This window comes from Arthrobacter sp. R4 (assembly GCF_051365025.1).
Lineage (GTDB): Bacteria > Actinomycetota > Actinomycetes > Actinomycetales > Micrococcaceae > Arthrobacter.
Window position 1 is genome coordinate 1 of sequence record NZ_JBLWIJ010000008.1, and the last position, 225,349, is coordinate 225,349.

Annotated in this window: 217 protein-coding genes (1 of these 217 cut by a window edge); 133 read left to right on the top strand and 84 right to left on the bottom strand. The window is 65.0% G+C overall.

Annotated elements, in window-relative coordinates; translation table 11 throughout:
* The first annotated feature begins 31 nt into the window (after positions 1–31).
* From ACLKOZ_RS03935 to ACLKOZ_RS03945, 3 genes are read left to right on the top strand one after another with little or no spacing between them, the layout of a single operon-like run.
* Positions 32–913, top strand: a complete 882-nt coding sequence (locus ACLKOZ_RS03935) for a carbohydrate ABC transporter permease (protein WP_337350546.1) — start codon at positions 32–34, stop codon at positions 911–913.
* A 1-nt stretch (position 914) separates the two neighbouring features.
* Positions 915–1,826 (top strand): carbohydrate ABC transporter permease, encoded by a 912-nt coding sequence (locus ACLKOZ_RS03940; protein WP_337350547.1) that lies wholly within the window; start codon positions 915–917, stop codon positions 1,824–1,826.
* An 8-nt stretch (positions 1,827–1,834) separates the two neighbouring features.
* Positions 1,835–2,506, top strand: a complete 672-nt coding sequence (locus tag ACLKOZ_RS03945; protein ID WP_436472965.1) for an aspartate/glutamate racemase family protein — start codon at positions 1,835–1,837, stop codon at positions 2,504–2,506.
* On the opposite strand, the gene ACLKOZ_RS03950 is transcribed toward ACLKOZ_RS03945, so the two are convergent.
* Complete coding sequence (locus ACLKOZ_RS03950) at positions 2,496–3,515, bottom strand: sugar-binding transcriptional regulator (RefSeq protein WP_337350549.1); 1,020 nt, start codon at positions 3,513–3,515, stop codon at positions 2,496–2,498. The two genes, ACLKOZ_RS03945 and ACLKOZ_RS03950, sit on opposite strands and share 11 nt — an antisense overlap.
* Before the next feature lie 120 nt (positions 3,516–3,635).
* Here ACLKOZ_RS03950 and ACLKOZ_RS03955 point away from each other — a divergent pair, with 120 nt between their 5' ends.
* The 5 genes from ACLKOZ_RS03955 to ACLKOZ_RS03975 all read left to right on the top strand — a co-directional run bounded on the left by ACLKOZ_RS03955 (position 3,636) and on the right by ACLKOZ_RS03975 (position 8,986).
* A complete protein-coding gene (locus tag ACLKOZ_RS03955; protein ID WP_436472967.1) occupies positions 3,636–6,542 on the top strand; it encodes an FAD-binding and (Fe-S)-binding domain-containing protein in 2,907 nt (968 codons plus the stop codon).
* 36 nt (positions 6,543–6,578) lie between these two features.
* On the top strand, positions 6,579–7,454 hold the full coding sequence (locus ACLKOZ_RS03960) for an NAD-dependent epimerase/dehydratase family protein (RefSeq protein ID WP_337350551.1): 876 nt from the start codon (positions 6,579–6,581) through the stop codon (positions 7,452–7,454).
* 83 nt (positions 7,455–7,537) lie between these two features.
* Positions 7,538–8,176: a hypothetical protein gene (locus ACLKOZ_RS03965; RefSeq protein ID WP_436472969.1), complete on the top strand. Its 639-nt coding sequence runs from the start codon at positions 7,538–7,540 to the stop codon at positions 8,174–8,176.
* Positions 8,176–8,397, top strand: coding sequence for a helix-turn-helix domain-containing protein (locus tag ACLKOZ_RS03970; RefSeq protein WP_337350553.1), 222 nt, complete (start codon positions 8,176–8,178; stop codon positions 8,395–8,397). Before ACLKOZ_RS03965 ends, ACLKOZ_RS03970 begins: the two co-directional genes overlap by 1 nt.
* Before the next feature lie 250 nt (positions 8,398–8,647).
* On the top strand, positions 8,648–8,986 hold the full coding sequence (locus ACLKOZ_RS03975; RefSeq protein ID WP_337350554.1) for a hypothetical protein: 339 nt from the start codon (positions 8,648–8,650) through the stop codon (positions 8,984–8,986).
* A gap of 13 nt (positions 8,987–8,999) precedes the next feature.
* On the opposite strand, the gene ACLKOZ_RS03980 is transcribed toward ACLKOZ_RS03975, so the two are convergent.
* On the bottom strand, positions 9,000–9,824 hold the full coding sequence (locus tag ACLKOZ_RS03980) for a DUF2306 domain-containing protein (RefSeq protein WP_436472972.1): 825 nt from the start codon (positions 9,822–9,824) through the stop codon (positions 9,000–9,002).
* A gap of 106 nt (positions 9,825–9,930) precedes the next feature.
* On the opposite strand from ACLKOZ_RS03980, the gene ACLKOZ_RS03985 reads away from it, so the two are divergent.
* Positions 9,931–10,659, top strand: a complete 729-nt coding sequence (locus tag ACLKOZ_RS03985) for a TetR/AcrR family transcriptional regulator (RefSeq protein ID WP_436472974.1) — start codon at positions 9,931–9,933, stop codon at positions 10,657–10,659.
* A 40-nt stretch (positions 10,660–10,699) separates the two neighbouring features.
* Here ACLKOZ_RS03985 and ACLKOZ_RS03990 read toward each other — a convergent pair whose 3' ends face one another.
* The 4 genes from ACLKOZ_RS03990 to ACLKOZ_RS04005 are packed head-to-tail and all read right to left on the bottom strand — an operon-like array spanning position 10,700 to position 15,354.
* On the bottom strand, positions 10,700–12,178 hold the full coding sequence (locus tag ACLKOZ_RS03990) for an aldehyde dehydrogenase (NADP(+)) (protein WP_436472976.1): 1,479 nt from the start codon (positions 12,176–12,178) through the stop codon (positions 10,700–10,702).
* Positions 12,175–13,080: a carbohydrate ABC transporter permease gene (locus ACLKOZ_RS03995; protein WP_436472978.1), complete on the bottom strand. Its 906-nt coding sequence runs from the start codon at positions 13,078–13,080 to the stop codon at positions 12,175–12,177. The genes ACLKOZ_RS03990 and ACLKOZ_RS03995 overlap by 4 nt, the downstream gene beginning before the upstream one ends.
* Complete coding sequence (locus ACLKOZ_RS04000; protein WP_436472980.1) at positions 13,077–14,006, bottom strand: carbohydrate ABC transporter permease; 930 nt, start codon at positions 14,004–14,006, stop codon at positions 13,077–13,079. Before ACLKOZ_RS04000 ends, ACLKOZ_RS03995 begins: the two co-directional genes overlap by 4 nt.
* A gap of 4 nt (positions 14,007–14,010) precedes the next feature.
* Entirely contained in the window at positions 14,011–15,354 is a 1,344-nt protein-coding gene (locus ACLKOZ_RS04005) for an ABC transporter substrate-binding protein (RefSeq protein WP_436472981.1), read from the bottom strand.
* Positions 15,355–15,466: 112 nt separating this feature from the next.
* Between ACLKOZ_RS04005 and ACLKOZ_RS04010 the strand changes: the two genes are divergently transcribed.
* Genes ACLKOZ_RS04010 through ACLKOZ_RS04020 form a run of 3 tightly spaced genes read left to right on the top strand, consistent with a single transcriptional unit; the run spans position 15,467 to position 18,212 of the window.
* A complete protein-coding gene (locus ACLKOZ_RS04010; protein ID WP_436472983.1) occupies positions 15,467–16,132 on the top strand; it encodes a GntR family transcriptional regulator in 666 nt (221 codons plus the stop codon).
* Positions 16,129–17,079 carry a dihydrodipicolinate synthase family protein gene (locus ACLKOZ_RS04015; RefSeq protein ID WP_436472984.1) on the top strand — a complete coding sequence of 317 codons (951 nt, stop codon included), beginning with the start codon at positions 16,129–16,131 and terminating at the stop codon, positions 17,077–17,079. The genes ACLKOZ_RS04010 and ACLKOZ_RS04015 overlap by 4 nt, the downstream gene beginning before the upstream one ends.
* Positions 17,076–18,212 carry a mandelate racemase/muconate lactonizing enzyme family protein gene (locus ACLKOZ_RS04020; RefSeq protein WP_436472986.1) on the top strand — a complete coding sequence of 379 codons (1,137 nt, stop codon included), beginning with the start codon at positions 17,076–17,078 and terminating at the stop codon, positions 18,210–18,212. The genes ACLKOZ_RS04015 and ACLKOZ_RS04020 overlap by 4 nt, the downstream gene beginning before the upstream one ends.
* Positions 18,213–18,247: 35 nt before the next feature.
* On the opposite strand, the gene ACLKOZ_RS04025 is transcribed toward ACLKOZ_RS04020, so the two are convergent.
* On the bottom strand, positions 18,248–19,240 hold the full coding sequence (locus ACLKOZ_RS04025) for a bile acid:sodium symporter family protein (protein WP_436472988.1): 993 nt from the start codon (positions 19,238–19,240) through the stop codon (positions 18,248–18,250).
* Between the two features lie 154 nt (positions 19,241–19,394).
* On the opposite strand from ACLKOZ_RS04025, the gene ACLKOZ_RS04030 reads away from it, so the two are divergent.
* Positions 19,395–20,546, top strand: a complete 1,152-nt coding sequence (locus tag ACLKOZ_RS04030) for a diguanylate cyclase (RefSeq protein ID WP_436472990.1) — start codon at positions 19,395–19,397, stop codon at positions 20,544–20,546.
* An 11-nt stretch (positions 20,547–20,557) separates the two neighbouring features.
* Here the strand turns inward: ACLKOZ_RS04030 and ACLKOZ_RS04035 are convergent, their stop codons facing one another.
* Both ACLKOZ_RS04035 and ACLKOZ_RS04040 read right to left on the bottom strand, forming a co-directional pair.
* Positions 20,558–22,060, bottom strand: a complete 1,503-nt coding sequence (locus ACLKOZ_RS04035; protein ID WP_436472992.1) for a SulP family inorganic anion transporter — start codon at positions 22,058–22,060, stop codon at positions 20,558–20,560.
* Between the two features lie 6 nt (positions 22,061–22,066).
* Positions 22,067–23,173, bottom strand: a complete 1,107-nt coding sequence (locus ACLKOZ_RS04040) for a GTP pyrophosphokinase (RefSeq protein WP_337350566.1) — start codon at positions 23,171–23,173, stop codon at positions 22,067–22,069.
* Positions 23,174–23,318: 145 nt separating this feature from the next.
* Between ACLKOZ_RS04040 and ACLKOZ_RS04045 the strand changes: the two genes are divergently transcribed.
* The 10 genes from ACLKOZ_RS04045 to ACLKOZ_RS04090 all read left to right on the top strand — a co-directional run bounded on the left by ACLKOZ_RS04045 (position 23,319) and on the right by ACLKOZ_RS04090 (position 35,099).
* Positions 23,319–24,122: an alpha/beta hydrolase gene (locus ACLKOZ_RS04045; protein WP_436472995.1), complete on the top strand. Its 804-nt coding sequence runs from the start codon at positions 23,319–23,321 to the stop codon at positions 24,120–24,122.
* A 237-nt stretch (positions 24,123–24,359) separates the two neighbouring features.
* Positions 24,360–25,640, top strand: a complete 1,281-nt coding sequence (locus tag ACLKOZ_RS04050; RefSeq protein ID WP_436472997.1) for an ABC transporter substrate-binding protein — start codon at positions 24,360–24,362, stop codon at positions 25,638–25,640.
* An 80-nt stretch (positions 25,641–25,720) separates the two neighbouring features.
* Entirely contained in the window at positions 25,721–26,608 is an 888-nt protein-coding gene (locus tag ACLKOZ_RS04055; protein WP_337345283.1) for a carbohydrate ABC transporter permease, read from the top strand.
* Complete coding sequence (locus ACLKOZ_RS04060; protein ID WP_337345284.1) at positions 26,608–27,558, top strand: carbohydrate ABC transporter permease; 951 nt, start codon at positions 26,608–26,610, stop codon at positions 27,556–27,558. Before ACLKOZ_RS04055 ends, ACLKOZ_RS04060 begins: the two co-directional genes overlap by 1 nt.
* A gap of 67 nt (positions 27,559–27,625) precedes the next feature.
* Positions 27,626–28,669 carry a LacI family DNA-binding transcriptional regulator gene (locus ACLKOZ_RS04065; protein ID WP_436473000.1) on the top strand — a complete coding sequence of 348 codons (1,044 nt, stop codon included), beginning with the start codon at positions 27,626–27,628 and terminating at the stop codon, positions 28,667–28,669.
* Between the two features lie 39 nt (positions 28,670–28,708).
* Positions 28,709–30,292, top strand: a complete 1,584-nt coding sequence (locus tag ACLKOZ_RS04070) for a glycoside hydrolase family 32 protein (protein WP_436473002.1) — start codon at positions 28,709–28,711, stop codon at positions 30,290–30,292.
* Positions 30,293–30,303: 11 nt separating this feature from the next.
* Positions 30,304–31,710, top strand: coding sequence for a NosD domain-containing protein (locus ACLKOZ_RS04075; protein ID WP_436473004.1), 1,407 nt, complete (start codon positions 30,304–30,306; stop codon positions 31,708–31,710).
* A 61-nt stretch (positions 31,711–31,771) separates the two neighbouring features.
* Positions 31,772–32,710 (top strand): carbohydrate kinase family protein, encoded by a 939-nt coding sequence (locus ACLKOZ_RS04080; RefSeq protein WP_376044760.1) that lies wholly within the window; start codon positions 31,772–31,774, stop codon positions 32,708–32,710.
* Positions 32,711–32,884: 174 nt separating this feature from the next.
* On the top strand, positions 32,885–34,105 hold the full coding sequence (locus ACLKOZ_RS04085; protein WP_436473006.1) for an MFS transporter: 1,221 nt from the start codon (positions 32,885–32,887) through the stop codon (positions 34,103–34,105).
* A gap of 34 nt (positions 34,106–34,139) precedes the next feature.
* Positions 34,140–35,099: a LysR family transcriptional regulator gene (locus tag ACLKOZ_RS04090; RefSeq protein ID WP_436473009.1), complete on the top strand. Its 960-nt coding sequence runs from the start codon at positions 34,140–34,142 to the stop codon at positions 35,097–35,099.
* Between the two features lie 69 nt (positions 35,100–35,168).
* Here ACLKOZ_RS04090 and ACLKOZ_RS04095 read toward each other — a convergent pair whose 3' ends face one another.
* The 7 genes from ACLKOZ_RS04095 to ACLKOZ_RS04125 all read right to left on the bottom strand — a co-directional run bounded on the left by ACLKOZ_RS04095 (position 35,169) and on the right by ACLKOZ_RS04125 (position 42,241).
* Positions 35,169–35,942 (bottom strand): SDR family NAD(P)-dependent oxidoreductase, encoded by a 774-nt coding sequence (locus tag ACLKOZ_RS04095; protein WP_436473011.1) that lies wholly within the window; start codon positions 35,940–35,942, stop codon positions 35,169–35,171.
* Between the two features lies 1 nt (position 35,943).
* A complete protein-coding gene (locus tag ACLKOZ_RS04100; protein ID WP_436473013.1) occupies positions 35,944–36,942 on the bottom strand; it encodes a fumarylacetoacetate hydrolase family protein in 999 nt (332 codons plus the stop codon).
* An 11-nt stretch (positions 36,943–36,953) separates the two neighbouring features.
* Positions 36,954–38,033 carry an amidohydrolase family protein gene (locus ACLKOZ_RS04105; protein WP_436473014.1) on the bottom strand — a complete coding sequence of 360 codons (1,080 nt, stop codon included), beginning with the start codon at positions 38,031–38,033 and terminating at the stop codon, positions 36,954–36,956.
* Positions 38,030–39,154, bottom strand: coding sequence for an FAD-dependent monooxygenase (locus ACLKOZ_RS04110; protein ID WP_436473016.1), 1,125 nt, complete (start codon positions 39,152–39,154; stop codon positions 38,030–38,032). Before ACLKOZ_RS04110 ends, ACLKOZ_RS04105 begins: the two co-directional genes overlap by 4 nt.
* 76 nt (positions 39,155–39,230) lie before the next feature.
* Positions 39,231–40,274 (bottom strand): cyclase family protein, encoded by a 1,044-nt coding sequence (locus tag ACLKOZ_RS04115; RefSeq protein WP_436473018.1) that lies wholly within the window; start codon positions 40,272–40,274, stop codon positions 39,231–39,233.
* Positions 40,271–41,215, bottom strand: coding sequence for a fumarylacetoacetate hydrolase family protein (locus tag ACLKOZ_RS04120; protein WP_436473020.1), 945 nt, complete (start codon positions 41,213–41,215; stop codon positions 40,271–40,273). Before ACLKOZ_RS04120 ends, ACLKOZ_RS04115 begins: the two co-directional genes overlap by 4 nt.
* A 6-nt stretch (positions 41,216–41,221) precedes the next feature.
* On the bottom strand, positions 41,222–42,241 hold the full coding sequence (locus ACLKOZ_RS04125) for a VOC family protein (RefSeq protein ID WP_337350579.1): 1,020 nt from the start codon (positions 42,239–42,241) through the stop codon (positions 41,222–41,224).
* Between the two features lie 238 nt (positions 42,242–42,479).
* On the opposite strand from ACLKOZ_RS04125, the gene ACLKOZ_RS04130 reads away from it, so the two are divergent.
* From ACLKOZ_RS04130 to ACLKOZ_RS04140, 3 genes are all read left to right on the top strand, one after another.
* Complete coding sequence (locus tag ACLKOZ_RS04130; protein WP_436473022.1) at positions 42,480–43,262, top strand: SDR family NAD(P)-dependent oxidoreductase; 783 nt, start codon at positions 42,480–42,482, stop codon at positions 43,260–43,262.
* A gap of 87 nt (positions 43,263–43,349) precedes the next feature.
* Complete coding sequence (locus ACLKOZ_RS04135) at positions 43,350–44,642, top strand: C-glycoside deglycosidase beta subunit domain-containing protein (protein ID WP_436473024.1); 1,293 nt, start codon at positions 43,350–43,352, stop codon at positions 44,640–44,642.
* Between the two features lie 40 nt (positions 44,643–44,682).
* Positions 44,683–46,161 carry a C-glycoside deglycosidase beta subunit domain-containing protein gene (locus ACLKOZ_RS04140; protein ID WP_436473026.1) on the top strand — a complete coding sequence of 493 codons (1,479 nt, stop codon included), beginning with the start codon at positions 44,683–44,685 and terminating at the stop codon, positions 46,159–46,161.
* A 75-nt stretch (positions 46,162–46,236) separates the two neighbouring features.
* On the opposite strand, the gene ACLKOZ_RS04145 is transcribed toward ACLKOZ_RS04140, so the two are convergent.
* The gene (locus ACLKOZ_RS04145) at positions 46,237–47,181 is read right to left on the bottom strand and encodes a LysR family transcriptional regulator (RefSeq protein WP_436473028.1); all 945 of its coding nucleotides are present in this window, start codon (positions 47,179–47,181) and stop codon (positions 46,237–46,239) included.
* A gap of 277 nt (positions 47,182–47,458) precedes the next feature.
* Between ACLKOZ_RS04145 and ACLKOZ_RS04150 the strand changes: the two genes are divergently transcribed.
* From ACLKOZ_RS04150 to ACLKOZ_RS04205, 12 genes are all read left to right on the top strand, one after another.
* Positions 47,459–48,754: an ABC transporter substrate-binding protein gene (locus ACLKOZ_RS04150; RefSeq protein ID WP_436473030.1), complete on the top strand. Its 1,296-nt coding sequence runs from the start codon at positions 47,459–47,461 to the stop codon at positions 48,752–48,754.
* Positions 48,755–48,807: 53 nt separating this feature from the next.
* Positions 48,808–49,767 (top strand): carbohydrate ABC transporter permease, encoded by a 960-nt coding sequence (locus ACLKOZ_RS04155; RefSeq protein WP_337345302.1) that lies wholly within the window; start codon positions 48,808–48,810, stop codon positions 49,765–49,767.
* 2 nt (positions 49,768–49,769) lie between these two features.
* Positions 49,770–50,606 carry a carbohydrate ABC transporter permease gene (locus ACLKOZ_RS04160; protein ID WP_337345303.1) on the top strand — a complete coding sequence of 279 codons (837 nt, stop codon included), beginning with the start codon at positions 49,770–49,772 and terminating at the stop codon, positions 50,604–50,606.
* Positions 50,607–50,691: 85 nt separating this feature from the next.
* Positions 50,692–51,468: a TIM barrel protein gene (locus tag ACLKOZ_RS04165; RefSeq protein WP_436473033.1), complete on the top strand. Its 777-nt coding sequence runs from the start codon at positions 50,692–50,694 to the stop codon at positions 51,466–51,468.
* A complete protein-coding gene (locus ACLKOZ_RS04170) occupies positions 51,465–53,024 on the top strand; it encodes a GMC oxidoreductase (protein WP_436473035.1) in 1,560 nt (519 codons plus the stop codon). Before ACLKOZ_RS04165 ends, ACLKOZ_RS04170 begins: the two co-directional genes overlap by 4 nt.
* A 55-nt stretch (positions 53,025–53,079) precedes the next feature.
* A complete protein-coding gene (locus ACLKOZ_RS04175) occupies positions 53,080–53,475 on the top strand; it encodes a C-glycoside deglycosidase beta subunit domain-containing protein (protein ID WP_337345306.1) in 396 nt (131 codons plus the stop codon).
* Positions 53,472–54,575 carry a sugar phosphate isomerase/epimerase family protein gene (locus ACLKOZ_RS04180; protein ID WP_436473038.1) on the top strand — a complete coding sequence of 368 codons (1,104 nt, stop codon included), beginning with the start codon at positions 53,472–53,474 and terminating at the stop codon, positions 54,573–54,575. Before ACLKOZ_RS04175 ends, ACLKOZ_RS04180 begins: the two co-directional genes overlap by 4 nt.
* A gap of 17 nt (positions 54,576–54,592) precedes the next feature.
* Positions 54,593–55,618, top strand: a complete 1,026-nt coding sequence (locus tag ACLKOZ_RS04185; protein WP_337345308.1) for a sugar phosphate isomerase/epimerase family protein — start codon at positions 54,593–54,595, stop codon at positions 55,616–55,618.
* Positions 55,619–55,629: 11 nt separating this feature from the next.
* Complete coding sequence (locus ACLKOZ_RS04190) at positions 55,630–56,400, top strand: nuclear transport factor 2 family protein (protein WP_337345309.1); 771 nt, start codon at positions 55,630–55,632, stop codon at positions 56,398–56,400.
* Between the two features lie 8 nt (positions 56,401–56,408).
* Positions 56,409–56,807 carry a C-glycoside deglycosidase beta subunit domain-containing protein gene (locus tag ACLKOZ_RS04195; protein ID WP_436473040.1) on the top strand — a complete coding sequence of 133 codons (399 nt, stop codon included), beginning with the start codon at positions 56,409–56,411 and terminating at the stop codon, positions 56,805–56,807.
* Positions 56,804–57,991: a Gfo/Idh/MocA family protein gene (locus ACLKOZ_RS04200; RefSeq protein WP_436473042.1), complete on the top strand. Its 1,188-nt coding sequence runs from the start codon at positions 56,804–56,806 to the stop codon at positions 57,989–57,991. The genes ACLKOZ_RS04195 and ACLKOZ_RS04200 overlap by 4 nt, the downstream gene beginning before the upstream one ends.
* 13 nt (positions 57,992–58,004) lie before the next feature.
* On the top strand, positions 58,005–59,009 hold the full coding sequence (locus tag ACLKOZ_RS04205; RefSeq protein WP_376044744.1) for a sugar phosphate isomerase/epimerase family protein: 1,005 nt from the start codon (positions 58,005–58,007) through the stop codon (positions 59,007–59,009).
* A 79-nt stretch (positions 59,010–59,088) separates the two neighbouring features.
* On the opposite strand, the gene ACLKOZ_RS04210 is transcribed toward ACLKOZ_RS04205, so the two are convergent.
* The gene (locus tag ACLKOZ_RS04210; RefSeq protein ID WP_436473045.1) at positions 59,089–60,135 is read right to left on the bottom strand and encodes a restriction endonuclease subunit R; all 1,047 of its coding nucleotides are present in this window, start codon (positions 60,133–60,135) and stop codon (positions 59,089–59,091) included.
* A 68-nt stretch (positions 60,136–60,203) separates the two neighbouring features.
* Between ACLKOZ_RS04210 and ACLKOZ_RS04215 the strand changes: the two genes are divergently transcribed.
* Positions 60,204–60,620: a C-glycoside deglycosidase beta subunit domain-containing protein gene (locus tag ACLKOZ_RS04215; RefSeq protein ID WP_436473047.1), complete on the top strand. Its 417-nt coding sequence runs from the start codon at positions 60,204–60,206 to the stop codon at positions 60,618–60,620.
* A gap of 35 nt (positions 60,621–60,655) precedes the next feature.
* On the opposite strand, the gene ACLKOZ_RS04220 is transcribed toward ACLKOZ_RS04215, so the two are convergent.
* On the bottom strand, positions 60,656–61,528 hold the full coding sequence (locus tag ACLKOZ_RS04220; protein WP_436473049.1) for a ThuA domain-containing protein: 873 nt from the start codon (positions 61,526–61,528) through the stop codon (positions 60,656–60,658).
* Between the two features lie 84 nt (positions 61,529–61,612).
* Positions 61,613–62,875 carry an ROK family protein gene (locus ACLKOZ_RS04225; RefSeq protein ID WP_337345316.1) on the bottom strand — a complete coding sequence of 421 codons (1,263 nt, stop codon included), beginning with the start codon at positions 62,873–62,875 and terminating at the stop codon, positions 61,613–61,615.
* A 107-nt stretch (positions 62,876–62,982) separates the two neighbouring features.
* Between ACLKOZ_RS04225 and ACLKOZ_RS04230 the strand changes: the two genes are divergently transcribed.
* From ACLKOZ_RS04230 to ACLKOZ_RS04245, 4 genes are all read left to right on the top strand, one after another.
* Positions 62,983–64,023: a Gfo/Idh/MocA family protein gene (locus ACLKOZ_RS04230; RefSeq protein ID WP_436473051.1), complete on the top strand. Its 1,041-nt coding sequence runs from the start codon at positions 62,983–62,985 to the stop codon at positions 64,021–64,023.
* Positions 64,020–64,838 carry a hypothetical protein gene (locus ACLKOZ_RS04235; protein ID WP_436473053.1) on the top strand — a complete coding sequence of 273 codons (819 nt, stop codon included), beginning with the start codon at positions 64,020–64,022 and terminating at the stop codon, positions 64,836–64,838. The genes ACLKOZ_RS04230 and ACLKOZ_RS04235 overlap by 4 nt, the downstream gene beginning before the upstream one ends.
* 140 nt (positions 64,839–64,978) lie before the next feature.
* Complete coding sequence (locus ACLKOZ_RS04240) at positions 64,979–66,481, top strand: MFS transporter (protein ID WP_436473055.1); 1,503 nt, start codon at positions 64,979–64,981, stop codon at positions 66,479–66,481.
* 21 nt (positions 66,482–66,502) lie between these two features.
* The gene (locus ACLKOZ_RS04245; RefSeq protein ID WP_436473057.1) at positions 66,503–68,083 is read left to right on the top strand and encodes a GMC oxidoreductase; all 1,581 of its coding nucleotides are present in this window, start codon (positions 66,503–66,505) and stop codon (positions 68,081–68,083) included.
* A gap of 21 nt (positions 68,084–68,104) precedes the next feature.
* Here the strand turns inward: ACLKOZ_RS04245 and ACLKOZ_RS04250 are convergent, their stop codons facing one another.
* On the bottom strand, positions 68,105–68,476 hold the full coding sequence (locus ACLKOZ_RS04250) for a LapA family protein (protein WP_337350596.1): 372 nt from the start codon (positions 68,474–68,476) through the stop codon (positions 68,105–68,107).
* A 158-nt stretch (positions 68,477–68,634) separates the two neighbouring features.
* Positions 68,635–69,822: an ABC transporter substrate-binding protein gene (locus ACLKOZ_RS04255; protein ID WP_436473059.1), complete on the bottom strand. Its 1,188-nt coding sequence runs from the start codon at positions 69,820–69,822 to the stop codon at positions 68,635–68,637.
* Positions 69,823–70,015: 193 nt separating this feature from the next.
* On the opposite strand from ACLKOZ_RS04255, the gene ACLKOZ_RS04260 reads away from it, so the two are divergent.
* Positions 70,016–70,600, top strand: a complete 585-nt coding sequence (locus tag ACLKOZ_RS04260) for a TetR/AcrR family transcriptional regulator (protein WP_436473061.1) — start codon at positions 70,016–70,018, stop codon at positions 70,598–70,600.
* 136 nt (positions 70,601–70,736) lie between these two features.
* Here the strand turns inward: ACLKOZ_RS04260 and ACLKOZ_RS04265 are convergent, their stop codons facing one another.
* The 5 genes from ACLKOZ_RS04265 to ACLKOZ_RS04285 form a co-directional block, all read right to left on the bottom strand.
* Positions 70,737–70,994 (bottom strand): hypothetical protein, encoded by a 258-nt coding sequence (locus tag ACLKOZ_RS04265; RefSeq protein ID WP_436473063.1) that lies wholly within the window; start codon positions 70,992–70,994, stop codon positions 70,737–70,739.
* Between the two features lie 205 nt (positions 70,995–71,199).
* Positions 71,200–71,580 carry a universal stress protein gene (locus ACLKOZ_RS04270; RefSeq protein ID WP_337345339.1) on the bottom strand — a complete coding sequence of 127 codons (381 nt, stop codon included), beginning with the start codon at positions 71,578–71,580 and terminating at the stop codon, positions 71,200–71,202.
* Positions 71,581–71,625: 45 nt separating this feature from the next.
* Positions 71,626–73,653: a tripartite tricarboxylate transporter permease gene (locus ACLKOZ_RS04275; protein ID WP_436473065.1), complete on the bottom strand. Its 2,028-nt coding sequence runs from the start codon at positions 73,651–73,653 to the stop codon at positions 71,626–71,628.
* Between the two features lie 8 nt (positions 73,654–73,661).
* On the bottom strand, positions 73,662–74,870 hold the full coding sequence (locus tag ACLKOZ_RS04280; protein WP_436473067.1) for a Bug family tripartite tricarboxylate transporter substrate binding protein: 1,209 nt from the start codon (positions 74,868–74,870) through the stop codon (positions 73,662–73,664).
* An 83-nt stretch (positions 74,871–74,953) separates the two neighbouring features.
* Positions 74,954–76,033, bottom strand: coding sequence for a PrpF domain-containing protein (locus ACLKOZ_RS04285; protein ID WP_436473069.1), 1,080 nt, complete (start codon positions 76,031–76,033; stop codon positions 74,954–74,956).
* Between the two features lie 277 nt (positions 76,034–76,310).
* Between ACLKOZ_RS04285 and ACLKOZ_RS04290 the strand changes: the two genes are divergently transcribed.
* Both ACLKOZ_RS04290 and ACLKOZ_RS04295 read left to right on the top strand, forming a co-directional pair.
* Positions 76,311–77,225: a LysR family transcriptional regulator gene (locus tag ACLKOZ_RS04290; protein ID WP_337345343.1), complete on the top strand. Its 915-nt coding sequence runs from the start codon at positions 76,311–76,313 to the stop codon at positions 77,223–77,225.
* Between the two features lie 244 nt (positions 77,226–77,469).
* A complete protein-coding gene (locus ACLKOZ_RS04295) occupies positions 77,470–77,868 on the top strand; it encodes an MFS transporter (protein WP_436473071.1) in 399 nt (132 codons plus the stop codon).
* Positions 77,869–78,249: 381 nt separating this feature from the next.
* On the opposite strand, the gene ACLKOZ_RS04300 is transcribed toward ACLKOZ_RS04295, so the two are convergent.
* Positions 78,250–79,002 carry an amidohydrolase family protein gene (locus ACLKOZ_RS04300; RefSeq protein WP_436473073.1) on the bottom strand — a complete coding sequence of 251 codons (753 nt, stop codon included), beginning with the start codon at positions 79,000–79,002 and terminating at the stop codon, positions 78,250–78,252.
* A gap of 534 nt (positions 79,003–79,536) precedes the next feature.
* Here ACLKOZ_RS04300 and betA point away from each other — a divergent pair.
* The 6 genes from betA to ACLKOZ_RS04330 all read left to right on the top strand — a co-directional run bounded on the left by betA (position 79,537) and on the right by ACLKOZ_RS04330 (position 86,671).
* Positions 79,537–81,264 (top strand): choline dehydrogenase, encoded by a 1,728-nt coding sequence (gene betA / locus ACLKOZ_RS04305; protein WP_436473075.1) that lies wholly within the window; start codon positions 79,537–79,539, stop codon positions 81,262–81,264.
* A gap of 31 nt (positions 81,265–81,295) precedes the next feature.
* The gene (locus ACLKOZ_RS04310) at positions 81,296–82,849 is read left to right on the top strand and encodes an aldehyde dehydrogenase family protein (protein ID WP_436473077.1); all 1,554 of its coding nucleotides are present in this window, start codon (positions 81,296–81,298) and stop codon (positions 82,847–82,849) included.
* A 120-nt stretch (positions 82,850–82,969) separates the two neighbouring features.
* Positions 82,970–84,568: an APC family permease gene (locus tag ACLKOZ_RS04315; protein WP_436473079.1), complete on the top strand. Its 1,599-nt coding sequence runs from the start codon at positions 82,970–82,972 to the stop codon at positions 84,566–84,568.
* Positions 84,569–84,702: 134 nt separating this feature from the next.
* Complete coding sequence (locus ACLKOZ_RS04320) at positions 84,703–85,521, top strand: HAD family hydrolase (RefSeq protein ID WP_436473081.1); 819 nt, start codon at positions 84,703–84,705, stop codon at positions 85,519–85,521.
* 96 nt (positions 85,522–85,617) lie between these two features.
* Positions 85,618–85,863, top strand: a complete 246-nt coding sequence (locus ACLKOZ_RS04325) for a hypothetical protein (RefSeq protein ID WP_337345358.1) — start codon at positions 85,618–85,620, stop codon at positions 85,861–85,863.
* A gap of 64 nt (positions 85,864–85,927) precedes the next feature.
* Complete coding sequence (locus ACLKOZ_RS04330; protein WP_436473501.1) at positions 85,928–86,671, top strand: glycerophosphodiester phosphodiesterase; 744 nt, start codon at positions 85,928–85,930, stop codon at positions 86,669–86,671.
* A 39-nt stretch (positions 86,672–86,710) separates the two neighbouring features.
* Here the strand turns inward: ACLKOZ_RS04330 and ACLKOZ_RS04335 are convergent, their stop codons facing one another.
* The gene (locus ACLKOZ_RS04335; RefSeq protein ID WP_337345359.1) at positions 86,711–87,133 is read right to left on the bottom strand and encodes a hypothetical protein; all 423 of its coding nucleotides are present in this window, start codon (positions 87,131–87,133) and stop codon (positions 86,711–86,713) included.
* Positions 87,134–87,263: 130 nt separating this feature from the next.
* Between ACLKOZ_RS04335 and ACLKOZ_RS04340 the strand changes: the two genes are divergently transcribed.
* A complete protein-coding gene (locus ACLKOZ_RS04340) occupies positions 87,264–87,494 on the top strand; it encodes a DUF6480 family protein (RefSeq protein ID WP_436473084.1) in 231 nt (76 codons plus the stop codon).
* A 44-nt stretch (positions 87,495–87,538) separates the two neighbouring features.
* On the opposite strand, the gene ACLKOZ_RS04345 is transcribed toward ACLKOZ_RS04340, so the two are convergent.
* The 3 genes from ACLKOZ_RS04345 to ACLKOZ_RS04355 form a co-directional block, all read right to left on the bottom strand.
* A complete protein-coding gene (locus tag ACLKOZ_RS04345; protein ID WP_436473086.1) occupies positions 87,539–88,603 on the bottom strand; it encodes an EAL domain-containing protein in 1,065 nt (354 codons plus the stop codon).
* Between the two features lie 173 nt (positions 88,604–88,776).
* The gene (locus ACLKOZ_RS04350; RefSeq protein ID WP_436473088.1) at positions 88,777–90,312 is read right to left on the bottom strand and encodes a putative bifunctional diguanylate cyclase/phosphodiesterase; all 1,536 of its coding nucleotides are present in this window, start codon (positions 90,310–90,312) and stop codon (positions 88,777–88,779) included.
* A 21-nt stretch (positions 90,313–90,333) separates the two neighbouring features.
* The gene (locus ACLKOZ_RS04355) at positions 90,334–91,941 is read right to left on the bottom strand and encodes an ATP-binding protein (protein WP_436473503.1); all 1,608 of its coding nucleotides are present in this window, start codon (positions 91,939–91,941) and stop codon (positions 90,334–90,336) included.
* A gap of 241 nt (positions 91,942–92,182) precedes the next feature.
* Between ACLKOZ_RS04355 and ACLKOZ_RS04360 the strand changes: the two genes are divergently transcribed.
* A complete protein-coding gene (locus tag ACLKOZ_RS04360) occupies positions 92,183–92,992 on the top strand; it encodes a class I SAM-dependent methyltransferase (RefSeq protein WP_436473504.1) in 810 nt (269 codons plus the stop codon).
* 9 nt (positions 92,993–93,001) lie between these two features.
* Here ACLKOZ_RS04360 and ACLKOZ_RS04365 read toward each other — a convergent pair whose 3' ends face one another.
* Genes ACLKOZ_RS04365 through ACLKOZ_RS04375 form a run of 3 tightly spaced genes read right to left on the bottom strand, consistent with a single transcriptional unit; the run spans position 93,002 to position 96,471 of the window.
* The gene (locus tag ACLKOZ_RS04365; RefSeq protein WP_436473090.1) at positions 93,002–93,985 is read right to left on the bottom strand and encodes a ribokinase; all 984 of its coding nucleotides are present in this window, start codon (positions 93,983–93,985) and stop codon (positions 93,002–93,004) included.
* Entirely contained in the window at positions 93,982–95,409 is a 1,428-nt protein-coding gene (locus ACLKOZ_RS04370) for an MFS transporter (protein ID WP_436473091.1), read from the bottom strand. Before ACLKOZ_RS04370 ends, ACLKOZ_RS04365 begins: the two co-directional genes overlap by 4 nt.
* Positions 95,410–96,471 carry a nucleoside hydrolase gene (locus tag ACLKOZ_RS04375; protein WP_337350609.1) on the bottom strand — a complete coding sequence of 354 codons (1,062 nt, stop codon included), beginning with the start codon at positions 96,469–96,471 and terminating at the stop codon, positions 95,410–95,412.
* A 234-nt stretch (positions 96,472–96,705) separates the two neighbouring features.
* Here ACLKOZ_RS04375 and ACLKOZ_RS04380 point away from each other — a divergent pair, with 234 nt between their 5' ends.
* Together ACLKOZ_RS04380 and ACLKOZ_RS04385 are read left to right on the top strand one after the other, a co-directional pair.
* A complete protein-coding gene (locus tag ACLKOZ_RS04380; protein ID WP_337350771.1) occupies positions 96,706–97,683 on the top strand; it encodes a LacI family DNA-binding transcriptional regulator in 978 nt (325 codons plus the stop codon).
* A gap of 162 nt (positions 97,684–97,845) precedes the next feature.
* Positions 97,846–98,970, top strand: coding sequence for a glycerate kinase (locus ACLKOZ_RS04385; RefSeq protein ID WP_436473093.1), 1,125 nt, complete (start codon positions 97,846–97,848; stop codon positions 98,968–98,970).
* Positions 98,971–99,019: 49 nt separating this feature from the next.
* On the opposite strand, the gene ACLKOZ_RS04390 is transcribed toward ACLKOZ_RS04385, so the two are convergent.
* Genes ACLKOZ_RS04390 through ACLKOZ_RS04415 form a run of 6 tightly spaced genes read right to left on the bottom strand, consistent with a single transcriptional unit; the run spans position 99,020 to position 106,011 of the window.
* Positions 99,020–100,231, bottom strand: coding sequence for a fumarylacetoacetate hydrolase family protein (locus tag ACLKOZ_RS04390; protein WP_436473095.1), 1,212 nt, complete (start codon positions 100,229–100,231; stop codon positions 99,020–99,022).
* A 5-nt stretch (positions 100,232–100,236) separates the two neighbouring features.
* The gene (locus ACLKOZ_RS04395; protein ID WP_436473097.1) at positions 100,237–101,706 is read right to left on the bottom strand and encodes an aldehyde dehydrogenase (NADP(+)); all 1,470 of its coding nucleotides are present in this window, start codon (positions 101,704–101,706) and stop codon (positions 100,237–100,239) included.
* Positions 101,707–101,737: 31 nt separating this feature from the next.
* The gene (locus ACLKOZ_RS04400) at positions 101,738–102,925 is read right to left on the bottom strand and encodes a mandelate racemase/muconate lactonizing enzyme family protein (protein ID WP_337350613.1); all 1,188 of its coding nucleotides are present in this window, start codon (positions 102,923–102,925) and stop codon (positions 101,738–101,740) included.
* Positions 102,926–102,932: 7 nt separating this feature from the next.
* Positions 102,933–103,766, bottom strand: coding sequence for a carbohydrate ABC transporter permease (locus ACLKOZ_RS04405; RefSeq protein WP_337345370.1), 834 nt, complete (start codon positions 103,764–103,766; stop codon positions 102,933–102,935).
* Positions 103,766–104,752 carry a carbohydrate ABC transporter permease gene (locus ACLKOZ_RS04410; protein ID WP_436473100.1) on the bottom strand — a complete coding sequence of 329 codons (987 nt, stop codon included), beginning with the start codon at positions 104,750–104,752 and terminating at the stop codon, positions 103,766–103,768. The genes ACLKOZ_RS04405 and ACLKOZ_RS04410 overlap by 1 nt, the downstream gene beginning before the upstream one ends.
* The gene (locus ACLKOZ_RS04415; protein WP_436473102.1) at positions 104,749–106,011 is read right to left on the bottom strand and encodes an ABC transporter substrate-binding protein; all 1,263 of its coding nucleotides are present in this window, start codon (positions 106,009–106,011) and stop codon (positions 104,749–104,751) included. The genes ACLKOZ_RS04410 and ACLKOZ_RS04415 overlap by 4 nt, the downstream gene beginning before the upstream one ends.
* 111 nt (positions 106,012–106,122) lie before the next feature.
* On the opposite strand from ACLKOZ_RS04415, the gene ACLKOZ_RS04420 reads away from it, so the two are divergent.
* Positions 106,123–106,866: a FadR/GntR family transcriptional regulator gene (locus tag ACLKOZ_RS04420; protein ID WP_436473104.1), complete on the top strand. Its 744-nt coding sequence runs from the start codon at positions 106,123–106,125 to the stop codon at positions 106,864–106,866.
* Between the two features lie 57 nt (positions 106,867–106,923).
* On the opposite strand, the gene ACLKOZ_RS04425 is transcribed toward ACLKOZ_RS04420, so the two are convergent.
* Entirely contained in the window at positions 106,924–107,964 is a 1,041-nt protein-coding gene (locus ACLKOZ_RS04425; protein ID WP_436473105.1) for a LacI family DNA-binding transcriptional regulator, read from the bottom strand.
* 232 nt (positions 107,965–108,196) lie between these two features.
* On the opposite strand from ACLKOZ_RS04425, the gene ACLKOZ_RS04430 reads away from it, so the two are divergent.
* Genes ACLKOZ_RS04430 through ACLKOZ_RS04480 form a run of 11 tightly spaced genes read left to right on the top strand, consistent with a single transcriptional unit; the run spans position 108,197 to position 119,772 of the window.
* A complete protein-coding gene (locus ACLKOZ_RS04430; protein WP_436473107.1) occupies positions 108,197–109,528 on the top strand; it encodes an extracellular solute-binding protein in 1,332 nt (443 codons plus the stop codon).
* Complete coding sequence (locus ACLKOZ_RS04435; protein WP_436473109.1) at positions 109,525–110,463, top strand: carbohydrate ABC transporter permease; 939 nt, start codon at positions 109,525–109,527, stop codon at positions 110,461–110,463. Before ACLKOZ_RS04430 ends, ACLKOZ_RS04435 begins: the two co-directional genes overlap by 4 nt.
* A 1-nt stretch (position 110,464) precedes the next feature.
* Entirely contained in the window at positions 110,465–111,370 is a 906-nt protein-coding gene (locus ACLKOZ_RS04440; RefSeq protein WP_337345377.1) for a carbohydrate ABC transporter permease, read from the top strand.
* Positions 111,371–111,400: 30 nt separating this feature from the next.
* Positions 111,401–112,591 (top strand): Gfo/Idh/MocA family protein, encoded by a 1,191-nt coding sequence (locus tag ACLKOZ_RS04445; RefSeq protein WP_436473112.1) that lies wholly within the window; start codon positions 111,401–111,403, stop codon positions 112,589–112,591.
* A gap of 27 nt (positions 112,592–112,618) precedes the next feature.
* Positions 112,619–113,623 (top strand): sugar phosphate isomerase/epimerase family protein, encoded by a 1,005-nt coding sequence (locus ACLKOZ_RS04450; RefSeq protein WP_436473113.1) that lies wholly within the window; start codon positions 112,619–112,621, stop codon positions 113,621–113,623.
* A gap of 50 nt (positions 113,624–113,673) precedes the next feature.
* On the top strand, positions 113,674–114,372 hold the full coding sequence (locus ACLKOZ_RS04455; RefSeq protein WP_436473115.1) for a ThuA domain-containing protein: 699 nt from the start codon (positions 113,674–113,676) through the stop codon (positions 114,370–114,372).
* On the top strand, positions 114,357–115,481 hold the full coding sequence (locus ACLKOZ_RS04460) for a Gfo/Idh/MocA family protein (RefSeq protein WP_436473117.1): 1,125 nt from the start codon (positions 114,357–114,359) through the stop codon (positions 115,479–115,481). Before ACLKOZ_RS04455 ends, ACLKOZ_RS04460 begins: the two co-directional genes overlap by 16 nt.
* 2 nt (positions 115,482–115,483) lie before the next feature.
* The gene (locus ACLKOZ_RS04465; protein WP_436473119.1) at positions 115,484–116,482 is read left to right on the top strand and encodes a sugar phosphate isomerase/epimerase family protein; all 999 of its coding nucleotides are present in this window, start codon (positions 115,484–115,486) and stop codon (positions 116,480–116,482) included.
* Positions 116,483–116,528: 46 nt separating this feature from the next.
* On the top strand, positions 116,529–118,298 hold the full coding sequence (locus ACLKOZ_RS04470; RefSeq protein ID WP_436473121.1) for a dihydroxyacetone kinase family protein: 1,770 nt from the start codon (positions 116,529–116,531) through the stop codon (positions 118,296–118,298).
* Positions 118,295–118,783 carry a ribose-5-phosphate isomerase gene (locus tag ACLKOZ_RS04475; protein WP_436473123.1) on the top strand — a complete coding sequence of 163 codons (489 nt, stop codon included), beginning with the start codon at positions 118,295–118,297 and terminating at the stop codon, positions 118,781–118,783. Before ACLKOZ_RS04470 ends, ACLKOZ_RS04475 begins: the two co-directional genes overlap by 4 nt.
* A 2-nt stretch (positions 118,784–118,785) precedes the next feature.
* Complete coding sequence (locus tag ACLKOZ_RS04480) at positions 118,786–119,772, top strand: 3-hydroxyacyl-CoA dehydrogenase family protein (RefSeq protein WP_337350626.1); 987 nt, start codon at positions 118,786–118,788, stop codon at positions 119,770–119,772.
* Positions 119,773–119,802: 30 nt separating this feature from the next.
* On the opposite strand, the gene ACLKOZ_RS04485 is transcribed toward ACLKOZ_RS04480, so the two are convergent.
* Genes ACLKOZ_RS04485 through ACLKOZ_RS04495 form a run of 3 tightly spaced genes read right to left on the bottom strand, consistent with a single transcriptional unit; the run spans position 119,803 to position 121,405 of the window.
* Positions 119,803–120,129 (bottom strand): LuxR family transcriptional regulator, encoded by a 327-nt coding sequence (locus ACLKOZ_RS04485; RefSeq protein ID WP_436473126.1) that lies wholly within the window; start codon positions 120,127–120,129, stop codon positions 119,803–119,805.
* 60 nt (positions 120,130–120,189) lie between these two features.
* Entirely contained in the window at positions 120,190–120,852 is a 663-nt protein-coding gene (locus ACLKOZ_RS04490) for a DUF6766 family protein (RefSeq protein WP_436473127.1), read from the bottom strand.
* A gap of 46 nt (positions 120,853–120,898) precedes the next feature.
* Complete coding sequence (locus tag ACLKOZ_RS04495; RefSeq protein WP_436473129.1) at positions 120,899–121,405, bottom strand: DUF6328 family protein; 507 nt, start codon at positions 121,403–121,405, stop codon at positions 120,899–120,901.
* Between the two features lie 219 nt (positions 121,406–121,624).
* Here ACLKOZ_RS04495 and ACLKOZ_RS04500 point away from each other — a divergent pair, with 219 nt between their 5' ends.
* From ACLKOZ_RS04500 to ACLKOZ_RS04515, 4 genes are all read left to right on the top strand, one after another.
* Complete coding sequence (locus ACLKOZ_RS04500) at positions 121,625–122,524, top strand: SDR family oxidoreductase (protein WP_337345389.1); 900 nt, start codon at positions 121,625–121,627, stop codon at positions 122,522–122,524.
* Positions 122,525–122,573: 49 nt separating this feature from the next.
* The gene (locus ACLKOZ_RS04505; RefSeq protein ID WP_436473131.1) at positions 122,574–123,080 is read left to right on the top strand and encodes a hypothetical protein; all 507 of its coding nucleotides are present in this window, start codon (positions 122,574–122,576) and stop codon (positions 123,078–123,080) included.
* A gap of 178 nt (positions 123,081–123,258) precedes the next feature.
* Entirely contained in the window at positions 123,259–124,077 is an 819-nt protein-coding gene (locus ACLKOZ_RS04510; RefSeq protein WP_436473133.1) for a GAF domain-containing protein, read from the top strand.
* Positions 124,074–124,943, top strand: a complete 870-nt coding sequence (locus ACLKOZ_RS04515) for an SGNH/GDSL hydrolase family protein (protein WP_337345392.1) — start codon at positions 124,074–124,076, stop codon at positions 124,941–124,943. Before ACLKOZ_RS04510 ends, ACLKOZ_RS04515 begins: the two co-directional genes overlap by 4 nt.
* Before the next feature lie 17 nt (positions 124,944–124,960).
* Here ACLKOZ_RS04515 and ACLKOZ_RS04520 read toward each other — a convergent pair whose 3' ends face one another.
* Entirely contained in the window at positions 124,961–126,313 is a 1,353-nt protein-coding gene (locus ACLKOZ_RS04520; protein WP_337345393.1) for a uracil-xanthine permease family protein, read from the bottom strand.
* A 271-nt stretch (positions 126,314–126,584) separates the two neighbouring features.
* Here ACLKOZ_RS04520 and ACLKOZ_RS04525 point away from each other — a divergent pair, with 271 nt between their 5' ends.
* The gene (locus ACLKOZ_RS04525) at positions 126,585–127,190 is read left to right on the top strand and encodes a malonic semialdehyde reductase (protein ID WP_337345394.1); all 606 of its coding nucleotides are present in this window, start codon (positions 126,585–126,587) and stop codon (positions 127,188–127,190) included.
* Between the two features lie 29 nt (positions 127,191–127,219).
* On the opposite strand, the gene ACLKOZ_RS04530 is transcribed toward ACLKOZ_RS04525, so the two are convergent.
* Positions 127,220–127,642: a response regulator transcription factor gene (locus tag ACLKOZ_RS04530; protein WP_337345395.1), complete on the bottom strand. Its 423-nt coding sequence runs from the start codon at positions 127,640–127,642 to the stop codon at positions 127,220–127,222.
* A 377-nt stretch (positions 127,643–128,019) separates the two neighbouring features.
* Here ACLKOZ_RS04530 and ACLKOZ_RS04535 point away from each other — a divergent pair, with 377 nt between their 5' ends.
* The gene (locus ACLKOZ_RS04535) at positions 128,020–128,694 is read left to right on the top strand and encodes a metal-dependent transcriptional regulator (protein WP_436473137.1); all 675 of its coding nucleotides are present in this window, start codon (positions 128,020–128,022) and stop codon (positions 128,692–128,694) included.
* Between the two features lie 89 nt (positions 128,695–128,783).
* Here ACLKOZ_RS04535 and pgm read toward each other — a convergent pair whose 3' ends face one another.
* Positions 128,784–130,442 carry a phosphoglucomutase (alpha-D-glucose-1,6-bisphosphate-dependent) gene (gene pgm / locus ACLKOZ_RS04540; RefSeq protein ID WP_436473139.1) on the bottom strand — a complete coding sequence of 553 codons (1,659 nt, stop codon included), beginning with the start codon at positions 130,440–130,442 and terminating at the stop codon, positions 128,784–128,786.
* Between the two features lie 238 nt (positions 130,443–130,680).
* Here pgm and ACLKOZ_RS04545 point away from each other — a divergent pair, with 238 nt between their 5' ends.
* Both ACLKOZ_RS04545 and ACLKOZ_RS04550 read left to right on the top strand, forming a co-directional pair.
* A complete protein-coding gene (locus tag ACLKOZ_RS04545) occupies positions 130,681–131,571 on the top strand; it encodes a nuclease-related domain-containing protein (RefSeq protein ID WP_436473141.1) in 891 nt (296 codons plus the stop codon).
* Positions 131,572–131,642: 71 nt separating this feature from the next.
* On the top strand, positions 131,643–132,275 hold the full coding sequence (locus ACLKOZ_RS04550) for a DUF4190 domain-containing protein (RefSeq protein WP_436473143.1): 633 nt from the start codon (positions 131,643–131,645) through the stop codon (positions 132,273–132,275).
* A 19-nt stretch (positions 132,276–132,294) separates the two neighbouring features.
* On the opposite strand, the gene ACLKOZ_RS04555 is transcribed toward ACLKOZ_RS04550, so the two are convergent.
* From ACLKOZ_RS04555 to ACLKOZ_RS04575, 5 genes are all read right to left on the bottom strand, one after another.
* Entirely contained in the window at positions 132,295–132,654 is a 360-nt protein-coding gene (locus ACLKOZ_RS04555) for a hypothetical protein (protein WP_436473145.1), read from the bottom strand.
* 125 nt (positions 132,655–132,779) lie between these two features.
* On the bottom strand, positions 132,780–132,983 hold the full coding sequence (locus ACLKOZ_RS04560; RefSeq protein ID WP_337345401.1) for a hypothetical protein: 204 nt from the start codon (positions 132,981–132,983) through the stop codon (positions 132,780–132,782).
* A 96-nt stretch (positions 132,984–133,079) separates the two neighbouring features.
* Complete coding sequence (locus ACLKOZ_RS04565) at positions 133,080–133,298, bottom strand: hypothetical protein (protein ID WP_436473147.1); 219 nt, start codon at positions 133,296–133,298, stop codon at positions 133,080–133,082.
* Positions 133,299–133,450: 152 nt separating this feature from the next.
* The gene (locus ACLKOZ_RS04570) at positions 133,451–134,899 is read right to left on the bottom strand and encodes an amidase (protein WP_436473149.1); all 1,449 of its coding nucleotides are present in this window, start codon (positions 134,897–134,899) and stop codon (positions 133,451–133,453) included.
* Complete coding sequence (locus ACLKOZ_RS04575; protein ID WP_436473151.1) at positions 134,892–135,635, bottom strand: Type 1 glutamine amidotransferase-like domain-containing protein; 744 nt, start codon at positions 135,633–135,635, stop codon at positions 134,892–134,894. Before ACLKOZ_RS04575 ends, ACLKOZ_RS04570 begins: the two co-directional genes overlap by 8 nt.
* A 110-nt stretch (positions 135,636–135,745) precedes the next feature.
* On the opposite strand from ACLKOZ_RS04575, the gene ACLKOZ_RS04580 reads away from it, so the two are divergent.
* The 3 genes from ACLKOZ_RS04580 to ACLKOZ_RS04590 all read left to right on the top strand — a co-directional run bounded on the left by ACLKOZ_RS04580 (position 135,746) and on the right by ACLKOZ_RS04590 (position 137,420).
* Complete coding sequence (locus ACLKOZ_RS04580) at positions 135,746–136,072, top strand: rhodanese-like domain-containing protein (protein WP_337345405.1); 327 nt, start codon at positions 135,746–135,748, stop codon at positions 136,070–136,072.
* A gap of 81 nt (positions 136,073–136,153) precedes the next feature.
* Positions 136,154–137,134: a prephenate dehydratase gene (gene pheA / locus ACLKOZ_RS04585; RefSeq protein WP_436473153.1), complete on the top strand. Its 981-nt coding sequence runs from the start codon at positions 136,154–136,156 to the stop codon at positions 137,132–137,134.
* Positions 137,135–137,219: 85 nt separating this feature from the next.
* Positions 137,220–137,420, top strand: a complete 201-nt coding sequence (locus ACLKOZ_RS04590) for a hypothetical protein (protein ID WP_337345407.1) — start codon at positions 137,220–137,222, stop codon at positions 137,418–137,420.
* Positions 137,421–137,453: 33 nt separating this feature from the next.
* Here the strand turns inward: ACLKOZ_RS04590 and ACLKOZ_RS04595 are convergent, their stop codons facing one another.
* Entirely contained in the window at positions 137,454–138,515 is a 1,062-nt protein-coding gene (locus tag ACLKOZ_RS04595; protein WP_436473155.1) for a diacylglycerol/lipid kinase family protein, read from the bottom strand.
* A gap of 89 nt (positions 138,516–138,604) precedes the next feature.
* Between ACLKOZ_RS04595 and serS the strand changes: the two genes are divergently transcribed.
* Positions 138,605–139,885, top strand: coding sequence for a serine--tRNA ligase (gene serS / locus ACLKOZ_RS04600; protein WP_436473157.1), 1,281 nt, complete (start codon positions 138,605–138,607; stop codon positions 139,883–139,885).
* A 38-nt stretch (positions 139,886–139,923) separates the two neighbouring features.
* Here serS and ACLKOZ_RS04605 read toward each other — a convergent pair whose 3' ends face one another.
* Positions 139,924–140,946: a hypothetical protein gene (locus ACLKOZ_RS04605; protein WP_436473159.1), complete on the bottom strand. Its 1,023-nt coding sequence runs from the start codon at positions 140,944–140,946 to the stop codon at positions 139,924–139,926.
* Positions 140,947–141,207: 261 nt separating this feature from the next.
* Between ACLKOZ_RS04605 and ACLKOZ_RS04610 the strand changes: the two genes are divergently transcribed.
* The gene (locus ACLKOZ_RS04610; protein ID WP_436473161.1) at positions 141,208–142,068 is read left to right on the top strand and encodes an HAD family hydrolase; all 861 of its coding nucleotides are present in this window, start codon (positions 141,208–141,210) and stop codon (positions 142,066–142,068) included.
* Positions 142,069–142,166: 98 nt separating this feature from the next.
* Here the strand turns inward: ACLKOZ_RS04610 and ACLKOZ_RS04615 are convergent, their stop codons facing one another.
* The 7 genes from ACLKOZ_RS04615 to ACLKOZ_RS04645 form a co-directional block, all read right to left on the bottom strand.
* Positions 142,167–142,916, bottom strand: coding sequence for a ThuA domain-containing protein (locus ACLKOZ_RS04615; RefSeq protein ID WP_337345412.1), 750 nt, complete (start codon positions 142,914–142,916; stop codon positions 142,167–142,169).
* Positions 142,916–144,010 carry a Gfo/Idh/MocA family protein gene (locus tag ACLKOZ_RS04620; protein ID WP_436473506.1) on the bottom strand — a complete coding sequence of 365 codons (1,095 nt, stop codon included), beginning with the start codon at positions 144,008–144,010 and terminating at the stop codon, positions 142,916–142,918. The genes ACLKOZ_RS04615 and ACLKOZ_RS04620 overlap by 1 nt, the downstream gene beginning before the upstream one ends.
* A gap of 88 nt (positions 144,011–144,098) precedes the next feature.
* Positions 144,099–145,013 carry a carbohydrate ABC transporter permease gene (locus ACLKOZ_RS04625; protein WP_376044497.1) on the bottom strand — a complete coding sequence of 305 codons (915 nt, stop codon included), beginning with the start codon at positions 145,011–145,013 and terminating at the stop codon, positions 144,099–144,101.
* On the bottom strand, positions 145,010–145,957 hold the full coding sequence (locus tag ACLKOZ_RS04630) for a carbohydrate ABC transporter permease (RefSeq protein WP_436473508.1): 948 nt from the start codon (positions 145,955–145,957) through the stop codon (positions 145,010–145,012). The genes ACLKOZ_RS04625 and ACLKOZ_RS04630 overlap by 4 nt, the downstream gene beginning before the upstream one ends.
* 2 nt (positions 145,958–145,959) lie before the next feature.
* On the bottom strand, positions 145,960–147,249 hold the full coding sequence (locus tag ACLKOZ_RS04635) for an ABC transporter substrate-binding protein (RefSeq protein ID WP_436473164.1): 1,290 nt from the start codon (positions 147,247–147,249) through the stop codon (positions 145,960–145,962).
* 142 nt (positions 147,250–147,391) lie between these two features.
* The gene (locus ACLKOZ_RS04640; protein ID WP_436473166.1) at positions 147,392–148,390 is read right to left on the bottom strand and encodes a LacI family DNA-binding transcriptional regulator; all 999 of its coding nucleotides are present in this window, start codon (positions 148,388–148,390) and stop codon (positions 147,392–147,394) included.
* Between the two features lie 142 nt (positions 148,391–148,532).
* Positions 148,533–149,117: a histidine phosphatase family protein gene (locus ACLKOZ_RS04645; RefSeq protein WP_436473168.1), complete on the bottom strand. Its 585-nt coding sequence runs from the start codon at positions 149,115–149,117 to the stop codon at positions 148,533–148,535.
* A 129-nt stretch (positions 149,118–149,246) separates the two neighbouring features.
* On the opposite strand from ACLKOZ_RS04645, the gene ACLKOZ_RS04650 reads away from it, so the two are divergent.
* Both ACLKOZ_RS04650 and ACLKOZ_RS04655 read left to right on the top strand, forming a co-directional pair.
* Positions 149,247–150,098 carry a helix-turn-helix domain-containing protein gene (locus ACLKOZ_RS04650; RefSeq protein ID WP_436473170.1) on the top strand — a complete coding sequence of 284 codons (852 nt, stop codon included), beginning with the start codon at positions 149,247–149,249 and terminating at the stop codon, positions 150,096–150,098.
* A 117-nt stretch (positions 150,099–150,215) separates the two neighbouring features.
* Positions 150,216–150,608 carry a DUF1761 domain-containing protein gene (locus ACLKOZ_RS04655; RefSeq protein WP_436473172.1) on the top strand — a complete coding sequence of 131 codons (393 nt, stop codon included), beginning with the start codon at positions 150,216–150,218 and terminating at the stop codon, positions 150,606–150,608.
* 36 nt (positions 150,609–150,644) lie between these two features.
* Here the strand turns inward: ACLKOZ_RS04655 and ACLKOZ_RS04660 are convergent, their stop codons facing one another.
* Both ACLKOZ_RS04660 and ACLKOZ_RS04665 read right to left on the bottom strand, forming a co-directional pair.
* Complete coding sequence (locus ACLKOZ_RS04660; RefSeq protein ID WP_337345419.1) at positions 150,645–151,244, bottom strand: hypothetical protein; 600 nt, start codon at positions 151,242–151,244, stop codon at positions 150,645–150,647.
* Between the two features lie 47 nt (positions 151,245–151,291).
* Positions 151,292–151,717, bottom strand: a complete 426-nt coding sequence (locus ACLKOZ_RS04665; protein WP_436473173.1) for a hypothetical protein — start codon at positions 151,715–151,717, stop codon at positions 151,292–151,294.
* A 311-nt stretch (positions 151,718–152,028) separates the two neighbouring features.
* Here ACLKOZ_RS04665 and ACLKOZ_RS04670 point away from each other — a divergent pair, with 311 nt between their 5' ends.
* Positions 152,029–154,422: a phosphoketolase family protein gene (locus ACLKOZ_RS04670; protein WP_436473174.1), complete on the top strand. Its 2,394-nt coding sequence runs from the start codon at positions 152,029–152,031 to the stop codon at positions 154,420–154,422.
* Here ACLKOZ_RS04670 and ACLKOZ_RS04675 read toward each other — a convergent pair.
* From ACLKOZ_RS04675 to ACLKOZ_RS04685, 3 genes are all read right to left on the bottom strand, one after another.
* Positions 154,419–155,174: a DUF429 domain-containing protein gene (locus ACLKOZ_RS04675; RefSeq protein WP_436473176.1), complete on the bottom strand. Its 756-nt coding sequence runs from the start codon at positions 155,172–155,174 to the stop codon at positions 154,419–154,421. The two genes, ACLKOZ_RS04670 and ACLKOZ_RS04675, sit on opposite strands and share 4 nt — an antisense overlap.
* Positions 155,171–156,499 carry a carboxylesterase family protein gene (locus ACLKOZ_RS04680; RefSeq protein WP_436473178.1) on the bottom strand — a complete coding sequence of 443 codons (1,329 nt, stop codon included), beginning with the start codon at positions 156,497–156,499 and terminating at the stop codon, positions 155,171–155,173. The genes ACLKOZ_RS04675 and ACLKOZ_RS04680 overlap by 4 nt, the downstream gene beginning before the upstream one ends.
* A 119-nt stretch (positions 156,500–156,618) precedes the next feature.
* Positions 156,619–157,107, bottom strand: coding sequence for an inorganic diphosphatase (locus tag ACLKOZ_RS04685; RefSeq protein WP_066287853.1), 489 nt, complete (start codon positions 157,105–157,107; stop codon positions 156,619–156,621).
* A 154-nt stretch (positions 157,108–157,261) separates the two neighbouring features.
* Between ACLKOZ_RS04685 and dacB the strand changes: the two genes are divergently transcribed.
* The 19 genes from dacB to ACLKOZ_RS04780 all read left to right on the top strand — a co-directional run bounded on the left by dacB (position 157,262) and on the right by ACLKOZ_RS04780 (position 174,591).
* A complete protein-coding gene (gene dacB, locus ACLKOZ_RS04690; protein WP_436473180.1) occupies positions 157,262–158,755 on the top strand; it encodes a D-alanyl-D-alanine carboxypeptidase/D-alanyl-D-alanine endopeptidase in 1,494 nt (497 codons plus the stop codon).
* Positions 158,756–158,973: 218 nt separating this feature from the next.
* Positions 158,974–160,107, top strand: coding sequence for a zinc-dependent metalloprotease (locus ACLKOZ_RS04695; protein WP_436473510.1), 1,134 nt, complete (start codon positions 158,974–158,976; stop codon positions 160,105–160,107).
* 60 nt (positions 160,108–160,167) lie between these two features.
* The gene (gene tilS / locus ACLKOZ_RS04700) at positions 160,168–161,259 is read left to right on the top strand and encodes a tRNA lysidine(34) synthetase TilS (protein WP_436473512.1); all 1,092 of its coding nucleotides are present in this window, start codon (positions 160,168–160,170) and stop codon (positions 161,257–161,259) included.
* Positions 161,260–161,289: 30 nt separating this feature from the next.
* Complete coding sequence (gene hpt, locus ACLKOZ_RS04705) at positions 161,290–161,841, top strand: hypoxanthine phosphoribosyltransferase (RefSeq protein WP_337345424.1); 552 nt, start codon at positions 161,290–161,292, stop codon at positions 161,839–161,841.
* A gap of 93 nt (positions 161,842–161,934) precedes the next feature.
* The gene (locus tag ACLKOZ_RS04710; RefSeq protein ID WP_436473513.1) at positions 161,935–162,978 is read left to right on the top strand and encodes a LacI family DNA-binding transcriptional regulator; all 1,044 of its coding nucleotides are present in this window, start codon (positions 161,935–161,937) and stop codon (positions 162,976–162,978) included.
* Between the two features lie 146 nt (positions 162,979–163,124).
* Positions 163,125–165,188: an ATP-dependent zinc metalloprotease FtsH gene (gene ftsH, locus ACLKOZ_RS04715; protein WP_337345425.1), complete on the top strand. Its 2,064-nt coding sequence runs from the start codon at positions 163,125–163,127 to the stop codon at positions 165,186–165,188.
* A gap of 10 nt (positions 165,189–165,198) precedes the next feature.
* Positions 165,199–165,843: a GTP cyclohydrolase I FolE gene (folE, locus tag ACLKOZ_RS04720; RefSeq protein WP_436473182.1), complete on the top strand. Its 645-nt coding sequence runs from the start codon at positions 165,199–165,201 to the stop codon at positions 165,841–165,843.
* Between the two features lie 10 nt (positions 165,844–165,853).
* On the top strand, positions 165,854–166,774 hold the full coding sequence (gene folP, locus ACLKOZ_RS04725) for a dihydropteroate synthase (RefSeq protein WP_337345427.1): 921 nt from the start codon (positions 165,854–165,856) through the stop codon (positions 166,772–166,774).
* Positions 166,775–166,787: 13 nt separating this feature from the next.
* Positions 166,788–167,147: a dihydroneopterin aldolase gene (gene folB / locus ACLKOZ_RS04730; RefSeq protein WP_337345428.1), complete on the top strand. Its 360-nt coding sequence runs from the start codon at positions 166,788–166,790 to the stop codon at positions 167,145–167,147.
* Positions 167,144–167,683, top strand: coding sequence for a 2-amino-4-hydroxy-6-hydroxymethyldihydropteridine diphosphokinase (gene folK / locus ACLKOZ_RS04735; protein ID WP_436473184.1), 540 nt, complete (start codon positions 167,144–167,146; stop codon positions 167,681–167,683). Before folB ends, folK begins: the two co-directional genes overlap by 4 nt.
* A gap of 3 nt (positions 167,684–167,686) precedes the next feature.
* Positions 167,687–168,229: a DUF3180 domain-containing protein gene (locus ACLKOZ_RS04740; RefSeq protein ID WP_436473186.1), complete on the top strand. Its 543-nt coding sequence runs from the start codon at positions 167,687–167,689 to the stop codon at positions 168,227–168,229.
* A complete protein-coding gene (locus ACLKOZ_RS04745; RefSeq protein WP_337345431.1) occupies positions 168,210–168,722 on the top strand; it encodes a PH domain-containing protein in 513 nt (170 codons plus the stop codon). Before ACLKOZ_RS04740 ends, ACLKOZ_RS04745 begins: the two co-directional genes overlap by 20 nt.
* Before the next feature lie 74 nt (positions 168,723–168,796).
* On the top strand, positions 168,797–170,353 hold the full coding sequence (locus ACLKOZ_RS04750) for a PH domain-containing protein (protein ID WP_436473515.1): 1,557 nt from the start codon (positions 168,797–168,799) through the stop codon (positions 170,351–170,353).
* Complete coding sequence (locus ACLKOZ_RS04755; RefSeq protein ID WP_376044485.1) at positions 170,346–171,239, top strand: Rossmann-like and DUF2520 domain-containing protein; 894 nt, start codon at positions 170,346–170,348, stop codon at positions 171,237–171,239. Before ACLKOZ_RS04750 ends, ACLKOZ_RS04755 begins: the two co-directional genes overlap by 8 nt.
* A gap of 2 nt (positions 171,240–171,241) precedes the next feature.
* On the top strand, positions 171,242–172,186 hold the full coding sequence (locus ACLKOZ_RS04760; RefSeq protein WP_436473189.1) for a 4-phosphopantoate--beta-alanine ligase: 945 nt from the start codon (positions 171,242–171,244) through the stop codon (positions 172,184–172,186).
* 341 nt (positions 172,187–172,527) lie between these two features.
* Positions 172,528–172,749 (top strand): hypothetical protein, encoded by a 222-nt coding sequence (locus ACLKOZ_RS04765; protein WP_436473191.1) that lies wholly within the window; start codon positions 172,528–172,530, stop codon positions 172,747–172,749.
* A gap of 11 nt (positions 172,750–172,760) precedes the next feature.
* Positions 172,761–173,033, top strand: coding sequence for a hypothetical protein (locus ACLKOZ_RS04770; protein ID WP_436473193.1), 273 nt, complete (start codon positions 172,761–172,763; stop codon positions 173,031–173,033).
* 136 nt (positions 173,034–173,169) lie between these two features.
* The gene (locus ACLKOZ_RS04775) at positions 173,170–173,871 is read left to right on the top strand and encodes a GAF and ANTAR domain-containing protein (protein ID WP_436473195.1); all 702 of its coding nucleotides are present in this window, start codon (positions 173,170–173,172) and stop codon (positions 173,869–173,871) included.
* A 9-nt stretch (positions 173,872–173,880) separates the two neighbouring features.
* Complete coding sequence (locus tag ACLKOZ_RS04780) at positions 173,881–174,591, top strand: GAF and ANTAR domain-containing protein (RefSeq protein WP_337345438.1); 711 nt, start codon at positions 173,881–173,883, stop codon at positions 174,589–174,591.
* 37 nt (positions 174,592–174,628) lie between these two features.
* Here the strand turns inward: ACLKOZ_RS04780 and ACLKOZ_RS04785 are convergent, their stop codons facing one another.
* The gene (locus ACLKOZ_RS04785; RefSeq protein WP_337350655.1) at positions 174,629–174,895 is read right to left on the bottom strand and encodes a hypothetical protein; all 267 of its coding nucleotides are present in this window, start codon (positions 174,893–174,895) and stop codon (positions 174,629–174,631) included.
* A gap of 129 nt (positions 174,896–175,024) precedes the next feature.
* Here ACLKOZ_RS04785 and ACLKOZ_RS04790 point away from each other — a divergent pair, with 129 nt between their 5' ends.
* Positions 175,025–175,645, top strand: a complete 621-nt coding sequence (locus ACLKOZ_RS04790; protein WP_436473198.1) for a TetR/AcrR family transcriptional regulator — start codon at positions 175,025–175,027, stop codon at positions 175,643–175,645.
* A 104-nt stretch (positions 175,646–175,749) separates the two neighbouring features.
* Here the strand turns inward: ACLKOZ_RS04790 and ACLKOZ_RS04795 are convergent, their stop codons facing one another.
* The 6 genes from ACLKOZ_RS04795 to ACLKOZ_RS04820 all read right to left on the bottom strand — a co-directional run bounded on the left by ACLKOZ_RS04795 (position 175,750) and on the right by ACLKOZ_RS04820 (position 181,917).
* Positions 175,750–176,610: a phosphogluconate dehydrogenase C-terminal domain-containing protein gene (locus tag ACLKOZ_RS04795; RefSeq protein WP_436473200.1), complete on the bottom strand. Its 861-nt coding sequence runs from the start codon at positions 176,608–176,610 to the stop codon at positions 175,750–175,752.
* Position 176,611: 1 nt separating this feature from the next.
* Positions 176,612–177,445, bottom strand: a complete 834-nt coding sequence (locus ACLKOZ_RS04800) for a sugar phosphate isomerase/epimerase family protein (RefSeq protein ID WP_436473202.1) — start codon at positions 177,443–177,445, stop codon at positions 176,612–176,614.
* Entirely contained in the window at positions 177,442–178,254 is an 813-nt protein-coding gene (locus tag ACLKOZ_RS04805; protein WP_436473204.1) for a triose-phosphate isomerase family protein, read from the bottom strand. Before ACLKOZ_RS04805 ends, ACLKOZ_RS04800 begins: the two co-directional genes overlap by 4 nt.
* Positions 178,238–178,708, bottom strand: a complete 471-nt coding sequence (locus ACLKOZ_RS04810; RefSeq protein WP_337345444.1) for a ribose-5-phosphate isomerase — start codon at positions 178,706–178,708, stop codon at positions 178,238–178,240. The genes ACLKOZ_RS04805 and ACLKOZ_RS04810 overlap by 17 nt, the downstream gene beginning before the upstream one ends.
* On the bottom strand, positions 178,705–180,447 hold the full coding sequence (locus ACLKOZ_RS04815) for a dihydroxyacetone kinase family protein (RefSeq protein WP_436473206.1): 1,743 nt from the start codon (positions 180,445–180,447) through the stop codon (positions 178,705–178,707). The genes ACLKOZ_RS04810 and ACLKOZ_RS04815 overlap by 4 nt, the downstream gene beginning before the upstream one ends.
* Positions 180,448–180,552: 105 nt before the next feature.
* Positions 180,553–181,917, bottom strand: coding sequence for an MFS transporter (locus ACLKOZ_RS04820; protein WP_337345446.1), 1,365 nt, complete (start codon positions 181,915–181,917; stop codon positions 180,553–180,555).
* A gap of 213 nt (positions 181,918–182,130) precedes the next feature.
* Between ACLKOZ_RS04820 and ACLKOZ_RS04825 the strand changes: the two genes are divergently transcribed.
* The 3 genes from ACLKOZ_RS04825 to ACLKOZ_RS04835 all read left to right on the top strand — a co-directional run bounded on the left by ACLKOZ_RS04825 (position 182,131) and on the right by ACLKOZ_RS04835 (position 185,778).
* Positions 182,131–182,874 (top strand): FadR/GntR family transcriptional regulator, encoded by a 744-nt coding sequence (locus ACLKOZ_RS04825; protein ID WP_337345447.1) that lies wholly within the window; start codon positions 182,131–182,133, stop codon positions 182,872–182,874.
* A 180-nt stretch (positions 182,875–183,054) separates the two neighbouring features.
* Positions 183,055–184,959, top strand: a complete 1,905-nt coding sequence (locus ACLKOZ_RS04830) for a hypothetical protein (protein WP_436473209.1) — start codon at positions 183,055–183,057, stop codon at positions 184,957–184,959.
* Between the two features lie 63 nt (positions 184,960–185,022).
* Complete coding sequence (locus ACLKOZ_RS04835) at positions 185,023–185,778, top strand: SDR family NAD(P)-dependent oxidoreductase (protein WP_436473211.1); 756 nt, start codon at positions 185,023–185,025, stop codon at positions 185,776–185,778.
* Positions 185,779–185,885: 107 nt separating this feature from the next.
* Here ACLKOZ_RS04835 and ACLKOZ_RS04840 read toward each other — a convergent pair whose 3' ends face one another.
* Entirely contained in the window at positions 185,886–186,524 is a 639-nt protein-coding gene (locus ACLKOZ_RS04840) for a TetR/AcrR family transcriptional regulator (protein WP_436473213.1), read from the bottom strand.
* A 203-nt stretch (positions 186,525–186,727) separates the two neighbouring features.
* On the opposite strand from ACLKOZ_RS04840, the gene ACLKOZ_RS04845 reads away from it, so the two are divergent.
* The 11 genes from ACLKOZ_RS04845 (at position 186,728) to ACLKOZ_RS04895 (ending at position 204,020) form a co-directional block, all read left to right on the top strand.
* Positions 186,728–188,230, top strand: a complete 1,503-nt coding sequence (locus tag ACLKOZ_RS04845) for an ABC transporter substrate-binding protein (protein ID WP_436473215.1) — start codon at positions 186,728–186,730, stop codon at positions 188,228–188,230.
* Between the two features lie 81 nt (positions 188,231–188,311).
* Positions 188,312–189,253: an ABC transporter permease gene (locus ACLKOZ_RS04850; RefSeq protein WP_337345452.1), complete on the top strand. Its 942-nt coding sequence runs from the start codon at positions 188,312–188,314 to the stop codon at positions 189,251–189,253.
* Positions 189,250–191,103 carry a dipeptide/oligopeptide/nickel ABC transporter permease/ATP-binding protein gene (locus ACLKOZ_RS04855; protein ID WP_436473218.1) on the top strand — a complete coding sequence of 618 codons (1,854 nt, stop codon included), beginning with the start codon at positions 189,250–189,252 and terminating at the stop codon, positions 191,101–191,103. The genes ACLKOZ_RS04850 and ACLKOZ_RS04855 overlap by 4 nt, the downstream gene beginning before the upstream one ends.
* On the top strand, positions 191,100–191,960 hold the full coding sequence (locus ACLKOZ_RS04860) for an ATP-binding cassette domain-containing protein (RefSeq protein WP_376044473.1): 861 nt from the start codon (positions 191,100–191,102) through the stop codon (positions 191,958–191,960). The genes ACLKOZ_RS04855 and ACLKOZ_RS04860 overlap by 4 nt, the downstream gene beginning before the upstream one ends.
* 68 nt (positions 191,961–192,028) lie before the next feature.
* Entirely contained in the window at positions 192,029–194,530 is a 2,502-nt protein-coding gene (locus ACLKOZ_RS04865; protein ID WP_436473221.1) for a beta-glucosidase family protein, read from the top strand.
* Positions 194,527–196,038, top strand: coding sequence for a family 43 glycosylhydrolase (locus ACLKOZ_RS04870; protein ID WP_436473223.1), 1,512 nt, complete (start codon positions 194,527–194,529; stop codon positions 196,036–196,038). Before ACLKOZ_RS04865 ends, ACLKOZ_RS04870 begins: the two co-directional genes overlap by 4 nt.
* Positions 196,039–196,098: 60 nt before the next feature.
* Positions 196,099–198,981, top strand: a complete 2,883-nt coding sequence (locus ACLKOZ_RS04875) for a family 78 glycoside hydrolase catalytic domain (protein ID WP_436473225.1) — start codon at positions 196,099–196,101, stop codon at positions 198,979–198,981.
* Between the two features lie 30 nt (positions 198,982–199,011).
* On the top strand, positions 199,012–200,784 hold the full coding sequence (locus ACLKOZ_RS04880; protein ID WP_436473227.1) for a DUF5605 domain-containing protein: 1,773 nt from the start codon (positions 199,012–199,014) through the stop codon (positions 200,782–200,784).
* A gap of 93 nt (positions 200,785–200,877) precedes the next feature.
* Positions 200,878–201,738 carry a hypothetical protein gene (locus tag ACLKOZ_RS04885; protein ID WP_436473228.1) on the top strand — a complete coding sequence of 287 codons (861 nt, stop codon included), beginning with the start codon at positions 200,878–200,880 and terminating at the stop codon, positions 201,736–201,738.
* Positions 201,739–201,851: 113 nt separating this feature from the next.
* Positions 201,852–202,418 carry a type 1 glutamine amidotransferase domain-containing protein gene (locus ACLKOZ_RS04890; RefSeq protein WP_376044467.1) on the top strand — a complete coding sequence of 189 codons (567 nt, stop codon included), beginning with the start codon at positions 201,852–201,854 and terminating at the stop codon, positions 202,416–202,418.
* Positions 202,419–202,544: 126 nt separating this feature from the next.
* Complete coding sequence (locus tag ACLKOZ_RS04895) at positions 202,545–204,020, top strand: DHA2 family efflux MFS transporter permease subunit (RefSeq protein WP_436473230.1); 1,476 nt, start codon at positions 202,545–202,547, stop codon at positions 204,018–204,020.
* A gap of 83 nt (positions 204,021–204,103) precedes the next feature.
* On the opposite strand, the gene ACLKOZ_RS04900 is transcribed toward ACLKOZ_RS04895, so the two are convergent.
* Together ACLKOZ_RS04900 and ACLKOZ_RS04905 are read right to left on the bottom strand one after the other, a co-directional pair.
* Positions 204,104–204,937, bottom strand: a complete 834-nt coding sequence (locus tag ACLKOZ_RS04900; protein ID WP_436473232.1) for an alpha/beta fold hydrolase — start codon at positions 204,935–204,937, stop codon at positions 204,104–204,106.
* 76 nt (positions 204,938–205,013) lie between these two features.
* Positions 205,014–205,877 (bottom strand): alpha/beta hydrolase, encoded by an 864-nt coding sequence (locus ACLKOZ_RS04905; RefSeq protein WP_436473234.1) that lies wholly within the window; start codon positions 205,875–205,877, stop codon positions 205,014–205,016.
* A 114-nt stretch (positions 205,878–205,991) separates the two neighbouring features.
* On the opposite strand from ACLKOZ_RS04905, the gene lysS reads away from it, so the two are divergent.
* From lysS to ACLKOZ_RS04965, 12 genes are all read left to right on the top strand, one after another.
* Positions 205,992–207,518 (top strand): lysine--tRNA ligase, encoded by a 1,527-nt coding sequence (lysS, locus tag ACLKOZ_RS04910; protein ID WP_436473236.1) that lies wholly within the window; start codon positions 205,992–205,994, stop codon positions 207,516–207,518.
* A 2-nt stretch (positions 207,519–207,520) separates the two neighbouring features.
* Positions 207,521–207,700, top strand: coding sequence for a hypothetical protein (locus ACLKOZ_RS04915; protein ID WP_337345465.1), 180 nt, complete (start codon positions 207,521–207,523; stop codon positions 207,698–207,700).
* 134 nt (positions 207,701–207,834) lie between these two features.
* The gene (locus tag ACLKOZ_RS04920) at positions 207,835–208,164 is read left to right on the top strand and encodes a histone-like nucleoid-structuring protein Lsr2 (RefSeq protein ID WP_436473238.1); all 330 of its coding nucleotides are present in this window, start codon (positions 207,835–207,837) and stop codon (positions 208,162–208,164) included.
* A gap of 356 nt (positions 208,165–208,520) precedes the next feature.
* Positions 208,521–211,013 carry an ATP-dependent Clp protease ATP-binding subunit gene (locus ACLKOZ_RS04925; protein ID WP_436473240.1) on the top strand — a complete coding sequence of 831 codons (2,493 nt, stop codon included), beginning with the start codon at positions 208,521–208,523 and terminating at the stop codon, positions 211,011–211,013.
* 169 nt (positions 211,014–211,182) lie between these two features.
* Positions 211,183–213,315: a prolyl oligopeptidase family serine peptidase gene (locus ACLKOZ_RS04930; RefSeq protein ID WP_436473242.1), complete on the top strand. Its 2,133-nt coding sequence runs from the start codon at positions 211,183–211,185 to the stop codon at positions 213,313–213,315.
* Positions 213,316–213,537: 222 nt separating this feature from the next.
* Complete coding sequence (locus ACLKOZ_RS04935) at positions 213,538–214,047, top strand: amino-acid N-acetyltransferase (RefSeq protein ID WP_436473244.1); 510 nt, start codon at positions 213,538–213,540, stop codon at positions 214,045–214,047.
* Positions 214,048–214,167: 120 nt separating this feature from the next.
* On the top strand, positions 214,168–215,589 hold the full coding sequence (locus tag ACLKOZ_RS04940) for an FAD-binding oxidoreductase (protein ID WP_436473246.1): 1,422 nt from the start codon (positions 214,168–214,170) through the stop codon (positions 215,587–215,589).
* Between the two features lie 333 nt (positions 215,590–215,922).
* Positions 215,923–216,924, top strand: coding sequence for a dihydroxyacetone kinase subunit DhaK (gene dhaK, locus ACLKOZ_RS04945; protein WP_436473248.1), 1,002 nt, complete (start codon positions 215,923–215,925; stop codon positions 216,922–216,924).
* Between the two features lie 2 nt (positions 216,925–216,926).
* Complete coding sequence (gene dhaL / locus ACLKOZ_RS04950) at positions 216,927–217,559, top strand: dihydroxyacetone kinase subunit DhaL (RefSeq protein WP_337345472.1); 633 nt, start codon at positions 216,927–216,929, stop codon at positions 217,557–217,559.
* Positions 217,556–218,254: a dihydroxyacetone kinase phosphoryl donor subunit DhaM gene (gene dhaM / locus ACLKOZ_RS04955; RefSeq protein ID WP_337345473.1), complete on the top strand. Its 699-nt coding sequence runs from the start codon at positions 217,556–217,558 to the stop codon at positions 218,252–218,254. The genes dhaL and dhaM overlap by 4 nt, the downstream gene beginning before the upstream one ends.
* 66 nt (positions 218,255–218,320) lie before the next feature.
* A complete protein-coding gene (locus ACLKOZ_RS04960; RefSeq protein ID WP_436473250.1) occupies positions 218,321–218,503 on the top strand; it encodes a hypothetical protein in 183 nt (60 codons plus the stop codon).
* Between the two features lie 92 nt (positions 218,504–218,595).
* On the top strand, positions 218,596–218,874 hold the full coding sequence (locus tag ACLKOZ_RS04965) for a hypothetical protein (protein WP_436473252.1): 279 nt from the start codon (positions 218,596–218,598) through the stop codon (positions 218,872–218,874).
* A 16-nt stretch (positions 218,875–218,890) separates the two neighbouring features.
* Here ACLKOZ_RS04965 and ACLKOZ_RS04970 read toward each other — a convergent pair whose 3' ends face one another.
* The 4 genes from ACLKOZ_RS04970 to ACLKOZ_RS04985 all read right to left on the bottom strand — a co-directional run bounded on the left by ACLKOZ_RS04970 (position 218,891) and on the right by ACLKOZ_RS04985 (position 221,315).
* Positions 218,891–219,271, bottom strand: a complete 381-nt coding sequence (locus tag ACLKOZ_RS04970; RefSeq protein ID WP_436473254.1) for a hypothetical protein — start codon at positions 219,269–219,271, stop codon at positions 218,891–218,893.
* 195 nt (positions 219,272–219,466) lie between these two features.
* On the bottom strand, positions 219,467–219,847 hold the full coding sequence (locus ACLKOZ_RS04975; protein WP_436473256.1) for a DUF3592 domain-containing protein: 381 nt from the start codon (positions 219,845–219,847) through the stop codon (positions 219,467–219,469).
* 3 nt (positions 219,848–219,850) lie between these two features.
* Positions 219,851–220,282, bottom strand: coding sequence for a DUF3592 domain-containing protein (locus ACLKOZ_RS04980; protein WP_436473258.1), 432 nt, complete (start codon positions 220,280–220,282; stop codon positions 219,851–219,853).
* A 76-nt stretch (positions 220,283–220,358) separates the two neighbouring features.
* The gene (locus ACLKOZ_RS04985; RefSeq protein ID WP_436473260.1) at positions 220,359–221,315 is read right to left on the bottom strand and encodes an A/G-specific adenine glycosylase; all 957 of its coding nucleotides are present in this window, start codon (positions 221,313–221,315) and stop codon (positions 220,359–220,361) included.
* Between the two features lie 194 nt (positions 221,316–221,509).
* Here ACLKOZ_RS04985 and ACLKOZ_RS04990 point away from each other — a divergent pair, with 194 nt between their 5' ends.
* Positions 221,510–222,172, top strand: coding sequence for a hypothetical protein (locus ACLKOZ_RS04990; RefSeq protein ID WP_436473261.1), 663 nt, complete (start codon positions 221,510–221,512; stop codon positions 222,170–222,172).
* 78 nt (positions 222,173–222,250) lie between these two features.
* On the opposite strand, the gene disA is transcribed toward ACLKOZ_RS04990, so the two are convergent.
* On the bottom strand, positions 222,251–223,327 hold the full coding sequence (gene disA / locus ACLKOZ_RS04995) for a DNA integrity scanning diadenylate cyclase DisA (protein ID WP_337345480.1): 1,077 nt from the start codon (positions 223,325–223,327) through the stop codon (positions 222,251–222,253).
* Between the two features lie 255 nt (positions 223,328–223,582).
* A complete protein-coding gene (locus ACLKOZ_RS05000; protein WP_436473263.1) occupies positions 223,583–224,173 on the bottom strand; it encodes a TOPRIM nucleotidyl transferase/hydrolase domain-containing protein in 591 nt (196 codons plus the stop codon).
* 79 nt (positions 224,174–224,252) lie between these two features.
* On the opposite strand from ACLKOZ_RS05000, the gene ACLKOZ_RS05005 reads away from it, so the two are divergent.
* Positions 224,253–224,612: a cupin domain-containing protein gene (locus ACLKOZ_RS05005; protein WP_436473265.1), complete on the top strand. Its 360-nt coding sequence runs from the start codon at positions 224,253–224,255 to the stop codon at positions 224,610–224,612.
* A 1-nt stretch (position 224,613) separates the two neighbouring features.
* Here the strand turns inward: ACLKOZ_RS05005 and ACLKOZ_RS05010 are convergent, their stop codons facing one another.
* A complete protein-coding gene (locus ACLKOZ_RS05010) occupies positions 224,614–224,847 on the bottom strand; it encodes a hypothetical protein (RefSeq protein ID WP_436473267.1) in 234 nt (77 codons plus the stop codon).
* Between the two features lie 240 nt (positions 224,848–225,087).
* On the opposite strand from ACLKOZ_RS05010, the gene ACLKOZ_RS05015 reads away from it, so the two are divergent.
* On the top strand, positions 225,088–225,349 hold the start of the coding sequence (locus ACLKOZ_RS05015; RefSeq protein ID WP_436473269.1) for a peptide chain release factor 3. The gene runs 1,352 nt beyond the window's last position; the window shows 262 of its 1,614 coding nt (coding positions 1–262); the start codon lies at positions 225,088–225,090; its stop codon lies beyond the right edge, outside the window.

Consider the following 225,349-nt stretch of genomic DNA (forward strand, 5'->3'; position numbering starts at 1 on the left):
CCGGGCCTCCAGCCGACGAAAGGTTTGAACTATGAACTCGGTGTTCGGGGACCGCAAGACGATCATCATCCTCTTGGCTCCAGCCCTCCTGCTGTACACACTGCTGAAGATTGGCCCCGTGGCCTGGTCCCTCGGCCTTTCCTTCTTTGAGGGGAACACCCTTCGCGGCTTCGAGTTTGTTGGAGTCGATAACTTCACCAAGTTCTTCACGGACGAGGCGGCGCTGCAGTCCCTCGGGGTCAGCGTGTTCTTCGCGATCGTCGCCACGGTGGGCCAGATCCTGCTGGGGTACATGCTGGCACTCCTCTACGTCTTTGTCCTGCGCAAAGGTTCATCGCTGCTCCGCACGATCGTCTTCTTCCCGGCGATCCTGCCGACGGTCGCCGTCGCCCTGCTTTTCCGCAGCTTTGTGGCCGTGGGCGATAACCAAGGTCCCGTCAACGACCTCATCAACTTCTTTGGCGGAGAGAGCGTGGAGTTCCTCGCCACTACCTCGGGCACCATGGCCACCGCGCTCGCCATGACGCTGTGGGGTTCCATGGGCTTCTACGCAATCCTGCTCTACGCGGGGCTGCTCGACATTCCCGACGAGATTCTCGAATCGGCCAAGCTTGACGGTGCGAACGGGCTCAAGCTGGTGCGGCATATCGTGGTGCCGCTTTCGTTGCCCATTCTGCTGTCTTCGATCATCTTCAGCCTCAACGCGACGCTGAAGGTCTTTGACAGCCTGCTTGCACTCAACAACGGCGGCCCGGGAACCTCTACCGCGCCGCTGACCCTTTACATGTACCGGACAGCATTCGAGTATGCGGAGTATGGCTATGGCAGCACTATCGCCCTGGTTCTGACGCTCCTGTGCCTGATCTTCACCCTCGCGATTTTCCGATCGTCCCAACGCAAGGCGGAGGACTGAGATGACCGTCCAACCACAGCTCGAAAACCCTCCTGCCACGGAGCTCTTGAGGTCGGAACAACCACTCCGCAACCGCCGTCGTGCCCGTCGCGCCCTCAAGCGCCTTCCCGTGTGGATCATCGTCACCATCGTGGTGGTTGTGGTGCTTTACCCGCAGGTCTGGATGATCCTTGGTTCGTTCAAGACGCAGTCCGAGTTCCTGTCCAACCCGGCGTTGTCGCTGCCCGAGAACTGGATTTTCGACAACTACACCACAGCCCTGAACAACGGCAACGTATCGCGGAACTACCTCAACAGCATCCTGGTGACGATTCCGTCGGTAGCGCTCATTGTGTTGATCGGCGTGGCGGCAGGCTATGCGCTGGAGGTGCTGGTCTGGAAGGGCCGGAAGGGCACGCTCCTCTACATCCTTGCGGGCATCATGGTTCCGGGGCAGATGATCCTGGTGCCGCTCTTCACGGTGTACTTCCGGGCGGGCCTAACGGACTCCCTCTGGCCGCTCATCATCACCTATACGGTGATGGGCCTGCCGTTGACCACCTTCCTGATGGCCGCTTATTTCCGGTCCATCCCGCGTGAAATTTTCGAGGCCGCAACGGTTGACGGTTCGAGCCCGCTGCGGTCATTCTTTGTCATCGGCCTGCCCATGATGCGGAACTCCATCCTGACCATCGGCCTGGTGCAGTTCTTCAGCGTGTGGAATGACCTGCTTATCGCACTGACCTTCACTACCAGGCCGGATCTTGCCACAATCCAGGTGGGGTTGCTGAGCCTGAGCGACCAGTACGGCTCGACGCAGTACGGACCGCTTTTTGCGGCTGTGAGCATCAACATCGTGGTGTTGTTGATCGTGTTTGTATTCCTCAACAAGAAGATCATGGCCGGCATGGCTGCCGGTTCAGTGAAGGGATAGGCGACCGAATGAGTGAGAGCCCCAGGATTGCCCTGCTGCACACGGGCGCAGTGGTGATCGGCCCCGTCATGGAGCTGGTCAAGCGGGAACTGCCGGGCGTCACGGCAATCAACTACCTGGACGACCGCATTGTGGCCGACCTTAGTGACCCGGAAGTGTCCGGTTCGGTGCCGCGCCGCGTCGCCGGACTTGCCAAGGCCGCCGCGGATGCCGGCGCCGAGGTCATCATGCTGACATGCTCGTCCATCTCCGAACTAGCAGCGTCCGTTTCGGCCGAGGTGGGCATCCCCATCCTGCGCATCGATGAGGCCATGGCCGACGAAGCGGTGGCCACAGGCGCCAGGATCACTGTGCTGGCCACCCTCCCGACGACGTGCGGGCCTACCTCCCGGCTCATTGCCGAGCGGGCCCGGGCGGCCGGCGTCACGCCCACCATCCGGAGCGTAGTGGTCGAGGGCGCTTTTGCGGCTGTTGCCTCAGGTGACCGTGCGAGCCACGACCTCAAGGTCGCGGCGGCGATCCGGAATGCCGCAGAAGACTCAGACGTCGTGGTCCTGGCTCAGGCGTCGATGGCAAGTGCCGCCGAGGGCTCCGATGTGGCGATACCGGTGCTGACGAGCCTGGAATCGGGTGTGAAGCGCCTGCACCAGCTGCTTGCGTCACTCCCGGCTAAGCGGTGAGCCCCCGGCTTTCGGTTTCTGCGCCGCCGGCCTCTTGGCCGGCCAGTGCCTCGGCGGTGTGGATATCGGTGATGAGGACGTTGACCCACCCGCCCGCCAGCGCTCCGCGGATGGGTTCCCGCTTCCGCAGGCCACCGGCGATGCCAATGCGCCTGGGGATAGACAGGAAGTTGTCCACCGGGATCGAGATGGTGCGCGCAGCAAGGTCACCCGTGACTGCCGTCCCGTCTGCGGTGAAGACGTGGTGACAGATATCGCCGACCGCCCCTTCCTGCAGGAGCCGTTCGCGGTCCTCCGGGGAGAAGGCGTTTCCGCTTTCCGCAAGCAGGTTGGATGGTTCGATGCTGCCGATGCCCACAATTGCCATGGTGAGTTCGTTCCATCGCCGCGCTACCTCGGTGAGCGCGGCTTCCTGCAGGAGGCTGTCCCTGATGGCGCGGTCGGCCACCACTCCGGGGGCGGGAACGTAAACCGGCTCCGCGCCGAGCATCCGGGCAAATTCGCCGACGAGTCGCTGGGCCATGTTTTGCACCTCGGGGGTGCCGATGCCGCCAAGAAGTTGGACAACCTGGGTGGCGCCACCAACGTTGAACGGCCGCATTCGGTCCACGAGGGCGAGCAGCGTCTGGCTCCACGAGGAGATGCCGATGCGGTCCCCACCGCCGAGGGTGGCCTCGAGGTAGCTGCCTGCCGCCGCCCCGAGCGCCGAATGGACGGCCCGTTCGTCGTCGTCGCTCTCGATATCCACGACCACAGCTTCCAGCAGTCCGAACTTCGCCTCCAGGCGCTCCTCGAGATCCGAGTAGACGCCGGGGGAGACCATCACGGTGGTGCGGACGATTCCCTGCGTGACCGCGCGCTTGAGCAGACGGGAGACCTTAGCCTGCGAAATGTTCAGGGCGGTGGCGATGTCCGCCTGGCGGATTCCGCGCTCGTGGTACATGCGTGCCACCTTGGTCAGGAGGCGGACCTGACCATCAACGGGGGCGGCGTTGCGGCCATTTGCCAAGGGAGGCTCCGATCAGGGATGGCGGTTCTGCAGGAGGCGTCCCCTTGATCCCCAGGGCTGGAACAATCCATGCAGGTTTATGAAGAGTGTATCATAATTCGGAAGTGATAGATTATGCAAGTGTTGCACCGTGATGGCACGGCGGACCGCGCTGCCGTGAAGGCCGGCGATCGCGGCCTGGCGTCCTCTCTCACCGCGGCGCTCGCCGGTGGAAGCAGAGGTTTGCCGGGACAAAGACACCGTTCGACGGCGGGCGCGGACGTAAGCGTCGAGGTCTTCGATCGCGTTGTGGCCGGCGTCGATGCCTCCCATTTCCTGCTCACGCCCGCGGCGGTGGTGCGCGCACGCTCGTTGGAGGACGTTTCTGCCGCTTTCCGGTACGCACACGACCACCATCGCTCCATTACACTCCGCTCCGGGGGAACCAGCCTGTCCGGCCAGGCGTCGGGCGAAGACCTGCTGATTGACGTCCGGGGCGCTTTCCGGGACATCCGCGCCGCAGCTGACGGCAGTACCGTCGTCGTCCAGCCTGGCGCCACCATCCGCCAGGTCAACGCGAGGCTCCTTCGCCACGGCCGGAAGCTCGGGCCCGACCCGGCCAGCGAGATCGCGGCAACTGTGGGCGGCGTGGTGGCGAACAACTCCAGCGGGATGGCGTGCGGCACGGAGTTCAACTCCTACCGGACACTACGCTCACTGAGGTTCGTGCTGGCGTCCGGAACGGTGGTGGATACCTCCCTCGCGGACGCGGACGAAAGGATGGCCGCTGCCGAACCGTCCCTGCACTCCGGCCTCGCCAAACTCCGCGACCAAATCATGGCCGACTCCGGGCTTTCGGCGGAGATCCGGCGCCAGTACCGCGGCAAGAACACGATGGGCTACGGCCTTAACTCGTTCCTCGACTTCGACACCCCGGCGGAGATCCTGGCCCACCTGATGGTGGGCAGCGAGGGCTCGCTCGGCTTCATTGCCGAGGTTGAATTCGGCACAGTGCCGATTTCGCCGTGCGCTGCCACCGCCCTGGTGATTTTCGACGACCTGGAGAAGGCCACGCGAATCCTGCCCGTCCTGGTGGACACGGGGGCGGCCACCATTGAGCTGCTGGACGCCGCATCGCTGCGTGTTGTTCAAAACGATCCGGCCACCGCAGACATCCTCGCCAGTGTGGACATCGCCTCCCACGCTGCTCTCCTCATCGAGTACCAGGGGCAGGATGACGACGAACTCGACGAGCGTCTCGGGAACGCGCGCGCAGCCTTGGTGACTGCCGGTGCCCCGTCGTTTGAACCGACCGCCGACCCGAAGCAGCGGGCCCATTTATGGCATGCGCGGAAGGGGCTGTACGCAGCCATTGCCGGCGCCCGGCGACCCGGCACCACGGCACTGCTGGAGGACATTGCGGTGCCTGTCCCATTGCTCGCGCCGACCTGTGCTTCCCTCCAACGCCTTTTTGCGCAGTACGGGTATGGCGACGCCGTGATCTTCGGCCATGCGAAGGACGGCAACATCCACTTCCTCATCACCGAAGATTTCACGGCCGACGGCGCGGTTGAGCGCCAGCGGGCCTTCACCGAAGACCTGGTGGAGCTGGTCCTGGACGCTGGCGGCACCCTCAAGGCCGAGCACGGCACCGGCCGGATCATGGCCCCTTTCGTCGAACGGCAGTTCGGCCGGCGGCTCTACCAGGTCATGCTGGAGGTCAAGCGGCTCTGTGACCCTGCCGGGATCCTCAACCCGGGTGTGTTGATCGTCGACGACCCGGAATCGCACCTGGCGCACCTGAAGCTGACTCCCGTCGTTGAGCCGGAAGTGGACCGTTGCGTCGAGTGCGGCTATTGCGAGCCGGTGTGCCCCAGCCGGGACATCACCATCACGCCGCGTCAGCGCATCGCGGTCCGCCGGGCCCGGGCTGCAGCTACCGCCCGGGGGGACGCCGCGCTCGACGCCGAACTCGCGCGCGCCGAGACCTATAACTCAGTGGAGACCTGCGCCGTCGACGGGATGTGCCAGACGGCGTGTCCGGTGTCGATAAATACGGGCGACCTTGTCCGGCGCCTGCGCGAACAGGACGCTTCGCGGTTCACCCAGGCAGCAGGCCGCGCAGTTGCCGGACAGTGGGAGCCGGTCACGCGGGTGGCAGCGACAGCCCTGACCGTGGCGGCGTGGCTGCCGGCTCCCCTCGTCCGCGGGGCCAGCGAAGCAGCACGCGCCGTACTCGGCGCCGATGTGGTGCCGCGTTGGACCGGCGACCTTCCTGCCGGCGGCAGCAGGCGCGCCCACTCGGACGGTCCAGCGGCTGGAAAGCCGGCGCAGGCGGTGTTCTTTGCCTCCTGCACAGGTTCCATGTTCGGGCCCGCGGAGGGCGGCGTCGGAGCAGCCGAGGCGTTCCGCCGGCTGTGCGCCCGGGCGGGTGTCGCCGTCGTCATTCCGCCCGGCGTTGACGCCCTGTGCTGCGGTACGCCCTGGAAGTCCAAGGGCCTGGCGGACGGGTTTGCCGCGATGGCCGAGAGGACCGTGGCCAGCCTGATGGCAGCGTCCGACGGCGGGAGGTTGCCGGTGGTGACCGACAATTCGTCCTGCACGGAGGGCCTGCTGCATGCGCTCGCCAAGGTTTACGGGTCCGGTGAACCCGTGCCGCTGCGGGTCATCGATTCCGTGGACTTTGCAGCCGCCGAGCTGCTTCCACACCTTCGGGTGCAGGAACCGGTGTCCTCGTTGGTCCTTCATCCCACGTGCGCGAGTACGCGCCTCGGGACCAACGAGGGACTGCGCACGCTTGCCGAGGCTGTTTCCGGTAAGGCCGTCGTGCCGGATTCCTGGGGGTGCTGCGGGTTTGCCGGCGACCGGGGAATGCTGCACCCGGAACTTACCGGCTCTGCCACCCGGGCCGAGGCGGCAGAGGTGGTTGGCGGAGACTTCGAGGCACATGCCTCCTGCAACCGCACGTGCGAGATTGGCATGAGCCGCGCCACCGGCAAGGAATACCGGCACATTCTCGAAATCCTTGAGGAGCGGACCCGGGGCTAGGCCCCGGCTCCTGCTCCACGTACAGAAGGGCTTGATATGCACATCGCAGTCACCGGCAGCTCAGGCAAGCTGGGGCGGGCCACCGTTGACCGGCTTCGGGCAGAGGGACACACGGTCGCGGGATTCGACCTCACGGGCACTGCCGGCACGGGGTTCACCCGCGTGGACCTCGCCGACTACGGGCAAACGCTGGACAGCCTGATCGGCGTCACGGCCCGTCACGCAGGGCTTGACGCGGTGGTGCACCTCGCGGCCATCCCGGTGAACGGACTTGTTCCCGACGCAGCGACTTTCCAGAACAACATGACCGTCAGCTTCAACGTGGTTCACGCGGCCATGCGGGCAGGCATACGCAGGATCGTCACGGCCTCAAGCATCACCGCCATGGGATTCCCTTTCGACGAACCGCCTGCCGCGCTGCCCATCGACGAGGCCACGACAGCCGCGAACAACACCTACGCCTTGGCTAAGGTGGCGGAGGAGGCGATGTGGGCGCAACTCGTCCGCTGGGAGCCGGGCATGAGCATCACTTCGCTCCGGTTCACCAATGTGGTGGCTCCGGGCGAGTATGGCACCTTCGCGAACGCTCCGGATCCCGCGTATCGCCGTGACCTTCTTTTCAGCTACGTCGACTCAAGGGACGGGGCGGCCGCCGTGGCGCTCGCCCTGGAACACGCGGCACCTGGCTTTGAAATCTACGACGTCGCGGCCTCGGATACGGGAAGTGCAATCCCCACCGCCGAGCTTGCCGCCCTCCACTTTCCGGGCGTTCCGCTCCGCCCGGAGCTGGGGGAGTTTGAAACGCTGATGTCCATCGATAAGGCGCGCAGCCGGCTTGGATACAAACCCGAGCACCTGTGGCGGGACGAATATGCGTTACACGAAGGAAGGGGAGAGGGCCATCCGTCATAGGTGCCCTTGACCTTCCGCGTCGCCATCAGTAGGTTATCGCTTATCGATATTATCGGTAGTCAATAACTTATTTGGGGGAAATCATGAACGAGGCCATGGGCGATGCCCAAGCGACGCCAAGCAACAAGAAAGTGGTGTCAAGGGCCGAGGCTCTATGGGTGATGATCGCAGCCGCCGTCGCTGCCATTGCCACTAGTGCTGCGGGTGTCTCCAACATCGTGGCCTACTTTGCCGGCCCTGTGACGCTGACCCTTCCGCTGGCCACCACGCACCAGGCCGCCACCGGGCTGCGCCTCGGAGCGGAAGCACATTTCGCTTCCATTGAAGCCACCATCCCTGCGCTGCCCCTCACCGAGGCCACCCTCCTGGCGTGGGCGGGGGTTCTGAACCTCGTCGGTATCCTGGCCGTCCTTGCCCTGCTGTTCGTGCTCGCATTCCGGCTTCGGGGCGAGAATCTGTTCACGGCCGGCTCCGTGTGGATCATCGGAGCGTGCGGGGTGGTACTGGCCGTGGCCGGCACGCTTGGCCAGGGTCTTGACTCCGCCGGTCGGCACCGGGTGGCCCAGGCTATCGGCGCGAACCAGGGCGGCGCTGGGGAAAGCATCATCTTCAGCGCAAATTTCAACGTTGGGCCGCTCATGGCCGGGATTGTGCTGATCCTGGTCGCCGCGGTCTTCCAGTTCGGCGGCCGCCTGCAGAAAGACACCGAGGGTCTGGTCTGATGCCAGCAGAAGATTCGACGGGCATCCACTGCCGGCTCGACGTGTTGCTGGAGCAGCGCGGAATGACGCTGACCGAACTGAGCAGGCGCGTTGGAGTGAGTTTAGTGAACTTGTCGGTGCTGAAGAATGACCGGGCGAAGGCGATCAGGTTCTCCACGCTGACAGCCATCTGCCAGGTCCTGGACTGTGAGGTAGGGGAACTGCTGGTCACGGAACTCTGATGGCCTGCTGCAAAAAAGGATGAAAACGATGACGGACACATCTACAGATGCAGAAGACCCTGAAGCGAAGCCGCAGTTACTCTTCCGCTTTGGACCACTGTCACTCAAGACTCGGCCTGGTCCGCTCGATCGCTAGGGGTTGACCCGGACGCGGCCACCAGGGTCGTGTGGTCCAGTCCGGTCCACTTTATGTGCCCGCTGGCCCGTAGCTTCTGCTTACAATCGATGTAAGCCACCTATCAAGGGAACCATGAAGAAACTCACCACGGCCGTGCTCGCCGCTGCGCTCCTCGTCTCTGCTTCCGCTTGTGCCGCACCGACGCAGCTGACCACCGAACAGACCTGCGAACGGATCAGGATCGTTGGTTCAGACACCAGCGCCAACGCCGGCAAGACCGGAATGATCATCCTCGGCAACCGCCTGCGTCCCATCCTGAACGGGGCATCGGATGACCTCAAGCCGTCCGTTCAGGCGATTCTCGACTACACGGACGAATCTGCGAAGGAGAGCCCGGACGAGGAAAAGCTCGCGGGGATGCAGGAGGCCTACCAGAAGGCCGGAACCACTTTCTCCCAGCTCTGCCAGTAGCCCTCACGCGGGCTCAGTCCGAAAGAGACACGGGAGCCGGCAGCTCGTTTCGGTCGTCGCCGCCCAGCTGGCGAGCAGTTTGAGGCGCTCGTCGCTGGGGGAGCCGGGCCCGGCCGTGTAAGCGAACCGGTCCGGTGGAACCGGGGCGTTGTGCTTGGCCCAGCGTTAGCGGCGCCCGTTGAGGTCCGGCAGTCCTGGCCCTGCGGTGGATGACGTATTCGGCCACCACCAGGTTGATCACCCAGGCAAGTCCCATGAGCAGCGCCCGGATCAGTTCACTGGGTGGACCCGCCAGCAGGATCCACGGGGCGATGACCAGCGCCTGCGTGCCGGCCCCCAGGGCAATGGCGTAGGCACGCGTCATCCATACACTGTGCCGGACGTAGTCCCTCCTGCGGATCGCGAGGACGCCCATCACTATGCTTACCAGCATCGCGGAGCCGAAGAGAAGGCGCAGCGGAACGTCCGTGTCGCCGTCGGGGAGCGGATAGAAGGCGGACATCCACAGGCCGGTCAGGGCCGTCAGCAGTCCGGCGGGGATCAGGATAAGTCCCGCAGTGCGATGCCAGCCGCGCTTGCCCCGCAGTGAGGGAACGAACTGGAAGGCGCCGAGGAGGCTGTAGACCGTCACGCTGATGATGTGGATCACGACGGGGGCGGGGGAAGCGAAAAACCGGGCGTTCTGGGGTGTGATGGCGGCACCGCCGGTCAGTTCCGTCAGCCGTACGGCGCCGGCGGCAACCGGGATGAGGCTGAGGAGGATCAGCCCGACGGGCACGGGCCACTGCGCCCGGCGTCGTCGTGTCGTCGGAGAAGCGGGCGAAAATAACGTCGTCATTTCGGTTCCTCTGAATCTATGGTGTACGGCGTACACCTAATGCGCCTAACGGTAGGTGTACGGCGTACACTTGTCAAGGGAAAACGTGTAAGGAAGGGTGGTCCGGATGACTCAGCAGCTGGAAACCTCGCGCCGGATCCCACTGAACAGGGGCCGCGTGCTGGAGGCCGCCGTCGCGCTCGCCGACAAGGCGGGCCTCGATGCGCTGAGCATGCGCCGGCTCGCCGAGGACCTCGGCGTGGTGCCGATGGCGCTCTACAAACACGTCGCCAACAAGGATGAACTCCTTGACGGCATGGTGGACGCCGTTATCGGCGAGATCGCCCCCGTCGCCGCCGATGCAGGCTGGAAGGACGCCGTTCGGCTTCGCGTGCTCTCCGCGCGCCAGGCGCTGTTGCGGCATCCTTGGGCGCGTCACGCGCTGGAGACCCGCACCAATCGAACCCCTGCGGTCCTCACATACACCGATGAAGTCATCGGGATGTTCCTGGCCGGAGGCTTCTCCGTTGATCTCACGCATCACGTGATGCACGCGCTGGGGAGCCGGATGTGGGGCTTCACCCAGGAACTGTTCGACGACGCCGCCGCCGGCCGCGGCGCGGAGGCTGCGGTACCTCCCGAAGCGCAGGCCGCCATGGTTCAGGAGATGGCGGAACGGTATCCGAACATCCTCCAGGTCGCCACCGCGGCCCAACACGACGACGGGTCCGTGGTCAGCTACGGCTGCGACGACCAGTTTGAGTTCGAGTTCGCCCTCGACCTGATGCTGGACGGCTTTGAACGCCTGCAGCGGCTGGGGTGGAGTTCAGCGGCCCAGAAGCGGGGTGGGAAGTAATCAGCGCGGCCGAGGCAACCCCTGTCGCCGGATCAGCTCACTACCTGGTCATTGAGCCGTTGAGTCGACGTGGGATGCCGCTCGATTCTTCCCGCAGCTCTGGCGGCAGGAGTGTGTCCGGCGCGTTCTGGTAGGTCACTGGTCGAAGCCATCGTTTGATTGCCGCGCTTCCCACGGACGTGTGCCCTGAATTCGTGGTTGCAGGATAAGGGCCGCCGTGGGTCATCGACCACGAGGTGGCGACTCCCGTGGGCATGTCGTTGAAGACGAGCCGCCCGGAACGGCTCGTCATGGCTTGGGCGATGGGCCTCAGCCCGTCCGTTTCTGCCTCTTCACAAAGCAGGGTTGCTGTGAGCTGTCCACCCAATGACCGGAGGGCGTTAACGACCTGTTGCTGGGTGCTGTACCTGACGATGACCGCCGCGGGTCCGAAGGCCTCCTCCAGCAAGGGGCCCGTGAGCCGGCCTATGTCGACGCTGACGAGGTGGGCGCCGGCCGGACCGCCTTGCTGGCTGTCGACAAGGACTGATACTGCCTCGCCAGCGATCCAGGCCTCGACACTCTCGGTGAAGCGTTGTTTGATGCCTTCGTTCAGCATGGCCAACGCGGGCGCTGTCCCCACGGCTTCCGCGAGACTCGCCACCAAGGTGTCGCCAGCCTCGTAGGGAATGAAGATGAGGCCCGGCTTGGTGCACAATTGCCCGGCACTGCTGGTGATGGACGATGCCAGTTGGGCTGCGATCCCACGTGGTCGCGCCCCTGCTGCGGCCGCCGTTACCACCAGCGGATTAAGGCTTCCCAATTCACCATAGAAGGGGATTGGAGAGGGGCGGGATGACGCGAGATCAAAAAGGATCCGCCCTGCTGTAGTGGAGCCGGTGAAGCCCACCGCTTGGATGTTCGGATCCATAACCAGGTTGCGCCCCGCTTCCATTCCCGTGACAAGGGCAATGGTGCCGGGCGGCATGCCGGACTTGGTCGCTGCCAGCTGGATCGCCTCAAAGGCTAGCTGGCTCGTGTGCGGATGCCCGGGATGGACTTTGACGACGACGGGACACCCTGCGGCGAGGGCGGAAACAGTATCTCCGCCCGGGGCCCCGAAAGCCAGCGGAAAGTTGCCCGCCCCGAAGACTGCCACAGGTCCGAGCGGAATCCGCGTGAGGCGCGTATCCGGTGTGGTGGCCGTTGCATGGTCGATGGCGGCCTCCAGGTACCCGCCGTCGTCGAGTACTTCCGCAAAAAGGCGTGCTTGCCGCGCAGTCCGCGCTAATTCGATGGAAAGCCGACTGGCGGCAAGCGAGGTTTCCCTCGCAGCGGCGCCCTCTAAAGCTTCCCGGTTTTGCTCCAGTTCGTTAGCCAGCTCGTTAAGGAAAGCCGACCGCTGAGATCGGAGAGAGCCACCGAGTTCGGCAGCGGCATCAGCCGCTGCCGAACATGCGGCGGTCACTTCAGCCGGAGTGGAATCGGCCACAGCCGAGGTCGTCAGGGGGTCAGCAGGGTGATCCGTCGCCGTGTTCATCCCTTGACGGCACCGGCACTAAGTCCCTGGACAAGGAACTTCTGCACGTAAGCGAACAGGAGGACCACCGGGATGATGGCGATGACCCCGCCTGCGGCGAGGGCCCCAAAGTCGGCACCGAATTCTCCGAGCAGATAGCTGAGACCGACGGGCACGGTAAAGCGGTCCTGGCTGCTGATAAACATGATGGCGAAAAGGAAGTTGTTCCAAGCGCTGATGAAGGCGAAGGAACCTACAGCAACGATTCCCGGCTTCAGGAGCGGCAGGACCACAAGCCGGAAAGCCTGGATTCGAGTGCACCCGTCCACCCACGCGGCTTCCTCCAGTTCCATGGGAACATTCCGGATAAATCCGGCCATCAGGATCAGGGACAGCGGAAGGTGGAACACGGTATCAGAGATGATGAGGCTCCACAGGCTGTTGGTCAGGCCCACCGCGTTGAAGATCTCAAACAGCGGGATCAGCATCATGGCTCCGGGAACGAACTGCGTGCAGAGCATGGCTACCAGGAACAATGCTTTTCCGCGGAACCTGAACCGGGCCAGGGCATAGCCACCGAGCAGCGCGATGACGGTGGAGCAGAGCAGGCTCATCACAGCGACGAACAGGCTGTTCTTGAAGTAGATGCCGAATCCCGAGCCGTTCCATACCGTTTCGAAGTGCTCGAAAGTGATTGGCCACGGCACCAGTGAGGTGGAACCGGTAGGCCGGAAGGCAAACAGCAGCATCCAATAGAAAGGAACGAGCGTAAAGATGAGGAACAATGCCAACGGAAAGTAGGTCAGCACGCGGTCGATGCGGCGTGCCCGCTTCTTCAGTGGACTGACGGGGCGGGCCTCCTGCGCGCTGTCAATGTCTGCCAGTGCGCTGGCCGATGGTGCCTTGGGAAGCAACGAGGTCATTTCTCATCCTCTTTGGACTTGGTGATACGCAGGTAGACCAGCGAGAAGAAGGTCAAAATCATGAACGCGACGACGGTGAGCGCAGAGCCGTAGCCGAAGTCCCTGTCATGGATGGCAGTCTGGGCCACGTAAAGAGGCAGCGTGGTAGTGGAGCTGGCCGGACCACCGCCGGTCAGGGTGTAGAGCAGATCAACGTTGTTGAACTCCCACACGGCCCGGAGCAGGGTGGCGATGATGACCGCCTGCCTGATGTGCGGCCAGGTGATGGACAGGAACTTCCGGACCGTGCCGGCGCCGTCCACCTCCGCGGATTCGTAGAGCTCAAGCGAGACCGATTGCAGGTCCGCCAGGATAAGGATCGCAAAGAACGGGATGCCCTTCCACATCTCGGCGAGGACTACGGCCCAAAACGTCGTCCCACTGCCTGAAAGCAGCGATACTCCGTACTCGCCAATGCCGATGTCGGCGAAGTAGCGGCCAATACCGGTTGAAGGGTTGTAGATGAGGATCCAGATGGTGGTGGTCAGGATTCCGGAGACGGCCCAAGGGGAGAAGACGAGCGACCGGGCAAGCCCTCGCCCGATGAACGTCTTATTGATCAGGAGGGCCAGGGCAAGGCCAAAAATGAACTGGAGTCCTACTTCCACTGCCACCCATTGGACGGTAAAGGTCAGGCTCCGCCAGAAAAGGGGATCCGAGCCCATGGCAGCGAAGTTCTCCAGCCCGGCGAAGCCGTCGTTCCAGGGTTGGGTCACATTCGAATGCTGGAGGCTGTAGTAAAAGACACTGCCCACCGGGTAGACGAGGAAGACCAGAGTCAGGACAGCGGCCGGGGCGATGAGGAAATAGGGGTAATAACGTCGCAGTTTGGCATGCCGGCTCGGATGCTTGGACCGGGCAGGCCGCGGAGGAGCTATGACTGACATTGGGCTACTTCTTCAGGTATTTTTGCTGGGCTTTGGTGAGTTTCTCCGCTGCCTGGGTCAGGAACTCCTTCACTGAGAGCTCGCCCTGGAGAACCCGCTGCCACTCCGGAAGCATTTCAGTGGTGGTGATCGAGTTGAACTCCGGCAGGTAGAAGGGCTGCTCAAGCACCACGGCGTCCTTGTTCTCGACTGCCTTGATGGAGGTCTGCATGGCGGGGTTCTCAGTGACCCAGGGTTCCTTGGCGACTTCGAGGTTGCCGGGGAGATAGCCTGATTTCTGTGCCCAAAAGCTGTTTCCTTCAGCACTCATGGTGTATTCGAGGAACTTCCACGCGGCTTCCTGGTGCTCGCTTGCCTTGAACATGGCGAAACCCGTAGTCATCCGGCCGGAGAGGACGGACTTGCCCGATTTGGACGGGAAGGGAGCCACGGCTGCGACCTTGTCCGCGCCAAGGGCTGCGACGTGGGTGGGGTAGGACCCGATGCTGTGGCTGAGCATGGCAGCGCCTCCGGCGCCAAACTGGGCAACCATTGTCTTGAAGTCCGCGGTCAGGTCGCTTTCGGCGGTGTCTTTGCCGTACAGGTCAACGTAATCTTGTGCCGCGGCGATAACAGCTGGATCATCAAGAGTGGATGTCCCGTCTTCGCGGAAGAACCTGTCCACGCCGGCTTGCGGGTAGACCATTTGGACAAACTGTGAAAAGAATCCATTCCCTCCCCTCAGCGTGTAGCCGAATTTCCCGGCGGACTTGTCTGTGAGTTTGTCTGCTGCGGCATAGAAGTCGTCCCAGGTGGTGGGCGTGGCCAGCCCGGCGTCCTTGAAGAAGTCCGCCCGGTAGTAAATGACGTCCGCCAGGCTCGTGGCGGGAGTTAGGTAGAGTTTCCCATCCGGCGACGCGGCCTTAGAGGATTTGGTCATTGCCTGCGAGACCTTGTCATCCCATCCGCCGCTTTCGAATTTCTCATCGAGCGGGGCCAAGGCACCTTGGGCCACGAGTGCTGAAACGTCGGACGCCTTGGGCGTAACGATGTCCGGAGTCGCCTTCGTGGCAATCGCCGTGCTGATCTTCTGCATGTAGGAATCCGTGGGAAGCCCAAGGTAATTGACCTTGATAGTGGGATTCTTTGCCTCAAACATGCTGATGAGCTTCTTGAGGTTCTCAGTACGTTCCGGGCGTGTGTCGGTGTCCCAAAGTTCGAGCACCACGTCTCCGCCCTCGGCGCTGCTGCTGCCGCCGGACCCGCACGCCCCAAGAGCCATGGAGCTGGCGAGGACTGCCGCCAAGGCCAGTGCTGCCCTCTTCTTACCAGTCCTGATTGCCGATGGGCCCTGGTTCATACGCTTCATTGCGTTCCTCTCGTTAGGCGCCCGCTGGAGAAACCGGTGAATCGCCGCTGTCATACATCATATACTACATACGATACACCTGATATGATGGGCAGCATGGAAAGGAATTATTGTGATCACTGAATCCACGCCCACCGGTCTGCTGCCAGCCTCGTCCCGGACCGGCCTTGTGGTGGAGGCGCTTCGGCGGTCCATCCTCACTGGCGAACTACCTGCCGGGCAGCCCCTGGTTGAGACCGAGCTGGCCCGCCGATTCGGCATTTCCAAAACTCCCGTGCGGGAGGCCCTGAAGACGCTCGTCGGCGCAGGCCTGGTCACCATGAGCGAATACAAGGGCGCCACCGTGCGGGTAGTGGATGAGGAGATGGCCCGCAGCGTCTTTGATGTCCGCTCCCTTCTGGAACCGGTGGCGGTCGCGCGGACCATTGAACGCGGCTTCGACGTAGAGCTTGCACAGGAAGCGCTGGACCGTGCCTCGTCTTCAGTCGATGAAGCTGAACGAAGCCTGGCCAACCGCGACTTCCATCAGCTGCTGTATTCCAACTGCGGCAACCCTGTCCTCGTGGACATGCTGGACGGCCTGCGCGAGCAGACCGCGCTGATTTCAGTCAATGCCTGGATCCAGCAGCCGTCGTGGGATGAGGAGGCGGCCGAGCATGCCGAGATTCTCGCTGCGGCGCGCAACGGCGATGCCGGCCGGGCAGCGGAGCTGGTCCTCAACCACATCAACAGTTTCGAGGTCCGCGCAGTCGGACAGATCGCTGGCAGAAAACGATGACATTCCCCGAGTTCCGGACAGCCCTTGCAGACGTGGTTGCGATTCCCGTGACCCCCTATCGGCACGGCGCCGTGGATGTCGCTGCGTTCAAGAAGCTGCTGCGGCGGCTGGTGGACAACGGCGTCACCACCATCACGCCCAACGGGAACACCAGCGAGTTCTACGCACTGACTGCCAGGGAACGCCATCAGCTCATCGAGGCATCGGCTGACGCGGTTGGCCCGGAGGCCTACCTGCTTTTGGGTATCGGCCACGACGTGGACTCTGCCATCTCCGATGTCCGGGCCGGCGTGGCAACAGGAATCCGCATGGCGATGATCCACCAGCCGACCCATCCCCATGTCTCTGCTGCAGGCTGGGTGGAGTATCACGCCCGGATCGCCTCAGCCGAGCCGGACGTCGCCTTCGTGCTGTACATCCGCAATGAGTGGGTGACAGCAGCAATGCTGGTTGAGCTCGCCGGCCGCTGCCCGAACGTCATCGGCATCAAGTATGCGGTGCCTGACCCCGCGCAGTTTGCCCGGATCCGGGATCTGGCCGGCGCCGATCGGTTCGTCTGGATCGCCGGACTGGCGGAACCATACGCCTTGTCCTATGCGGCCCACGGTGCCACTGGTTTTACTTCCGGCCTTGTCAACGTGAACCCGCAGCTGTCCCTCTCCTTGCGGGACGCCCTGCGCGTAGGGGACTACCGGCTGGCGGGAGTGCTGTTGTCCCGGATATCCAGGTTTGAGGAGCTGCGGGCAGAGGACAGATCCGCCAACAACGTGAGCGTGGTCAAGGAAGCGCTGTCCCAGCTGGGCCTTTGCGAGCGGACCATCAGGCCGCCCAGCCATGAGCTCAGTGAAGGCGCCCGCGAAGAGATCGCGGGCATCCTGGCGGACTGGAGCACCACTCATAACCTCTTTCCTGTGGGCGCCCACACGGACACGGCAGTGAACGCATGAAGATCACCGGGTTCAAGACCTTCATGCAGCGTGTGGGCAACCGGCCAAGGCTGCTCTTGCGCGTGGACACGGACGAAGGCATTTCCGGCTGGGGCGAGGCATACAACCACGGCCCGGACTGGGCCCTCGTGCCAGTGCTGGACTACTTGTTTGAACAGGTCAAGGGCGACGACCCCCGCCGCGTGGAGTATGTGACCCAAAAGCTTATCCGCAAGGCGCGCTTCCCCCAGGGGGCGATTGGCCTCGCCGCGATCTCCGCCGTCGATCATGCGCTCTGGGACATTGCGGCCAAGGCACTGGACGTGCCTGTGTATAGCCTTCTAGGCGGGACTGTGCGCGACAGGGTTTCCGTCTACGCCGGCGTCTACTCGGCGCCGGACCCAGCTGAGTGCCGCGCCGTGACCGAGGAGCTGAACGAACGGTACGGCTTCACGGCCTTCAAACTCAGCCCGTTCCGGGGCGACATCCACAACCGGCGGTGGGGCCTCGTCGTGTCCGAGACGGCGGATTATTTCGCCGCCGTCAGGGAGGCCTGCCCCGATGCCTGGGACTTCGCGTTCGACGCCCACGCGAAGATCTTCGAGCCTTTCCAGGCCATCCAGCTGGGCAACGCGCTCGCGCCGTACCAGCCGCTGTTCTTCGAGGAACCTATCCGGCCTGAGTTTTTCCCTGCCTGGCACCGGTTGCGCGCCGAACTCCAAGTGCCACTTGCCACCGGCGAAAGCCTGTACTCGCCCAACGAGTTTCTGAGCCTGCTGTCCGGAGGCGGGGCAGATATCGTCCAGCCGGACATTTGCGTGGTGGGCGGAATTTCCCAAATGCGCAGAATCGCAACCATCGCCGAGGCGCACTTCGTCACGGTGGCACCGCATAACCCGATGGGTCCCCTGGCGGTTGCGCACAACCTCCACTTCGCGGCAGCATGCAGCAACTTCTCCATCCTCGAGTACAAGCTGGAGGAGACCACCTGGTGCCCGGACCCCTACCTGCCGGTCGACGGCCACCTCGAACTTCGCCCTGACCGTGCCGGCTGGGGAATCGACATCGATGAGGCGGCCCTGAGCGAGCACGACTACATCCACTGGGAACGCCAGCTGCCCACCAGGCCCGACGGCTCCCTCGCGTTCTGCTGAGCAGCGCCGGCCTGGAGGGTCCCGTTTCAGGCGGCCTACGCGTCCTGCAGCGGGCGCCGGGCCAGCCAGGCCGCGACGATGGCGCCGGAGATGTTGTGCCAGAGCGAGAAAACGGCGGACGGCAGGGCAGCCAGGGGCGAGAAATGGGCGGTGGCCAGCGTGGCCGCCAGCCCGGAGTTCTGCATGCCCACCTCGAACGCGAGGGCGCGCCGTGCCTTGTCGTCCAGCCGGCCCACCTTCCCGGCCAGGTAGCCCAGGCCCAGGCCGAAGCCGTTGTGCAGCACCACGGCCAGGAACACGATGCCGCCTGCAGCGACGATTTTGCTTGAGCTGCCGGCCACCACTACGGCAACGATCAGGGAAATCACGACGGCGGACGCCCAAGGAAGCGCGGGGAGAACCTTCGCCACGAGCTTCTTGAGGAAGAGCCGGGCGAGGAGGCCTGCGACCACGGGGAGCAGCACGGTCTTGACGATGTCGCCCACCATGGCCCCGGCGTCGATCTGTAGGTAGGAGCCAGCGAGGAACAGCACCAGCAGCGGCGTGACGATGGGTGCAATGAGGGTGGAAACCGAGGCCACCGCCACAGAGAGGGCCACATCGCCCTTCGCCAGAAACGCCATCACATTGGACGCGGTCCCGGACGGCGCGCAACCGACCAGGATGAGCCCCACCGCCAGTTCAGGTTCGAGGTTCAGTGCCACGGCAATCAGCCAGCCCGCGCCGGGCATGATCACATAGTGCGCCACGATCCCCAGCACTACGGCCCAGGGGCGTTTGGCCACCGCGGCGAAGTCCGGCGGAGTGAGTGTCAGGCCCATGCAGAACATGATGATGCCGAGCAAGTACGGCACGCTGGGACCCAGGGGCTGGAAGGCTCCCGGAATGAAGAATCCCAGCACACCTGCCGCTACTACCAGGAGCGGGAAGACGGTGACCGCGATCCGGGCGATCTTCGCTTCCGCGGCCAACGCAGCATTGACGGGCGGCTCGACAGGAGAATTCTGGGATTTTGTTGCCTCAAGCATCCAATCATGCTGGCACTGCCGGGCGTCCGGTGCCAGTCGGTGACCCCGCACGGTAACAACCCAGGCCGTCTCTTTGTGGGTTTCTGCCCGGTACGGCGCGGAGCAGTGCGATACTGAGTTTTGCATCACATCGGCGTCTGGGGGAACTCGAAACATGGTTCTGGATACGGCAACCCTCAGAGTGGCCTTCGGCCTTATGGCTTTGGTGCTGGGACTCCTGTTCTATTTTTCGGCATACCGCATCACGCGCTCGCCCTACAGCGGCTGGTGGTGCCTGGCGCTGGTTTTTTTCCTCGCCGGATCCGCGGCTTTCCTCCTGGACGGAACGGCGCATCAGTGGTGGGCCAATCCGCTGGGAAACGTGTTACTGGTCCACGGCGGGGTGGCGGTCTGGGCAGGAGCCAGATCGCTCCGGGAGGTCCGCCCGCGGCGCTTGCTTTTCACGGCGGTACCACTGGTTACCCTCGTGGCGTCAGCACTCGACAGTCCTGCGACAAACACTTGGTCAGGTGGTCCCGTTTTCCTCGGCGCGATGTGCCTGACGATCGGGCTCGCGTCAAGGGAGCTTTGGCGGCTTGAACCCGGATACTCCCGGGTCAGGGTCCCGATGGCGGCCGCCGCGGGAGGGCTGTCTGCGTTCTACTTCGGCCGGCTCGTCTTCTTCCTGCTGGAGGGCCCGGGCGGCCCCACCTTCGACACCTACTTTGGGTCCGAAGTGACCACGCTGGTCACCATGGTGCTGCTGGTAGTGGTGTCCTTCAGCATGTCCGCGCTCAGCAGCGAACAGCAGACCCGTGCACTCCGAATGGTAGCCACCCGGGACGACCTCACCGGACTCCTTAACCGCAAGGCCTTCATTGAAATAGCTGACGAACACCTTGCCGACCCTGCCGTCACCCGGGCAACGGGGGCCCTCATTCTCGCCGACCTGGACCACTTCAAGGCCGTCAACGACACCTATGGCCACGCCGCAGGCGATGTGGCCCTTCAGGCTTTCGCCGCAGCCTGCCGGGAAACCGTGCGCTCGACCGACCTGGCTGGCCGGTACGGCGGGGAAGAGTTCATTCTCCTCATCCCCGGAGCCACAGCCGACCGTGCCGAACGGATTGCCGACGCGATCAGCCAGCGGCTCGCGGATTCCGCCCACCGGGAGGGGCCAAGGATGCCCACGGCCAGTTACGGCATCGCCACGTACGACGCCGGGACGCCAGGTTTGGAGGCCCTGATCGCCGCCGCGGATGCGGCACTTTACGAGGCCAAGTCGCAGGGCCGGAACCGCACCGCCCGTAGCGATACAGCGCGCTGACGGGCGCCGGTTCAGTGGCCAGCGTTGAGCTTGCCGGCCAGCCGTTCCCGCATCTGGATGCTGGCCGAGTTCAGTCCGATCAGGTCCACTTCCCGGCCGTGCCGGCGGTACTTTTCTGTCACGGCGTCCAGCACTGCAATAGTGGAAGCGTCCCAGAGGTGTGAAGCGTGCAGGTCAATCACTACCCGGCTGATCTCCGGCTCCGCGTCCATCGCGTACTCGAACTGCGTGTAGAGGTCGTTGGAGGAAGCGAAGAAAAGTTCGCCGTCCACGGTGTAGGTTGCCACCGACTCGCCGTTCAGCTCCACGATGGTGCGCTCGACCGTCACGAAGTGGGCCACGCGGCGGGCGAACATGGCCATCGCGGCCAGCACGCCTGCGCCGACTCCGATGGCCAGGTTGTGCGTGGCTGAGACGACGGCCACGGTGATCACCATGACGGCCGTTTCGGACTTGGGCATACGGCGAAGGGTCCGCGGAGCAACGGAGTGCCAGTCGAAGGTGATGGCGGAAACAAAGATCATCACGGCCACCAGCGCGGCCATGGGAATGAGCCCCACTACGTCGCCCAGCGCTACAACCAGCACCAGCAGGAAGACGCCGGCAAGGAATGTGGACACCCGGCTCCGTGCTCCTGAGCCCTTGACGTTGATCATGGTCTGGCCGATGACGGCACAGCCGCCCATGCCGCCCAGGAAGCCGGTGACGATGTTTGCGACGCCCTGGCCCCAGGATTCCCGGGTTTTGTTGGAGCGTGTGTCAGTGATGTCGTCCACGAGTTTTGCGGTCATCAGCGATTCCAAAAGCCCCACGAGGGCCATGGACAGGGAGAACGGGGCGATCACCTGGAACGTCTCCCAGGTCAGCGGCACGTTGGGGAGGAACAGCGAGGGCAGGCTCTCAGGCAGCTGGCCTTTGTCCTGGACGGCCGGCACGTCCACCCCGGCTACAACCACAAACGTGGTGAGCAGGACGATGGCCACGAGCGGTGAGGGTACCGCCGTCGTTATTCTCGGCAGGAGCACCACGATGACCAGGCCCACTGCCACCAGCGGATAAACCATCCACGGCACGCCGATCAGCTCGGGGACCTGGGCCATGAACACCAGGATGGCGAGGGCGTTCACGAACCCCACCATCACCGACCGCGGGATGAAGCGCATCAGCCTCGTCACCCCAAGGACCGCCAGCAGGATCTGGAAGACCCCGGCCAGGATCACCGCCGCTATGAGGTAGTCCAGGCCGTGGCTGCGCATCAGCGGTGCTATCACCAGTGCCACGGCTCCGGTGGCCGCCGAAATCATGGCGGGCCGGCCGCCCACAACGGAGATGGTGACGGCCATGGTGAAGGAGGCAAACAATCCGATCCGCGGATCGACGCCAGCGATCACCGAGAACGCGATGGCTTCAGGGATGAGGGCAAGGGCCACCACCAGTCCTGCCAGCGCCTCGGTCTTGAGCCGGCGGGGGGAGCGGAGGGTGGCCCTGACGGACTGGAGCTGCAGGGGCTGCATGGATCCCTATTTCTTGGTCTGGCGGTAGCGCTCGATCTGTTTCAGCCGCCGCAGGAGGCTGTCGCGCCGGGGGTGCGGTACGGCGTCGGGCGCCTCGGCGGTGAGGTCAATGTGCTTGGTTCCGTACTGCCACAGCAGGAGGTCATCCAGCAGGCGGTCCGGTCCGGGGGAGTACCGGTGGTCCAGTGCTTTGCGGACCTCGGTGATCCGGTTGGCGCTGAGCAGGCCGGCGAGCTGCACGGTCTGGTTGAGGCCGTGGGCCGCCATGAGTTCGGCGGCCCAGCCCCAGTCATCATCAACTTTACGGTCCACGTGGGGCAGCAGCGTACGCCAGACATCCCGGATGCGGTTGGGAGTGAGCTGGGCCGCGCCTTCGCCTTCGACGTCCCAGTAGCTGCGGACTTCCTCATAGCGTTCGTGCAGGTCCGCGAACGCGCTCTCCACGGTCTCCAGCATGGCGGCCGTGGCCGTGAACTGGCGGTCGAAGTGCGGCGTCCAGGCGCGGGGGTCCTCGGCCTTGAAGCGGATGTCGTGCTCGATCTCGCTCCAGGCGTGCGCAAAGACGGTCCGGATCTGGCACTCGAAGAAGTAGCTGCCGTTGGGCTGGATGTCCGGGTTGAAGACCTGTTGGTACTCCTTGACGGCCTCGTTCTGGATGGTCCGCAGGATGAGGTGGCGGCTGGAGTACCCGTACGTGCCCGACTCGATGGAGCCGATGTCCTTCTCGCGGTCGCCTCGGCAGTCGAACACGCTGCGCTGGCGCTTGATCAGATTGGCCACCAAAGCGTTTTCGGCCGGCAGCTTGGTGATGACGCGGACACCCACCATGTCGTTCAGGGTCCGGAACGGGTCCGGGAACTTCAGGACCGGCGGGCCGCCAGGTTCCAGGGGTTCCTCGATGCGGGAAATCTTCTCCCGGAACGACTCAACGCTCTTGGTGCGGCCGGTGACAAAGAGCGGGGTGACTTCGGTGTCCTTCAGCATGTCGCGGAGGATGTAGAGAACGTCCTTGGTGACCAGCTTGAGCGCAGGCCGGACGCGCTCGTAGATCTCCACGTTCTCCTGCACGGATTCGCGGAGGCTGACATCCAGGCTGTCCCAGTTACTCGGCATGGCTCCAGCTTACGGCGGGGTTCCGACAGCGGCGTCCCGGCGCTCACGGTAGGCTCGGGCACATGGCTGGGCTGCGGCGTCGGGGCCCTGACCGCCGCATGTTTGCCAGGCACGCAGGGGACCGTCCCCCGCGGGAGAGGGCGCAGTGCAGCGGCATAAGTACCAGTACGGTGAGGATCCCAGCCAGTGGGGGGAGCTGTATCTCCCGGAAATGCCCGACGGCGGTGCGCACCGCGGCGTGGTGGTGGTCATCCACGGCGGCTACTGGCGCTCGCAGTACGGTGCGGAGTTGGGTGAGCCCCTGGCCAGGGACCTGGCTGCTCACGGAATTGCCGCGTGGAACCTGGAATACCGGCGGGCCGGTAACGGCGGCGGCTGGCCCAACACCTTTGCTGACGTACTGGCCGGGATCGACAAGCTCGCGGACCTCGCCGCCGGCCATTCCCTGAACCTGGACCGCGTGGTGGCACTGGGCCACTCGGCAGGCGGACACCTGGCGGTGTGGGCTGCGGGGCGCGACCGGCTGGCCCAGCTGGGACTGCCCGACGCCGACCGTCAGGTCCCGCGGCATGACGGTGCCGGTGCGGTGCGCCTGACCGGCGTGGTCAGCCAGTCCGGGCTTCTCAACCTGGCTGAGGCGGAGAAGCTGGACCTCAGCAATGGTGCCGTGTGCAACCTGCTGGGCGGGTCGTCGTCGAAGTATCCGCTGCGGCTCCGCTATGCCGATCCGATGACCGCGATCCCGCTGGATATCCCTGTCCACGTGGTCCACGCCGTAGGGGACGGGGACGTACCGCTGAGCCAGGCTGAGTCCTATGCTGCTGCCGCCAGTGCGGCCGGCATGTCCGTACGGCTCACCAAGGTGCCGGGAGACCACTACGACCTGATCGATCCCAAGTCCACCGCGTACAGGCAATGCAGGGAAATGGCGCGGTACTTGCTGGGCTGATCCGGCCAGTTTTTGTGGACGTTCGCGGCAGGGGAATCTGCCGCTATGCCAAAAGGATTTTTCTCAATCCCGCATTGTGTGACGGGCCCCAGCACTAACCGGCCAGCCAGACTTCAAATGTGACGCTTGACACCTCTCCAGCGATGGTTCTATATTGTTGCCAAGTCGTTTTAGCAAAACGATTTTTCACCCCAAGCATCTCGCCATTTCCGTTCGAGAGAAAGTGAGTCGACAGCGATGTCCACTCGAAAGACCATCAACAGGTTCGCCACCATCGGCGGCATCTGCACCGCCGTCGCACTGGTAGCCACAGGCTGCGGCGCAGGGGGCCCGACATCCACGGGTAGCGCCGGCACCAGCACCGTCAACGTCCTGGTGGAGGCTGGCGGCCACGCCGAACTGACCGGCGTTGCCGAGCAGTGCAAAAAGGACGCGGGAGTCGACGTGAACTTCGTCGAACTGCCCTACGACGGCATGTTCAACCGCCTCTCCAGCGAATTCTCCTCCGGCAACGTCTCCTTCGACGTTGCAGCCCTGGACTCCGTCTGGCTGCCCAGCTTCAAGGACGCTGTCCAGCCCATCGACGAGATCTTCACCGACGAGGCCAAAAAGGACATCTTCCCCGCCCTCGTCAAGGAAGCGAACGTGGACGGACATTTCATCGGCCTGCCCGCCTGGACTAACGCAGAGATCATCCTCTACCGCAAAGACCTCTTTGAGGACGCCAAGAACAAAGCAGACTTCCAGGCCAAGTACGGTTACGAGCTGACCGCCCCCACCACCTGGAAGCAGTACCAGGACATCGCGGAATTCTTCACCAAGGACGGCATGTACGGCACCGACGTCAAGGGCGCGGTGGAAACCGAATGGCTCGCCCACGTCCTGCAGGCCGGCTCACCCATGGTCCTGGATGAGGACAACAAGGTGGTCATCGACAACGACGCCCACAAGGAAGCACTCGACTTCTACGTCAGCCTTTCCAAGTCCGCCCCGTCCGGCGCCGCCCAGGTGGACTGGGCTGCCGCCCAGAACCTGTTCAACCAGGGCAAAACGGCAATGACCCGCTTCTGGGCGCACGCGTACAGGCAGATCCCCAAGGATTCGCCAGTTGCCGGCAAGGTGGGCACCGCGCCCATGATCGCCGGATCCGCCGGTATTGGCGGTGTCCCGGGACCGTGGTACCTCACAGTCCCGAAGGCCACCAAGAACACTGAAGCGGCCAAGAAGTTCATCAAGTGCGCCTACGACAACAACAGCATGGGTATCGAATCCAGCCTCGGCCTGGCTTCCCGTATCTCCGCGTTCGAGAAGTACCAGGACAAAGAGGGCTACGAGAGCTTCGGGCCGTTGATCGAGACCCTGAACGGTAAAGCGACGGCCACCCGCCCCGCGACTGAAAAGTGGCAGCAGATCGTAGACACGGTACTGGTTCCCATGCTCCAGAAGGCCGTGGCCGGCGGGGACTCCGCCACCCTCCTCGCAGACGCCAAGAAGCAGATCGAGGACCTCCTTAAGTAAGACCCCCGTGGCCGGCACCTGCCGATACGGCACTCGTAGTCCGGTGCCGGCCACGGTCCCAACCAGCGGAAGAGAAAACCGTGCGTATCTCCGATCGCCGCTTCGCATTGTTCCTGATGACACCAGCGGCGCTGTTCCTGGCAGTTTTTGTCGCCTTCCCGCTGTTTCGCCTCGTAGCGGACAGCTTCTTCAAGATCTCGCCGATCGCCGGCGGCCCCCGCGACTTCGTGGGCCTGGATAACTACTTCCGGGCCTTCGCCTCGGAAGCCTTCATGGGCGCAGGTTGGCGGACCCTGGCCTACACCCTGGTGGTGGTCACCCTCGAATTCGCCCTCGGGCTGGGCATGGCGCTGCTGTTCACCACCCTCGGGCGCAGCTCCCAAATCTGGCGGACCGTGTTCATGTACCCGCTGATGATCGCCCCGATCGTGGCAGGCCTCCTGTGGAAGTTCCTGATGATCGATAACTTCGGGCTCATCGGAACCCTCCTGCACCAGGCCGGCATCCTGTCCAACCCCAATCAGATCGGCTGGCTGTCCGATCCCAACATTGTGCTGTTCTCGGTGGCCATTCCGGACATCTGGTTGACCACGTCCTTCATGTGCCTGGTGCTCTTTGCCGGCCTGCAGAACATTCCAGGTGACCTGATCGAAGCGGCGCGCCTTGACGGTGCACGCGCACCGGCTCTGCTGTTCCGCATTATCCTGCCCCTGCTGCGGCCGGTCATCGCCGTCGCCCTGGTAGTCCGCGGAATCGACGCGGCCCGGGCCTTTGACACCATCCTTATCCAAACCAACGGCGGACCGCAGTCCGCCTCGGAAACCATGAGCCTGCTGATCTACCGGACCATGATCCGCTTCGGTGATCCCGGGCTGGCAAGCGCCATGGGCACCCTCTATCTGCTGGCCATGCTCGCCGTTGCATTCGTCGCGGTGTCCACCATCTGGCGGCCAGGAAAGGACAACTGATGCGCGTCGCTGAACGAATCAGGCCCGACGGCGGGAAGTCGCGCGCGGTGACTGCCGAGAATTCTGTGCCAACCACGCATGCCGGTGGCCGCAAGCGCCGGGGCGTCAATCGCGAAGGCCTGGAGGCCGGCCGCCGAAGCACCAGGGCACTGCTGTGGATCCTCCTCGCGGTAGCTATGGTGCTCTACGGATTCCCGTTCCTGTACCTGCTCTTCACGTCCTTCAAGACGCCGATCGATACCATCGCGGTGCCGCCCACCATCCTTCCCCGGGAATGGACGTTGGAGAACTACACCAACGCGCTTGGACGCAACGGTGTCCTCGCCTCCTTCATCAACAGCACCCAGACGGCCATCATCAGCACCGTGCTTTCGCTCGTGCTGGCGGTCCCGGCGGCCTACGGCATCACCCGCTACAAAACCCTCAGCGGCAGGATCTTCATCATGGCCGCCCTGGTGACCCGCATGGTGCCGCCGGTGGCGATCGGTATTCCGCTGGCCTCGATGATGGCAGCCGTTGGCCTGTCAGATACCCCCATTGCCCTTTCCATAGCCCACACCACCATCTCGCTGCCGCTCTCGATCTGGCTGATGTCCAGCTTCTTCGAAGCGGTGCCGCAAGACTTGGAGGAAGCCGCGACTGTGGATGGTTGCAGCCGGCTCGGAGCCCTGTGGCGGGTGGTGATCCCGGTGGTCTCCGGCGGTATCGCCGTCACCGCGATCTTCGCCTTCCTGGCCTCCTGGAACGAGTTCCTCTTCGCACTCCTGATGACAGCGATCCGCTCCCAGACAACGCCGGTGGTGATCGCGAACTTCCAGACCCAGTTCGGCCTGGACTGGGGCTCCATGACCGCGCTGGCCGCCGTTTACTCCATCCCGGTCATCCTCCTGACCCTTCTCCTGCAGCGCAAGATCGTCGCAGGCATGACGCTCGGCGCGGTCAAGGGCTAGAGATGGCAACGAGTAGCCTACTGGTAACCCTCAGGGGCATCGCAGACCATAAGGACGTGGGAGACAGATGAGCAACAAGAACATCGGTATCAAGGACGTGGCCGTCGCCGCTGGTGTGTCCGTGACAACTGTCTCCCACGTCCTCAACGACGTTTCCTACGCTCGAATCAGCCCGGAGACCAAGGACAAGGTCAGGAGCATTGCGGAGCAACTTGGCTATGGCCCCAACCGCCTTGCCCAGGCTCTTCGCACCCAGAGGACTGGCATGCTGGGCTTGGTCAGCGAGGATATCGCCACCACACCCCACGCCGGCCGGATCATCCTCGGCGCTGATGAGGCCGCCAAGGCCCGGGGTTATAACCTCATGATCATCAACACCTCCGGTTCGGCCAGTTTGGAGTCCAGGCAGGCCGACGTCGAGGCACTGTTGGATCGCCGGGTGGACGGAATCCTCTACGCCACGATGTACCACCGCAATGTGGAACTGCCGGCCAACCTCGGCAGCGTGCCCTCCGTCCTGGTCGACTCGGTGGCCATTGGCGGAAATATCACAGCGGTGGTCCCGGACGAGGATGGTGGTGCACGTGCCGCTGTTGGCGCGCTCCTGGAAGCAGGGCACACGCGGGTGGGCTTCATCAACAACACCGACGATGTCCCGGCAACCCGCCAGCGGCTCCAGGCTTTCCGGGCCACGCTCACCGAAGCAGGGCTCGACGGCGACGCGGCACCCGTCGAGTCCGAGATCTCCGAGGTGCAAGGCGGCTATGAAGCGGCCCGGCGGATCCTGGCACGCGAGGACCGGCCTACCGGCTTGTTTTGCTACAACGACCGGATGGCGATGGGAGCCTACCGCGCCGCTGCGGAGCTGGGACTCACCATCCCTGCTGACCTTTCAGTCGTCGGCTTCGATGACCAGGTATTGATCGCCGCCAACCTCCACCCCGGCCTCACCACCGTGGCCCTGCCCCACTACGAGATGGGTGCGTGGGCCACCGAGCACCTAATTGACGCTGTCGAGGGGAAGACCGACCTCACCCTCATGGCACTCCACCCGACCATTCTGAGCTGCCCCCTGGTGCGCCGTGATTCCATCGCGGCTCCCCGGCAATAGGCAGCCACCCCCTTCCACTTCCCCAGAGGAACGCCAGACATGACCAGTGCCCTTGATGCCGCACGCCCGGAAACAACCCCTGCCGGAACCTCGAGGTTCCGGCCTGCCATCCACTTCACGGCAAGGGATACCTGGCTGAACGACCCCAATGGCCTGGTTTTCTACGAGGGCCTGTACCACCTCTTCTTCCAGAACAACCCGTACGGGAACGTCTGGGGAAACATGTCCTGGGGCCACGCCACCTCCAGTGATTTGCTGCACTGGACCGAACACCCTGTTGCCATTGCCTGCGACGACGCAGAGGACATCTACTCTGGCAGTGTGGTAGTCGACTACGGCAACACGTCAGGTTTCAGCACGGCCGACGCACCTGCCCTCGTAGCCATTTACACCAGCGCCTACAAAGCCGCGTCGGAACACAGCGGCACGCAGGCGCAGTCCCTGGCTTACAGCACAGACGCAGGAATGACGTGGCGAAAATACGAAGGCAACCCGGTCCTCACCAGAGACTCCACGCACTTCCGCGATCCCAAAGTCTTCCGCTATGACGGGGACGAAGGTGCCTGCTGGATCATGGTCGCCGTCGAAGCGCAGCACCAAAAGGTGGTCTTCTACCGTTCGGAGGACCTCACGTCCTGGGACTTCCTGAGCGATTTCGGGCCGGCCAACGCCGACGCCGGGGAATGGGAGTGCCCCGATCTTTTTCCCCTGGCGGTGGACGGGGACCCGGAGAATATCAAATGGGTCCTGATTGTAAACATCAACCCCGGTGGAGTAGCAGGAGGTTCCGGCGGCCAGTACTTCGTCGGCCATTTCGACGGCGTCCGCTTCGTTCCGGACGCCGGTTCACTCGCGGCGCCGGCTGGGGTGTCCGCCATCGCCGAGCCTGAGGCGGCCGCTGCCGCCCTGCGGCAATGCCAATGGCTGGACTGGGGGCGCGACTGCTACGCCTCCGTATCCTTCAGCAACGCCCCGGATGGCCGGCGCATCATCATCGGCTGGATGAACAACTGGGACTACGCCAACGAGCTGCCCACCGCCCCCTGGCGGTCCTCGATGACCCTTGCCCGCGAAGTGCGCCTCACAGGAGTCAACGGCTCTGCCTGCCTGATCCAGCGCCCGGTCCTGGCCGGCCCGGGTGCAGGAGACGAGCGGCATGCTGCCAAGGACCAAATGACCGCAGAGCCCTTTGAGCTGCGGAATTCGGCCCTCCGGTTGCCGGATGCGGTGCCTGGTAGCGCCCAAATCATCGAGGCGGAGATACAGCCCGGAAGCGCCGAACGTTTTGCTTTCCGACTCTTCGGAAGCCGTGACGGGAGCCAGGGCACCCTTCTCAGCTACGACACGACCAGCGCCCAGCTCATCCTTGACCGCAGGCAGTCAGGCAACACAGGATTCCACGAAAAGTTTCCATCCGTGGCATCAGCCCCGCTGGTACTTGATGACGGCGTGCTTAAGCTGCAGATCGTCGTCGACCATTGCTCGGTGGAAGTCTTCGCACAGGGCGGCAGGGTGGTCCTGACTGACCTCATCTTCCCCGAAACCGAAAATTCGGAGAACTGGATATCGGCTGAGGGCGGCTCAGCAACAATACTGAAACTCGCGGTCTCGACACTCACCTAGGGGAAGAACCTATGTCAAGCAACAACTACTACGACGTGACGACGTGGCCGGTCGGCAATCCGTCCGAGGACGTCGGTGAAGTAATCAACAGCATCATCGCCGACATCAAGGACCGGCAGACCGTCACCGATGCGAACAACGGAGGCAAGCCGGGCGCGGTGATCTACATTCCGCCGGGGGACTACCACCTCCGTACGCAGGTGGTGATCGACGTCAGCTTCCTTCGAATCCAGGGCTCGGGACACGGCTTTACGTCCTCAAGCATCCGGTTCAACGTTCCCGAAGACGAATGGCCCAACTTGCATGAGCTGTGGCCAGGAGGCAGTCGCGTTATTGTCGACATTCCCCTCGGCGAAGGCCGGGAGGAATCCAAGGGAGCCGCCTTCTACGTTGAGCGAAGCGGGAGCCCGCGAATCAGTTCAGTCGAGTTCTCCAACTTCTGCATCGACGGGTTGCACTTCAACTCGGATGGCTCGGGAATGCCTCCGGAGAACACCTACGTCAACGGCAAGACCGGTATTTATGTGGCGAGCGCCAATGACTCATTCCGCGTCAATGGCATGGGGTTCGTCTATCTTGAGAACGCCCTCACCATCTACAAGGCGGACGCCCTTTCCATTCACGACAACTTCATCGCTGAGTGCGGAAGCTGCATCGAACTGCGGGGGTGGGGACAGGCATCAAAGATTACCGACAACCTGGTGGGAGCAGGCCCTAAAGGCTATTCGATCTACGCAGAGAACCACGGCGGGCTCCTGATAACCGCGAACAACGTCTTCCCCCGTGGTGCGAGCAGCGTCCATCTCAGCGGCGTCACGCGTTCAAGCGTCTCCAACAACCGTTTGCACTCGTTCTACCCAGGGATGGTGATTCTCGAAGCCGACAGTTCGGAAAACCTCGTGGCCACGAACCACTTCTTGCGTGACCATGAGCCCTGGACGCCCTTCCTGGGAGTGGACAACGGACTGAACGAGCTCAACGGACTTCTTTGTGTCAGCGGCAGCAACAACTCCGTGATCGGCAACCACTTCTCCCAGATCATCGACTCAGAGAGCATCCGGCCGGCAGGAGCGATGCCTGTCATCATCCGGCTGCTGGCCGGGTCGGGCAACTTCGTCTCCAACAACCACGTGGTGGCGATGGACGTTCGCTCCACGTCAAGCGACTCCTGCTTCGAGGCTCAAGTGGACGCTCTGTTGACCACCCAGGCTTCGGATGGGCTTCCCGTTACGGCCGTGATGGTCGATTCCGAATCAGTTCGGAATACGATCCTGGATTCCGGAACCGAAGCCCAAGTTATCGCAGATAGGGCTGTGAACGCCTTGAGGACCACGCCCACGGTCGGTTTCACAGTACAAAGCTCAGAAGCAGTGGACCCCCGCCTCAGCACTCCAGCGCCGCCGCAAAGCAGCCCGTAATGGTGGCCGGGATGGGTGATGGCGGGTGTCCGGGGCCAGCTTCTCTGGCAGAGTATGACCCATGCTCACTGTAATCGGCGAGGGCCTTGTTGACGTTGTCCAGCGCGCCTCCGGAATCGAAGCCCACGTGGGCGGCAGCCCCCTCAATGTCGCGGTAGGGCTCGCCCGCCTGGACCACCCGGTCCAGTTCATCGGCCGCTATGGCCGCGACGCATACGGTGATTCCGTCGCTGCGCACCTTCGCGCCAGTTCAGTGATGCTGCCGCAGGGACCGGACGACCTCCCCACCAGTGTGGCCACCGCCCTGATAGACGACGACGGCGCCGCCACCTACACTTTCGACCTCACGTGGGAACTCCCAGGGCTGGCGGACCGCCTCGCTTTTATGCTGCAGGGCACCACCCTGCTGCACACTGGATCCATCGCCACGATGCTGGCGCCGGGCGCGAGCGCGGTGCTCGCCGCCGTCGAATACGCACACCCGCGCGCCACCATCAGTTTCGATCCCAACTGCCGGCCCAGCATCATCACCGACGTGGATTACGCACGGAACCAAGCGGAGAAGTTCGCCGGCCTGGCGGATGTGGTCAAGGCCTCCGACGAGGACCTGGAGTGGCTCTATCCCGGGGTTGACCCGCTGGACTCAGCCCGCCGCTGGCTGACCCTCGACGGTACGGAGGGGCCGGCGATGGTGGTGGTCACCCGCGGCGCTGCGGGCCCCTGGGGCATCACGGCGGCTGGCGAAGCGGTGTATCCCGCGCCCGAAGTAGTGGTGGCAGACACCGTTGGCGCCGGCGACTCCTTTATGGCGGCGCTGCTGTCCGGGATCGTGGACCGTGGCCTGGACGGTGCGCAGAACCGGAAGGACCTGCGTGAGCTTCCGGCCGAGGGGTTGGCCGACCTCCTTGCCCACGCCTCCCGTGCGGCCGCGGTCACCGTGTCGCGGCCCGGCGCCAATCCGCCCACCCGCGCGGAACTGAACGCCGTCCCGGGGGAGTAGCGCCGGGTGCCCAAGGGGCGCGGGGCAGCCGAGGCAGACATCCGTCCCATGGATACCAGCTATCTCAAATGCTTGATTCCCCGATAGCCCATGCCTTGCCAGAGTGAGGGAAGTCACTTGGCGCCTATATCAGCGCCGTCCCTTAGTGACCACCAAGAGGCTAAGGAAAATTCAATGGAGAATACTCAGCTCAAGGGCACCGAAACCAGTAACGAAACGTCCGGTCCCGCGCCGTCGCGGACGGCCGGACGACTCCAGGCGACCCTCCTGGTTGCCGGCAGTTGCATGCCGGTGCTGGGGGCCGTACTGCTTGCACCCATCCTCCCCACCCTGAACCAGGCGTTCGCGGACACCCCTGGCGTTGCCATTTTGGTGCCGCTCACCCTGACCCTGCCAGCACTGTTCGTGGCGCTTTTCTCGCCCCTGGCCGGCTATGTGGCCGATCGCCTGGGGCGGAAGCAACTGCTGGTCGTCGCCATGCTCGCCTACGCCGCCTTCGGCACAGCACCGCTTTGGCTGACCACCCTGGAATCCATAGCCATGTCGCGGGTCGGCGTCGGTATCGCTGAAGCCGCCATCATGACGTGCTGCACCACCCTCATCACGGACTACTACTCAGGCGAGCAGCGGAACAAATACCTTGGGCTTCAGACCATGGTCAGCGCGCTCGCGGCCACCGCCTTCTTCGCTCTCGGAGGCGCCTTGGGCAGCATCGGCTGGCGGACCCCGTTCTGGCTCTACGCTGTCAGCGCAGTCATCGTCATCCCCATGGTCTTCAAGCTCTGGGAGCCGGCAAAGAGCCAGCGCACGACGGCGGCCAAAACGCCGGTGCCGTGGCGGCAGATCGGCGCCCCGGCCGCGGTGACGCTTTTCGGCGGAGTCGTTTTCTACGCACTCATCGTGCACTTGCCGTACGTCATTACCGGGCTGGGTGTGGGCGATGCCGCCCTTATCGGACTGGCGGCAGCCATCGCGTCCCTCGCTACCGCCGCAGGAGCCATCTCCTTCCGCTACCTGGCAAAGCTGGGCACGCGGAACCTGCTGGCACTGGCGTTCGGGCTGGCCGCCGTCGGGCTCTCCCTGGTCTCGGTGGCGGGCAACGTGCCACTGGCGATCGCAGGGGCAGTCATCGCCAGCGCCGGAACGGGTGTGCTGTTGCCAACCCTGCTCACATGGGCCGTGAATGGCCTCGAATTCCAGCAGCGTGGCCGGGGGACAGGCATCTGGACGGGGACGCTGTTCATCGGCCAGTTCCTGACGCCCATCGTCCTCGGAGTAGCCGCCGCAGCACTGGGCAGTCTGGGCTTCGCGTTGGGGGCACTGGGAATCGCGTGCGCGGTGGCGCTGCTAGCGGTCCTGATCCGGGGTCCGCGGACGGTGCCCGTCAACCTCTAAAGGACTCAGGTCCATGTGTGGATAACCTATGGGTATGAAGAACCTGGACCTGAACCTGTTGCCCCAGCTGCAGGTCCTGCTGGAGCTGAAGAACGTTTCCCGTGCCGCAGAGCGGCTCCAGCTGAGCCAGCCGGCCACCAGCGCGGCCATGGCCAGGCTCCGGCGGCATTTCGACGACGAACTCCTGGTCCGGAACGGCCGCACGTACGATCTCACGCCCTTCGCGCATTCCCTGGTCCCGCTGGTTGATGAAGCCATGCTCCACATCCAGCGGGCCACGCGCGTCCGGTCCGGTTTCGATCCCGCCACCAGCGAGCGGGAGTTCATCATTGCCGCCTCGGACTACGCGGCGGCGCTGATCGTTGGGCCGCTGCGGGGCATCCTGCGGGAGGAGGCCCCCTCCGTGTCAGTGGATTTCGTCCCTACTGCCGGTTCCAGGTTCCAGGGCCAGATGGCTGACTATTCGAAAATCGATTTGCTCGTGGGGCCGACGGGGTACCACATGCAGGGCGCCAGCAAGCAGTTGTTCCGCGACAGCTTCGTTGCCGTGGCTGATACCGGTAACCCGCTGCTCCGCCAGCCCCGGCTGACCCTGGCGGACCTGGTTACGGTTCCCCACGCCGTCGGCTATTTTGGGGAGGGAATCAGCACTCCTGCCGACAAGCTGTTCGAATCAAGCGGGATGCAGCGCCGGGTAGCCGCAGTAGTGGCAGGTTTCCTGTCCCTGCCGTTGCTGGTCGAGGGAACTGATTTGGTGGCGGTGGTGCCACGCATGCTGGCAGCCAGGGCGCAGCGCGGGGCCGAGATCGTGGTGCTGGAGTTCTCGGAGGGGTCCGAAGCTTCCCTGGTGGAAGCCATGTACTGGCATCCGTCCCAAACGGAAGACCCGGCCAGCGTCTGGCTGCGCTCGGTGGTCCAGCGCGCGTGCTCCAGGCTGCACGAACTCTTCCCGGTCACGGCCCACCCGGTGCCCATCACCATCCCAACTAGGTAGCAGTTGATGTCGTTTTGGGCGCTCATAACGACATCTGCTGCTACCTAGTTGGGATTGGGGGAGGACGGGTCAGCGCATCGCGTCCGAGACTGACTTGGCGCCACCGTGGCCAGACTGGCCGCCGTCCACCGGAATCTCTGCGCCCGTCACGTAGGACGACAACGGGCTCAGGAGAAACAGCACGACGCCGGCTACCTCCTCCACGCTTCCAGTCCGTCCCAGCGGGGTCTCGGCCAGCGTGGCATGCTTGAATTCCGGCTTGGCGCTCGCCGTCATGGGCGTTTCGATGAAACCCGGGTGGACGGTGTTTACCCGGATGCCGCGCGGGCCAAGTTCCATGGCCGCCACTTGGGACAGTCCCCGCAGGGCCCACTTGCTGGCGGTGTACGCCACCGGATAATGCGCCGTCAGGCCTGCAACGGAGCCCACGTTCACAATCGCAGAGCCGCTGGCCATCAGAGGCGTGAGGGCCTGGATTCCGAGTAGGGCTCCGGCGACGTTCACTTCATAGACCCGCTGCAGGTCAGCCACCAAGACATCGAGCAGCCTGCTCCGCTGGGTGATCCCGGCGTTGTTGACCAGTCCGTCCACCTGCCGCCCCTCGGACCGGATCCAGTCAGCGAGGCCGGCCCAATGCGAGGCATTGGACACGTCAAGTTGCCGGTACAGCAACGCGCCCGCCGAGGCTGGAGGCAAGGCCAGGTCAGCCGGCATCTCCGCCGCGAGGTCGGTGGCGATGACCAGCGCTCCGGCTTCCGCCAGCAAACGGGCCTCGGCAGCGCCCTGGCCCTGCCCGGCGCCGGTGACAACCACCGTCCGCCCCTCAAGCTGAAGGGATAGCACGCTAAATCCCGGACGTAGCCGCAGAGGCAACCCGGTTGCGTGGGCGGGGACGGGCCGGAATGCGGGTCACAGCTTCACGCCGTGGGCCTACGGTGTTCTCGATGCTGCCGATTCCTTCGATCGTCATGCGGACAACGTCGCCGGTCTTCAGCGGCGGGGGAGTCTTCGCGCCGTTCCGCCCCCAGAGCTCGGCGAGGCAGCCGCTGCCGCACGTTCCGGATCCCAGGACATCCCCTGGCCGCACCACGGAATCCTGGGAGGCGTAGGCAACGAGTTCGGCGAACGGCCAACCCATGTTGGAGAGCAGGTCCTGCCCGATGGTTTCGCCGTTTACTTCCACGGCCATGGAGATAGGCAGGAATCCCTCGGCGTCGTGCCGGTCCTCAAACTCGTCCGCGGTGACAATCCAGGGCCCCAGCGTGTTGGCGAAGTCCTTGCCCTTGCACGGGCCGAGGCTGACTTTCATCTCGCGGCGCTGCAGGTCGCGTGCGGACCAGTCGTTGAGGATGGTGTACCCGAAGATGTGCTCGTGTGCCCCTTCCGCCGTCAGGTTCCGGCCGTCGCTGCCGGGAACACGTCCGACGACGGCGGCCACCTCCGTTTCAAAGTCCAGCTCATCACAGCCCGCCGGAATACCGATCACCTCGCCGGGGCCCGTCACCGTGTGCGGATTCGTGAAGTAGAACGTGGGTGCCTCGTACCATTCGGGCAGAACGCCGGCCACGCCGTCGATGCTCTTCCGAACGCCTTCGACGTGTTCCTCGAACGCCACAAAGTCCCGGATGGTGGCGGGGACCAACGGGGCGACCAGTTGCACGTCGGCCAGTGGGAGAGGTGCGGCGGAAGCGATGGTTTCCCTGGCACGGGCCAGGGTTTCGGCAAGCCCGGCTTCGAGCAGGGTGTTGACGCCCTGGCCTGCGGGCAGTGCGTAGCAGTATCCGTCATCGACGAAGCCGGACTGCGTCGCGCCGTCGTGGTTCCAGCGTGCGATCTTGACCATTCGCGTGTTCCTTAGGCTGTGGGATGGGCGGTGAAGACTGAGGCGGGCGTGATGCCCAGCGCGGCGGCGTTACGTGCCAGGACCTTGGCTGCGTCGGCCGCGGACAGGCTTGCCGCACGCACTTCGGCCGCCGGGCTGTCGGAGCCCATATCGAACGGATAGTCCGAGCCCAGCAGCACCTGCTCTGGCCCTGCGGCCGCAACCAGTGCCCGGAGTTCGGCCGCGCTGTGGACCAGGGAGTCGAAGTACAACTTCTTCAGGTACCACGACGGCGGGTGGGCGCAGCCGTGCGCTTCCGGCCGGACCTTCCAGGCGTGGTCGGACCGGCCAAGGCTGGTGGGAAGGTAGCCGCCGCCGTGCGCGGCCAGCACTTTCAGGTCCGGGTGGCGGTCCAGGACGCCGCTGAAGATCAGGTGGGAGAGCGCCACCGCATTTTCGGCTGGCTGCGAGACGGTGTTGGCGAGGTAGTAGCGGTCCAGCCGTTCATCCAGCGAGCAACCGAAAGGATGCAGGAAGACAAGGGCGCCGAGCTCTTCGGCCCGGCTCCAGAACGGTTCCAGCCGTGGATCGGACAGTTCAACGGTGCTGCGGTCCGGATCGTGCGGGGTGGCGGCGAACGAGCCGATCTCGACGCCGAGCAGCCCGCATTCCAGGACTGCGTGCTCCAGCGCTTCGACCATCAGTGCAGGATGCTGCAGCGGGACCAGACCCAGGCCGTTGAGCCGTTCCGGGGCGCGGTCCACGAACTCACGGACGGCTTGGTTGGCTTGCCTGGCCACCTGCAGGGACAGTTCGACGCCGACGAAGTAGTAGAAGTGGGACGGCGACGGTGAGACGAGCTGTACGTCCACACCCTGACTGTCCATGTCCGCCAACCGACGGTCCAGATCGGTCAGCTGCGGCCAGCGTTCCTTGATCATCCGGCCCGAAGCGGCCAGGGATTCGGGTCCGTTGCGCCGCACTTCCAGGGCCTGTTGGGCGCCGAAGCCGCCGGGGTCGGCTTCGGCAACCAGCTGTTGCAGGGCCGGGAGGAGGATGTGGGCGTGGACGTCAACGGTGCGGGCCGGATCACTAACGGGATGCGCGCTCATGCGGGTTCCTTCAGCATGGTGGACAAGGAGTGCATGAGGCCGGGCACATCGGCGTCGCGGACGCCGTCGAGCATCCACTGGCCCAGCTGGACGGAGGCGTTGACCACTGCTTTGGCACGTTCCAGACGGCGGTCTGTGAACTCCTTCCAGAGAGTTTCGGTGACGTCCTCGGCATTGATGAGCAGTTCGGCCAGGACGGCCGCGTCCTCCAAGGCCATGGCTGCGCCCTGCGCCACCGTCGGTGGGCAGCTGTGCGCGGCATCGCCGATGATGACGGTGCGGCCACGGTTCCAACGGCCGTCCACCAGATGGGTGGTGAACCACGTGTAGTTGATGCGGGCGCTGTGGTCCAGATTGGCGCGGATCTCGTTCCAGGGGCCGCCGTACGCTGCGGCGAGTTCGGTCATGATGCGAGGGCCGTCCTCGTGCTTGCGCTCCTGGGCCTTCTCCACCAGGTAGGCGTAGATGGTGTCCGGACCTGTAGGGCAATAACCGGCGATGAAGCAGGGGCCGCCGTAGGTCAGGTCTGTGCGGACCACGTCCGCGGGCCGCTCAACGAAGGCGCGCCAGATGCCCATGCCGGTGGGCTGGGGCTCGACGTCGATGCCAATGGCTTTGCGGACGGCAGAGTGCAGGCCGTCGGCACCAATCAGGAGGTCGTAAGTGGCGGTGTCGCCGTCGGCGGTGCTTACGGTGACGGAACGGCCGTCGTCCGCTATCCCTGTGACGGTTTTGCCGTAGCTGATGCGGGCACCGGCCTGCTCGGCCCGTTCGCGGAGGATGGCTGTGAGGTCGGGGCGGTACATCCCCAGGGTGGCCGGAAGGTCGTCGCCGCCAGTACGGATGTCCTCCAGTACGGCCATGACGGTGCCGGCGGGGTCCGGGGCGCGCAGGCCGAGGGTGCTGAACGGGTAGCCCTTTGCCTCGATCTGCTCCCAAACACCGAGCTGGCGGAAGATTCGTAGGGCGTTCCCCTGCAGCGTGATTCCCGAGCCGACGGTCTGCGGGGTTTCGGCCTTCTCGAGGATTTCGACGTGGACTCCGGCGTCGGCCAGCAGGATGGCGGCGGTCAGTCCCGCGGCTCCCGCTCCGACGATTCCGACGTTCTGTACTGCTGCCATCGCTGACTCCTTTGTGTTGACGGCGTTACTGCTGGTGTCTGTTTGCTGCTGTTAACTGAAAGCTACCGGACTGTGTTTACCGGACGGCGATCGGGTTGACTGGGGAGCCCACGGCGCCGGTGATGGGGAGCGGCGCGGCGGTGAGCAGGAAGTCGTACCTGCCATCCGATGCGCATGCTTCCGCCAGGCCGTCCGGGTCCCACATTTCACCCAGGAACAGCCCCAGGTTGGGGATGGCGATCTGGTGGAGTGGCTGGAAAGCACCATCAAACTCGTTCGGACGGACTTCGAAGCCCCAGGTGTCGGTGGCGATTCCGGCGATTTCGCTGCGGTGCAGCCACGGCGCGGTGCTGAAGGACAGGCCCGGGGCAGACCCGCCGGCGTAGTCGCCCCAGCCGTCGCGGCGCACCCTGGTGTGCTGCCCGGTGCGGATCACCACGATGTCGCCGCGGCCCACCTTCGAGCTGGGTCCCTGCAGTTCAATGGTCCGCTGGAGGTGTTCCGGGGTGATGGCGAAACCGTCCGGCAGTTCGCCGTCGTTCCTTCCGAGCTCCGGCCCGAGGGCCCGACCGACGTCGAGCAGGACGCCGCGCGTGACGATTTTGGCCGCCGCGGTTTCGATGCCGGTCACCAGGTCGCCCTCAGAGGTGACCACGTCGCCGGCGGCCCGGCCGTTCCAGGCCTTACCCTGGTCGAAGATGTGGCCCAGCCCGTCCCACTGCGTGGAGCACTGCAACGGCATGGCGATGACGTCGTCCGCGCCGCCGAAACCGTGCGGGAATCCCTGGTTGCCGCGTTCAGCGTCCACTCCAGTGTCCGTCATGGTGTGGACGGGGTTGGTGCGGCGCCGCCAGCCCTTCTGCGGGCCGTTGGTGTCGAACGGCTGGGACAGCGAGAACGCTTCACCGCTTGTGACGAGGGCCGCAGCTTCGATCCGCTTGGCCGCGTCTATGAAGTTCAGTGTTCCCAGCACGTCGTCGGCACCCCAGCGGCCCCAGTTGTTGTGGGCTGCGGCCATAGCGCGGATGCTGCCCAGCGGGTCTTCACGCCGGATCACCGGAGAATCGTTTGATTGCACGGTACCGGTTTGGTCCGCCTGAGCGGTGTGCTGCGAAGTCACTGGACCTCGTCCTTGCAGTGGATCAGCTGGGTGCCCAGGCCGGTGATGGTGCCTTCCATGACGTCGCCGTCCTGGAGCAGCCGGCCCCAGTGCTGGCCGTTGCCGGCGGGGCTTCCGGTGAGGACCAGGTCGCCCGGGCGAAGCGGCATGATCTGGGAGGCCTCGCTGACCAGCTTGGCCACCCCAAAGATCATGTCTGAGGTGGATTCGTCCTGCATCGGCTTGCCGTTGAGCTTCAGCGTGACCTGGACGTCCTGTGGGTCGCCGAAGAACTTGGCGGGCACCAGCAGGGGTCCGGTGGGAAGGAAGCCGGGGGCGTTCTTGGCGCGGTACCAGTCTGAGCCGATCGCGGGCATGTCTTTGCGGAAGACGTACTCGCGGGTGGTGATGTCGTTGACCATGGTGTAGCCGAAGACGTAGTCCAGTGCCTCCTCCGGGGTGACCCGGAACGCCGTCTTGCCGATGACCGCTGCCAGTTCCAGCTCCCAGTCGTGGGATGTGGAGTAAGAGGGCAAGGTGAGGTCGTCAGTGGCGGACGCGATCGCCGTCGGCAGTCCGATGAAGAAGTACGGCGTGCCCTGGCCCGCGCGCTTGTCCATCATGGCCGCCGTCTTGGTGCGTACCTCTTGTTCGTCCTGGCCCGGTTCGCGGTGCGCGGCTGCCAGGTCGATCACGTGCTTGCGGTAGTTGGCTCCGGTCTGAAGCACCTGGACGGGTTCCACCGGGGCAAGGATTTCGACGTCGGCGGCTGCCAGGCCGGTGTCCCCGCCTGCCGATGCGGCGAGGGTGTCCAAGTGGTCTTCGGTGGTGTCCCAGTGCTCGATCAGGGAGTTGATGTCGCCGTCAAGCGGCAGGACCCGGCCGCCCACCAGCAGGCCGACGCGGGCCTTGCTGTCACCGGATTCCTGGAACCGGATGAGGGAATATGTCGCTTCAGGCATATTCCTTTAGCCCCGTCCCTGCTTGGCGTACGGGTTCAGGAGCGCCTCCTTCATCTCCGGGGATGCCCCTTCTTCGGTGGCGGTGAAGCCTTCGGCCGGAGGGAAGGACTCTGTCATGGAGTGCGGCATGGCGCCGTTCTTGTAGAAGTTGTTGGAGCCCAGGGACGGCTTCCAGGTGTTGGCTTCCCAGTCCGGGACGTAGTTGCGGTAGCCGCCGGAGTTGAGCTCCACCCGGAGGCCCGAGGGATCGCGGAAGTAAAGGAAGTTTTGCTCGCCCACGCCGTGGATGGAGGGGCCGTATTCCATCGGCGTGCCGTTTTCCATCATGACGTCCGCGGTCCGGAGCAGGTCCTCGGTGGCATCTACCCAGAAGGCGATGTGGTTGACGCGGCCGGCGCGGCTGGAGGTGTCCAGGACTACGCCGAGGTCATGGGACTTTTCGTTCGTGGTCAGTACCGAGAACACAGTGATTGGTGCTTCGTCCAAGTCAACGAACGCCATGACGCGGAAGCCAAGGGCCTCGTTGTACCACTTGGCGAAGCCCCGCACATCGGAGCTAGCCACGGTCACATGGTCCAGGAAACGGGGTGCTGCGGCGTGGCTGCTGCGGCGCTCGGGGCGGTCGGGGTAAGTGGATTCGAAGCCGGGCTCGGCGACGAACTTCTCCACGTCATAGAAGAGGCGCATCCGGTGGCCGTAGGGGCCGGTGAATTCGTAGGCCTTGCCGTAGCCGTGGCCGCCGGCGGTCCAGGTGCCCTGCACGCCTGTCGCTTCGACGCGCTGGGCCGCAGCCTCGAGGGCCGCCTGGGAGTTTGTCCGCCAGGCCATCCGGCCCAGGGATGCTTCAGGGCCTTCGGTAATGACAAGGCTGTAGCGGTAGTAGTCGCCCCAGCAGCGCAGGTAGACGTTGCCGTCCACGCGGTCAATGATGCGCATGCCGAACTTTTCCTCGTAGAACCGGGCTGACGCTTCGACGTCGGGGCTGGTGATCTCGAGGTGGGCAAGATGGGAGAGGGGAGTTTCCACGTTGAAGTCCTTCTGGGTTGCTGGCTGCGGTCGGTTTGGTGCAGGTCCTGTAACCACTGTGAACCAGCTCATGTATTTGGTGAAGAGGCGTTTACTGATATCTGGCATTTGTCTGGCAGATACACCGCAGCTGTTTCTGACTATCCGCGGGGCAAATACCACGTAGAACCGATCTGCCGTTCCTCGGAAGGAGCGTCCCTGCGAAACTCGACAGAAACGCCCTTCCGGAAGGACCTCCGTGCCTGTTCCCCAACTCCGCCTCGCTGGCAAGACCGCCGTCATCACCGGAACGGCCAGCGGCCAGGGCAGGGCCGCGGCGCTGGCCTTTGCCGAGGCGGGAGCCTACGTGGTCGGTTGCGATATGGACGACGACGGCGCCGCTGCCACGGTTGCGGCGGTCGCCGGATCGGGTGGCCGGATGAGCAGCAGCCGCGTGGACCTCACGGACGAGGCCGCCGTCGCTTCCTGGGCGCAGGACGTGGCAGCAACCCACGGACAGGTCCATATCCTGTATGCCAACGCTGCAGTCACCCGCTTCGCCCCGCTGGATCAGCTCACGTTCGCCGACTGGAAGTGGAATGTGGAGCATGAGATGGACGTGGTGTTCCTGCCGGTCAAATACTTCTGGCCCCAACTGATCCAGACGCCTGATGCCGCCATCGTGCTGGTGGGATCCACAGCAGGTGTCACCGGGTCCATGACCAATGGCCGGCTTGCCCACACGGCCACCAAGGGAGCCGTGGTGGCGATGACAAAGCAACTGGCGGCCGAAGGGGCTCCGCACGGGCTGCGGGTAAATGCCGTCAGTCCCGGAATGATCCGCACTGCGGCCACCGAAGGCAACCTCCTCGCCCCGGACCACCCTATGCGCACTATCGCCGGAAGCATCCCGTTGGGCCGGATCGGTTCGCCGGAGGAGGTCGCCAGATGCGCACTGTTCCTTGCCTCCGACGAAGCGTCGTACGTGACGGGCGCCAACCTGATGGTGGACGGCGGCTGGTCGGCGGTCCTTCCGGGTTAGTGGTTTAGTAGAATCTCAACAAACTTAGGTGTGAAAGTGACAGAATGCTGTTACGCTGGATTTTGCCCCTACAGAGAGTGAGCAATGATGCTTCTCGAGAGAGACCTCATCCAGTCCGTCGGATTCCGCAATGTCACCGAGGACGGACGTGTTACCGGCTTTCAGTTCCGGCTCCGCATGCCGTCCTACCGGGGCATGGCCGCCTCCCTTATTGACGGGGTTGCGGTTCGTGTGGGCGACATCATCGACGTCGGACCGGACGTTCCGCTCTGGACCTTCGGGGAGCGGACCTACACTCTGCACCAACTGTGGGGAAGCGACGGCGTCCGCTGGCCGCTGGAGGAGGCCGCAGTGGTCACTGTCCCCTTGGAGGGCGGCCTGCCGCAGGGCATCCATGAGCTATCCATCGAACTGCGCCTGCGCATGTCCTACATTCCCCTCGAGCACCAGCCCACAGTGCACCGCACCAGCCGCAAGGTGACGCTCTCGCCTGAAATCGGCGACGGCACTTTCCGCTACGGCGTCTCGCTCTACAGCTTCATGGGCGATTACGGAACGGTCATGGACCTGGAAACGGCGCTCGCAGCAGTCGCGGACGTGGGCGCCACCGGCGTCGAAATCCTCGGTGAGGGGCACGTTCCCCAGTACCCGGAGCCTTCTGCGGCCTGGATCGACAACTGGTTCAGCCTCCTGGAAAGGTACTCCCTGGAGCCCACGAATTACGGTTCCTGGATTGACACCCGGCTGCACCCGGGGAGGGCCATGACTGTTGCCGAGGGCGCCGAGGCGCTGCAGCGCGACCTGCGGCTCGCCCACCGGTTGGGTTTCGGCTTCGTGCGTCCCAAGATCGGCGTCGTCTCCAGCGATTTGGTGCCCGACCCGATCTGGACTGAATCCGTGGAACGCTCCCTTGACCTGGCGCATGAGCTGGGAGTCATCATTTGCCCCGAGATCCACTCACCGACGCCCATCAGGCACCCCGTGGTGGAGGACTACATCGGCCTCATCGAGCGGACCGGCACCAAGAACTTTGGCCTGCTCATCGACACCGGTATCTTCCAGGACCGCCCGATTCCCCTGCGGGAGGGCGAGACCCGCGAAACTCGGCCGCCCTTCCTGGACGGTATCGGTGTGGATCCGGCCGACTTCGCCGGCATCGCCCCCTACGTTGTGTTCATCCAAGCCAAGTTCCACGACATTAACGACCAGCTCGAAGACCAGCAAATCCCCTGGCGGCCCGTCCTCCAGAGCCTCAAGGACGCCGGCTACACCGGCTACCTCTCCAGCGAATACGAAGGCGAACGCACACCTTGGCGCTCCATCGAGCAGGTTCGCCGCCAACATGCCCTGATCCGGCGCATCGCCGGCGAACTTGCCTGACCCACCTCACCCGACCTCTCCACCAGCAAAGAGAGAAACCATGCCAAACGGACTTCTTGACGATTCCAGCCTGCGCACGCACCCCGAAGGCTTCGCCCTGGCACTGACCATCCCGTGGTACCGCAGCCTCTGGCTCTCCTCGGTGTCCTCGCTCCGGCTCATGGTCGATGGCCAGGAAGTTCCTTTCGAGGAGCTTTCCCTGGAACTTGGAGGCGTCCGCTATGCGCTGGCGGACCTGCCGGCCCAAAGCGACACGCTCTGGTACCTCCAGGAGCATCCGCTGCTCATCGCACCAAGGGACACCCCGCTGTCCCTTGGTGAGCGGCACCAGATTCAACTCATGGGGGAACTGCGGCTGCCCTACATGCAGATTGCGCCGGGCCAGGACGGAGGTCCCGGCATATACGTCCCGAACTTCGTCAACCAGACCCTGGAGCTCACTGTGACGGACAGCGCAGCGCCTGCGCCCGAACTCACGACATCCCTCACGCCGGCTCCACCAAAAGCCGAGGATGATCCCTTCTCGCTGGGACTCACGCTCTACTCGGCAAGCGCGGAATTCCGGGCAGGCTGGTATGACTTCGACGGCCTGCTCAACCGTGTGGCTGAGCTGGGCATCGGTCCCGGGATCGAAATCGTGGCCTCCCAGGTCCTGCCCACGTATCCCAAGGTGACAGATGACTTCGCCCGCTCGTGGCAGGCGGCCTTCGACAAGCATGGCTTCGTGGCCAGTTCTTTCGGCGCCAACCTGGACATGGGCCGCCGCCGCGACCGTGACATGACCCCGGATGAGGAATACGAGTTCACCCAAACGCTGTTCCACGGCGCCAAGAGGTTGGGCTTCCCCCTTGTTCGCATCCAGAGCGCCAAGCCTGAGCTGCTCCGACGGCTCCTGCCGCTCGCCGAGGACCTTGAGCTCAAGCTTGCCTATGAGATCCATGCGCCGCTGGGGCCCAACTCGCCGGAGATCATGAAAGTCCGCGAGGTCTACGCCGACCTCGACTCCCCGCTCCTGGGCTTCGTGGCTGACTTCTCCTCCACCATGCACAGCATGTCCCCCACGCTCCTGCGTGCTGTCCGCCGGGCCGGTCTGGACCACGAAGCCGTCCAAACGCTACAGGCGATCTGGGCCACCGACGCGCCGATGCGCGCGCGGCAGGAGGATTTCATCGGTTATCTCCGCGGACGGGACTTTGATCCTGCACGCCTTGGTTCCTTCGCCCATTTGGCCTTCAATATGCATGGCCATGTCAGCCCGAAGGAGTGGGCGGACATCATGCCCCAGATCATGCATGTCCACGCGAAGTTCTACGACATTGACGAGCAGGGCAATGAGCCCGCGATTGACTACCCGGAACTGGTCCGCGTATTTGTCGAAGGGGGCTACCGGGGCTTCTGGTCCAGCGAGTGGGAAGGGCATGCCTTCGCCGAGCTTGGTGAAGTGGATCCGCTGCTGCTGGTGCGGAAGCAGCACGACCTCATCCGCAGCAGCATGCGGGCTGCGCTCATGAGTGCCTAAGTGCCCCGCCTGGCCGGTAATGGCCCTGTGGAAGGCTGATGCCCGGCTGGTGAAATCCAGCCGGGCATCAGTGTTTTAAGGCACGTTTTCTGCTGCGGCGGCAGCCACGATGCCGGCCGCCTCCTCAAAGAGGCTACGCATCCACTCATGTTCCGAATCCCGGTTGTGCACGGGGTGCCACCACAGGGCGTTGACCAACGGGGTCGCATCAAAGGGCAGCGGCAGTACCCTTATTCCGCCCAGTTGAAGGGCGAAGGGAGCAAGTGCCGCCTGGATGAGTCCGATCCGCTGTGTTCCGACGACGAAGTGGGGCAATGAGAGGAAGCTCTCCACCACCACTTCAACCCGGGGTTCTATGCCCAGCTGCTGGATCTGGCGTTCGGCCGAGGTGAATGCCGAGCGTGACTGGTAGGACATGACCCAGGGAAGTTCTGCCACGTTTTCCATGGTGACCTGATCGCCGACAGCCTCGTTGGACGTGGAAACGACAGCCACCCAGCCGTCCCTCCAAAGGTCCAGGTAGGGGAGTCCGGTGAGGAACCCGTGGGGCAGCACCATACCGTCCACTGAGCGCAGGCGGTTGGCGGCGTCTTCGACCACCATTGGGTTGTGGAGCATGTACCTGAACCGGACGCCGGGGGCCCGCTCGGCAGCGAGTTCGGATGCGACGCGGCCGATGGTGGTGAAGCCGTAGTCCGAGCCGTAGATGGAGAACTCGCGTTCGGACTCGGTGGGCTCCCACGTGGCCTGGCTCTCGAACACCCGGCGGGCGGCCTCAAGCGCGGTTGTGGTGTGTTCGGCCAGGCGCAGCGCAAAGGGTGTGAGTTCGTAGGCATTGCCGCGGCGGGCCAGGATGGGGTCGCCGAAGTGGGAACGGAGCCGTGCGAGCGAGGCGCTGAGGGCCGGCTGGCTGAGGTGAAGCCGTTCGGCCGCCCTCGTGACGCTGCGCTCAGTAATCAGGGCATCAAGCGAAATGAGCAGGTTGAGGTCCAGCCGGGAAAGAAGGGCGGAATTTGTCACGGCGCGGCGATCCTTCGAAGAGGAATTCTGTCAGGCCAGTCTATCAGTGCGGTCGATATCCAGAGGAAATTCCATCATTATTCTTGATGCGCCTGAGGGAGCCCGGGGGACGAGTTGGCGCGCCCCTGCTCCTCCCCTGCCGATATGCGCGCCTCGGCGGAACTTATGTCTCGTATAGCAAAGACTTATGTGCTTTTTCGGCACATCTCCTGCATACTGATGAGTGACCGGGGTCACGGCTCCCGGATTTTCGACAACGAAGTCAGAAAGGCTGGACATGACACAGCACAGTCGCTTTTCGGGCCTGAAGGTCGGCGCCCTCGCCGTCCCCACAGCCGCAGCCCTCATCCTTACCGGATGTTCCGGTTCCACCGGAGGCAACACTGCCACGGCGGGAGCCCAGGAGTTTTCCCTCTCCTTTGCCACCTCTAACACCATCGAGAGCCCGTTCCAGACGCTGGGCGAGAAGTACATGGAAACCCACCCGGACGTGAAGATCACCTTCAACCCGCAGCCGAACGATTCCTACGACCAGACCCTGCGGACCCAGCTCCAAGCCGGCAATGCATCCGACGTTGTAGTGACTTCTCCCGGTTCGGGCACCGGCCGCAGCATCCTGCCGCTGGTTCAGGCCGGATTCCTGGAGCCACTGGATGATGCCGCGAAGGCGCTCGTACCCGAGGGCAGCGAAGCCCTCTTCGGCACGGATGGAAAAGTCTACGGCCAAGCACCGGAAATCACGGTGGTTGGATTGGTGGCCAACGAAACAGCCGCTAAAGCAGCTGGCATTTCTGACTTCCCGTCAGACTTCGCGGCCCTCGAGGGCGAATGCAGGTCGCTCGCATCCGCCGGCAAGTCGTTCATCGCACTCGCCGGCTCCGCTGCTCCAAACACCGGCCTGATGGCAATGTCCCTGGCTGCGTCCCGCGTCTACGCCGAGGACCCGAAGTGGAACGAAAAGCGTGCCGCCAAGGAAACCACCTTCGCCGGGTCTGATGGGTGGAAAGCCTCCCTTGAGGCGGTCACCAAGCTCAATGATGCGGGCTGCTTCCAGAAGGGCGCTGCAGGTGCCGGGTTCGACGCGATCACCAAGGGCCTCGCCAGTGGAACATCGGTTGCCGGCTTTATCCCGGGCCCCAGCTGGAAGCAGTTGAAGACCGCGGCCGCCGACTCGGATTTCGCTGTGCGCGCGCTCCCGGCGGAGAACGGCTCGGACAAGGGCTTCGTTTACGCCAGCGCGAACTACGCGTTTTCCATCAACGCAGCGTCCAAGAACAAGGATGCCGCCCAGGCGTTCCTTGACTGGGCTGCCGAGCCTGAGCAGACCAAGGCCTTCGCGGAAATCGACGGTGCCCTGCCTGTCACCGGCCTGGACAACTACGATTTCAGCGCAGGTGCCTACGAGAACGTCGGCGATCTCATCAAGGACGGAAAGTACGGCCCGCTGCCGAACAGCCAGTGGCCCAACTCCGCTGTCTATGACGCCCTCGCAACCGGCGTCCAGGGTCTGATCACCGGACAGAAGAACGCTGACCAGGTACTTCAGGCCATGGACGCAGCCTGGGGACAGTGACAGTTTCAGATCACCAAAGTTCCGACCACTCAAAGGGACAAGCAAGGACTACCATGACTGCGACGATGCAACCGAAAAGCGAAGCAGCTAAAGCACCCCTGCGAGGCAGGCGCGTTCCGGGGACGGGCGGGAAGACCCGTCCCCGGGGCGCGGGCCTGCAGTTGGGGCATTGGTGGTGGGCGTTGCCAGGGATTGTCCTGGTTATCGCCATCCACTACGTGGCAACGGGTATCGGCGGCTTCTTCGCATTCACCAACTGGACAGGCATCGGCTCGTTCAAAATTGTGGGCTGGCAGAACTTCGAGGCCATCTTCAAGGACCCCACCAAACTCGGTGCCCTGACGAACACGCTGTTTCTGGCCTTTGGGTCGGTCTTCCTCGGCAACGTCGGCGGTCTCGTTATCGCCCTCGGCCTCAACCGAATGCTGAAGACACGGTATATCCTCCGCACCCTCTTCTTTATGCCCGTGGTGCTCAGCCCGCTGGCCACTGCCTACGTCTGGAAGTACATCTTCGACTTCGACGGCCCCATCAACGTCTTCCTCACCTCGATCGGCGCCGGCGACCTCGCCAAGCCATGGCTCGCTGACCCAGAGTGGGCCATCTGGACAGTCCTGGTAGTGCTTGTCTGGGGGTCCACCGGCTTTGCCATGGTGATCTTTATGGCCGGACTTGCCAGCGTCCCGGTGGAAGTCGAGGAGGCAGCCGCCATCGACGGCGCCAACCTGTGGCAGCGCTTTACCAACGTCACGCTGCCGGCCATCCGCCCCGCTATCGCCATTGCCACAACATTGGGAATCGTCCAGGGGCTGCGGGTCTTCGATCCCATCATGGCCCTGACAAACGGAGGACCTGCCGGCGCAACCGAAACCCTGGCCACCCAGGTCTACAAACAGGCGTTTGCGCTCGGCAACTTCGGCGGCGGTGCCGCCCTTGCCCTCGTGCTGGCCGCCATCATCCTGTTCTTCGCCGTCATCCAGCAACGGCTGACGCGATCGAACCCGGAGGACTAAGAATGTTCCGCTACACCAAACTCACACTGCTCCGCGAGATTGGCCTCTGGGCCCTGGCGCTGACCTTCCTCGCCCCGTTTTACTTCCTGGTGACCACCGCCCTGAAGCCGGACAGCGAGATGTACACCACCTCGCCCCTTGCGCTCCCGAAGAACCCGGACTTCAGCAACTTCGTGGCCGTCCTGACGGCCCAGGGCAACTCCAACGTGGTGATGGGCCTCGTGAACAGCATCATCATCACCGCCGGAAGCATCGTCGGGCTGATCGCCCTGGGTTCGATCACCGGCTACGTCATCTCCCGCAGCACCCGCCGCTGGAGCAAAGGCATGTACTACCTCTTCCTGATCGCGATCATCCTGCCCGGCCAGCTCGGTGCGGTGCCGCTTTACATGGGGGCACGGTCCCTGGGCCTCACCGGCTCGGCGTGGGGCCTGATTATCCTGTACACCGGCATGCTCCTGCCGTTGTCCATCTTCCTGTATTCAAACTTCTTCCGCGGGTTGGGTACCGACTATGAGGAAGCGGCAACCATTGACGGCGCCAGCAGGTCGCAGATCTTCTCGAAGGTGGTGCTTCCCATGATGGCCCCCGCCACGGGGACAGTGGTCATCTTCGCGGGCCTCATCGTGTGGAATGACTTCTTCACCTCGCTGATCTTCCTGGGCGGCTCCGCCAACCAGACGCTGCCGGTGGCGATGTACTACTACATCGGGTCCCTGGTCTCGGAGTGGAACTCGATCTTCGCGATTGTGATCGTGTCCATGATCCCCATCCTGGTGCTGTTCCTTTTCGCGCAGAAAAGGTTCATCCAAGGCTTCTCCGGCGGCCTGAAGGGCTGACGCAACGGCTGGTAACCGCGAATCGTTTGACGCGTTTCGTGGCGATTTTCTACACCCTAAAACCCCTAGATTCCAGGAGATACCCATGTTCCAACTTTCGCCGAATATCGACCTTTTGTTCGCCGAAGCGGGCGAAAGTGCTGCGGATCGGGTCCGTGCCGCAGCGGCCGCAGGCTTTGACGCCGTCGAGATGTGGGGCCCCACGGGCAAGGACATTCCGGCCCTCAAGGCCGCCCTGGAGGAGACCGGCGTCCAGCTCACTGCCCAGCTCGCCGAGCCCCGCATGCAGTTCATGATCCCGCCACGCAACCACGAGCCGTTCTACGAGGGCCTCGAGGCTGGAGTAGCGGTGGCGCAGCAGTTGGGCTGCCCCCGCATTGTGGTGGGCAGCGGTACGGGCTTTGGCGGACGGAAGCGGCAGGACCAGCTCGACGAACTGATCGAGATTTTCTCCCGCGGGGTGGCCCACATCGAAGGGTCCGGCATCACGCTGGTTCTCGAACCCGTCAATGTCCGGGTAGACCATCCCGGCGCCCTGCTTGACCGGACCTCCGAGGCGGTCTACATCGCCCGGGGAGTTGACTCGCCGAACTTCGGCGTACTCTACGACCTCTACCACTCCACCGTCGAAGGCGAGGATGTCGCCGTCGAGCTCGCCAACGCAGGTGACCTCATCCGCTACGTTCAGATCGCCGACACTCCGGGGCGCGGGGAGCCGGGTTCCGGATCCATCGACTGGCCTGCCCGGCTCGCTGACCTGCGGACCAGTGGCTACACCGGCCCCATTGGGCTGGAGTACTACCCCACCATCGACTCGGCAAAGTCGGTCCGCTACATCCAGGAACTGGTGGCCGGATCGTGAGCCACAGGAGGTACCCCGGCTCCGTCGACGTAGCCATTGTGGGCAGCGGCCCGACGGCGTCAGCCTACGCGCGGATCCTCAGTGAGGAAGCGCCGGGCGCCAGTATCGCGATGTTCGAAGTGGGTCCAACCGTCAGTAATCCGCCGGGCGCCCACGTGAAAAACATTGAGGATGCGGAGCGGCTCGGCTTCGCCCAGCGTGCCTCCGAAGGACCCGGGGCCGGCGCGAAGACGGTGAACTCGCCGGGAGCCGTGAAAAGCGGTGACCGGCTCGCCCGGCCGGGAACTTTCCTCCTGCAGGAAGGCTTCGCCTTTCCGGGCGAAGATGGACTTCCCGTTGCGGCCATGTCCAGCAACGTGGGCGGCATGGCCGCACACTGGACCGCGGCATGCCCCCGCCCGGGCGGGAGGGAACGCATCGACTTCCTCCCGGACCTGGACAGCCTCCTGGACGACGCCGGCCGGCTGCTTGGCGTGACCACCCACGCCTTCGACGGCGCGCCGTTCTCGGAAATCGTCCTGGAGCGACTCTCCGCCGCGGTGGACGAGGGGCGGGAGCCGGACTTTCGTGTCCAGCCAATGCCCCTCGCCGTCCACCGGCGCGAGGACGGCCGCCTCGTGTGGTCCGGCGCCGACGTCGTCCTTGGCGACGTAACCCGCGAAAACCCCAACTTTGAGCTCTTCGACGAGTCGCTGGTGACGCGCGTGCTGCTTGAGGACGGCAGGGCTGCCGGCATCGAAGTCAAGAGCCGGCGCACGGGCGAAACCCATCAGGTGGCCGCCCGCATGGTGGTAGTGGGCGCGGATGCGCTTCGTACGCCGCAGCTGCTGTGGGCTTCGGGAATTCGGCCCGACGCGTTGGGCCGGTACCTCAATGACCAGTCGCAGGTGGTGTTCGCCAGCAGGCTACGCGATGTTACGGCTGGCAAGGGGTTGGCGGGTGCCGCCGGTGCGCTCCAAGGGCAAAGCGGCGTGGCCTGGGTACCCTACACCGACGAGATGCCCTTCCATGGCCAGATCATGCAACTGGACGCCTCACCTGTTCCGGTGGCCGAGGACGACCCCATTGTCCCGGGCTCGATTGTGGGACTGGGGCTGTTCTGCGCCAAGGACCTCCAAAGGGAAGACCGCGTGGCCTTCGACGACGCGTCCCTGGACGCCTATGGGATGCCCGCCATGCGCCTCCACTACCGCCTGACGGAACGGGACCAGGACGTGCTGGAACGCGCCAAGCAGGAGATTGTCCGACTGGGCAAGGCGGTGGGCGAACCCCTCGACGAACGTCCGTTCGTCCTCCCGCCGGGAGCGTCGCTGCACTATCAGGGAACCACCCGGATGGGCGCAGCGGACGACGGCGGGAGCGTGTGTTCGCCCGACAGCCAGGTCTGGGACGTCCCCGGCCTCTTTGTGGCCGGCAATGGCGTCATCCCTACGTCCACGGCGTGCAATCCCACGCTGACGGCTGTGGCCCTTGCGGTCAAAGGCGCACGAAAAGTCGCCAAAGACCTCAACAGTCCTTTACTTATGTCTGAATTAGACAATAGAATGATTAAATAATGAAGAAGTGGCCGATGGCTGCACTTCAGCGCCAGGCAAAGACAAGGAGGTCTCGATGATCGCCGACCGCATAATCGAGCAAGGAACACTCACCACCGAGGGCGGACGCACCGCCATAGAGGTCCGTATCCCGTGGTACCGCGCCCTGCCGGGGTCGTGCATTGCAGGTGCCGCGCTGACAATCGACGGAGTGAGCGCCCCGGAGGATTCACTTCGCTGGACCATGAACAACCGGACCTTCAGCTTCGAGGAGCTCGTGGATGAGACCGGCGAGTGGTGGTTTCCCCTGGACTCGGCCGTCCTGTCGGGCGACCTTCCTGTGGCAGATGACCAGGACGAGCACGAGGTCCGGGTGGACCTGAAGCTCTATATCCCGTACATCATCACCGACCACGGGGTGCTCCACATCGAAGAACACGACACCAAGACCATGAAGGTGGCACAGCGATGACCAGCCTCGGCACGCCGATCCAGGGCGTCACCCTTTACAGCTTCACCCGGGCCTTCCACGCCCGGCAGTACGACCTCGACGGCCTCATCCGCAAGGTGGCGGCCGAGGGCTTCGGCCCGGGGCTTGAGGTCATCGGATTCTCCAGCCTCCGGGGCTTCCCGGACCACATCGACGATACCTTCGTTGGGCAGTTCCGCGACCTGGTCGCCGAAGTGGATCTGGTCCCCACATCCCTTGCCGTTAACGTCGATACCGGCATCCGCCGCGACCGGCTCATGAACCACGACGAGCTCGTCGAGTACATGCGCAGGCAGATCGAAGTAGCCGCCCGGCTCGGCTTCCCGATCGCCCGGGTGCAAATCTCGCTGACTCCCGACGCCATGGAAAGCCTGCTGCCCGTAGCCGAGAAGTACGGGGTGACCCTGGCTCTCGAGGTCCACGCGGACCAGCACGGCGCCCACGAGCGTGTCCTGGCCCTCCGCGACCGCTACGAAAAGCTCGACTCCCCACTGCTTGGTTTCACTGCCGACTGGGGCGCCACCGTCACCGGCTTTGCCCCCTCGCTGCTGGAGGCCTACCGCCGGCGCGGCGCTTCTGAGGAACTGCTCCGCCAGGTGGTTGAACTCTGGAACGGTTTCTACGCCGAAGGGCCTCCCAACACCCAGAAGGTCCATGGTGAGCGCTTCGGTGCCTTCATTGGCCTGGCCGCACGCAGCGGTCGGCCGGACCTCGGCATTGACTTCGCCATTAATGGAACCGGACTTTTTGGTCCGGCCCCCATCGATACCTGGCTGGAAATCATGCCGTGGGTCCGCCACGTGCATGGCAAGTTCTTCGGCATTGACGAGCACGGCGAGGAGCCCTCGGTTCCCGTGCGTGGCCTGGTCCGCCAGCTCGTCGAAAACGGCTATTCCGGTGCGATCTCCAGCGAATACGAAGGCTGGCACTGGAACAACTGGCAGGATCCGTTCGAGATCATCCGCGGCGAGCAGGCCGTGCAGCGTTCAGCAGCTGCCGACGCCGGCTCTGCCATGATCACCGATCCCGCCGAGGCCCGCCGCATCCTCAACAGCCACCTCGCCCAGCCCGTCCGCGGCTGAAACTGAAGGAACAAGACATGTCAGAAGGCATCGCAGGCTCGGGAATCGAGCTTGGCATTACCCTGTATTCGCTCACCTCTGAGTTCGCCGCCGGGCTCTACACCCCGGAGACGTTGATCAAGGCAGTTGCAGACGAGGGTCTCGGCCCCGGGGTTGAGTTCAACATTGCGCAGATGCTGCGCACCTACCCCGACGTCGACGACGACTTTGTGCGCCTGTGGCGCGACAGCATGGACCGCTACGGCCTGACCCCCAGTGCAGTGGGCACCAACCTGGACATGGGCCGCCGCAAGGAACGCGACATGACCCCCGAGGAGGAGTACGACTTCTTCGCCAGGCAACTGCATACGGCCAACCGGCTCGGTTTCCACAGGGTAGTAATCCGCTCCGCCGGCAAGGAACTGCTCCGGAAACTGCTTCCCTTGGCTGAGAAGTACGACCAGAAGCTCGGCTACGAAATTCACGCACCCCAAGGCCCGAACGACCCCAAGATCCTGCAGATCCGGGAAATGTACGAGGAACTCGGAAGCGACCGGCTCGGCTTCACCGCCGACTTCAGCTCCACTATGCACAGCCTGTCGCCCACCCTGTTCCGTACCCTGACCCAGATGGGACTGCCCAAAGAGCACTTCGCTGTCATGCAGGAAATCTGGCGCAAGCCCCTACCCATGCAGGAGCGCAACCAGGAGTTCGAGGACTATCTGAACGCCAACAACTTTGATCCTGCACGGTTGGGCCCGTTCACCCGCCTGGCGTTCAACATGCACGGCCTGGTTCCCCCGGAAGAGTGGCTGGACATCATGCCGCAGATCTTCCACGTTCATGCCAAGTTCTACGACATCGACGAGCACGGCAACGAGCCCGCCATGGACATTCCGCGGATCGTGCGGCAATTCGTCAAGGGCGGCTACAAGGGCTACCTGTCCAGCGAGTGGGAGGGGCATGCGTTCGCTGACCTCGGCGAATCCGATCCGATCGACCTGGTCAAGAAGCAGCACACGCTGATGCGCCGTGCCGTCGAGGAATCCGTCGTCCCAGCCTAAGGAGAACGCCCATGACTGCCACCAATGGCGAAGTCACCACTGAGGTCGAGCAGCTGCGCCGTGAACTCGACGAGGCTCTCCGCCTGGCCCGGCGGGCCAACGACAGGGGCGACCTCGAGAACCTGTTCAATCGCTACATGTACCTGCACAATGCCTTCGAGGACGAACAGATCATCCCGCTGTGGGTGAAGCCAGGAACGCCGGGCGTGCGGGCGAGGTACACCAACGCGGGGCAGTACACGGATTACGAGAGTGTGGTCCGCTACCACAAGGGGCGTCCGTCCCCTGTGGGCAAGCTGATCCTGCACTACACCACGACTCCGGTCATCGAGGTAGCCGCCGACGGCAAGACGGCAAAGGGCGTCTGGATCGTCACAGGCAACGAGTCAGGACTCACGGACCCTGAAGTGGCCAAGGAAAGCCCCGACTACATGTACTCGCCCGGTGAGGTACAGGGCAAGAAGGTCTGGGCCCACTGGGTCTGGTGCAAGTACGCGGTGGACTTCCTACGGCAGGACGGTGAGTGGAAGATCTGGAAATTCCGCTGCTACGAGCTCCTCCGGGCGCCATTCGAGGAAAACTGGATCAGCTTCGCGGAAAAGAACCAGCATGCCTTTGCCCTGGACCTGATGTACTTCGGCGACGACGGCAAGCCGGTCTTTATGCCACCCGCCGATGAACCCGTGCCCACGGAGTACCACCCCTACAGCCCATCAACACGGCAGACGCTGGATCCCGCGCCTCCTGTTCCCCACGACACCTTCGTCGACACGTTCAAGTAAGGAAAGCCATGGCAACTCACAACTCCCTGTTCAAGGACACCGATGTCCGCAGGCACCCAGAGGGCATTGCGGTGTCGGTGCAACTGCCCTGGTACCGCAGCCTTTGGCTGTCCGCCGTTGACGACGTCGCCGCAACAGTCAACGGTGTGGAGATCCCCAAGGAATCCCTTCGCTTCGAGCTCCAGGGCAAGTCCTTTTCCATCGCCGAACTCCCGGAGCAGTGGGAGACGCTGTGGTTCGTCGCGGACCGGCCCGATGTGATCATTCCCCTGGACCGCGTCCCTGAGGCCGGCGAGGAGATCGACGTCGAAGTCATCCTCACCCTCCGCCTGCTCTACATGCAGATCGCTCCCATGCGTTACGTGGGCAACCGCGTCGCCGTGGAACGGAAAGTCGTGCTCGCATGACCACCCTGCGCGTGGCCATGATTGGCTACGGCTTTATGGGCGCCGCCCATTCCCAGGGCTGGCGCACCGCCCCGCGCGTATTCGGCCTTCCTGCCGAGACGGAGATGGCGGTTATCGTGGGCCGCAACGCCCAAGCTGTCGGTGAGGCAGCCCGAAAATGGGGCTGGGCAGAATCCGCAACCGACTGGCGGCAAGTCATCGCCCGGGAAGACATCGACATTGTCGATATCGTCACCCCCGGTGACTCCCACGCCGAGATAGCCATCGCTGCGCTCGAGGCCGGAAAGCACGTGCTCTGCGAGAAGCCGCTGGCCAACACGGTGGCGGAGGCCGAGGCGATGGCCGACGCCGCCGCCAGCGCCGCTGCCCGGGGCATACGGGCCATGGTGGGGTTTACCTACCGGCGCGTTCCGGCGGTGACGTTCCTTCGCGACCTCATCGCCGAGGGCGTGGTGGGCAGGATCAGCCATGTGCGGGCTTCGTACAGGCAGGATTGGCTCGTGGACCCGGAGATGCCGCTGGCCTGGCGCCTGCAGAAGGAGCACGCCGGCTCCGGGGCGCTCGGGGATATAGGCGCCCACGCGATCGACCTGGCCCAGTTCGTCACCGGGCAGAACCTCCAGAAGGTCTCAGGGGTCGTCGATACGATCATTAAGGAGCGGCCTGTGCTGGATTCCGGTTCAGGCCTGTCGGGCATAGCCGGCGCAGGGTACGGGCCAGTCACTGTGGACGACATCGCCATCTTCACCGGCCGGTTCGAATCCGGAGCGCTGGCGTCGTTCGAGGCATCACGATTTGCGACCGGGCGCAAGAATGCACTGGCAATTGAGGTCTCAGGTGACAAGGGAGCCCTGGCCTTCGACCTTGAAGACCTCAACAGCATCCAGTTCTACGACCGTACTGTCCCAGCGGACCGGCAGGGTTTCCGGAAGATCCTGGTCACTGAAGCCGGGCATCCCTATGTCTCCGCCTGGTGGCCCGCAGGCCACATGCTCGGCTACGAGCACGGGTTCTCGCACCAGGTCAAGGACCTGGTTGAAGGCATCGTGGGCGGCACTGACCCGCATTCAACGTTTGCTGAGGGACTGAGGGTGCAGCGCGTGCTCGACGCCGTCGAGCGCAGCTCCGAGAATGACTCTGCCTGGACCAGTGTCGGCGCCGACGCTGCAGTGCCGGCTCGCTAAGGAGGGAAAGAACATGGCTCGACCGATTACCCTGTTTACCGGCCAGTGGGCCGACCTGCCGTTCGAGGAGGTGGCCCGGCTCGCCGGCGAGTGGGGCTACGACGGACTGGAAATCGCCTGCTGGGGTGACCACCTTGATCCCTGGCGCTGGAACGACGACGCGTATGTCCAGGGCAAGCTGGACGTGTTGGAACGCAACGGCCTAAAGGTATGGACAATTGCCAACCACCTCAAGGGCCAGGCCGTGTGCGATGACCCCATTGACGAACGGCACCGTGGCATCCTGCCGGACATCGTGTGGGGCGACGGCGACCCTGAAGGTGTCCGACGCCGGGCCGCCGAGGAAATGAAGAACACCGCAAGGCTGGCCGCCAAGCTGGGCGTGGAGACTGTGACCGGGTTTACCGGCTCATCGATCTGGAAGTACGTTGCCATGTTCCCGCCCGCCACAGAGGCGATGGTGGAGGCAGGCTACCAGGACTTCGCGGACCGGTGGAACCCGATCCTGGACGTCTTCGACGAGTGCGGCGTGCGCTTCGCCCATGAGGTGCATCCGTCGGAAATCGCCTACGACTACTGGACGACGGTCCGTACCCTCGAAGCCGTCGGGCACCGCAAGGCTTTCGGCCTGAACTGGGACCCGAGCCACATGGTTTGGCAGGACATCGACCCGGTAGGCTTCCTCTGGGATTTCCGGGATCGTGTCTACCACGTGCACTGCAAGGACACGAAGAAGCGCCTGTCCAACGGCCGCAATGGTCGTCTGTCATCCCATTTGCCGTGGGCCGATCCGCGCCGGGGCTGGGATTTCATCTCCACGGGGCACGGCGACGTGCCGTGGGAGGATGCCTTCCGCATGCTCAACTCCATCGAGTACGTCGGCCCGTTGTCCGTCGAGTGGGAGGATGCGGGCATGGACCGGCTCGTTGGAGCGCCGGAGGCCCTGGGGTTCATCCGCAGGCTCTCCAGCTACGAGCCCTCCGTCGCCGCTTTCGACGCGGCATTCAGCACGAAGTAATCAAAAACAGGTCAGCGGCCGGTCCCGGTAAGCCGGGGCCGGCCGCTTTGCTGTGTTTGCGCGCCGGGCACGGCTTCGGTCAGGCGGCGGCTCCCTTACCCAGCGCACCGGCACCCGACGCACCGGCCCCCGACGCGCCGGCAGCCAGCGCGGTGGTGGCGAGGGCAAGGTGCCGTCGGGTGATGTCGGTGGGGTCATCCTGGAGCCACTCGTGTCCGCCCCATTCACTGGTCAGAGTACCGGCAAAGCCGTTGCCGCCAAGGAGTCCGCCCAGGTCGCGGAGCGGCTGCGATACGCGTCCGTCAGCGTCTTCCAGATCCCAGAACTTCAGGTGGAAGCCGCCAACCAGCGGAAGGATGCTCCGGAGGTCTGAGGCGTCGCTGCGGCCGAAGCGGATGACCAGGTTCATGAAGAGCGTGTGGACGCGTGGCGGCACGTTTCCGGACTGGAGCAGGGCCTTCACGGCGTCGAGCGTGGCAGGGTTCCGCCATTCGTCCGCCAGCCGGGTTACCAGCTCACCGGGTACGCCGCCGCGGCGGAGTTCTTCAAGGTAGCTGGCGGGCAGCGCCGGCATGAGCATGCTGATGTCCACGAGGACCCGCACATGATCGTCCGCCAGCCCTGCGATCGTTTCCAAGGCCGGGGCTATGGCAGGGCTGTCAGGAGCCTGCTGCCCTTGAATCTCCTCGTACAGCACCAGGTCCAGCTCGTGCAGCAGCGGCTGCACCAGGGCCAGCAGCTCGGCGCCGGCCTGGCCGATCGGCAACCGGACACCGGCAGCCCCCACCCGCCGGGCCGCTTGGAGCTGGGGAACCAGGAAGTCCAGCCGCTCCTGGGTGGACCGCCGCTGGGTAGCTGAAAGGAAGTCATCCAGGCTCGCGCCCACAATGCTGACCCTTCCACCCACCTGGGCCAGGGCATCGCGAAACTCGTCCACCTCGGCATCCCTGGGCTCCGGAAAGGACCGCCACAGCAGTCCGGGCTCCAGTTCGACCGTATCGGCCACGCCGTCGGCGACGATGCCGGTGACTATGTCCAGGGCCGGTCGGCGTGCCGCCGTGATGTCAGGAGTCCAATTGAAGGCACTTGCGCAGAGGGTCCAGGTTTGAGGAATTCCAGTGGTCAATGGGCACCTTTTCAAATATGCGTGTTAATGACAAACTTATGTCACTTTTAGGATAAAGGATGGAAATCATGCTGCAAACAGCTCTGCGCGATGATGCGTTCACCACCACTGCGGACGGCTTTGAACTGCGGATTGGACTGCCCTGGATCCGCTCCATGCCGCTGTCCAGCGTGTACGGCCTTGCCGTCGAGGTCGACGGCGTGCGGTTCGGTCCAGAGGAACTTGCGGTGCATCTTGGGGTGCGGGACGTGCTGGCGGGCTCATTGCCGGAAGAGCATGGCTGGTGGTTCGTCCAGGACCGCCTCGTTGTGGCTGGCAGTGGCCGGCTCGCCGCTGGCGCGCATGCCGTCTCGGTGGACTTTCAGCTTTTGGTGCCCTATCTCCAGGCGCGGCCGGGCTCGCCGCTCATTCTGCCGTTCCATCTCGAAGCGGAACTGGAATCCGGGCGGCATGCCGTCTCGGATGTGGCCAGGGACGTGGCCTGACGCTTGTGGCCACGTCCCGGATTTCGACGGCGATACTACTTCTGGGAGGCGGGTTCGCCCGCGGCAACCCAATCGTTGAACATCTCCCGGACCATCGGTTCGAGGGTGGTGGGCCACCAGTCTCCACCGTCCACCGCTTCGCCGAGGTCTGCCGGCGTCGCAATGGTCACGCTGCCGGTGGCAGCCCACTCCGCGCTCCGTGGGAAGAGCGCGCGGAAGGCGGGGTGGCCGATCGCCTGCACGTTGTGGCCGATCCCGATGGAGACTGAGCGGCCCTCGCCGTACTCGACCGCCCAGGCCACCGGATGCTCCTCGCCCATGCCCGGCAGGCTGCGCCACTGCGAGGGAACCTGCGTGTAGCGCAGGGGGTTATCCCAACCTTGCAGGAGGACGGTTTTCTTGACGCCCTCGGGCCATTTGAGGCCGACGTAGAGGTCGTCGTTGTAATGCGGAAACTCGGCCGGCCAGCCGGCTGTGATGGGGTGGGGCTCCGCAGTGTGCAGGAGGAAGTCGTTGTTTGGAGCCCGCCGGGAGGTGTCTTCGCGCATCACGCCGCCGAGCAGGCGCTCGTATTCCGGCTCCCAGCCCACGCCGCCGGCAAGCGTGGGGTGGTAGGCGATCAGGCCCTTGCCGCGCGTCACAAAGTCGAAAAGCGCCTGCTCTGCGACGGGGCCGAAACGCTCCTCCGGGACATTGCGCCACGGGTCGGTACGGCCATAGTAGTTGAGGATGACCAGGTCGTAGGGCTCAAGGGTTGCTGCGGTGGCTCCGCGGAACTCCTCGGTGACGCGCACCTGGAACCGGCCTGTCCCTTCGAGCAGTTCCTTCAGCGCCGGCGTTGTCTTTCGCCAGTCGTGGTGGACATCGGTCATGCCGGTGATAATCAGCGTTTTGATGGGTGTGGACATGGTGCTGGCACTCCTTCGTGGCGAGACTTATGATCCGAAGATACATGCTTAAGTCGAAATCAGGAAGAAGTGTTGACGGAAACCCTAAGCCAGAACAGTTGCCCGTTCCGGTGAGGGCCGGCCCTCCGCGAACCAGCGCGGGAAGGTGACGTCGAAGAGCTGCTCGCGGGCCAGTTCCGCTCCGCCACGCAGGGGCTCGCGCTCATCGTTGACCGAGAGGGTAATGGTGAGGTCCCGTGTAGCGAGCGGCAGTGAGAGTTCGTAGACCCGTTGGCGCACCTCTGCCAGGAATACCTCGCCGGCGGAGCCCATCGCACCGCCGATCACAATGATCCCCGGATTGAACATGTTCACCAGGGCTGAAATGGTCTCGCCTGCCACCCTCGCCGACTTCTGGACGAGGGTTATGGCGAGCGAATCCCCGGCCTGGGCTGCCAGGGTGATCTGTTCAAGTGTCAGCGCTCCCTTCTTCGCACTCACTGCCAAGGAGCTTGTGGCACCTTCCTTGATGGCGAGTTCGGCATCCCGGACGAGCGCCCAGCCGCCGGCCACGGCTTCCAGGCAGCCGATTTTGCCGCAGCGGCATTGGGCATCTGAGTCGGATACCCGGACATGGCCGATGTCGCCGGCGGCCCCGTTCGCGCCCCGGTGGATCCTGCCCTTGGAGAGCAGGCCCGCCCCAATCCCCGAACCGATCTTGCAGTAGATCAGGTCCGCCAGGGAATCGCGCCGCCGTGCGCGTTCCCCGAGGGCAAGCAGGTTGGAATCGTTGTCCACCCAAACCGGTGCATTGAAGCGTTCTTCAAAGGGAGTGCGGACATCGTAACCGTTCCACCCCGGCATGATCGGGGGCGCCACAGGCTGCCCCGAAGCAAAGTCCACCGGTCCCGGAAGCCCTACCACCACACCCCACACGGGCACCTTGGGGTCCTTCTTCAGTAAGTTCTCGACCAGGGACATGACGGCATCGATGGTCTTCTCCGGACCCTGTGCGATATCCCAGGTGCGGTGCGTGTGTTCCAGGATGTCGCCGTCGAGGGCGGTAATGCCAACCCTCATATGAGCCGCTCCAAGGGCGCAGATGATGATCCGTCCCTGTTCCGCCCGGAAACGCAGGGTCCGTGGCGCGCGACCGCCGGAGGAGGCTCCGAACTCGCCATCGCCGAGGAATCCAATATGAATGGCCTGGTCCACGCGTTGACTGACTACGCCCCTGCCTAGGCCGGTGACCTTGCCGATTTCCGGCCGGGTGGTTGCTTCGCCCGTGCGCACCAGGTTGACGATCCGTAAAAGGCTCGTCACTTCATCCGTTTGGGCTCCAAAGCGGAGTGTGGAGTCTGTCGTCATGGTCACAATTCTCACACATTGACACCCACTAAGGTGTCGTGTGGCGCGACTATAGCCAGAACGGACCTGACTTATGAATAATAGAGACATAAGAAGGGGGGGCGACGATGCCTTGGAATGTAGGTGTGCTGGGCGCCGGGCCGGGGGTTGCTGCGCTTCATCTTGCAACCCTGGGCCGGCTGGGGGAGTTGTTCAACGTGGTGCACATCGCTGATGCCGGCAGCGGGCGCGCCCGTGGCCTCGCGGAGGGGCTTGGTGCCCGCTGGTCGCAGGGTGATTCGGATCTTCTTGCCGACCCGGACGTGGACCTGGTGGCCGTGTGCAGTCCGCCCGCAGAGCATGGACGCCAGGTCCTCGCCGCCGTGGCCGCGGGAAAGCGGGCCATCTTCTGCGAGAAGCCGCTGGCCACCAGTCCGGAAGAAGCTGAAGAGGTGGTGGCCGCCTGCCGTGCGGCGGGGACGATCCTCCTCGTCGGCACGAACCACTTGTTTGATGCGGCGTGGGGCCATGCCAGGCATGACCTCGTGGCACTTGAAGGCCGGGTGCAGGCGGTGTCTGTCACGTTGGCGCTGCCGCCGAACGAGCGCTACCACCGGCTCGTGGCCGAGGGAGGGCCCTTCCTGCCTGCGCGCCGGGGCAGGCCGGACCTGACTGACCCCGCCGTGACAGCGGATGTCCTGAGGCAACTGCTGACGGGGCTGGCCATCCATGATCTCCCGGCGCTGCGGGACCTTGCGCCCGACATTGAAGAAGTGGTTTATGCGCGGCTGGTTCCGCCGATCGGCTATGTGGTGGGCTACCGTGCGAGCGGAGTCCTGGTACAGCTTGCCCTCACCATGCTTCCGGCAGGGCCCGATGCCCTGTGGCGGATGAGCATCTCCACGTCGCATGACCGCATCGAGGTGGACTTCCCGCCGGCGTTTGTCCATGCGGGAAGCGCAGCCACGCGCGTCCGCACCCCAGGCGGGCGTTGGACGGCCTACAGCCGTGATCCGGAAGACGGCTATGTGGCGGAGTGGCGCCTGCTGGCTGCGCTCCTTGAGGAAAGGGTGCCCGTGGAATACGACGAACTGCTTGCGGACTCCCACTACGTCACTGCACTGGCTGACGGCGCTTCCGCAAAAATGCTCGAGGGTGTGCACGCATGAGCGGGGCGACCCTGCGGAGGGGTGTCTGCGCCGCCCTGCCCGACTATCGGGCCGCCGTCGCCGAACTCCCGGTCAGTGCAGCATTGTCGGAAAGCCCTCGCGGTTCTGTGGTGGTGGTGCCCGGAGTTGGCGTGTGGTGGGACCGTGCGCTCGCAGCCCAGGCCGCGGGTGCGGCAGCCATCGTCGTCGCGAACCCGCAGGACCTGCCCCGGGAGGCCCGGGAGGTCCTCCTGGCGCTGACAGACATCCCTGTCATTGTTGAGCGTCCCCGCCTAAGGGCCGATCTGGTTGACGATGCAATCCAGGGGCGGGCAGGTATTCCAGCCAGCATTATCGCCGTCGAGTGCGCCGCGCCCGCATCGGAACTTATCTCGGTGATCCGTGATGGATTTGGGTGGGCAAGGGTCTTCGCGGGTGGGCCGATGGGCCTTCTTGCAGGTTCTGCCACGGCCCAGGCCCGGGTTGCGCTCCTGGAACTCCGGAAAAGGCAGGGCGGTCCGGCCGTCACCGTGGCAGGCAACGTTGAAGCGGGGCACGGCTCGGGAGGCCTGGTGCGGATACTGGCGCTGGGGGAGGTGAGGTCTGAGGTGACGGTGGACCAGCCGGCAGGCCTGGCTCGGGTTGAGACCTGCACGGAGGAAGGCGCGTTGGCTGCTCCACGTCGGTTTGAGGCCTCGGCGCGGCTGGCGCTCCGGCGGGCTTTCGAGGCTTGCTCCACAGGCAGGGCCGTGAACGACGTCGGGGATTTCCTGGACGACTGCGCACTCGGGTGGGACCTGACTGCACTCGGAGCGGCTGGGAATGTCAGTGTTTGATCCAGTCATTCTTTTGTTGCTTTCAGACTAAAGTGCGCTATGATGATGGTGGCGTCGGGGTCCCCTCCGGATCCGTTCTCCGTCGTGATGGTGCGGCGGAGGCACAACACGTCGCGTCGATGGCCCGATCGTTCGGGTAGATGACTATGCCACTTTCGCCTTTGAGATTCCGTCTCCTTGTTATTTCCCTGCTCACGGTCTCTTTCCTCGGGGCCCTCGACCACACCGTGGTGTCCACGTCGCTGGCCACGATTGCCGGAGAACTGGGCGCCCTGAAACTCATGAGCTGGGTTGTGGTGGGGTATACCCTCGCAAGCACGGTGCTGTTGCCGGTGCTTGGCAAGCTCGGCGACGTCCTGGGAGCCCGGCGGGTCTTCCTGGTGTCGCTGGTGACGTTCCTTGCCGCTTCCCTGGCCTGCGGCTTTGCCCAGGACATCTCCTGGCTCATTGCCGCGCGTGTCTTGCAAGGGATGAGCTCCGCCGGACTGCAGTTGATGTCCCAGACCATCATTGCCCGCGTGACCACCCAGCGGGAACGGCCCCGTTACATGGCCATTATTGGGGCGGCCTTTCCCATCGCGATCCTGGTGGGTCCGGTGCTCGGCGGGGCCATCACCGACTACTGGGGCTGGTCGTGGGTCTTCTGGATCAACATTCCGGTGGGAGCAGTTGCCTTGGGCCTGGCACTCATCGCGATACCTCACCTGGAACCGGGAACCGTTCCACGGCATTTCGACGTCGCCGGAGCCGCCATCTTCACGGCCTCCCTGGTCTCCTTGGTGTTGGCTGTGTCCTGGGCGGCCGAGCGAACCGCGGGCACTGCCACGATCGCTGCGCTCGCCGTGAGTGTCGCAGGTTTCGTTGCCTTCTTCATCGTGGAGCGCCGTGCACCGGAACCCATCGTGCCCCTGAAGCACTTTGCCAACCGCACTGTTGCGGCGGGCACCGCGCTGTCGGCGATTATCGGCGTCGGGCTCTTCTCCATCACCGCCTACCTGCCCACGTATTTCCAGATGGCTTACCAGACCACGGCAACGGTGTCCGGGCTTGTTCCGATCGCCACCGTGTTCGGCATGCTGGTCAGCAACCTCCTCTCTGGCTATCTGGCAAGCAGAACGGGCCGTTACCGGGTGTTCCCGATCATTGGGACGTCGCTGGGAGCCGCCGGTCTTTTTGTTATGGCCATGCTGCCTGCCGGGCTTCCGCTCTGGGTCCCGATGATCGTGATGGGTGTGGTGGGAATTGGTACAGGTGCTTTTATGAGCCTGATTATCGCCGTTGTCCAAGGCGCTGCCCCGGCCAGCCAGACAGGCACCATCACGGCGACCGTCAACCTGGTGCGGCAGGTGGGGTCAACAGTGGCGACGGCGATCATCGGCGGGGTGATCGGCTTCGGTGTGGCCGCCCTCCTTCCGGCGGGCCTAGACCCTGCCACCCTGACCCCCCAGTTTGTCCATGGGGCAGCGCCCGCCGTGCAGGCGGACATCGCCCGGATTTACAGCACAGTGTTCGTCCCCATTTTCATCGCCTTGGCGGCCACCTACGCCGTCGGCATTGTCGCAGCCGTGCTGCTTCCCCACGGCCGGCTTTCGGATGAGCCCGTTCCCGCCGCCCAAACAACGTCCGAGACCCAACCGGTCTGACCCTTTGTCGAAGGAGACACCATGTCCACCAACCCCACCATCGCCGTCGTCGGCAGCGGGCCGATTGGCTCCACCTACGCCCGGGTTCTCCTGGAACGAGTCCCCGGCGCGCGGGTGGTGATGTTCGAAGCAGGACCGCAGCTGACGGACCGTCCCGGCGAGAGCGTCCGCAACATCGCCGATCCCGGCCAGAAAGCCCGTGCGCGGGAGATGTCACAGGGGCCGCAGGCCGGCGCGTACCGTGAGTCGCTAGGCATTCCGGCCGGAACCGTCACCGAGGGCATGTTCACCGCCCGCCAGGGCACACACCTGCTCGATTACGGCGGTGCCGGCTCCGCCCACGCCACCAGCTTCCCCGCCGCGGCTGCGGCTACCAACGTTGGTGGCCAGGGTGCCCACTGGACGTGTGCGACGCCGTCGCCGGCCTTCAGCGAGAAGATCCCGTTCATCGCGGACGACGAGTGGGATGAACTGATTGGTTCCGCCAAGGAACTGCTGCACGTGCAGGGGGCCGCGTTCGCCGATTCCGCGGTTGGGGCAGCCATCAGGGCGCTCCTCGATGAGGAGTTCGGCGCTGAGCTCCCGGAGGGCTACGGCGTGGACACCCTGCCCGTTGCCGGCGACCCGCAGCCGGACGGCTCGATCCGCTGGGCAGGCGCCGACGTTGTCCTCGGCCCGCTCCTCGATCCGGAGAGCCCCCTCTCGCAGCAGTTCGAACTCCGTGACCTGACTCTGGTCCGCCGGGTGGAACTGGACGGCAACCAGGTCACCGGGGTCACTGTCGAGGATCTCCGCACCCACGAAACGTCTTTTGTTGCCGCGGACATCGTGGTGGTTGCTGCGGATGCCTTCCGCTCACCGCAACTTCTGTGGGCTTCGGGCGTCCGGCCCCAAGCCCTGGGCCACTACCTGACCGAGCACCCCGTAGTCATCTCCACGGTTGCGTTGGATGCCGGAAAGATGGAGCGCTTCGCCACCGAAGAGGACCTCGACGCCGAGCTGTCCCGACGCGCCCTGAATCCCGCTGACCCTGTGGCGGCCGTGAACCGGATCCCGTTCTCGGAGCCGGAGCACCCCTTCTCCGTCCAGGTCATGTACTCCGAATCGACTCCGTTTCCGATGGAGCCCGGAGCGCCCTACGCGGAGAACCGCTGGGGCTACGTCAACATGGGTTATGGCATGCGCAAGCACCCCCGCTACGAGGACGCCGTGACCTTTGACGACAGCGAACCGGACTACCGGGGCTTCCCGAACATGACGATCGAATACGCACTCACCGAGCGGGAGAGCGCGGAGATCGCCGACGCCACCGAGCGGCTGCGCCGGGCAGGCAAGGCGCTCGGAGCTTTCGTTGCCGAGCCACGCCTGATGCCGAACGGTTCCAGCCTGCACTACCAGGGCACCATGCGCATGGGGGAGTCCGACGACGGCACCTCGGTGGCCGATCCATGGTCGCGGGTGTGGGGCTACAGCAACCTTGTGGTGGGCGGCAATGCGCTCATCCCCACCGCTACGGCCATGAATCCCACGCTGATGAGCGTCGCCATCGCCGTCCGAGGCGCACGGAAAGCCGCGGAGGAGTTGGGCCAGGGGAAAGCCTGAGGGCAGCCGTGGGCGGCTGCCCTACAGGTTGGTGACCCGGCGCCGCCGTTTTTCGTTACGGCGCAACTGGAGAATGCGGGCACCGCCTGCGATTGCCACGAGTATGCCGCCGCCGACCGCTGCGATGAAGAAGGCCACGCCTTGGGCAAGCCTGCCTTCCCAGCCGAGGAACTTCACCGCAACCATGTCCTGGTTCTGGATGAAGAAGATGATCAGCAGCACCAGCACCACGAGGCTGACCGCAACGGCACTCCAAATCACCGCTGCACGGGTGACGCGCGTGGAAGTCGGTTTACTAGCCGGTGGAGGGGCAGGCTCGGCGCGCTGGACCGTTGGGCGGGAATCCGGCGTGGGCGGTACGGCGGCGGGTGGCAACGGTTCTTCTGTGCTCATACCGCCATTGTCTCTCTGCACGGGAACTTTGGCGGGACCTCCGTGAGCGATTTAGGCGAAACTAAACACGGCCGTTAACCCGTTCATCCGCCCGGAACTGATTTGCAGTTCCGGGCGGATGAACGGGTTGCGTGAAGAAAGGCCTCAGCAGCGCGGTGCTACTCCTTACCCAGCACTGCGGCGGAGGTCTTCTCCCCGGTGACTTCGTTGAGGGCGGTGAGGTCGAAGATGCCGTTGATGTCGGCCTGCTTCGTGGTGCCGGCTTCCACGCCGTCCTTCAGCAGCTTGGGGTAGGTCCCGGCCAGCGGATCCACGGTGAACACGATGTTCTTCAGGGACCGGTCGATCACATCGGCCTTCAGTTCCGCGCCGGCGGCTTCCTTCAGCGCGGCGTTGATGACCTTGGCTTTCTCATCGGCGGCGGCGCTGTTCAGCCACTCCACGGACTTCACGTGTCCCTTCAACAGGGCCTTCACGGTGTCCGGGTGCTCTGCCGCAAACGTCTTGCTCACGATCAGGATGGTGGTGGGGAACTCGCCGGCCTTGCCGGAGAGCGAACCGTCCCAGAGGTCCTTTTCGTCCACCAGGACCTTGGCTCCGGCCTGGAGCACCAGGCGCGAGGCCCACGGCTCAGGCAACCACGCGCCGTCGAGCTTTCCGTCCTGGAACAGTTTGAGCGTCTGCGCGTTTTCGGTGGGGTTGATGGCTACATCGCCGCTGCCGTCCACGTTGGTCTTGTAGCCCTGCGTGGCGAGCCAGGCGCGGAGCGCGACGTCCTGCGTTCCGCCGAGCTGCGGCGAGGCGAGGGTCTTGCCCAAGAGGTCGGCGGCGGAAGTGATTTCCGGCCGGACCACCAGCTGCGCACCGCCGGCGGCGGCACCGGCGACGATGTTCACGGACTCCCCGCCGCTCTTGACGAAGGAGTTGATGGCCGGGTTCGGACCGATGTACGTGGCGTCGATGGCTCCGGCGTTCAGGGCTTCGATGGCGGCGGGTCCGGCGTTGAAGACCTGAGTGCTGAGCTTGGTGTCGCCCAGTTCCTCGGCGATGTAGCCCTGGCTGACTCCCACCAGCGCGGGGGCGTGGGTCACATTGCCGAAGTAGCCGAGCTTCAGCTCCGCGGCGGGGTTGCCGGCGGGCGCTGCAGCCTCGGCCGAGGTGCCGGTGCTGGACGAGTTGCTGGAGACGGCGGAGGCGACGGCCACGCCGCCTCCCACCAAGGCCAGGATGCCGGCCACAATGCCGATCTTCAGGCCGAGCGGACGCTTGGGCGTGGCGGACTGGCCAGCCACAATTCGGGTGGAGCCTTGCGGGTTCTGCGGGCCGTTGTCCTGCGGAGTTGCCATGGAAATTCCTTTGTTGGGGCGGGTGCTGGAGTTGAGATTACGGACGGCCCAACAGCGCCACAACGGGGCAGGACACGGACGTTCACCGGACGTCGCGGACGCTCAACAGAACGTAGCCCGGCGTCAAACAACGTCGCGGGGCGTCTTCTTTCGCGGAGATGCACCATCGCGGCTTTCGCCATAGTCTGGCCAAGTGGATACAAGCATCGTGAATTCAGGCGAACAGGTTGACAGGCAGTCGCGCATCCTCGAAGCGGCACTGGCCCTGCTGTCCCGCCACGGCATCTCGGGGGTCAACATGCGCGCGGTGGCCCGCGAAGCCGGCGTCGCACTGGGGCTCGTGAATTACTACTACGAAGACAAATCGAGCTTGATCCGGGCGGCCCTGAATCGAATTGACGAAAGCGACCTCAGGCTGGTCGCCCCCGACCCGGCGTCGCCCCCGGACGAACAGCTCCAAAAGGCCCTCCGGCGCGTTGCCGACCCGGAATTCCTGACCACACAGTATCTGTCCCTGCGTCTGCACCTTTGGGCGCTTGCGCAAGCCCATGAAGACTTTGCCTTGATCAATGCGGCAGCGTTTGAGCGGTACCTCGACGGACTCGCGGCGCTGATAGGGAATGCCAAGCCCGAGCTTTCCGGCGATGAATGCAGGGAGCGGGCAGCCGACATCGTCGTCGTCCAGAACGGGATGTGGTTGACGGCGCTCCTTGGCGTAGACAAGGCGTCCATCCGGAGAAGCATCGCCCGCACCGAGGAGATCGCTTTCGCCGCGTAGACCGGGCTGGGAGGCTTGGGTTTGGGCACTCGGCCTGGGTTTGGGCTTGGGGCCCGAGGGGCGGGTGCCTGGGGCCGCGGCCTGGGCCCGGCCTGGGGGCGGGGGCGTCGCGCCAACCGGTGTTTGGAGTGTCGGCTCAGCTTTGCTTGACTGGTCGCCGGTACACGCGTAGTCCGTCGCTGTACAGGAACAGTGCCCGGCCCTTTCCGTCGTCCTGCTGAAGCCAGAGGACGCTGCCGCCCATGGCCAGCATATCGATGCAGCCTGAGGTTATGACTTGTCCGTGATTGTGGATCTCTACTTGGTCGGCGCGGGAAAGTGTGGACCAGTTGGGAATGGGTTCGGGCCTCGGGGATCCAGTGTGGGGCGTGATTATGCGAGAGCGGCTGTTCATTTCGGTTGTCCTTGATCTGGGGCGGTTCGGGCGAATAGTTCTTCTGGTAGTTATGGGAGGAGGCAGGGTGACCGTTTGGTCACCCTGCCTCCGTTTGCGTGCTGCGCTGTCCTCGCGCCCGTCCGTCGGGCTTACCTGTTGCGATGGAGTGCGGGAACGGCAGCACACTCGCCGGACAATGTGTCCGGCAGCCAGTAGCGCCGGGTCAGAGTTTGTCGGCCCGGACTGCGAGTACCGGACACGTCGCATCCAGCAGGATGCGCTGGACGGTGCTTCCCAGGATGAGCTTGCCCACCATCGACCGGTGCCTCAGGCCAATGACAATCACTTCGACGTTGCGGTCCTGTGCGATCTGGATGACCGCGTCCCCCGGATCGGCCAGGATTGAGGATTCGAGGGTTAAGGCCAGGCCGGCCTTGGTCAGTTGGCTCTCCAGCTCCTGCAGTTCCTGTGCGTCCAGGTCGTGGTGGCCGCGGCCGATATTGACGATGAGCAGGTCTGACTTCCGCCGGTGGGCTTCCTTGATCCCCTCGGTCAGTGCCTCCCTGCCTTCGGGGGCGGATGCGTAGGCTACGAGTATCGTCATTTTCTTTGATTCTCCAATGGCGTTCTATGTGCGGGGTGTCCGGTGCTAGACGAGGGTGTTGAGCCAGCCCTGCGGCAGGTCGATCGGCAGCAGCGAGGGCAGTGCCAGGAGCACGATGTACAGGACGCCGGTGTAGATGATGGCGACCTTGAGCCGTGCTCTTGCGACTATCAGGAGGAAGGCCGGGATGAAGATTGTGACTGCAATCAGGTATCCGAAGGCGGCCGTGAGGGCCAGGAAGCCTGTCATCCATAGGAAGGTCTTCAACGCGAACTTTGCGTCAAGGGTCCAACCTGCCTTCGCGGGCTGTGTGCCAAGGATTCCCTCTGCCTCGTCAGAGACGGTTTGACCTGCATTCGGTGTTCTGGCGCGAAGCCTTCTCCGGATCTCAATGAAGAGCAGGATGCCGGAGAAGATCAGGCCTCCGGTGCTCACCAGCTGGGGGACCAGCCTGGCTTCCGGTGAGAACGAAGCGGACGAGATGAAGGCGGCCGCGAAGGCGACGAAGAAGATGCCTGATGCGGTGAGGGACCAGGTTGAATTCTTCAGCGGAGCTTCGTCGTCCTCGGGCTGTTCGTCGCGGTGACCATCGTCAAGGTTGGTGTGTCGGCGGGCGCGGATGAACTTGATGAATGCCCAGATCATCGGCAGGATCAGGATTGCCAGGAAGACCATGACGCCGGGGCGTGCCATCCAGTCGAATCCTTCGTAGAGGCTGTCGGTGAGGAAGTAGTAGCGTTCCAGCGGGATGGCCAGGACGAAGCCGATGAGGAACGGTGCCCGGGGGAATCCGGTTGATTTCAGCAGCCAGCCGAAGGCGCCGAGGATGATCATGATCCAGAGGTCGCCGAGCTGGCCGCCTTCCTGGAATGAGCCCAGGAGCATGATGGCTACGAGGCCTGCTGCCAGGACGGCGAAGGGGACCTTGGTCAGTTTTGCGAGCTTTTTGACGCTGAGGAAGCAGAGCAGTGCGCCAAGGATCGAGGCGATCGCGAAGGACCAGACGATCAGGTACATCAGGTCAAGGTGTTCGGTGATGATGGAGGGGCCTGGCTGGATGCCGTACGTGAGGAGCATTCCCAGGAGCATCGCTGAGGGCACGCCGCCGGGGATGCCGAAGAGGAGGGTGGGGATCAGGTCGCCGGCTTCAACGGAGTTGTTGGCGCTTTCGGGGCCGACAATGCCGCGGGGGTCTCCCTTGCCGAACTGGCGCTTGTCTTTGGCGGTGGCGACGGCCTGGCCGTAGGCCATCCAGGTTCCGGCGGTGGCGCCGACGCCGGGCAGGACGCCTGCCCAGATTCCGATGAGTGCTCCACGGATGACCTGGGTCCAGTGGGTGAGCCATTCCCGGATGCCTTGTCCCCAGCCTCCGCCGAGGGTGATGTTTTGCTTCTGCCCACGGCGTTGGCTGGCGCGGGACGCAATTTCGGCGAGTCCGAAGACGCCAAGGGCTACAGCTACGAGCGACAGGCCGTCGCCGAGGAACAGGCTGCCGAACGTAAAGCGCTCCTCCGCCGTAGTCGGTGACGTCCCGACCATCCCGAGGATCAGGCCAAGGAGGCCTGCCGAGACTCCCTTGATGATGTTTCCCCGTGAGAGGACTGCGGCCAATGAGACACCGAGGACGGTCAGCATGAACAGTTCGGGACTCGCGAAGGAAAGGACCAAGGGCCGGGCCAGTGGGATCGCCAGGGTCAGACCAACCGCGCCGATGATGCCTCCGGCCATGGAGGAGAGGAACGCCAGGGTCAGCGCGCGGGCTGCCTGCCCCTTCTTGGCCATGGAGTAGCCGTCGAGCATGGTGACGCTGGCTGATGCTGAACCTGGGGCGCCGAGCAGTACCGCAGAGACGGTGTCGGAGGTGTGGACGACTGCGAGGGCACCGATGAGGAGCGCCAGGGCCTGGGGGGGTTCCATGCCGAAGGTAATGGGCAGCAGGATCGCGACGGCGCCTGTGCCGCCCAGACCGGGGATGAGGCCCATGATCAGACCGGCGACAGTGCCGATCAGGAGCATGATGAGGAGGGAGGGGTCAGCGAGGGATGCCAGCGCTGCCATTGCGGAGTCAAGCATGATGGTCCTTACTCAACGTGGATGTTGTATTTGCTCGCGAGCAGCCCTGTGACATAGGACCGGACGGAGCCGCTGACTTTGTAGGCGTCCCGGACGCGATCGGCCACTCCGGGGTCCGCAACGAGGGGGTAGCCGCCGAGCACTTTGGCGGCCTTCTCCTGGAATCCTGCGTCCATGCCGAGTTTTTCGCTGGACTGGCGCAGCAATGTGTAGGCCTTCTCAGGGGTCTCTTGCGGAACCCAGAGTCCTTTTTGATAGGTGTAGGTGAGCCCGAGCAGGGTCTTGTAGGCCTCGTACTTTTCCCCTGACGGTTTCTTTCCGTGGAGCGTTTCGTAGGCTTCTGCGACCGTGGGTACGTCGGGAAAGTTCGGGTCACGGATGACGTCCCCGGCCTCGTTCAGCTGGCCGAAGGACATGAGGACGACGGCTTTGCCTTCCTTCACGATGCCGGCTACGGCTGAGCCGTAGGCTGAGGTCGTCTGGTAGTCCAGGTCGATTTCCCCGCGCTGCAGGGCCAGGTTGACCGGGCCTCGGCCTTCGAAACCAAACGTGCTCGTCACGTCTGCTTCGAGCAGGTCGAAGGCTACCAGGGTAGTGATGTCCAGGCCTGTGGCGCTGATCCCGCCGAACTCAAGCGGCTGTTCTCTGTTGATCAGGTCCTGAATACCTGCAACCCCGGCTTCGGCCCGGGCATAAATGACTCCACCGGTGCCGTTCACAACAACAGGTTTGAGGTCTTCGAAGGAGTACTTCACGGCCGAGCGTCCCAGGACCCAGGGCACGACCGTGGATGCCGTGCCGACCAGGATCTCGGTGCCGTCGGTCTTGGCTGAGCGCGCGAACCTGTTGGTGCCCAAGATACCTTCGCCGCCGGCCTCGTTCACGGGTGCAAAACCGGGGCGGCCGGGGACGTAGTTAGTAAGTTCGGTGCCGATGAACCGGGCCCAGGTATCTGTTCCACCGCCTGAAGCCAGAGGAATCAGGAATTCGAGGGTTTCGCCGCTGAAATCGCCGTCTTCGGTGCTGGAGGGTGGGTTAAGCAGGCTCCCACCCAGGACGGTGGTTGCCGTTCCCAGCAGTGCGAAGGCGCCGACGGCTGTGAGGATGGTGCGCCGCGAGTGCTTGGGCGGATCGGGCTGTTCGCTTGGCTCGGTCTGCCCGTCGGTGCCTTCCGGGAAGAGTCCGGGCGCCTCCAAGGATGACTTGTTGCTCGTCATTGAGGAATCCTTAGGTAGGGCCTACCTCAATGCAACACCACTCCGGCGTCGATAGGAGGACAGGCTGTTTGTTTGTGTTCCGCTTACCAGGACTCTGGAAGCAGCAGTTCGGCGTCCGCGATGCGGCGGGCGCTTCGAATGGTTCCGACGACGGGCACGCCGTCGCGAATTTCCGCCCATGTCTGGACGATGCCGGCCGGAGTCCGCATGACCAGCCCTGAGGACGGATCAGTTGTGAGGAGGTCCCGGACCACGGTGCCTTCGTGCTGGGCGGCCATGGTGAGCGCCACGCTTCCCGTGATGGCCAGGGCAGGGTGGAGCCTTCCCATGGACAGCATTCTGACGTTGAGGTCGGCTTCATCGTTCTGGGACGCTTTGCCGACCAGAGCCAGCTTCGGTATCGCTCGAGCGGCCTCAGCGCGCGTGGCTGCAAGACCCATGCGCACGGCGGCATCTCTGCGGACGTCGTCCAGATGCACAAGGAGTGCAGCCTGGCTGTCGATGTCCGCGGCCGTCTCTTTGCCGGTGAGGCCGATGGACTCAGCGTCCAGAATGATCAGAGGAGCGCCGGCATCGATGAGAGTGGCTGGCACTTCCCGTCCGTCGAAGGTCACCTTGTCCAGCGGTTCACCGGTAGGGAACAGTTTTCCGGTGGTTCTCCCGGCGGGGTCCAGGAATCCCAGGCCGACTGCCATTCCGGGGAACGGAACGCCCGGAATCATCTGGGTGCCCGGGTCCTGAAGTTCGCCGTCCGGCGTTGGAACCTTCTGCAGAATGAGCTGGTCTGTGTTGGTGTTCAGGGTTCGGACCGTTGTGGTCTCCTGGCCGGGAGTTACCCATCCCCGTTGGATGGCATACGGGGCGACTACGGCGGAGCAGTTCCCGCAGTTGCTGCCCCAGTCCACCTTCTGCTCGTCGATGGCCACCTGTGCGAACGTGTAGTCGACATCGGCCTCGTCGCTAAGGGAGCGGGACAGGATGACTGCTTTGCTCGTCGTGGACGTTCCGCCGCCCACGCCGTCGATCTGACGGTTGTCGGGGCTGCCGAAGAGACGGAGAAGAACTTCGTCCACGCTCTTGCCCGGGACTTGGAGGTTGTCCCACTCGAACACCCAACACTTGCTAGTGCCGCCCCGCATCCACGCTGCTGGGATCTTAAACATGATTGCTTTCACACCTTCCTGGGCCCTTCTTTGGGCCTTGCAAGCCTTGCCGGCTGATCTAAGTGTGATGCGAACCTCAAATGAATTACAAACGCCAAATAATGCAGCTCTATGCACTTTTACTTCAATTGCGAGTAGTGAACATAGGATTGCCAACGGCTTTTCGTCATGATCCCGGAAGCCTGGACCTGACTGGCGCGCGAAATTCCGCTTTCGATGAAGCATGAGCCTAAGATTGTTTAGGGGGCTTAAGTAACACTTCAAAGGAGGCGCGGCTGTGTTGAACATTCGAAGGCTGGAATTGCTGTTGGATGTGGTTGAGCTTGGATCGATCACCGCTGCTGCAGAAAAGCATGTGTACTCACCGTCGGGAGTCTCGCAGCAGCTACGGCGTCTGGAAACTGAAATCGGGCAGCCGCTTCTTCAACGGCAGACCCGTGGCATGGTCCCCACCGATGCCGGGCACGTTCTGGCTGCGCACACCCGCCGTATCCTGCGCCAGATGGCCGCCGCAGAGGCGGATCTGGCAGAAATCGCCGGACTCCACCGGGGCAGCCTCACCATGGGGACGTTCCCCACCCTGGGCGGATCCTTTCTCCCGCTCGTGATCAGCAGGTTCAAGAAGGAATACCCGGCCATCGAACTGCACGTCCGAAGCAGCCGCTTCGAGGACTTAGTTGAAATGCTGGAAAACGGCCAAGTTGGAATGTCTCTTCTCTGGGACTACGAATGGAACCGGATTGACCCTGGCGACTTTGCGCTCACGACTGTCTTCGAAGACGCAACCGCACTCATAGTCGGAAAGGACCACCGGCTGGCGCGCCGTAAGCAGGTGGACATGGCAGATTTGGCCGCAGAAGAATGGATCGTTCGCGGTGACGCGCATCCTGTGGTTGAAGTACTGCAACGAAGCGCAAGCGCGGCAGGGTTCACTCCACGGATCGCTTTCCAAGCCAACGACTACCAGGAGGCCCAGGCCATGGTCAGTGTTGGCCTGGGCATCGCGCTTGCTCCGCGAACCGCAGTGGTGAATAAGCATCCCGGTGTCAGCATCGTTTCACTGGGTTCGAGTGCACCGTCTCGAAGGGTGCTCCTCGCTCACCGCCACGACAGGGTACGTGCTGCCGCGGAAATGGCCTTCCAAGCGACGCTCCTGCAGGTAGCCAAAGATACGACAGCGGACTTTCGCTGATGGACTGCCTTCGAGAAGCCCAGCGCCGGCAGTGAGGCACTTCGTGTCGGTATCGCTTCTGTTGGCATCGGCTGACCTGGCAGCACCAATGGGGGAGGGGTGAGCGAAAGCAAGTCGATCCGTTGGTTATGGATGCTGATTGGATCCGCGGTGCTTTGCCAGATCGCTCTCAATCTGGCAAGGCCGCTCATCTCTTACAAGGTGTTTCCTGCTCTCGGCCGCCCCATCTCTTTTGCTTGTTGGTGTGGCCAGCGCGGTTCTGGGCATAGGGCACCTGTGCTTCACGATTGCCGGTCAGTCCGCCATCGCACGATTTGTTCCGCTCAGCAGGATGGATGCAGCCTTCGGCTGGTTCACCGCGGCATTCTCCCTAGGCCAGCTCGTCGGTCCGCTGGTTGCAGGTCTGGCCATGGGAGCTGCAGGAAACGCTCCAGCCGACACCCGGCTCATGGACGCCAACGCCGCATTGATACTCGCCGGGGCAATAGCGGTCCTGGCCATCCCGGTCGCTTTCGGGGCATCAACGAAGCAACGTGCCAACGCTCCAAAAACAGAAGCAGCTCCAGTGAAGGCCCCGGCCTCGAAGTCTTGGCGACCCTGCCGTGGCTGTTCGGGAATCCTGTCCTGGCGGCGATCCTCTTAGCCATCATTGGATTCTTCCTCGGTCTCGGACAACCGATCACGATGACGCTCATTACCCAGGCGGTTCCTCCTGACGCACGCGGCGCCGCACTGGCGCTGAGGCTCCTCGCAAACCGCCTCGGACAGGTTGCCTTGCCGATAGGGGCAGGGTTGCTGGCAGCTCCAGCCGGACCGGGGGGAGCCTTATGGATGTCATCAGCAGTTCTCTGCGTTGCATCCATAAGATGGCCAAGGAAGCACTGAGCTGCCACCCATCAGAAAAGCTACCTTGGCCGCGGTCGGACTAGGGTTACTCCTCCAAGGACAGGGTGACGCTGTTGGCGCCCGGGCGGAGGTCGGCTGTTGAGCTCAACGACGGGCAAACCAACCGCAAGGTTGGGGGCTACGCAGTCAAACCGTAAAAGCGTGCCGCGTTGTCGTAAAGGGCGAGGCTCGTGCCGTCCGCAAGAATGTCCGCAACGAGTTCCAGGTCGTCCCGATGGAAGGGCACTGGAGCCCGGGTGCTGGGGAGATCAGTTCCAAACATCAACGCCTCGGGGTTCTCTTGGTGGATCTCCCGAATAGTCGAAGTCACGTCCAGTTGGACCCGGCCGAAGCCTGTGGCCTTCACGCGTACGCCACGGGACACGAGTCGGAGCAGGATATCGCGATGCGTCGAAGTCATTCCCAAGTGGTCGATGCTCACCTTCGGAAGTGCTGTAATGACCGGTTCCAAGTCAACGAGGTCATGCGCGTCGAGGTAGAACTCGACGTGCATCCCTGCAACATCCCATGCTCGTCGCCCAAGTGAGGAGACACTTTCAATTTCTGCGGAGCCGCCACGGTAGAGATTGAACCGAACGCCGCGGACTCCCGCTTCAGCAAGACGAAGAAGTTCCTCATCGCTTGTCGTCTCGGCAATGTTGGCAACGCCCACGAACATCGGGCCGAGTGTTGCAAGTGCGTCGGTCAGGTAGTTCTGGTCGAAAGCCTGGAATGAACCCGAAACCACGGCACCGCCCGTAACTCCCAGATCTGAAACGGCGCGCAGATAGTCCGTCGCCGTGAACTCGGGCGGCAGGTATCCGTTGTTTCGCACGAGCGGAAAGCGGGAATCGATGATGTGGAAATGGCTGTCGAAGATCTGTCGAGTCACTGTGGTTGCCTCGCTAAGTGGATTGTGCGCCTCCAACCCTCATTCTGTCAGGTTGAGTTCGGGGTTCGCCGCAGAGAAGCCAATACATGGCACCCGCTTCGTCAGGGTGGGGTGCGCCTGAGTTGGCATCCCAAGGCGGCCGGGGGCGTTGGATTAGTAACCGAACGGCAGGGTGCATGGGCGATGTTACGCCCACGTAAATTTTGAACACTTGTCCAGTCGGGCTATTGAACACTTGTTCAAGGTGCACTATTCTGCATGAGTATGACCTACACCACACCAAGCGGACATGAGGGGGCGTCAACGCCGACCTCCCTTCGCGGCCCAAGGAAAATCCGGCGCGGCTGCAGTTCCAAGGCCACGTCGGCAACCTCCGCATCCGGCTAGGTAAATACCCTGCCGGCGCCGTGCGCCAGCAATTCCAAAGATCCAACAAAGAGTTTTCCCGGGCACCAAGAGGCATTGCCCGCTTCCGGAAGAAGGACGACCGCCCTCAGCGGCTGGTCGGCACCAGGTAGAAGGAGAGTTTGCAGCATGACCAAAACCCACTACGACTACGTCATCGTCGGAGGCGGAAGCGCAGGTTCCGTGCTCGCCAACCGGCTCAGCGAGGGCGGCCACAACAGCGTCCTGGTTCTTGAGGCCGGACGGAGCGACTACCCCTGGGACCTTTTCATCCAGATGCCCGCCGCACTGACTTTCCCCAGCGGCAACCCGCTGTACGACTGGCGCTACCAGTCGGATCCTGAGCCGTACATGGGCGGCCGCCGTGTGGCCCATGCCCGCGGCAAGGTCCTGGGCGGCTCCAGCTCCATCAACGGCATGATCTTCCAGCGCGGCAATCCCCTCGACTACGAGCGCTGGGGTGCCGACGCCGGCATGGAAACCTGGGACTTCGCCCACTGCCTTCCGTACTTCAACAAGATGGAAAATGCCCTGGCCGCGGATCCGAACGACGAACTCCGTGGACACGACGGCCCGCTGGTCCTGGAACGCGGCCCGGCCACCAACCCGCTCTTCCAGGCGTTCTTCAAAGCCGCCCAGGAAGCCGGCTACCCCCTCACCGACGACGTTAACGGCTACCGTCAGGAAGGCTTCGCGGCCTTTGACCGTAACGTCCACAAGGGCCAGCGCCTGTCAGCTTCAAGGGCGCACATCCGTCCCAACTCCAGCCGGCCAAACCTCACAGTGCTGACCAGGGCGATGGTCACCAAGGTCAACTTCAAGGGCACCACTGCCACGGGCGTCACGTACCGCCGCAACGGCAAGCTGCACACGGTCAACGCCGGTGAAGTGATTCTGTCCGGCGGCGCCATCAACACTCCCCAGCTGCTCCAGCTCTCCGGTGTGGGCGATGCCGAGCACCTCAAATCGCTGGGCATCAAATCCGTGGTGAACCTGCCCGGCGTCGGCGAGAACCTGCAGGACCACCTGGAGGTCTACATCCAGCACGCCTGCACGCAGCCTGTGTCCATGCAGCCGGCCCTGGATGTTTGGCGCATGCCGTGGATCGGGCTGCAGTGGCTCTTCGGCCGCAAGGGCCCGGCAGCCACCAACCACTTCGAAGGCGGGGGATTCGTCCGCTCCAACGAGGACGTGGCCTACCCCAACCTCATGTTCCACTTCCTGCCTGTCGCCGTCCGTTATGACGGCCAGAAGGCAGACGCCAAGCACGGCTACCAGGTGCACATCGGCCCGATGTACTCGGACGCCCGCGGCAGCCTCAAGATAAAGTCCACGGACCCGACAGTCCACCCGTCGATGGTCTTCAACTACCTCTCCACCGAGCAGGACCGCCGCGAATGGGTGGAAGCCGTCAGGATCTCCCGCGACATCCTGGGCCAGCAGGCCATGGGCCCGTTCAACGGCGGCGAGCTGTCTCCCGGCCGCAGCGTGCAGACGGATGCTGAAATCCTGGACTGGGTGGCCAGGGACGCAGAAACCGCCCTGCACCCCTCCTGCACCGCCAAGATGGGCCCGGAATCCGACCCAATGGCAGTGGTCAACCCGCTGGACATGTCCGTCCACGGCACCAAGGGCCTGCGCGCCGTCGACGCCTCCGCCATGCCCTATGTGACGAACGGGAACATCTACGCCCCGGTGATGATGCTGGCCGAAAGGGCCTCCGACCTCATCCTCGGCAAGGCGCCGCTGGCCGCGCAGCACACGGAGTTCTACCGCCACGGGATCACTCCCCTTGAAAAGGACGGCACAGAGCGTAACGCCGCTGATACTGCAGCTGCCCCCGCGGCTGGGGCCTAGGCATGATTGATGGAATGGAAAAGGAGAAACCATGACCGCCACCGTTGAACAAATCCATCACGCCGGGAAAGGGCAGGACCCCATTAAGGGCCTGTACATTGACGGCTCATGGCACCAGGCATCCGACGGCGGGACAACAGTTGTGCGCTGTCCGGCGGACGGACATGAGGTAACGGTTGTAGCCTCGTCGACCGTCGAGGACGCTGAGCGGGCAATCGCGAGTGCACGGGCAGCGTTCGACGGCGGTGCGTGGCGCCGGTTGACGGATATCGAACGCGGCGAGGTGCTGCTTCGCATCGCCGGGCTGCTTGAGCGGGACAAGGCGGCTTACGCCCGGGCCGAGGCGCTGGATACGGGCAAGCGCCTCGTCGAGGCCGAATACGACATTGACGACATAGCCGCATGCTTCCGCTACTACGGAAAGATAGCGGGCCTCGATGCCGGCAGGGTCATCGATACGGGCCGGCCGAATGCCATCAGCCGCGTAGTCTACGAACCGCTCGGCGTCTGTTCCCTCATCGCACCATGGAACTACCCGCTCCTCCAGGCCGCCTGGAAAGTGGCACCGGCACTTGTCGCGGGAAACTCCTTTGTGCTCAAGCCCAGCGAGCTCACGCCGTCCACCTCCATCCTGCTCATGGAAACACTGGCAGAGGCCGGGGTTCCCGCCGGAGTCGCGAACCTGGTCACGGGATCCGGGTCGAGGGTGGGTCCCGTGCTGAGTTCGGACCCGCGCGTGGATCTCGTCTCCCTGACCGGAAGCCTTGCTACGGGCCAGACCATCATGGCGGCCGCCGCGGAGACCGTGAAGCGCGTCGCCTTCGAGCTCGGCGGGAAGAACCCCAACGTCGTCTTCGCGGACGCGGACTGGGACGCCGCCGTCGACAACGCCCTGACAGCCGTTTTCCTGCACTCCGGCCAGGTCTGCTCGGCCGGGGCGCGGCTTGTCGTCGAGGAGATCATTGCGGAGCGCTTCGTTGCCGAGGTGGTTGAACGGGCGAAAAAGATCCGGATGGGCGGGCCGTTTGATCCCGACGCAGAAACGGGCCCGCTGATTTCCGCCAAGCACCGCGAACAGGTTCACGCCTACGTCCAGGCCGGCATCGCGGAGGGCGCCGAGCTGTTGTGCGGCGGCTACATCCCCGACAACGGGGCGCTCGCGGACGGATTCTTCTACCCGCCCACCGTGCTCGGTAACTGCCGCTCGGGTATGAGCGTGCTGCGGGAGGAATCATTCGGCCCGGTGCTGACCGTCGAGACGTTCCGGACCGAAGCCGAGGCCGTTGCCATAGCCAACGACACGGAGTACGGCCTGGCGGGAGCGGTCTGGACATCGGACGCATCGAAAGCGCAGCGCGTTGCGGGCGCCCTCCGGCACGGAACAGTATGGATCAATGACTACCACCCGTACGTCCCGCAGGCGGAGTGGGGCGGATTCGGCAAGTCCGGCATTGGCCGTGAACTTGGCAGCGCGGGCCTCAACGAATACCGCGAGGCAAAACATATCTGGCAGAACATCCAGCCCGCACCCAGCGGCTGGTTCGGTTCATCTTCGGACGGAACGGGGGCGGTTCCGGCCGAATAGGCAACGGCAATGGGGGAACGGCCGGGCGCTGCCGAGCGCAGTGCCCGGCCCTGATATAAACCCGCGTCCAATGGCGGCCGCGGGTCATCACCATCGTGCTTTTCTCACTTAGGAGCTCGGATGTTAGAACCCACAAAGCGTGCAGACGCAAGTGGCATGGACGAATTCGGCTATGCCCAGACCCTGGACCGCAGCATCGGTAAGTTCGCCAGCTTCGCGGCAGGAGTCAGCTACATCTCCATCCTCACCGGCGTATTCCAACTTTTTTACTTTGGCTTTTCCATGGCCGGCCCCGCCTACGCGTGGTCCTGGCCCCTCGTTTTCGCCGGCCAGCTGATGGTAGCCCTCTGCTTCGCTGAGCTGGCAGGCCGCTACCCGGTGGCCGGCTCGGTGTACAACTGGGCCAAGCGGCTCTCGTCAGGGACGTTCGCCTGGCTGGCCGGCTGGCTGCTGCTCATCTCCTCGATCGTGGCGCTCGGGGCCGTGGCCCTTGCACTGCAGCTCACCCTGCCCCAGATCTGGTCCGGTTTCCAGATCATCGGCGACGGCACGGGCACCTACGATTTCGCCCTCAACGGCGTGCTGCTCGCCAGCATCATGATCTCCATCTCCACCATGATTAACGCCTTCGGCGTGAAGCTGATGACCAAAATTAACAGCATAGGCGTCTTCGTGGAGCTCGCTGCTGCCGTGCTCCTCATCCTGGCCCTTGCCTGGCATGTGGTGCGGGGGCCGGAAGTCCTTTTCAGCACCGCAGGCTACGGCATGGACCACGACCTTGGCTTCTTCGGGGTGTTCCTCATCGGCGCCATGGCCTCTGGTTACGTCATGTACGGCTTTGACACCGCCAGTTCCCTCGGCGAGGAAACAAAGGACCCGAAAAAGACAGCCCCCAAGGCCATCCTGCGTGCAATCACGGCGTCCTTCGTCCTGGGCGGCCTGATTCTCCTTGGCGGACTCCTGGCCGCCCCCGACCTCAACGACCCCAAGCTGGGCGCTGCCGACGGCGGCCTGCAGTACATCGTGCTCTCCGTGTTGGGAGGCCCCTTCGGTAAGGCGTTCCTGGTGTGCATCGTCGTGGCAGTGATCGTCTGTACCCTGGCCGTTCACGCCGCCGCCATCCGCATGATGTTCGCTATGGCCAGGGACAACAACCTGCCCTTTAGCGGCCAGCTCAGCAAGGTGCATCCAGAGCGGAAGACGCCCACGGTGGCGGCCATCGTCATCGGACTCATCGCCATCATTCCCCTGATCGTCAACGTCTCCCAGCCCGCGATCTTCACCATCCTTTCGAGCATCAGCATTGTCCTGATCTACCTGTCCTACCTGCTGGTCACCGTCCCGATGCTCCGCAAGCGGTTCCAGAAGAAGTGGCCGCTCGCGGACGACGACACCGAACCGGGCTTCAGCCTGGGCAAGTGGGGGCTGCCTGTGAACATTGTGGCGGTGCTTTGGGGCGGCGCCATGACCGTGAACCTGATCTGGCCCCGCCCGGAAATCTACAACTCAGTGCCCCCGTTTGAGTGGTACCTGCAGTGGGGCGGCGTCCTGTTTGTCGGTGCCGTCGCCGGCGGCGGCGCCCTGCTCTATCGGCTCAAGATCAGGCATCAGACCGGTGTGCTTGCCGCGCATGCGGCGCCCGCCGCAGAACGTTCGTCGCGGGGTCCGGCCCAAACAGAGCCTCCGACGGCCACCGAACTGGTGTCCGTTCCTGACTGAGCAGGACGCCGGGAAGAGCCGGCAGCCATGGAAGGGTATCCCTTCGCCAAGCTCCACGGTGAAGGGGTACCCCTCCGGTAACCGGCTTCAAAGAGGAGGACGAGCGGTCCAAGCAAGCCACGTAGACTGGCAGGATGCGGCTGGTAGCAAGTGACATTGACGGAACCATTCTTGGACACGACGGAAAGATCAGCGACCGCACCGTCCGTGCCTTCCACGCCTGCCGGAAAGCCGGCGTCGAACTTGTCTTTGTCACCGGCCGTCCGCCGCGCTGGCTGCACCCCCTCGAAGAACAGCTGGGCCACACCGGCACCGTGATCTGCTCCAACGGCGCCGTGGTGTGGGACCTGGAGGATAACCGGCTGGTCTCCGCCCGGGCCCTCAGCATCGAATCGGTCCTGGAGATCCGCCGGATCATCAAGGAACTGCGGCCCACTGCACTCTTCGCAGCGGAAACCCTGACCGGCTTCCACCTCGAGCCCGGGTTCATCGAGAACGGATCCAGCGAACTGCTCGCCGAGTTCACGCCGGCACCGCTTGCTGACACGCTCACCCCGGACGACCGCGTCATCAAATTCCTGGCCATCGTCCGCGAAGGCACTCCGGACAGCTTCCTCGCCGAGGTGAAACCCGCCATCCAGCACTTGGCCGCCGCCACACACTCCTCACCAGGGGTCTCCATGCTGGAGCTGTCCCTGCCGGGTGTCAACAAAGCCGTCACGCTGGCCGAATACGCCAAATCCCTGGGCATCGACGCCGCCGACGTGGTGGCCTTCGGCGACATGCCCAACGACATCGAGATGCTCCGCTGGGCCGGCCACGGCTACGCGATGGCCAGCGGCCACCCGGAGGCCATCCTTGCCGCTGGCCAGCAGGCGCCCCATTTCGACGACGACGGCGTGGCCCAGATTCTTGAGGCCCGGCTCACCTCGCTTGGGGTAAAACTTCCCTAGCTTGACGCCCTTTTTCACAGCTGGCGCTCACCTGCCGTTTACCTTGCCGCCCTAGCGTAGGAAGTGGACAACCGATCCACGGCTCAAGGGGACATCATGGCAAGGAACGTCAAGCACGATGCGGCCGAAGCGCCGCTGCGTCCGGCGGTACCGGCAGCCCATTGGAAAAAGCTCAAGCAGGGCGACCGTGTCCTGGTCCGCCTCGCGCCCGGCTTCGAAAGCGGCGGCCTCGTGGATGCCATCACGTGGGACCACACCGCCATTTGGGTGGACCTCGATGGCGGCCGCGGGCGCATGCTGCTGCACTGCAGCGATGGCGTGGAGGTTGTCCCGCAGGAGTAGCCGGTACGCTCGCATTGTGACTGCATCCTCGCCGTTCCTGCACAACGCCGGACGTCCGGTGGCCATGGCCCACCGCGGCTACTCGCGCGAAGGCCTGGAGAACTCCATGGCCGCGTTCCGCGCCGCCGTCGACCTCGGCTTTACCTACCTGGAAACGGATGTGCACACAACGTCCGACGGCGTGCTGGTGCTGTTCCACGACGAGACACTGGACCGGGTGACGGACGCCGTCGGCCGGATCTGTGAGCTCACCGCCGTCGAGGTGGCTGCGGCCCGGATCGGTGGCCACGAACCAGTGCCGCTGTTCGACGAACTGGTGGCTGCCCTTCCCGGGGTCAGGCTGAACCTGGACGTCAAGGACTGGAATTCGGTGCGAAGCCTCGCCGCCGGCATCGAGCGGCACAGCCTCCATGACCGTGTGCTGGTGGCCAGCTTCTCGGACCGACGACGTCGGGCGGTGCTGAAGCTGCTCAGCCGCCCCGTTGCGTCGTCGGCCGGGATTGCCACGAACACTCTCTTTTTCCTGTTGCGGCCCCTGCCCGCGGCCTGGGTTCGGCTGCTGCTCCGGGCCCCACTGAAGGACGTCCAGGCGCTGCAGGTCCCGGTCAGCTATGGCGGGTTCAGGGTGGTCACCCGCGGTTACGTCCGGCGCGCACACGCCCTGGGCCTGATGGTGCATGTGTGGACCATCAATGACCCCGCCGAAATGCGAAGGTTGCTGGACCTTGGCGTGGACGGCCTCGTGACCGACCGGGCGGACCTCCTCAAGCAGGTGCTGCTGGAACGCGGGGAGTGGACGGAAACCTGAGCCCGGGAACCCGAAACGTCCCAGTCGCTTGTCAGACGGTCAGCTGCGGCCCAAATCCCTGGAAGGGTCCTGGTCGCCCTCGCCCGGATCGGCACGCAAGGAGTCAGGGTCGCCGTCCGGCAGGCCCGCCGGACCCGGAACATCGCGGGGGACACCGCCGGCGTCGTCAGCGGACTGGCCAGCACCTTCCGCTGCGCCATCGCCTGAGGGGCCAGGAGCAGTGTCCGGCTCCGCCGGATGGGAAGAAACCGGTCCTGTCGCCGTGCCGGGTTTGAGTCCGGGCGCCTTTTCCTTCTCCGCCTCCATCGCGTTGGATCCTTCACTGATGGACGAATGGACCTCGACGTCGCTGTTGGGATCCGTGGGCTCCGGAACCCGGGTGTTCTCCGTGGGCGATGAGGTCCCCGCCAGATCTTCCATCGCGTTTTCTGCTGCCTTGCCGATGCTGTCGCCGATGCCCATGTCAGTGCTCCTTCTGCTCGGGGGGACGGCCTGTTCTGCCATCCCGGAACCCTTCCAGAATTATCAGCATGCTTACAATTAGTCCAGAGCTGAGGGAGAGTCCGCAGCCATCCAGGAAGGAACCAGCACCATGAGCAGCTACCATCCGGAAAACGATCCCGCCAACCCGGACCGGCCAGGCACGGAAATGGCCGACGCCGGCACAGATCAGGCGCGCCCAGCAAAGGACTCTGCAGGAACGGCCAATCCCGATCCGCAGGAGGGAAACATCACCGGCCTCGAACCGGGCGGCGGCGTCCCGCCGGGGGAGACCCCTCCGGCCGAGGACCAGATGAGCGGGGACCAGGGGCACAGCGAGTAGGCGGCCGCCGTTGCCCTAAGGCCTCAGGGCAATGCGGCTCGCACTCAGTGCTTGTCGGCTGTCCCTGGTGAGCCGTGGGCAACGTTCTCCGCCTCGGAGAGCTGCCTGATCAGGCCGTCCGGGTCCTTGGCAGTGTTCCAGGCCGCCCAGTCCTGGGGCCGGACCGACGGCCGGCCCAGCAGGTAGCCCTGGCCGGCGCTGACGCCAAGATCCGTCAGCACCTGCAGTTCCTCGCGGGTCTCCACGCCTTCGGCCACCAGCACTGTGCCGATCTGCTCGGCGAAGTCCACCATGCAGGCCGCCAGCGCCTGCTGGGTTGAATCGCTGTCCACGCCGCTGATGATGTCGCGTCCAAGTTTGATGAAATCGGGGCGCAGGTGAACCATCCGGCTCAGCGCGCCGGCTCCGGAGTGCGAATCGTCGATGGCAATGCGGAGGCCGCGCTCACGCAGCGGGGTAATTGCGGCAATGAAATGCGGGTATTCGTCATCCGGAATTCCCTCGGTCAATTCGAGCACAATCCGACTCACTGGCAGTTCGATGTGGTCGAACAATTCGGGCAGCCGCGGGTCAATGCAGGACGTCGGTGAGACATTCAGGGAAACGTAGAGGTGTGGGGGGAGATTTGCGGCGGCGGCCGCAGCGGAACCCAGCGCGGAGAATTCCAGGTTCGCCCCCAGCCCCACGGACGCGGCCTCGGCAAACCACAGCTCGGCGCCTGCGCCGTCGTCGCTGACGAACCGCGAGAGTGCCTCCACGCCAACAACGCCCTTGCTCGCCAGGCCGTAGATGGGCTGGAAAGCGGTCATCAACATCTGGTTCTCCAGCAAGGCGCTGATCCTTGAGAGGCTGCGGATGGTATCCAGGCGTTCGAGCAACTGCGGGGGCATGGCGTCGCGGGGGAACGGCACTCGGGCGGTGTCCGGGGTTCCGCTGCCCAAGCTGTCCTGTTGCCGGCTTTCCAACAGATGCTCCAGAAGGGCCCTTTCGGGTACTCCCGGATTCTCATCAAGACGGTCGCTAAGACGCTGACGCGTGGCTGCCTGGGCAGGATCCGAACCTGCCAGCACAGCAGCAATTACTCCCCAAGCCTGTACTCGAACCGACATTAACTACGCCCCCAGTTGACGAAGTAATGACCCGTTGGCCCCGTAATTGTTCAATTTCCAGATACCTTCGGAATCAGCCACTTCTGATTATGTCCGATCTCCCATGCAGTGTAATTCTGACACCGCATCATGATCGTATATCGGGCAGGGCAAAAGTACAGCCCTTTTCCGCACTATAGGCCCACATTCCCGGCCGGAAACGCCGCCGCCACCAGGGCGGGGATATCCTCGGCGGGCAAGGGCCTGCTGAAGAAGTAGCCCTGCGCACTGAGGCAGCCCAGGTTGCGCAAGTGCTCAGCCTGCTCAGCCGTTTCCACACCTTCCCATACAGCTTCGAGCCCGCAGGCCCGCACCAGTTGCAGGACTGCGGCCACCAGGGCTGGCTGGCTGGGGTCCGTTCCCAGCCCAACGATCAGGGAACGGTCCACCTTGACCCGATCCACCGGGAGCCGCCGAAGGTAGCTGATGGATGAATAACCCGTCCCGAAATCGTCGATTTCGATCCCGACGCCCAGCCCGCGCAGGCCGCCCAGCGAATAGCGGTCCAGATCATTGCCCTTCACGATGGCCATCTCGGTGAGCTCCAGGACAACCTGCTCGGGACGGACACCCGTCTCCTTCAAAACTCCCCGGACATCCTCGATGAACTGGAGGCTCTGCAGGTCGGTGGCCGAAATGTTGATCCGTATCGAGAACCTGCTGTCCACCGCGTCTTCGTCGACCCACTGGCGCAGCTGCTCCACGGCGGTAGTGAGGACCCAGCGGCCCAGCTCCGAGATCAGGCCGGCCTCTTCCGCCAAGGGGATGAATTCATCGGGCATGATCCGTCCCCGGGTGGGGTGGTTCCAGCGGATCAGTGCCTCCACACCCTCCACGCGGCCGGTGGCCAGCTCCACCACAGGCTGGTAATGGAGCACCAGGCCTTCGCCCTTCAGCGCGGACCTCAGGTCATCCAACAGCTGGCTGCGGAGCCTGCGCACCAGCAGGAGCCCGGGCTCGAAGAAGTGGAGCCGGTTCAGGCCCTCCGCTTTTGAGGCGTACATGGCCACATCGGCCTGCATCAGCATTTCTTCTGGGCCCTGGCCGGCATCCCCGACGCTCAGGCCCAGGCTTGCGGCGCAGCGGATGCTCCGGTCGGGAAGCTCGATCGGTTCTTTCAGCGCTGCCAGGATCCGTTGTCCAACGACGGCGGCCTGGTCGGCTCCCGTCGCCGGCATCACTATGGCAAACTCATCGCCGCCCAACCGGGCCACGACGTCGGTGCTCCGGACTGCATTGCGGATGCGTTCAGCCACGGTGATCAGCACCTTGTCCCCGGCGGTGTGGCCCTGGGTGTCGTTGATCGATTTGAAGGCGTCCAGGTCCAGCAGCAGGATGACGGGTGAGTCTCCCGTCCCGTCGGACTGCGCCGACTTCAGCGCAGTCAGGAGCGCTGAACGGTTGGCCAGCCCGGTGAGCGGGTCCTGCATGGCCATTTTCTGCATCTCCAGGTGGGCCTCGTGGAGCAGCTTGGTCCTGACCTCCACCCGCTGTTCAAGTTCCTCGTAGATAATCTGCAGGTCTTCGGCGAGGAGGTTCGTGCCCATGATGATGGCATCGAGCTCGTCCCTGGCGGGGGACACTTCAATCCTCGAGTTGAGGTCGCCGGAGGCCAGCCGGACGATGCCCTCCAGCAGCTGCGAGACCCTGGGGTCATTGTCAGCAAACACCTGGAATGCTCCTTCCGGCGGTCAGCTCGCCCGGGCCTCATGGGCAAGCGGCAGGGTCACGGTGACCGTGGTGCCTGCTCCCAGCTCCGAGGCCACATCAATGTGGCCCCCGTGCCGGCTCACGATGTCCTTCGTGATGGCCAGGCCCAGGCCGGTGCCCGGGACCGCCCCCGCCATGGCATTGGAAGCGCGGTAGAAGCGCGTGAAGACATGGGAGATTTCCTCACTGGAAATGCCTATCCCGGTGTCCGTCACGCGGACGGTTGCCCATCGCGTACCGTCAGAGTCGGCATGGGCAGCACTTCCCACGTGGATCTTTCCTCCGCTGGGAGTGAACTTGATGGCATTGGAGACCAAGTTGGTGAAGACCTGCTGCAGTTGAACCTCATCCCCCATGAGTTCAGGATCCTCCTGTGCGGGTTCCAGCGCTATGGTGACATCCTGCAGCGTGGCCAACGGGCGGAGGGCGCCGGCCACGATTTCCAGCGTACGGCCCAGCCGGACCGGCGTCAGGTGAAGCTGGCCATCGCCGCCTCCGCTGCGGGAAACGCTCAGCATGTCCTCGATGAGCATCCGCAGCCGTTCCGTGTTCCTGACCACGATGTCCAGCATCTGGTGGACCTCCGGCGACACGGGATCCGCCGTGCTCTCCTGGATCATGTCCAGGTACGCCATGATCGACGTCAATGGCGTTCGCAGTTCATGGTTGACCGTCGCGAGGAAATCGGTCTTGGCCTTGTCCAGCTCCTGCAGTTGCTTGACTACCTGGAGCTGGCTGCTGATCAGGTGGCTTTGGATCAGTCCATGGGCTGCATTGCCTGCCACATGCTGGATGAGCCCCAGTTCGGCGCGTGACCACGCCCGCGGGCTGTCCAGCAGGGCGATCCACAAAATGCCCAGGGAAGAGTTTCCTTCTCCCATGGGCACCACCACAGATGCCTTCGCGTGCAGGTCCTCCAGCGACTTGGGGAGCCTGATGGAACCGTCTGAGCCGTCGGAGGTCAGCACTTCAGCCCTGGCCCACAGCTGGTCGGCCGTGGAGCGGGCTGTGGCTTCATCCTCCAGCGGGCCCGCCCGCAGCGGATCCAGGCCGGGCCGGCTCCACTGGGCGGTGATTGGGGGAACACGTTCATCTTCGAACGTGGTCAGCCACACGTGGTCGGCGCCAAACGTTTCGCCAAACCCGGTCACGACGTAGTCGGCGATTTCCTGCGGATCATTGGTTCCCCGCACGGCAGCCGAAACCAGCCTGAGCTGCTCGCGCAAGGCCTCGGCCTCCTGCCGTGCCCGGGTGCGCCGCTCCACGAGGTTGATCAGGGCAGTTGCGCGGTGCACCAGCTCTTTGGCAGCCGGAGGCTTGGCGATGCAGTCCCGGACGCCCGAACCTTCGATGGCGGCGATCTCGGTGGCATCGTCCAGGTCCACCAGCACCAGCACCGGCACGCGGGACTCCCGCGGAGAGAGGGAACTGTCAACCACAAGGACCGACGGCCGGCCGCCCTCGAGCAGCGGGAAAAGGGTCCCGGCGTCCTCTGCCGTGTGGACTAAATAGCCGGCGTCGCGGAGGGCTGCGGCGCTGGACGCCAGCCGCCCGCCGTCGGGGTCGGCCACCACAGCTGTGCGTTGCATAGCTGTGACAAAGGGTGTGTCCGCTGCCACTATGCTCCCTTCGCTCCTGATTGAGTACATTCTAGGGGGATGCGGCACGGCTGCTCCCGAATCGGGGCGTGTACCGATGTGCCGGGGTTGAAGCTGCCCGGGCTTGCACGTTGGCCTGGCTGGGGACAGATACCCGGCAGTAACCGACGTTAACTGAAGAATTGTTGCCTGCCCGACATATATTTGGACCGTGTCTTCCCCAGCGAAAACCATGCGCTCCGCCCTGCGGAAGTACCTCATGGTCCCCAAACTCATCAGGCTGTCCCGCTCCGCGCCGAAGGACAGGACTGTTGCCTGGGACCGGTACTGGGCCGGAATAGCCCAAACCGGTGCACAGAGCGAAGTGCTGTGGGACTCCGGAAGCGATCACGAGTTGCTTGGCTACGCTGCCGTGCTCCAGCGGCACCTGGATCCGGCTTTGCCGGTGGTGGACGTGGGATGCGGCCATGGCAGCTTCACCCGTGCCCTGGCACCGTTTTTCCCGAGGGCCATCGGCGTGGACGTGTCCTCCCACGCCGTGGAGCGGGCCCAGGAAGAGTCCGCGGGAATGGACAATGTCACCTTCCTGGTGCGCGACATGACCCAACCGGATGCCGGTGCCGGTCTAGCCGACGGGACCGACGCCAACGTCTTCATCCGTGGCGTCCTGCACGTGCTGGAACCGGCCGAGCGGAGGGCCCTGGCGGAGAATCTCCGGCAAGTGGTGGGGACGCGCGGCGCGGTCTTCCTGGCCGAAACCAATTTCCAGGGCAATGCCGTTGAGTACGTGACACATCTTGGCGCCACGAAGGAAGCTATCCCCGCGCCGTTGGAACGTGCCATCCGCGAACTGCCAATGCCCGGCCACTTTGGCCCGGCAGAGCGCAGCAAGGCCTTGCCGCCGGAGACCTGGGAATTGCTGGAGGACGGACCCACTACCATCGAAATAAACCCGATGACCGGGGACGCCGGCGCCAGCCTCGTCCCCGGCTACTTCGCGGTGTTGAAGCCCCGGAACCAGTCCCCGCAACCCCCGGCGTAAGCGGCGGCCCTAGTTCCGGGGATCCAGCCGCCGCTCCACGTCTCCCAGGTCGGGGTAGGCAGCCTGCGTACCCTTGCGCGTGGTGGCCAGGGCAGCCGCCACCGAGGCGAACCGGGCAGCAGCCGCCAGCGGCTGGCCTGCGGCGAGGCGTGCGGCCACGGCCCCCGTGAACGCGTCCCCGGCGCCGGTGGTGTCCACAGCTTTGACCGCTGTGGGCGCAATCTTCGTGATTTTCGGACCGGCCGCCTCTGAGTCCAGGACCACGGAACCTTCCGCGCCGAGGGTGAGAAGGACCTTGAGCAGCCCGCGCTCGGCGAACCGGACCCTGATCCGGTCCCAGTCGGCGTCGTCCGCTGCGGCGTCCGGCATCCCTCCTGAGCCAAGGAAAAGTGACGCCTCGTGGGCGTTGACCAACAGGACGTCCGTCAGGCCCGTCAGTTCGCGGTTGATCGCCGCGAACGGCGAGAGGTTCAGCAGCACGGTGGCGCCGGCGTCGTGCCCGGCCCGCGCTGCGGCCTCCACTGTTTCTGGGCTGACTTCCAGGCAGAGGCAGACCACCGCGGCGCCGTCGAACTCCTCCGCTGACGCCGCGACGTCCGTGGGGGACAGCGTGCCGTTGGCGCCGGCGGAGATGATGATGTTGTTCTCGCCGTTTTCGTCGACGGCGATGACAGCCACACCCGTAGCCTCGGACGCGGACGAGCGAACCCGCGAAATGTCCACGCCGGCGCTGGCCGCGGACGTCAGAAGCATCTCGCCGTTGGCGTCATTCCCCACGGCGCCGACGAGGCTCACGGAGCCGCCCAGCAGGCTCGCCGCAACGGCCTGGTTGGCGCTCTTGCCGCCGGGATTGACGGCAAAGCCGGTGCCGTGCACCGTTTCGCCCGGCAGCGGGAGCCGCTCGCAGTAGATGGTCAGGTCCGCGTTCAGGGACCCGACGACGACGATCCGGCCGATCTTTTCGACGGCGGTGCCTGCGGTTCCGGCGCTCATTCGGCCACCTCAGCCTCAACCGGCTTCGGGATCAGGAGCGAGGCCGCAAACGCCGCAACCGTGATGACCAGCCCGGTGACCACGACGGTCAGGTAGGAAGCCTTTGCGTCCCCCAGCGCCGACGTCGCCACCAGCACGGCAGGGAGCACCAGGAAGCTGAGGCCGGCACCGAGGTTGAAGGCACCGGCGTTCATGCCGGGCAGGAAGCCGGGGTTGCCGGCAGGGGAGAGCACCACACCGAGGCCGTTGAGCATGATGTTGACCGTACCGGCGTACATGATGCCCAGCAAGACGGTTCCGGCGATCATCAGCGGCAGGCTGCTGAGCCCGAAGAACGCGATGATGGCCAGGGCCGCGACGCTGCCCAGCATGCCGATGCGCAGCACCTTGGTGTAACCAAACACGGGTGCCAGCTTGCCGCTGAGGGGTCCCACCACCCAGCCGAGAAGGGCGTACGGCGTAAGGATGATGAGCGACATTTCGGTGGGGCCCACGCCGAACCCGGGAGCCGCAGCCTGCACGTAGGCGGGAATGATGCCATTGATGACGGCGAAGATGCCAGTCATGGTCAGGGTAGTGGTCAGCAGCGGCGCCCACGTGGAGCGCTGGCGCAGGTGAGCGGTCTCCACCATGGGCTCCTTCGCCCGCTTTTCCACCGTCCAGAACGCATAAAACGCGACGGCGGCAACGGCCACCAGGCCGATGGCCAGGATGAGGGTGCCCGCCGAGAACGCGCCCACCAGCTTGGAGCCTTCGTTCAGGGCCGTGAGCAGTGCGCCGACGGCCACCACGATGAAGAACACACCCAGCCAGTCCATGCTGGTTCCGGCAGCCGGTTTGCTTTCGCCGGCAAGGAAGGCGATCAGGGCAGTGGCCACGACTGCAAGGACCACCATCAGCCAGAAGATGCTGCGGAAGCCGTAGTGCTCGGCGAAGTAACCGCCCACGAAGGAGTCAACGCCCGCCACTCCGCCGTTGACTGCAGTGATGAGGCCCATAAGCGTGCCGTACTTGCGCGGGTTGGCGACGGCGGAGCGCAGCATGATGAGGCATAGCGGCACGGTGGGGCCGCTGACGCCTTGGATGATGCGGCCCACAAACAGCCACGTGACGTCCGGGGCCAGTGCCGCGATGACGGAACCGACCGCCATCAGCAGCATCATGCCGATCAGGATCTTCTTGCGGCCGATGATGTCGCTCAGGCGCGGCAGGAAGAGTGAGAACAGTGCGGCCGCAGTAAAGAACCACGTCTGGGACAGTCCGATGACGGCCTGGTCGGTGTTCAGTTCGTTGCCCATGGTGACGAGGGCAGGGCTGAGCATGGAGGCGTTGAGCTGGAACGCCACGCAGGCTGCCAGCAGGGCGACCATGAGGGCGGTGACGTTGCCGCTGGAAGTCTTGGTTTCGGTGAGTGTGGCGGTCATTTACTTGATCCCTCCGATGGTGACCTGGGCACGTTCCTGGCGTTCGACGTCGGCCGCGTTGGCGTTGGTGCCCTTCTCGCCGGTGAGCGGTTCGCCGATCCGGATGAGCGCGTCGGTGACGAGGTCCCAGAACCGTCCGTGGTCCAGGTCGACGGCGACAGAGGTGTTGCAGTCCGCGGGAGCAGGTGCGCGGAAGTCAGCCACCGTCATTCCAAGGGTCAGCCTGCCCTGGAGTTCGATGTCAACGGGCACCCTGCGCGTGGTGACAATGCTGGGGTCGATCACGTAGGCCACGGCGCAGGGGTCGTGCACTGGCGGGTAGTCGAAGCCCTGGGCATCTTTGTAGGTCCGGGTGAAGAACTCCATCAGTTCCATCACGAACTTCGCCGGTTTGGTGCCAACTGCGTCGATCTTCGCCACGACTTCCGGGGTGGCGAGTGCCTGGTGGGTGAGGTCAAGGCCCACCATCACCACGGGCCACTTTTCGTTGAACACGATGTGCGCTGCCTCGGGGTCGATGATGATGTTGAACTCAGCCACGGCGCTCCAGTTGCCTACGTGGTAGCCGCCGCCCATGAGGACCACTTCCTTGACACGCTCCACGATGCGCGGTTCCTTGCGGGCAGCCATGGCGATGTTGGTCAGTCCGGCGGTGGGGACCAGGGTCACGGTGCCCGGTTCGTGGGCCATGACGGTATCGATGATGAGGTCGACGGCGTGGCGGGGGTCCAGCTCGATGGCGGACTCGGGCTGGGCGGGGCCATCCATGCCGCTTTCGCCGTGGATGTCCGGCGCTGTTTCGATAGTGCGCACCAGTGGCCGGTCGCAGCCGGCGGCGAACGGAACACCCGTGATGCCGGCGATAGTCCCTACGGACAGGGCGTTGCGGGTGACTTTTTCTAGGGTCTGGTTGCCCACCACGGTGGTAACAGCCAGGAGCTCGATATCCGGGTTGCCGTGCGCGAGCAGCATCGCCACGGCGTCGTCATGGCCCGGGTCGCAATCCAGGATGATCTTTTTGCGGCCGGGGGTGGCGGGGTTGGGGTCCACGTTTGTCTCCACGTCATTGGGGCCTGCCAGGGCGGGGCACCGGCAGGGCGCTAAAGCAATCAAGGGAGATCATGGCATCCGGGACGTCCGTACGTCAAGCGCTTAACGTAGATTGAGTCAAGCGCTTGATGCCTTGGGATGTCTGGTGGCGGCGAGTGGGCCGCCAGCGCCGACTACCATCGAGGTATGGAAACCGCGGAGCACACCCAGCAGCAGCCGGGCCGGGGACCGCGGGTCACGGCAGCCATGGTTGCCGCCCGGGCCGGCGTCTCGACGGCGACTGTTTCCCTGGTGGCCAATGGCAAAACCCGGGGCCGCGTATCCGAGGACAACATCACGCGCGTGCGGGACGCGATCGCTGAGCTTGGCTATGTGGTGGACAGTGTGGGCAGCTCGCTCGCCAAGGGCGTGAGCTCCATTGTCATCCTGGTGGCGCCGGATATCTCCAACCCGTTCTTCGCCAAGGTCATCGCCGGAGTCAGGGAATCCCTGGGCGCGGACTACCAGCTCCTTTTGTCCGTGACGGATGCAGGCGAGTTTCCCCAGGCCCACGATGTCCGCAAGCTGATGGCACTTCGCCCGGCCGGCCTTCTCGTGGACGCCCCGAACTCCGACTTCCTTGAGGACCTCTCGGCTGCCGGGCCGCTGGTGTTGCTCGACGCCCCCGGGCTGGAGTCGTACGCGCCCTCAGTGAACCTTGACGTGGCCTCCGGGGCACGCCAGTTGGCAGCCCATTTGGCCGAGGCCGGGCACCGGACGGTGGCCTACGTGGACAGCGTGACCGGCACCGCCACCTTCGATGTCCGGCGCACCGCCTTCCTGGAAGAAGCCGCACTGCGGGGGATCTCGGTGCCTTCCGGCTGCATTATCAGCACCACGATCGACGTCGGTGCGGCGGCGGCCGCCTTCACGCAGGCGTGGCCGCTTTGGCAGCGGGCCGGGGTGACCGCCGTCGTCTGCGGTACCGATACCCACGCCTACGGTGTGCTGCAGGAGGCCCGGGTGGCAGGCGTCCGCATTCCCCACCAGCTTGCCGTAGCCGGCTTTGACGACCTCCCGTATTCGGCTACGAGCAATCCCGGCCTTACCAGCGTGCACCTGCCTGCGACGCCGCTGGGCCAGAAGGCAGGGGAGCAGCTGCGGGCCCTCATGGAGGGCAGGCCGCTGGAACAGGCCCAGCTGACCTTGGCGAGCTCCCTCGTGGTGCGCGGCTCCACGGCCTGACTGTTCCCCCGCCGCGCCCCCACCCAACTAGGTAGCAGCAGATGTCGTTTTGAGCCCTGAAAACGACATCTGCTGCTACTTAGTTGGGGAGACGGCCGAGTACGCGTCCGTATTACGGATCTGGCAAGCGCGTTCCGGAGCGTGGCTGGCATGATGGACCGCATGCGCATTCTCATTGCTCCGGACAAGTTCAAGGGCTCGCTGACGGCCGCCGAGGCGGCAGCCGCCATCGCCGAAGGGGCGCTGCGGGTCTACCCGGACGCAGTGGCCACCCAGTTCCCCGTGGCCGACGGCGGCGAGGGAACCTTGGAGGCGGCCGTCTCGGCGGGCTACGAAGAGCGGCTTAACGCAGTGGTTGGCCCCATCCTGGCTCCCGTCGGGGCAGCGTGGGCCATCCGTAAAACCGCCTTCGGCGGCGCCACCGCCGTGATCGAGACGGCGCAAGCGTCCGGGCTGGCCGAAATGGAGCCCACCCCCGAGAACTCGCTGCGTGCCCACAGCTACGGCTGCGGGCAGTTGGTGGCCGCGGCGCTGGATGCCGGGGCAACGGAAATCGTGCTGGGCCTTGGCGGATCGGCCATGACCGACGGCGGCAGCGGCGCCCTGCGCGCGCTCGGCCTCAAGCCGCTGGACTCCGCCGGAAACGTAGTGCCGCTCGGTGGCGGGTCGCTCGCCGACGTGGTCGCTCTGGATACCTCAGAGCTGGATCCCCGTTTGTCCGCAGTGCAGTTTCGGATTGCCGTGGACGTCCGGAACCCGCTGTACGGGCCCGAGGGTGCCGCCCACGTTTTCGGCCCGCAGAAGGGCGCCGACGCAGACGCCGTTGAACTGCTCGACGCCGGCCTGCGGAACTGGGCATCAGTGCTGCGGGAATCGACCGGCCGGGACGTCAACATTCCGGGCGCGGGCGCGGCCGGCGGGTTCCCGGCGTCGTTCCTGGCCTTCACCGACGCCAAGCTGGAAGGCGGCTTCGCGCTGGTGGCCGGGCTCACCGGTCTCGCCGAGCAGCTGGGGGTCTCGGACCTGGTGATCACCGGTGAGGGTTCCATGGATTCCCAGTCCCTGACCGGGAAGGCGCCCATCGCGCTTGCCGACGCCGCCCGTGAACTTGGCATCCCGGTCATTGTGGTGGCCGGACGCATCCTGGTGACGCAGGAGGACCTCGCCGAACACGGCGTGGTGGCCGCTGCCCAGCTCCTCGATGTCGCGGCGAGCCCGGAAGACGCCGTCGCCAATGCCGCCAAGTACCTCACTTGGGCCACCACACAGGTGCTCGAAGGGGCCTAACAGTCCAACGCCAGGACTGGATGGCTGCCCTCGTGCCGGGTCGAGTCGTTCACCGGGCCGCGTTATCCAGCTGCCCTGGAGCTGCGCCGGCAACGCCTGCGGGGGTGCCCGTCGCCAGCTGAGAGAGATAGCTGAACAAGGCCCCAATCCCGAAGGTCCACGGCTCTATGTCCTCGGTCCGCTGCGTTTGGTTGACGAGCGTCCCGAGCCGGGGGCTGCTGATGGTGACGATGTCGCCGTTCTTGTGCGTGAAGCCGAGGCCTTCGGTGTCGCGGTCCTGGGTGGGGGCGAAGAGTGTTCCTGTGAAAAGGGCGAAGCCATCGGGGTATTGGTGATGGTTTCCGCGGGCTGCCCTGATGAGTTCTTCGAAGGGGCGGCTGATGCGGGCCAGGCTGTTGCGCCCCTCCATCTGGTAGCCGTCCCGGCCTTCTACAGTGAGGGTGATTTCTTCTGTCCGTAGGGACTCGAGTGTGAAGTCCTGGTGGAAGAGCCGGATCAGTGGGCCGATGGCGCAGGATGCGTTGTTGTCCTTCGCCATTCCGAGAAGGAGTGCGCTGCGGCCTTCCACATCCCGCAGGTTGACGTCGTTACCAAGCGTTGCGCCCCGGACTTGGCCGGCGGAGTCGATGATGAGGACGAGCTCAGGTTCGGGGTTGTTCCACGAGGAGAAGCTGGGAATCCCGACGTCGGCACCAAAACCCACGGAGGAAAGGACAGGTGCTTTGGTGAATACCTCCGGATCGGGGCCTAGCCCGACTTCCAAATACTGTGACCACATGCCTTGGGCACCCAACAACCGCTTGGCCTCCCGGGCCTGCTCTGATCCTGGACGCACGGACTCCAGGCTGCTGCCGAGGGCTTGGGCGACAGTCTGGCGGACTTCCGCGGCGCGGTTGAAATCGCCACCGCAGCGCTCCTCGATGACACGCTCGATCATGCTCTCAACGAACGTCACGCCGCAGGCTTTGACCACCTGAAGATCAATGGGGGCCAGCAGGTGGGGCCGGCTGCGGTCCCGTTCCAGCGAAGCCTCTGTTAATTCCGCGAGGCCCCAACGGCGGGTGGCTGCCGTATTGAGAACAAGCTCCAGTGGGTTCTCGTGGTCCATGAGCTCAGCGACCGTGCGGACTTCGGGGGTCAGATCGAAAACATCTTCGCTCCGGACACAGACCACTCTTGGACCGCCGGAGGCGGGGTCCCAGACGCGGCCGATGAGGACCGCTTCTTGGGAGTCAGTTGGAACCATTTGCCGTGAGGTCATGTTGATCATTTGGCGTTCTCACCTGCAGTGGCTGATTCGTAGAGTCCGTCGACCCGCCGCCGGATGCCCCAAGGGTTGTCCTCCCGCAGCGGCTCGGGCAATTGCGCCGGCGGGAAGGAGTCGTACGCAACGGGACGCATAAAGCGGCCGATCGCTGCGGTTCCGACGGATGTGGTGGTCGCTGTGGTGGCGGGGTAGGGGCCTCCGTGGTGCTGCGCATAGGTTACCGTCACCCCGGTTGGCCAGGCGTTCCAGACCAGGCGACCAGCCCGCTCCCTCAGTTCCGTAACCAACTCAGTGACATCTTCGTCGGGATCCGCGTGGACCGTGGCCGTCAGCTGCCCCTCCAGGAGGCGGGCAAGCGAGGCCAGGTCTGTCCCTGGCCTGTACGCGATCACCAATGTGGCGGGGCCGAACATCTCGCGTTCGAGGATTTCCGGGCGCCGGCGGATTTCATCAGCGGTCGTGAGCAGGATCGTGGGCCGGGGTGCCTCCGATTCGTCCCCGGGCACCAGGACTTCAACGCCGAGGATAGCCCGGACCGTGTTCAGTGCTTTGTCGTACCCCTCCCGCAACTTCGGGCTGAGGAGGGAATGTGCGGATTTCGAGGACAGTTCCCGGCGAAGAATCCCGGCGATTTCGTCGCCGTCGGTGAACGGTGCGAACAGCAGCCCTGGTTTCGTGCAGAACTGGCCCATGCCCATGGTGAAGGACGTGGCGTAGCCGGCAAGGATCTCCTCGCGCCTGGCTCTCCATGCCCGTTCGGTGACAAAGACCGGGTTGATGCTGCCCAGTTCGCCGTAGAACGGGATGGGAGCAGGGCGCCGGGAGGCCCGGTCGAAGAGGGCCCTCCCGCCGGCCGTCGATCCGGTGAATCCGATGGCCTTCACGAGTGGATGGTCAACGAGCAGTTCCGCTGCCTCGCGGCCTACGACCGTGGAAAAAAGGCCAACGGGCGCGCCGGCCCGTTCGAGCGCTTCCTGAACTACGGCACCGGTCCGCACGGCTAAGTGCAGATGTCCTTCATGGATCTTGTGTACGACGGCGCAGCCCGCTGCCAGGGCAGATGCGCTGTCGCCGCCCATGACGCTGAAGGCAAACGGGAAGTTTGAGGCCCCAAAAACACCAACCACACCCAGCGGCACGGAAAGTCGCCGGATGTCCGGTCGCGGGCCCATACCCCACGATGGGTCGGCGTGATCAATGGTTGCTTCAAGGTGTTCACCTTGGGTGATTTCGGCCATGAACAGCCGAAGTTGAAACACGGACCTCCTGAGCTCCGAGCGGAGCCGTCCTTCTTCCAGGTGCGTTTCCTGGCGTCCCAAGGTGACCAGCTCGTCAGCGTGGGCTTCCAACGCGGAGGCGACCTCTTCCAGCCAGCGGGCGCGTACTTGCGGCGCGAGGTCTCTGGCCTGCTCATAGGCGCTGTGGGCGGTGACGATACGGTTCTGTGTCTCATCGCGTGATGTGGTCATCGCTTGTTCCTTCCGGGGGTTCTCCCGTTGCTCAGATGGCCGGTGTGCGCTCAAGGTTGAAGTAGGAGCGGGCATCCGGAGGGCGGATGTCCGCGACGGCATCATGGAAGATTCGCATCGGGTGCGGCGTGTACGGGTGTTCGGCGATCGCTTCGAAGTCGAGTTCGATGCCCAGGCCGATGCCTTCGGGGATGAGGATGTCACCCTCCCCGGTCAGCTGGAGGCGCTCGTTGGAGATCTCGCTGCGCCACGGCACGTCCGAGGCCATGATTTCCAGGTAGCGGAAATTGGGCAGCATCGCGCCCAACTGCAGGGTGGCCGCGGTACTGAGTGGTCCGCTCGGGTTGTGCGGTGCGAACGGAATGTAATGGGCCGCTGCGAGCGTAGAGATGAACGACAGCTCCAGGAGCCCGCCGGCGTGCGTGACATCGGGCTGGATGTAGTCCACCGCGTTCCGTGAGAGGGCGGGGACGAAGGTGTTGCGTCCGAACCAGCGTTCCCCGGCAGCGATGGGTACCGGCGATTTGGAGCGTATCTCCAGGAGCGCATCGATCCCATCCGGCGGGCATGGTTCTTCGAAAAACACCGGCTGGAACTGCTCGATTTCGCGTGCGACCCGAATGGCTGTCGGGACATCGAACCGGCCGTGTCCTTCAATGAACAGCTCCACGTCGTCCCCCACTGCCTCGCGGACAGCGGCGACGGGCTCGAGCATGCGCCGCAGATCTCGCGGTTCGAGGGTGAGGTCAGCGGCTTCGAATGGATCCCACTTGAGTCCGCGGAAGCCTTGGGCGACCGTCTGGACGGCGGCCTCGGCGAAGTCCTCAGCCGTTTTGGCTCCGGAGAACCAGCCGTTGGCATAGGCCCGGACTCTGTCGCGGACCTGTCCACCCAGCATGCGGTGGACAGGGACGCCAAGCGCGCGGGCAGAGACGTCCCACATCGCCATTTCGAGGGCGCTGAGCGCTGTCATCGAGACGGGCCCTCCACGCCAGTAGGCATCGCGGTTGAGCTCGTAAATGGTTTGGGAGATCCGGGTGGGGTCCTTGCCGCGGACCGCGTCGGCGAGCACGGCGACGGCGCCGCGGACCGCGTGTTCCTGGCCTTCGAGGGTTGCCTCGGCGATGCCGGTGAGTCCCTCGTCGGTGCTGAGCCGGACGAAGATGAGGTTCGTCCGGTAGAAGTCGACAACGACGGTGTCGAGGTTGGTGATTTTCATTCGTGGATCATCCTTTAACAGCGCCCGCGGTCATCCCGCTGACGACATATCGTTGTGCGAACAGATAGAAGGCGACGGCCGGCAGCGTGAACAGGAGGCCGACGGCCATGATGGTCTGGATAGAGGTGTCCTGCTCACCGATGAACCCGGCGACACCGACTGAGGCCGGCTGCAGGGACTTGTCGAACACGAAGGTGACCGCGAAGACGTACTCGTTCCAGGCACTGAAGAAGGCGATCACTGCGGCGGCGGCTATCGCCGGGGCTATCAGTGGCAGGATGATGCGGGCGAGGACGGTGGGCGGACGGCTGCCGTCGACCCTCGCGGCCTCGTCCAGCTCGCGGGGAACGCCGTCTATGGCCCCCTTGAGAATCAGTGCCACCACGGGCAGTGTGAATGCGGTGTCGGCCAGGATCAGCCCGTGCAGCGAGTTCAGCAGGTCGAATCGCCGGAAGATAGCAAACAACGGAACAACCAGCAGCGCCTCGGGGAGCATCTGCGTGAACAGCAGCGCCAGCCCAACTACCGCCTTGCCGCGGAAAGTGAACCTCGACAGGGCATAGCCGAGGGGGATGCCCAGTCCGATGGACAGGACAGTTGTCCCGGCTGCAACGATGAAGCTGTTGAGCAGCCAGCCGACCACCTGGCCGTCCGCCAGTGCATCTGCGAAGACGCCGAAGCGGGAGAAGTCGGGAAGCAGGTTTATTGATGATGACCCGAAAAGCGCCTCGTCAGGGGCCAGAGCGGTCACAAACATCCAGTAGATGGGGAAAATTGAAATCCCGAGGACGAAGAGAACGGCGAGGGTACGGGCCGTCACTCCCAAACGTATGCGGCGCATTATGCCTCCTTGGCGGCCGCGCGGGCGACGAATCGACTGCCGGCGATGACGATCAGGGAGATGACAATGCCCACCATGCCGATGGCCGCGGCCGTCCCCAGCTGCTTTGATTCAAACGCCTGGGCGTAGAGGTCGATCACGAGGGTGCGCGTAGAGCCCAGGGGTCCGCCGCGGGTCATCAGCCAGATCAGCTCGAAGCGGCGCAGTGACCAGATGGTCATCAATACCGCGACCAAACCGATCGTCGGCTTCAGAACCTGCCAGGTCACCACCCGGAAGATCATCCAGCGTCCTGCGCCGTCGACCTGAGCGGCTTCCACCAGCTCCTGCGGAACGCCTTGCAGGGCCGAGAGGAGCACGACCGCCACGAACGGCACCAGCTGCCAGATTGTGGTGACAAGGATTGCCGCGAGCGCCAGCCTGGGGTTGTCGAGGATACCATTGGGACCCGGGTCGATTCCTATTCCCCGAAGTAGGCGTGTGAGGATGCCGAACTGCGGGTTGAACATCCATGTCGCAATGAGTGCGACGGCAATTCCAGGTGCCGCCCAGGGCACGGTGACCAGCGAGCGGGCGACCGCCCGGCCAGGGAACCGGCCGTTCAGCAGGAGGGCTACGAGCAGGCCAAGGCCCACTGCGCCGATGACGCACGCCGTGACGTAGATGAGCGTGGTGAGCAGGGTCTGGCGGAACCCGGGGTCTGCCAGGACGGACTGGTAGTTCGCCAGCCCGACCCAGATGTTGTTGTTTGGGTTGAGCAGGGTGGTCCTCGTAAAGCTGAGCCAAACCTCCTGCAGGAGCGGGACCAGTTGGAAGACGATGATGTAAAGGGCTGCGGGGGCAAGAAAGAGGTACGGGGTCCAAGGGCTCCCGGCCGGGCTCCTGCGGCGTCGCTTGCTTCCTGTGCGACGGGTGTCGGGGGCCGGCGTCCCAGCCGGCCCAAGGGGCCGCGCCAGAAGGCGCGGACCCTTGCTTTGGTCTGTCATCGCCCGACCAGCTCCTCCGCCTGCTTCTGTGCCTTCTCCATCGCAGTCGCCATATCCTGCTGGCCCTGGAGTGCGGTCAGCACTTCGGTTACTACGATGTGGCGGATGTCTGCAGTCTGCGGACCGAAACCGTTCACGATCTGAGGGACTCCCGAGTCGGTCAGCTCATCAAGCGTCGGAAGGAACGGGAACTTCTGGAGGCTTTCGGCGCTGCGCTCTGTCGGCGTTGCCACGCTGCTGGCGCCGAGCACTTCCTGGAGTTTGACCTGCTGTGCGGGCTGGAGCATCCAGTTGATGAAGTCAAGCGCCGCATCCTTGTGCTTGCTGTTGGCATTGACGGTGATTGGAGCCAGCAACGCCCCCTGCTTCTTTTCCGGGAACGGAATGCGGGCCACACTGAAGTTGAGGTTCGCGTTGGCAGACTTGGTGGCCGTCACGTAGCCGCCGTTGTTGAGTTCCATTCCGACCTTGCCGTTGGCAAACATTTTGCGGAACGTAGCGGCGTCGGCGCCCTTCGGGATGACGTTCGCGTCGTAGAGCTGCTTGTACGCTTCCAGGCCATCAATCACCTTCGGCGAGTCGAGGGTGAGCTTTTCGCCGTCTGACCAGTCACCCCCAAAGCCAAGGACGTAGTTGAAGATGTCCTGCCAGACGCCGGCCTCTTCCGCCTGGGTTTGCCGGAAGGCGAGACCGTAGACATCGCCCTTGGTGGTGTCTTTGGCCGTCTGGACAAACTCCTCGAATGTCTTTGGGGCTTCGGGGATGAGGTCCTTGTTGTAGAACATGCCGTAGTTCGAATTCTCGAAGACCACGCCGTATCGGTGATCATCGACGGTCAGGTACTTGTCCGGGCCGGGAATGAGGTTCAACTTTTCCGCGTCGATCTTGTCGTCGAGGGGCTCGAGCAGGCCGGAGGACGCTGCCGTCGAGAATTCCGGCATGTCGAAGCGGACCAGGTCCGGACCTTCACCGCCGCCCATCTGTGTCAGTACGGTTTGGCCGAAACTGGGGTATGGCACTGACGCCGGTTCGACCGTGACGGTGTCCTGGCTGGCGTTGTACTCATCAATCAGCTTCTGCAGGCCGGGCCCACGGCCCGGGTCGCCGAGCGTCGAAGCCGCAAAGGTAATGGTTGCAGGCTCCGGGCTGGCCGACGAGCCGTTGGACGCCGGCGAACATCCAGCGAGTGCCGTGGCGCCCGCTGCCAGGACGGCAAGGATCGAAATTGTTCTCGAGCGGCGGGATAGGCGTGATGACATAGCTACTCCTTCGTAAGCGATCGTGTGGTGAGCTTCGCCACATCAATACTTATATTACTAATAATAGGTATAAAGGCAATAGTGAACGGGAAGCGGGGTAAAGTTGTCTACATGACCAATCTGCACTCGGGCCTCGTTGACATGCTTGGGCTCCGCATCGTCCGGGGCGACTACCCCCCGGGAACCCGGATCGACGTCGACTCCCTCGAGCCCGAGTTCGGAGTCAGCAAAACTGCTATCCGGGAGGCCTTGCGCGTCATTCGCGAGAAGGGGCTTATCGACTCCTGGCCAAAGCGCGGAACGATCGTGAACGACCGCAAGGCTTGGAAGCTGCTGGACAGCGACGTCATTATGTGGCGGCGCTCCGCGCGGCGAGACGATGACCGTCTCCTGGCGGAGCTTTCGCAGTTGCGGGACGTCATTGAACCGGCCGCGGCCAAGCTGGCTGCACAGTATCGGAAGCCGGAAGATATTGAGGCGCTGAGGCGATCGTTCGCCGAGTTCGAGATGGCGGGGCAGGACGTCGAACGGCTCGCCGCGGCGGACCAGGACTTCCACCTCCACCTGCTGCGGGCGACGCATAACGAACTGATGATGCGTCTTGACGTGGTCATTGTGCACGCCCTTAATGCCCGAAACAGGATCCAGCACCATCCCGGCGCGGCCTGGCTCGATCCGGTCCCGGACCATCGGCGGGTGCTCGATGCGGTCGAAGCGGGCGACCCCCAAGCGGCAGAAGCGGCCATGAAATATGCGATTCGGGAGTCCGACGTAGACCTCACCAGCGGAGAGCCCGTGTTTGATGAGCCGGTTGCCCGCCCCAGCTTCAGCAGTGACGGATCAACTGCCCGTTAGGGACCCCGGGCTCCTGATCCACTGACGGCTCCCCTCCTGTGGCTTGGTGCGGGGCGCTCAGGCCGGGGGTGGTGCCGTTGAATCGCGGACGATTACATGGGTAGCCAGTTCGACGCGGTGGGAATCCGGGACTTCCCCGCGGGCCTGGCGGAGCAGGGCGCGCAGCGCTGCGCGCCCCATTTCCTCCAGTGGCTGGGCAACTGATGTCAGCGCCGGTGTGGATTCCTCGCCTTGCTTTGTTCCGTCGAAGCCCACAAGGCTGAGGTCCTCAGGAATATTTATGGCGTGGTGGCCTGCTTCGCTGATGACACCCAGCGCAATGCTGTCGCTTCCGGCAAAGATTGCCGTGGGGCGATGGTCCAGCTTGAGCAGCGCCCTGAGCCCCGTTATGCCGCTCTCCCTTCGGAACCTACCCCCGGAAATTATGTACTGGGGATCAATGGGCACGCCCCTCGCCATTAGCGCGGCCATGTAGCCGTGGAGGCGCGCCTGGTTGCATTCAGCCCCCTCGATGCCGCCTATGTAGGCGATGCGGCGATGCCCCAACTCCAGCAGATGTTCTGTCGCTGCTTTGCCACCGGCCCAATTGGTCGCTCCTACGCTGACCACGTCGGCCGAGGGCGCATTGAGCGGATCAATCACGACGACGGGAATATGCCGGCGCCGGAACGCATGCAGCTGGGCCTCGCTGAAAGCGGACGTCACCACGATCATTCCCGCCCTGCCCTCGTCCAGCATGCGCTGTGCGCGACGTTCGGGGCTGCGCTGGCCCATCGGCGCCGCGCCGGTGACGCTTACCAGAATCTCGACGTCGGCACCCGCAGCAAACTCCAGTACGCCATTGAGAACCTCAACCATGTAGGCGGAATCGAGCACGTCGATGACCACCTCAACGACCGTGCCGGTCTCTCCGGCTGCACGTCGCTGCAGTGGCGACTGGTACCCGGCCTGTTCCAGCGCGGCCAAGATACGGGCGCGTGTGGCCGGCGCAACGTCCTCACGGCCGTTCACGACTTTCGAGACTGTAGGTGTTGAGACCCCGGCCTGCCGCGCCACGGTGGCCAGCGTCGGTTTAGCCTGGCGCGTCTTGTGTGCCATGAGGTTCGCAACCTTTCGATAGTTTCGGTAATTGCATTCTTCAGAACGTCGCTGTCAGGGTCAAGCGTACTTGCACAGATCGTACGAAACTTTCCGAAACCTCTTGACGGCGCGGCTTTCATGGACTTAGTTTAGACCGTGACCTAAATCACCGGTCCGAAATATTTCGAAACACATCAGGCGGCCCACGCCCGTCGGATGGCTCAAAGAAGCACTTTCAGATGGAGAAGCAATGAAGCAACCCCAGTCCTCCCGGCGCTCTTTCCTCGCCCTTGCTGCCCTAACTCCCTTTGCTGCCATGGCGGCGACTGCCTGTGGAACGTCAGGACCGGGGACCTCCAGCAACGGCGGAGGCGGTGCCAGCATGTGGTACCTGTCCGGCGAACCGAACCAGACCACGATGCAGAAGGCGGTGGACACCTTTAGTTCGGCCAACGCCAACGACAAAATCGCGGTGACCTACTTCCAAAACGATGCCTACAAAACCAAGATCAAAACCGCGATCGGCGCCGGCCAGGCACCCACCATCATCTACGGCTGGGGCGGCGGGACGCTGAAAACCTATGCCGAGGCCAACCAGGTAGACGATCTGACCGGCTGGTTTGAAGAGAATCCTGACCTGAAGAAGAAGTTCTTCCCGGCGTCCTTCGGTGCAGCTACCGTCAATGGGAAAATCTACGCGCTGCCCAACCAGTACGTCGCGCCGATCGTCCTGTTCTACAACAAGGAACTGTTCGCGAAGGCCGGCGTCCAGCCGCCAAAGACCTGGGATGACGTCATGTCCCTGGTGAAGACCTTCAATGGCATGGGGGTGGCGCCGTTCTCCCTTGGTGGGCAGTCACGCTGGACCTCCATGATGTGGCTTGAATACCTGCTCGACCGAATCGGCGGCGCCGAGGTATTCAAGGCAATCTTCGAAGGAAAGCCCAATGCCTGGAAGGATCCGGCCGTGATCGAGACGGGCACAAAGATCCAGGAGCTCGTCTCGGCAGACGGCTTCATCAAGGGCTTCTCCTCCATCGCCGCTGACTCCAATGCTGACCAGGCGCTTCTGTTCACGGGCAAGGCAGCCATGATGCTGCATGGTTCGTGGACCTATGGCGCCATGAAGAAGGGCGGCCAGAACTTCGTCCAGGACGGGAAGCTGGGCTTCGTCCAGTTCCCGACCGTTGCCGGCGGCAAGGGCGACCCTAAGAACGGTGTGGGGAACCCAGCGCAGTACATGTCGATCTCCTCCAAGGCCACAGACAAGGAAAAGGAATCGGCGAAGAAGTTCTTCAAGGACGGCATCCTGACCGAGACGGTCATCGATACCTACATCAATTCCGGATCCGTTCCGATTGTCAACGGCATCGAAGACAAGCTCAACACGTCGGCCGACAAGGATTTCCTGAATTTCGTCTACGATCTGGCCAAGAACGCGCCGAACTTCCAGCAGTCGTGGGACCAGGCCCTGAGCCCCACCGCCGCCGAAGCCCTGCTGAACAACATCGACCAGCTGTTCCTCAAGTCGATCACGCCCCAGCAGTTCGCTGAGAACATGAATGCCACCCTCGGGAAATGAGTAACGCCGTCTCCACCGCCCGTGGGACCAGGGCCAACGCCAGAACTGACGCTGGGCAAAGCGGACAGCGAAATACGGCCCTCGCGTGGCTGGCAATTCCTGCCCTGGTCTTCTTCCTGGTCTTCGCCGTCGTCCCGCTGGCCGGTGTCCTTATCCTGAGTTTCGCCAGTTGGGACGGCATCGGTGCCATCGGTTCGGCGGGGCTGGGCAATTGGTTCTCGGTGCTTGCGGACCCGGGGCTGTACAGCTCCCTCGGACTGACTTTCCTGATCATGATCGCGTCGTGGTTGGTGCAGACGCCCATCAGCCTCCTTTTGGGGGTCTTCACCGCTGGAAGCCAGCGCTACCGGGCCGCCCTGGCGGTGCTGTATTTTTTGCCGCTGCTGCTCTCGTCGGCCGCCGTCGCGATCGCCTTCAAGGCCCTGCTGGACCCGAATTTCGGCCTGGCCACAGGCCTGGGGCTGCCGTTCCTGGCCCAGGACTGGCTGGGAGTCCCGCATCTGGCACTGGGGCTGGTGATCTTTGTGATTGCGTGGCAGTTCGTGCCGTTCCATACGCTCATCTACCAGGGTGGAGTGCGGCAGATTCCCAAGTCACTGTACGAAGCAGCGGAGATCGACGGGGCGGGGATTATCAAGCAGTTCTTCCACATCACCCTCCCCCAGTTGAAGTACACCATCATCACCTCGTCCACCCTGATGGTGGTGGGGTCCCTGACGTATTTCGACCTGATCTTCGTCCTGACTGGCGGCGGCCCGGGCAACTCCACCCGGATCCTGGCCCTGGACATGTACCTGCGGGGGTTCCGGGCCAACCTTATGGGTCCTGCCAGCGTCATCGCCGTCATTCTCGTACTCATCGGCCTTGCACTCGCCCTGTTCCTCCAGCGCCTTGGAGGCAAGGACAAGCAGGGCAGCCAATTGGAAGGTATGTAGGGTGAGCACTGTACTGAAAAGCAGCGCGGAGGAAACTCCCGCCGGTTCCCGGGCCAACCCGTCCGCCGTCAAGCGGGGGTTCGGTTCCCGGATGAGGCGGCTCAACGTCCCTGCTGGCCTGGGCGGCTGGTTCTGGCTGGCCATCATCATCATTCCGGTTTACTACGTAGTGATCACCAGCCTGAAGACGCAGGCAGGCTACTTCGGCCAGAATCCGCTGGCCCTTCCCACAGAGCCAACCCTGGAGAACTACCAACTGGTCCTTGAGAAAGACTTCGCCAAGTACTTCATGAACAGCACCATCGTCACACTCGGTGCCGTCATCCCCACGGTGCTTGTCTCGTTCATGGCCGCATTTGCCATTGTCCGGGGCAAGGGCAGGTTCCTGAAGATGGTCAACGGCATGTTCCTGATGGGACTGGCCATACCGCTGCAGGCAACGATCATCCCGATCTACCTGATGATCATCCGGCTGAACCTGTACGACAGCCTGCTGGCGCTCATGCTCCCCTCCATCGCCTTCGCTATCCCGTTGACGGTCCTGATCCTGTCCAACTTCATCCGTGATGTGCCGAACGAACTGTTCGAGTCCATGCGGCTGGACGGCTGCAGTGAATGGCAGACCATGTGGCGCCTGGCCTTGCCGCTGACCCGCCCTGCGATCGTGACTGTCGCCATCTACAACGGCCTGCATGTATGGAACGGATTCCTGCTGCCGCTGATCCTTACCCAGAGCCCCGGCTTGCGCGTCCTTCCCCTGGGTCTGTGGACCTTCCAAGGGGAATACAGCGTCAACATTCCGGCCGTGCTTGCCTCGGTGGTGCTCAGCACCCTCCCAATCCTCGTGCTCTACGTGGTGGGCCGCCGTCAGTTGCTCAGCGGCCTGACCGCCGGATTCAGTAAGTAACAACCAGGAACTTCACGAAAGGACAGACACATGACCTCCGCACGGCCCCTTCGCGTCGGCATGGTGGGTTACGCCTTCATGGGCGCAGCACACTCCCACGCCTGGCACACCGCACCACGGTTTTTCGACCTGCCGCTGCAGCCCCGGCTCACCGCCGTCGCCGGCCGGAACGCCGATGCCGCCAGGGCAGCCGCGGACAAGCTGGGCTGGGACTCGGTGGAGACGGACTGGCGCCGCCTGATCGAGCGCGACGACATCGACCTGATCGACATCTGCACACCCGGCGACACCCACGCCGAGATCGCCATAGCAGCCCTCGAGGCCGGAAAGCACGTGCTGTGCGAGAAGCCGCTGGCGAACTCCGTGGAGGAAGCCGAGCGGATGACCCTCGCTGCAGAGACCGCCGCCAAGCAGGGAGTCATGTCCATGTGCGGCTTCAGCTACCGCCGCACCCCGGCGCTGGCGCTGGCTAAACGGTTCGTGGAGCAGGGCCGGCTGGGCGAGATCCGCCACATCCGGGCGCAGTATCTGCAGGACTGGCTCTCTGATGCCAACGCCCCCATGACCTGGCGGCTGGACAAGAGCAAGTCAGGGTCCGGGTCCCTCGGCGACATCGGTGCGCACAGCATCGACGCCGCCCAGTGGGTGGCAGGGCAGAGCATCACGGGCGTTTCGGCGCTGCTTGAAACGTTTGTCCCGGAACGCCCGCTGGCCGGCGACCTCGTGGGCCTGGGCGGCCACGGCGACCTCAGCGGCGATGCGCCCCGCGGGAAGGTCACCGTGGATGACGCCGCCATCTTCAGTGCAAGGTTCGACGGCGGCGCTTCCGCGGGTGCGATCGGCGTCTTTGAAGCTACGCGGTACGCGCTGGGCCGGAAGAACGCCATGCGTTTGGAACTGAACGGCACCAAAGGCTCCCTCGCCTTCGATTTCGAGGACATGAACGTCCTGTCCTTCTATGACGCGGCAGAGTCCCCGGACGCCGGCTTCCGGAAAATCTTCGTCACCGAACCCGAGCACCCGTACGTCGGCAACTGGTGGCCCACCGGCCACGGCCTGGGCTACGAGCACGGCTTCACCCACCAGGTGGTGGACCTGGTCACCGCAATCGGTGAGGGCCGCCAGCCGGAACCGTCCTTCGCGGACGCCTTGCAGGTCCAGCGGGTCCTGGCGGCCGTGGAGGCCAGCGCCGCCAACTCCAGCCAGTGGCAGAAGGTCTAGGAACGTGAACACAGGAGAAGGAACACCATGACACGACCAATCACGCTTTTTACCGGCCAGTGGGCCGACCTGCCGTTCGAGGAGGTGGCCCGGCTCGCCGGCGAGTGGGGCTTCGACGGTCTCGAGATCGCCTGCTGGGGCGACCATTTGGACCCCCGCCGGGCGGCGGAGGACGACAACTACCTCCAGGGCAGGCTGGACATCCTGGAGAAGAACCACCTGAAGGTCTTCGCCATCGCCAACCACCTCACCGGCCAGGCCGTGTGTGATGACCCCATCGACGAACGCCACCAGGGCATCCTGTCCGCGGAGATCTGGGGCGACGGCGACCCAGAGGGTGTTCGCCGCCGGGCCGCGGAGTCCATGAAGGACACGGCACGGGCCGCCGCGCGCCTGGGCGTCAAGACAGTGACAGGCTTTACCGGCTCGTCCATCTGGAAGGCGGTGGCCATGTTCCCGCCCGCCTCCGAGGCAATGATCGACGCCGGCTACCAGGACTTCGCGGACCGCTGGAACCCTATCCTGGATGTCTTCGACGAGGTGGGCGTCCGTTTCGCCCTTGAGGTCCACCCGTCCGAAATCGCCTACGACTACTGGACGGCCAAGCGCACCCTGGAGGCGATCGGGCACCGCAAGAGCTTTGGGCTTAACTTCGACCCGTCCCACTTCATCTGGCAGGACCTGGATCCGGTGATGTTCCTCCAGGACTTCGCGGACCACATCCTCCACGTGCACGTCAAGGAATCAGTCCGCCAGCTCGATGGCCGCAACGGGCGCCTGGGCTCCCACCTGGCGTGGGCGGACCCCCGGCGCGGCTGGGACTTCGTCACCGCCGGGCACGGGGACGTCCAGTGGAACCGGATCTTCCGCACCCTGAACGCCATCGGCTACACCGGGCCCACCAGCATCGAGTGGGAGGACGCCGGCATGGACCGGCTCGTCGGTGCACCGCAGGCACTGGCCATGGTCAAGGAACTCGCCCGCATCGCCCCGCCGGCAGCCGCTTTCGACGCCGCCTTCTCCAGCCGCTGACCCACACTTTTCCGGCCCCGGCCGGCAGCCAAACAAAAGGAAACTCCGACATGACAGAACGCAAGAACGCCCTGGTGGTCCGCGGCGGCTGGGACGGCCACCAGCCGTACGAGGCCACGGAACTCTTCATCCCCTACCTCAAGGACAACGGCTACGACGTCCGCGTCGAGGAATCCCCCAAGGTCTATGCCGACGCCGAGTACATGGCCGGCGTGGACCTGGTCATGCAGTGCATGACCATGACCACCATCGAAAAAGACGAGTTCGCCGGGCTGCGGGCCGCCGTCGAAAACGGCACCGGCCTGGCCGGCTGGCACGGCGGCATCGCCGATTCGTACCGTAACAACTCGGACTACCTGCACCTGATCGGCGGCCAGTTCGCCTGCCACCCCGGCAAGCACCCGGACGAGTGTGTCGGCGAGCAGTCGGACAACTACGTTCCCTACACAGTCAACATGCTTCCGGCGGCCGCGGAGCACCCCATCACCCAGGGCATCTCCGACTTCGACCTTGTCACCGAGCAGTACTGGGTACTCTCCGACGACTACATCGACGTCCTGGCCACCACCACCCAGAAGGTCCGCGAGTGGGACCCGTGGAACCGCGAAGTCACCTCACCGGCCATCTGGACCCGCCAATGGGGCAAAGGCCGCATCTTCGTCGCCACCCCCGGCCACCGGGTCGAAATCCTCCAGGACGCCAACGTCCGCACCATCATCGAAAGGGGCCTGCTGTGGGCAAGCCGTTGAAAGTCGGAATCATTGGCTGCGGAGCCATCATCGCGCAGTACCTGGCGAACTTCCGCAAACTCGGACAGATCGACCTCGTGGCCGTAGCGGACCTGGACCCCGCACGCGCCCAGGCCGTGGCGGATGCCTACGAAGGTGTCCGCGCCATTACCGTCGAGGAACTCCTTGCCGCGGACGACGTCGAACTGGTCCTGAACCTGACCATCCCCGCCGCCCACGCCGAGGTGGCGCTGAAGGCCATCGCCGCCGGAAAGAGCGTGTACGGCGAGAAGCCCCTCGCCGCCACCACTGCCGAGGCAGGCCAGGTGCTGGATGCGGCGCGCGAGGCGGGCGTCGCCGTCGGCTGCGCTCCTGACACAGTACTGGGGACCGGCATCCAGACCGCGCGCAAGGCGATCGATGACGGTCTGATCGGCGCACCTATCTCGGCCTCCGCCACGATGGTGACCCCGGGCCACGAGCGGTGGCACCCGAACCCGGACTTCTACTACCAGCCCGGCGGCGGCCCGCTCCTGGACATGGGCCCGTACTACGTGACCGCCCTGGTCACCTTGCTGGGTCCCGTCGTCTCGGTCATCGGCGCCGCCAGCCATACCCGCAACGAACGCACCATCGGTTCCGGCCCGCGCCTGGGCGAGAAGGTCCCCGTTGCCATCGATTCCCACGTCACGGGCGTCCTGGTCCACGCCTCAGGCGCGCTCTCCACCCTTTTCATGAGCTTCGACGCCGTGAAATCCAAGTCACCGAACATCGAAATCCATGGGGAGCGCGGGTCCCTGGTGGTCCCCGATCCCAACTACTTCGACGGCGACGTCCAGCTGTTTTCCCTCGGGGCCGAGGACTGGGAAACCCTTCCGGTGTCCGCCGGGTACGTTGACTCCGGGCGCGGCTTCGGCATCGCGGACCTGGCGTCCACACCGGCGGGTGCCGAACCCCGCGCGGGCGGCGCCATGGCCTACCACGCCCTTGAGGTCATGGAATCGGTCCTCGAATCAGCCCACAGCGGCGCGGCCGTAGCCATCCGCAGCACCGTGGAACGGCCGGCGGGCGTCGAGCTGACCGTCCTTGCCGAGGATCTGGACAGGCTCCAGACGCAGGAAGCGGTCTAGGGATGGCCTACACCGCCGAAAACTGGCCCATCACCGCGGCCATGCTGCCCTTCCCGGGCACCAGCGCGCAGGGAACCCACATCAACGATGCTGATCCCTCCGCCTGGGCAGAGGTGCTGACCGAGGTCAAGGACGCCGGGTTCGCCAACGCGGACCTGACCGACAGTTGGGTCCGGCCCGGCGACCTCAGCCCGTACCGGCTGGCCGACTTCAGGCAGACGGCACAGGACGTGGGCATCGGCACCCCTGCCATCTCCGCCATCCGCCGCAGCGTCATTGACGGGCGGAACTGGGAATCCAACCTCGCCTACAGCCACCGGACCATTGACGCGGCCGCGGAGTTGGGCTGCGAGGTTGTCTCCTTTGGCCTCCACCAGGCCATCACGCCGGAGCAGCAGAAACAGCTCTGGTTCTGGACGGTTGAAGGCCACAAGGACCCGGAGGGAGATCGGGAAACCTGGGGCAACGCCGTTTCACGCCTCCGGGAACTCGGCCGGCACGCCGCCGAGGTGGGCCTCCTGCTCTCACTCGAAATGTACGAGGACACTTACCTGGGCACCGCAGATTCTTCCGTGCGCCTTGTCCAGGACATTGGGCTCCCCAATGTGGGCCTCAACCCGGACCTTGGCAACCTGATCCGGCTGCACCGGCCGGTGGAGGACTGGCGGGAACTGGTGGCCAAAACCCTGCCGTACGCCAACTTCTGGCACATGAAGAACTACCTCCGCGACGAAGACGTGGCCCGCGACATGTATGTGGCCATGCCGGCCCCCATGGAAAGCGGCCTCATCAACTACCGGGAGGCCTTCAAGATGGCACTGTCCGCCGGTTTCCAGGGGATCCTGTGCACCGAGCACTACGGCGGGGACGGACTGAGTGTTTCGGCCACCAACCAGGACTACCTCCGCCGGCACGTCCTCCCCAAGACCGGCGGATACGCCCTGGGCAGCAGCCAGGTGGCCCAGGGGCGGCAGCAGCCGGCGCAGCCCGCCCGCGTGTAGGCGCGGCATCACGGCGTTTTCAACCCAAGGATTCGATGAGGAAACCATGACCCAGATCTTTGACAACCCCGCCGACTTTGCGCAGGAGGCACTGGACGGCCTCGTGGCAGCCAACCGCGGCTACGTGGCCAGGGTGGACGGCGGCGTGGTCCGCTCCACCGAGGTGCCCGCCGGCCAGGTGGCCGTGGTGGTGGGCGGCGGCTCCGGCCACTACCCGGCCTTCGCCGGCCTGGTGGGGCCAGGCCTCGCCGCAGGCGCCGTGTGCGGCAACATCTTCACGTCGCCATCCGCCGGGCAGGCGTACCGGGTGGCGAAGGCGGCCAACGCAGGCGGCGGCGTGCTGTTCAGCTACGGCAACTACGCCGGGGACGTGATCCATTTCGGCGAGGCGCAGCAGCGGCTCAACGCCGAAGGCATCGAGACCCGCACCGTCCTGGTCACGGATGACATTGCCAGCGCCCCGCTGGACCAGATCGACAAGCGCCGGGGGATCGCCGGTGACCTGACCGTCTTCAAGATCGCCGGCGCAGCAGCCGAAGCGGGACTTGATCTGGACGCCGTCGAACGGCTCGCCGTGCTGGCCAACCACCGCACGCGGTCCCTCGGCGTGGCTTTCGACGGCTGCACCCTGCCTGGCGCTGCCGAACCGCTGTTCCACGTGCCGGCCGGCGGGATGTCGCTCGGGCTGGGCATCCACGGTGAACCCGGGATCTCCGACCATCCCATGCCCACGGCGTCCGAACTGGCCGAACTGCTCGTTTCCGGCCTGCTCCGGGAGAGGCCCGATGATGCCGGGAACCGCGTAGTGGCCATCCTCAACGGCCTCGGCAGGGTGAAGTACGAGGAACTGTTCCTGCTGTTCGGCAAGATTGACAAGCTCCTCACCGCCGCAGGCCTGACCATCGTGGAACCGGAATGCGGCGAACTGGTCACCAGCCTGGACATGTCCGGGCTGTCCCTCACCCTGCTGTGGCTGGATGACGAACTGGAGCGCTTCTGGACAGCCCCGGCCGACACCCCCGGGTACCGCAAGGGCAGCCTGGCACCGCGGTCTCGGCGGGAACTGGCCGCACCGGAACGTGCCCTGGCCGCCGAGGAGGAAGATACGACGGCGGAAGCAGCCGGGCTGGGCCGGCTGGCAGCCGCCGTGCTCGTCCAGGCGAGGGACGCCGTCGTCGTCCATGAACGTGAACTGGGCAGGCTGGATGCCATTGCCGGCGACGGCGACCATGGCGTCGGCATGCGCCGGGGCGTGGACGCCGCGGTGGCAGCGGCCGGTGAAGCTGTTGGCGCGGGACTTTCGGTTCACCGCGTCCTCACTGCGGCGGGCGAAGCGTGGAGCGAACGCGCCGGCGGCACCTCGGGGGCGCTCTGGGGATCCGCCCTGGCGGCGGCCGGGCAGGCCCTGGGCAACAAGGACTCCTACAGCGGAGGGGACGCAGCGGCCGCAGTGACCGCCTTCGCGGACGCCGTCACCACCCTGGGCAAGGCTGATCTGGGCGACAAGACCATGGTGGACGCACTGCTTCCCTTCCGGGACGCCTTCGTGGCCGCGTTCGACGACGGCACGCCAGTGACCGGGGCGCTGACCGCCGCGGTGACCGCAGCCCGGCAGGCGGCCGACGCCACCGCATCCCTGCGCCCGCTGAAGGGAAGGGCGCGGCCGCTGGCCGAAAAGAGCCTGGGCCACCCGGATCCCGGAGCGGTGTCCTTTGCCCTGATCGCCACCCGGGTATCTGATTACTTCGAGTCGCCGCCACGCCTGTCTTCTCCCATGGCGGCCGCTTTGGTGGCCGGAAACGGGGCTCAGGCATGAGCGCCGGTGATGCGGCAGGATGGCGGATCGTCATCGGGAACGACGAGGCCGGCGTCGAGTACAAGGACGCGCTGAAGGCCCTGCTCGAAGCTGACAGCCGCGTTGCGTCCGTTCTGGACGTGGGCGTTGGTGCTGGAGACACCACCGCGTACCCGCACGTCGCCGTCGACGCCGCCCGCAAGGTGGCCCAGGGTGAGGCGGACCGCGCCCTGCTGATCTGCGGCACCGGACTGGGCGTGGCCATCGCGGCCAACAAGGTCCCGGGAATCCGGGCGGTCACGGCCCATGACGGGTACTCGGTGGAGCGCTCGGTGCTGAGCAACAACGCGCAGGTCCTCACCATGGGCCAGCGCGTCATCGGCCTGGAACTGGCCAAGAAACTGGTGGGCGAATGGCTCGGCTACCGGTTTGATGAGACCTCGGCCTCCGCCGCGAAGGTGGACGCCATCTGCTCCTACGAACCCGAATCCACGAAAGCAGTCTGATCATGACTAAAAATTCATCCCACCCAACCAGCACCGGCGGTGCCCGGAAGATCGCCATCGTGGGCTCCGGCTACATGGGAGGCGGGATCGCGCAGGTCCTGGCTCTGGGCGGGGCCCGTGTGGCTCTCTCCGATGTGTCCGCCGAGGTGGCCCAGGGAAACTACGACCGGCTCCTGGTTGAGTCCGACCAGTTCGTGGCCGATGGACTGTTCCCAGAAGGTTCCACCGAGATCCTGAAGCAGAACCTGTGGGCCGCGAAGGACATCGAGGAAGCGGTGGCGGACGCGGACTTCATCGAAGAGGCGGTCCCCGAAATCCTGGCCATCAAGCACCAGACGCTGGCCCGCATCAGTGCAGCGGCCCGGCCGGACGCCATCATCGGCTCCAACACCTCCACCATTTCCATCGCCGAACTGTCCGGGCCGGTCAGCAACCCGGAGCGGTTCCTGGGTGTGCATTTCTCGAACCCGTCGCCCTTCATTCCCGGTGTGGAGATCATCCCGCACGCCGGAACATCCGCCTCCACCGTGGGCGCGGTCCGCGAGCTGGTCCACGCAGCCGGCAAACAGACCGCCGTGGTCAAGGACACCACCGGGTTTGTGCTCAACCGCCTGCAGTATGCGCTGTTCCACGAGGCGGCGCAGCTGGTGGAGCAGGGCATTGCGACGGCGGACGACGTGGACACCCTGGTCCGCACCACCTTCGGCTTCCGGCTGCCGTTCTTCGGCCCGTTCGCCATCGCCGACATGGCCGGCCTGGACGTGTACAACTTCTGCTACAAATCCCTGCAGAAGGAGTTCCCTGAACGGTTCGCCACCCCGAGGATCCTGAGCGACCTGGTGGAGGCCGGAAAGCTTGGCACCAAGACCGGGGCCGGCTTCCTCAACGTCCCCGCGGAGCGTACACCAGAGCTGATCGCCTACCGCAACAAGGCGTATGTGGCCATGCAGAAGCTGCTTGATGAGCTGGGTCCGGCGCCTATTGGATGAAAAGCGAAAGGCCTCTGACCGGAGACGCCGCTAGACGATGGTGGTGTTCCTCCGGCGGCGCCAGATCAGGACCACCACCAGGGTGACCAGGGCGACGGCGCCGATCACCCACGGTGCGTAGTCCACCCGCGTCGCTTCGGCGTCGCCCGTTTCACCCGTTCCCGGGTTGGCTGGACCGGTTGATGCCGGGTCAGTGGGGGATGGACTGACGGTCGAAGCCGGTACGGCTGCCTGCGCCTCAATGGCTTTGGCCTCAATCGCTTGGCTGGCGGTTGGGGCGGCATGGGCTGCCGCGGCCAGCGGTGCGGCGGCCAACAGCGCCAGCGCCACGATGATGGTCCTCAGCATTCTCTGCATGGAACTCTCCTGTCCAGGTCCTGTTCGGGATGGGTGTTTCCAAAGGTCCGAGAGCGCGGCTTACGCCCCGGTCTCGTAATGCGGCTCGGCGACCGGCTTGGATTCCGGGGAGCCCTTCTCGCGGAGGTAGACGGACGTTCCCACCAGGACGGCGACGGCGAGGAATTCGCTTTGCCAGTTCTGGAAGGATTCGAACCAGAACTGGCTGGTTCCCAAGTACTCCAGGACCGTGACGGTGGATTCGCCGTGGCTGAGCTGTTCCTCGTTGTATGCCGACGTGCCGCCCAGCGCGTGCATGGTGAAGGAGAAGACAAAGAGGGCCAGGAGGAGCAGGGACAGCGAGTGCTCGTAGATTTTGAGTACCAGGCCGCCACGCTTCACCGGCCAGGGAGTGGCGTCCTTGATGGTCGCATCGCGCGGGTCCTGGTCCTGCGGCGCCTTCTTGCCCATCGGTTTGGACTCCGAAGAGCCCCTCTGGAACAGGAAGACCGTCAGGATGACGTACATGGCCATCTGCAGGAATTCCGATTCCCAGTTTTCGAAGGTGGCCTCCACGAAGTTTCCAGTGGACAGGTACTCAAGGACGGTCACCGCCTGCTGGCCATGCGCCGCCTGTTCCTCGCTGTAAGCAGCTGCGCCGGACAGGATCATCCCGCCGAAGAACACCACGAATAAGCCGGCGTTGGCCAGCAGCAGCCCGTGCTCTTTGGCCCATGTGCGCATTGTTGCTCCATCTCCCGGGGTTTCCTGACCGTCTGGCTTGCTTGCTTTAGGAGCCTGGCTGGCTTCCCTTGGCACGGTGGTTCAGCCGCAGCGGGACGTAGATCAGCAGCACCAGCAGGACGGCCAGCAGGATTCCGCCGGCAGTCAGGCCCGCTGAGCGGCCCGCAGTGACATCAAATACGAGGGCTGCCGTTCCAACGCTGAGCATGGCAACCCCGGCCAGTGCGATCTTGGTGATGGAATCGGCGCTTGAGACCAGCGTCGCCTTGAGGCGCTGCCGGAACAGCCGGCGGTGCACGCTGACGGGAAGCAGGATAAAGGCAGTGGTGAGCGTGGCAATGACCACGTTGACAAGATAGAGGGTGACTTGGAAATCGTCGAGGTGTTCGAAGCGCTCCTGGAATGGAAGGGTCAAAAGAAAGCCTGCGAGAATCTGGACACCGGTCTGCAGCACGCGGAGCTCTTGCAAGAGTTCGGCCCAGTTGCGGTCCAGTTGCTCCTCCCGGGTCTCGTTGCGGCCTGTGCTTCCGGTGTAGTCCTCCACGTCAGACATGCCTTCTCCCTCTCCGCCCGGTTGCTGCCTCGTCGCAGGGATCCTCCTGCGGCGCCGCGTGCTCCAAAACTAGGCTGAAGTTGCGCCAAGATCAACGTTTGATAAGTTTACTGATTATTCAGCCTGAACGGTGGACTTTGCTTCGCCCAGCGGGATAGTTTCGAAGAACCGGCGCAAGCAGGAGCCCTTCGAAAACCGATTGACGTGAGTAGGTGGACTATGAGCGATACGCAGAAACAGACCGACCCGCCCACCGACCCCAGGGGCGGCTACCACTCCGGGCCCTTCCCGGAGCAGGAACAAAAACAACCCGGCCTCACAGCACCCATGGACCCGCGGCCGGACCACGGCGAGCACAGCTACGAAGGCCATGGCGCACTGGAAGGCAAAGCTGCGCTCATCACCGGCGGCGACTCCGGAATCGGCAAAGCGGCGGCCATTGCCTTCGCCCGTGAGGGGGCCGACGTCGCGATTTCCTACCTCCCGGAGGAGGAGGACGACGCCCAGGACACCGCCGACTGGATCCGGAAAGCTGGCAAGCGCGCCCTGCTGCTGCCCGGCGACGGGCGACAGGAGGAATTCAGCACCCGGATTGTGGAGGATACGGTGGCTGAGTTTGGCGGCCTGGACGTCGTGGTGCTCAACGCGGCATACCAGAAGAACCGCGAGAGTTTCGAGTCGCTTCCCACTGAGGAGTTCGACCGGGTATTCCGGACCAACCTGTACTCGTTGCTCTGGACCGCGCGGGCCGCGGTTCCGCACCTGAAAGCCGGTGCTTCGATCATCACCACCGCCTCCATTCAGGCTTTCAATCCCTCGCCGGGGCTGATCGACTATGCGATGACCAAGGCGGCGCAGGTGGCCTTTACCAAGGCGCTTGCCCAGGAGCTGGGGCCAAAGGGAATCCGCGTGAACGCGGTGGCCCCGGGCCCTATCTGGACGCCGCTGATCCCGGCCACCGAGTGGCCGGACAAACTGCCCAAGTTTGGTCAGGACACCCCCTTGCAGCGCGCGGGCCAGCCCGCCGAACTCGCAGCGGCCTATGTCTTGCTCGCCTCCGACCAGGGGTCCTACATTTCGGGTGCCGTGCTGCCAGTGACCGGCGGCAAGGGGCTATAGCGAAGAAGTTTGCACGTCAGATTCATCCACATCCACAACAGGAGGAACCATGAGTCAGGACAACCAGCCGGAAGAGGAAGTCGGGGGCTACGGCACGCCCACCGCGGAGCAGGAGATGGGCGGTGCCGATAACAAGCAGTTCGCGCAGCCCCGCGAGGAAGAGGACTTCGACGCCGCGGGCCTGAACCAGGACAGCGCCTCGGGAGAAACCTTCCCCACGGGCACGCCCAACCTCGGTCACCTGGCCGAAGAGGACCAGGACAGTGCCGGCGAGCCCGGCGCCGGACGCTTTGGTGGCACGGACGAGCAGTACCACGCCGAAACCGACACCAACGATCCCGGATTCGAGCCCGGGGAGCCGCCGGTACCCCGCGATGCGGACGTGCCCTCCGCGGAGGCCGAGATCAACGAATCCAACGCTGATGAGCAAGGCTCCGAGCCGTTCTCGTCTGAGTCCGGGCAGGAGGCGGCCGGCCTTCCGGACGGAAGCGGGAACGATCTGCCCGCGGACAAGGCGCCAAAGGACGACGACGACGAGAGTTTCGACGCCGGCTAACCTGCCGGTGCCGCCCGGCGTCTGCCTGGGTGCCGTTCGGCTCCGTGCCGGACGGCACCCTTTTCGTGCCGCGCACCAGTTACTTTCGGTCTGGAACCGGCCTGTAGGGCCGTTCGCGGACGTATCCTAGTAACAGGCTTTGAAGTGGGCCGGCTCGTATCGTAGCGAGGCGTGGACCATGGTTGCGGAGACCCCGGGGGATGCAGGTTGGGAGTCACTCCCGGCCTCCCAGGATGTGGTGTTCGACAGCAAGGAAGTGGAGAGCTTCCTTGGTGAGGTCACCCATGAGTTCATGCGGCGCATCGATGGCCACCGCCGCGGCATCAGTTGGGCCGCCACGTTTTTCCGCCACGGGGACGCGCATACCATCGCTGCAGGCAGCGACGTGGCCAGGGCCGCAGACCAGGAGCAATGCTCGTTCGAGGACGGACCGGGTCTGGAGGCCATACGTTCAGGCGAATTTGTCCACCTGGCCGACACCGCGCGGGACAGGAGATGGCCAGGCTACGCCGCCGCCGCTGCTGACCACGGCGTCAGGTCCCTGCTCTGCATGCCGATCGTATCCACGGCGGGATCCAGCGCAGCGATCAACCTTTACGCCTCCACACCGCATGCCTTCACCAGCGAGGACATCGTCCTGACGCGCGCGTACGCACGGGAAGTAGCCAGGGCGCTTCGCGTGGTGCTGCGGGTAGCCGAACGCGCGGAGGCCAGTGCCGAACTTGCCGTAGCCCAAAGCTCCATGGTGCTGATGGACCTCGCCATCAGCGCCCTGATGGCCGACTACGGGCTCAGCCGTGAAGTAGCGCTCCAGTACCTCCGAACCGTCGCGAAGCACAACAATCAGGGGCTTCGCGACGCTGCCTTGAATATTGTGGCGGCCTCGCGCCGGGACCCGGTAACCCCGGGCCTGGACGATGCAGGCTTCGCCGGACTCGTGGCAGTGGAATCACCGGCCCGCAAAAAGGGGCCTTACAAGACAGGGAGTTCGGCATGAACGTCTGGAAGCAGGAACGGCCATCCCGGGATGGCCCTGCGGACCCTGCACCGCATCCTTGGCACCGGTTCGTCGCGCTCGGGGACTCGTTCACCGAGGGAGTGGGGGACCCTGAACCGCTCAGTGAAGGAGGGCTGCGCGGCTGGGCAGACCGCGTGGCCGAAGAACTCAGCACCAACCAGCCGGATTTCGCCTACGCCAACCTAGCCGTCAGGGGCCTGTTGGTGCAGCAGATCCTCGACCAGCAGGTGGAACCTGCCCTGGCTCTAAAACCGGACCTGGTGACGCTGTCCGCCGGCGGCAACGACATCGTCTTCCGGCGGAGTGACCCTGACCGGCTGGCGGAAAAAATCGACGACGGCGTTGGCCAGTTGGCCAGATCCGGCGCCACAGTGGTCCTCTTCGCCGGACCGGACTGGGGAGCCACTCCGGTTTTCGGGCAGATCCGGGGGAAAGTGGCGATCTTCAATGAAAATCTCCATGCCGTAGCCGCCCGCCACGATGCCGTGATGGTGGATCTGTGGTTCCTCCGTGAGCTCTCAAATCCGGGGATGTGGGATCCTGACCGGCTGCACTTTTCTCCGCTGGGGCACCACACCATCGCGGCGGCTGTGCTGAATGCCCTGGGTGTCCCGCACACCCTGATGCCGCTGCAGCCCAAGCAGCTGCCGCCGCGCAGCTGGCGCCAGGCCAGGGCGGAGGACCTTATCTGGGCACGCGAGTACCTGGTTCCGTGGGTGCTCAGGCAACTCAGGCCGCACACGGCTGAAGACGAAGGGCTGCACGCCAAACGGCCCGAACCCGGCCCGGTCTTTGGCATCGGCAGCCCGCCGGGACCGTTCATCGGCGGGAGCAGCGCCGCCTGACTGGAGCCTTGCCTGGGTCAGCGCTTCTTCGGTGCCCGCTTGGCCGCCGCATTGACCGCTGCTTTGACGGCCGGCGGCAGCCCTGACTGCTCCGTTTCCGGTTCCGCTGCCGTTCCCCTGGCCTTCGCGATCGCCTTCATGCCGTGGTAGATCACCAGGGCTGCTGCCGAGCCCAGCGCAATACCCGTGAACTTCAGCTCCCCGATGGTCCAGGTGTAATCGGCAATGCCGATGATCAGGGCCACGGCGGCCGTAGTCAGGTTCACGGGGTTGGAGAAGTTCACCTTGTTCTGTACCCAAATCTTGACGCCCAGGATACCGATCATCCCGTACAGCATGGTGGCAGCACCGCCCAGTACCCCGGGCGGCACCGTGGCGATCAGTTCGCCGAACTTTGGCGAGAAGCTGAGGACGATGGCGAAGGCCCCGGCAACCCAGTACGCCGCCGTCGAATAGACCTTCGTGGCGGCCATAACGCCGATGTTCTCTGCGTAGGTGGTGGTGCCGGATCCGCCACCAAGGCCGGCCAGGACAGTGGCCGCACCGTCGGCCATCAGCGCGCGGCCGGAGACGCCGTCGAGGTTCTGGCCCGTCATGGCTGCCACGGACTTCACGTGGCCGATGTTCTCAGCCACGAGTACCAGCACCACAGGAACAAAGAGGCCCAGGACGCCGAAGTGGAATTCCGGCGTCTGGAACTGCGGCAGGCCAACCCAGGCGGCGGCGTCCATCTTTTCGTAGTTCACTTCGCCGCGCAGCATGGCTACCAGGTAGCCCACCACAACGCCCACCAGGATGCTGAGCCGTCCAATAATTCCGCGGAAAAGGACACTGACCAGGATGATAGTGGCCAGTGTGATGACGGCGGTGATGGGGGCGGCATCGAAGTTCATTTTGGCGGCGGGGGCGAGGTTCAGGCCGATCAGCGCCACGATGGCACCGGTGACGATCGGCGGCATCAGCCGGTTGATCCACCCCGCGCCAAACTTCTGCACAATCGCACCGATCAGGGCCAGTGCGACGCCGGCAAGCACCACTCCGCCCAGCGCGCCGGGCACGCCGAACTGCTGCTGGGACGCCATGATGGGGGCGATGAAGGCGAAGCTGGAGCCGAGGTAGCTGGGCACACGGCCCTTGGTGATGACCAGGAACAGCAGCGTGCCGATGCCGGAGAAGAACAGGGTGGTGGCCGGCGGCATGCCCGTGATGATGGGGACCAGGAACGTGGCCCCGAACATGGCCACCACATGCTGCATCCCCACCCCGATGGTCAAGGGCCACGCCAGCCGCTCATCGGGGCCAACTACGTGGCCGGGCCGGATCGACTTGCCTGTGCCGTGGAGCTTCCATTTCATTCCAAGCATGCTCATGGCGTGGGCCTTTCAAAGGGGGTTGCCGCAAGGTGGCAGGGATCTTCCGCTGCAAGAATACCGCGCTGCCTTCGGTTCCTAAGCGTGTCCGCGGTTCCTTGCCGTCAACGTCAGGATCTTCGAACAACCCTTGGTTCCGGGCCCGCATGCCCTCCTGTGTGCAACGTCACGTGGGGTCACGGGAAGAGGACCCAATCGCTTGAAGTTGCAACCATAGGAAGAGGAACAGACAGCCGCCGTCCGGCGAGGCTGCGCAGCGAAAGGTAAGCCAATGACTATTGCCCACGAAGAAGCGGCCATCGATTCGGCCGCCGTCGACGCCATCTTTGCCGAGGCCCGCACAGCCAACTCCTTCACCGGTGAGGTGACCGAGGACCAGGCCCGCGCCATTTATGAGCTCACCAAGTTCGGCCCCACCGCCTTCAACTCACAGCCGCTGCGCGTCACCTACGTCCGCTCCGATGAAGCCCGCGCCAAGCTCGTGGATGCGCTGTCCAACGGCAACAAGGCCAAGACCGCTTCCGCGCCGCTTGTGGCGATCCTCAGCTATGACACCGACTGGGCCGGCCAGTGGGATAACTTCCTCCCCGGCTACAACGCGCCCAAGGCCATGTACGACGCCTCACCGGAGCTTGCAGCTTCCACCGGCAACAACAACGCCCACCTCCAGGCAGGCTACTTCATCCTGGCCGTCCGCTCGCTTGGTTTCGCAGCCGGACCCATGACCGGAGCGGATTTCGGCGCCATCGACGCCGCTTTCTTCCCTGCCGGCGACCAGAAGAGCTTCCTGGTGGTCAATATCGGGCAGCCCGGTGAGGGCGCCTGGGGTGCCGCGAAGCCCAAGTTCAGCTACGACGACGTCGTCCGCACCGTCTAGCAGTCCGGGCGGCGACGCAAGAGGTACTTTTAGGTGCGTCGCTTCGCCAGTTCCCCCTGGTCGCCCGTGATTACCAGGGCGCCTGCGGGGTCAGGGCAGAGCTGGTTGGCGACATCCCGAAGTTCCTGGGCCCGGAAGGGCTTGGTCAGGTAGGCGGCGGCGCCCGAGGCCATTCCTGCAAGCAGGTCATCGTTCTCCGCCCGGGCAGTGATGAACAGCATCGGCGCGGAGCTCAGCGCCCGAACTGCCCGTGCCACGACGTGGCCGTCCATGTCCGGCAGCCCCAGGTCCAGGGTGATGAGGGAGACGGCCGGATCTGCTGCCCCGGCGATGCCTTCAGTGCCGGTGGCCACCGAACGGATCTCAAAACCGGCGCGTTTCAGCACCATCCCGATCAATCCGCGGATGTCGTCATTGTCCTCAATGACAAGACAGATGCGTCGTTTTTCCATGGAAGCCCCCCGGCCGTTGCTACGACAAGTATAGGGGCGCCAAGTTTCCCCAGGACGGGTACATCGCCGCAGACTAGGCCCGTGATGTGGGGTTACGCCTGGACCAGCAGGCCGGTGGCGAACATTACCGCCGCGTGCCGATGCCAAGCAGGAGGCAGAGAGTGACGGCTGGTAGGCCGTAGCCCCGAGGAGTGCCCCGGCGATGGCGGGCGCGCCGGCGATCAGTCCCAGCACAGCTAGCCGGAACAGGCCCGGTGGCTGCTTCGCCAACGGCGTGACGATTGCCAGGCCCTCGGTGGTGTTGTGGATGCTTCATTGCCAAAACAAATTTGTTCGGTGAGCCTAACATTCGGCTGCGGGTTGATACCATGGGCGTCATGCCGGTCTCTGATTTATCCTCCGCCGCCCAGGACTACCTGAAGTTGATTTGGTCAGCAACGGAGTGGTCCCCGGCCCCGATCACCGTCAGCGTGATGGCCGAACGGCTCGGTGTGCGGCCCTCCACCGTGTCGGACGGGATCAAGAGGCTGGCCGGACAGGGGTTGGTGACGCACGCGCCCTACGGCAGTATCGAGCTCACTGACGCCGGGCGGGCACATGCCGTCGCGATGGTCCGCCGGCACCGCCTCCTCGAGACGTTCCTGGTGGACGTGCTGGGGTACAGCTGGGATGAGGTCCACGATGAAGCAGAGGTCCTCGAGCACGCCGTCTCAGACAAGCTGATTGAGCGGATGGACCGAAAGCTTGGCCATCCCACCCGGGATCCGCACGGCGACCCCATCCCCGGCGCCGACGGCCGGCCCAGCCTGCCCGAGGGGACCCGGCTCACAGCAACCGCCGCGGGGGACACGGTGGCCATCACGCGCATTTCGGATGCGGATCCGCAGATGCTGCGTTACTTCACCGAGCTGGGCCTCGCACCGGATACCAGGCTCACCGTCAGGGAGCACCGCCCCTATGCTGACGTGACCACCGTCCGGGTGCACGAACCCGAGCGGGACATCGACCTGGGGGCCTCGGCTTCTGACGCGATCTGGGTGGTGGCAGTCTAAGGCCGGCCCGCCACACATCGCCGGCCGGCTCCCGCTGCCGAGCCACGTAGTCTACGCAGCCACGCAATGCACGCAGCCTCGACAGTCCGCTAGGCGATGACGCCGTCCACCAGGGCCTTGGCCTCTGCCTGGACCTGCTTGAGGTGTTCCTCGCCCTTGAAGGACTCGGCGTAGATCTTGTAAACGTCCTCGGTCCCGGAGGGGCGGGCGGCGAACCAGGCGTTCTCGGTGACCACTTTCAGCCCGCCGATGGACGCACCGTTGCCAGGCGCCTCGGTCAGTTTGGCAATGATGGCTTCGCCGGCCAGCTCGGTTGCCGTGACGTCCGACGGCGACAACTTGCCCAGTGCCGCCTTCTGCTCCCGTGTGGCTGCGGCATCGATGCGCGCGTAGACCGGGGCGCCGAACTGGTCCGTTAGCCCTTTGTAGAGCTGGGACGGGGACTTGCCAGTGACCGCGGTGATCTCCGAGGCGAGCAGCGCCAGCAGGATGCCGTCCTTATCGGTGGTCCAGACACTGCCGTCCTTCTTGTTAAAGGAAGCGCCGGCCGATTCCTCGCCGCCGAATGCGCCTTCTCCGGACAGCAGGCCGGGCACAAACCACTTGAAGCCCACGGGAACTTCCACCAGCTTGCGGCCCAGGCTCTCGGCCACGCGGTCGATGATGGAGGAAGAGACCAGCGTCTTGCCCACCACCGAGTCCGGGTTCCAGCCGCTGCGGTTGCGGTAGAGGTAATCGATGGCGACGGCGAGGTAATGGTTCGGGTTCATCAGCCCGCCATCGGGGGTCACGATGCCGTGGCGGTCGGCGTCGGCGTCATTGCCGGTCGCGACGTCGAAGGCGGCGGCAGCACCGCCGTCGGACATCCGCTTGATCAGCGAGGCCATCGCGGACGGTGACGAGCAGTCCATCCGGATTTTTTCATCCCAATCGAGGGTCATAAAGGCCCACTGCGGGTCCACGGTGGGGTTCACTACGGTGAGGTTCAGGTGGTGGCGCTCGCCGATTTCGCCCCAGTAGTCCACTGCGGCACCGCCCATGGGGTCCGCGCCGATGCGGACGCCGGCGTCGCGGATGGCGTCCAGGTTCAGCACCGACGGGAGGTCGTCAACGTAGCTGCTGAGGAAGTCGAATTTTCCTGTGCTGTCCGCGGCGAGGGCGTCAGCCAGCGGGATGCGCTTCACGCCCCGGAGGTCATTTTCGAGCAGTTCGTTGGCCCGGTTGGCGATCCAGCCCGTGGCGTCGGAGTCGGCGGGTCCGCCGTGCGGAGGGTTGTACTTGAAGCCGCCGTCGGCCGGGGGATTGTGGCTGGGCGTGACCACGATGCCATCGGCCTCGGGCGCCCCGGGCAGCCGGGCCTTGTTGTAGGTCAGGATGGCGTGGCTCAGGGCGGGTGTGGGCGTGTAGCCGTGGCGGGCGTCGATCAGGACGTGGACGCCGTTGGCGGCCAGCACCTCAAGCGCCGAGTTCTGCGCCGGCTCGCTCAGGGCGTGGGTGTCCTTGGCCAGGAAGAGGGGGCCGGTAATGCCCTGACCCGCGCGGTACTCCACGATGGCCTGCGTAATGGCGACGATGTGCTTTTCGTTGAACGATGCCTTGAGGCTCGAACCCCGGTGCCCGGAGGTGCCGAACGCCACGCGCTGGCCGGGGTCCCCCAGGTCCGGTGTGATGTCGTAATACGCGTCAAGGAGCGCAGTGATGTCAACAAGGTCCTGGGGTTGGGCAACTGTGCCCGCGCGGCTAGCCATGGCACCAGCATGCCAGACGGGGGCTGGAGTCCAAACGCCGGGTCCAAAATCCGGCCCCTATGACGAAAGAAAATCTGCTGCGACGGATGCGAAGCAAGTAGTCAGCCTGAGTACACAGGCCTAAAAGTACTTATATACCGGCCACCCGCGACGCTGTTACTTTCAAAAAACTCGTAAGGACAAGGACGACGGCGGGACTCACCGCAGCGTCGGGTGGCGGAAGAGTGGGGGAACGGTCATGGCGGCAGGCGAAGGCGCAGCCGAGCAGTCCAGGCTGGCTGCGGAACGGGTGGCACGGCTCAGGCGCCAGCTCGACCAGGCGGAGCGGCAAACCAAATCCTGGGACGCGGGGGCGGTGGGGGAAAGGATCATCGCCGACAGGCTGAGCCAGCTGATCCCGCACGGCTGGTACGTGCTCCATGACGTGCACTGGCCCGGGCGGCCCAAGGCCAACCTGGACCATGTGCTCGTGGGCCCGGGCGGCATCGTGGTGGTGGATGCCAAGAACTGGACCGGCGAGGTGCGGGTTTCGTCGGGCGTTCTTTGGCAGGGACGCTATTCACGGACGCAATCCGTGGAGGGCGCGCTGGCCCAGTGCGCGGCCGTGGCCTCCGTGCTGGCGCCTCCGCACAGGCGGCTGGTCCGGTCACTGATCTGCATGGCTGCACAGCCTCACCTCTTCGGGGTCACAAGCTCAGACGTGGCAGTGGCCGGGGTGGATCACGTTGTTGCGGCGGTTAGGGCCCTCCCAACCGTCCTGGACCAGCAGACCGTAGTCGGCCTCTACGCGCACTTGGGGCAGATGCTTACTCAGGAGCAGGCCGAAAGTGCGCTGTTGGGGATGAGCGCGGCGGCTGTCACCAGGTCAGCGAGTGCGGCGTCAGCTGATGGGCGCGCCGGGACGGGACCGGAAGAGACGGGCCGGGTTCACCCAGGCCGGGTTCAGTCAGGCAGGACCGCGCTACGTCGGCCTGTGGCCGCCGGCCATGGCGGCAGGGGAATCATGACGCGGACGGGCGGACGCAAGGCCAGGGCACACGATCACGCTGCCGGCAGCACGGCCAGGCTCGTCCTCCTCGGCGCCTTTGTGATCTTTGCCGTGTATGTCCTGCCTTTTTGGGGCTGGTAGTCCCGTCAGCCGGTAGTCCCGCCATAGTGTCGGCGGTAGGCTGGGACCAAAGACTTTTGAGGGGGAAAATCATGAGTGACCAGCCAACGCCGCGCCCGGATTCACAGGGGTCCGGCACCCACGGTTCGGGAGATTCGCCGGCGGGCTACGAGCCACCGCAATTTGTGCCGCCGCAGGGCACGGAGATCCCCGCCCCACCCGTTTATGGCCAGAACCAGTTCGGCCAGACCCAGTATGGTGCGGGCCAGTACGGGCATTCCCAGTCCGAGCCGCCGCAGTTTGGCCAGAACCAATACAGCGCCGGCCAATATGGCCAGCCCGGCGGGCAATTCGGTGGATCGTACTCGCAGCCGGCCGACCCGTATGGCCAGCCGTCCGGTGTCTACGGCCAGCCTTCCAGCCCCTACGCTCAGTCCAATCCGTACGGGCAGCCCGCTTACTACGGCGCGCCGGCCGAGCCCAAGGGGCTGAGCATCGCCAGCATGGTGTGCGGAATCGCCTCGGTCATCCTCGGGTGGTTCCTGCTGCCACAGGTCGCTGCGATCATCACCGGCCACCTGGCGCTCAAGCGTGAACCCTCCAGCAAGGGCCTGTCCATCACCGGGCTGGTCCTGGGCTACCTCTGCCTGCTGGGATACGGCGGCTTCTGGTTGCTGGTCGCCGTGTTCGGGGCCATGTACAGCACGTCCGGGTATTCTTACTGACCCACCGGTCCAGCGCGGCCTAGGTCGTGGCGATCCGCTTCGCCTGCTCGCTTTCCGCAGCGCTCAGCACCCCTGCGTGGCTGTCCCGCAGGGACCAGTTCGTCCTTACCCTGTCCGGACCGGTGAGGGAGCCCGAAGCCAGGGCCTTATCTATCCGGCGGCGAACTTCGGCTTCCCGCGCCGGTTCAACGGCGAAGACGATCCGCAGGTCCACCGCGGCACCGTTCCGCTCAGGGCTGGTGTGGTGCGGGGCCAGCGGACAGGGCGGTTCGTGGCTCCAGCTTCCGCACAATTCCAGGGTGACGGCGGCGCCCGGTGCTCCAGGGTCGGCGTCGGGGTCCATCCGAACTGAAGCCGCGTGCACGAAGTGTCCCAGCATGCAGCCATTCTCCCAGCAGGATGAAGCTTCCGGATGGACGATGCCCGCCTGATTCTAAGGTGAGCGCCCAGCGGAAAGGCCTCCCGGGGGAGGCCTTTCTTCTGGGAGTTCCGGCCCAGCGGGGGTCAGACTCTCTCGTGCGTGCGGTCAGCAACCGGTTCTTCAGCTGCGGGTGTCTTCCGGCGAAGCGGGAAGGCCCAGAACTTGAAGTCCTGCGCCGTGTAGTGCGGCTCGGGACGGTCCGGCGGTGTTTCCTGGCGCGCTTCGGGCTTCCGGTCGGCTTCCTTCTTATAGCCCCACCCGAAGTCCTTGCTCGATGAATAGCACATCACAGACCTCCTCATAGTGACTGCCCTTTAATCGTCCTCCGGTCGCAGCCATCAGTCGACCCCCTATCCACGGCTATTCCACTCCGTGGCTGGGGCTCAGCCGCGGAGGATGTCGTCTGCCTCCTGGGGTTTGTGGAACTCGCAGGGTCCGTGATGCCGGAGCGGCAGCAGGCAGGTCCGGCCGGTCGCCAAGTGGACGTTGGCGCAACGGCCAGCGCGGGCCAGGTCTTCCCGGACATTGACATTGCTCAGGTCCGACCTGAGCGCCCCCGTATCCCCAGCGCCGGTGAATGGGTGCTCAGCGTTCATGTCCATTGCAGCTCCTCTTTGAGTGCTTGCCGTCGGCGATCGCCGCTGATGTGAGACCTACCCTTTATTCTGCTCCTGCCCGGTTACCAATGGGTTACGGGGGCGTCAGTTTTTTTGGGAAGTTAGGGCGGAGCATCGCAAAGCTTGGTGCTTCGCCCTTAGAACCCCAGCTGTGCCGCCACCTGAAGGAGCAGCCGTTCGGAGCCCGCGGGCCCCACCAGTTGGATGCCCATCGGCAGGCTCTGACCGGCGCCGCCGCCTGTCCAGTACACGGGTATGGTGATGGCCGGCAATCCGCAGACGTTGACCATGGAGGACCATGGCGCGTATTCGCACTGTTTGCGGTAGTCGCCGTCGGCGTCGCCGGCCCATTCGGCGGAAGGCCAGCGGTCATCGCCGTGGGCGGCACCGGTGAACCAGCCCACGGGACGGGGAGTTTGCGCGAGCGTGGGCATCAGCATCAGGTCCCACTGCCCGTACTGGGCGACGGTGTCGCGTTCGAATTGCCGCAGGAATGCCAGGGCCTCATTGAGCTTGGCGGCACTGCGCTGCTGCGCCCGCCGCCGGAACGTCCGCGTCAGCGGGGCCAGCAGCGCCTCGCGGTGCGGGCTGATCCTGGCGGTGCCGACGGCGGCGGTCCAGACAGTGGTGAACGCGCCGGGGTAGCGGTTGTCGTACCGGACGGCTGCTTCGGTAACCCGGTGGCCGGCACGCTCCAGGAGTTCCATGCCCACCCGAAGGGCGTCGAGGGCATTGGGTTCGGGGGTGAACGGAAAGGTAGTGGACCAGGGACTGTCCAAGGTCATGCCAATTCGCAGCGGGCGTGGCTCGTGCGTAACAGAGCCGAGGTAAGTATCTCCGGGCGTGGCCGCCAGCGCATCCATCAGCAACGCTGCGTCCGCGGCGCTGCGTGCCAGCGGACCGGCCGCCACCAGCCGCGCCGGATCACCGGAACTCTCCCCGGCAGCTACCACTCCACGGCCCGGTTTGAGGCCCACCAGTCCGCATGCCGCGGCTGGTATGCGGACTGAACCGCCGCCGTCGGACCCGGGGGCAAACGGAAGCAGCCCCGCGGCAACCGCGGCGGCGCTGCCTCCGGAGGAACCGCCGGAACTCCGGCTGGGGGCGTGCGGATTGCGCGACGGCGGGGCGATGCGGTTTTCGCTGTACGCGGTCAGGCCGAATTCGGGAACCTGGGTCTTGCCCAGCGATACGACGCCGGCCGCCTTGAGTGTGGTGACCAGGGCTGCGTCAGCCACTGCGGGTTTGTGGTCCAGGGCGGCGCTGCCGTGGGTGGTCACCACTCCCGCGACGTCAGTCAGGTCCTTGAACGCGACCGGCACGCCGTGGAGCAGGGGCAACCCTTCACCGGCCCCTGCCCCGGACGCCGACGCCGACGGACCGCGCCGGAGCCGCGCGAATGTTGCATCGGCGGCATCGGCATCGGCCAGGGCCTGCTCGGCAGTGATGTTGATGAAGGCACCCAGGAGCCGGTTGCCTGATTCGATCCGGGCCAGGTAATGAGCAGCTGTTTCCCGGGCCGAGAGTTCACCGGACCGCAGGCTGTCCCGCAGCTGGACGGCGGACAGCTCGTGGATTTCAGCCAAGGAAACGTGGCTCCAGGCGCTTCTCGGAAGCGGCCTTGGCGCCAGAGGCGTCAGTCTCAGCAGTGACGATGTACGCGCCTTTGCCGCGGACTTCGGTTACCGCCTCCACCAGTTCCGTTCCGTGATAGACCAGGCCCACGCCGTCGTCAGTGCAGTGCGTTTCCCCCAGGGTCCCATCAGCCACGAGGCGGTGGACCAGCGGCCGCCGCCTTTCCTCGGAGTCGTAATGCACGCCGTTGGCGAACGGCAGGAAGGCCAGTCCGTTGCTGACGGCACGCAGCTCCGGTCCAAAGGAGTCGGTGGTGCCGCCCCGGTACCAGCAGATGGATCCGGCCGAAACGCCCGCCAGCACCACGCCGTGCTGCCACACCCGGTGGAGGATGCTGTCCAGCCCGTGTGCGCGCCAGACAGCCAGCAGATTCACTACGGAGCCCCCGCCCACCCACACCACGTCCTGCTCGAGGAGGTGCGCCTCCGGATCCGGGTGGTTGGGCATGGTGAAGAGATTCAGGTGGCTGAAGTCGAAGCCCGCAACCCGCGCGGCCTCGTCGATTTCCGCGCTGAACCAGCGTTGGTCCCCTGAAGCCGTGCCCAGGTACGTCACTCGCGGTGCCCGCCCGCTGACCCCGGAAAGATCGGAGGCGTGATGGATCAGGCGGGCAAATTCCAAGCGGGTCCGGACTCCGGGTTTGAAGCCTCCAGAGGTGGCCAGGATGGTGGGCTGTTCAGCGGGCAAGGATCCTCCTACGGGTCAGCAACAGCGTAACTTGTCCCTGGTTTCGGGAACGGGGCGAGCGGCTGGCGCTAGGCTGGAAGGAGACCCTGATTCTCCGAAAGAGGACTCCCATGAGCGATTTCGATTCCGTGCCAGTCAACGACATCCCGGCTGACGCTGTGATCCTGGACGTCCGCGAAGACTACGAATGGGTAGCCGGACACGCGGAGGACGCCCTCCACATCCCGCTGGACCAGCTCCCGTCGCGGCTTGGTGAACTTGATCCCGATGAGGACGTGTTCGTGATCTGCCGGACCGGCGGCCGCTCCTTCCGTGCGGCCCAGTGGCTGACCGGACAGGGCTACACGGCAATCAACGTGGCAGGCGGAATGGACCAGTGGCTTGAGTCCGGCCGGCCGCTCGTTTCGGACAACGGACTGAAGCCCCTGGTTCTCTAGCCAGCCCGCCTGTCCGGTGCTGAGTTGATCGAGCGGCCGGGATACTGGTTCCGCCAATTTATAACCCCTAAGGAATATTCGATGCCCGCGTCCCCCGTTACGTACACCTTCCTCGGGCCCGAAGGTACCTTCACCGAGGCGGCGCTGCTGCAGGTTCCCGGGGCTGAGGCGGCAAACCGCATCCCGGCCTCGAACGTCAACGCGGCGTTGGACAAGGTACGGGAGGGCTCCGCCGATGCCGCCATGGTGCCGATCGAAAACTCCGTGGAGGGAGGCGTGACCGCCACCCTCGATGCCATCGCCAGCGGGCAGGAACTACGCATCATCCGCGAAGTCCTGGTGCCCATCAGTTTCGTGCTCGTGGCACGGCCCGGAGTTGCCGTCTCCCAGATCCGTCGGGTCTCGACCCATGGGCATGCCTGGGCACAGTGCCGGCTGTGGGTTGATGCCAATATTCCCGGCGTCGAATATGTTCCAGGATTGTCCACCGCGGCTTCCGCCATGGGGTTGCTGGAGGGCGGCGCGCACTACGACGCCGCCATCTGCGCGCCCATCGTTGCCCAGGAGCAGCCGGGGCTTACCGTGCTGGCTGAGAACATCGGCGATAATCCCGGCGCCGTGACGCGGTTTGTCCTGGTCAGCCGGCCGGGGACGCTGCCGGAGCGCACCGGCGCGGACAAGACCACCGTGGTGGTTCCCCTCCCGGAGGACCACCCGGGTGCGCTGATGGAAATCCTGGATCAGTTCGCAACCCGGGGAGTCAACCTCAGCAGGATCGAATCCCGGCCTACGGGGCAGTACCTGGGCCACTACTTCTTCAGCATTGACGCCGACGGTCACATTGGCGACGCTCGGGTTGCCGATGCGCTGGCAGGGCTCCACCGGATCAGTCCCGCCACACGCTTTCTGGGTTCGTATGAACGGGCGGATGCCCAAGCCGCGTACGTTGCCCCGCATACGTCCGACGAAGCATTCCAGGCTGCCCACGAGTGGGTGGGGGCCATCGTTCGCGGGCAGGCATCCCCCTCCGAAACCGTTTCCGGGGCTTCGCCCACAGCGTAGGTCCAAGTACTACCGCGCAGTTAATACAATGCGTATGCTTACTTGATCCACATTGGGGGACGGCCCCTAACGAAGGGAGCGGGTCATGAGCAGCACTACTGACAATGACGGCCAGGGAATGATTGTCAATCCCAAACCGACTGCCGATAACCAGGACTGGGACGGCGACGATGCAGACCGCGCTGACCGCCTGCGCTTCGAAGAAGAGCAGGCAATGATCCGTGAACAGTCCGAGGCCCGGGCTGCCAAAGCTGCCGCCGAGGCCGCCAAGAAGGCCACCGCCTAAGGCGCGACCACCTATCCAACAGGGCGCCGGCGCTCAGGCCTGCGGCTGGCCCTTCACCCGGATCAGGAGGGACCTCGGCTCCACGCGCACGGTGACCTTGGTGGCTTCCCCGGCGGTGTCGCCGTCGAGCTGTGTGGGCATCGGCTCGGGGCACTTGATCACGATTTTCCCGGACCGGTACATCGTCATGATCGGCAGGTTCCCCCTGTGCCTGAGCAGGACCTTGCCGTACATGATGATCCAGCCAAGCGCGCTCCGCGGGCTCATGACAACCACGTCCAGCATGCCGTCATCGATCATGGCCTGCGGGATGAAATCGATGCCCCCGGGCACCAGCCCGCAGTTGGCAAACAGTACGCTGCGGATGTTCCGGGCCTGTTCAGGGCCGTCGTCCAGGGTGATGGACACTTTCCGCCGCCTGCCGGGAAGATGCCGCATGCCGGCCTCGGTGTAGGCCAGCCAACCCACCGCTTTCTTGAGGCCATCATTGGTGTCTGCAAGGATTTCCGCGTCCAGGCCGATGCCCGCGATCACCAGGAACGCGTGTTCGGAGGAGTGTCCGGTGCGGGAGTTCTCGATGCCCATTCGCGCTGTGTCGATATAGCGCTGCTGTCCGAACAGCGCCGTCTGTACATTGGACTGGAGGTCGTTGACGTCCAGGTCCACGTTGCGGGCCAGCAGGTTTCCGGTGCCAAGCGGGATGATGCCCATGGCGATATCGGTGCGGGCGAGGGACTCTGCCACCACCCGCACGGTGCCGTCGCCACCGCCCACCAGGACGACGTCGGGCTTGTAATCCAGTGCCGCCCGCGCCTGGGTGTGGCCCGGGTCCTCGGCGGTCGTCTCGAGGAACAGGGGATCGTCCCAGCCCGCGGCAAGGCAGGCCCGCTGGATGGCTGCTTTGGCCTCCGGGGCGCGTGCTTTGACAGGGTTGAGGATCACCGCCACCCGCTGGTGGGTAAGGCCCGCCTCGTGCGAATCTTCGGCGACTGCGCTTCGGATGTGAAGGGCTTTGAGCTTGCGCACGCCCCACCAACTGGAGACGGCGAAGGCCAGTGCCGCGGCACTCAGGAGGTAAAGCAGCCAGTCGCTCATGGTGGTTCAACAGTATCCCGGCAGGAGGGTCCGCGTTCCCGCCCTTTCCTTGGCCGCGCTGCCGCCTCCGGATTCGATACTCTTGTCTGGTGATCGACGTAAAAGACCTCAGCGAAAATCCGGACAAGTTCCGTGCCAGCCAGCGCGCCCGCGGCGCGGACGAATCCGTGGTGGACGCGATCATCGCCGCAGACTCCGCCCGGCGTGCGGCCCTGATCCGGTACGAAAACCTCCGCGCCGAACAGAACGTCTTCGGCAAGAAGGTCGCCCAGGCCAAGGGCGAGGAGAAGAAGGCGCTTCTCGCGGAGGTCAAGGAGCTCGCCAACACGGTCAAGGCTGCCTCCGCCGAGGCTGACGCCGCGCAGGCCAAGCAGGACGAACTGCTGCGTGCCATCCCGAACCTCATTGAGGACGGAGTGCCCGAAGGCGGCGAGGACGACTACGTTGTGGTCAAGACCGTTGGCACTCCCCGCGAGTTTCCCGACTTTGAACCGCGCGACCACCTCGAAATCGGCGAGCTGATCGGCGCGATCGACATGGAGCGCGGCGCAAAGGTGTCCGGCTCCCGCTTTTACTTCCTGCGTGGCGTGGGTGCCCGGCTTGAGATGGCGCTGCTGCAGATGGCCATGGAGCAGGCAATCGAGGCCGGCTTCATCCCAATGATCACCCCCACCCTGGTCCGTCCCGAGACCATGCAGGGCACCGGTTTTGACGTCAAGCACGACGCCGAGATCTACCGTCTCGCTGAAGACGACCTTTACCTCGTGGGAACCTCCGAGGTGCCGCTGGCGGGGTACCACGCGGACGAGATCCTGGACTTCACGCCAGGGCCCATCCGGTTCGCCGGCCAGAGCTCCTGCTACCGTCGCGAGGCCGGCTCGCACGGCAAGGACACCCGCGGCATCATCCGTGTGCACCAGTTCAACAAAGTGGAGATGTTCGTCTACACCACTGTCGAAGAGGCTGCAGCGGAACATGCACGCCTGCTCGCCTGGGAAGAGGAGATGCTGGCCAAATGCGAGCTCCCGTACCGCGTGATCGACACAGCCGCCGGTGACCTCGGCATGTCTGCGGCCCGTAAGTTCGACTGCGAAGCCTGGGTCCCCACGCAGGGCGCCTACCGTGAGCTGACGTCCACCTCCAACTGCACCACCTTCCAGGCCCGCCGCCTCAACATCCGCGAGCGGGTCTTCAATGAGGATGGTGCGCCGAAGGGAACCCGGGCGGTAGCCACCCTCAACGGCACGCTGGCCACTACGCGCTGGATCGTGGCCATCCTGGAGCACCACCAGAATGCGGATGGTTCGGTCAACGTCCCGGCTGCACTGCAGAAGTACATCGGCGGCTTGGAAGTCCTCCCGGTCCTCTAGCTTCCGGGAATTCCCCGTCGCGTGGTCCATTCCCCCGTCTACGCGAAGGGGAGTGGTCCACGCGGCGGGGATTTTCTCCTGCTCAGTCCGGCACCTTCGAGCTTTCGCCGCAGCACCTCCGGGTCAGTCACAGCTTTCCAGTCCCAGCGGACAACCGTGTAGCCGAGCGCCCGTAGCCGGTCCTCGCGCTTTTTCTCCGCCAGGATGGCCTCCCGCGTGCTGCGACCGCCCAGAAGTTCGTCGTCGAGATACTTGGCGTCGCCGTCGAACTCCCCAACAACGCCGTATTCGGGCCAAAAGAAGTCGGTCCGCGCTATGAATCCTTCGTGGTCGTAGAAGGAATGCTGCAGGACCGGAGGCGGGTACCCCAACACATGGATGAGTGCCCTGCTGCGGGATTCCCCAACCGACTCCGCTGCTTCGTCAGCCAGCGACAATACTTCCAAAACCCGGCGGCGTTTGGCAGCTGACGCAAGACCCGCCGTTGCCTGCTCCAGGTCAACCCGGGTGAGGCTCTCGCCTGCAATGAGCCGGCGCCCCAGCACGTTGTCTGCAATGGCCACAGCCTCAGGGAGTTCCAGACGGACAAGACAATCCATCACCGTCTGAACGAGCGATGTCACGGCGAACCCGCGGACCTGGACGATGTTGGCTTCCCAGTGATGCCGGGCGACTCCGTAGCCGCGCACGTTTTCCAGGCCGGTGAAGCCAGTCTTGGGGTCCTTGGCGGCCCGGGTGGTCGATGGGAGTTTGCCTGCCTTGTGCGGGGACGGCGTGATCAGGTGGACGTGGTCCGGCACGCCCGGGCAGGGCAATCGCCATAGACGCAAAGCGGTCAGATAGCAGAAGCCTGCTGCGGGCTCCATCGCAGCAACCGCTGCCACTGTCGCCGAGTAGCGTTTCCAGGCCTTGACGGCGAGCCATGCAGGCTTGCTGCAGTAGACGCCCGCCCGGACGCGGACCAGCTCGCCGTTGGCGTAGGCGCGGCTCAGACTGCGGCTGCTGCCGGTGAGGACACGTCTGCGGCTGGCAAGGATCAGGACAAGGGGTTCGGATTGCATAGGTCCATGCTGGGCTGCTCCCCAGGGCGTATCCAGAGGCGGCCGCACGGGTGTGGATAAGTCCACGCATATCCCCCTTGGGTGGACAATTCCCTGTGAAACGCGGAGGGGAATTGACCACCAGGCGGGGAGAACGGCTCAGCCCGCCGGGAAAGGTTAACACTCACACCGGGGATAACGCTGTGAGTATTTACCGCTTGTTCACTAGTGCTGTGGCGTGCGTCCTAGCAGGTGTCCGGGGGCATCTGCTCTACTGGATGAATGACAACACTGACTGAACGCACAGTCGCTGGCAACGATGACCAGCGAAACAACAACCCGGACGCCACCACCAAATTCATGGTTGCCCTGGATGTCGACGGCACGCTCGTGGACCACGACGGCCACATGTCCCCCGGAGTACGCGAAGCCGCCCGCGCCGTGGTTTCCGACGGCCACGACGTCCTGATTGCCACCGGGCGTTCGCTCAACGCCACGCTGCCCGTGATTGAGCAGATCGGGCTGGACCGCGGTTACGCCGTGTGCTGTAACGGCGGTGTGACCCTACGCCTGGACCCCGCCCTCTCTGCTGGGTACGAGGTTATCCACAAGGCCACGTTTGACCCCGCCCCCGCCCTCCGCGCACTGCGGGAAAAGCTCCCCACCGCGAAATACGCGCTCGAGGACGCGGAAGGGAATTTCCTGTCCACCGAGCGCTTCCAGGACGCCAGCTTCGGCGTGGAGGCGGTTGGCGTCGACTTCCAGACCCTGCTGGAGTCCACCGCCGTCCGCCTGGTGGTGTTCAGCACCGAGAACACGCCGGAGGAATTCTCCACCACCATCCGCCAGATCGGCCTGGCCGGAGTAACCTACTCCGTGGGCTGGACGGCCTGGCTGGACATTGCCGCCGCGGGCGTCACCAAGGCCAGCGCCTTGGAGGCGCTCCGGGGCAGGCTGGGTACGCCGCAGCACCTCACGGTGGCGGTGGGAGACGGCCGGAACGACATCGAGATGCTCGGCTGGGCGGGTCGCGGGGTGGCCATGGGCCAGGCCCCGGAGGAGGTCATCGCCGCAGCCGATGAGGTCACGCACTCGGTGTACGACGACGGCGCCGCGCACGTGCTGCGCAGCCTCCTGTCGTAGGGGCTGCTATCTCCCCTTCCGGCCAGGAGTTTTGTCCAGATAACGCTGGCTAAGCGCCTTACGTGCATTATCTGGACAAAAGCTCGAAGGGGTCCTGGTTAGGCGTCCTCGAACCAGCCCCGTGAAGGATTGCTTACCTCCGGAACGGAACGGTGCAGCCCCGGCTGGGCCGCCCAGCGCACGCCGTTTGCGAGGACCCGCTGGATCTGCGGGTGGTGGTACACCGGGTATTCCTGGTCACCCGGGCTGAAGTAGAAGATCCGGCCCTTGCCCCGGGTGAACGTCACACCGGACCGGAACACCTCACCGCCGGCGAAGGAGCTGATAAAGATCAGGTCGTCCGGGTCCGGGATGTCGAACAGCTCGCCGTACATTTCCTGCTCGGGAATGACAATGGGGCTGTCCACACCCTCGGCGATGGGGTGGGAGGGCTTGACGGTCCACACGAGCTCGCGCTCGCCGTCGTTCCGCCACGCCAGCGAGCAGCTGGTGCCCAGCAGCCTGGTGAACACCTTGGCGAAGTGCCCCGAATGGAGCACGATGAGCCCCATCCCGCCCAGGACGTGCCGCTGGACGCGTTCGACGACGGCTTCGCTCACCTCGCCGTGGGCCATGTGGCCCCACCACAACAGGACGTCGGTGTCGGCGAGGATCTCCTCGTCGAGGCCGTGGTCGTCGTCCGTGGCCAGGACCGCCGTCGTGATTTCAGCGTCCGGGTAGTAGGAGCGCAGGCCGGCCGCGATGGCACCGTGGATGCCGTCAGGGTAGATCTCCCCGATGTGGGACGGCTCATTGAGTGCCTCGTGGACGCCCTCGTTCCAGACCCGGATTCTCAGCTTGTCGTTCATTAGAGACGAACCTCCCTCTGTTCGCGTGCCGAGAGGTAGCACGCATCGATGATTTGGGCGCGGTAAAGTGCCAGCGATCCGTCGTGCTCGCCCCAGACCCCCGCACCGGCCCGAACGGCTGTCACGAAGTCTTCCACCACACCATCGTGCGCGCGGCCAGGCAGCGCCGACGGCACATAGTCGGCATTTTCTCCGTCCGTTTCCGTGAAGACCCTCAGCTGGCCAACGGGCGCGAACGGTGCCCCCTGGACCTTGAGCTCGGCGCCGCCGTCGGTCCCGTAGACCGTGAAGTCCAGCAGGTCATCGGTTTCCCGGTACGTGGCCCAGCCTGCCTCGATCAGCAGCGTGGCGCCGCCCTCAAGGCGCAGGAAGGCGGAGGCGAAGTCCTCCACCTCGAACGCATGGCTGGTGGCCATCGCGGTGTAGCGGTCGTTGCCGCCCCGGCCGCGGGGACCCAGCTCCGAATGGGTGGTGGCGGACACAGCCACCACCTTCGGTTCGCCGAGCAGGTGCAGGGCGTAGTCGAGGGCGTGAACGCCGATGTCGGCAAGCGGGCCGCCGCCGGCGAGGGCGGGGTTGGTGAACCAGCTACCCAGCATGGGGATGCCGGAGCGGCGGAGCCAGGATGCCTTGGCGTAGTACGGGCGGCCCACGCCGCCGGCATCGATTACTTCCTTGAGCGCTTTGATGTCACCGCGCCGGCGGTGGTTGAAGGCGATGTCCAGGACCCGTCCTGCCGCGCGGGCGGCGTCCACCATGGCCTGGCCTTCGACGGCGTTGCGTGCGATCGGCTTCTCGCTCAGGACATGCAGCCCACGCTCCAGTGCGGCGATGGCGATGGGCGCGTGCAGGAAGGTGGGCACTGCCACGCTGATCGCATCCAGGCCGCCGTGCTCCAACATCTCTTCCCAGCCGGCAAAGGCGTTCGGAATGGAGTATTCGGCCTGCAACGACTCCCTCAGGTCCTGTTCCATTCCTGCCAGCGACACAATGCGGACGCCGTCCAGGGAATCGTAGGCCTTCAGGTGCTGCTGTCCCGCCCAGCCAATGCCGACAACGCCTACCCTCAGTTCCTCGGCTTGTGGTTTTTCCAAGGCGGAAGCCTGCTGGCCTGGGGACTGCTCGTTACTCACTGATTTTTCCTTTTCATTTGGTTGGCGGATTCGTTGGTTTGGTTGAGTTTTAGCCCTTGACGGCGCCGGCGGTCATGCCGGAAACGATGCGCTTCTGGCAGACGAGCACGAGGATGACAAGCGGCACCGTGATGATCACGGACGCGGCACTGATGGTGCCCAAAGGCTGGTCAAACTCGCTGGTTCCGCTGAAGAACGCAATCGCAACCGGGACCGGACGGGCCTCCGGTGAGGTGGTCAGTGTGACGGCAAGCAGGAATTCGTTCCACACTGAGATGAACACGAGAATCGCCGTCGTGGCAAGGCCCGGGACCGCCAGGGGCAGGATGACCTTGCGGAAAGCGGTGAACGGCGTGGCCCCGTCCATATATGCCGATTCCTCAAGCTCACGCGGGATCTCCCGGAAGAAGGACGTCAGCGTGTAGATGGCCAGCGGTAACGCGAAAGTCAGTTTGGGGATGATGAGGCCCAGGAGCGTGTCATAGAGGCCGATTTCGCGCCAGATCGAGAACATGGGGGCTGCGATGGCGATGGCCGGGAACGTGGTGACCGAGAGGATCAGGGTCAGGATCAGGGCTTTGCGGCGCATCTTGAGCCTGGCCAGGGCGTAGGCGGCGAAGGAAGCGAACACCAGCGCCACCGTAGTGGTGACGACGGCGATGATCACCGAGTTGCGCAGGGCCAGGAGGAACTCGGGGTTCTGGAACACCACCAAGTAGTTCTCGAACGTGGGCTGGCTCGGGAAGAGTTCGCCCTTGGACAGGCTCACGCCCTTCTTCAAGGAGGTGTTGACCAGCCAGTAGAACGGAATGAGCGAGAAGCCCATCACGGCAATCACGAACACCCATACCACCGGGTGCAGCTTGGCCTCCCCCCGAAGCCTGCGCTTGGGTGACCGACGCTTCGGTGCCCTGCCGCGGGCGGCGGGTGCCGCCGTCGTTCGCTGTGCAGTCAGCGTGCTCATTGTTCCTCCTTGGCGACTTCGCGGATGTTGCCCCCGGCGAAGCGGATGTAGACCACCGAAACTGCCATGACGGTAAGGAAAGTCAGGATGGACAGGGCCGATCCTTCGCCCACGAGCCGGTTTTCGCGGAGCTGGGTGTAGGCAAGCATCGACATGGACTCTGTGCCGTTGGCGCCGCGGGTGAGCACAAACGGCAGGTCGAACACACGGAGCGCATCCATGGTGCGGAAAATCGCCGCCAGCACAATGGCAGGGCGGAGCAACGGCAGGGTGATGTTGACGAACGCCTGCCACTTGTTCGCGCCGTCGAGTTCCGCCGCTTCGTAGGTCTCGGCCGGGATGACCTGGAGGCCGGCCAGGATGATCAGGGCTGCGAACGGCGTCGTCTTCCAGACATCGGCGAGGACGATCACGGCCATCGCGTAGCCATGCTCGCCGAGCCAGACCACGTCGCCACCTGGCAGGCCCAGCATCGAGAGGACATTGGTGACCAGGCCCAGGTTGGGCTGGAACATCGTCTCCCAGGTGATGGCGCTGACCACGGTGACCACCGCATAGGGCAGCAGGACCACGGTGCGCAGGAGCGCCCGGCCCTTGAACGCGAGGTTGAGCAACAGCGCCATAGCGGTGCCGAGCACGAGTTCGAGTGAGACTGAGAGCCCCGCGAAAAGGAAGGTCTGGCCGAAAGCAGCCCACCAGTGCGGCCCGCTAAGAGCGGTGATGTAGTTTTCCAGGCCGACGAAGCGGGACAGGCCTGCGGTGCGGACGCTGTACTGGTTCAGCGACAGCCAGAGGGCGTAGCCGATGGGGACGGCCGCCACCAGGGCCATGAGTACCAGGGACGGGGCGGTCATCCTGAACGCCAGCCGTCGCTCGGCCCGGTCGCGAGTGTTCACCCCGCGTCTCTTCACCCCGTGGCCAGAGGAAAGGGACTTGATAACCATCATCAGAAACTCGCCTTTGCGGCGGCGATCTCTTCGGCCATTGTCTTCACCGCGTCCTCGGTGGAGGCCGTGCCGGAAAGGACAGCGTAGACGTTTTTGTAGATCGCCTGGGAGATCTGCGGGTAGACCGGGGAGATCGGGCGGGGCTTGGCGCCCTTGACCGAAGCGAGCAGTTCGGACGCGAATGGCATCTTCGCCAGGACAGCGGGGTCGGCGTAGGCGGCCTCGTTGACGGGGGCCTGCGAGAAGTCCATGGCCACGTGCTTCTGCCAGTCCGGTGTGGTGGCGAAGTCGATGAAGGCTACAGCCCCGGCCTGGTTCGTGGAGTGGGCAGAGATGGCCAAGTTCCAGCCGCCCAGGACGCCGGAGGCCTTGCCGCCTTCCCAAGCCGGAAGCGGAGCGACGCCGAAGGTGCCGGCAAGCGGGGTGGCATTGAGCAGGCGGTAGACATGCGGCCAGTTGCGCTGGTAGCCAAAGTTGCCGGACTCGTAGGCCAACCGGGCCGGGTCCTCGTTGTAGGTCAGGACCGCACGGTCTGCCGAGCCGTCCTTGAGGCCCTTGCTCATGAAGTCGAGCACCTCACGGGTCTCTGGCGAGTCGATCGCGACCTCACCCGTTTCGTCCAGCACCTCTCCACCTGCGCTGTAGAGCATCTCCAGGAAGTTGACGGTGAGGCCCTCGTACTGTTTGCCCTGGTAGACGAAGCTGTTGCCGGGCGCCTCGGCCGCCTCGGCGTAGAGCTGTTGCCAGGTCTCCGGCTTGGCTACCTTGTCCTTCTGGTAGTACACGAGTCCTGCGTTGGTGAAGAACGGGGAAGCCCAGTACTTTTCCTCGTACTTTGCCGTTTCTACGGTGGAGGGGATGAGACGGTCCCGGTTGGCTTCAACGAGTTTGGTCTGGTCCAGCAGCCAGCCCTGGGAGGCGAACTCTGAGGTCCAGATGACGTCGGTGACGAAGATGTCGCATTCAGTGGACTTGCCTTCGAGCCGCTGCACGGCTTGCGTGCGGGCCTCGTCGGTGGTCGCTCCGATCTCGGTGTACTTGGCGGTGACCTTGCCGTTCGCTGTGGTGAAGGCCTCTGCCGTGCCCTTGTAGATGCCGGAGGCGTCTTTGCCGCCGCAGACGTTGATACTCCCGGCAGCGTTGGCGGCCGACGCCGGATCGGCAGCCGCGGCGTTGTCCGCGCCCTGGGTGGCCGCGCCGCCACCACATCCGCTCAGGAGCAGGCCGGCGGCCATGGCCGCAGCCGCCATAGCAGTGGGTCGTGGGGAAGTACGTCGAGTTAAGTCCACAAGTGGCTCCTTTGCCTTGCCGGCGTCTTTTCGAGTGCAGGATAGAATCGATTCCAAACGTGACGCAAAATGGGTGCCATGGAATGTTTGGAATCGATTCCAAAAGTGTGTCAGCCGCCACACGGAGCTGTCAACCCCTGCGTTATTTCCTCGTCGAGTCCCGCACCACGAGCTCGTGGGGGAGGAACGTCCGGCCGCGGCGGTGAACCCCCGGCACTGTCATCCGCGCCAGGAGCTCTTCAAAAGCCAAACGGCCCATCTCATAGGCCGGCTGCCTGATCGTCGTCAGTTCCGGAACGCACATTTCCGCCTGCACGGAGTCGTCAAAGCCTGCCACGGCGATGTCGTCCGGCACACGCAGCCCGGCGTCGGTGATTTCGCGGACACACCCGGCGGCGACGGTGTCGCTGCCGCAGAACACGGCGTCGGGGAGGGGGATGGATGCCAGCAGTTTCCTGGTGAGGCTTCGCCCGGTGTGGAAGTCGAATTCACCTTCAACGAACAGCATCTGCTCCGGTGCCAAACCCGCTTCGTCGGCCGCCTCGCGAAAGCCTTTTTCGCGCAGCCTGCCGGAGCGGGCCGCCCGGTTGCCGATCATTGCCACCCGCCGTCCGCCGGTCTCAATGAGGTGCCGAGTGATGTCGAATGCGGCCTGCCGGTCATCGATGGAGACGCCAAACGCCGCCTCGGAGTCGGCGATCTCGCAGACCTGGACCACGCTGAGCTGCTCGGCCATTTCCTGGACGTCGTCGTCAGGCATCGTCGGCGAAAACATGATCAGCCCGTCCACGGACCCGTTGCGCAGCATGTCCACCAGCTGCTGTTCCCGCTCCAGGTCCCCGGCGGTCGGTGCGATGAGGCTGACATAGCCTGACAGTGCCGCGGCGTCGCCGACGCCGCGGAAGGCCTCGCTGATGACGGGCGAGTTCAGGTTTTTGGCTAGGGCCAGGACCCGCATGGTCCGGTCCCGCCGAAGGTCGCGGGCAGAGGCCAAGGGACGGTAATTGAGGCGGCGGATGGCCGCGTTGACCTTTTCCTTGCTGGACTCGCTGACGGCCGGACTCTTGTTCAAGACGCGGGACACTGTCCCTACGGACACTCCTGCTGTCTTAGCGACGTCCTGGACTGTCGCTCGCGCCATTCGGTTGTCCTTCCGCGACCAGTGCTGATGGCCGTTGCCGCCATGCCCTACCGGGCCGTGCTGCGGCCGGGTTTTCCTCAGCATAGCCGCACCCCGGCCGGCGCGCCGTCCTGCTGCCGATGGCCCTCAGCCGGTCACGCGCTCAGGCGTCAGCGGTTTCCATGACCGGTTCGCCGTTGAAGTACTTGAGCTGCCAGCCGTCAACCGCGTGGTGGTGGGCCAGATTGAGTACGGCGTTGTCCACGCTTTGAAGGGTGCGGCCGATGGCGCGGCTGAGGCTGACGCGAAGGAGCGTGCCGTGGGCGACAACCAGCACCCGGCCGCCGCGGAACTCCTCGGCGAGTGCTTCCAGGGCGGCCAGTCCACGGCTCGCTGCCTCGTCCTCGCTTTCGGCGCCCCGGAAGCCGCCGTCAATGCGCAATGCGTCCAGTTCCGGGCCCGCCTGCAGGCCCTCCGCGGGCCCAAAGCTGCGCTCGCTGAGTTCGGGCAGCCGTCGGGCCACGGTGAGCCCAAGTCCGGCGGCGATCAGGTCTGCGGTCTCTGCGGCGCGGCTCAGCGTTGAGGACACAATCGCGTCCCATTCATGACCGGACACAACGGCGACGGCGTCACGCGCCTGGCCGCGGCCGACGTCGTTCAGCGGAATGTCGGTTGATCCCTGCAGCCTGCGCTGCGCATTCCAGTCTGTCTGGCCATGGCGGATGAGGGCGAAGGTCGTAAGGGTCATGCCCTCCATTGTCCCCGACGAGGTGCGGGCTCTGGAAACTGCAAGCGCCCGTCCCCGTCACCGATGTCCAGGGGCCTCATGTTCAGCGGTGCTTCCCGCCCGGCATCCGGCTCACCGTAGACTGCTCGTGTGCTCTACGAGGAGTGTCCCGCGACTGCCCGGCTGCAGCCCTACGTCAGCCATTTCTGGTTTGTGCGCGGCGCCCCGGCGGCGAAGTACGAAAAGATCCTGCCGGGTCCTTTGGCCCACCTGATCCTGAACCTGTCCTCGCCGTACCGCCTCATCGATCCGTTTGCGGTCGCTCCGGACAACGGGGCCAGGGAAGTGGCCGTTGGTTTCTATTCGGGCGTCCAGTCCAGCTACCTCATCAGCGAGAACCCGCCGCACCTGTTCAACATCGGCGCAGCGTTGCAGCCCTACGGCATCGCGGCACTCACCGACCTGCCGCCGTCGGAACTGCAGGGAAAAGTGCAGGACACGGACGGTTTCCTGCCCGGCTTCACTGCCCTTCGCGCCGGGCTGATCGACGCCGGTCCCGCCGCCGCGTTCGACGCCCTGGACTCCTTCCTCACATCCCGGTTTAGCGGCGGAGCGGACCCGCGGACCGTGGACGCCGTGGCCCGGTTGGCCGAGGAGGACGTTCCCGTGGCAGAGCTGGCCCGCAACCTGGGGGTCAACCCGTCCACCCTGCAGCGGATCATGCTCCGCGACTGCGGCATCACCCCCAAAAGCTACGCCGATGTGTGCCGTTTCTACCGCTTCGCCAACGCTGCCGCCCGGCTGCCCGTGGACGGCTCAAGCGGCAAGGAGCTGCTGGCACTGGCCGACTACTACGACCAGCCCCACCTGATCCGCACCTTTCGGCGCTTCAGCGGCTTCACGCCGTCGGAATACCTCCGCCTGATCCGGGAACACGGGCCGGAATACGCCACTTTCGTGCCGCTCCAGAGCGTCGGGGACAGCCCGACGGCGGCACGCTGAGCAGCTGCGGATTCGGCCTGCGCGCGGTGCGGCTTTTGTACAATACGCCGCTGGCTGGCGGGCGTAGGCTCCAGCCAGGGACGCCGCGGAAGTGCGTCCCGGGGAAGGATGAAGGCGATGGACCTGGACATCAACTGGGTGGGTGTACTGCTTGCGGCGCTGGCGACATTCGTGGTGGGCGGTCTGTGGTACTCGGTGCTTTTTGCGAAAGTGTGGCAACGCGAGGCCGGTGTGACGGATGAGCAGCTGAAGCACGGAACCATTCGGGCTTTTGTGGGCTCGTTCCTGCTCGCTTTGGTCATGGCCGCGGCGCTGGCTGCGTTTATTGGCGACGGCGGTGCGGGCTTCGGCACGTTGGCCGGGCTCGCTGCCGGGGTGGCCTGGGTGGCGGCCGCCCTGGGCATCAACTACCTCTTCGAACGCCGCAGCTTCACTCTGTTTGCCATCAATGCGAGCTACAACATCGTGGCGTTCACGGCGATGGGGGCGATCATCGGCGCCCTGCAGTAGCGGCAGCAGCGCAGCCGGGCGTGGACGGTGCGGCGCTCAGCGCACCTCGAGGATGAGCGCCAGCAACCTGGCCGCTGCCGGCCGGGCGGCGTGCTCCTCCACCCACTGCGAGCGGGCCACTGCCTTGCTTACGGCCTGGGTGGTGATGCCAAGTTCCTGTGCCACCGCTTTCTGCTGCCCGCGGACGCCCGGAGTCATCAGGTCCAGAACGCGCCACTCAGCCCCGGACCTGTCCCGCACAATGTGCCCCAGGAGGCGCAGCACGGCTTCGGCCTCGTGGGCCACGTCAGCCAGCGGTCCCTCCACGGCCACTGGGACCCGGTCCTTGCCGTTCCGCAGCCGGTCCACGGCACGGCGTGCGTAAACCAGGCCATGGCCGGACGCGTCCTTGATGAGGTTTGGCAGCGGCTCGTTCACCGGACCCACGCCCAGCCCCACGTACCAGGAACCGGAGCGCAGGGCGATCAGCGCGGCCTCCACTGCCTGGTGCGGACAGTCCACGATGCCCTGGACTTCGTCTTCGACCGAGCGGTCGAAGTCCAGGCGCGCAGGGATATGCCGCAGGTCCTTGAGCAACTGCGGCACCCGGTCACCATCGCGCCGGCTGTCCGTTTGATTGATGGTCAGCGTGAACATTCTGGGTACACCCTACCCGGTGGTACGGATCAGGGAAGTGCCTTAATTCAGGCCTGGTCGAGCCTGGTGGCAGAGCTGATCTGAATGGGCGCAAGCGCCTGCAACCCGGCAGATCCTGGGGGCAGGAGGCCGGATTCGGCCATGGCCTGCTGCATCGCGGTAACCAGCCGGTCCGGGGTCCGTTCCGTGCTGAACGTAAAGAAGCCCGGCGTGGGTGCCCCGGGTTCGCCGGCATGCCCGGCGCCGGCCGTCAAAGGAGTGGATAGCCCGTGGAACACCACGGCGTACCGCCCGCGGACGCCCAGGGACGTCTTGCCAGTTTTGTCCAGCGTGGTGAGCAGGCTGTCCGCCGCGACGCCGGCCGGGGCCTCAACGGTTCGCAGGGAACCTGATTCCAGGTCCGGCCAGAAGATGGCCCGGGCGGTGTGCTTCTGGGCGTACGCGTACAGAAGGCCGCGGTCGAACACCAACACCCGGCGGAAGCTCCAAAAAAGGGTCAGGGACCATAGGACCAGGCCTGTAAGGATGCTCGTCGCCAGAAACAGCGGGATGTCGGAGAAAAAGGCAGGGTTCCGCTGGGATGAGGGCCGCCCGGTGAACTGGAAGACGGTGCCGTAAACGAATCCAACCCCTACAGACCGAGCCGCGATGGGGAGGACGGCCCATCACGGTGGTGGACGCGTTTGCTGAGCGTGAACCAGCTACAACGGTTGCGAGTGCGGCGGTCATCTGTTCGGATGGGAGCAACGGCCGCAGCGGCGGCAGGTGCGAGCTAAGGATGGCTATGACCGGCAACGTGGCGCAGGACGAACTCGAACTCGTGGACCGCTGGTGGCGGGCCGCGAACTACCTGTCGGTGGGCCAGATCTATCTGCGCTCCAACCCGCTGCTCCGGAAGCCGCTCGCCGCGGAGGACACAAAATCCCGGCTGCTGGGCCACTGGGGCACCACGCCGGGGCTGAACTTCGTGTACGCGCACCTGAACCGGCTGATCCGACGTGACGCCCAGGAGATGCTGTTTGTGGCCGGTCCTGGCCATGGCGGCCCGGCGGTGGTGGCCAACGCCTGGTTGGAGGGCACCTACTCCGAGATCTATGGGCATGTGGGCAATGACGAAACCGGCATGGCTGAGCTGTTCCGGCAGTTTTCCTATCCCGGCGGCATCCCCAGCCATGCGGCACCGGAGACCCCCGGCTCCATCAGCGAGGGCGGAGAACTGGGGTACGCGCTGGCGCACGCCTACGGGTCGGTGTTCGACAATCCCCAGCTGGTCACCGCCGTCGTGATTGGGGACGGCGAGGCGGAGACCGGACCGCTGGCGGCGAGCTGGCATTCGCATAATTTCCTGGACCCCGCCACGGACGGCGCCGTGCTGCCCATCCTGCACCTGAACGGCTACAAGATCGCCAACCCCACCATCCTTGCCCGGATGCCGGAGGGCCAGTTGGAACAGCTGCTGCGCGGCTATGGCCATGAGCCGCATTTCGTGACCGTCACCGATGCGGACAACACCGCCCAGGCGCACCGGGATTTTGCGGCGGCGCTTGAGGAGTGCCTGGCCGAAATCGGGGCCATCCAGGACTCCCGCCGCGGCACTGCGGAAGACGCTGCCACCGATGGGGACGGGGCAGCGCCGCGCTGGCCCATGATCGTGCTGCGCTCGCCGAAGGGCTGGACCGGACCGAAGGTTGTGGACGGCCAGCAGGTGGAGGGCACGTGGCGGAGCCACCAGGTCCCGCTCGCCGAAGTCCGCACGAATCCTGAGCACCTCCAGCAACTCGAGGAATGGCTGCAGTCCTACCGCCCGGACGAGTTGTTCGACGGCGATGGCCGGCTCCGTCCTGATATCGCCGAGGCTGCTCCTACCGGCGATTTCAGGATGAGCGCCACCCCGCATGCCAACGGCGGGCTGCTGCGCCGTGCGTTGGAGCTGCCCTCGTACGGGGCCCACGCAGTAGAGGTGCCGGAGCCAGGTACGGAGCGGATCAGCCCCATGATTACGCTGGGTTCGTGGATGCGGGATGTGATCTCGCTCAACATGGAGAATTTCCGCCTTTTTGGCCCGGACGAGACGGCATCCAACCGGCTCCAGAACGTCTATGAGGTCACCGACAAGGTGTGGCAATACCGGATTGACGACGCCGACGAGCACCTTGCGCGCTCCGGCCGGGTGCTTGAGGTGCTCAGCGAGCATCTGTGCCAGGGCTGGCTGGAGGGCTACCTCCTGAGCGGACGGCATGGCGTGTTCAGCTGCTATGAGGCTTTCATCCATATCGTCGACTCGATGTTCAACCAGCACGCCAAATGGCTGAAGGTGCACCGCAAGCTCCCGTGGCGCCAACCAGTGGCTTCGCTGAATTACCTGCTGTCCTCGCACGTCTGGCAGCAGGACCACAACGGGTTCTCGCACCAGGATCCGGGCTTCATAGACCACGCGGTGAACAAAAAGGCCGAGGTCATCCGGGTCTACCTGCCGCCGGATGTGAACACGCTGCTCTCAGTCATGGAACACTGCCTGGCATCAACGGATTATGTGAACATCGTTGTCAGCGGCAAGCAGCCCTCGCCCACGTGGCTGGGGCCGGCCGACGCTGCGAACCACTGCCAGCGGGGGCTGGGCATCTGGGGTTTTGCAGGTTCCGAGGTATCCGGCGAGGAGCCCGACGTCGTCCTGGCCTGTGCCGGCGACGTGCCCACTGTCGAGACAGTCGCGGCTGCGGAGCTGTTGAAGCACGGCGTTCCGGGGCTGAAGGTCCGCGTGGTCAACGTGGTGGACCTGATGCGGCTCCAAGACGCGAGTGAGCACCCGCACGGCCTCCCGGCGTCGGACTTTGACGGAATCTTTACCCCGGACAAACCTGTCATTTTCGCCTACCACGGCTATCCGGCGCTGATTCATCGGCTGACGTACCGGCGCACCAACCAGGAGGGCCTGCACGTGCGCGGCTACAAGGAAGAGGGGACTACCACCACGCCGTTCGACATGGCCATGCTCAACGGCATCGACCGATTCCAGTTGGCCATCGACGCCATCGACCGTGTACCGGGCCTGGCGGAGAAGCATTCGCTGGTCCGCCAGAGCCTCCAGGACCGGCGGATGCAAGCGCGCGAACACACCCGCGTACACGGCGAGGACCCGGAGGACCTCCGCAACTGGACCCTGGGCGGCAGCAGCTAAATGTCGACGAGGCCGGCGAGCTCGCCGGACGGCACATGGATCCAGCCTTCGGTCAGTGCTGCGGCGGCGTACGGCTCGGGTGGACGGAGAGTCTGGCCTACGGCCACAGCCCGGGCGGTCAACGACGCAATCACCGAGTCAAGGAGGTCGTCGGAAGCGGCCAGCCGGTCCTCGTGGCCGGCAAGGTCCAACCATGGTGCCGCCGCGCGCAGGTGCTCCAGAATCGCACCAAGACGTTCCGCCTCGGGAGCGCCGCGGCCTTTATAGCCACGGGCCAGTAGGCCCCAAATTTTCAGGGACGCGGCAGGATAGACCTCCGCCAAGCGGCCGGAACCGTCCCTGGCCTGAGGCCCGTGCCCAGCTGCGATCTTGGCCTGGATCACTGCGCACCGCATCGCCGGGTGGGCGAGCCGGTCAGCGGCGACGCTGAGGGGGATCAGCCCGGTGTGCCCCGTGACGAAGCGGTCAGTGTCCCGGTAAGCCAGCAGCCGGCGTCCCTCGATGCCGTCATGGTCCAAAACCGGACGCACATCAAAGTTCAGGTGCCCGGTGAGGAACGGCAGGAAGGCATCCGGCCAGCCAACCGGGCAGTCGATGCCGGTCATCGAACTTCTGCCGAAGAGTTCCACGATTTCCTGGTCATTCACGTCCAGTGCAAGGTGCTCCAGGCGCGCAGTGCCAGTGTTCCATTCCAGGACAGCGACAGCCGTCTTTTTGGTCGAGGCTGCCAGATCAACGCCCAGCGTCTTCATGTGACCGAGCGGTAGCGCAGGGCGCCGGGGATGCCGCCTGTTTCGCCGAGGCTGTCACCCCGGGCAAAAGCGGCCCACAGGCTCCGTAACTCCCGGCCCACGGCATTGATCTCTTCCCACGTTGCTCCCGCGAGGAGTCCGGCGGCGGCCCAGGTCTGCTGATTGCCGAACAACAGGGGCAGGTCGACGGTATGGGCGGCACGATAGTAATTCCCGGGGGCGCCCCAGGAGATGACGTAGCTGTGGGCCTTGCCGCCGGCGTGTGCATGGCGCCGGGCAAACTTCCGGGCTGCCCGGCCGTACACCGCCTCCGTCACGGCCCAATTGATGGCTTTGACGGCGGCGTTTCCGATGCCGGGGACTTTGCCCAGCCGGCTGACCAGGGGGCTCCGGGGAAGGAAAAGCCGTGCCTCGTCGGCTGTATGCCCGATCAGCACCTCGATGTCCGGAGCCGTCACGTTCCAGGCGGCCTCGATGTCGGCCTCCGGCGGAAGGGGAGCGTGCCCGTACTGCGTACCGAACGGCATGGCCGCCATGAGCCCGTACTTTCGGGCCACCTGGGACACGCGGTCCTCGACGGCCACCACTTCCATGGCAGGAGTGTCTTCGGTGACAGCCTCCGCAGCGATGCCCATGGCGTGGCTCATCTTGTGCCGGCCGCGGGTGATGCCAAGGGGAGCACTTTGGATGATGGCCCGCTGGAACAGCGACGGTGCTTCGGGCGTCGCCATGAGGTGGGCCACGGAGTCGCCACCGGCTGACTGGCCGAACGCGGTAACACGTCCTGGATCGCCGCCGAAGGCAGCAATATTGCGCTGCACCCAGCGGAACGCTTCCAGTTGGTCGAGCAGGCCGAGGTTGGCGGGCCGTCCGGTGCCGGTGGCCAAGTAGCCGAACAGGCCCAAGCGGTAGGTTACCGAGACAACAATCACCCGGTTTTCAGCCACCAGTGATTTGGCGTCGAAGATTGCCAGGTCACCGGAACCGGAAGTGTAGGAACCGCCGTGCAGCCACACCATGACCGGGACCCGCTCATCCTCGGCCAAGCCGGCAGGCACGGTGATGGACAGGCGCTGGCAGTCCTCGCTGCCGGGAAGCTCGCCGTAGCGGGTGCCGAGGATGTCATCCAGGAACGGGACTGGCCCCTGCGGGCAGGCGGGTGCGAGGGTAGTGGCGGCGAAGTCGGTGGTCCAGTCCGGTGTGGCCACCGGAGGTTGAAAGCGGGCCGCGGTGGCGTAGGGGATCCCCGTAGCGCGCAGCACGTCACCGTCCCGCCAACCGCTGACCGGACCGCACGGAGGATTAAACGAAGGCTCGGAACTCACAGGGCTACGATTCCACAGATTTACTTTTGGAGGGACAACAGAAAATCCCCGCCTCCCGGACATTTCCCCCTCACATGACGCGGGGATTTGTCCGGGAGGCGGGGATTTGCGACGGGGCCTTAGTGCGCGGCCGGCACGTAACGCTTGATGGAAGCTTCCAGCTCGGCCTCGGCGGCGGCGCGGTCGCCCCAGCCTTCGGCCTTGACCCACTTGCCGGGCTCCAGGTCCTTGTAGCGGGTAAAGAAGTGCTCGATTTCCTTGATCAGGAACTCGCTGACGTCGCTGACTTCCTGGATGTGGTCAAAGCGGGCGTCAACCGGGACGCACAGGACCTTGGCGTCTCCGCCGCCGTCGTCGGTCATGTTGAAGACGCCGATGGGGCGGGACTCAACAATGACGCCGGGGAGCAGGTCAAAGTCCTGCAGGAGCACCAGTGCATCCAGCGGATCGCCGTCTTCGCCCAGGGTGTTTTCGAAGAAACCGTAGTGCGTGGGGTACTGCATTGAGGTGAAGAGGACGCGGTCCAGGCGGACGCGGCCGGTCTCGTGGTCAACTTCGTACTTGACGCGGGACCCCTTGGGGATCTCGATGGTGACGTCGTGCTTCATGGAATGCTCCTCGGCAATTGCAGGGGGTTCGCGGCACAGTAGACGCTCAGCAAAATGGAGTGTCGGTGCCGCCGACTACTATTGAGGATATAGCGAGAGGCCCAGGTTTCAGGAACTTGCGGGGAAATTTCAGGACTTGAGGACCAGCACCAACATGAAGGAAACATCGGGGCCCGCAGGGTTCGGGGCGCCGTTCACGGATGCGTTGCGGCGCACCCTCCACCGCGGAGTGAAGGCCTGGCCCACGGCGCTGCTCCTGGTTTTGATCCTTATCCTGGCGCTCCCCGCCGGCTGGCTGCTTGCCCCCGCCTTCACGGGTCCGGCTCCGGTGCAGGCGCCCGAAACGCCAGCCTGGCAGCAGGCCCCCACGTCACTTTCCACCCGGCAGGGCCTGTCCCCGTTGACGGATTCCGCGCCGGTACCGGTACCAGCAGCCGTCACGGCCCAGTTGGAACCGGTGTTAAAGCCCGACGGCGGCGGTACTTTCACGGGGATGGTCCAGGATGCGCTCACCGGCCAGGTCCTGTTTGACCGGGGCGGTTCGGAGAACCGCATTCCCGCGTCCAATATGAAGCTGTTGACCGCGGTCGCAGCCCTGCGGGTCCTGGGGCCGGACGAGCGGTTCAGCACCAGAGTGGTCGCCGGTCCCACGCCCAGCCAAGTGGTGCTGACCGGCGGCGGCGACGTCCTCCTGGGAACGGGGAAGTCCGCGCCGGAGCAGGTAATGGGCCATGCCGGGCTTGCCACGCTGGCCGAAGCGACCGTAGCTGCCCTGCAGGAGAACGGCGCAACCGGGGAGCTGACGGTCCGGGTGGACGACTCCCTGTTCAGCGGCCCGTCCCTGAATCCGGCCTGGGCGTCCGGTGACGTTGAGGCCGGCGAAGTGGCCCCGCTGTACCCCCTGGCATTGAATTCCGCACGGTTCGATCCCGCAGTCCTCACCGGACCGCGCCCGCAGGATTCCGCGATCACCGCAGGGGAGGCGTTCGCCGAGCAGCTCAAGGCGGCAGGTGCCGCCGCGGGACTGACGGTGGCGGCCGGCGTCGGGCGTTCCAGCGCGCCGGCGGACAGTGACCCGACCGTCCTGGCAGAGGTCCAGTCCGCCACCGTGGGGGAGCAGGTCGACCTGATGTTGCAGACCTCGGACAACTACCTCGCGGAGGTCCTGGGCAGAATGGCGGCCGCCGCCCAGGGGCAACCGGCCAGCAACGACGCCGCCACCGCCACAGTCCGTGCCCAGCTCACCGAACTTGGGATCCCCACCGATGCCATGCGGCTCGCGGACGTGTCCGGGCTGGCGCTGGACAACGAGGTCTCGGCCCGCCAGTTCTCCGAAGTGGTGCGGGCCATCACCTCCGGAACGGACCTCAGGCTGCGGGCGGCGCTGGCCGGATTCCCGGTGGCCGGCCTGACCGGAACGTTGGACACGCGTTATGGGGACAGCTCCACCGCAGGCGGTGCCGGGCTGGTGCGGGCCAAAACCGGGACGCTGAATTCGGTGATCGCCCTCAGCGGTTACGTGGTGGACGCCGACGGCCGGCTGCTGGTGTTCTCGTTTATCGGCAACGGGCTCACCCCCGGGGCGGGCGGGAACAAGGAAGCCCTCGACAGGGCCGCCACGGCGCTCGCGGCCTGCGGCTGCCGCTAGGGGCGCGTTCGCCAGGAGATCACGGAAGCCAGGAGATCACAGAATCCGCGTGTCGGCGGCGGGAAAGTTTTAGCGGCCCTCGCCCGCATTGGCGGTGCGGCCCAGCACCGTTCATGCGGGCGGGGACCGGTCTGGCGGGCCCGGTCGGCGCCTGCCGGGGGTTCGCCGGTCAGCGAACTTAAGGACGTTCCACGGTCTGCTGTGTTCTGATGGGAACTATGGAGTCCACCGCACGTGATTCGTCCGCACCGGCGTCGTCCAGCCCGGCCCAGGCCCTGATCAACTGGGACCTCGCCGCGTCCACAGCTGCACGGCTGACACCGGCGGGACCCATACTGTCATCGGCGGAAATCGGTGACGCCGTGGACAGCCTGCGGCGGCTGGCCGACGCCTCCGTGCACCATGTGCACCACATCACCGGGCTGGAAGCGGCGCGGGATCTGCGGGACTCGTCGGTGCTCATAGTGGACCGGGCATCCTGGGCCAAGGCCAACACCCAGAGCTTCGCGGTGATGCTGAAGCCGGCCATGGAGAAAATGCTGGAAAGCCGCCGCGGAACAGTCAGCCCGGCTGCGGCCAGCGTCAGCGGTGCCATCACGGGCAGCCAGCTGGGCGCCGTCCTGGCTTTCCTCTCCAGCAAGGTCCTGGGCCAGTACGATCCCTTCGCGGCCCTGGCCGAAGGCTCCAATGCACCGGCGGGCGGCAGGCTGCTCCTGGTCGCCCCCAACATCGTTTCCGTCGAGCGTGAACTCAACGTCACGCCGGAGGACTTCCGGCTCTGGGTCTGCCTGCACGAACAGACACACCGCGTGCAGTTCGCCGCCGCGCCGTGGCTGCGCCACCATATGCTTTCCGAGATCGACAACCTCAGCGGTCACCTGTTGGGCAACGTTGACTCCCTCTTGGAGCGTGCCTCCGCCGCGGCGCGCTCCCTCAAGGACCGGACAGCCACGGGCAACACTCCCGGCCGCGGTGCCATCCTGGACCTCCTGCAGAACCCCGAAGAGAAGGCTTCCCTTTCCCACCTCACGGCCGTGATGAGCCTGCTGGAAGGCCACGCCAACGTGGTGATGGACGCCGTTGACGCCAGCATCGTGCCGTCGGTGAAGACCATCCGGCAGCGCTTCAACGACCGCGGCAAGGACCGTGGCGTGATCGAAAAGTTCATCCGCAGCCTGCTGGGCCTGGACGCCAAGATGCGCCAGTACTCGGACGGCGCCAAGTTCGTCCGTGCCGTAGTGGACGTTGCCGGGATGGAGGGTTTCAACCGGGTCTGGGAATCGGCAGAGAACCTTCCCACTGAACCTGAAATCCACGACGCCAAGATCTGGCTTGACCGGATGGGCCTCTAATTGCCTGAAGCGCCTCACGCCCGCGCCGGGTTTCACAGCGGACGACGGCGGCCCGGCAGGCTGGCGCCCGTCGTCGGCACTGCGCGCAAGGCGCTCCAGAACGCGCTGGCGGACGCCGGCTTTCCGGCGCACGTAGTGGTGGCCTGCAGCGGCGGGCCCGACTCCCTGGCGCTTGCCGCCGTCGCAGGCTACTTCGCCCGCCGCGGCCACGTGGACGGGCACCCTGTGACGGTGGGCGCCGTGGTGGTGGATCACCAGCTGCAGCCCGGCTCGGCTGACGTGGCCGTCCGGACCGCGCACACGCTCAAGGAGTTGGGCCTGGCCCCCGTGGAGGTGCGGACCGTTATTGTCGCGCCCACAGGCATGGGACCGGAGGCTGCCGCCCGTGATGCCCGCCATGCCGCCCTTGAGGCTGCAGCCGCGGAACAGGGAGCCGGGGCAATCCTCCTGGGCCACACCCTGGATGACCAGGCCGAACAGGTTCTCCTGGGGTTGGCCCGCGGTTCGGGGACCAGGTCCCTGGCCGGGATGAGGCCTGCCAGGGGGATGCTGCTCCGGCCGTTCCTGGGACTTCGCCGTGCGGACACCCTGGAGATCTGCCACGCCGAGGAACTCGAACCCTGGCATGACCCCAGTAACGCGGACCCGGCGTTCGCTCGCTCCCGGACCCGCGTGGAAGTGCTGCCGCTGCTCGAAGAGAAGCTCGGGCCCGGCGTCGCGGAATCCTTGGCCAGGACGGCGTCCATCCTCCAGTTGGACGCCGACTACCTCGAGGACGTGGCGGAGCGCACGTTTGCGGCCTTGGCGGAACGCTCCGGAGCCGATGTGAGCCTTCCGGAGGAGGCCCTGGGGGAACTTGCGCCGGCCATCAGGTTCCGGGTCATCGCGAAGGCGGCTGCCGACGTCGGGGGCCAGCAGCCCAGCTACCAGAGGCTCCTCGCGGCGGAAGCGCTGCTGCGGAGGCAGGGATCGGCCGGCCCGGTTGAGCTACCCGGCGGAGTGAGTGTCTACCGGTTGTCGCTGGCCCAGCTGCAGGCAGCAAACCGGCCCGCCAGGGACGCCGCCCAGCCCGATGGCAGCTTTCCCGTTCCCCGGGAAGCCCCCCGCTGTGGGAAGCTAGTATTCCGGCCTCAAAAACCGCCCCAAAATTAGTCGCACCCCGCATCTACACAGGAGCCATTGGTGGATTCAAACGACGTCCAGGCAGACCTCAAGCACGTTCTCTACACCAAGGAACAGATCCAGCAGCGGATCTCCGAACTCGCTGCCGAGATCGACAAGGACTACGAAGGCCGTGAAATCCTCATTGTTGGCGTGCTCAAGGGTGCGGTGATGGTCATGGCAGACCTCGCCCGCGCGCTGCACAGCCACATCTCCATGGACTGGATGGCTGTTTCCTCCTACGGCTCCGGCACGCAGTCCTCCGGGGTTGTCCGCATCCTCAAGGACTTGGACACGGACCTCATGGGCAAGGACGTCCTGATCGTCGAGGACATCATCGACTCCGGCCTGACGCTGTCCTGGCTCAAGACCAACCTGGAGTCCCGCGGCACTGCTTCGGTGGAAATCTGCACCGCCTTCCGCAAGCCGACTGCCGCCAAGGTGGAGATCGACGTTAAATACGTCGGATACGACATCCCCAATGAATTCGTTGTGGGCTACGGCCTGGACTACGCAGAAAAGTACCGCAACCTGGACTTCGTGGGCACTTTGGCGCCGCACGTCTACGAGTAACCCGCGCTTCCCTGCCGCGCACCTGTTGTAAGGGCGGTCTCTTTCGGGAGGCCGCCTTTTGCACACCCGGACAACCAGCATGTGGAAGAGAAGTTGAACAACAAGAACATTGGCATCAAGGACGTAGCAGTCGCCGCCGGAGTGTCCGCCACCACGGTCTCGCATGTCCTCAACGATGTCCCGTACGCGCGGATAAGCGCCGAGACCCGGGAAAAGGTGAAGTCCGCGGCGGTGCAGCTCGGCTACGGCCCCAACCGCCTGGCCCAGGCGCTGCGCACGCAGCGCACCGGCTTGCTGGGGCTGGTCAGCGAGGACATCGCAACCACGCCCCATGCCGGCAGGATCATTCTGGGCGCAGATGACGCCGCACGTGCCCGCGGCTACAACCTCATGATCATCAACACGTCCGCGTCGGCCAGCGATGAATCCAGGAAGTCAGACGTTGATGCCCTGCTGGAGCGTCGGGTGGACGGCATTTTGTACGCCACCATGTACCACCGCATTCTGGATGTGCCCGGCAATCTCGCGAACGTCCCGGCGGTACTGGTGGACGCCGTCAGCAGCGGGGCAACCATCGCCGCCGTTGTCCCCGACGAAGAAGCCGGAGCCAGGACGGCGGTCACCACCCTGCTGGCCGCCGGGCACACCCGCATCGGCTTCCTCAACAACACCGACGACGTTCCGTCCACTCACGGGCGGCTCCGGGGGTTCCGGAATGCCCTGTCCGGGGCAGGGCTCGACGGCGGTGCCGCGCCGGTGCACACCGGACCGTCCGAAGTGCAGGGCGGCTATGAGGCGGCACGAAGGATGCTGCAGCTCAGCGATCCCCCCACGGGCATCTTCTGCTACAACGACCGGATGGCCATGGGCGCCTACCGGGCCGCCGCCGAGCTCGGACTTGCCATCCCCGCTGACCTGTCCATTGTGGGCTTCGATGATCAGGAACTCATCGCCGGCAACCTGCATCCGGGCCTCACCACGCTGGCCCTGCCGCACTACGAAATGGGTGCCTGGGCCACAGGAACGCTGATTGACGCCATTGAGGGCAAAGGCGACCTCGCCGGGCTGGCGCTGGATCCGACGGTCCTGGACTGCCCGCTGGTCACCCGCGGATCCGTCGCCCCGCCCCGGTCCTGACCGCTACGCCCACAGGGAACTTTTGTGCCATACCGTGCGTGATTTACTCCGAACGGTGTATAGCTAGAAGCTGACGCAGCACCACACGCGCGCAGACCACTCGCCGTGCAGCACTACCAGGAGGGACGGGGCGAATCCCCGAACAGATGAAAGCTAAGAGTTTCTTCAAGGGCCCGGGCATCTGGATCGTTGTTGTAATCGGCATGCTCCTTGTGGCCTTTGCAACGCTGGCTCCCGGCGGTGCCGCCCGGATCGACACGAACAAGGGCCTGGAGCTGCTGTCTGAAAACCAGGTTGAGCAGGCGAAGATCTTCGACGGCGAAAACCGCGTGGACCTGGTACTCAAGGAAAACCTGCAGCTCAACGGCCAGGACAAGGGCAAGAGCGTCCAGTTCTTCTTCGTTGATGCCCGTGCGGTGGACGTGGTCAAGGCCGTCACCGATGCCAAACCTGCCAGCGGCTACACGGACCAGCCAATCGAGAGCAACTGGTTCTCCGGACTGCTCTCGCTCCTGATCCCGGTCATCCTCCTCGGTGCCTTGTTCTGGTTCCTGATGACCCGCATGCAGGGCGGCGGTTCCAAGATCATGCAGTTCGGCAAGTCCAAGGCCAAGATGGTCAACAAGGACATGCCGCAAGTGACTTTTGTTGACGTTGCCGGTGCGGACGAGGCTGTTGAGGAGCTCCAGGAAATCAAGGAGTTCCTGCAGGAGCCGGCAAAGTTCCAGGCGGTGGGGGCCAAGATCCCCAAGGGCGTGCTGCTCTACGGCGCTCCCGGAACCGGCAAAACCCTCCTGGCCCGGGCCGTTGCGGGCGAAGCCGGCGTGCCTTTCTTCTCCATCTCCGGCTCGGACTTCGTTGAGATGTTCGTCGGTGTGGGCGCGTCCCGCGTCCGCGACCTCTTCGAGCAGGCCAAGGCCAACTCTCCCGCCATTATCTTCGTTGACGAAATCGACGCAGTGGGCCGCCACCGTGGCGCCGGCATCGGCGGCGGCAATGACGAACGCGAACAGACCCTCAACCAGCTGCTGGTTGAAATGGACGGCTTCGACGTCAAGACCAACGTCATCCTGATCGCCGCCACCAACCGTCCCGATGTCCTGGACCCGGCACTGTTGCGTCCCGGCCGTTTTGACCGCCAGATTTCTGTGGACGCCCCGGACCTGATCGGCCGCGACCAAATCCTGCAGGTACACGCCAAGGGAAAGCCGATGGCCCCGGGCGTTGACCTCAAGGCTGTGGCCAAGAAAACCCCGGGCTACACCGGTGCAGACCTCGCCAACGTACTCAATGAAGCGGCGCTCCTCACGGCACGTTCCAACGCCAACCTCATCGATGACCGCGCCTTGGACGAGGCCATCGACCGCGTCATGGCAGGCCCGCAGAAGCGCAGCCGCGTTATGAAGGAACACGAACGCAAGATCACCGCGTACCACGAAGGCGGACACGCCCTGGTGGCAGCGGCGCTGCGGAACTCGGCACCGGTCACCAAGATCACCATCCTGCCCCGTGGCCGCGCCCTGGGCTACACGATGGTGGTTCCGGATAACGACAAATACTCCGTCACCCGCAACGAGCTCCTGGACCAGATGGCCTACGCCATGGGTGGCCGCGTGGCTGAGGAGATCGTGTTCCATGACCCCTCCACTGGGGCATCGAATGACATCGAAAAGGCAACGGCGACGGCCCGCAAGATGGTCACCGAGTACGGCATGAGCGAACGGGTGGGTGCCGTCCGCCTCGGCCAGGGCGGCGGCGAGCCGTTCCTTGGCCGCGACGCCGGGCACGAGCGCAACTATTCCGACCAGATCGCCTACGTGGTGGATGAGGAAGTGCGCCGCCTCATCGACCAGGCGCACGATGAGGCTTACGCCATCCTCACCGAGAACCGCGACGTCCTGGACCAGTTGGCACTGGAACTCCTGGAACGCGAAACCCTCAACCAGTCAGAAATCGCCGACATCTTCGCCGACATCCGCAAGCGTGACTTCCGCGAAGTCTGGCTGTCCAAGGAGACCCGTCCGGTCCAGCAGGCGGGCCCAGTGGAATCCCGCCAGGAGAAGGCTGAGCGCGAAGCCCAAGAGGAAGCAAAGCAGGCCCGCCTCGAGGAGCCCCTGGACGCGCAGCCCCCGCACCCGCAGGGTGTCCCGGAGGACGCAGCGTTCCAGGGCGGCGTCCCCGACTCGGGGCCTGACGGCGTCCACGGCTAAGCTTTCTTCTGTGAACCACTTCGACGACGACGACATCCACTCCTCCGCCGGACACCCGGCGGAGGACGGCCACCACCACAAAAAGCATGAGAAAGTGGACCGGCCGCGGATCGAAGCTGCTGTCCGCGAAATCCTGCTGGCCATCGGCGAGGACCCGGACCGCGGCGGACTGCAGGACACCCCGAAGCGCGTGGCCAAGGCCTACGCCGAGGTGTTCGCCGGGCTGCACCACGATCCGGCGGACATCCTGTCCACCAAGTTCGACCTCGACCACGAAGAATTGGTCCTGGTCAAGGACATCCCGTTCTATTCCACGTGCGAGCACCACCTGGTGCCGTTCCACGGGGTGGCGCACGTGGGCTACATTCCCTCCCACGATGGCAAAGTGACCGGACTCAGCAAGCTGGCACGGCTTGTGGATATCTACGCCCGTCGCCCGCAGGTGCAGGAGCGACTCACCACCCAGATCGTTGAAGCAATGGTCAGCCACCTCAAACCCCGCGGCGCGATCGTCGTGGTTGAATGCGAGCACATGTGCATGTCCATGCGCGGTGTCCGCAAGCCCGGAGCGAAAACCGTCACCAGCGCGGTACGCGGGCAGCTCCATGACCCGGCCACCCGCGCCGAAGCCATGAGCCTCATCCTCGGAAGGTAAGTATCAGACCATGGACTCACTAGCTGCAGCCCCGGGAACCGGGCCCGCAACATCTCCGCTGCCCATCCTGCGCAAACCGCGTCCGGCCGCGAAGTTCTCCGACCTGCCCACCGACCGCACCCTGGTCATGGGCATCCTGAACGTCACCCCGGACTCCTTCAGCGATGGCGGCAAGCATCCGACGGCGGACACCGCCATCGCCGCCGGCCTCCGGATGTTCTACGCAGGTGCTGACATCATCGACGTCGGCGGTGAGTCGACCCGTCCCGGCGCCGAGGACGTCAGCCCGGAAGAGGAACAGCGGCGGGTGATCCCCGTGATCGAGGCCCTGGTCAAGGCAGGCGCGCTGGTCAGCATAGACACCACCCATGCCTCCACGGCAGCTGCTGCGGTGGAAGCCGGCGCAGCCATCATCAACGACGTTTCCGGCCTCACCCTGGAGCCGGAAATGGCCGAGCTCGTGGCAGCGTCCAAGGTGCCCTACGTGCTGACGCACCGCCGCGGCGACGCCCGCACCATGAATTCGCTGGCCGAGTACAAGGACGTTGCCGGGGAAGTGGTGGCAGAACTCGCCGGGGTACGGGACAAGCTCTACGCAGCCGGGGTCGGGCAGGACCAGATCATTGTGGACCCGGGCCTGGGCTTCGCCAAGAACGACGCCCAGAACTGGGAGCTCCTGCAAAACCTGGACCAGCTGGAGAGCTTGGGGCACAAAATCCTGGTAGGTGCCTCCCGCAAGCGATTCCTGGGCACCCTGCTCACGGTGGCAGGAAAGTCCGCCGCCCCGGAGGAGCGGGACGCCGCCACCGCGGCCATCACTGCCATCAGCGCGTTCCGCGGGGCCTGGGCGGTCCGCGTGCACGACGTCGGCCCCAGCCTTGACGCCGTCAAGGTTGCCTCACGCTTGGCTTCCGCCCGCACCACACACTAGGGCCGGGGGACCCATGGACAGGATTACGCTGAGCGGTGTCACCGCCGTCGGCCATCATGGCGTGTTCGATTTCGAACGCCGCGACGGCCAGCCCTTTGTGGTGGACGCCGTGCTGCACCTGGACTTTTCCGGGGCGGCCGCCTCGGATGATGTCCGGGACACCGCGCACTACGGCGAGGTGGCGGAGCGCATCACAGGGTGGATCACGGGCGAACCCGTGAACCTGATCGAGGCCCTGGCTGTGCGGATTGCCGAGGACCTGCTGAGCGAATACCGGCTCCACGCCGTGGAGATCACCGTCCACAAACCCAAGGCACCCATCGAAGTCCCCTTCGGCGACGTGTCCGTCAGCGTGTACCGGGAGCGGACATGACCACCGGCTACACCAAGGCGGTGCTTGCGCTCGGCAGCAACCTGGGCGAACGGAACGACACCCTTTCCGAAGCGGTAGCTGACCTAGTGGATCCGCCGGAGGTCCGCCTGCTGGCCGTCTCTCCGGTGGTGCAGACGAAGGCGGTGGGTGGTCCTGCCGGCCAGCCGGACTTCCTGAACATGGTCATCACCGTGGAAACCACCCTGTCCCCGGCCAAGCTCCTGGAGCACTGCCAGTCCGTGGAGAACAAGCACCACCGTGTCCGCGAGGTGCGCTGGGGGCCGCGAACGCTCGACGTCGACATCATCACCTATGGCGACTTCACCAGCGACGACCCGGACCTGACCCTGCCTCATCCCCGCGCTGCGGAACGCGCCTTCGTGCTTTATCCGTGGTCCCTGATCGAACCGGCCGCCATGCTGAACGGTGAACGCATCAGCGCCCTGGCTGTCCGCGCCTCCGACTTTGACGACCTTGCCCCGTTTGACGGCTTCGGCGACTTCGACGGCGTCCCCACCGCCGGGGCGGTTGAATAGGCCATGAAACCGATCAACCCCCTCCGCCTGCTGCTGATCGGCCTGATCCTGGCCGTCGCGGGCTGGGCTGCCACCGTCCTGACCAACCGGTACAGCATGGCCACGCCAGTCCTGCCCGTCACGGCCCTGGCCACCATGGGCGTGATCGTGGCCATCACCCTGATCCTTGGCATCCGGATCCTGCGGTGGCGCAACAGCAACCGGGACAGTAGCAAAAAGAAGACTGTTCTTGACCCCATCCTGGCCGCCCGGACCCTGGTCCTTGCCCAGGCCTGCGCCTATGCCGGCACCGTACTCCTCGGCTGGCACGTCGGCATTTTCCTGGACCAGTTGAGGGTCTGGAGCCTGCGCAGTGACCAAGGCATTACCTGGGTGGCGCTTGCCCAGGCCGGTGGCGGCCTCGTGATGATTGTGGTGGGCCTCTTAGTGGAGCGCTTTTGCAAGATTCCGCCGGAGGACACTGAAACGCCGGGCGAGGGCCAGCGTGGCCGGAGCCCGCGCGGTGAAGCCGCAGGGGAAGGCGAATATGCGTACCGAGGCGATTGATCCGCCGGGCATCACCTGGCAGCGGGTGTCGCCCAAATACGTCACGGTCCGGCTGGTGGAGTGGGCCCTCGGGAACCTCATCATGGTGCTTGTGCTGTGCCTGCCGCTGGTCTTTGTGACCCTCGGGTGGTGGGTGTGGCCCCCTTTGTGGCTGGCCATCCTCGTGCCCGCTGCGGCCGTGGTCATGGCCGTCTGGCGGCTGGTGCTGATCCCGCGACAGGTACGTGCCATCGGCTACGCCGAGCGGGACGAGGACCTCCTGATCAGGGGCGGCATCTTCTTCCAGCGCACCATGGTGGTCCCCTACGGGCGGATGCAGTACGTGGACATCGGGGTGGGCCCAGTGGAGCGCGGGCTTGGATTGTGCACCTTGAAGCTGCATACGGCCTCGCCGGGAACCAACGCACTGATCCCCGGGCTGCCGGCCGCGGAAGGCGCGCGCCTGCGCGAGCAACTGTCGGCCCGCGGCGAAGCCAGGCTGGCTGGGCTGTGACCGCTGACGGCCCCGTCCCGGAGCCGGGTTCTGCGCCACTTCCGCGTAAAGCCGACGCCGCGCCTACGGCTGCAATGCCTGCGCCCGCCGCGCCCGCAGCGGAAACGCACGACGGCGAGTGGCTGCGCGTGCATCCGGCGTCGCCGTTTGTGCGCGGCTGGGTGGCCTTGGCCGCCATCGGCTTTTTCTTCGGCCGCGACTTCTTTGAGCGGATGCTGCAAGGCAGGCCCCTCCTGGAGGAGGGGTTCGCCGGCCGGATTCCCTGGCTGCTGGCCGGCGGCGGGACCGTACTGCTGATCGCCGTCCTTGGCTTCATCCTCACCTGGTACTTCACCAGGTACCAGATTGCCGGCGGCTACGTCCGGGTCAATACCGGTTTCCTTTTCCGGCAGCAGCGGCAGGCCCGGCTGGACCGCGTCCAGGCCATCGACATCGTGCAGCCGCTGCTGGCCAGGATCTTTGGCCTGGCTGAACTCAAATTCGAAGTCGCCGACGCCGGTGAGTCGGCTGTGCGCCTCGCCTACCTCCGGATGGACGACGCCCGCCAGCTCCGTGCCACTATCCTCGCCCGGGCCGCCGGCGTGGTCCAGGACCCGGAACGGCCCGAGGAAGCCCCGCCCGAGGCGCCGGAATTCCCCGTGCTGTCCGTGCCGCCGTCGCGCCTGGTCGGTTCGCTGCTGCTCAGCGAGCAGAGCTTCTTCGTGGTGCTGGGCGGCGTCGCGTCAGTGGTCCTCTCCGCGGTGACCGACAATCGCGGGTTCTACCTTTACCTGATTCCCGCCGCCCTGGGCCTCGCCGCGACCTACTGGAGTTCCTTCAACAAGGGCTACAACTTCACTGCCGCTATTTCCCCGGACGGCATCCGGCTGCGGTATGGACTACTGGACACCCAGGCCCAGACGCTCCCGCCCGGGAGGATCCAGGCGCTCAGGGTAGCCCAGCCGCCGCTCTGGCGTATTTTCGGCTGGTACCGCATACAAGTCAACGTGGCCGGATATGGTGCTGCGGGAAGCAACGGCGAAACGGCGTCGCGCACCACCCTGCTGCCCGTGGGAAAGCTGGCCGACGTGATGAGCATGCTGTCCCTGGTGCTCCCGGACCCCGGAACCCCGGAACCGGGGAGGGTTTTCACCGCCGGGCTCGCGGGACTCGATTCCGACGGCGGTTTTGTCACCACGCCGCGGCGCGCCCGGTTCCTGGCCCCGCTGGGGTGGCGCCGCAACGGCTACACCGCCACAGCAACCGCCCTCCTGATCCGCTCCGGCCGCTGGTGGCGGCAGCTGGTGGTAGTGCCGCACCAGCGCACCCAGTCCATGGCCCTGCACCAGGGCCCGCTGGCCAGGCGGTTCGGTGTTGCCGACCTCGTACTGCACACTACTGCCGGTCCGGTCTCGCCCCGCCTGATCCAAGCGGGGGTCGAGGAAGCCAGGACCCTCTTCGACGAACAATCGGCCCGCGCCAGGCTGGCCCGCAAACGCCAGACGAGTGAACAGTGGCTGGCCCAGGTGGCGCCGGCAACTCCCGCCGTTGAGCCCGAAACCGTGGCGATTCAGCCCGATCCAAGCCAGCCGGTTGAGTCCGCGCCGACCCCTGACACCCCCAAACGACAGGAAGGCCAGCAACATGGCTAAGCCGGGACGCCTCGGCGTCGGAATCATTGGCGCCGGCAAGGTGGGTGCCGTGCTCGGTGCTGCGCTTCGCTCGGCCGAGCATGCCGTCGTGGGGGTGTCCGCGGTGTCTGACGCGAGCCTGGAACGTGCGGAAGCGCTTCTTCCCGGAGTGCCCATCCTGGAGATCCAGGACATCGTGGAGCGTGCCGAACTGGTACTCCTCGCCGTACCGGATGACGCCTTGGCCGGACTGGTGGACGGACTGGCCAAGCTGGGCGCCTGGCAGCCCGGGCAGCTGGTGGCCCACACGTCGGGCCGGTTTGGCGTGGGCGTCCTGCATCCGGTGCGCGCGGCCGGGTCCATCCCGCTGGCCCTGCACCCGGCCATGACCTTTACCGGCATGAGCCTGGACCTCACCCGGCTCCTGGACTGCACCTTCGGCGTCACCGCGGACGCGGCGATGCTGCCCATCGCGCAGGCCCTGGTGGTGGAAATGGGTGCCGAGCCCGTGGCCATCGCCGAAGGGGACAGGACCCTGTACCACGCAGCCCTCGCCCACGGATCCAACCATATGGTCACCCTGGTGGCACAGGCATCCCAGCTGCTCCGTGACGTGGGCGTGGATTCGCCCGAAAGGATGCTCGGGCCCCTGCTGCGGGCCACACTGGAGAACGCGTTGGCCTCCGGTGAGGCGGCGCTGACCGGGCCGGTGGCCCGGGGCGATATCGGAACAGTGGCCGCCCACGCCGAGGCCCTGCGGGAGTACGACGCCGGCGCCCACGGCGATGTGTTGGAGGCATACCTGGCCATGGCCCGCTCCACCGCACGTCGCGCCGAGAGCCGCGGGCTGCTGAAGGCGGACCAGCTGGACGGGCTGCGCCAGGCCCTCGAACCCAAGGAAGACTGAAGATGCCCATCAAACTGGTGACGACGGCGGCCGATCTGCGGTCCGAGAGCGCCCGGCTCCTGATGAACAAGCCCGGCACCTCGCAGGGGCTGGTGCCTACGATGGGCGCCCTGCACGAGGGGCACGCGCAGTTGGCGCGCACCGCCGTCGAAAAAAACGACGTCGTGGTGGCGTCCATCTTTGTCAACCCACTGCAGTTCGGCGACGCCGTTGACCTGGACCGGTACCCGCGCACGCTGGATGCAGACCTCGCCCTGTTGGAGTCCGAAGGCGTGGACCTGGCGTTCGCGCCGTCCGTGCAGGAGGTGTACCCCGGTGGCGAGCCATTGGTCCGGGTGACCGCCGGCCCGCTGGGGGAGAAGTGGGAAGGCGCCTCCCGGCCCGGACATTTCGACGGCGCCCTCACCGTAGTGGCCAAGCTGCTGCATTACGGCATTCCCGGAACCGGGCTGCCGCCGTCGGGCGCGTTTGCAACCTCAGGTGCGCCTTCTGCCGGCATCCCGGGACTGCCTGCCTACCGCGCCTACTTCGGCCAGAAGGATGCCCAGCAGCTGGCCCTGGTCCGGCGCATGGTGGCCGACCTGAATTTCCCCGTGGACATCGTAGGAGTGCCCACCGTCCGTTCTGCCGACGGCCTGGCCCTGTCCAGCCGCAACCGCTTCCTGTCCGACGAACAGCGGGACGCCGCCCTGGTGCTGTCCCGGGCGCTGCGGCTCCTCGAGCAGCGGGCCAACCTCCACGAGCCATTGGACCTCGAGTCCGCCCAGGCACTGGTAGCGTCCCAGCCGCTGGTTGAACTCGACTATTTCGAGGTGGTGGACCAAGGCACGCTGGAACCGCTGGCCGAGAACTGCCGCGAGACCCCGTTCCGTGGCGACGCCCTGGCGATCATCGCGGCCAAGGTAGGCCCCGTGAGGCTGATCGATAATCTGCCGCTCAGCTCCTGAAGCCTGCTGAACCCCCTCCTGAACCTTCCTGAACCTTCCGGCCTGGTTCCGGGGTCCGGGCGAAGCCGGTAGGGGGCCCCGGTCCCTGTTGGTTGGCCTGCCGGTCCGCTATGCTCGAATTGTTGCCCCAGACCCTGGCATGGCCTTACTCGGCGTCCACCAGGAGGAGCAGTCATCAACGCGGGCAATCCCCACATCACTTCCCGTCTTACCCTTGGCCTTTGTGCTGCCCGGTGGCCGTACGCCCGGCGTAGCCGCATACGGGCGTGCGCTGTGCACGCCTGTACTCCCCACCAACGCCTGTGGCCGACGTGCCACACCAGACCAGGAGCAAGTTTTCGATGATTAGCACAGTAGAAGACGGCCTTTCCTACGTCGTCAAAGTGACTGACGCGTCCGTCCTGGACGACTATTTGAATTCCGCTGTGGACCTGGCGCGCCAGCATGCCGCCAAGGGCGGGACGTGCGGGATTCTGGTCACCCGTCACGCGCCCGACACCTTCACGGTAGCGGTGAGCGAGGCCGTACCCTTTGGCGAGACCCGCGAGCAGTTCGACACCTAACGGAGGCGCAGATGTATGACGGTTACGCGATGTTGGCACTTGCCCCGGAAATTACAGCCCCGGCGCAGTTCCCCGGCATGCCCCGGGCCACGCCGATCGGGGTGCAGGCGCTCGAGATCATCGCCTCCATCCTTGAGGACGAATCGCCCGGGCTGGCAGAGATCAAACTGCACCTTCGCAAATGTGTTGCCGCCTACCCGGGTGCACCGGAACGGGCGTTGCTCGCCCATCTGATGGAGACTTCCCAGCGCGTGAATGCGGAAGGTGGCGAAGAGACGCCCTGATTTCGGCCCGTGATGATCATGCGCGGTGGCGGTGAGTATCCTTAGGTGACGACTCCGCCATGCCGGTTCGGCCAGCAGCCGGCGTGAGAGTGGGATGAACAACCCAGCGGGATGGACCAGGGATCAGAGGCTCAGCATGGATGTTGCACCCGGGCTGGTCGCGGGTGGAGAAGACCTGTGCGGCCCCTATCTGCAGAAATTGCCCGTCACGGGAGCTGCAGTGTCCCTGTTTGGCGGCGCCACAGCCGAAACGCTCGTGTGCGCCAGTGACGCCCTCGCCGCCCAACTGGATGAACTGCAGTTCAGCCTGGGCGAAGGGCCGCGCTGGAGGGCGGTCCGGACCCGCCTGCCCGTGCTGATCCCGGATGTCCGGGCCGCAGTGCACGCTGACTGGCCAATGTTCCACGAGGCCGTTGCCAGGACCCGGGCCGCCGCCATGTTTGTTTTCCCACTGACGGTTGGTGCGGTGGACCTGGGCGTGGTTGAGCTCTACCACTCAGAACCCGGAGCCCTCAGCAGGTCCGAGCAGGCGACTGCGGCCGTTCTTGCAGGGCAGACCTCCTGGTACCTCCTTCGAACGATCCTCACCATCAGTTCGCCTGATACCGATCCCGCCTTGGAGCCGGCCCTCATGTCACGCCGTGAGATCCACCAAGCCACTGGAATGGTGCTCGCCCAGTCCGGTGCCACTGCAGCGGATTCCTTGCTGCTGCTGCGTGCCTACGCCTTTGCCCACGACCTCACGCTCCGCCAGACGGCCGACGCCGTCCTCGAAGGCCGCCTGAGTTTCAGGTCCGACGGCGGTGTCAGCGGTCCCGGCAGCCCGCCGCTGACGTAAAATAGCGCCATGGCAACGACTACCCGCGCCGAGCGCGTCAGCGGGGCGTTCGTAAAACTTACGGACACCTTGGTTGCGGACTACGACGTCCTGGACCTGCTCCACACCCTCGTTGAGGAATCCGTGGGGCTCCTCGACGTTGCTGCCGCGGGCCTGGTGCTGGCCGACCCCAGCGGAGAACTCCAGGTCTTGGCGTCCACCAGCGAGCAAAGCCAGCTTGTGGAAGTCCTGCAGCTCCGGGCCGGCTCGGGACCGTGCGTCGAATGCTACTCCACCGGACGTCCCGTGGTGGTGGAGGACATCGGCGCACTGGAGCGCTGGGGGGACTTCAAGGCTGCGGCACTGTCCCAAGGCTTCCGTTCGGTCCACGCGGTGCCCATGCGGATCCATGACCGGACCATCGGCGCCATGGGACTCTTCGGGGCCAACCCCGGTCCGCTGACGGCGGAGGATGCTGCCATCGGCCAAGCCCTGGCAGACGTAGCCACAATCAGCCTTCTGCAGGAGCGCACCATCAGGGAAGCTTCCCTGGTCAACGAGCAGCTGCAGCGTGCGCTGAACAGCCGCGTGTTGATTGAACAGGCAAAAGGCGTCATCGCCCACACTGCGGGAGTCGATATGGAAGAGGCCTTCAACAGGCTGCGCAATCACGCGCGCGCTCATAATGAAGGCCTCCATGTGACCGCCGGCCGGATCGTGGACCGCAGCCTTAACCTCTAAAGCCGCACTGACACCCGGCCGACACGCGGCCCAGGTGTCAGGCGGGAAGTTCCCGGTTGACCATTAGCTGTTCCAGCAGGGCCTGCTCGGGTTCTCCCGGATGCCGCGCCACGCAGCGGCGGAGCCGTGCCCGCGCCATCTCTTCCCCGGGGGACTTTCCGCAGAGCACTTCATCGATAATTTCCTGCGCCTGCCATCGAAGCGACTCGATCGCAAACCGCCGGATCTCGGCTGGATTGAAGTCCTCATCCAACCAAGGTTCAGGATCCGCTGGCACGCTTTGGAACATCCGCTCTGCTGACATAGGGGCCTCCTTGCACCAGACCGGCTGGGCCGAAAACGGTCCAATCGGCGTCGAAAGCACTGCGCGTAGGAGAAACAGTACCGCGAGGGAGACCGGTCTGTCTCTACCTGGCGTAAACTGGTTTTCACAATGACTTCAGCCCCAGAAACTGGACCGTCCCCCGTGCAAAGCCAAGTGGGGGCGGCAGCCGGACACGCCGATGCCGTGGGCCGGATACTCGCTGTTGCCTATGAACTCTTCTCCCGCCGCGGTGTCCGCGACGTCGGAGTTAACGAACTCATCGAACGGTCCGGCGTTGCCAAGGCAACCTTCTACCGGCACTTCCCTTCCAAGGACGCCCTGGTGCTGGCCTTCCTGGAACAGCGCGACCGGCAGTGGACTGTGGACGCGATCGTCTCCGAAGCCCGGCGCCGCGGGAATACGCCCACCGAACAGCTGCTGGCCATCTTTGACGTCTTCGGCGACTGGTTCCTGCGCGAGGACTTCGAGGCCTGCTCGTTCATCAACATCCTGCTGGAGATGGGGCCGGCGCACCCCCTCGGCCAGGCGAGCATCGACTACCTGGCCAGGATCCGCGGCCACGTCCAGGCTCTTGCGGAGGAAGCGGGGCTGGCCCGAACCGAAGATTTCGCCCGGTCCTGGCACATCCTGATGAAGGGATCCATCATCTCGGCCACAGAGGGTGACATGCAGGCGAACAAGCGTGCCCAGCAGATGGCTGCCTGGCTGATAGAACACCACCGCAGCTAGGCAGTCAACCCAGTCGCAGAAAGTACGGATGAGGCCCCGGTTTTCCCGGGGCCCCAACTGTGCTTACGCGCCGTACGGCGGGGGCAGTCGCGCCGCCTGAGGGGCTAGCGCTTGACGGCGTCCAGCTTGAGCATCTTGGCGATGACGCTGTCCAGCTCGGAGTCGTCGAAGATCTTCTTCCAGTCGTCCTTGATGATGGTGTCCTTGCCGTACTGGATGGCGATTTCGCAGGCTTCGGAGAACGGGTTGGAGCCGCGCAGGGCGTTGGTGAGGGCGATCTGCACGTGGCCGAACAGCATGGCCTTCGCCGCTTCCTCGGGAACGCCGGCGGTGTGCACGGTCTCGTGCAGTGCCTCGTTGAGCAGGGTGCCGATCATGCAGGCGACGGTCTCCACGAGGGTGGGTTCGAGGATGGCGAGCTGCTTGACGGTGACCCAGTGGACGTCGATGACGGGTGCGTAGATGATGCGGATGGTGGCCTCGGCTGCTGCCTTGGTCCCCTCCGGTGCGTTCTCGTCGATCGCGGCCACCACGTTCTGCGGGGCGCCCTCGCCGCCGAAGGTGTCGGCCCATTCTTCCTTGGTGGTGCGCTCGAGGAACACGGACGGGTGGCACGGGTGAGCCACAGCCTGGACGACGTCGTCGCGCTTTGCCAGCAGGCCGGCGTAGGCGGCGGCGGGGTCCAGGGTGAGCAGGATTGCGCCGGCCTTCATCTGGGGGACTACGCCCTGGGAGACCACGCCGAGGACGGTGTCCGGGACCGCGAGGATGACCACGTCGGCGCCCTTGACGGCGTCGTCAGTGGCGGTGATTTCGCGGCCTTCTGCCTGGATGCGTTCCTGGCCTGCGGGGGAGTTCTCGCTGTAGAAGACGGTGTGGTCGCTCTTCTGGAGGTTACGGGAAACGCGCATTCCCATTTTGCCACCGGCTCCGATGACGGCGACGGTCAATTTTTCTGCTGACATTTCACTTGCTCCTTAGGAATTCGATGCTTTGTTGGGTCCACTGGTTTTCGAGGCGGATGGTGTCCGCCTCTGAGTCCTGCCACGGCAGCCAGTGTTCGACGATCTGGTTGATATTTCTTTGGTGGGGCGCGAACTTGCTGACCATGTAGTCGTAGTCGAGCAGGCCTTCGCCGAGCGGTGCGCCGGCATAGGTGAATCCGACCCACCCGTCCTTGCGGCTGAACGCGAAGTCCTTGATGTGCATGTTCAGGACATAGGGCGCGACGGCGTCAATCACCTCGCGCGGCATCTCCAGGGCCGCGACCGTGTTGGCGGGGTCGGCGCAGATGCCCAGGGATGGGCTGTCCACTCCGCGGATCACGTCCAGGATCCGATTGGTGGGGACCTGCTCGTAGGTTTCCACCGCAATCTTCACGCCGGCGGCCTCGAACTCGGGCAGGACTTCCTTGAAGATCGCCACGGCTTCCTCCGCCGTCGGGGTGTGGCCCGGGACGTTGAACATGGTCCGCAGCAGGGGCGAGCCCAGGATCCCGGCGAGGCGCAGGAACTTCCTCAGGTGCTCCGGGCGGATGCCCTTGGTGCCGAGCTCCAGGGAAATGCCCAGCCGGTCCGCGGTGGCCCGGACGGCCTCCAGCTCGGAATCCGGCATGGTTTCGAGCGGGGCGTAGTCGCAGATTTGGAACAGGTCCACCCCGAGCGCGGCGGTCCGTTCCAGCGCCTGATGGATACTGAGCGGTTCGGCGACCTTGTCCGAGAGCTGCCAGAAGAAGGCGTAGCTGCTCAATCCAATTCTTGAACCCTGCCCGATCCGGGAACCGGTGCCGAGGCGGCTCATACGGTCACCTCCGCAGTGGTCATCCTTGCAGCCGTCTCATCCAGGATGGTCTTCAGCGCTTTCGGGTCGTGTGCGAAGCGGCCCAGGAACAGACCGGCGACGGCGGGTGCCAGCTTGGTGATCAGGCCTGGTCCGGCGCTGCCGCCGTAAATGACGCGGCTGTCCGCTTGGCCGGGCAGGCTGCGCAGGTGCGCGTCCAGCCCGGTGATGACCGCGCTGATGTAATCCGGTGTTGCCGGTTCCGGGGCGCCGATGGCCCACTGCGGCTCGTAGGCCACGATGGTCCGGCCGGCGGGTCCCAGGGACTGCGCGCGGTGGAGTGCGGCGTCGATTTCCGCGGAGCAGCGGGTGACGGCTTCTTCCACGGATCCCTGTTGCAGTTCTCCGACGCACAGGATCGGGGTGAGGCCATTGCGGTAGGCTGCGGCAGTTTTCAGTCCGATGACTGTGTCATCCTCGCCGAAGATCCGGCGGCGTTCGGCGTGGCCCACTTCGGCGTAGCGTCCGCCGAGCTCGGCCACGGTCTTGCCGCCGACTTCACCGGTGAACGCGCCTTCGTCTTCCCAGAAGATGTCCTGGGCGCCCGCGGCGGCTCCCGCCGGTCCCAGGATGCGGGCAGCTTCGGGCAGAACCGGGAGCGTAGGCAGGACGAACAGTTCGATGTCGCCGGCCTGGACCGCCGGGTGCGCGAACGCGATCGCGGCCACGTCGCGGCAGTAGTCCACCGAGCGCTGGTAGCCGAAGTACATCTTCAGGCTGACGCCGATGATGGCCTTCGGTTTTATCGGGGTATTAGCAGGAAGTGACACCCTCATAGTCCTTAATCAAGGTGACTTTCCCGGCCGAGGCCGAGGTTTCGTCAAAGGTGTAGGTGAGCCATTCCTTGGCGAGGCGGCGGGCGAGTTCCAGGCCAACAACGCGCTGGCCGAAGGTGAGGACCTGGACGTTGTTGCTCAGGATGGAGCGTTCAACCGAGTAGCTGTCGTGCGCGGTGACGGCGCGGATGCCGGGGACCTTGTTCGCGGCGATAGCCACACCAAGGCCGGTGCCGCAGACCAGCAGGGCGCGGTCGGCCTTGCCGGCGGCGATGAGCTCGGCAGCGGCGATGGCCACGGACGGGTAGGGGGTGTGGCTGGTGGCGTCTACGCCAACATCGGTGACGGATTCGACCAGCTCGGAGGCCTCCAAATCAGCCTTCAGGGCTTCCTTGTACTCGAAACCGGCGTCGTCGGCCCCAACAATCAGGCGCAGTTTGGCGCTCATGCTTTCTCCTTAATGGTTGTCCGCTCGACGAGCGTGTTGTGGATGGCCCGGATGATCAGTGCCATGGATACGGCACCCGCGTCCGGGGTGCCGAGGCTCTTCTCGGCGTGCGGGCGGGCGCGGCCCATGAGGGGCAGCAGTTGGGCGGTGTCCTCGGCGGCCTGCTCGGCAGTCACTGCGGCGGCGGCCCAGGCCTCGGTGAGGGATTTGCCCGCACCGACGCCGGACGCCAGCGCGTCACGGAAGGGAACCAGGACGTCCACGAGGGTTTTGTCGCCGGGTTTGGCTTTGCCGAAGTCCATGATCGCGGCCGCGGCTCCGGCGACACCGGCGGCGACAGCACCGGCGTCGGGCGCTTTGCTGTTTCCCACGGCGTCCCCGACGGCGCGCAGGGCCATTCCCCAGAGCGCGCCGGACGTGCCGCCGGCCCTGTCGGCCCAGGCATCCGCGGCAAAGTGAAGGGTAGTGGCGGCACCGGCGCCGCGGGCGACGGCGTCCGTTGCGGCTTCGACGGCGGCGCGGACGCCTCGTTCCATGCCGATGCCGTGGTCACCGTCGCCGGCGATCGCATCGATCCGGCCCAGTTCGTCGGCGTTGGCATCCACCACAGCCTTCGCGGCGCCGAGGGCGGCGAGGACACGTGCGGCACCGGCGCGGGATTCTTCCGTGGCGTCCGGGATGACCGCTTCGGCCTCGGCAAGTTCGCCGTCGCCGGCTTCCAGTGCTTCCGCGGTGACGGCGCCGCGGCGGAAGGCCGGGGCGTCGGCGGGAGCGTTCCAGAGGGCCTCGAGTTCGTCGTCCAGCCAGAAAAGGGTTAGGGACGTGCCGGCCATGTCGAAGCTGGTGACGAGTTCACCCACCTGCGGGTCAACCGCTTCCAGGCCGGCCTCGGCGAGGAGTTGTGCGACGCGGCGGTAGACGACGAAAAGCTCTTCGTACTTGACGCTGCCCAGGCCGTTCAGAATGGGGACCACGCGGGCACCTCTGGCGTCCAGCCCCTCCGGTACTTCGGTGAGGAGTTTGGCGACCAACAGTTCGGCGAGCTCATCCGCCGTCGGGATGTCCGTTTCATCAATGCCGGGCTCGCCGTGGATGCCCATGCCCACGGCCATCCGGCCCTCCGGGACGGAGAACAAGGGATGGTCCGCGCCCGGCAGGGTGCAGCCGGTGAACGCGACGCCGAAGGAGCGCGTGCGGTCGTTGGCGCGTTCGGCGATTTCCATTGTCGCGTCCATGGAGTAGCCGGCCTCCGCTGCGGCGGCGGCCACCTTGAAAACGGTCAGGTCCCCGGCGATGCCGCGGCGCTTGGCGCGCTCGGCGAGCGGGGCGGAAGAGACGTCGTCAGTGACGGCGATGCTGCGGCAGTCGATGCCTTCCTTGCGGAGGCGGTCCTGGGCCTGGTTGAAATGCAGGACGTCGCCGGCGTAGTTGCCGTAACCCAGCAGTACACCGCCGCCGTTGTTGGCGGCCTTGGCCACGTTGTAGACCTGCTGGGCGGACGGGGAAGCAAAGAGGTTGCCCATTGCGGCGCCGTGGGCCAGGCCCTGGCCCACGAGTCCGGCGAACGCCGGGTAGTGTCCGGAGCCGCCGCCGATGACCAGCGCCACCGTGTCCGGGGTGCTCTTGGTATTGCGGACCACGCCGCCGGAAACGCGCTTCACCCAGCGTCCATGGGAGGCGGCAAAGCCCTCGATCATTTCGTCAGCGAAAGCTGAAGGTTCGTTGAACAGGCGGGTCATGGGAAAAGGCTCCTGGAGTTATTGCTCGCTCCGGTGGCTCGACCACCGGTTAGTTGGATTGGTGCGGGGGCGTCCGCGGGTAAAACGGACGCCCCCGGGTCTGGGTTACGGCTCGGAGTGGTGTCCGGCGCCCGCAGGATCCAGGGCCTCGGCGGGGATGCCCTCGCTGACCTTGCCGGAGCGGCTGAGTGCCACCATGAGGATCGAGGAGAGGAGCATAAAGCCGCCCACGACGAACATCGGCACCGTGTAGCCCCCGGTTAGGTCCTTCAGCCAGCCGGTGACGTAGCCTGCGCTGAAGCCAGCCAGGTTGCCGATGGTGTTGATCAGGGCGATCCCTGCGGCGGCTGCTGCTCCGGTGAGGAACTGGGTGGGCACGGTCCAGAAGTTGGGCAGGGCCGCGAAGATGGACATGGCCGTGATGGTGATGACAGCGATGGTGGCCGCCGGGGAACCTGCGAACAGGGCCAACGGGATGCTGAGGCCGCCGATGAGGGCGGGAAGGGCAATGTGCCAGGTCTTGACGCCGCGCTTGGTGGCATCCTTGGACCAGAAGTACAGGGCGAACGCTGCCGGCAGGTACGGGATGGCCGTAATCAGGCCCTTCTGCAGGACATCGAACTTGGTGCCGTAGATGCCTTCGAAGCCCGCGATGATGGTGGGGAGGAAGAAGCCGAGGGCGTAGAGGCCGTAGATGAAGCCGAAGTAGATGGCGGAGAGCATCCAGACGCGGCCGTTGCCGAAGACGGTGCGGACGCTGACGTGCTTGTTGCTGGCCGCGGTTTCCTTCTTTTCCTTCTCCAGTGCGCCGGTCAGCCACGTCTTCTCTTCCTGCGTCAGCCACTTGGCCTTTGCGGGGGAGTCAGCCAGGTAGAACCAGGCGACGATGCCGACGATGATTGCCGGGACTGCGACGCCGAAGAACATGACACGCCAGCCCTCAAGTCCGAACAGGCCGTGCTGCTGGATGAGGAGGCCGGCCAGCGGGGCGCCGATCACGGTGGTCAGCGGCTGGGCCAAGTAGAACAGGGCAAGGATCTTGCTGCGGTGGCGTGACGGGACCCAGAGGCTCAGGAAGAGGATGGCGCCGGGGAAGAACCCGGCCTCGGCCACGCCCAGGATGAAGCGGAGGACGTAGAGCTGCTCCACGTTGCCCACCCAGGTGAACAACAGGGAGACGATGCCCCAGCTGACCATGATGCGGGCGAGCCAGCGGCGGGCGCCGAACTTGTGCAGGGCCAGGTTGCTGGGAACTTCCAGCAGGATGTAGCCGATGAAGAAGACGCCGGACGCAAAGCCAAACTGTGCTGCGGACAGGGCCAGGTCTGTGTTCATGCCGTTGGGGCCGGCGAACGAGATGGCCGTTCGGTCGAGGTAGTTGATGAAGAACATCAGGGCGACGAACGGCACGAGCCGGATCGCCACTTTCCTGATTGCGGATTTTTCGACCACCGATTGTGTGGTGTCCACGTTGACTCCTAGATGTTGATGTTCCCGGCAGCGTCCGTCACTGGAGGCTTGGGGGCTGTTTCAACGCCGGAGGGCAGGGGGACCGGACCGGCGGCTAAAGCATGTTGACTTCAACGATAAGAGCGAAACGTAAATTGGTCAACCGGTTGACGTGTTGTTTCTTGGAACTCCAGGTTGGCGGCCGGGGCAGGGGTCGGTTGTTACGCTTGGGATGTGTCCATAAACTCCGCCGCATCGACGGCCAAGATCAGCGCAGCGCTCGGTTCCGTGGGCCAGGGCTCCGTTGTCTCTGAAGTCGCAGAGCGCCTGCTCGCGTATTTCACCAGTGGTGATATCGCCGTCGGAACGCGCCTCCCCGCGGAGCGCCAGTTGGCCGCCTCCCTGGGTGTTGGCCGGTCCGCGGTGCGTGAGGCGCTTGCTGCCCTGGAGATCCTGGGGATTGTGATTGTCCGGCCCGGGTCAGGCACCTACCTTCGTGACGGCATCTCGGAACTACTGCCGCGCACGTTGAGCTGGGGCCTGATGCTCGGCGCGCCCCGGACCCGTGAACTGGTGGAATTGCGCAGTGGCCTGGAGGTCCAGGCCGCGCAGCTCGCCGCCGACCGGATCACCGATGAGGCCCTTGAGCGCATGCGGGGCAACCTGGCCACCATGGCCGAAACGCTCAATGACCTGGCGGCCTTTGTGGAAGCCGATGCCGCATTCCACCGCGAAATCGCCGAAAGCTCCGGAAACCAGGTTCTCAAGGAGCTGCTCCAGAGCATTCGCTCCCTGCTGCGCATCTGGGTGGACCGCGCGCTGACGGACGAAGGCCATGCTGCGGCCGCACTCAAGGAGCACACCGAAATATTCACCGCCCTTGAAGCCCGCGATTCCGAGGCAGTCACCAAGACCATGCGCTCGCACATGCAAACCGCGTCCCGCCGGCTGCTCGCCGGTTTTGACGCTTCGCAGTAGCTTTTCCGGCTGACCGCTTCCGGGGCCATCTGATCGTCCAGCTATTGGTCAACCGGTTGACTTGTTGCGTTCGGTAAATCCATAATCGGATATGGCCTGCCTCACAGGCCCTCTAATTTTGCTTTAGCGACGCCGGGCCGCCGGGCCACAGCAGCCCCGGGCCAGGCAGAGAGCAGTGACGTGTCTTCCCAGCCCTTGACCGGTCCGCCGAAACTGTCCCCCTCCGTCCAGGCCAGGCTGGCACCCCCCGTGCGGTTGCTCTCCGCCGGACCGTGGACTGCCCGGCTTGTGGGCGACGAACTCGCACACGTCAGCTACGCGGGCCGGGAGGTCCTGCGGGCCGTCAAAGCTGTAGTCCGGGACCACAACTGGCGGACTCCGAAGCCCTCGGTTCGAAACGTCGAGATCAAGCAGGACTACGACGGCCTGCAGGTCCGCTGGGCCGTAGCCTTTGCTGGATACGGCGTGGAGTATGACGGCCAACTGACGGCCGAATTCACTCCCGCGACCGTGGAAATTTCCTTTGAAGGTGCCGCTGTGCACGCCTTCCGCAGCAACCGGATCGGCCTAGTGGTGCTTCATTCTCCGGCTGAGGCCGGCCGGGAAATCACCGTGGAACACCCCGACGGCGGCAGCACAGCCGCGCAGTTTCCTCACGACATCAGCCCGCACCAGCCCTTTACGGACATCGCGGCACTTGAGTGGGCCGACGCCGGCACCGCCTTCCGTCTTTCGTTCACCGGTGACGTCTTTGAGACCGAGGACCAGCGGAACTGGACGGATGCGTCCTTCAAGACGTACAGCACGCCGCTGTCGCTGCCCTTCCCGGTGGCCGTCGCAGCCGGAGACACTGTTCGGCAGTCCGTCCTCCTCGAGGCGGCCACGCTGGAGCCGCAGGAGGCCGTGGAAGCGGCCGCAGTGGCTGCCCGCGTTGCTTCCAGGTTGCCCACAGCGGTTTCCGCGCGGATTGGCGCTGAAGCCGGCCGGGTTCCGGCCTTGGCCGTGGGGGCTGGGTCGCAGCCCGGAGTGCTCCCGGAGATCCCCGGGCTCGACGCCCTTGTGGTTGAACTTGTCGACGAAGAAGGCGACGCCGCCCGATCACTCTGGACAGCCCGGTTGGAGGCCGCGGCGGCCGCCGCCTCCATCCACGGAGCCGGACTGGACATCCGGGCAGTGACCGCGGACCCGGTTGGCGCCGTCGCAGACCTCGCACCCTATCTGCCGCAAGCCAAGCGGCTCGCGGTGTTCCATCCTGCCAGCCACGTTACTGAGCCAGACACCTGGGCCGAACTCAAGGACTCGGCACACGCGGCAGGGTTCAGCAGTAGCCTCCTGGCCGGAACGCGCGCCCACTTCACGGAACTGAACCGCGAAAGCAGCCGCACGCCGTCGGACTCCGACGCCCTCACGTTCAGCATTACGCCGCAGATGCATAGTACCGAGGCCGCACACGTCATCGACAGCGTGCCCATGCAGCGGCTCGTGGCTCAGAACGCGCTGCGCCTGGGCGGCGGAAGGCCGGTCCACGTTGGTCCGGTGACGCTGCTGCCGCGGTTCAACGCCGTGGCCACGTCCGGTATCGAGTCGGAGGCTGAAGCCGATGAACTGCAGGGCGAGCCGTTCACCGCTGCATGGACGCTGGCGAGTATCAATGCGCTGACCATGGACGGGGTAGCCTCCGTCAGTTACTTCGAGGCATCCGGCCCAACGGGCATTAGCGGCGCCGATGGCCGGCTGAATCCGGCCGGTGAACTACTGAAGGAGCTCGCCGGGCTCCGGGACTCCGTGGTGTTGTCGGTCGACGCCGATGCGGGGCCGGTGACGCTGTACCCGGTGCGGTCCCGGGCAGGCCTGGTTATTTTTGCCGGCAACCTCTCCGGTTCCCCGGTTACCGTGGACGTCCGGCTTCCGGACGGTGTCAGTGCGAGCGGCGCCACATGCGCCGCTTTCGGACAGGAGACCTCCGCTGCCATCGGCTTCAGTACCAATAACGACGGCGACCCCGCAGCCGGGCGGCTGACGCTCGGACCCTGGTCCGCCGGCGTCGTCCGTATTCCGGAAAGCAATTTTTCGGCACCGAACTGAACCACCCCATGTTTCTTGCTGCCGTCTTCAGCCGGCGGTGCCCCCTATGTGAAAGGAGACCCGATGGGTCTGCGACTTGAAGGAAAAACTGCCCTTGTCACGGGGGCTGGCTCGGGGATTGGCCTGGCCGTTGCCCAGCGCTTCGTCGCCGAAGGGGCCACGGTCTACTTCGCCGACATCAACGTGGAGGCTGCGGAAAAGGCAGCCGCCGCCACCGGGGCTTCGGGCGCGCACGCCCTGCGGATGGACATCTCCGACGAAGCGAGTGTGGCGGCTGCCTACGCCGAGGTTGCGGCGGCCGGGCAGCTTGATGTGGTGGTGGCGAACGCCGGTGTGCAGTTGTTCGGCCAGGACGCGAAGGTGGGGGACCTGGACCTGGCCGTCTGGGAGAAGACTGTCACCATCAACCAGCGGGGCGCGTTCCTCACGCTCAAACATGCCGTCCGGGCGATGGAAGGGCGCGGCGGCTCCATCATCTGCACGGGCAGCCCCACCGCCGTGGTGGCCTGCGGCCAGACATTCACCGCCTACACGAGCTCTAAGGCCGGGGTCCATGGCCTGGCGAGGGTAGTTGCAGCCGACTACGCGCACGCGGGGATCCGCGTCAATATCGTGGTCCCGGGCTACACCGAAACACCGCTGGTCCAGGCCATTGCCGACGACCCCGTCAGCCGCGCCGGCCTGGTGAATTCCACCATGCTGGGCCGTCCCGGGACGGCAGCGGACGTGGAGGGCATCATGGTCTTTCTCGCCAGCGACGACTCCGCCTACGCCACCGGCGGGATCTTCACCGTGGACGGAGGCCTCACGGCGCTGTAGGGCGGCGCTGACCTGTTGTTGCCCGATCAAGCGGTTCTGGCCCGCACAACCGGTTCGGGGCCGCACCGCCTATGCGGCCCAGGACCGCTTAGGCGCCCAATGCCCGGCTAGAACTTCTCCGTGGTGATGGCCTCCAGGAACGCGACCACCTCGGCTGGCATGTCCACGGAGTCGTTGTCCAGCAGCCACTGCACCTGCAGGCCGTCCATGAGTGCCACAAGCTGGCGTGCAGCGGTGGAGGGAGCGATGCCCGAACGCAGCTGGCCTTGCCTTGCCAGCTCGTCGAAGGCTTCTGTCATGGTGCCGCGGACCCAGGTGTAGCGCCGTTGGAAGTACTCGTGGGCCGGATGGTCGGGATCAGTGGCTTCAGCCGACAGGACGCAGTACAGGGCGACCAGGCCGGGAATCGTGGTGTTGTAGCGTGTGAGCTCCACGAGGCCGCGTAGCATCTCGATCCCCTGGGCAGTCAATGCACCCGTCCGGGTGATGGATTCCTCGTCCCTCAGCGTGAGGACAGCTTCCAGCAGGGCTTCTTTGCTGGGGAAGTGGTGCAGCAGCCCAGCCTGGCTGAGGCCCACTTTGTCGGCCACATCCTTCAGCGATCCCGCGCGGTAGCCCGACGTCGAAAACACCTCGAAGGCGGCCGTGAGGATCTCCTGGCGACGGGCTTCGGTCTTGGCATAGCTACCCCGTGGCCGGCCCCGACGAGGTGCCTCGGCGACCGCGGTGGCAGGGGTGTCAGTCATCACATAACCCTAACAAGGTAGTTTTCAGGGGCGGAAAGCCAATTGGTCAACCGCAGTGGGTCGCGTCACATTACGGACGATTCAGCTTTTCAAAATAAAAACCTAGTACCCACTAGGTTTTCATGTTACGGTCTTTCCCAATGGCCGTCCATGGTGGACGCCACTGACCGTGAAAGGGACCAAAGATGTTCCGATCCAAGCGAATGGCCGCTCTTGTCGCCGCCGTTGCCCTGGGCCTCACCGGCTGCTCTGCCGGTGGAGACGCCTCCGGAGAACAGTCCTCCGAAACCCTCACCCTCGGCACGCTTCTGGCGCCGAAGACGTTTGCAGCAGACCAGTCCGAGTTCGCCAACCTGTCGCCGTTCTACCAGGCCGTCTACGACACCCTCATCCGCATGGAGCCGGACGGCACGCTGGTGCCCATGCTGGCCACCGAGTGGAAGTACAACGAGGCCAAGACCGTCCTCACCCTGAAACTTCGCGACGACGTGAAGTTCACCGACGGCACTCCGTTCAACGCCGACGCCGCCAAGCAGAACCTCGAGCGCTTCAAGGCCGGCACATCACCGGACGCGCAGTTCCTCGCGGCCCTGCAGACCGCCACCGCAGTGGATGCCACCACCCTGGAACTGACTTTGTCGGCTCCGGACCCGGCGTTCCTGAACTACCTGTCCAAGGACGCGTCGTTCATGCAGAGCCCGGCTTCCTTCGGCAACGCCGACATCGCCACCAACCCAGTCGGCTCCGGACCGTACATCCTGGACACCGCCGCCACCGTCACCGGCACGTCCTACACCTACAAAACCAACCCGGACTACTGGGACAAGGATCTGGTCCACTACGACAACCTGGTCCTGAACGTCTACGGCGACCAGACCTCGCTGCTGAACGCCATCAAGTCCGGCACGCTCAACGCCGCCAACACCATTGACAACAACACGCTCACCGAAATCGAAGCAGCCGGCTACAAGGTCAACCCGCTCCAGTTGAACTGGTCCGGCCTGCTGATCTTCGACCGCGCCGGCACCACCAACCCGGCCCTGGCAGACGTCCGCGTCCGCCAGGCGCTGAACTACGCGTTCGACTCCAAGGCGATGCTGGAATCCATCGGCCAGGGCCATGGCGAGCTGACCACGCAAGTGTTCCCGCCGTCGTCGGACGCCTATGACGAGTCCCTGGACTCCCGCTACAGCTACGACCCCGCGAAGGCCAAGGCGCTTCTCGCCGAAGCCGGGTACGCCAGCGGGCTCACGCTGGAACTGCCCTCCTCCACCCTCCTGGGCAACACCATCCCGGCGCTGATCACCCAGCAGCTCAAGGACGTGGGCATCACGGCCCAGTTCACCGATGTGGGCAACAACTTCATCGCTGACCTCCTGGCACCCAAGTTCGGCGTGAGCTACATGATCCTCGAGCAGCAGTCCGACTGGCAGCTGATCAACATGAAGCTCACTCCCAACGCACCCTGGAACCCCTACAACTACCAGGACCCGAAGGTGGATGAACTGGTCAACAAGATCCACTTGGGTTCCGAGGACGAGCAGAAGTCCGCAGCGAAGGAACTGAACAAGTACATCGTGGAGCAGGCCTGGTTTGCCCCGTGGTACCGCCCGCAGTCCAGCTTCGTGACCGACGCAAAGACCAACGTCGAGGTCCAGACGGGTAACGCGTACCCGTTCCTCTGGTCCTTCACCCCCGCCTCCTAGCGGACAGCTGCCGCACCGGGCCGCACTTGAACTGTGCGGTCCGGTCCGGCAGCCTCAGGAACCTTCCCTAAGGATTTTCGAATGTACCGATTCGTGCTGCGGCGCCTGTTTTCCGGTGTCCTCCTGCTGTTCGTCATCACCACGGTCGCCTACCTGCTCCTCTACGCAGGTGGCGGCGACATTGCCCGCCGCATCGTGGGTCCCACGGCCAGCGATGCCCAGGTTGCGCTGAAGGCCAGCCAGCTGGGCCTGGACCGGCCGCTTCTGGTCCAGTACTGGGACTGGCTCACCAGCGCACTGACCGGCGACCTTGGCCGATCCTGGTTCAACGGCCAACTCGTTACGGCCGGTGTCAGCAGCCGGGTCTCCGTCACCATCTCCCTGGTCCTGGGCGCCACCATCATCGCCGCCGTTGTCTCGATCGTTGTGGCCGTCTGGGCAGCCGTCCGCCGCGGCTGGGTTGACCGGGTGGTCCAGTTTGTGGGCGTCCTGGGCTTCGCCATCCCCGGCTTCCTCATAGCCCTGGGGCTGGTGTCCCTGTTCGCCCTGAACCTTAAGTGGTTCAAGGCCACCGGTTATGTCCCGATTACGACGTCGTTCGGCGGCTGGGCAGCCACCGTCACCTTGCCGATCATCGCCCTTTCCATCGGCTGCATCGCCGCCGTGGTCCAGCAGGTCCGCGGCTCGCTGATCGATGCCCTCCGCCAGGATTACGTCCGGACCCTGCGGGCCCGCGGCCTGTCCTTCAACCGCGTGGTCTACAAGCATGTGCTGCGCAACGCCGGCGGCCCTGCCCTGGCTGTGCTCGCCGTGCAGTTCATCGGGCTGCTGGGCGGCGCCGTCATTGTGGAACAGATCTTCGCGCTGCCCGGCCTCGGGCAGATCACCGTCGCCGCAACCGGCCAGGGCGACATTCCGGTGGTGATGGGGGTCGTCGTCGCTACGGCCGCCATCGTGGTCACCGTCAACCTCATCATCGACCTCGCCCAGGGCTGGCTCAATCCGAAAGTTCGGCTGTCATGATCGAAACACCCCTCGCACTGCCCACCACGGCAGCCAAGGTTTCCCTTTTCCGCAGGCTCCTGACCCACCCCACGGGCGCGGCATCGCTGCTGATCCTGGTCCTGGTTGCCCTTGCCTCGGCCCTGGCGCCGCTGCTGGCAACCCACGACCCCAACACAGCAAACCTGAAGGACGTGCTGGCCAAAGCGGGGTCCGAACACCTTCTGGGTGCCGACAGCGCAGGCCGGGACGTCTTCAGCCGCCTGCTCTTCGCCGGCCAGTTCAGCCTCGCCGGCGCGCTGGTGGCCCTCGTTGTGGCAATGGTCCTCGGCGTCACCGCCGGCCTGATCGCCGGCTACTACGGCGGCTGGTTCGACGCCGTCTCCTCCTGGCTCACCGGCCTGATGATGGCACTGCCGGGCATGGTGGTGCTGCTGGCAGCCCGTGCCGTGCTGGGCCCGTCCATGTGGCTGTCCATGATGATCTTCGGCGTGATGCTCTCGCCGGCATTCTTCCGGCTGGTCTACGCCTCCGTCACCGCTGTCCGCAACGAGCTGTACGTGGATGCGGCACGCGTTTCCGGCCTCAGTGACTTCCGGATCATCGCCCGCCACATCCTCACCGTGGTCCGGGCCCCGGTCATCATCCAGTCGGCCATGGTCCTGGGCATCGCGATCGCCATCCAGGCCGGCCTTGAGTTCCTGGGCCTGGGCGACCTGAACATCCCCACCTGGGGCAGCATGCTCAACGATGGCTTCATCAACATCTTCAAATCTCCCACCCTCGTACTGTGGCCGGCACTGGTCATCGGACTCGTTTGCATCGCCCTGACGCTGCTCGCGAACGCCATGCGCGATGAACTCGAACGCAGCCGCGGGCCGGTCAAGAAGAGCCGCAAGGCCGCGGCAGCAGCCGCAGCAGCCGACGCTGAAGGTGCCGCCGAAAAGCGCGGTGCTGCCGCCGTCGTCCATCCCGATGAACCGACCGAAACAGCGGGTGAGCTGCTGCTGGAAGTCACAGACCTCGGCGTCGGCTACGACCAGCCCGACGGGTCCACCACGCACGTGGTGAACCATGTGGGCCTGACGGTCCGCCGCGGCGAAGTGCACGGCCTGGTGGGTGAATCAGGGTCCGGCAAGACCCAGACCGCATTCTCCATCCTCCGGCTCCTGCCGCAGGGCGGACGCATCACCGGCGGTTCGATCTTCTTCGAGGGCAAGGACCTGGCGCACCTCTCCGAGAAGGAGATGACCAAGGTCCGCGGGAAGCGCATCGCGTACATCCCGCAGGAACCCATGTCCAACCTGGACGCCGCCTTCACCATCGGCAGCCAGCTGACCGAACCCATGCGGGTGTGCTTAGGGCTTTCCAAGGCCGAAGCCCGCAAGCGCGCCCTGGCCCTGCTCGCCAAGGTGGGCATCCCGCATCCGGAGCGCACCTTCAACGCCTACCCGCACCAGATCTCAGGCGGCATGGCCCAGCGCGTCCTGATCGCCGGCGCGGTGTCCTGCGAACCGGATTTGCTGATCGCCGACGAACCCACCACCGCCCTGGATGTCACCGTCCAGGCCGAAGTCCTGAACCTGCTCCGCGAACTCCAGGACGAACTGAACATGGGCGTCATCCTGGTGACGCACAACTTCGGCGTGGTGGCCGACCTCTGCGACCGCGTTTCGGTCATGCAGACCGGCCGTGTGGTGGAAACCGGACCCGTCCGGGCCATCTTCAACAACGCCCAGCACCCTTACACCCGGCAGCTGCTGGACGCGATCCTTGAGGACACCGCTCCCCGCGGGCAGTACCCCACGGTTGGCCCCAACCCCGCCGAAAAAGCGGCTGAGCCCAAGGAACTGAAAGGAGTGACGTCATGACCGAGACCCTGCTGGACGTCAAGGACGTTGTTGTCGAATACCCCCTTAAGGGGTTCCGGAAGGAACCGTTCAGGGCCCTCAAAGGCGTGTCCCTGGACATCCGGCCCGGCGAAACCGTGGGACTGGTGGGGGAGTCGGGCTCGGGCAAGACCACCCTGGGCCGCGCGGTCCTCGGGCTGGCCCCGGTCACCGGGGGCAGCATCAAGTACCGCGGCCAGGAGATCTCCAAGGCCAGCCGGGCCCAGCGCAAGGAACTCAGCCATGAGATCCAAGTGGTCTTCCAGGACCCCTATACGTCACTGAACCCGTCCATGACCATCGAGCAGATCCTCACCGAGCCGCTCACGGTCCGCAAAGTTGAGCGCCAGGCAGCCAACAAGCGCGTGGCCGAACTCCTGGACCAGGTCCGGCTGCCGCACGGCGCCGCGCACCGGCTCCCGCGGGAATTCTCCGGCGGGCAGCGCCAGCGCGTCGCGATCGCCCGGGCCCTTGCCCTGGACCCGAAGCTGATCGTCTGCGACGAACCCGTCTCCGCCCTGGATCTCTCCACCCAGGCCCGGGTCATGGAACTCTTTATCGAGATCCAGGAACGCACTGGCGTCGCCTACCTCTTTGTCTCCCACGACCTCGCGGTGGTCCGGCACCTCAGCCACCGCGTGGCCGTGATGTACCACGGCGAAATCGTGGAATGGGGCGACGGCGAGCAGGTTACCGGAGCGCCCGAACACCCCTACACCCAGCGGCTGTTCATGGCCGCGCCGATTCCCGATCCCGACCGGCAGGCCAAACACCGTGCTGACCGGCTCCGCCTCCTGGAACTCCAGCACCAGCAGGACCTCCAGGCCGGCGTCGCCTGACCCGAGGCCGACCGGCCCCTTAACAGCCCAAGCAAACGTCCTCCGCAGGAACAGCCAAGAAAGCCACCATGGAAACCCTCATTACTGACCTGAATACTGACCAGAGCACCGACGCGCGATTGAAGTCCCTCCTGGCTGAACTGACCCTCGAAGAGAAGGTCCGGCTGCTGACCGGCCGCGACTTCTGGACCACCTGGCCGCTGGAAAAAATTGGCCTGCGCCGGATGCTCTTCTCCGATGGACCCACCGGTGTCCGGGGCGAGGTGTGGGATGAGCGGGAACCGTCCATGAACTTCCCCTCCGCCGCGGCGATCAGCTCCTCCTGGGACCCGGCAATCGCCGACCGGCTCGGCGCCGCGTCCGCCGTCGAGGCCCGGCGCAAGGGCGTGGACGTCGTCCTTGGCCCTACCATCAACCTGCACCGCTCCCCGTTGGGCGGCCGGCACTTCGAGGCCTTCAGCGAGGACCCGGTCCTGACGGCAGAGCTTGCCGCGGCGTACGTGACAGGGGTCCAGCGCAACGGCGTGGGCGCCACTCCGAAGCACTACATCGCCAACGACTCCGAAACCGACCGCTTCACCGTGGACGTCAAGGTTGCGGACCGGCCCCTGCGCGAGCTCTACCTGCTCGCGTTCGAGACGGCCATTGTCGAATCCAAGGCGTGGCTGGTGATGAGCGCGTACAACTCGATCAACGGCACTACCGCCACCGAAAACGAGCTGCTGGAAACCCCGTTGAACAGTGAATGGGGCTTCGACGGCGTGGTGATCAGCGACTGGACCGCCGTGCGGAGCGTGGAGAGCGCCAGCGCGTCCCAGGACCTGGCCATGCCAGGCCCGGACGGCCCCTGGGGTGAAGCCCTGGTGGTGGCCGTAAAATCCGGCCAGGTCGCCGAAGCCGCGATCGACCGCAAGGTGTTCCGGATCCTGCAGTTGGCCGCCCGCGTCGGCGCACTCGAAGGCTTCGAGGCCGTGGCGGCCGAACCGGTGGACCGTGAGGACCCCATTGCGTTCGCCCGCGAGGCCTCCGCCGCCGGCACGGTCATGGTGAAGAACGACGGCGTGCTGCCGCTGGCTCCCGCCGCCGCCAGGACTGTCGCCGTGATCGGGCACAACGCCCGGTACGCCCGAACCCAGGGCGGCGGCTCCGCCACGGTCGTGCCCGAAAAGATCGTCACCCCGCTGGACGGGATCCGCGAAGTGTTCGGTGCGGACAATGTCAGCTACAGCGTGGGCGCCGTGGTCCAGGAAGGCATCGCCGAACTCCCCCTGGAACAGCTCACCAACCCCACCACCGGAACCCCCGGCGTGCGGGTCCGGTTCCTGGACTCCAACGGGAACGAACTCTTCGCCGAGGACCGCCGCTCCACCGCCCTGGTCTGGTTCGGCGGTGACGCCCCCATCGCAGCGTCCTCCCTGGTCCAGTTCCACACCATCTACACTCCGGATGAGACCGGCCCGGTCAGGCTCGGCTTCTCCACCGTGGGCCACGGCCGGATCTTTGTCGACGGAGTCCTGGCCCGCGAGGCCACCATCGAAGCGACTGGAACGGACCTCGGCGCCGCATTCCTGGCCCCGCCTTCGGCATCCGTTGAAGTCCAGGCCACCGCAGGCGTCCCGCTGGAGGTCCGGATCGAACTGGACACCCATGACCGGGAGGGTGCCCTGTCCAACGCCCTTGCCATCACCATCGGTGTGGAAGCTGACGACGCCGACCCGGACTCCCTGATCCGGGATGCTGTTCAGGCTGCCCGCGCAGCCGATGTCGCCGTCGTCGTGGTCGGCACCAACTCCCGGGTCGAATCCGAAGGCTACGACCGGACCTCCCTGGAACTGCCCGGCCTGCAGGACCGGCTCGTGCACGCCGTCGCTGCGGCAAATCCCCGCACCATCGTGGTCGTGAACTCCGGCTCCCCGGTCTTACTGCCCTGGCGCAAGGAGGTGGCCGCGATCCTGATCGGCTACTTCGGCGGCCAGGAATTTGGCCACGCCCTCACCGACATCCTCACCGGCGCCACCGAACCCGGCGGCCGGCTCCCCACCACCTGGCCCGCCACCCAGGAAGACGTGCCCGTCATCAACGTCACCCCCGCACCCGACGGGACCCTGACCTACGACGAAGGCATCCACATCGGCTACCGCGCCTGGCTCAAAGCCGGCACGGAACCGGCCTACGAATTCGGCTACGGCCTCGGTTACACCACCTGGACCCTCGACGGCGTGGACGCCCCCGTTACAGCGGCCCCCGGCGCCGTCGTGCCCCTCACCGTCACCTTGGCAAACACCGGCACCCGGCTAGGCAAAAACGTCGTCCAGATCTACGCCGAAAAGCCAGGCTCCGCCGTCGACCGCCCCGTCCGCTGGCTCGTTGCCTCCATCCCCGTGTGGGCCGGACCCGGCGAAACCGCCACCGCCATCCTGAACGTCCCCACCCGGCTCCTGGCCTACTGGGACAACGGCTGGACCTTCGAGTCCGGTGACTACACGCTCCGCATTGGCACGTCAGTCACCGAACTGCCGCTGGAAACCGTGCTCACCCTGACCGGCGTCTCCGAGGAGGGGGCAGCATGAACCTGCCCAACCCGCTGATCCCCGGTTTCAACCCGGACCCCAGCATCGTCAAGGTGGGGAGCGACTATTACCTGGCCACTTCCACGTTCGAGTACCTGCCCGGCATCCCCGTCTACCACAGCACCGACCTGGTCAATTGGGCACGGATCGGCCACGTGGTGGATCGCGAAGGGCAGTTGGATTCCCGTGATGTGCCCACCCTCGGCGGTGCCTGGGCGCCCACCATACGCTTCCACGACGGCCTGTTCTACGTTGCCGTTACCGACGCCATGGCCCGCGGCACCCTGGTGTTCACGGCAAAGGATCCCGCGGGGCCCTGGAGTGACGGCCTCGCGATCGAAGGAGCCGTCGGCATCGACCAGGACCTCGCCTGGGACGAGGACGGCACCGCTTACATGACCTACTCCGGGCTGGACACTGTCACTGGAAACATGGGTGAGCACGGCGGCATCCTCCAGGTCCGCGTTGATCTTGTAGCCGGCAAGGCACTTGAGGAGCCGCGCAGTGTCTGGTCCGGCACAGGCCTGATGTTCCCGGAAGCGCCGCACCTCTACAAGCGTGGCGACTACTGGTATCTCATGATCGCCGAGGGCGGCACGGAGCGCGGGCACAGCGTCAGCATCGCCCGCGGAACCTCCCCGGCCGGTCCGTTCGAGTCCAACCCGGCCAACCCCATCCTGAGCGCCCGCAGCACAGACCGCCCCATCCAGAACACCGGCCACGGCGACCTGGTGGAAACGCCCGACGGCGGCTGGGCCATGGTCCTCCTGGGCATGCGCCCCAAGGGCATGACCCGCGCCTTCTCCGCGCTGGGCCGGGAAACGTTCATCACCCCGGTCACCTGGATAGATGGCTGGCCCGTCGCGGAACCGGTCGTCCTCAACCCTCGCGCAGGCGGCGCCTTTGAGGATGACTTCGCGGACGCGGAGCTCGACGGCGGCTGGATCGCCGTCCGGCGCTTCCCCGGCGCGTTTGCCTCCACCGAGAAAGTCCCGGGACGCCTCACGCTGACCAGCGACGGCACGAAACTGGATGATGCCCGTCCCGCGTTCCTGGGCCGCCGCCAGCAGTACCAGGTGGAGACCATCGCAGCACTCGTGGACGTGGAAGGCGCCAGCGCCAGCGAAAGCGGCTCCGGCGGCTTGGCCGTCCGCTACGACGAGGCCCACCACTACTCCATTGAAACGGACGGAACCACTCTTACGGCCCGGGCCAGGATTTCGTCGATTGAACAGACGTGGACCCACCCGGCGCCCGCCGGACCGGTGGAACTGCGGATCGAGACCCGCGAACCGAAACCGGACAACGCCATCGGCAGCCTGAGCTCAGACACCATCGCGCTCCAGGCAGTCGTCGATGGCCAACCAGTTACCCTGGCTGAACTCGATGGCCGGTACCTCTCGGCTGAGACCGCCGCGTCCTTCACCGGACGGGTCGCGGGCGTCTTCGCCAGCGCCGGCACGGTGGCCTTCGACTGGTTCCGCAGCGAAGGACGCGAACCCCGCTAGAAACCGGCAGGGCCGCATGGCAGCTCTGATCACCTCCCACCACCTCCTGAAAGGCCCTTCGTGACAAACACGACCCTGACACCGCAGTCAGGCACCCGCGAGCAGACCGTCGTGAGCCGGTTATCGGCGGAGTACCGGACAGACACCCCGTTCGTGGCCGAGCCGCGGCCCCGGCTCAGCTGGGTCACTGCCACCGCGAGCACAGACTGGCTGCAGGTTGCAGCCGAAGTCAGGGTGACGCGGGACGGTACGGCGGAGTCTGTGCTGCTCGAAGGTCCTGAGTCCGTGCTGGTGGATTGGCCTTTCGCGGACATCACCGCGGGTGGGCAGGTGGAGGTGGACGTCCGGGTCACCGGGAACGACGGCGGCACCTCGGACTGGTGCGCGCCACTGACCCTAGTGGGCGGTTTTGTGGACGGTCCCTGGCAGGCCGAACCCATCGGTCTGCCCCCGGCCGGTGAAGATCATCCGCTGGGCCGGCCCGGCCAATTGCGTCATGAGTTCATGGTGCGGGAAGGGCTGGCCAAAGCCACGCTTTTCGCCACCGCGCACGGCGTCTACCAGGCCGAAATCAACGGGACGGAGGTGGATGACCAGGTCCTCAAGCCGGGCTGGACGGCCTACGCGGACCGGCTTAATCACGAAACCACCGACGTCACGGCGCTCCTGGCCCCGGGCGCCAACGCCATCGGAGCCTGGCTCGCGGGTGGCTGGTTCACCGAAAAGTACGGCTTCCACGGCTTCGCCAAACCGTTCTATGGCGAGCAGCCGGCGATCAAGGTGGAACTGCGCCTTGAATACACGGATGGCACGAAGGATATTGTGGCCAGCAGCGGGGACTGGCGGGCCCGCACTGGCGGCCCGCTGGTATCCAGTGGCATCTACGCCGGCGAAACCTTCGACGCCCGGCGCGCGGAGGCTGGCTGGTCCAAACCAGGTTTCGACGACGCCCTCTGGCTCCCCGCCGTCGTCGACTCCGATCAGAACTGGGCGGAGGCCACCCCGGCCACGGCCCCGCCCGTGCGCCGCATCGAGGAACTTCCCGTCAGGGAAGTCCTGACCACTCCCTCTGGTGCCACCGTGCTGGACTTCGGCCAGAACCTTGTGGGTCGGTTGCGGATCCGGGTTTCCGGCGAGCCCGGCCACACGATCACCCTTCGGCACGCCGAGGTCCTTGAAGATGGCGAACTGTCACTGCGCCCACTGCGCCAGGCGGCGGCCACCGACACGTATATCCTCGCGGGCCCCGGTGTTGCGGAAGAATGGGAACCGCGCTTCACTTTCCACGGCTTCCGCTATGCCCAGGTGGACAACTGGCCCGGCGAGCTGGCCCCGGCGGCGATCACCGCCGTCGTGATCCATAACGACATGCGCCGCACCGGCTGGTTCGACTGCTCAGACCCATTGCTGAACCGGCTGCACGAAAACGCCCTCTGGGGGATGCGCGGCAATTTCCTGGCGCTGCCCACTGACTGCCCGCAGCGGGACGAGCGGCTGGGATGGACCGGCGACATCCAGGTATTCAGCCCCACCGCCAGCTATCTGTATGACTCGCTGGGTTTTCTCGGCTCCTGGCTCCAGGACCTCGCCCTCGAGCAGGGCCACCGCGACGGCGTGGTCCCCATTATCGTGCCGTCTGTCCTGGGCATGCTCGAATCACCTGTGGCCGCTTGGGGCGACGCCGCCACCGTGGTCCCGTGGGTGCTTTTCGAGCGCTTCGGCGACACTGGCCTGCTCCGCCGCCAATACGCCAGCATGCGGGACTGGGCCGACGCCCTCTTGAAGGTCCGGGACAGTTCGGGGCTGTGGCAGGGCCAGATGCAGTTGGGCGACTGGCTGGACCCCGCCGCTCCGCCGGACAAGCCCGGTGCCGCCCGCACCCACGGCGACATTGTGGCCAGCGCCTACCTGTTCCGGTCCCTGGACCTGGTGGCCCACGCGGCTGCCGTCCTGGGGAACGACGCCGACCACGGCAAGTACGCTGCGCTCGCCGAGGAGACCAGGCAGGCCTTCCTGGCCCAATACGTGACGCCGGCCGGCCGCATGGTCTCGGACGCCCAGACTGCTTACTCGCTCGCCCTGATGTTCGGCATCAGCACCGATCCGGCGCAGCGCCAGGCCCTTGGTGACCGGCTCGCCGAGCTCGCACGGTTGGGCGGCTACCGGATCGCCACCGGTTTTGTGGGTACGCCGCTGGTTGCCGACGCCCTGACTGTGACGGGCCACCTCGGTGCTGCCGAGCGGCTGCTCACGCAGACCGAATGCCCGTCCTGGCTCTACCCCGTCACGCAGGGTGCCACCACCATCTGGGAACGCTGGGATTCCATCCTGGAGGACGGCAGTGTCAACCCCGGCGAAATGACCTCGTTCAACCACTACGCGCTGGGCGCGATCGCAGACTGGATGCACCGCACCGTGGCTGGCCTGGCCCCGGCGGCGCCCGGATACCGGAAACTCCGCATCGCGCCGCGCCCGCTGAACAGCCTGACGCACGCTTCGACGTCGCACGAAACTCCTTACGGCCTGGCCCAGGTTGCGTGGAAGCGCGTGGGCGACCGGATCCTGGTGGAGGCCAGAGTGCCTCCTGGAACCACCGCGGAGGTTTCTCTGCCGGACGGCTCCGCTGGCTTCGTAGTGGGCTCGGGCCAGCACAGCTGGGATGTTCCCGACGCCGGACCGGCAGCAGAACGCAGTACGGCCTCCCTGTACTCCCCGCTCGCGGACATCATGGACGATCCCCAGGCGTATGCCGCCGTATGGCAGGCCATCGATGCCCATGATCCCGCCGCGGCCGCGGCCTTCCGCAAGGACACCGTCTGGTACCGGCAGACCACCTTGGACCAGGGCCTGATCTTCACCCAGCCCGCCGTCAAGCAGGACATCGCCGCCGCCCTCGCAGCCTTGGACGGACGCCGCTACGAACGCACCCGTCACGACTCCTGAACTCCTGAATCCCGAACCAAGAAGGCATTGATGAGCACTTTTACCGCTGAAAGCCCCCTGTACTTTGTGATGCGGCATGCCGAGGGTAACCGCATCCTCACCGAGCACGTCCCCACCCTGACCAACAACCCCCTGCTGCACACCCTGTACTTCCACGAGGTGGGAATGATCCTCGGAACCGAGGAAGCCTTGAAGGGAAAGCCTGCCCAGGTTGCAGAGATCCTCCGCCTCATCGGCGAATTGGAGCCGGAGGACACCGTGGCGCAGCGGGCCGCGGCAGCCGCCGTCGACGTCCCGGCCCCCGCCGCCGACTACGAATCGGAATCCGTTGAACGGGCCAGCGCGGCTGTTTCCCTGCCCACGGCGGCTGCAGCGCAGGACCGGCTCGAAATCACCTTCGCCGGGCCCTCGCACGGCAACCCGTTCACCGACGTCGAACTCCGTGCAGTTTTCACCGCCCCTTCCGGGAAGACGTTGGACGTGCCGGGCTTCTATGACGGAGACGGCAAGTACAAGGTCAGGCTCCTGGTCCCGGAGGCGGGGGAGTGGACCTTCATCAGTTCCAGCAACGCCCGCTCGCTTGACGGCATCACCGGATCCTTCAGGGCAGCGGAGGCTGCAGCGGGTGCCAAGGGCGTGGTTCGCGTGGCCAACACCTTCCACTTCGCGTACGACGACGGCACCCCCTACCTGCCGATTGGCACCACGGCCTACGCCTGGACCCACCAGGGCGATGCCCTGGAAAAGCAGACCCTGGACACGCTGGCCACAGGACCGTTCAACAAGATGCGGATGTGCGTCTTCCCCAAGTCGTACCTGTTCAACGAAAACGAACCGGAGCTCTACCCGTTCGAGGGCTCCCTTGCCGGTGGTTTCGACTACGAGCGGCCCAACCCGGCGTTCTACCGCCACCTCGAACAGCGCATCAGCCAACTGGACGAACTTGGCATCGAGGCTGACCTCATCCTTTTCCACGCCTACGACCGCTGGGGCTTCTCCACCATGACCCCGGGCCAGGACGACCGCTACCTGAAGTATGTGGTGGCCCGGCTTGCTTCGCACCGCAACATCTGGTGGTCCCTGGCCAACGAATACGACCTGCTGTTCCGCAAGACCACCGAGGACTGGGAACGCTTCGCCGGCATCGTCCAGGCCAACGACCCCAACGGCCACCTCCTCTCCATCCACAACTGCCACGCGTTCTACGACTACAACCGGCCCTGGATCACGCACAGCAGCATCCAGCGCCAGGACGTACACAAGACCGCGGAGTTCACGGGGGAGTGGCGCGACCGTTGGCAGAAGCCGGTGGTCATCGACGAGTGCGCTTACGAAGGCAACATCGACCAGGGCTGGGGCAACATCACTGGTGAGGAAATGACCCGGCGGTTCTGGGAAGGCGCCGTCCGCGGCGGCTACGTTGGCCACGGCGAAACATATATGCACGACCGGGACATCCTGTGGTGGGCCAAGGGCGGCGGGTTCCACGGCAGCAGCCCGGAACGCATTGCTTTCCTGCGCAGCATCCAGGAGGAGACACCCGGAGGTTTCCTTGATCCGCTGCCCAGCGCCTGGGACGTTCCCACCGCCGGCATCCGGTTCGAGTATGAGATCAGCTACTTCGGGTTCAACCAGCCCACGTACCGGAACTTCGTCATGCCAGCCGGGCGTCAGTACCAGGTGGACATCATTGACACCTGGAACATGACAGTGGAAACGCTGCACGACGCAGTGGAAGGACGGTTCCAGGTGGAGCTTCCGGGCCGGCAGTTCATGGCTGTTCGTATCCGCGCCGTTTCCTGACATTTCCGGGAACCGCGGCAGGCCCTCAGCGGCTGGATGGCTGCGGTTCCCGGACGGGGTGTTCCCGCGGCGCCGCGCTAGAATGGATCGATCATGACCGGTGCCCAGCCCCGTTATCTTGCGTGGCTCGTCGTCCTGGCGGCCCTCCTCACGGCCTGCGTGCCCGCGGTGGGCATTGACGAGGCCGCCACCGGTTCCCCGCTCACGGCCTCCACGGCCCCGCCAGCCGCGAGCGACGCCACCCTCTCGCCCCAGCAGGCTGCCGCCCCCACGGCAACATCCGTTCCCACCCCATCATCGGTTCCCTCCGCACCATCGGTGCCCAGTCCGGCGTCGGTACCAATGCCGGCTCCGGTGCCCCAGGTGTTCGCCCTCAACCTCTACCAGGCGGGGGACTTCGTGCCGCAGTACACCTTCGACTGGTGTGTTGCGGCGAGCATCCAGATGGCGCACAACCTCATCGACGACACCGGTGGCGGCACGTGGACCGATCGCGCCCAGCAGAATGACCTGTGGGAGATGGCCCGGGCGCGGTCGTCCAACTCGTTCAACGGCGCCAATCCCTTCGGTTGGGCGAAGGTGCTGACCGAGGTGGGAATGGGGCCCTACGAGGTGGTCAGCATCGCCGGCTACGAGGACGCGCTGCAGGCCGCGGCACGCGCCATCGCCGCCACGGGCCGGCCGGTGGGGCTGGTCATGTGGAGTGGCCGCCACGCGTGGGTGATGAGTGGCTTCGAGTCGCTCGGCGATCCCGGCCAGTTCCCGGAATTCTCCGTCACTGGCGTCCACGTCCTGGACCCGCTCTTCCCGCACGGCAGCGGGCAGTGGGGTCCGTCGCCCGCGCCGAACACCCTGATTACCCCCGAGCAGCTGGCCACGCAGTTCGTGGTCCGGGAGCCGCGACGCTGGAGCAGCGACCTGCCCGCGGGCTACCTGCTGGTGCTGCCAAAGTAGTCAGCTTGCTTATGAGTTTGGGTTTTCCTAGGCTGGATCATGTCAGGCAAACAACTCCAGGCGGATGACGCAGTGCTTCCATGTGCTCCCTCCGCCTCACCAGAGGAGGAAAAATGTCAGAACACAGCATCGCAGGCAAGAAAGTCGCATTCCTGCTGACGGACGGCGTGGAGCAGGTTGAACTCACCAGCCCGTGGCAGGCAGTCAAGGACGCCGGCGGCGAACCCACGCTGGTGGCTCCCAAGAGCGGCAAGCTGCAGGGTTATGAGGGCACAGAGAAGGGCGACACCTTCGACGTGGACCTGACGGTTGCGGATGCCAACGCCTCGGACTTTGACGCCCTGGTGATCCCGGGCGGAGTAGTGAACGCCGACCACCTCCGGGTGGACAAGGCCGCCCAGAATTTCACCCGGGCCTTCTTCGAACAGCACAAGCCGGTGGCCTCGATCTGCCACGGACCGTGGCTGCTGATCGACGCCGGCGTGGTCCGCGGCCGGAATGTCACCTCGTACCACACGCTCCAGACCGATTTGAAAAACGCAGGTGCCAACTGGAGCGATGACGAAGTGGTGGTGGACCAGGGGCTGGTGACCAGCCGGAGCCCGAAGGACCTTCCTGCCTTCAACAGCAAGCTGGTGGAGGAAATCTCCGAAGGCCAGCACGCGGGCCAGACGGCCTAACTAAGATTGTTCCCTCAGGGTTAAGAAAAATGCCCGGCGGAGGAATTAGTCCACCGGGTAGAGTGTTGGAATCTGCAGCGACGAAGCTCGCCTGCCATCAAACTCAAACTCCCTGAGGGAACACTTATGTCTACAAAAGTCTCTTCTGACGCGCACGGAGAGCCCGTGCAGGCCACTGAGGCGCAGCCGTCCGCACCGGCGAAGATGTCCCGCGAATCGGTGACCATCATCGCCACACTGCTGGTGGCAACATTCGTGGTGATCCTCAACGAAACCATCATGAACGTTGCCCTGCAGCGGCTGATGGTGGACCTTGGCGTGGACGCGCCCACCGTGCAGTGGCTGTCTACCGGCTTTATGCTCACCATGGCCGTGGTCATCCCCACCACGGGATTCATCCTGCAGAGCCTGTCCACGCGTGCAGTCTTTATGCTGGCCATGGGCCTCTTCGCCGGCGGAACCGCGCTGGCCGCAGCGGCTCCGGGCTTCGAAGTACTGCTCCTGGCACGCATCGTCCAGGCCGGTGGCACGGCCATCATGCTTCCGCTGCTGATGACCACTATCCTTACCCTCGTCCCGCTCGCCAAGCGCGGCGCCGTGATGGGCAACGTCAGCATCGCCATCTCAGTGGCCCCGGCTATGGGCCCCACCGTTTCCGGGCTGATCCTGGAGCACTTCACCTGGCGCTTTATGTTTGTGTTCGTCCTCCCGGTGGCGCTCGCGGCGCTGGCGATCGGCGCCAAGTACCTGACCAACATCGGCGAAACAGAGAAGACCAAGCTCGACTTCCTCTCCGTGCTCCTGACCGTCCCGGCCTTCGGCGGACTGGTCTACGGCCTCAGCCAGATCGGCGGCGGCCACGGAGGTCAAGGCGGCCCGAGCCCGGTAGCTATTGGTGCCTTGGTAGTGGGCGTGGCCAGCCTGGCAGTGTTTGTGCTCCGTCAGCTTCGGCTGCAGAAGGCGGAGGCTCCGCTGCTGGACCTCCGCGCCTTCAACTTCCGGATGTTCACCGTCTCCGTGCTGCTGATGGTGGTGGCCATGATGGCGCTGTTTGGCGGCGTGATCCTGTTGCCGCTCTACCTGCAGGAGATCCGCGGCCTGGGATCGTTGGAGACGGGCCTTGCCCTGCTCCCGGGCGGACTGGCCATGGGCCTGCTGGGCCCGTTCATCGGCCGGCTCTTCGACAAGGTAGGCCCGCTGCCGTTGACAGTGACCGGTTCAATCCTGATGGTGCTGTCCCTGTGGCAGTTCTCCATGCTCGACGCCGGCACAGCGGTGTGGTGGATCGTCAGCCTGCACGTGGTGCTGAGCTTTGGCCTGGCACTGCTGTTCACCCCGGCGTTCACCACCGGCCTGAACCCGCTGCCGCCGCACCTCTACTCGCACGGCTCGGCGATCATGAGCACCACGCAGCAGGTGGCCGGCGCCGCCGGCACGGCGCTGCTGGTGTCCATCTTCGCTGTGGTTTCCGCCGCCTCCGGTTTGGTTGCCGGGATGAGCGCAGCGTTCCTGACGGCGACTGTGATAGCCCTTGCCGCCGTCGTACTTTCAGCGATGATGCGCAAGACAGAAGGCGCCGGCCCCACCCACGGCGGCCACTAACCCAACTAAGTAGCAGCAGATGTCGTTTTGAGCCCTCAAAACGACATCTGCTGCTACTTACATGGGGTTAACCGGCGATGGGGTTAGCCGGCGAAGAAGTCGCTGAGTTCGGTGATGAGCTTGTCCGGGGCGCGGAGCACGCCGTCGTGGCCGGAACCCTGGAGGATGGTGTAGCTCGAGCCGGACAGGACGTCGTGGATCTGGCCGCACGCCACACCAAAGTACGCCGGGCTCTTTTCACCCACCACGATCAGGGTCTCCAGGGGCAGTTCCAGGAACGGTTCCGCCGGCATGTCCGCTGCGATGATCGCCTTGATTTCCCGGACGCCGGTGCGCATCAGTTCACGCATCTGCTTGCCCACATGCGTGCCGGCGGTGAGCTTGTTGGCGATGGTGAGCATGGACAGCGGCATCCGCGAGAACGCGCCGCCGGTCTCGAGGCCCTTGGTGAGCACGGCGAGGGCGCGGTCGTCGTCCCCGGCGGCCGTGGCGCGTTCGTATTCCGCTGTCCAGTCGGCTTTGACGCTGTGGTTCACGGACACGGCGGGGTCGTAGACGGCCAGCCGTTCCACGGGAAGCGTGCGGGCCGCGTGGAGGGCCACGGCGCCGCCGAAGCTGTGGCCGAACACGTCGGTGCTGGACGTGTGCTTCATGACGGCGTCGAGGTCCCGGATGTCCGCGTCAAGCGTGTAGTCATCCGGCTGCGGCGACGAGGAACCGCGGCCTCGGCGGTTGAAGGTATGCACCGGGCGGCCCAGGGCTGCGCTGAGCTTCTGCGCAAACTTGGTGTAGTCGGCTGCAGTCACCATGGAGGCCGGCACTACCACCACGCCAGAGCCGGCGGACGCCAGTTCGGCACCCGTGGAGAAGAGCTCGAGTGTGCCGCCGTCGGGGGTCTTGATGTTCTCGCGCGTCATGTTCCGAGCCTAGCCGAGGTACCTGAGTGCTGGCAGCAGGAGTGCCTTTGGCGCCGGTAAAGATTTGGGCTGGAAATCAGCCTTTGAAGTACTCCGAGATGTCCGTCACAAGCTCCTCGACGGCGGCGGGGATGGAGCCATGGAAACCCTTGGGTGACAGCTCAAACGTGCTTCCGGGCACTGCGGCATGGAGCAGCTCGGCCGTGGCTTTGTAATAGGCGGGGCTTTTTCCGCCAGCCATGAAATGGGTGTTGGAGGGCAGTATGCCGAAGTCCCTGGCGTGGTCCGGCTCGTTGTACGCGGCCCGCAGCTCACCGACGCCGCTGGGCATCACCTGGCGGAACAACCTGTTCACCTTGGTCCGGGACATCAGGGCCATCAACCCAGCGAGAACCGGCTCGGGGATCTTGGCCAGCGCACTGCCTGGATTGGTGGCCTTCTTCATGTGAGCAAGGGCGTGACCCACGCGGCCGTTGTTAACGGCGTCCTCGAACCCGTCCAGCCAGTCGGTGTCGATGCTGCCGTCGATGTTCACCGCGGCGTCGTATACGGCCAGCTTGTCCGGCACATAAGCTGTGCCGGTAAATTCCTGGACCGCGTTCAACGCGACCGAGCCGCCCAGGCTATGCCCCAGAATGTTGCGCGCGCGGGTGGCGTCAAGGATTGTGCGGAGGTCGGCGATTTCGGTGGCCATGGAGTAGTCCGCCGGCTGTTCGCTGGACTTGCCGCGGCCCCGGCGGTCGTACACGTCCACCGCCCATCCGTCGCCCAGGCCCTCAGCCAGCGCTTCCGAAAAAGGGCGATAGATCAGGGCAGTGAGGAAGGCTCCGCCGATCAGCACTACCCGGCGCTCTCCCGGAGCGTCCTCGGTGCCGTAGCTGTACAACGCCAGCCGGCCGCCGTCGTGCGTTGGCACTACCTGTTCTTTCACCCTCCCCATCCTACGGCGGCGTCCCTTGGAGTTTTTGTCCACCGAACGTGGCCGGCGGCGGTCTGAACGTGCATTATCTGGACAAAAACCCGGTGGCCGGAACTCCCGGTAAACTTGGGGATTGTGACTTCCCAAAACACCCCCAAGAATGCCCCAGAGCCGCTCGACGCCAGCGAACAGATGCGCATCCGCATGGAAAAGCGCGCCAAGCTGATCGAACGCGGAACCGAGGCATACCCGGTGGGTGTTGAACGGACGCATTCCCTCACCGAGATCCGCGAAAAGTACGCCCACCTCGAAGCCGATGACACCACCGGCGACGTTGTGGGCGTCACCGGCCGCGTGGTTTTTGTGCGCAACACCGGAAAGCTCTGCTTCGCCACGCTGCAAGAAGGCGGCATTGACGGCAAGGGCACCCGCCTCCAGGCCATGCTTAGCCTGGCCAACGTGGGCGAGGAAGCGCTCGCTGACTGGAAAGCCCTGGTGGACCTGGGCGACCACGTGTTCATCAAGGGCGAGGTGATTTCCTCACGCCGCGGCGAGCTGTCCGTCATGGCCGAGTCCTGGTCCATGGCTTCCAAGGCGCTCCGGCCGCTGCCGGTCCTGCACGCGGAACTGAACGAGGAAACCCGCGTCCGCCAGCGCTACGTGGACCTGATGGTCCGCGACGAAGCCCGGGAAATGGTCTACACCCGCGCCGCCATCACCCGCTCCATCCGCGAAAGCCTCCACCGCCACAACTACGTGGAGGTGGAAACCCCTATCCTGCAGCTGGTCCACGGCGGCGCCCTGGCACGTCCATTCGAGACGCACATGAACGCGTTCGACCAGAAGATGACGCTCCGGATCGCCACCGAGCTCTACCTCAAGCGCGCCGTGGTGGGCGGCATCGACCGCGTCTACGACATGGGCCGTGTCTTCCGCAACGAGGGTGTGGACTCCACCCACAGCCCCGAATTCACCACGCTCGAGTGCTACGAGGCCTGGGCTGACCAGTTCGTCATGGCGCAGCGCATCAAGGAGATCATCCTCGACGCCGCAGACGCCGTGGGCGCCGGCCGCACCCTCCAGACCGAGGCCGGGGAAATCAACCTCGACGGCGACTGGGCCTGGGTCTCTGTCTACCCCGGGCTGTCCGACGCCGTTGGCCAGGAAGTCACCCCGGACACTTCGCTCGAGGTGCTGCGCGACATTGCGCAAAAGCATGAGGTGAAGGTGGACCCGAAGTGGGACGCCGAGAAACTGGCCGTGGAGCTGTTTGGTGAGATTGTGGAGCCCACGCTCCTGAACCCGACGTTTGTGTACGACTACCCGCCATCCGCGCAGCCCCTGGCCCGCCCGCACCGTGAGGACGGCCGCCTGATCGAGGCTTGGGACCTCATCATCGGCGGCATGGAACGCGGCACGGCCTTCTCTGAACTGATCGACCCCGTCATCCAGCGCGAGCGGCTCACCGAGCAGTCCCGGCACGCTGCTGCGGGCGACGTCGAGGCCATGCAGTTGGACGAGGACTTCCTCAGGGCGCTCGAATACGGTGCGCCTCCCATGGGCGGCATCGGGCTGGGCATCGACCGGCTGGTCATGCTGTTCACTGGTGCCGGTATCCGAGAAACCATTCTTTTCCCGCTCCTGAAGCCCGAGGGTCACTGACCATGGAATACGTCGCCGTGCTTCTGCCCTCGCTTGTGGTGGGCTTGCTTTTCTGGTTTGCCATGAAGTCGATTTTCAATGCGGACAAAGCCGAGCGGCAGGCGGAGGCGAAAGCCCAGGCGGAGGCGGAAAGCCGTGCATCGGGGCCATTGGACGCGCCTGATACCGACGCGAATAAATAAAACGACATGACTTTCCGGGAATATCCCCAGGAACCATTTCACGCTTTGACGCGTTGCCATAATGAGGGTCATACTTTTATCAGGAACATCCTGCTTTTCTGAAAACCCGAACCTTTCCAAGAGGAAGACTATTAATGGCACAGAAAGTAAACATCATCCTCGTAGATGATCTGGATGGGGGATCCGCGGACGAGAATGTCCGTTTTGGCCTCGATGGGGTCAGCTACGAAATTGATCTGTCCTCGGCCAACGCGGCCGAGCTCCGTTCGTCCCTTGAGCGGTTTATTGCCGCAGGGCGCAAGACATCCGCCGGCCGTGCCACCCGCACGAAGGCAGTTTCTGGCACCCGAAGCAATGACTCCGCCCAAATCCGGCAGTGGGCACGGGACAACGGCTACACGGTTAACAGCCGGGGTCGAATTCAGGCTGAAATCCAGGAAGCCTACCAAAAGGCAAATTCCTAGGACCTTGCCTCCCGACGGCGTAATAGGCCCTGTCTTCACCCTTGGGTGAAGGCAGGGTTTTTTGTGCCAAAAGACTTTTAGGCAGCCCGCTTCGGGCGAGTGGAAACAGTTGGATGGAAAAGACGCCGACTTCACTTCAGGCCAATCGCGAAGGGCATTTCCGGCGAGCGATCCGGCGCGTCCAACGGACCTTCGGAAGTGGCTGCGGGTGGGACGGCAGGGCGCTGTCATGTCCTGGCGGAAGCACCTGCGGGATATTCCCGCGCCGGCCCCGGTTTCCCCTGTGGCGAACACGCTCCACAAGTCTGGGTCGGCCACGTAGCATCAAAGTACGTCGTAGCTAGGAGTGTGGCGAAATGTTTGAGCGATTTACGGACCGTGCCCGTCGCGTAGTTGTGCTTGCCCAAGAAGAGGCACGCATGCTGAACCACAATTACATTGGTACCGAACACATCCTCTTGGGTCTGATCCATGAAGGTGAGGGCGTTGCCGCCAAGGCTCTTGAGTCCTTGAGCATTTCGCTCGACGGCGTGCGCGAGCAGGTGCAGGAGATTATCGGGCAGGGCCAGCAGGCCCCATCCGGCCACATCCCCTTCACCCCCCGCGCCAAGAAGGTGCTGGAACTCTCCCTGCGGGAGGCTTTGCAGCTGGGCCACAACTACATCGGCACGGAGCACATCCTGCTGGGACTCATCCGTGAGGGTGAGGGCGTGGCTGCCCAGGTACTGGTGAAGCTCGGCGCAGACCTCAACCGGGTCCGCCAGCAGGTCATCCAGCTCCTCTCCGGCTACCAGGGCAAGGAAACCACCGGCGCCGGCGTCGGCGCGGGCCAGCCCGAAGGCACGCCGGCCGGTTCCGTGGTCCTGGACCAGTTCGGCCGCAACCTGACTCAGGCTGCCCGCGAGAACAAGCTGGACCCGGTCATCGGACGTGAATCCGAAATGGAACGCGTCATGCAGGTCCTTTCGCGCCGTACCAAGAACAACCCCGTTCTGATCGGCGAGCCCGGCGTGGGCAAGACCGCCGTCGTCGAAGGCCTTGCCCAGGCCATCGTCCGCGGCGACGTCCCGGAGACCATCAAGGACAAGCAGCTGTACACCTTGGACCTCGGGTCCCTGGTGGCAGGCTCCCGGTACCGCGGCGACTTCGAAGAGCGCCTGAAGAAGGTCCTCAAGGAAATCCGCACCCGCGGCGACATCATCCTTTTCATCGACGAGATCCACACCCTCGTGGGTGCCGGTGCCGCCGAAGGTGCCATCGACGCTGCGTCCATCCTCAAGCCCATGCTGGCCCGCGGTGAACTGCAGACTATCGGCGCCACCACGCTGGACGAGTACCGCAAGCACATCGAGAAGGACGCCGCCCTGGAGCGCCGCTTCCAGCCGATCCAGGTCAAGGAGCCCTCAGTTGCGCACGCAATCGAGATCCTCAAGGGCCTGCGTGACCGCTACGAGGCGCACCACCGCGTGACCATCACCGACGGCGCCCTGGCCTCCGCTGCCAGCCTCGCCGAACGCTACATCTCGGACCGCTTCCTGCCGGACAAGGCCATTGACCTGATCGACGAGGCCGGCGCCCGGCTGCGCATCCGCCGGATGACAGCCCCGCCGGAGCTGAAGGCCATGGACGAGCGGATTGCCAAGCTCAAGATGGAGAAGGAGTCCGCGATCGACGCGCAGGACTTCGAAGGTGCTGCCGCGCTCCGCGACAAGGAGCAGAAGCTTATTACGGAGCGCTCTGAGAAGGAACGCCACTGGAAGTCCGGCGGTATGGATGACATCTCCGAGGTGGATGAGGATCTCATTGCCGAGGTGTTGGCCAACTCCACGGGCATTCCGGTCTTCAAGCTGACCGAGGAAGAGTCCTCGCGCCTGCTGAAGATGGAAGACGAACTGCACAAGCGCGTTGTTGGCCAGAACGAGGCCATCCGATCCCTGTCCCAGGCGATCCGCCGCACACGTGCAGGCCTGAAGGACCCCAAGCGTCCGGGCGGCTCGTTCATCTTCGCCGGTCCTACGGGCGTCGGCAAGACCGAACTGGCCAAGGCTCTCGCCGAGTTCCTGTTCGGTGAAGAGGACGCCCTCATCACGCTGGACATGTCCGAGTACTCCGAGAAGCACACGGTTTCGCGCCTTTTCGGTGCCCCTCCGGGCTACGTGGGCTACGAGGAAGGTGGCCAGCTGACGGAGAAGGTCCGCCGCCGTCCATTCTCCGTGGTCCTGTTCGACGAAGTGGAAAAGGCCCACGCGGACCTCTTCAACTCCCTCCTGCAAATCCTGGAAGACGGCCGCCTGACCGACTCCCAGGGCCGTGTAGTGGACTTCAAGAACACCGTGATCATCATGACCACGAACCTCGGAACGCGGGATATTTCGAAGAGCGTTGCCACCGGCTTCCAGTCGGGCACGGACACGCAGACCGGTTACAACCGGATGCGGGCCCGCGTCACGGAGGAGCTCAAGCAGCACTTCCGTCCCGAGTTCCTGAACCGTGTTGACGACGTCGTGGTCTTCCCGCAGCTGACGCAGGACGAGATCATCGAGATCGTGGACATGTTCGTGGCACGCTTGGAGAAGCGCCTCAAGGACAAGGACATGGGCATCGAGCTCACGCCGGCCGCCAAGGTGCTCCTCGCCACCCGTGGCTACGATCCCGCCATGGGTGCCCGGCCGCTGCGCCGTACCATCCAGCGCGAGATCGAGGACCAGCTCTCCGAGAAGATCCTGTTCGGCGAAATCCACGCCGGCGATATCGTGGTAGTGGATGTGGACGGCGAAGGAGACGACGCCAAGTTCACCTTCGCTGGCAACGCCAAGCCGCGCATCCCGGAAATCGCTCCAAGCGCCTAGCAACAAGCCAAGGCCCCGCCCGCTCCCTAAAAGGAGCAGGCGGGGCCTTTCGCTTTCCCTCTCCATCTACTCAGGGGGCCGCTGGCTTGAGTGAGCGACATCGAGCTGCGGCGTCGTGGGTCGGGCGTGGAGGTTTGTGATGCGGGGCACAGTCGGGTTGAATCGGGGCATGGAAACTGAAAACCCGGCGATCCCGGGCGAGCAACCTGAAACCCCATTCCACGACCTCGACCACTACCTGGCCATTCCGCGTGTGAGCGGTTTGTCCCTGAGCCCGGACGGCCGGAGGCTGGTCACCACCGTGTCCACGCTCAACGGCAAGGGCACCGAATTCGCTACGGCCCTGTGGGAGCTGGACCCCTCCGGGGAGAGGCACGCCCGGCGCATCACCCGCAGCGCCAAGGGCGAGGCCGGGGCCGCCTTCGCGGCTAACGGCGACGTCTACTTCACCTCCGCGCGCCCGGACCCGGACAGCCCCGACGCAGATCCCGTCAACGCACTGTGGCTTTTGCCGGCCGGCGGCGGGGAAGCCCGCGTGGTTCTCTCGCGCCCCGGCGGGGTTGGTTCTGTCATGGCCGCCCGGAACGCGGACGCCACCTTTGTCACGGCAGAGATCCTGGCCGGGTCAACGGACGAGGAGAACGACGCCGACCGGCGCAAATCCCGCAAGGACAACAAGGTCGCGGCCATCCTTCACAGCGAATACCCGGTCCGATACTGGGACGCCGACCTGGGGCCGGGGCAGCCGCGGATTTTCGCCGTCGAACCGGGCGAGGACAAGGAACCTGGCAGGCCGTCCACCGTTGATGCGACGGCGCCGCTGCAACTCCGAAACCTGACCCCGGACGCCGGTCCGCGGCTCCGCGAGGCCGAGACTGTGGTCAGTCCGGATGGCCGGACCATCTACACGAGCTACACCCGGCCGCTGGCCAAGGCGGACAGCCGTTCGGTCCTGGTCGCCGTGGACGTGGCCACCGCAAGCCAGAAGGTACTCCTGGACCAGGCGGGCATGAGCTACTTCCCCGGCCCGGTCAGCCCCGACGGGAACACACTGGTGGTGGTCAGCGAAAGCGACACCACCCCGCACGAGGCCCCACAGGTCAAGTTGCACCTGCTGGACGTTTCAGGCAAGGCCCACGAGTCAAACGGCAACAACGCCGGCCTCACCCCGCTGGTCCCCGACTGGGACCGCTGGGCAAAACCGGCAGCGTGGCTCCCCGACGGTTCCGCCCTCCTGGTCACCGCGGACGACGACGGCGCGTCGCCCGTTTTCCGGATTAGCGTTCCGGCCTCTGCCGCGGAAGTGAGCGTCACCCGGGTGACGCAGGATGCGGCGGCGTACACCGACGTCGTGGTTTCTCCCGGCGGGCGCACCGCTTATGCCTTGCGAAGCTCCTATGAGTTCCCACCGGAGGCCGTACGGATCAACCTGGAAACGGGGGAGACTGCCAGGCTGCCGGCCCCGGCAGAACGGCCAAAGCGCGCCGGCCGGCTGGAGCGGCTGGCTGCCACAGCATGGGACGGTACGCGAGTGCCGGCGTACCTGGCGCTGCCCGACGGCGCGTCGGCTGAGTCGCCTGCGCCCATGCTGCTGTGGATTCACGGCGGGCCGCTGGGGTCCTGGAACGCCTGGACGTGGCGGTGGAACCCCTGGCTGCTCACAGCGAAGGGGTACGCGGTTCTGCTGCCCGATCCGGCCTTATCCACGGGCTATGGGCAGGCGCACATTCAGCGGGGCTGGGGCGAGTGGGGCAAGGCGCCGTTCACGGACCTGATGGCTGTCACCGACACTGCCGTGCAGCGCCCGGACATCGATGAAAGCCGCACCGCGGCCATGGGCGGGTCCTTCGGCGGCTACATGGCCAACTGGGTGGCAGGCCAGACGGACCGGTTCAAGGCGATCGTCACGCACGCCAGCCTGTGGGCCCTGGACCAGTTCGGCCCCACCACGGATGCCTCGCAATACTGGCTCAAGGAAATGACCGCGGAGATGGCCCTGGAGAACTCGCCGCACCTCCATGTCGAAAAAATCAGCACCCCCATGCTGGTGATCCATGGCGACAAGGACTACCGTGTGCCCATCGGCGAGGGCCTGCGGCTCTGGTACGAACTCCTCTCCAAGTCCAGGCTGGCCGCGGACGAGGACGGCCAGACCCCGCACCGTTTCCTCTACTTCCCGGACGAGAACCACTGGATCCTGCAGCCGCAGCATGCCAAGGTCTGGTACGGCGTCGTGGAGAGCTTCCTCGCCAAGAACGTGCTGGGCAAGGACGTTCCGGTGCCTGCGGAGCTTGGTCTCTAGCCTCCGGTTCTGGTTACCTCCGGCTCGGAGGCTGGGACATTTCCCGCTTGCTGCTCCTTCTTCGCTCTGACGCAAGCTACAGAAATGTCCCAGCCTCCTTCGCCTCGTGCCGAACGTCACGCCGGGATGCAAGCTACAGAAATGTCCCAGCCTCCTTCACCTCGTGCCGGACGTCACGGCGCTGTCCCGCGGACCGTACACGCGCCTCGTAGGATTGATCCTGTGACTGACTCCTTTTATATCCGTCCTGCCCGCACCGGCGATGTGGCCGCCATCAAGAGGCTGGTGGCGCCGCTGGCGGAGCAGCGGATCCTCATGGCCAAGGAGACGGTTGCCTACTACGAGAGCCTGCAGGAGTTCCGGATCGCAGAATCGGACGACGGCGACGTCATCGGCTGCGGCGCCCTGCACGTGATGTGGGAAGACCTGGCCGAGGTGCGCACCCTTGCTGCGTCCGATGCCTGGCGCGGCAAGGGTGTGGGCCACGTGCTGGTGGAGAGTCTCCTGGAGGAGGCCCGCGCGCTCGGTGTTGCCCGCGTTTTCTGCCTCACCTTCGAGGTGGACTTCTTCAAGCGCCACGGCTTCGAAGTGATGGAGGACCAGTCTGCGGTGGACCCAGTGGTCTACTCCGAGCTACTCCGCTCCCATGACGAAGGTGTGGCCGAGTTCCTTGATCTGGCGCGGGTAAAGCCCAACACTTTGGGCAACACGCGGATGATCAAGTTCCTCTGACACTCGGCTTTCCTGGGGCCGGAAATTATGCATGATTTTTGAAGTCTTTTCGTTGATCGATTCGATGGATAAACTAGGTGGACTTGCTGGGGAGCAAACCCCGACTATCGAAAGCACCTCATGCACATCCTCTCCTCCCACACGGAAAAAACCGAGCTTCAGCTTCTGGTCCGCGGGCTCGTATATGCCCCCGGCGACGCCCACTATGACGCGGAAGTCGCAGCCTTTAACCTCGCCACCCGCCACACTCCGGACTTGGTGCTGAGTGCGGTCAACGCCGACGACGTCGTTGCCGCAGTCAGGTGGGCCGCCGCCCGCGACATGTCCATCTCGGTCCAGTCCACTGGCCACGGCGCCGCCAATGCCATCACCGGCGGCCTGCTGATCAGCACCCGGCTCATGCTGGAACTATCCATAGATCCCGAAGAGCAGACCGCCCGCGTGGGCGCCGGCGTTCGCTGGCGGGACGTCCTCAGGGCTGCGGCCCCCTATGGGCTGATGGGCCTGCACGGCTCCACCACCGACGTCGGCGTTGTTGGCTATACCCTCGGTGGCGGCATTCCGCTGCTGGGACGGAAGTACGGCTTCGCGTCGGACCACGTGCTTGCGTTCGACCTTGTCACCCCCGACGGCGTGCTGCGCAGGGTGGACGCCCACAGCGATCCGCGGCTGTTCGGGCTGCTTCGCGGCGGCAAGGGCAACTTCGGCATCGTCACGGCGATGGAGTTTTCGCTGTTCCCGGTCGGCGAGCTGTTCGCGGGCGGCATCTTCTACGAGGGTAGCCACGCCCGTGAAGTGCTCGCGGCCTTCCGTCACTGGAGCGGGTCGCTGCCGGCGGAGGCCTCGGCGTCGCTGGCCTTCCTGCGCTTGCCGGACATGGAGGAAGTGCCGGGCTTCCTGCGTGGCAAGTTTGTGATGCACCTGCGGTTTGCCTGGCAGGGCACTGCGGAGGAAGGAGGGCGGCTGCTCGCTCCGATGCGCGCTGCCGCTCCCGTCCTGGTAGACGGCGTCGGTCCGCTTCCCTACTTACGGGTGGATGAGATCCACGCCGATCCGGAGCATCCGGTGCCCGTCCACGAAGGTGGAATGCTGCTTAGGGAACTCAGCGACGGCCTGGCGGAAGCATTGCTTCAGCTGGCCGGGCCGGACAGCACCGCTCCGCTCCTGCTGGCGGAGATCCGGCTGATGGGCGGCGCGCTGGCCGCTCCACTCAACGGAGCCGATCCCGACGGCGACTGCGTGGGCGGGCGCGATGCCGCACTCTCGTTTTTCGCGGTGGGGATCATGGCACCGCAGATTGCCCACCTGGTTCCGGCCGCCATTGCCGCCGCACGTTTGGCGCTTGAGCCGTTCGGAACGGGAGGCACCGCCGTCAACCTGCACGGACACCTCGCCGCGCCCGAGTTGGCGGCCAGCGCTTGGCCGGAGGCTGCCCGGGTCCGGCTCGGCGAAGCGAAGGCGGAGCTGGATCCGAAGAACCTCTTCCGTCATGGCCACGCCATCCTGCCCGCGGCAAGGGTAGTCCACGCCGCGGTGGCCTGACTCCTTGAGCCGCCAGCCCCGCCGTCCGTTCGGATGGCGGGGCTGCGTCATACCAGGACTTTTCCTTGCTTTAGTCGAATTGATGGATAAACTATGGATGGCCTGTGTTTGGGGGCACGTGCGCAAAGGGACAGTCATTGGGGGCTGTCCCTTTCGTCGTTTCCGGCCAACGCGGCCAACGCGGGCAAGCCGCGGGCAAGGCTAGCGGCAGAAGCTGACGGGCAGAGGCTAGCAGGCAGAGGCTGGCCGCAAGGGCGGGAACTACCGGAGTGCGGGTGGCGGTAGTAGGGTCAAAGTGACATCCTCCAGGAAGACTGACCGCCCGGGAGCCCCGTGAAAAAACTGATCAACGATCCCCGCGCTTTTGTGGACGAGTCAGTGGACGGCTTCGGCATGGCCCATGCCGACCTTGTCACCGTCAGTACAGAGCCCCGGTTCATCATCCGCAAGGACGCGCCGGTGGCCGGCAAAGTGGGGCTGGTGTCCGGCGGCGGAAGCGGCCACGAACCGCTTCACGCCGGCTTTGTGGGGCGGGGAATGCTCGACGCCGCCGTGCCGGGGGCGGTGTTCACCTCTCCGACGCCGGACCAGATCCTTCCGGCGACCCAGGCAGCGGACTCAGGGGCCGGCGTCGTCCATATCGTGAAGAACTACACCGGTGACGTGCTGAACTTCGAAATGGCCGCCGAGTTGGCCGAGGCCGAAGGGGTGCAGGTCCGCACGGTCCTGGTCAATGATGACGTTGCCGTGGAGGACTCGCTGTATACGGCTGGGCGGCGGGGTGTGGGCGGAACGGTGCTCGTGGAGAAAATCGCCGGTGCCGCTGCTGAGCGGGGCGACAACCTGGACGCCGTGGCCGCCATCGGTGACCGCGTAAACAGCAACGTCCGCACTATGGGCGTAGCTCTGGCTGCATGCACGGTGCCGCATGCAGGCTCACCCAGTTTCGATCTCGGTGAGAACCAGATCGAGATCGGCATCGGGATCCACGGCGAACCCGGCCGGCACAAAATCCCCTTGGAAAGCGCGGACGCCATTACTGACAGGCTGCTGGAACCGGTGCTCAGCGACCTCGGCATCGCCGCTGGCGACAAGGTGCTCTTGTTCGTCAACGGAATGGGCGGGACGCCGCTGAGCGAGCTTTACATTGTGTACCGGCGCGCCGCCCGGGTGATCGCGAGCAAGGGCGCCACCGTGGAACGCTCGCTGGTGGGGAACTACGTCACCGCCCTGGACATGCAGGGCTGCTCCATTTCCGTCCTACGGCTCGACGATGAGTTGACCGGACTGTGGGACGCCCCGGTCCACACGGCCGCCTTGCGCTGGGGAGTGTAGCAATGGTTCTCGATGCGAATTGGGCAGTGAAGTGGCTGACACTCTGCGCCCAGGCCATGGCGGAACACCGGGCGTGGCTCATTGAACTGGACCGTGCCATCGGGGATTCGGACCACGGCGAAAACATGGACCGCGGCTTCCAGGCCGTGCTGGACAAACTCGCCGAGGTCCCCCCGGCAACGCCTGGGGCAGCACTGAAGTTGACGGCCATGACGTTGATGTCCAAGGTGGGAGGCGCCGCCGGTCCCCTGTATGGAACCGCCTTCCTCCGGGCCGCGGCATCCCTGGGCGATTCACTGGAGGTGGAACCCGCCGCCTTCGCAGGGGCCCTGGTAGCGGCCAGGGACGGGATTGTGGCCAGGGGCAAGGCCGAACCGGGCGACAAGACCATGGTTGATGCGTGGACGCCGGCTGCTGAAGCGGCCCTTCTCGCGGCAGCAGGCGGTGCCGGCACGGTCCTCGAGGTACTGGTGGCTGCCGCCGAGGCTGCTGAAGCGGGGGCCGTCGCCACGGATCCCATGGTTGCCCGCAAGGGACGCGCCAGTTACCTGGGGGAGCGGAGCGCCGGCCACCGTGACCCCGGGGCCGCCTCCAGTGCCCTGATCCTGCGCGCGGCAGTCGGGGCCGCGGCGTGAGCGTCGCCCTGGTTGTGGTCTCCCATAGTGAAAAAATAGCCGACGGCGCCGCGGAACTTGCCGCGCAGATGGCACCTGATGTTTCGATAGTGTCCGCCGGGGGCACCCCGGACGGCCGGATCGGCACCAGCCTGGAGAGGGTCATGGCCGCCTTGGAGCAAGCTTCAGGCGGGGATGGTGTGGTGGTCCTGACCGATCTGGGATCGGCCGTCATGACAGCAGAATCCGCGCTGGAGTTTGCGGGGCACCCGGACGGTGTACTGCTGGCCGATGCCCCTCTGGTGGAAGGGCTGGTGGCTGCAGCCGTGGCAGCGCAGGGCGGGGCGGACGTACACGCCGTCAAGCGTGCGGCGGAAGGGGTGTACGGCTCCGCGCAGGGGGTGCCGCCGTCGTCCTCCTTCAGTGCTGTCGAAGAGGGCTCAGTGACAGGGGCAGGGCCGGAGTTTACTGGCGACTTTGAGCTCATCAACCAGGCGGGCATGCATGCGCGCCCGGCGGCCAAGATCGCCGGGGGGCTCTCGTCCCTGGACGCGCGCGTGACCGTCAATGGCCTGGACGGGACCTCGATGACTGCTCTGATGACGCTTGCCGCCGGCAAGGGTTCGGTGCTGCATGTGGAAGCCTGGGGCGTTGACGCCGAGCGGGCAGTCAACTACGTTGGCGGACTGGTCCAGGCTGGATTCGGGGAACCATAGGAGTCCCTGCCGTCCTGTTTGGGCTGTCCCCGGTGTGTTCGCTCCGTCCTGTCATAGCCTGCGAATATGCTCGATACCATGGAACGGCTCGACTTGGATGACAATTGCCCGCTGGTGGTGCTGGACGGACAGACATCCATCGAGGAGCTCTTCGCGGAACTCGGCTTTGAGTGGCGGGCGTCGGCGGACCTGGCCGGCCCGGACGCTGACGGCTCGGGCGGCTTGCTGGGCCAGGCCACCCTCTTCTGACGGGCGCTAAGGTGCCACTTCGCGTTCACGTGCCGTTAACGGTGGTGCCCTAGATTGTCCCTTCAGGCACTCTCTGCTCGAAGGGATCCATCATGGCCAATATTGCTGAAATTCTGGGCAGGCTAACCCCTGAAGAACTGGACGGGCTGCGCGGGCTTGGGCCCCAGGGCCATCTGACCAGGCCGCTCGTGGAAGCCCTTGACCGGGCCGCCGGTGGTGCCGGTGCCGGCCGCGGCTACTACGTTCCCACCGGCAGCGTGAGCGAAACCGGCGGTCCCCATCTTGTCCTGCGAAGCGACGTTTCGGCATGGCTGTTCGGGACAGCTCCGCAGGTTCCGCACACGGGGGCAGCCGACCCCGCCCAGCCTTAAGCGGACCTACCTGGCGTCAGGGTGCCTGCCGCAGCCCCTTGGCGTCGAGCACTACTGATGCCGTTATGAACCGTCCGCACTGCTCGCCGTAGGGGAATTCGCCGCGGGGACGGAAGTCCAGTGTCCGCACGGGCAGCGCCGAGCCGTCCGGGGAGGTTCCGGTGGCCGTCACCGCCATGGGCGATTCGGTCAGGGAGTCCAGGAACAGCATGCCGATCATGGTCCCGTCGGGGGAAGCCGTTGCAGAGCAGACGCCGTCCGGACTGCAGCCTTGATCAATGGAAACGCTGCCCTGGTGCAGCTCGAGGGTATCCTCGGTGCACACACCGTCCTGGCACGCCTTCAGCCGCAGGGTGCCCACCTGGGGCACGTAGGGGGCAGCAACGGTAACCGACACAACAGACGCCTGTGCGATCGCCGGACACGGTGTTTCGTAAGGGAAGTAGTAGCAGCCAGAGGTGAGCGCCGTCGTCGTTATCAGTGCCAGAAGTACCCCGGACTTGCGCATACTTCAGGGTAGGACCGGCGGGCGGATGCCCGCACGGCTACCAGGAAAGTGACGCAAACATCGTTATGGCCAGCACGCCGAAGGTCACCAGAATGAGACCTGTGGCCGGCCTTTGGCAACAACGAAGACCGGCAGCGTGGATTCGGCCGGGTTGGCCGGGTTGTAGGCCACCGGAATCGTGGTGCCGATGATCGCCTGGTCGCGGCTGTAGATGTCGGACTGCCCCAGCCACCGCTGGCCGCGTGTGTCCGCGAATTCGTAGGACGGGGCGAACCGGTCCCGGCCGTTGCTGGCCGGGCCGTCAGCGCCGTGGAGGTTGCCCGTGACGGTGGCGGACGTGTGCACCCACCCCGTCATGGAGCGTCGCCGGCGCAACGATGCTGAGAGGGACAGGCCCGCCAGGATCAGGCCGAGCACCAGGAAGAGTCCCGGCAGGACAACAAAAAGCAGCTTCAGGAAATCCAAGGGTCAGCCCACCGGAAAGATGCCGATAAACCAGAACGAGCCCAGGGCGAAGAGTGCGAAGAACGGCATCAGGCAGCCCATCACCTTTTTGGATTCGTACGCCACCTGGAACGATTGGTTGGGATTTGCCGGGTTGTACGCCACTTCGAGCAGCGATCCGGGCACCTGCTGGTTTACGTAAGAAACCTCGGATTCGCCCGCATACAGCGTCCCGTTGGGGTCAGCGAACTGGTAGGTGGGGTAGAAGCGTCTGTTCCGCGTTGAGCCGCCTCCGCCATGTGTCCACCCCGCGACGTTACCGGTCACCGTTGCCTGCGCCTTGGGCCAGCTGGTGATCAGGTTCTCGTGGCGCTTGGCCTTGCGCAGCGTGTGGACAAAGGCAAAAACAACGCCCACCACAAACAGCGCCCAAATGATGTAAAGCACGATCTTCATGGACTTCCCCCGGTTCCGGTCACCAAGAAGTATGCCACCCCTGAAGGGACGGGCTGTTGTCAATGGCTGGAATGGCTCAGGAAGGCAGTCGGTAGCCGCCCTGGTGCAGCTCGGCGAGGCCGTCGCCGAGGAGCCCCGCCAGCGCGCGTTCCAGCTGTTCCGGGGCCGAGTTGAGCCTGTGCAGCGCGGCCAGCGGCACGCCGATTCCGTCGGGCGCGAAACCGAGGTCCGCCGGTTCCTGCTGGAACATCTCCGGCGGGACGGGCCGGTCAGCGACGCGCAGCACGGCCATCACGGCTCCCCGGACCTGGCGGTCGGTGCCATGCCACGCCTGGCCCTTCGGAACGTACGACGGCGGCGGCTCGCCTGCCGCCAGCCACGCACACGAGTCCCGCACGGGACACACGGCGCATTTCGGCGCACGAGCCGTGCACACCAGCGCGCCGAGTTCCATCACCGCAGCATTCCAGCGCACGGACGTGTCGGCGTCGTCCGGCAGCAGTTCCGCCGCGAGCCGCATCTCCGCGGACGTCAGGGATGGGGAGGGAAGCGCGACGCCGGACATAAGCCGGGCATGGACGCGGCGGATGTTGGTGTCCACCACGGTTTCCCGGCGGCCGAATGCGAACGCCGCCACCGCGGCAGCTGTGTAACTGCCCACGCCGGGGAGGTCCAGGAGCTCGGCGTAGGTGCCCGGGACCTGGCCGCCGTGATCGCGTCCGATGGCAACGGCCGCCGCGTGCAGTCGAAGGGCCCGGCGGGGATAACCCAGCCTGCCCCAGTGCCGGACTGCTTCCCCTGCCGGTTCGGAGGCCAGGTCTCCGGGAGTGGGCCAACGTTCCAGCCATTCCCGCCACACCGGCAGCACGCGGACCACCGGCGTCTGCTGCAGCATGATTTCGCTGACCAGCACGCCCCACGGCGAGCAGGCAGGTTCCCGCCACGGGAGGTCGCGGGCAGTCTCGGCGAACCAGTTGTTGATCCCGCTGTGCAGGTGGACGAGGCTGGAGCCGCGGGCGGACGGCTGCTTCAAGTTTGCAGGCGAAGGTGCTGGGGCGAGGGTTGTGGCGTCGATCCCAACACTGTAGTGGATCCCCGGTTTGGGATGCCAAGCGGGGCGCCGAAACGGCCGGAAACCCAGCCCGGAACCAATCCGTGACCATAGCGTTGGCGGGGTGCGCGGCGTGGTGGGGCGGCGGAGCCCGGCCGGTTCTCTAGCCTAGAAGGATGGGTAGGCAAGGCACTTCAACATCACGCAGCAAGGCATCCGCATCCGGTTCCCGCACCGGACGGAAGCCGAGCCCCGCCGTGTACCGGCGGCGTCGACTGTTCGTGGGAGCCGCCCTGCTGATGGTAGCTGCCATGGTGTTTGGAGGCTTCGCGGCGGCTGGGGCATTCAGCGGCAGTTCCAGCCAGGTTTCCTCCACTGGCGATCCCACCGCCGGCCCCACTGAGGCTGTGCCGTCGGCAAACCCCACCAGCACGCCTACCGCAACTCCCGGCTGCAACCAGAACCTGGTGACCGTTTCGGCGTCCACCGACAAGGCAGCCTACGGCCCGGACGAGAACCCGCTACTCACCCTCAAGGTGACAAATGGCGGCACGATGCCCTGCGAAGTGAATATCGGCACGTCCCAGATGGAGTTCCTGGTGACAAGCGGCGCGGACAGAATCTTCTCGTCCCGGGACTGCCAGGCCAAGAGCGAGGACCTGGTGAAGACCATCGCGCCGGGTGCCAGCGAAACGGCGAACTTCCCGTGGGCGCGGAACCGGACCTTGGAAGGCTGCCAACCCATCGACGCCAAGCCGGGAGCCGGCGGGGCCTACTACATCTTCACGGCCAAACTCGGCTCCAGGGCAAGCCCGAAAGCAGTTTTCCAGCTCAGCTGACCGAGTCTTTCCTCTTCCGTTGCTCCGATAACGCCCTTTTCGTGGCTCGGAACGGCGCTTACGGAGCATTCGATGGATTTAGAGGAAGCGGTCCAACAGGCTGGCTTCGGCCATCCGGCTCAGGCCTTCGCGAACGGTTCGGGCGCGCTGGTCGCCGATGCCGTCCACGGTCATCAGGTCATCGATGGTGGCAGCCATCAGGAATTGCAGGCCGCCGAAGTGGTCCACGAGGCGGTCGGCAACAGCCTTGGGGACAGCCTTGAGGCCGGAAAGCAGCCGGTAACCGCGCGGCTGGACTACGGCGTCCAGGTTAGCCTCGCCGCCGGCGAAACCGACGATTCCTGAGATCTTGCCGAGGTCGATCAGCTCGGTGGGCCCGAGGTTCACCAAGGCGCTGACAGCTTTTTCAATGTCGTCGGCTGATGCATCCGGGCTGGCGTAATCACGGATGATGACATCGCTGCCGGGACCGCGGCCTACCGTGAGCTCATCGAGCTGGAGGGACAGCAGCCGGCCGTCCTCGCCGAGCTCCAGGACGTACTGCGAGATTTCCTCGGAGATCCGGCGGACCATCTCCTGGCGCTGCAGGGTAACGGCGACATCGCGCACGGTCACCATGGCTTCGATTTCCAGGGCAGACAGCGAACTGGTGACCTGGTCCAGCCGCGAACGGTAGCGCTCCAGGGTGGCGAGGGCCTGGTTGGCGCGGGCCAGGACTTTCTCGGATCCCTCCAGCACGTGGCGAAGGCCGTTCACGTACAGTGCGATGATCTGCATGGATTGGCTGACGGAGATGACGGGGACACCGGTCTGGATGGCCACACGTTCCGCGGTGCGGTGCCGAGTGCCCGATTCCTGCGTTTCAATGCTTGAATCCGGGACCAGCTGGACGGCGGCGCGCAGGATGTTCCCGGCGTCCTTGTCGCAGATGATGGCACCGTCCATTTTTGCCAGTTCGCGCAGGCGGGTGGGGGAGAAGTCGATGCCGATGTCGAACCCGCCGGAGCAGATGGAGTCGATGGTCCGGTCCGAGCCTAAAACAATGAGTGCGCCGGTGCGTCCGCGGAGGATGCGTTCGAGTCCATCACGCAGTGGCGTGCCTGGAGCCACTCTGCCCAGAGTCGCCTTGAGCGATTCTTCGGGGCTCCGAGCCATAGTGTTCCCTTCAAAGGTGCGGGCTGCCGCCCGCAGGTACGCCGGTTATGGACTCCGCCGGCGGAGCAAAAAGTACGCAGTTTCCCGCAAGCTCAATGATAGAGGTAAGAACGGGTAACAACCGCACGGGCAAGCCCTAAAGTGCCCCATTAGGGGGTGTCGGAAAATGCCCCGAAAGGCGTCCGACGGCGGCTGGCCGGGAGTGCAACTTAGGGCCCGTTTGGGTGCATGGCGGATTCAGGGCCGTCGGTCACATCAGAATGATGCGACGAGGTTGGCGAGCGGTGGGGGAGCCTGCCCGGCTGGCAAAGCGTCGACGAGTAGTCCGGCGTAGCGGAGCTTGTTACCGCTGCGCCCTCCGAAGAACCGGCGCAACTGTGCCGATATCGGCCGATCCCGCTGTGCTGGCTGGCGTTGGAGGATCCGGAACGATGCGAGCTCGCCCTGGTCCGCGATGACGCCGAGCACGGCATCGACCCCAAGGCATCGGATGAGTTCGTCCTCCAGGTCGGCGTTGCAGACATGGAACCCAAGCTCGGCCAGCGAGTCGGACCCGATACCCGCCCGGACGAGCGCCCGGGCGACAATTCGCGACTCCCCTGCGTCACACAGTCCGAGTAGGCGGTGGCCTGCACCGGCGGGGCCGTAACGGTCGAGGAAGTGGGCGATGCTGGTGGCGCCGCCCATGGGCACAACGGTTACACGCTCGGCCGACAGGTCATGGCCAGCGCGAACGGCCAGCGCCTCGACCGCCATCCGGTCACTCTCGCCCTCGACCAACACCGTCGTCGTCGCCTGCATAGATCCAGTATGGCAAACGCGAACAGCGATGCAGCCGCGCGCCATGCAGGTCACACATTCACGTCATCCCAGCCCTCGCATACTATATGTATACATTTATCAACAGCGGCCGAAAGGAGTTGCAGTGAATAAACCGGAACTGGAGTTCCACGAACCCTCGGTTGGCTGGCAGAAGGTCAACGGTGACGCCGAACGCGGAATTTGGGAGCAAATACTCGCCGCGGACCCACTCAGGGGAGATTCAACTTTGCTCCAACGCTATGATCCTGGCGCCGACACAACGGCCGGCGGCGTGATCGTCCATGACTACTGGGAAGAGGTCATGATTCTCTCGGGCGAACTCACTGATCTGACGCTCGGGAAAACCTTCACAGCCGGCATGTACGCATGCCGCCCACCGGGCATGGCCCACGGACCGTATGCAAGCGGCAGAGGCTGCAGGATGCTCGTTATTGTTCGTCCAGAGCCAGATCCCACTATGTGATTCAGTGTCCCCGCTGGCGCAGGAGATGCTCAAGGTCGCGGCTGACTTTGCGCAGCGATGCCGCCCGGAGGGCCCTTTCGTCGTCAACGTGCGGCGCCTGGCGACGGGACTTCCCGCCTGCGCCGCGTTTGCCGTTAACTGCCGGGCCGGCGGCCTGCATCTGTGCCGACGGAGCAGCCGGAGCGGCCAGCGGATCGAAGAACAGGCCGTTGCCGGGGAATGGTGAAACGGTCACAGCGGTTCAGCTCCGGCCGGCGGATGGCAGGGACGCGTTCCGAGTTCTCATGCGGCCAAGCTAGCCTGACGGGATTTCGCCGTCTTGAACTGCTGGTTTCGGGGGCGTTAAGCGGCCACCTTCGGAGCCGGGCTGCTGCTGCGATAAACTTGGAACTTGGCGCTCAGCCATCCCCTTTCCCCGTCCAGCGAAGTCCCGTCAAGCGCCAAGGGCTATCCCCACCGCAGCGAAAGTAGCACCGTGTCCCAAGATGTCCTTAGCCCCGCCCGGGTCCACGAGATTCACAAACAGGCGGCCCGGCGTCGGACGTTTGCCGTCATTTCGCACCCTGACGCCGGAAAGTCAACGCTCACGGAAGCGCTTGCGCTGCATGCGAAGGTGATCGGCACCGCCGGTGCCTCCAGCGGCAAGGCCAACCGCAAGGAAACGGTCTCGGACTGGATGCAGATGGAAAAGGACCGCGGCATCTCCATCAGCTCCGCCGCGCTCCAGTTCTCCTACC

Bases quoted from the DNA above. Each gene is read 5' to 3' on its own strand.
- ACLKOZ_RS03935 (WP_337350546.1), top strand. From the start codon at position 32: ATGAACTCGGTGTTCGGGGACCGCAAGACGATCATCATCCTCTTGGCT.
- ACLKOZ_RS03940 (WP_337350547.1), top strand. From the start codon at position 915: ATGACCGTCCAACCACAGCTCGAAAACCCTCCTGCCACGGAGCTCTTG.
- ACLKOZ_RS03945 (WP_436472965.1), top strand. From the start codon at position 1,835: ATGAGTGAGAGCCCCAGGATTGCCCTGCTGCACACGGGCGCAGTGGTG.
- ACLKOZ_RS03960 (WP_337350551.1), top strand. From the start codon at position 6,579: ATGCACATCGCAGTCACCGGCAGCTCAGGCAAGCTGGGGCGGGCCACC.
- ACLKOZ_RS03965 (WP_436472969.1), top strand. From the start codon at position 7,538: ATGAACGAGGCCATGGGCGATGCCCAAGCGACGCCAAGCAACAAGAAA.
- ACLKOZ_RS03970 (WP_337350553.1), top strand. From the start codon at position 8,176: ATGCCAGCAGAAGATTCGACGGGCATCCACTGCCGGCTCGACGTGTTG.
- ACLKOZ_RS03975 (WP_337350554.1), top strand. From the start codon at position 8,648: ATGAAGAAACTCACCACGGCCGTGCTCGCCGCTGCGCTCCTCGTCTCT.
- ACLKOZ_RS03980 (WP_436472972.1), bottom strand. From the start codon at position 9,824: ATGACGACGTTATTTTCGCCCGCTTCTCCGACGACACGACGACGCCGG.
- ACLKOZ_RS03985 (WP_436472974.1), top strand. From the start codon at position 9,931: ATGACTCAGCAGCTGGAAACCTCGCGCCGGATCCCACTGAACAGGGGC.
- ACLKOZ_RS03990 (WP_436472976.1), bottom strand. From the start codon at position 12,178: ATGAACACGGCGACGGATCACCCTGCTGACCCCCTGACGACCTCGGCT.
- ACLKOZ_RS03995 (WP_436472978.1), bottom strand. From the start codon at position 13,080: ATGACCTCGTTGCTTCCCAAGGCACCATCGGCCAGCGCACTGGCAGAC.
- ACLKOZ_RS04000 (WP_436472980.1), bottom strand. From the start codon at position 14,006: ATGTCAGTCATAGCTCCTCCGCGGCCTGCCCGGTCCAAGCATCCGAGC.
- ACLKOZ_RS04005 (WP_436472981.1), bottom strand. From the start codon at position 15,354: ATGAAGCGTATGAACCAGGGCCCATCGGCAATCAGGACTGGTAAGAAG.
- ACLKOZ_RS04015 (WP_436472984.1), top strand. From the start codon at position 16,129: ATGACATTCCCCGAGTTCCGGACAGCCCTTGCAGACGTGGTTGCGATT.
- ACLKOZ_RS04020 (WP_436472986.1), top strand. From the start codon at position 17,076: ATGAAGATCACCGGGTTCAAGACCTTCATGCAGCGTGTGGGCAACCGG.
- ACLKOZ_RS04025 (WP_436472988.1), bottom strand. From the start codon at position 19,240: ATGCTTGAGGCAACAAAATCCCAGAATTCTCCTGTCGAGCCGCCCGTC.
- ACLKOZ_RS04030 (WP_436472990.1), top strand. From the start codon at position 19,395: ATGGTTCTGGATACGGCAACCCTCAGAGTGGCCTTCGGCCTTATGGCT.
- ACLKOZ_RS04035 (WP_436472992.1), bottom strand. From the start codon at position 22,060: ATGCAGCCCCTGCAGCTCCAGTCCGTCAGGGCCACCCTCCGCTCCCCC.
- ACLKOZ_RS04040 (WP_337350566.1), bottom strand. From the start codon at position 23,173: ATGCCGAGTAACTGGGACAGCCTGGATGTCAGCCTCCGCGAATCCGTG.
- ACLKOZ_RS04050 (WP_436472997.1), top strand. From the start codon at position 24,360: ATGTCCACTCGAAAGACCATCAACAGGTTCGCCACCATCGGCGGCATC.
- ACLKOZ_RS04060 (WP_337345284.1), top strand. From the start codon at position 26,608: ATGCGCGTCGCTGAACGAATCAGGCCCGACGGCGGGAAGTCGCGCGCG.
- ACLKOZ_RS04065 (WP_436473000.1), top strand. From the start codon at position 27,626: ATGAGCAACAAGAACATCGGTATCAAGGACGTGGCCGTCGCCGCTGGT.
- ACLKOZ_RS04070 (WP_436473002.1), top strand. From the start codon at position 28,709: ATGACCAGTGCCCTTGATGCCGCACGCCCGGAAACAACCCCTGCCGGA.
- ACLKOZ_RS04075 (WP_436473004.1), top strand. From the start codon at position 30,304: ATGTCAAGCAACAACTACTACGACGTGACGACGTGGCCGGTCGGCAAT.
- ACLKOZ_RS04080 (WP_376044760.1), top strand. From the start codon at position 31,772: ATGCTCACTGTAATCGGCGAGGGCCTTGTTGACGTTGTCCAGCGCGCC.
- ACLKOZ_RS04085 (WP_436473006.1), top strand. From the start codon at position 32,885: ATGGAGAATACTCAGCTCAAGGGCACCGAAACCAGTAACGAAACGTCC.
- ACLKOZ_RS04090 (WP_436473009.1), top strand. From the start codon at position 34,140: ATGAAGAACCTGGACCTGAACCTGTTGCCCCAGCTGCAGGTCCTGCTG.
- ACLKOZ_RS04100 (WP_436473013.1), bottom strand. From the start codon at position 36,942: ATGGTCAAGATCGCACGCTGGAACCACGACGGCGCGACGCAGTCCGGC.
- ACLKOZ_RS04105 (WP_436473014.1), bottom strand. From the start codon at position 38,033: ATGAGCGCGCATCCCGTTAGTGATCCGGCCCGCACCGTTGACGTCCAC.
- ACLKOZ_RS04110 (WP_436473016.1), bottom strand. From the start codon at position 39,154: ATGGCAGCAGTACAGAACGTCGGAATCGTCGGAGCGGGAGCCGCGGGA.
- ACLKOZ_RS04120 (WP_436473020.1), bottom strand. From the start codon at position 41,215: ATGCCTGAAGCGACATATTCCCTCATCCGGTTCCAGGAATCCGGTGAC.
- ACLKOZ_RS04135 (WP_436473024.1), top strand. From the start codon at position 43,350: ATGCTTCTCGAGAGAGACCTCATCCAGTCCGTCGGATTCCGCAATGTC.
- ACLKOZ_RS04140 (WP_436473026.1), top strand. From the start codon at position 44,683: ATGCCAAACGGACTTCTTGACGATTCCAGCCTGCGCACGCACCCCGAA.
- ACLKOZ_RS04150 (WP_436473030.1), top strand. From the start codon at position 47,459: ATGACACAGCACAGTCGCTTTTCGGGCCTGAAGGTCGGCGCCCTCGCC.
- ACLKOZ_RS04155 (WP_337345302.1), top strand. From the start codon at position 48,808: ATGACTGCGACGATGCAACCGAAAAGCGAAGCAGCTAAAGCACCCCTG.
- ACLKOZ_RS04160 (WP_337345303.1), top strand. From the start codon at position 49,770: ATGTTCCGCTACACCAAACTCACACTGCTCCGCGAGATTGGCCTCTGG.
- ACLKOZ_RS04165 (WP_436473033.1), top strand. From the start codon at position 50,692: ATGTTCCAACTTTCGCCGAATATCGACCTTTTGTTCGCCGAAGCGGGC.
- ACLKOZ_RS04175 (WP_337345306.1), top strand. From the start codon at position 53,080: ATGATCGCCGACCGCATAATCGAGCAAGGAACACTCACCACCGAGGGC.
- ACLKOZ_RS04180 (WP_436473038.1), top strand. From the start codon at position 53,472: ATGACCAGCCTCGGCACGCCGATCCAGGGCGTCACCCTTTACAGCTTC.
- ACLKOZ_RS04185 (WP_337345308.1), top strand. From the start codon at position 54,593: ATGTCAGAAGGCATCGCAGGCTCGGGAATCGAGCTTGGCATTACCCTG.
- ACLKOZ_RS04190 (WP_337345309.1), top strand. From the start codon at position 55,630: ATGACTGCCACCAATGGCGAAGTCACCACTGAGGTCGAGCAGCTGCGC.
- ACLKOZ_RS04195 (WP_436473040.1), top strand. From the start codon at position 56,409: ATGGCAACTCACAACTCCCTGTTCAAGGACACCGATGTCCGCAGGCAC.
- ACLKOZ_RS04200 (WP_436473042.1), top strand. From the start codon at position 56,804: ATGACCACCCTGCGCGTGGCCATGATTGGCTACGGCTTTATGGGCGCC.
- ACLKOZ_RS04205 (WP_376044744.1), top strand. From the start codon at position 58,005: ATGGCTCGACCGATTACCCTGTTTACCGGCCAGTGGGCCGACCTGCCG.
- ACLKOZ_RS04215 (WP_436473047.1), top strand. From the start codon at position 60,204: ATGCTGCAAACAGCTCTGCGCGATGATGCGTTCACCACCACTGCGGAC.
- ACLKOZ_RS04220 (WP_436473049.1), bottom strand. From the start codon at position 61,528: ATGTCCACACCCATCAAAACGCTGATTATCACCGGCATGACCGATGTC.
- ACLKOZ_RS04225 (WP_337345316.1), bottom strand. From the start codon at position 62,875: ATGACGACAGACTCCACACTCCGCTTTGGAGCCCAAACGGATGAAGTG.
- ACLKOZ_RS04230 (WP_436473051.1), top strand. From the start codon at position 62,983: ATGCCTTGGAATGTAGGTGTGCTGGGCGCCGGGCCGGGGGTTGCTGCG.
- ACLKOZ_RS04235 (WP_436473053.1), top strand. From the start codon at position 64,020: ATGAGCGGGGCGACCCTGCGGAGGGGTGTCTGCGCCGCCCTGCCCGAC.
- ACLKOZ_RS04240 (WP_436473055.1), top strand. From the start codon at position 64,979: ATGACTATGCCACTTTCGCCTTTGAGATTCCGTCTCCTTGTTATTTCC.
- ACLKOZ_RS04245 (WP_436473057.1), top strand. From the start codon at position 66,503: ATGTCCACCAACCCCACCATCGCCGTCGTCGGCAGCGGGCCGATTGGC.
- ACLKOZ_RS04250 (WP_337350596.1), bottom strand. From the start codon at position 68,476: ATGAGCACAGAAGAACCGTTGCCACCCGCCGCCGTACCGCCCACGCCG.
- ACLKOZ_RS04255 (WP_436473059.1), bottom strand. From the start codon at position 69,822: ATGGCAACTCCGCAGGACAACGGCCCGCAGAACCCGCAAGGCTCCACC.
- ACLKOZ_RS04265 (WP_436473063.1), bottom strand. From the start codon at position 70,994: ATGAACAGCCGCTCTCGCATAATCACGCCCCACACTGGATCCCCGAGG.
- ACLKOZ_RS04270 (WP_337345339.1), bottom strand. From the start codon at position 71,580: ATGACGATACTCGTAGCCTACGCATCCGCCCCCGAAGGCAGGGAGGCA.
- ACLKOZ_RS04275 (WP_436473065.1), bottom strand. From the start codon at position 73,653: ATGCTTGACTCCGCAATGGCAGCGCTGGCATCCCTCGCTGACCCCTCC.
- ACLKOZ_RS04280 (WP_436473067.1), bottom strand. From the start codon at position 74,870: ATGACGAGCAACAAGTCATCCTTGGAGGCGCCCGGACTCTTCCCGGAA.
- ACLKOZ_RS04285 (WP_436473069.1), bottom strand. From the start codon at position 76,033: ATGTTTAAGATCCCAGCAGCGTGGATGCGGGGCGGCACTAGCAAGTGT.
- betA (WP_436473075.1), top strand. From the start codon at position 79,537: ATGACCAAAACCCACTACGACTACGTCATCGTCGGAGGCGGAAGCGCA.
- ACLKOZ_RS04310 (WP_436473077.1), top strand. From the start codon at position 81,296: ATGACCGCCACCGTTGAACAAATCCATCACGCCGGGAAAGGGCAGGAC.
- ACLKOZ_RS04315 (WP_436473079.1), top strand. From the start codon at position 82,970: ATGTTAGAACCCACAAAGCGTGCAGACGCAAGTGGCATGGACGAATTC.
- ACLKOZ_RS04320 (WP_436473081.1), top strand. From the start codon at position 84,703: ATGCGGCTGGTAGCAAGTGACATTGACGGAACCATTCTTGGACACGAC.
- ACLKOZ_RS04325 (WP_337345358.1), top strand. From the start codon at position 85,618: ATGGCAAGGAACGTCAAGCACGATGCGGCCGAAGCGCCGCTGCGTCCG.
- ACLKOZ_RS04330 (WP_436473501.1), top strand. From the start codon at position 85,928: ATGGCCCACCGCGGCTACTCGCGCGAAGGCCTGGAGAACTCCATGGCC.
- ACLKOZ_RS04335 (WP_337345359.1), bottom strand. From the start codon at position 87,133: ATGGGCATCGGCGACAGCATCGGCAAGGCAGCAGAAAACGCGATGGAA.
- ACLKOZ_RS04340 (WP_436473084.1), top strand. From the start codon at position 87,264: ATGAGCAGCTACCATCCGGAAAACGATCCCGCCAACCCGGACCGGCCA.
- ACLKOZ_RS04345 (WP_436473086.1), bottom strand. From the start codon at position 88,603: ATGTCGGTTCGAGTACAGGCTTGGGGAGTAATTGCTGCTGTGCTGGCA.
- ACLKOZ_RS04355 (WP_436473503.1), bottom strand. From the start codon at position 91,941: ATGCAACGCACAGCTGTGGTGGCCGACCCCGACGGCGGGCGGCTGGCG.
- ACLKOZ_RS04360 (WP_436473504.1), top strand. From the start codon at position 92,183: ATGCGCTCCGCCCTGCGGAAGTACCTCATGGTCCCCAAACTCATCAGG.
- ACLKOZ_RS04365 (WP_436473090.1), bottom strand. From the start codon at position 93,985: ATGAGCGCCGGAACCGCAGGCACCGCCGTCGAAAAGATCGGCCGGATC.
- ACLKOZ_RS04370 (WP_436473091.1), bottom strand. From the start codon at position 95,409: ATGACCGCCACACTCACCGAAACCAAGACTTCCAGCGGCAACGTCACC.
- ACLKOZ_RS04380 (WP_337350771.1), top strand. From the start codon at position 96,706: ATGGTTGCCGCCCGGGCCGGCGTCTCGACGGCGACTGTTTCCCTGGTG.
- ACLKOZ_RS04385 (WP_436473093.1), top strand. From the start codon at position 97,846: ATGCGCATTCTCATTGCTCCGGACAAGTTCAAGGGCTCGCTGACGGCC.
- ACLKOZ_RS04390 (WP_436473095.1), bottom strand. From the start codon at position 100,231: ATGACCTCACGGCAAATGGTTCCAACTGACTCCCAAGAAGCGGTCCTC.
- ACLKOZ_RS04395 (WP_436473097.1), bottom strand. From the start codon at position 101,706: ATGACCACATCACGCGATGAGACACAGAACCGTATCGTCACCGCCCAC.
- ACLKOZ_RS04400 (WP_337350613.1), bottom strand. From the start codon at position 102,925: ATGAAAATCACCAACCTCGACACCGTCGTTGTCGACTTCTACCGGACG.
- ACLKOZ_RS04405 (WP_337345370.1), bottom strand. From the start codon at position 103,766: ATGCGCCGCATACGTTTGGGAGTGACGGCCCGTACCCTCGCCGTTCTC.
- ACLKOZ_RS04410 (WP_436473100.1), bottom strand. From the start codon at position 104,752: ATGACAGACCAAAGCAAGGGTCCGCGCCTTCTGGCGCGGCCCCTTGGG.
- ACLKOZ_RS04415 (WP_436473102.1), bottom strand. From the start codon at position 106,011: ATGTCATCACGCCTATCCCGCCGCTCGAGAACAATTTCGATCCTTGCC.
- ACLKOZ_RS04420 (WP_436473104.1), top strand. From the start codon at position 106,123: ATGACCAATCTGCACTCGGGCCTCGTTGACATGCTTGGGCTCCGCATC.
- ACLKOZ_RS04425 (WP_436473105.1), bottom strand. From the start codon at position 107,964: ATGGCACACAAGACGCGCCAGGCTAAACCGACGCTGGCCACCGTGGCG.
- ACLKOZ_RS04430 (WP_436473107.1), top strand. From the start codon at position 108,197: ATGAAGCAACCCCAGTCCTCCCGGCGCTCTTTCCTCGCCCTTGCTGCC.
- ACLKOZ_RS04435 (WP_436473109.1), top strand. From the start codon at position 109,525: ATGAGTAACGCCGTCTCCACCGCCCGTGGGACCAGGGCCAACGCCAGA.
- ACLKOZ_RS04445 (WP_436473112.1), top strand. From the start codon at position 111,401: ATGACCTCCGCACGGCCCCTTCGCGTCGGCATGGTGGGTTACGCCTTC.
- ACLKOZ_RS04450 (WP_436473113.1), top strand. From the start codon at position 112,619: ATGACACGACCAATCACGCTTTTTACCGGCCAGTGGGCCGACCTGCCG.
- ACLKOZ_RS04455 (WP_436473115.1), top strand. From the start codon at position 113,674: ATGACAGAACGCAAGAACGCCCTGGTGGTCCGCGGCGGCTGGGACGGC.
- ACLKOZ_RS04465 (WP_436473119.1), top strand. From the start codon at position 115,484: ATGGCCTACACCGCCGAAAACTGGCCCATCACCGCGGCCATGCTGCCC.
- ACLKOZ_RS04470 (WP_436473121.1), top strand. From the start codon at position 116,529: ATGACCCAGATCTTTGACAACCCCGCCGACTTTGCGCAGGAGGCACTG.
- ACLKOZ_RS04475 (WP_436473123.1), top strand. From the start codon at position 118,295: ATGAGCGCCGGTGATGCGGCAGGATGGCGGATCGTCATCGGGAACGAC.
- ACLKOZ_RS04480 (WP_337350626.1), top strand. From the start codon at position 118,786: ATGACTAAAAATTCATCCCACCCAACCAGCACCGGCGGTGCCCGGAAG.
- ACLKOZ_RS04485 (WP_436473126.1), bottom strand. From the start codon at position 120,129: ATGCAGAGAATGCTGAGGACCATCATCGTGGCGCTGGCGCTGTTGGCC.
- ACLKOZ_RS04490 (WP_436473127.1), bottom strand. From the start codon at position 120,852: ATGCGCACATGGGCCAAAGAGCACGGGCTGCTGCTGGCCAACGCCGGC.
- ACLKOZ_RS04495 (WP_436473129.1), bottom strand. From the start codon at position 121,405: ATGTCTGACGTGGAGGACTACACCGGAAGCACAGGCCGCAACGAGACC.
- ACLKOZ_RS04500 (WP_337345389.1), top strand. From the start codon at position 121,625: ATGAGCGATACGCAGAAACAGACCGACCCGCCCACCGACCCCAGGGGC.
- ACLKOZ_RS04505 (WP_436473131.1), top strand. From the start codon at position 122,574: ATGAGTCAGGACAACCAGCCGGAAGAGGAAGTCGGGGGCTACGGCACG.
- ACLKOZ_RS04510 (WP_436473133.1), top strand. From the start codon at position 123,259: ATGGTTGCGGAGACCCCGGGGGATGCAGGTTGGGAGTCACTCCCGGCC.
- ACLKOZ_RS04515 (WP_337345392.1), top strand. From the start codon at position 124,074: ATGAACGTCTGGAAGCAGGAACGGCCATCCCGGGATGGCCCTGCGGAC.
- ACLKOZ_RS04520 (WP_337345393.1), bottom strand. From the start codon at position 126,313: ATGAGCATGCTTGGAATGAAATGGAAGCTCCACGGCACAGGCAAGTCG.
- ACLKOZ_RS04525 (WP_337345394.1), top strand. From the start codon at position 126,585: ATGACTATTGCCCACGAAGAAGCGGCCATCGATTCGGCCGCCGTCGAC.
- ACLKOZ_RS04530 (WP_337345395.1), bottom strand. From the start codon at position 127,642: ATGGAAAAACGACGCATCTGTCTTGTCATTGAGGACAATGACGACATC.
- ACLKOZ_RS04535 (WP_436473137.1), top strand. From the start codon at position 128,020: ATGCCGGTCTCTGATTTATCCTCCGCCGCCCAGGACTACCTGAAGTTG.
- pgm (WP_436473139.1), bottom strand. From the start codon at position 130,442: ATGGCTAGCCGCGCGGGCACAGTTGCCCAACCCCAGGACCTTGTTGAC.
- ACLKOZ_RS04545 (WP_436473141.1), top strand. From the start codon at position 130,681: ATGGCGGCAGGCGAAGGCGCAGCCGAGCAGTCCAGGCTGGCTGCGGAA.
- ACLKOZ_RS04550 (WP_436473143.1), top strand. From the start codon at position 131,643: ATGAGTGACCAGCCAACGCCGCGCCCGGATTCACAGGGGTCCGGCACC.
- ACLKOZ_RS04555 (WP_436473145.1), bottom strand. From the start codon at position 132,654: ATGCTGGGACACTTCGTGCACGCGGCTTCAGTTCGGATGGACCCCGAC.
- ACLKOZ_RS04560 (WP_337345401.1), bottom strand. From the start codon at position 132,983: ATGTGCTATTCATCGAGCAAGGACTTCGGGTGGGGCTATAAGAAGGAA.
- ACLKOZ_RS04565 (WP_436473147.1), bottom strand. From the start codon at position 133,298: ATGGACATGAACGCTGAGCACCCATTCACCGGCGCTGGGGATACGGGG.
- ACLKOZ_RS04580 (WP_337345405.1), top strand. From the start codon at position 135,746: ATGAGCGATTTCGATTCCGTGCCAGTCAACGACATCCCGGCTGACGCT.
- pheA (WP_436473153.1), top strand. From the start codon at position 136,154: ATGCCCGCGTCCCCCGTTACGTACACCTTCCTCGGGCCCGAAGGTACC.
- ACLKOZ_RS04590 (WP_337345407.1), top strand. From the start codon at position 137,220: ATGAGCAGCACTACTGACAATGACGGCCAGGGAATGATTGTCAATCCC.
- ACLKOZ_RS04595 (WP_436473155.1), bottom strand. From the start codon at position 138,515: ATGAGCGACTGGCTGCTTTACCTCCTGAGTGCCGCGGCACTGGCCTTC.
- ACLKOZ_RS04605 (WP_436473159.1), bottom strand. From the start codon at position 140,946: ATGCAATCCGAACCCCTTGTCCTGATCCTTGCCAGCCGCAGACGTGTC.
- ACLKOZ_RS04610 (WP_436473161.1), top strand. From the start codon at position 141,208: ATGACAACACTGACTGAACGCACAGTCGCTGGCAACGATGACCAGCGA.
- ACLKOZ_RS04615 (WP_337345412.1), bottom strand. From the start codon at position 142,916: ATGAACGACAAGCTGAGAATCCGGGTCTGGAACGAGGGCGTCCACGAG.
- ACLKOZ_RS04625 (WP_376044497.1), bottom strand. From the start codon at position 145,013: ATGAGCACGCTGACTGCACAGCGAACGACGGCGGCACCCGCCGCCCGC.
- ACLKOZ_RS04630 (WP_436473508.1), bottom strand. From the start codon at position 145,957: ATGGTTATCAAGTCCCTTTCCTCTGGCCACGGGGTGAAGAGACGCGGG.
- ACLKOZ_RS04640 (WP_436473166.1), bottom strand. From the start codon at position 148,390: ATGGCGCGAGCGACAGTCCAGGACGTCGCTAAGACAGCAGGAGTGTCC.
- ACLKOZ_RS04645 (WP_436473168.1), bottom strand. From the start codon at position 149,117: ATGACCCTTACGACCTTCGCCCTCATCCGCCATGGCCAGACAGACTGG.
- ACLKOZ_RS04655 (WP_436473172.1), top strand. From the start codon at position 150,216: ATGGACCTGGACATCAACTGGGTGGGTGTACTGCTTGCGGCGCTGGCG.
- ACLKOZ_RS04660 (WP_337345419.1), bottom strand. From the start codon at position 151,244: ATGTTCACGCTGACCATCAATCAAACGGACAGCCGGCGCGATGGTGAC.
- ACLKOZ_RS04670 (WP_436473174.1), top strand. From the start codon at position 152,029: ATGACCGGCAACGTGGCGCAGGACGAACTCGAACTCGTGGACCGCTGG.
- ACLKOZ_RS04675 (WP_436473176.1), bottom strand. From the start codon at position 155,174: ATGAAGACGCTGGGCGTTGATCTGGCAGCCTCGACCAAAAAGACGGCT.
- ACLKOZ_RS04685 (WP_066287853.1), bottom strand. From the start codon at position 157,107: ATGAAGCACGACGTCACCATCGAGATCCCCAAGGGGTCCCGCGTCAAG.
- dacB (WP_436473180.1), top strand. From the start codon at position 157,262: ATGAAGGAAACATCGGGGCCCGCAGGGTTCGGGGCGCCGTTCACGGAT.
- ACLKOZ_RS04695 (WP_436473510.1), top strand. From the start codon at position 158,974: ATGGAGTCCACCGCACGTGATTCGTCCGCACCGGCGTCGTCCAGCCCG.
- ftsH (WP_337345425.1), top strand. From the start codon at position 163,125: ATGAAAGCTAAGAGTTTCTTCAAGGGCCCGGGCATCTGGATCGTTGTT.
- folP (WP_337345427.1), top strand. From the start codon at position 165,854: ATGGACTCACTAGCTGCAGCCCCGGGAACCGGGCCCGCAACATCTCCG.
- folB (WP_337345428.1), top strand. From the start codon at position 166,788: ATGGACAGGATTACGCTGAGCGGTGTCACCGCCGTCGGCCATCATGGC.
- folK (WP_436473184.1), top strand. From the start codon at position 167,144: ATGACCACCGGCTACACCAAGGCGGTGCTTGCGCTCGGCAGCAACCTG.
- ACLKOZ_RS04740 (WP_436473186.1), top strand. From the start codon at position 167,687: ATGAAACCGATCAACCCCCTCCGCCTGCTGCTGATCGGCCTGATCCTG.
- ACLKOZ_RS04745 (WP_337345431.1), top strand. From the start codon at position 168,210: ATGCGTACCGAGGCGATTGATCCGCCGGGCATCACCTGGCAGCGGGTG.
- ACLKOZ_RS04750 (WP_436473515.1), top strand. From the start codon at position 168,797: ATGCCTGCGCCCGCCGCGCCCGCAGCGGAAACGCACGACGGCGAGTGG.
- ACLKOZ_RS04755 (WP_376044485.1), top strand. From the start codon at position 170,346: ATGGCTAAGCCGGGACGCCTCGGCGTCGGAATCATTGGCGCCGGCAAG.
- ACLKOZ_RS04760 (WP_436473189.1), top strand. From the start codon at position 171,242: ATGCCCATCAAACTGGTGACGACGGCGGCCGATCTGCGGTCCGAGAGC.
- ACLKOZ_RS04765 (WP_436473191.1), top strand. From the start codon at position 172,528: ATGATTAGCACAGTAGAAGACGGCCTTTCCTACGTCGTCAAAGTGACT.
- ACLKOZ_RS04770 (WP_436473193.1), top strand. From the start codon at position 172,761: ATGTATGACGGTTACGCGATGTTGGCACTTGCCCCGGAAATTACAGCC.
- ACLKOZ_RS04775 (WP_436473195.1), top strand. From the start codon at position 173,170: ATGGATGTTGCACCCGGGCTGGTCGCGGGTGGAGAAGACCTGTGCGGC.
- ACLKOZ_RS04780 (WP_337345438.1), top strand. From the start codon at position 173,881: ATGGCAACGACTACCCGCGCCGAGCGCGTCAGCGGGGCGTTCGTAAAA.
- ACLKOZ_RS04785 (WP_337350655.1), bottom strand. From the start codon at position 174,895: ATGTCAGCAGAGCGGATGTTCCAAAGCGTGCCAGCGGATCCTGAACCT.
- ACLKOZ_RS04790 (WP_436473198.1), top strand. From the start codon at position 175,025: ATGACTTCAGCCCCAGAAACTGGACCGTCCCCCGTGCAAAGCCAAGTG.
- ACLKOZ_RS04795 (WP_436473200.1), bottom strand. From the start codon at position 176,610: ATGTCAGCAGAAAAATTGACCGTCGCCGTCATCGGAGCCGGTGGCAAA.
- ACLKOZ_RS04800 (WP_436473202.1), bottom strand. From the start codon at position 177,445: ATGAGCCGCCTCGGCACCGGTTCCCGGATCGGGCAGGGTTCAAGAATT.
- ACLKOZ_RS04810 (WP_337345444.1), bottom strand. From the start codon at position 178,708: ATGAGCGCCAAACTGCGCCTGATTGTTGGGGCCGACGACGCCGGTTTC.
- ACLKOZ_RS04815 (WP_436473206.1), bottom strand. From the start codon at position 180,447: ATGACCCGCCTGTTCAACGAACCTTCAGCTTTCGCTGACGAAATGATC.
- ACLKOZ_RS04835 (WP_436473211.1), top strand. From the start codon at position 185,023: ATGGGTCTGCGACTTGAAGGAAAAACTGCCCTTGTCACGGGGGCTGGC.
- ACLKOZ_RS04840 (WP_436473213.1), bottom strand. From the start codon at position 186,524: ATGACTGACACCCCTGCCACCGCGGTCGCCGAGGCACCTCGTCGGGGC.
- ACLKOZ_RS04845 (WP_436473215.1), top strand. From the start codon at position 186,728: ATGGCCGCTCTTGTCGCCGCCGTTGCCCTGGGCCTCACCGGCTGCTCT.
- ACLKOZ_RS04850 (WP_337345452.1), top strand. From the start codon at position 188,312: ATGTACCGATTCGTGCTGCGGCGCCTGTTTTCCGGTGTCCTCCTGCTG.
- ACLKOZ_RS04855 (WP_436473218.1), top strand. From the start codon at position 189,250: ATGATCGAAACACCCCTCGCACTGCCCACCACGGCAGCCAAGGTTTCC.
- ACLKOZ_RS04860 (WP_376044473.1), top strand. From the start codon at position 191,100: ATGACCGAGACCCTGCTGGACGTCAAGGACGTTGTTGTCGAATACCCC.
- ACLKOZ_RS04865 (WP_436473221.1), top strand. From the start codon at position 192,029: ATGGAAACCCTCATTACTGACCTGAATACTGACCAGAGCACCGACGCG.
- ACLKOZ_RS04870 (WP_436473223.1), top strand. From the start codon at position 194,527: ATGAACCTGCCCAACCCGCTGATCCCCGGTTTCAACCCGGACCCCAGC.
- ACLKOZ_RS04880 (WP_436473227.1), top strand. From the start codon at position 199,012: ATGAGCACTTTTACCGCTGAAAGCCCCCTGTACTTTGTGATGCGGCAT.
- ACLKOZ_RS04885 (WP_436473228.1), top strand. From the start codon at position 200,878: ATGACCGGTGCCCAGCCCCGTTATCTTGCGTGGCTCGTCGTCCTGGCG.
- ACLKOZ_RS04890 (WP_376044467.1), top strand. From the start codon at position 201,852: ATGTCAGAACACAGCATCGCAGGCAAGAAAGTCGCATTCCTGCTGACG.
- ACLKOZ_RS04895 (WP_436473230.1), top strand. From the start codon at position 202,545: ATGTCTACAAAAGTCTCTTCTGACGCGCACGGAGAGCCCGTGCAGGCC.
- ACLKOZ_RS04900 (WP_436473232.1), bottom strand. From the start codon at position 204,937: ATGACGCGCGAGAACATCAAGACCCCCGACGGCGGCACACTCGAGCTC.
- ACLKOZ_RS04905 (WP_436473234.1), bottom strand. From the start codon at position 205,877: ATGGGGAGGGTGAAAGAACAGGTAGTGCCAACGCACGACGGCGGCCGG.
- ACLKOZ_RS04915 (WP_337345465.1), top strand. From the start codon at position 207,521: ATGGAATACGTCGCCGTGCTTCTGCCCTCGCTTGTGGTGGGCTTGCTT.
- ACLKOZ_RS04920 (WP_436473238.1), top strand. From the start codon at position 207,835: ATGGCACAGAAAGTAAACATCATCCTCGTAGATGATCTGGATGGGGGA.
- ACLKOZ_RS04925 (WP_436473240.1), top strand. From the start codon at position 208,521: ATGTTTGAGCGATTTACGGACCGTGCCCGTCGCGTAGTTGTGCTTGCC.
- ACLKOZ_RS04930 (WP_436473242.1), top strand. From the start codon at position 211,183: ATGGAAACTGAAAACCCGGCGATCCCGGGCGAGCAACCTGAAACCCCA.
- ACLKOZ_RS04940 (WP_436473246.1), top strand. From the start codon at position 214,168: ATGCACATCCTCTCCTCCCACACGGAAAAAACCGAGCTTCAGCTTCTG.
- dhaL (WP_337345472.1), top strand. From the start codon at position 216,927: ATGGTTCTCGATGCGAATTGGGCAGTGAAGTGGCTGACACTCTGCGCC.
- ACLKOZ_RS04960 (WP_436473250.1), top strand. From the start codon at position 218,321: ATGCTCGATACCATGGAACGGCTCGACTTGGATGACAATTGCCCGCTG.
- ACLKOZ_RS04965 (WP_436473252.1), top strand. From the start codon at position 218,596: ATGGCCAATATTGCTGAAATTCTGGGCAGGCTAACCCCTGAAGAACTG.
- ACLKOZ_RS04980 (WP_436473258.1), bottom strand. From the start codon at position 220,282: ATGAAGATCGTGCTTTACATCATTTGGGCGCTGTTTGTGGTGGGCGTT.
- ACLKOZ_RS04990 (WP_436473261.1), top strand. From the start codon at position 221,510: ATGGGTAGGCAAGGCACTTCAACATCACGCAGCAAGGCATCCGCATCC.
- disA (WP_337345480.1), bottom strand. From the start codon at position 223,327: ATGGCTCGGAGCCCCGAAGAATCGCTCAAGGCGACTCTGGGCAGAGTG.
- ACLKOZ_RS05000 (WP_436473263.1), bottom strand. From the start codon at position 224,173: ATGGCGCGCGGCTGCATCGCTGTTCGCGTTTGCCATACTGGATCTATG.